This window comes from Halopseudomonas sp. SMJS2, from assembly GCF_029866945.1.
GTDB classification, from domain to species: domain Bacteria; phylum Pseudomonadota; class Gammaproteobacteria; order Pseudomonadales; family Pseudomonadaceae; genus Halopseudomonas; species Halopseudomonas bauzanensis.
In genome coordinates, this window is the sequence record NZ_CP123445.1 from 2,973,999 (window position 1) to 3,204,684 (window position 230,686).

At 61.4% G+C, this 230,686-nt stretch carries 190 protein-coding genes, 1 tRNA gene, 1 other RNA gene and 5 pseudogenes (1 of these 197 running past the window's edge); 89 read left to right on the top strand and 108 right to left on the bottom strand.

The features are described 5' to 3' along the window. Positions 1–970, bottom strand: partial view of a CYTH domain-containing protein gene (locus QAO71_RS14005; protein WP_036989257.1) — the 5' portion only. 434 nt of this gene lie to the left of the window's left edge; 970 of the gene's 1,404 nt are visible here — the first part of the coding sequence; the start codon lies at positions 968–970; its stop codon lies beyond the left edge, outside the window. A 127-nt stretch (positions 971–1,097) separates the two neighbouring features. On the opposite strand from QAO71_RS14005, the gene QAO71_RS14010 reads away from it, so the two are divergent. From QAO71_RS14010 to argE, 3 genes are read left to right on the top strand one after another with little or no spacing between them, the layout of a single operon-like run. Beyond that, the gene (locus tag QAO71_RS14010) at positions 1,098–1,775 is read left to right on the top strand and encodes a TIGR00153 family protein (RefSeq protein WP_036989256.1); all 678 of its coding nucleotides are present in this window, start codon (positions 1,098–1,100) and stop codon (positions 1,773–1,775) included. A gap of 38 nt (positions 1,776–1,813) precedes the next feature. Then, positions 1,814–3,064 carry an inorganic phosphate transporter gene (locus QAO71_RS14015; RefSeq protein WP_074777670.1) on the top strand — a complete coding sequence of 417 codons (1,251 nt, stop codon included), beginning with the start codon at positions 1,814–1,816 and terminating at the stop codon, positions 3,062–3,064. 58 nt (positions 3,065–3,122) lie between these two features. Beyond that, complete coding sequence (argE, locus tag QAO71_RS14020) at positions 3,123–4,268, top strand: acetylornithine deacetylase (protein ID WP_280164713.1); 1,146 nt, start codon at positions 3,123–3,125, stop codon at positions 4,266–4,268. Positions 4,269–4,331: 63 nt separating this feature from the next. Here the strand turns inward: argE and amn are convergent, their stop codons facing one another. After that, a complete protein-coding gene (gene amn, locus QAO71_RS14025) occupies positions 4,332–5,804 on the bottom strand; it encodes an AMP nucleosidase (protein ID WP_036989253.1) in 1,473 nt (490 codons plus the stop codon). Positions 5,805–5,949: 145 nt separating this feature from the next. Here amn and argA point away from each other — a divergent pair, with 145 nt between their 5' ends. Both argA and ilvD read left to right on the top strand, forming a co-directional pair. Further along, on the top strand, positions 5,950–7,233 hold the full coding sequence (argA, locus tag QAO71_RS14030) for an amino-acid N-acetyltransferase (protein ID WP_036989252.1): 1,284 nt from the start codon (positions 5,950–5,952) through the stop codon (positions 7,231–7,233). 187 nt (positions 7,234–7,420) lie between these two features. Continuing rightward, positions 7,421–9,259 (top strand): dihydroxy-acid dehydratase, encoded by a 1,839-nt coding sequence (gene ilvD, locus QAO71_RS14035; protein ID WP_280164714.1) that lies wholly within the window; start codon positions 7,421–7,423, stop codon positions 9,257–9,259. Positions 9,260–9,298: 39 nt separating this feature from the next. Here ilvD and QAO71_RS14040 read toward each other — a convergent pair whose 3' ends face one another. The 6 genes from QAO71_RS14040 to QAO71_RS14065 form a co-directional block, all read right to left on the bottom strand. After that, positions 9,299–9,670, bottom strand: a complete 372-nt coding sequence (locus QAO71_RS14040; RefSeq protein ID WP_036990190.1) for a DUF1090 domain-containing protein — start codon at positions 9,668–9,670, stop codon at positions 9,299–9,301. Positions 9,671–9,747: 77 nt separating this feature from the next. Beyond that, positions 9,748–10,263, bottom strand: a complete 516-nt coding sequence (locus QAO71_RS14045) for a dihydrofolate reductase (RefSeq protein ID WP_083392359.1) — start codon at positions 10,261–10,263, stop codon at positions 9,748–9,750. Between the two features lie 37 nt (positions 10,264–10,300). Next, positions 10,301–11,074 carry a ParA family protein gene (locus QAO71_RS14050; protein WP_036989249.1) on the bottom strand — a complete coding sequence of 258 codons (774 nt, stop codon included), beginning with the start codon at positions 11,072–11,074 and terminating at the stop codon, positions 10,301–10,303. Positions 11,075–11,159: 85 nt separating this feature from the next. After that, a complete protein-coding gene (locus QAO71_RS14055; RefSeq protein ID WP_280164715.1) occupies positions 11,160–11,954 on the bottom strand; it encodes a thymidylate synthase in 795 nt (264 codons plus the stop codon). Next, on the bottom strand, positions 11,938–12,744 hold the full coding sequence (lgt, locus tag QAO71_RS14060; protein WP_280164716.1) for a prolipoprotein diacylglyceryl transferase: 807 nt from the start codon (positions 12,742–12,744) through the stop codon (positions 11,938–11,940). Before lgt ends, QAO71_RS14055 begins: the two co-directional genes overlap by 17 nt. Positions 12,745–12,757: 13 nt before the next feature. Next, positions 12,758–13,540: a sulfite exporter TauE/SafE family protein gene (locus QAO71_RS14065; protein ID WP_280164717.1), complete on the bottom strand. Its 783-nt coding sequence runs from the start codon at positions 13,538–13,540 to the stop codon at positions 12,758–12,760. A gap of 157 nt (positions 13,541–13,697) precedes the next feature. Here QAO71_RS14065 and QAO71_RS14070 point away from each other — a divergent pair, with 157 nt between their 5' ends. Further along, positions 13,698–14,444 carry an NRDE family protein gene (locus QAO71_RS14070; RefSeq protein WP_280164718.1) on the top strand — a complete coding sequence of 249 codons (747 nt, stop codon included), beginning with the start codon at positions 13,698–13,700 and terminating at the stop codon, positions 14,442–14,444. Positions 14,445–14,456: 12 nt separating this feature from the next. Here the strand turns inward: QAO71_RS14070 and ptsP are convergent, their stop codons facing one another. Both ptsP and rppH read right to left on the bottom strand, forming a co-directional pair. Then, entirely contained in the window at positions 14,457–16,724 is a 2,268-nt protein-coding gene (gene ptsP, locus QAO71_RS14075) for a phosphoenolpyruvate--protein phosphotransferase (protein ID WP_036989245.1), read from the bottom strand. Between the two features lie 2 nt (positions 16,725–16,726). Continuing rightward, on the bottom strand, positions 16,727–17,218 hold the full coding sequence (rppH, locus tag QAO71_RS14080; protein ID WP_036989244.1) for an RNA pyrophosphohydrolase: 492 nt from the start codon (positions 17,216–17,218) through the stop codon (positions 16,727–16,729). A 145-nt stretch (positions 17,219–17,363) separates the two neighbouring features. Between rppH and QAO71_RS14085 the strand changes: the two genes are divergently transcribed. Then, a complete protein-coding gene (locus QAO71_RS14085; protein ID WP_280164719.1) occupies positions 17,364–18,020 on the top strand; it encodes an HAD family hydrolase in 657 nt (218 codons plus the stop codon). Positions 18,021–18,114: 94 nt separating this feature from the next. Here QAO71_RS14085 and QAO71_RS14090 read toward each other — a convergent pair whose 3' ends face one another. Next, positions 18,115–19,308 (bottom strand): class I SAM-dependent rRNA methyltransferase, encoded by a 1,194-nt coding sequence (locus QAO71_RS14090; RefSeq protein WP_036989242.1) that lies wholly within the window; start codon positions 19,306–19,308, stop codon positions 18,115–18,117. A gap of 189 nt (positions 19,309–19,497) precedes the next feature. On the opposite strand from QAO71_RS14090, the gene QAO71_RS14095 reads away from it, so the two are divergent. Beyond that, complete coding sequence (locus tag QAO71_RS14095) at positions 19,498–20,052, top strand: ACT domain-containing protein (RefSeq protein WP_051610777.1); 555 nt, start codon at positions 19,498–19,500, stop codon at positions 20,050–20,052. A gap of 18 nt (positions 20,053–20,070) precedes the next feature. Here QAO71_RS14095 and mgtE read toward each other — a convergent pair whose 3' ends face one another. The 10 genes and pseudogenes from mgtE to QAO71_RS14145 all read right to left on the bottom strand — a co-directional run bounded on the left by mgtE (position 20,071) and on the right by QAO71_RS14145 (position 33,527). Further along, positions 20,071–21,693, bottom strand: a complete 1,623-nt coding sequence (mgtE, locus tag QAO71_RS14100) for a magnesium transporter (RefSeq protein ID WP_083392358.1) — start codon at positions 21,691–21,693, stop codon at positions 20,071–20,073. A gap of 110 nt (positions 21,694–21,803) precedes the next feature. After that, entirely contained in the window at positions 21,804–24,698 is a 2,895-nt protein-coding gene (gcvP, locus tag QAO71_RS14105) for an aminomethyl-transferring glycine dehydrogenase (RefSeq protein WP_280164720.1), read from the bottom strand. 40 nt (positions 24,699–24,738) lie between these two features. Continuing rightward, positions 24,739–25,119, bottom strand: a complete 381-nt coding sequence (gene gcvH / locus QAO71_RS14110) for a glycine cleavage system protein GcvH (protein ID WP_036989240.1) — start codon at positions 25,117–25,119, stop codon at positions 24,739–24,741. A 27-nt stretch (positions 25,120–25,146) separates the two neighbouring features. Next, positions 25,147–26,231: pseudogene (gene gcvT, locus QAO71_RS14115) on the bottom strand (glycine cleavage system aminomethyltransferase GcvT). A 68-nt stretch (positions 26,232–26,299) separates the two neighbouring features. After that, the gene (locus tag QAO71_RS14120; RefSeq protein ID WP_036989238.1) at positions 26,300–27,928 is read right to left on the bottom strand and encodes an iron ABC transporter permease; all 1,629 of its coding nucleotides are present in this window, start codon (positions 27,926–27,928) and stop codon (positions 26,300–26,302) included. A 110-nt stretch (positions 27,929–28,038) separates the two neighbouring features. Beyond that, positions 28,039–29,040: an extracellular solute-binding protein gene (locus QAO71_RS14125; RefSeq protein WP_036989237.1), complete on the bottom strand. Its 1,002-nt coding sequence runs from the start codon at positions 29,038–29,040 to the stop codon at positions 28,039–28,041. Positions 29,041–29,127: 87 nt separating this feature from the next. After that, on the bottom strand, positions 29,128–30,390 hold the full coding sequence (locus tag QAO71_RS14130; protein ID WP_280165692.1) for an FAD-dependent monooxygenase: 1,263 nt from the start codon (positions 30,388–30,390) through the stop codon (positions 29,128–29,130). Between the two features lie 23 nt (positions 30,391–30,413). Beyond that, positions 30,414–31,607, bottom strand: coding sequence for a 2-octaprenyl-6-methoxyphenyl hydroxylase (gene ubiH / locus QAO71_RS14135; protein ID WP_036989235.1), 1,194 nt, complete (start codon positions 31,605–31,607; stop codon positions 30,414–30,416). After that, entirely contained in the window at positions 31,604–32,944 is a 1,341-nt protein-coding gene (pepP, locus tag QAO71_RS14140) for a Xaa-Pro aminopeptidase (RefSeq protein WP_036989234.1), read from the bottom strand. Before pepP ends, ubiH begins: the two co-directional genes overlap by 4 nt. A 10-nt stretch (positions 32,945–32,954) precedes the next feature. Next, positions 32,955–33,527, bottom strand: coding sequence for a UPF0149 family protein (locus tag QAO71_RS14145; RefSeq protein ID WP_051610776.1), 573 nt, complete (start codon positions 33,525–33,527; stop codon positions 32,955–32,957). Positions 33,528–33,717: 190 nt separating this feature from the next. Here QAO71_RS14145 and QAO71_RS14150 point away from each other — a divergent pair, with 190 nt between their 5' ends. The 4 genes from QAO71_RS14150 (at position 33,718) to QAO71_RS14165 (ending at position 35,058) form a co-directional block, all read left to right on the top strand. Continuing rightward, positions 33,718–33,927, top strand: coding sequence for a TIGR02449 family protein (locus QAO71_RS14150; RefSeq protein ID WP_036989233.1), 210 nt, complete (start codon positions 33,718–33,720; stop codon positions 33,925–33,927). Then, a complete protein-coding gene (locus QAO71_RS14155) occupies positions 33,924–34,226 on the top strand; it encodes a cell division protein ZapA (RefSeq protein WP_036989232.1) in 303 nt (100 codons plus the stop codon). The genes QAO71_RS14150 and QAO71_RS14155 overlap by 4 nt, the downstream gene beginning before the upstream one ends. Positions 34,227–34,278: 52 nt before the next feature. After that, positions 34,279–34,457, top strand: a non-coding RNA gene (gene ssrS, locus QAO71_RS14160) — 6S RNA. Positions 34,458–34,461: 4 nt separating this feature from the next. Then, entirely contained in the window at positions 34,462–35,058 is a 597-nt protein-coding gene (locus QAO71_RS14165; RefSeq protein WP_036989231.1) for a 5-formyltetrahydrofolate cyclo-ligase, read from the top strand. A 343-nt stretch (positions 35,059–35,401) separates the two neighbouring features. Here QAO71_RS14165 and ilvA read toward each other — a convergent pair whose 3' ends face one another. Beyond that, positions 35,402–36,922 (bottom strand): threonine ammonia-lyase, biosynthetic, encoded by a 1,521-nt coding sequence (ilvA, locus tag QAO71_RS14170; protein ID WP_036989230.1) that lies wholly within the window; start codon positions 36,920–36,922, stop codon positions 35,402–35,404. Positions 36,923–37,049: 127 nt separating this feature from the next. Here ilvA and rpiA point away from each other — a divergent pair, with 127 nt between their 5' ends. Beyond that, positions 37,050–37,730, top strand: a complete 681-nt coding sequence (gene rpiA, locus QAO71_RS14175; protein ID WP_036990183.1) for a ribose-5-phosphate isomerase RpiA — start codon at positions 37,050–37,052, stop codon at positions 37,728–37,730. A gap of 145 nt (positions 37,731–37,875) precedes the next feature. Here rpiA and QAO71_RS14180 read toward each other — a convergent pair whose 3' ends face one another. The 4 genes from QAO71_RS14180 to serA form a co-directional block, all read right to left on the bottom strand. Further along, the gene (locus QAO71_RS14180; protein ID WP_280164721.1) at positions 37,876–39,231 is read right to left on the bottom strand and encodes an ATP-binding protein; all 1,356 of its coding nucleotides are present in this window, start codon (positions 39,229–39,231) and stop codon (positions 37,876–37,878) included. Next, positions 39,228–39,905: a response regulator gene (locus QAO71_RS14185; protein ID WP_036989228.1), complete on the bottom strand. Its 678-nt coding sequence runs from the start codon at positions 39,903–39,905 to the stop codon at positions 39,228–39,230. The genes QAO71_RS14180 and QAO71_RS14185 overlap by 4 nt, the downstream gene beginning before the upstream one ends. Before the next feature lie 80 nt (positions 39,906–39,985). After that, positions 39,986–40,591 carry an outer membrane beta-barrel protein gene (locus tag QAO71_RS14190; protein WP_280164722.1) on the bottom strand — a complete coding sequence of 202 codons (606 nt, stop codon included), beginning with the start codon at positions 40,589–40,591 and terminating at the stop codon, positions 39,986–39,988. Positions 40,592–40,815: 224 nt separating this feature from the next. Beyond that, positions 40,816–42,045 (bottom strand): phosphoglycerate dehydrogenase, encoded by a 1,230-nt coding sequence (gene serA / locus QAO71_RS14195; protein WP_074777634.1) that lies wholly within the window; start codon positions 42,043–42,045, stop codon positions 40,816–40,818. Positions 42,046–42,216: 171 nt separating this feature from the next. Here serA and QAO71_RS14200 point away from each other — a divergent pair, with 171 nt between their 5' ends. From QAO71_RS14200 to QAO71_RS14210, 3 genes are all read left to right on the top strand, one after another. Further along, positions 42,217–43,611 (top strand): FAD-binding oxidoreductase, encoded by a 1,395-nt coding sequence (locus tag QAO71_RS14200; RefSeq protein WP_280164723.1) that lies wholly within the window; start codon positions 42,217–42,219, stop codon positions 43,609–43,611. A 9-nt stretch (positions 43,612–43,620) separates the two neighbouring features. Further along, a complete protein-coding gene (locus QAO71_RS14205; RefSeq protein ID WP_036989224.1) occupies positions 43,621–44,289 on the top strand; it encodes a fumarylacetoacetate hydrolase family protein in 669 nt (222 codons plus the stop codon). Between the two features lie 79 nt (positions 44,290–44,368). After that, positions 44,369–45,301: an SdiA-regulated domain-containing protein gene (locus QAO71_RS14210; RefSeq protein WP_051610775.1), complete on the top strand. Its 933-nt coding sequence runs from the start codon at positions 44,369–44,371 to the stop codon at positions 45,299–45,301. Here the strand turns inward: QAO71_RS14210 and QAO71_RS14215 are convergent. Beyond that, positions 45,255–45,734, bottom strand: coding sequence for a DUF523 domain-containing protein (locus tag QAO71_RS14215; RefSeq protein ID WP_036989223.1), 480 nt, complete (start codon positions 45,732–45,734; stop codon positions 45,255–45,257). The two genes, QAO71_RS14210 and QAO71_RS14215, sit on opposite strands and share 47 nt — an antisense overlap. 6 nt (positions 45,735–45,740) lie before the next feature. After that, positions 45,741–46,376, bottom strand: a complete 636-nt coding sequence (locus tag QAO71_RS14220; protein ID WP_074777629.1) for a 2OG-Fe(II) oxygenase — start codon at positions 46,374–46,376, stop codon at positions 45,741–45,743. Between the two features lie 153 nt (positions 46,377–46,529). On the opposite strand from QAO71_RS14220, the gene QAO71_RS14225 reads away from it, so the two are divergent. Then, entirely contained in the window at positions 46,530–47,282 is a 753-nt protein-coding gene (locus tag QAO71_RS14225) for a DUF2059 domain-containing protein (RefSeq protein ID WP_280164724.1), read from the top strand. Between the two features lie 32 nt (positions 47,283–47,314). Here QAO71_RS14225 and QAO71_RS14230 read toward each other — a convergent pair whose 3' ends face one another. Continuing rightward, complete coding sequence (locus QAO71_RS14230) at positions 47,315–48,247, bottom strand: alpha/beta hydrolase (RefSeq protein WP_280164725.1); 933 nt, start codon at positions 48,245–48,247, stop codon at positions 47,315–47,317. 180 nt (positions 48,248–48,427) lie between these two features. On the opposite strand from QAO71_RS14230, the gene QAO71_RS14235 reads away from it, so the two are divergent. Both QAO71_RS14235 and QAO71_RS14240 read left to right on the top strand, forming a co-directional pair. Next, positions 48,428–50,605: a malate synthase G gene (locus QAO71_RS14235; protein ID WP_280164726.1), complete on the top strand. Its 2,178-nt coding sequence runs from the start codon at positions 48,428–48,430 to the stop codon at positions 50,603–50,605. 104 nt (positions 50,606–50,709) lie between these two features. Further along, the gene (locus QAO71_RS14240) at positions 50,710–50,994 is read left to right on the top strand and encodes a hypothetical protein (RefSeq protein WP_036989218.1); all 285 of its coding nucleotides are present in this window, start codon (positions 50,710–50,712) and stop codon (positions 50,992–50,994) included. A 28-nt stretch (positions 50,995–51,022) separates the two neighbouring features. Here QAO71_RS14240 and QAO71_RS14245 read toward each other — a convergent pair whose 3' ends face one another. The 4 genes from QAO71_RS14245 to QAO71_RS14260 form a co-directional block, all read right to left on the bottom strand. After that, on the bottom strand, positions 51,023–52,897 hold the full coding sequence (locus tag QAO71_RS14245) for an alpha/beta fold hydrolase (protein ID WP_280164727.1): 1,875 nt from the start codon (positions 52,895–52,897) through the stop codon (positions 51,023–51,025). A gap of 288 nt (positions 52,898–53,185) precedes the next feature. Then, the gene (locus QAO71_RS14250; protein ID WP_036989217.1) at positions 53,186–53,455 is read right to left on the bottom strand and encodes a cell division protein ZapA; all 270 of its coding nucleotides are present in this window, start codon (positions 53,453–53,455) and stop codon (positions 53,186–53,188) included. Then, positions 53,452–53,679, bottom strand: a complete 228-nt coding sequence (locus tag QAO71_RS14255) for a hypothetical protein (RefSeq protein WP_280164728.1) — start codon at positions 53,677–53,679, stop codon at positions 53,452–53,454. The genes QAO71_RS14250 and QAO71_RS14255 overlap by 4 nt, the downstream gene beginning before the upstream one ends. A 71-nt stretch (positions 53,680–53,750) precedes the next feature. Further along, positions 53,751–54,395 carry a TetR/AcrR family transcriptional regulator gene (locus tag QAO71_RS14260; RefSeq protein ID WP_280164729.1) on the bottom strand — a complete coding sequence of 215 codons (645 nt, stop codon included), beginning with the start codon at positions 54,393–54,395 and terminating at the stop codon, positions 53,751–53,753. An 85-nt stretch (positions 54,396–54,480) separates the two neighbouring features. Between QAO71_RS14260 and QAO71_RS14265 the strand changes: the two genes are divergently transcribed. The 3 genes from QAO71_RS14265 (at position 54,481) to QAO71_RS14275 (ending at position 59,755) form a co-directional block, all read left to right on the top strand. Beyond that, a complete protein-coding gene (locus tag QAO71_RS14265; RefSeq protein WP_036989214.1) occupies positions 54,481–55,581 on the top strand; it encodes an efflux RND transporter periplasmic adaptor subunit in 1,101 nt (366 codons plus the stop codon). A 2-nt stretch (positions 55,582–55,583) separates the two neighbouring features. After that, the gene (locus QAO71_RS14270) at positions 55,584–58,661 is read left to right on the top strand and encodes an efflux RND transporter permease subunit (RefSeq protein ID WP_036989212.1); all 3,078 of its coding nucleotides are present in this window, start codon (positions 55,584–55,586) and stop codon (positions 58,659–58,661) included. Between the two features lie 323 nt (positions 58,662–58,984). After that, positions 58,985–59,755 (top strand): hypothetical protein, encoded by a 771-nt coding sequence (locus QAO71_RS14275; protein WP_280164730.1) that lies wholly within the window; start codon positions 58,985–58,987, stop codon positions 59,753–59,755. Here the strand turns inward: QAO71_RS14275 and QAO71_RS14280 are convergent. Beyond that, on the bottom strand, positions 59,752–59,991 hold the full coding sequence (locus QAO71_RS14280; RefSeq protein ID WP_348273398.1) for a hypothetical protein: 240 nt from the start codon (positions 59,989–59,991) through the stop codon (positions 59,752–59,754). The genes QAO71_RS14275 and QAO71_RS14280 overlap by 4 nt on opposite strands. Positions 59,992–60,260: 269 nt before the next feature. Between QAO71_RS14280 and norR the strand changes: the two genes are divergently transcribed. From norR to QAO71_RS14355, 15 genes are all read left to right on the top strand, one after another. Then, complete coding sequence (gene norR, locus QAO71_RS14285; protein ID WP_063607982.1) at positions 60,261–61,895, top strand: nitric oxide reductase transcriptional regulator NorR; 1,635 nt, start codon at positions 60,261–60,263, stop codon at positions 61,893–61,895. Between the two features lie 68 nt (positions 61,896–61,963). Continuing rightward, positions 61,964–64,132: a NosR/NirI family protein gene (locus QAO71_RS14290; protein WP_136868832.1), complete on the top strand. Its 2,169-nt coding sequence runs from the start codon at positions 61,964–61,966 to the stop codon at positions 64,130–64,132. 40 nt (positions 64,133–64,172) lie between these two features. Further along, positions 64,173–66,098, top strand: coding sequence for a TAT-dependent nitrous-oxide reductase (nosZ, locus tag QAO71_RS14295; RefSeq protein WP_280164732.1), 1,926 nt, complete (start codon positions 64,173–64,175; stop codon positions 66,096–66,098). Between the two features lie 225 nt (positions 66,099–66,323). Further along, complete coding sequence (locus tag QAO71_RS14300; RefSeq protein ID WP_280165693.1) at positions 66,324–67,583, top strand: nitrous oxide reductase family maturation protein NosD; 1,260 nt, start codon at positions 66,324–66,326, stop codon at positions 67,581–67,583. Next, complete coding sequence (locus QAO71_RS14305; protein ID WP_036989207.1) at positions 67,583–68,509, top strand: ABC transporter ATP-binding protein; 927 nt, start codon at positions 67,583–67,585, stop codon at positions 68,507–68,509. The genes QAO71_RS14300 and QAO71_RS14305 overlap by 1 nt, the downstream gene beginning before the upstream one ends. Then, entirely contained in the window at positions 68,506–69,333 is an 828-nt protein-coding gene (locus QAO71_RS14310) for an ABC transporter permease subunit (protein WP_280164733.1), read from the top strand. The genes QAO71_RS14305 and QAO71_RS14310 overlap by 4 nt, the downstream gene beginning before the upstream one ends. A gap of 27 nt (positions 69,334–69,360) precedes the next feature. Then, entirely contained in the window at positions 69,361–69,951 is a 591-nt protein-coding gene (locus QAO71_RS14315) for a nitrous oxide reductase accessory protein NosL (RefSeq protein ID WP_280164734.1), read from the top strand. Positions 69,952–70,013: 62 nt separating this feature from the next. Further along, positions 70,014–70,202: a twin-arginine translocase TatA/TatE family subunit gene (gene tatA / locus QAO71_RS14320; protein ID WP_211242597.1), complete on the top strand. Its 189-nt coding sequence runs from the start codon at positions 70,014–70,016 to the stop codon at positions 70,200–70,202. 96 nt (positions 70,203–70,298) lie between these two features. Then, positions 70,299–71,399: a methyl-accepting chemotaxis protein gene (locus QAO71_RS14325; RefSeq protein WP_036989204.1), complete on the top strand. Its 1,101-nt coding sequence runs from the start codon at positions 70,299–70,301 to the stop codon at positions 71,397–71,399. 84 nt (positions 71,400–71,483) lie between these two features. After that, positions 71,484–71,729: a glutaredoxin domain-containing protein gene (locus tag QAO71_RS14330; RefSeq protein WP_036989203.1), complete on the top strand. Its 246-nt coding sequence runs from the start codon at positions 71,484–71,486 to the stop codon at positions 71,727–71,729. A 143-nt stretch (positions 71,730–71,872) separates the two neighbouring features. Beyond that, a complete protein-coding gene (locus QAO71_RS14335) occupies positions 71,873–72,322 on the top strand; it encodes a hypothetical protein (RefSeq protein ID WP_036990171.1) in 450 nt (149 codons plus the stop codon). A 69-nt stretch (positions 72,323–72,391) separates the two neighbouring features. Continuing rightward, a complete protein-coding gene (glgP, locus tag QAO71_RS14340; protein ID WP_136868830.1) occupies positions 72,392–74,038 on the top strand; it encodes an alpha-glucan family phosphorylase in 1,647 nt (548 codons plus the stop codon). A 15-nt stretch (positions 74,039–74,053) separates the two neighbouring features. After that, positions 74,054–74,320: a DksA/TraR family C4-type zinc finger protein gene (locus QAO71_RS14345; protein ID WP_136868829.1), complete on the top strand. Its 267-nt coding sequence runs from the start codon at positions 74,054–74,056 to the stop codon at positions 74,318–74,320. A 26-nt stretch (positions 74,321–74,346) separates the two neighbouring features. After that, positions 74,347–75,318, top strand: coding sequence for a diacylglycerol kinase family protein (locus tag QAO71_RS14350; protein WP_280164735.1), 972 nt, complete (start codon positions 74,347–74,349; stop codon positions 75,316–75,318). Then, positions 75,315–76,118: a metallophosphoesterase gene (locus tag QAO71_RS14355; RefSeq protein ID WP_036989199.1), complete on the top strand. Its 804-nt coding sequence runs from the start codon at positions 75,315–75,317 to the stop codon at positions 76,116–76,118. Before QAO71_RS14350 ends, QAO71_RS14355 begins: the two co-directional genes overlap by 4 nt. A gap of 3 nt (positions 76,119–76,121) precedes the next feature. On the opposite strand, the gene QAO71_RS14360 is transcribed toward QAO71_RS14355, so the two are convergent. Beyond that, positions 76,122–76,838 (bottom strand): YebC/PmpR family DNA-binding transcriptional regulator, encoded by a 717-nt coding sequence (locus QAO71_RS14360; protein ID WP_036989198.1) that lies wholly within the window; start codon positions 76,836–76,838, stop codon positions 76,122–76,124. A 153-nt stretch (positions 76,839–76,991) separates the two neighbouring features. Here QAO71_RS14360 and QAO71_RS14365 point away from each other — a divergent pair, with 153 nt between their 5' ends. The 3 genes from QAO71_RS14365 to QAO71_RS14375 all read left to right on the top strand — a co-directional run bounded on the left by QAO71_RS14365 (position 76,992) and on the right by QAO71_RS14375 (position 80,151). Then, positions 76,992–77,717 (top strand): transporter substrate-binding domain-containing protein, encoded by a 726-nt coding sequence (locus QAO71_RS14365; RefSeq protein WP_136868827.1) that lies wholly within the window; start codon positions 76,992–76,994, stop codon positions 77,715–77,717. After that, entirely contained in the window at positions 77,714–78,670 is a 957-nt protein-coding gene (locus tag QAO71_RS14370) for a cation diffusion facilitator family transporter (RefSeq protein ID WP_280164736.1), read from the top strand. The genes QAO71_RS14365 and QAO71_RS14370 overlap by 4 nt, the downstream gene beginning before the upstream one ends. Before the next feature lie 263 nt (positions 78,671–78,933). Further along, the gene (locus QAO71_RS14375) at positions 78,934–80,151 is read left to right on the top strand and encodes an NAD(P)/FAD-dependent oxidoreductase (RefSeq protein ID WP_280164737.1); all 1,218 of its coding nucleotides are present in this window, start codon (positions 78,934–78,936) and stop codon (positions 80,149–80,151) included. Here QAO71_RS14375 and lnt read toward each other — a convergent pair. After that, a complete protein-coding gene (lnt, locus tag QAO71_RS14380) occupies positions 80,099–81,766 on the bottom strand; it encodes an apolipoprotein N-acyltransferase (protein WP_280164738.1) in 1,668 nt (555 codons plus the stop codon). The two genes, QAO71_RS14375 and lnt, sit on opposite strands and share 53 nt — an antisense overlap. A gap of 740 nt (positions 81,767–82,506) precedes the next feature. Here lnt and dbpA point away from each other — a divergent pair. Then, positions 82,507–83,886 (top strand): ATP-dependent RNA helicase DbpA, encoded by a 1,380-nt coding sequence (dbpA, locus tag QAO71_RS14385; RefSeq protein ID WP_036989193.1) that lies wholly within the window; start codon positions 82,507–82,509, stop codon positions 83,884–83,886. A gap of 555 nt (positions 83,887–84,441) precedes the next feature. Here dbpA and QAO71_RS14390 read toward each other — a convergent pair. The 6 genes and pseudogenes from QAO71_RS14390 to tkt all read right to left on the bottom strand — a co-directional run bounded on the left by QAO71_RS14390 (position 84,442) and on the right by tkt (position 90,786). Next, positions 84,442–84,909: a hypothetical protein gene (locus QAO71_RS14390; protein ID WP_136868823.1), complete on the bottom strand. Its 468-nt coding sequence runs from the start codon at positions 84,907–84,909 to the stop codon at positions 84,442–84,444. Between the two features lie 15 nt (positions 84,910–84,924). Beyond that, a complete protein-coding gene (locus QAO71_RS14395; RefSeq protein WP_280164739.1) occupies positions 84,925–85,191 on the bottom strand; it encodes a hypothetical protein in 267 nt (88 codons plus the stop codon). A 51-nt stretch (positions 85,192–85,242) separates the two neighbouring features. Then, complete coding sequence (fba, locus tag QAO71_RS14400) at positions 85,243–86,307, bottom strand: class II fructose-bisphosphate aldolase (RefSeq protein ID WP_036989190.1); 1,065 nt, start codon at positions 86,305–86,307, stop codon at positions 85,243–85,245. A gap of 152 nt (positions 86,308–86,459) precedes the next feature. Further along, a pseudogene (locus QAO71_RS14405) lies at positions 86,460–87,619 on the bottom strand (phosphoglycerate kinase). Positions 87,620–87,645: 26 nt separating this feature from the next. Continuing rightward, a complete protein-coding gene (gene epd / locus QAO71_RS14410) occupies positions 87,646–88,692 on the bottom strand; it encodes an erythrose-4-phosphate dehydrogenase (protein WP_074777586.1) in 1,047 nt (348 codons plus the stop codon). 96 nt (positions 88,693–88,788) lie between these two features. Continuing rightward, the gene (gene tkt / locus QAO71_RS14415) at positions 88,789–90,786 is read right to left on the bottom strand and encodes a transketolase (protein WP_280164740.1); all 1,998 of its coding nucleotides are present in this window, start codon (positions 90,784–90,786) and stop codon (positions 88,789–88,791) included. On the opposite strand from tkt, the gene QAO71_RS14420 reads away from it, so the two are divergent. The 3 genes from QAO71_RS14420 to metK are packed head-to-tail and all read left to right on the top strand — an operon-like array spanning position 90,785 to position 93,242. Continuing rightward, entirely contained in the window at positions 90,785–90,970 is a 186-nt protein-coding gene (locus QAO71_RS14420; protein WP_280164741.1) for a hypothetical protein, read from the top strand. The two genes, tkt and QAO71_RS14420, sit on opposite strands and share 2 nt — an antisense overlap. A 45-nt stretch (positions 90,971–91,015) precedes the next feature. Next, positions 91,016–92,005 carry a metalloregulator ArsR/SmtB family transcription factor gene (locus tag QAO71_RS14425; RefSeq protein WP_074777582.1) on the top strand — a complete coding sequence of 330 codons (990 nt, stop codon included), beginning with the start codon at positions 91,016–91,018 and terminating at the stop codon, positions 92,003–92,005. 46 nt (positions 92,006–92,051) lie between these two features. After that, entirely contained in the window at positions 92,052–93,242 is a 1,191-nt protein-coding gene (gene metK / locus QAO71_RS14430) for a methionine adenosyltransferase (protein ID WP_280164742.1), read from the top strand. 23 nt (positions 93,243–93,265) lie between these two features. Here the strand turns inward: metK and QAO71_RS14435 are convergent, their stop codons facing one another. Then, on the bottom strand, positions 93,266–93,727 hold the full coding sequence (locus tag QAO71_RS14435) for a cytochrome c (protein WP_280164743.1): 462 nt from the start codon (positions 93,725–93,727) through the stop codon (positions 93,266–93,268). A gap of 72 nt (positions 93,728–93,799) precedes the next feature. Between QAO71_RS14435 and ahcY the strand changes: the two genes are divergently transcribed. The 7 genes and pseudogenes from ahcY (at position 93,800) to QAO71_RS14470 (ending at position 100,795) form a co-directional block, all read left to right on the top strand. Then, positions 93,800–95,206, top strand: coding sequence for an adenosylhomocysteinase (gene ahcY, locus QAO71_RS14440; RefSeq protein ID WP_136868818.1), 1,407 nt, complete (start codon positions 93,800–93,802; stop codon positions 95,204–95,206). A 99-nt stretch (positions 95,207–95,305) separates the two neighbouring features. Then, positions 95,306–96,145, top strand: a complete 840-nt coding sequence (gene metF, locus QAO71_RS14445; RefSeq protein ID WP_136868817.1) for a methylenetetrahydrofolate reductase [NAD(P)H] — start codon at positions 95,306–95,308, stop codon at positions 96,143–96,145. Between the two features lie 328 nt (positions 96,146–96,473). Then, a pseudogene (locus tag QAO71_RS14450) lies at positions 96,474–97,655 on the top strand (DEAD/DEAH box helicase); the annotation flags it as partial. A gap of 469 nt (positions 97,656–98,124) precedes the next feature. Next, a complete protein-coding gene (locus QAO71_RS14455) occupies positions 98,125–98,517 on the top strand; it encodes a hypothetical protein (RefSeq protein ID WP_051610768.1) in 393 nt (130 codons plus the stop codon). Continuing rightward, positions 98,514–99,170 (top strand): CDP-alcohol phosphatidyltransferase family protein, encoded by a 657-nt coding sequence (locus QAO71_RS14460; RefSeq protein WP_036989182.1) that lies wholly within the window; start codon positions 98,514–98,516, stop codon positions 99,168–99,170. Before QAO71_RS14455 ends, QAO71_RS14460 begins: the two co-directional genes overlap by 4 nt. Before the next feature lie 2 nt (positions 99,171–99,172). Beyond that, complete coding sequence (locus QAO71_RS14465; protein WP_280164744.1) at positions 99,173–100,129, top strand: phosphatidate cytidylyltransferase; 957 nt, start codon at positions 99,173–99,175, stop codon at positions 100,127–100,129. A gap of 357 nt (positions 100,130–100,486) precedes the next feature. Then, the gene (locus QAO71_RS14470) at positions 100,487–100,795 is read left to right on the top strand and encodes a hypothetical protein (RefSeq protein ID WP_280164745.1); all 309 of its coding nucleotides are present in this window, start codon (positions 100,487–100,489) and stop codon (positions 100,793–100,795) included. Positions 100,796–100,807: 12 nt separating this feature from the next. On the opposite strand, the gene QAO71_RS14475 is transcribed toward QAO71_RS14470, so the two are convergent. The 3 genes from QAO71_RS14475 to QAO71_RS14485 are packed head-to-tail and all read right to left on the bottom strand — an operon-like array spanning position 100,808 to position 106,529. Then, positions 100,808–103,624 (bottom strand): FAD-binding and (Fe-S)-binding domain-containing protein, encoded by a 2,817-nt coding sequence (locus tag QAO71_RS14475; protein ID WP_280164746.1) that lies wholly within the window; start codon positions 103,622–103,624, stop codon positions 100,808–100,810. Positions 103,625–103,637: 13 nt separating this feature from the next. After that, positions 103,638–104,792 (bottom strand): FMN-dependent L-lactate dehydrogenase LldD, encoded by a 1,155-nt coding sequence (gene lldD, locus QAO71_RS14480; protein WP_074777568.1) that lies wholly within the window; start codon positions 104,790–104,792, stop codon positions 103,638–103,640. Between the two features lie 42 nt (positions 104,793–104,834). Continuing rightward, positions 104,835–106,529 carry an L-lactate permease gene (locus QAO71_RS14485; RefSeq protein WP_036989177.1) on the bottom strand — a complete coding sequence of 565 codons (1,695 nt, stop codon included), beginning with the start codon at positions 106,527–106,529 and terminating at the stop codon, positions 104,835–104,837. Positions 106,530–106,735: 206 nt separating this feature from the next. Between QAO71_RS14485 and QAO71_RS14490 the strand changes: the two genes are divergently transcribed. The 3 genes from QAO71_RS14490 to QAO71_RS14500 all read left to right on the top strand — a co-directional run bounded on the left by QAO71_RS14490 (position 106,736) and on the right by QAO71_RS14500 (position 109,061). Next, positions 106,736–107,500, top strand: coding sequence for an FCD domain-containing protein (locus QAO71_RS14490; RefSeq protein ID WP_280164747.1), 765 nt, complete (start codon positions 106,736–106,738; stop codon positions 107,498–107,500). An 85-nt stretch (positions 107,501–107,585) separates the two neighbouring features. Next, entirely contained in the window at positions 107,586–108,194 is a 609-nt protein-coding gene (locus tag QAO71_RS14495; protein ID WP_036989174.1) for a DUF3617 family protein, read from the top strand. Between the two features lie 66 nt (positions 108,195–108,260). Further along, positions 108,261–109,061, top strand: a complete 801-nt coding sequence (locus tag QAO71_RS14500; protein WP_036989173.1) for a universal stress protein — start codon at positions 108,261–108,263, stop codon at positions 109,059–109,061. A 47-nt stretch (positions 109,062–109,108) separates the two neighbouring features. Here QAO71_RS14500 and QAO71_RS14505 read toward each other — a convergent pair whose 3' ends face one another. Further along, positions 109,109–110,293, bottom strand: a complete 1,185-nt coding sequence (locus QAO71_RS14505; RefSeq protein WP_036989171.1) for an acyl-CoA dehydrogenase — start codon at positions 110,291–110,293, stop codon at positions 109,109–109,111. A 235-nt stretch (positions 110,294–110,528) separates the two neighbouring features. Between QAO71_RS14505 and QAO71_RS14510 the strand changes: the two genes are divergently transcribed. Beyond that, the gene (locus QAO71_RS14510) at positions 110,529–111,440 is read left to right on the top strand and encodes a LysR family transcriptional regulator (RefSeq protein WP_036989169.1); all 912 of its coding nucleotides are present in this window, start codon (positions 110,529–110,531) and stop codon (positions 111,438–111,440) included. 36 nt (positions 111,441–111,476) lie between these two features. Here QAO71_RS14510 and QAO71_RS14515 read toward each other — a convergent pair whose 3' ends face one another. From QAO71_RS14515 to QAO71_RS14585, 15 genes are all read right to left on the bottom strand, one after another. After that, positions 111,477–112,235, bottom strand: a complete 759-nt coding sequence (locus QAO71_RS14515) for an ABC transporter ATP-binding protein (protein WP_036989167.1) — start codon at positions 112,233–112,235, stop codon at positions 111,477–111,479. Then, complete coding sequence (locus QAO71_RS14520; protein ID WP_280164748.1) at positions 112,232–113,197, bottom strand: iron chelate uptake ABC transporter family permease subunit; 966 nt, start codon at positions 113,195–113,197, stop codon at positions 112,232–112,234. Before QAO71_RS14520 ends, QAO71_RS14515 begins: the two co-directional genes overlap by 4 nt. After that, positions 113,188–114,198, bottom strand: coding sequence for an iron chelate uptake ABC transporter family permease subunit (locus tag QAO71_RS14525; protein WP_083392351.1), 1,011 nt, complete (start codon positions 114,196–114,198; stop codon positions 113,188–113,190). Before QAO71_RS14525 ends, QAO71_RS14520 begins: the two co-directional genes overlap by 10 nt. Positions 114,199–114,230: 32 nt before the next feature. Further along, positions 114,231–115,166 (bottom strand): siderophore ABC transporter substrate-binding protein, encoded by a 936-nt coding sequence (locus QAO71_RS14530; protein WP_280164749.1) that lies wholly within the window; start codon positions 115,164–115,166, stop codon positions 114,231–114,233. Positions 115,167–115,355: 189 nt separating this feature from the next. Next, the gene (locus tag QAO71_RS14535) at positions 115,356–115,931 is read right to left on the bottom strand and encodes a YceI family protein (RefSeq protein ID WP_036989160.1); all 576 of its coding nucleotides are present in this window, start codon (positions 115,929–115,931) and stop codon (positions 115,356–115,358) included. A gap of 26 nt (positions 115,932–115,957) precedes the next feature. After that, positions 115,958–116,512 (bottom strand): cytochrome b, encoded by a 555-nt coding sequence (locus QAO71_RS14540; protein WP_280164750.1) that lies wholly within the window; start codon positions 116,510–116,512, stop codon positions 115,958–115,960. 298 nt (positions 116,513–116,810) lie between these two features. Next, the gene (gene trpC / locus QAO71_RS14545) at positions 116,811–117,605 is read right to left on the bottom strand and encodes an indole-3-glycerol phosphate synthase TrpC (protein ID WP_280164751.1); all 795 of its coding nucleotides are present in this window, start codon (positions 117,603–117,605) and stop codon (positions 116,811–116,813) included. Then, complete coding sequence (trpD, locus tag QAO71_RS14550) at positions 117,602–118,651, bottom strand: anthranilate phosphoribosyltransferase (protein ID WP_036989156.1); 1,050 nt, start codon at positions 118,649–118,651, stop codon at positions 117,602–117,604. Before trpD ends, trpC begins: the two co-directional genes overlap by 4 nt. A gap of 20 nt (positions 118,652–118,671) precedes the next feature. Beyond that, positions 118,672–119,268, bottom strand: coding sequence for an aminodeoxychorismate/anthranilate synthase component II (locus QAO71_RS14555; RefSeq protein WP_036989154.1), 597 nt, complete (start codon positions 119,266–119,268; stop codon positions 118,672–118,674). Positions 119,269–119,278: 10 nt separating this feature from the next. Continuing rightward, the gene (gene trpE / locus QAO71_RS14560) at positions 119,279–120,757 is read right to left on the bottom strand and encodes an anthranilate synthase component I (protein ID WP_036990160.1); all 1,479 of its coding nucleotides are present in this window, start codon (positions 120,755–120,757) and stop codon (positions 119,279–119,281) included. A gap of 181 nt (positions 120,758–120,938) precedes the next feature. Then, a complete protein-coding gene (locus tag QAO71_RS14565) occupies positions 120,939–121,616 on the bottom strand; it encodes a phosphoglycolate phosphatase (protein WP_074777549.1) in 678 nt (225 codons plus the stop codon). A gap of 1 nt (position 121,617) precedes the next feature. After that, the gene (gene rpe / locus QAO71_RS14570; RefSeq protein ID WP_036989152.1) at positions 121,618–122,292 is read right to left on the bottom strand and encodes a ribulose-phosphate 3-epimerase; all 675 of its coding nucleotides are present in this window, start codon (positions 122,290–122,292) and stop codon (positions 121,618–121,620) included. Between the two features lie 81 nt (positions 122,293–122,373). Then, a complete protein-coding gene (locus QAO71_RS14575) occupies positions 122,374–123,159 on the bottom strand; it encodes a DnaJ domain-containing protein (RefSeq protein ID WP_280164752.1) in 786 nt (261 codons plus the stop codon). Position 123,160: 1 nt separating this feature from the next. Further along, on the bottom strand, positions 123,161–123,838 hold the full coding sequence (murU, locus tag QAO71_RS14580) for an N-acetylmuramate alpha-1-phosphate uridylyltransferase MurU (protein ID WP_280164753.1): 678 nt from the start codon (positions 123,836–123,838) through the stop codon (positions 123,161–123,163). A gap of 3 nt (positions 123,839–123,841) precedes the next feature. Beyond that, on the bottom strand, positions 123,842–124,852 hold the full coding sequence (locus tag QAO71_RS14585) for a phosphotransferase (RefSeq protein WP_280164754.1): 1,011 nt from the start codon (positions 124,850–124,852) through the stop codon (positions 123,842–123,844). A 165-nt stretch (positions 124,853–125,017) separates the two neighbouring features. Here QAO71_RS14585 and QAO71_RS14590 point away from each other — a divergent pair, with 165 nt between their 5' ends. From QAO71_RS14590 to QAO71_RS14640, 11 genes are all read left to right on the top strand, one after another. After that, a complete protein-coding gene (locus tag QAO71_RS14590) occupies positions 125,018–127,771 on the top strand; it encodes an LPS-assembly protein LptD (RefSeq protein ID WP_280164755.1) in 2,754 nt (917 codons plus the stop codon). After that, entirely contained in the window at positions 127,761–129,050 is a 1,290-nt protein-coding gene (locus QAO71_RS14595) for a peptidylprolyl isomerase (protein ID WP_074777540.1), read from the top strand. Before QAO71_RS14590 ends, QAO71_RS14595 begins: the two co-directional genes overlap by 11 nt. Continuing rightward, positions 129,051–130,043 (top strand): 4-hydroxythreonine-4-phosphate dehydrogenase PdxA, encoded by a 993-nt coding sequence (pdxA, locus tag QAO71_RS14600; protein ID WP_280164756.1) that lies wholly within the window; start codon positions 129,051–129,053, stop codon positions 130,041–130,043. Further along, positions 130,040–130,849, top strand: coding sequence for a 16S rRNA (adenine(1518)-N(6)/adenine(1519)-N(6))-dimethyltransferase RsmA (gene rsmA, locus QAO71_RS14605; RefSeq protein WP_280164757.1), 810 nt, complete (start codon positions 130,040–130,042; stop codon positions 130,847–130,849). The genes pdxA and rsmA overlap by 4 nt, the downstream gene beginning before the upstream one ends. Then, positions 130,842–131,225 carry a Co2+/Mg2+ efflux protein ApaG gene (gene apaG / locus QAO71_RS14610; protein WP_036989142.1) on the top strand — a complete coding sequence of 128 codons (384 nt, stop codon included), beginning with the start codon at positions 130,842–130,844 and terminating at the stop codon, positions 131,223–131,225. Before rsmA ends, apaG begins: the two co-directional genes overlap by 8 nt. An 8-nt stretch (positions 131,226–131,233) precedes the next feature. After that, the gene (locus tag QAO71_RS14615) at positions 131,234–132,046 is read left to right on the top strand and encodes a symmetrical bis(5'-nucleosyl)-tetraphosphatase (RefSeq protein ID WP_036989141.1); all 813 of its coding nucleotides are present in this window, start codon (positions 131,234–131,236) and stop codon (positions 132,044–132,046) included. Between the two features lie 54 nt (positions 132,047–132,100). Next, positions 132,101–132,421: a thiosulfate sulfurtransferase GlpE gene (glpE, locus tag QAO71_RS14620; RefSeq protein ID WP_036989140.1), complete on the top strand. Its 321-nt coding sequence runs from the start codon at positions 132,101–132,103 to the stop codon at positions 132,419–132,421. 409 nt (positions 132,422–132,830) lie between these two features. Continuing rightward, a complete protein-coding gene (locus QAO71_RS14625; RefSeq protein WP_036989139.1) occupies positions 132,831–134,753 on the top strand; it encodes a PrkA family serine protein kinase in 1,923 nt (640 codons plus the stop codon). 30 nt (positions 134,754–134,783) lie between these two features. Then, positions 134,784–136,058, top strand: coding sequence for a YeaH/YhbH family protein (locus QAO71_RS14630; protein ID WP_036989138.1), 1,275 nt, complete (start codon positions 134,784–134,786; stop codon positions 136,056–136,058). Further along, positions 136,055–137,608: a SpoVR family protein gene (locus tag QAO71_RS14635; protein WP_136868806.1), complete on the top strand. Its 1,554-nt coding sequence runs from the start codon at positions 136,055–136,057 to the stop codon at positions 137,606–137,608. The genes QAO71_RS14630 and QAO71_RS14635 overlap by 4 nt, the downstream gene beginning before the upstream one ends. A 94-nt stretch (positions 137,609–137,702) precedes the next feature. Continuing rightward, complete coding sequence (locus QAO71_RS14640) at positions 137,703–138,941, top strand: multifunctional CCA addition/repair protein (RefSeq protein WP_280164758.1); 1,239 nt, start codon at positions 137,703–137,705, stop codon at positions 138,939–138,941. Positions 138,942–139,145: 204 nt separating this feature from the next. Here QAO71_RS14640 and folK read toward each other — a convergent pair. Both folK and folB read right to left on the bottom strand, forming a co-directional pair. Next, a pseudogene (gene folK / locus QAO71_RS14645) lies at positions 139,146–139,707 on the bottom strand (2-amino-4-hydroxy-6-hydroxymethyldihydropteridine diphosphokinase). Then, on the bottom strand, positions 139,704–140,066 hold the full coding sequence (gene folB / locus QAO71_RS14650) for a dihydroneopterin aldolase (RefSeq protein WP_280164759.1): 363 nt from the start codon (positions 140,064–140,066) through the stop codon (positions 139,704–139,706). The pseudogene folK and the gene folB overlap by 4 nt, the downstream one beginning before the upstream one ends. A 55-nt stretch (positions 140,067–140,121) precedes the next feature. Between folB and plsY the strand changes: the two genes are divergently transcribed. Continuing rightward, positions 140,122–140,706 (top strand): glycerol-3-phosphate 1-O-acyltransferase PlsY, encoded by a 585-nt coding sequence (plsY, locus tag QAO71_RS14655; RefSeq protein WP_280164760.1) that lies wholly within the window; start codon positions 140,122–140,124, stop codon positions 140,704–140,706. Here plsY and tsaD read toward each other — a convergent pair whose 3' ends face one another. Continuing rightward, complete coding sequence (gene tsaD, locus QAO71_RS14660) at positions 140,707–141,738, bottom strand: tRNA (adenosine(37)-N6)-threonylcarbamoyltransferase complex transferase subunit TsaD (protein WP_280165694.1); 1,032 nt, start codon at positions 141,736–141,738, stop codon at positions 140,707–140,709. It abuts the gene before it with no gap. A 228-nt stretch (positions 141,739–141,966) separates the two neighbouring features. Here tsaD and rpsU point away from each other — a divergent pair, with 228 nt between their 5' ends. The 5 genes from rpsU (at position 141,967) to QAO71_RS14685 (ending at position 149,021) form a co-directional block, all read left to right on the top strand. Next, positions 141,967–142,182: a 30S ribosomal protein S21 gene (gene rpsU / locus QAO71_RS14665; RefSeq protein WP_036989131.1), complete on the top strand. Its 216-nt coding sequence runs from the start codon at positions 141,967–141,969 to the stop codon at positions 142,180–142,182. 250 nt (positions 142,183–142,432) lie between these two features. Then, on the top strand, positions 142,433–144,322 hold the full coding sequence (dnaG, locus tag QAO71_RS14670; protein WP_074777525.1) for a DNA primase: 1,890 nt from the start codon (positions 142,433–142,435) through the stop codon (positions 144,320–144,322). 89 nt (positions 144,323–144,411) lie between these two features. Beyond that, the gene (gene rpoD / locus QAO71_RS14675) at positions 144,412–146,274 is read left to right on the top strand and encodes an RNA polymerase sigma factor RpoD (protein ID WP_074777523.1); all 1,863 of its coding nucleotides are present in this window, start codon (positions 144,412–144,414) and stop codon (positions 146,272–146,274) included. A gap of 174 nt (positions 146,275–146,448) precedes the next feature. Then, on the top strand, positions 146,449–148,830 hold the full coding sequence (locus tag QAO71_RS14680; protein WP_280164761.1) for a penicillin acylase family protein: 2,382 nt from the start codon (positions 146,449–146,451) through the stop codon (positions 148,828–148,830). 114 nt (positions 148,831–148,944) lie between these two features. After that, a tRNA-Ile gene (locus tag QAO71_RS14685) sits at positions 148,945–149,021 on the top strand. 18 nt (positions 149,022–149,039) lie between these two features. Here QAO71_RS14685 and QAO71_RS14690 read toward each other — a convergent pair. Both QAO71_RS14690 and QAO71_RS14695 read right to left on the bottom strand, forming a co-directional pair. After that, entirely contained in the window at positions 149,040–150,215 is a 1,176-nt protein-coding gene (locus QAO71_RS14690) for an MFS transporter (RefSeq protein ID WP_074777518.1), read from the bottom strand. A 138-nt stretch (positions 150,216–150,353) separates the two neighbouring features. Then, the gene (locus QAO71_RS14695) at positions 150,354–150,992 is read right to left on the bottom strand and encodes a TetR/AcrR family transcriptional regulator (RefSeq protein ID WP_280164762.1); all 639 of its coding nucleotides are present in this window, start codon (positions 150,990–150,992) and stop codon (positions 150,354–150,356) included. Between the two features lie 90 nt (positions 150,993–151,082). Between QAO71_RS14695 and QAO71_RS14700 the strand changes: the two genes are divergently transcribed. Further along, entirely contained in the window at positions 151,083–151,700 is a 618-nt protein-coding gene (locus tag QAO71_RS14700; RefSeq protein ID WP_036989126.1) for an NAD(P)H-dependent oxidoreductase, read from the top strand. A 141-nt stretch (positions 151,701–151,841) separates the two neighbouring features. Here the strand turns inward: QAO71_RS14700 and QAO71_RS14705 are convergent, their stop codons facing one another. The 4 genes from QAO71_RS14705 to QAO71_RS14720 all read right to left on the bottom strand — a co-directional run bounded on the left by QAO71_RS14705 (position 151,842) and on the right by QAO71_RS14720 (position 159,336). Further along, positions 151,842–155,084 (bottom strand): efflux RND transporter permease subunit, encoded by a 3,243-nt coding sequence (locus QAO71_RS14705; RefSeq protein ID WP_280164763.1) that lies wholly within the window; start codon positions 155,082–155,084, stop codon positions 151,842–151,844. Further along, positions 155,081–156,289 carry an efflux RND transporter periplasmic adaptor subunit gene (locus QAO71_RS14710; protein ID WP_280164764.1) on the bottom strand — a complete coding sequence of 403 codons (1,209 nt, stop codon included), beginning with the start codon at positions 156,287–156,289 and terminating at the stop codon, positions 155,081–155,083. Before QAO71_RS14710 ends, QAO71_RS14705 begins: the two co-directional genes overlap by 4 nt. After that, positions 156,289–157,773, bottom strand: coding sequence for a TolC family protein (locus tag QAO71_RS14715; RefSeq protein ID WP_083392347.1), 1,485 nt, complete (start codon positions 157,771–157,773; stop codon positions 156,289–156,291). Before QAO71_RS14715 ends, QAO71_RS14710 begins: the two co-directional genes overlap by 1 nt. 150 nt (positions 157,774–157,923) lie before the next feature. After that, entirely contained in the window at positions 157,924–159,336 is a 1,413-nt protein-coding gene (locus QAO71_RS14720) for a hypothetical protein (protein WP_036989123.1), read from the bottom strand. A gap of 154 nt (positions 159,337–159,490) precedes the next feature. Here QAO71_RS14720 and QAO71_RS14725 point away from each other — a divergent pair, with 154 nt between their 5' ends. Further along, positions 159,491–160,714, top strand: coding sequence for a benzoate/H(+) symporter BenE family transporter (locus tag QAO71_RS14725; RefSeq protein WP_280164765.1), 1,224 nt, complete (start codon positions 159,491–159,493; stop codon positions 160,712–160,714). Positions 160,715–160,966: 252 nt separating this feature from the next. Here QAO71_RS14725 and QAO71_RS14730 read toward each other — a convergent pair whose 3' ends face one another. Together QAO71_RS14730 and QAO71_RS14735 are read right to left on the bottom strand one after the other, a co-directional pair. Continuing rightward, the gene (locus QAO71_RS14730) at positions 160,967–162,751 is read right to left on the bottom strand and encodes an acyl-CoA dehydrogenase C-terminal domain-containing protein (RefSeq protein ID WP_036989122.1); all 1,785 of its coding nucleotides are present in this window, start codon (positions 162,749–162,751) and stop codon (positions 160,967–160,969) included. A 317-nt stretch (positions 162,752–163,068) separates the two neighbouring features. Next, complete coding sequence (locus tag QAO71_RS14735) at positions 163,069–164,859, bottom strand: acyl-CoA dehydrogenase C-terminal domain-containing protein (protein WP_036989121.1); 1,791 nt, start codon at positions 164,857–164,859, stop codon at positions 163,069–163,071. Positions 164,860–165,028: 169 nt separating this feature from the next. Here QAO71_RS14735 and selO point away from each other — a divergent pair, with 169 nt between their 5' ends. Further along, positions 165,029–166,462 carry a protein adenylyltransferase SelO gene (gene selO / locus QAO71_RS14740; RefSeq protein ID WP_036989120.1) on the top strand — a complete coding sequence of 478 codons (1,434 nt, stop codon included), beginning with the start codon at positions 165,029–165,031 and terminating at the stop codon, positions 166,460–166,462. 265 nt (positions 166,463–166,727) lie between these two features. After that, positions 166,728–168,530 (top strand): SLC13 family permease, encoded by a 1,803-nt coding sequence (locus tag QAO71_RS14745; protein WP_328586261.1) that lies wholly within the window; start codon positions 166,728–166,730, stop codon positions 168,528–168,530. Positions 168,531–168,580: 50 nt separating this feature from the next. Here the strand turns inward: QAO71_RS14745 and QAO71_RS14750 are convergent, their stop codons facing one another. The 12 genes and pseudogenes from QAO71_RS14750 to QAO71_RS14805 form a co-directional block, all read right to left on the bottom strand. After that, complete coding sequence (locus tag QAO71_RS14750; RefSeq protein ID WP_036989118.1) at positions 168,581–169,855, bottom strand: bifunctional O-acetylhomoserine aminocarboxypropyltransferase/cysteine synthase; 1,275 nt, start codon at positions 169,853–169,855, stop codon at positions 168,581–168,583. Between the two features lie 30 nt (positions 169,856–169,885). Further along, entirely contained in the window at positions 169,886–170,962 is a 1,077-nt protein-coding gene (gene hemE, locus QAO71_RS14755) for a uroporphyrinogen decarboxylase (protein ID WP_280164766.1), read from the bottom strand. A 531-nt stretch (positions 170,963–171,493) separates the two neighbouring features. Further along, positions 171,494–172,912, bottom strand: coding sequence for an FAD-dependent oxidoreductase (locus tag QAO71_RS14760; RefSeq protein WP_280164767.1), 1,419 nt, complete (start codon positions 172,910–172,912; stop codon positions 171,494–171,496). 93 nt (positions 172,913–173,005) lie between these two features. Beyond that, the gene (gene gltB / locus QAO71_RS14765; RefSeq protein ID WP_280164768.1) at positions 173,006–177,454 is read right to left on the bottom strand and encodes a glutamate synthase large subunit; all 4,449 of its coding nucleotides are present in this window, start codon (positions 177,452–177,454) and stop codon (positions 173,006–173,008) included. A 501-nt stretch (positions 177,455–177,955) separates the two neighbouring features. Next, the gene (locus tag QAO71_RS14770; protein WP_169304560.1) at positions 177,956–179,491 is read right to left on the bottom strand and encodes an AAA family ATPase; all 1,536 of its coding nucleotides are present in this window, start codon (positions 179,489–179,491) and stop codon (positions 177,956–177,958) included. 20 nt (positions 179,492–179,511) lie between these two features. Then, a complete protein-coding gene (gene aroB / locus QAO71_RS14775; protein ID WP_280164769.1) occupies positions 179,512–180,591 on the bottom strand; it encodes a 3-dehydroquinate synthase in 1,080 nt (359 codons plus the stop codon). Between the two features lie 123 nt (positions 180,592–180,714). Next, positions 180,715–181,230 (bottom strand): shikimate kinase AroK, encoded by a 516-nt coding sequence (gene aroK / locus QAO71_RS14780; protein WP_280164770.1) that lies wholly within the window; start codon positions 181,228–181,230, stop codon positions 180,715–180,717. Positions 181,231–181,235: 5 nt separating this feature from the next. Next, positions 181,236–183,412 (bottom strand): annotated as a pseudogene (gene pilQ, locus QAO71_RS14785) (type IV pilus secretin PilQ). A gap of 57 nt (positions 183,413–183,469) precedes the next feature. Further along, a complete protein-coding gene (pilP, locus tag QAO71_RS14790) occupies positions 183,470–184,000 on the bottom strand; it encodes a type 4a pilus biogenesis lipoprotein PilP (RefSeq protein ID WP_036989112.1) in 531 nt (176 codons plus the stop codon). Next, the gene (locus tag QAO71_RS14795) at positions 183,997–184,626 is read right to left on the bottom strand and encodes a type 4a pilus biogenesis protein PilO (protein WP_074777498.1); all 630 of its coding nucleotides are present in this window, start codon (positions 184,624–184,626) and stop codon (positions 183,997–183,999) included. The genes pilP and QAO71_RS14795 overlap by 4 nt, the downstream gene beginning before the upstream one ends. Continuing rightward, a complete protein-coding gene (locus QAO71_RS14800; protein WP_074777496.1) occupies positions 184,623–185,201 on the bottom strand; it encodes a PilN domain-containing protein in 579 nt (192 codons plus the stop codon). The genes QAO71_RS14795 and QAO71_RS14800 overlap by 4 nt, the downstream gene beginning before the upstream one ends. Continuing rightward, a complete protein-coding gene (locus tag QAO71_RS14805; protein WP_036989108.1) occupies positions 185,201–186,265 on the bottom strand; it encodes a pilus assembly protein PilM in 1,065 nt (354 codons plus the stop codon). Before QAO71_RS14805 ends, QAO71_RS14800 begins: the two co-directional genes overlap by 1 nt. Positions 186,266–186,450: 185 nt before the next feature. Here QAO71_RS14805 and QAO71_RS14810 point away from each other — a divergent pair, with 185 nt between their 5' ends. The 3 genes from QAO71_RS14810 to QAO71_RS14820 all read left to right on the top strand — a co-directional run bounded on the left by QAO71_RS14810 (position 186,451) and on the right by QAO71_RS14820 (position 194,022). After that, entirely contained in the window at positions 186,451–188,850 is a 2,400-nt protein-coding gene (locus QAO71_RS14810; protein ID WP_280164771.1) for a penicillin-binding protein 1A, read from the top strand. Positions 188,851–189,046: 196 nt separating this feature from the next. Beyond that, the gene (locus QAO71_RS14815) at positions 189,047–190,738 is read left to right on the top strand and encodes an AMP-binding protein (RefSeq protein WP_280164772.1); all 1,692 of its coding nucleotides are present in this window, start codon (positions 189,047–189,049) and stop codon (positions 190,736–190,738) included. After that, positions 190,738–194,022: a carboxyl transferase domain-containing protein gene (locus QAO71_RS14820; RefSeq protein WP_280164773.1), complete on the top strand. Its 3,285-nt coding sequence runs from the start codon at positions 190,738–190,740 to the stop codon at positions 194,020–194,022. The genes QAO71_RS14815 and QAO71_RS14820 overlap by 1 nt, the downstream gene beginning before the upstream one ends. Positions 194,023–194,033: 11 nt before the next feature. On the opposite strand, the gene cydC is transcribed toward QAO71_RS14820, so the two are convergent. The 4 genes from cydC to QAO71_RS14840 are packed head-to-tail and all read right to left on the bottom strand — an operon-like array spanning position 194,034 to position 199,794. Next, positions 194,034–195,680 (bottom strand): thiol reductant ABC exporter subunit CydC, encoded by a 1,647-nt coding sequence (gene cydC / locus QAO71_RS14825; RefSeq protein ID WP_280164774.1) that lies wholly within the window; start codon positions 195,678–195,680, stop codon positions 194,034–194,036. Further along, positions 195,673–197,373, bottom strand: a complete 1,701-nt coding sequence (gene cydD / locus QAO71_RS14830; protein WP_280164775.1) for a thiol reductant ABC exporter subunit CydD — start codon at positions 197,371–197,373, stop codon at positions 195,673–195,675. Before cydD ends, cydC begins: the two co-directional genes overlap by 8 nt. Positions 197,374–197,387: 14 nt before the next feature. Continuing rightward, a complete protein-coding gene (gene cydB, locus QAO71_RS14835; RefSeq protein WP_036989103.1) occupies positions 197,388–198,389 on the bottom strand; it encodes a cytochrome d ubiquinol oxidase subunit II in 1,002 nt (333 codons plus the stop codon). Position 198,390: 1 nt separating this feature from the next. Next, the gene (locus QAO71_RS14840; protein ID WP_036989102.1) at positions 198,391–199,794 is read right to left on the bottom strand and encodes a cytochrome ubiquinol oxidase subunit I; all 1,404 of its coding nucleotides are present in this window, start codon (positions 199,792–199,794) and stop codon (positions 198,391–198,393) included. A 228-nt stretch (positions 199,795–200,022) separates the two neighbouring features. Between QAO71_RS14840 and QAO71_RS14845 the strand changes: the two genes are divergently transcribed. Next, positions 200,023–200,796 (top strand): outer membrane protein OmpK, encoded by a 774-nt coding sequence (locus QAO71_RS14845; RefSeq protein WP_280164776.1) that lies wholly within the window; start codon positions 200,023–200,025, stop codon positions 200,794–200,796. Positions 200,797–200,823: 27 nt separating this feature from the next. Here QAO71_RS14845 and QAO71_RS14850 read toward each other — a convergent pair whose 3' ends face one another. Beyond that, positions 200,824–201,003, bottom strand: coding sequence for a hypothetical protein (locus QAO71_RS14850; RefSeq protein WP_036989100.1), 180 nt, complete (start codon positions 201,001–201,003; stop codon positions 200,824–200,826). 101 nt (positions 201,004–201,104) lie between these two features. Next, positions 201,105–202,541, bottom strand: a complete 1,437-nt coding sequence (locus QAO71_RS14855; protein ID WP_280164777.1) for a YdgA family protein — start codon at positions 202,539–202,541, stop codon at positions 201,105–201,107. Between the two features lie 149 nt (positions 202,542–202,690). Here QAO71_RS14855 and QAO71_RS14860 point away from each other — a divergent pair, with 149 nt between their 5' ends. Then, a complete protein-coding gene (locus tag QAO71_RS14860) occupies positions 202,691–203,581 on the top strand; it encodes a DMT family transporter (RefSeq protein ID WP_136868787.1) in 891 nt (296 codons plus the stop codon). A gap of 182 nt (positions 203,582–203,763) precedes the next feature. Here the strand turns inward: QAO71_RS14860 and QAO71_RS14865 are convergent, their stop codons facing one another. Next, entirely contained in the window at positions 203,764–205,557 is a 1,794-nt protein-coding gene (locus tag QAO71_RS14865; protein WP_280164778.1) for a thiamine pyrophosphate-requiring protein, read from the bottom strand. A gap of 205 nt (positions 205,558–205,762) precedes the next feature. Here QAO71_RS14865 and QAO71_RS14870 point away from each other — a divergent pair, with 205 nt between their 5' ends. Further along, complete coding sequence (locus QAO71_RS14870) at positions 205,763–206,617, top strand: hypothetical protein (protein ID WP_280164779.1); 855 nt, start codon at positions 205,763–205,765, stop codon at positions 206,615–206,617. A gap of 175 nt (positions 206,618–206,792) precedes the next feature. Here QAO71_RS14870 and benD read toward each other — a convergent pair whose 3' ends face one another. The 7 genes from benD to QAO71_RS14905 form a co-directional block, all read right to left on the bottom strand. Beyond that, the gene (gene benD / locus QAO71_RS14875) at positions 206,793–207,572 is read right to left on the bottom strand and encodes a benzoate diol dehydrogenase BenD (RefSeq protein ID WP_036989093.1); all 780 of its coding nucleotides are present in this window, start codon (positions 207,570–207,572) and stop codon (positions 206,793–206,795) included. Beyond that, entirely contained in the window at positions 207,569–208,591 is a 1,023-nt protein-coding gene (benC, locus tag QAO71_RS14880; protein ID WP_280164780.1) for a benzoate 1,2-dioxygenase electron transfer component BenC, read from the bottom strand. The genes benD and benC overlap by 4 nt, the downstream gene beginning before the upstream one ends. A gap of 32 nt (positions 208,592–208,623) precedes the next feature. Then, complete coding sequence (gene benB / locus QAO71_RS14885; protein ID WP_074777468.1) at positions 208,624–209,115, bottom strand: benzoate 1,2-dioxygenase small subunit; 492 nt, start codon at positions 209,113–209,115, stop codon at positions 208,624–208,626. Then, on the bottom strand, positions 209,112–210,488 hold the full coding sequence (locus tag QAO71_RS14890) for a Rieske 2Fe-2S domain-containing protein (RefSeq protein WP_136868784.1): 1,377 nt from the start codon (positions 210,486–210,488) through the stop codon (positions 209,112–209,114). The genes benB and QAO71_RS14890 overlap by 4 nt, the downstream gene beginning before the upstream one ends. A gap of 107 nt (positions 210,489–210,595) precedes the next feature. Beyond that, a complete protein-coding gene (catA, locus tag QAO71_RS14895) occupies positions 210,596–211,540 on the bottom strand; it encodes a catechol 1,2-dioxygenase (RefSeq protein WP_280164781.1) in 945 nt (314 codons plus the stop codon). Positions 211,541–211,646: 106 nt separating this feature from the next. Then, positions 211,647–211,937, bottom strand: coding sequence for a muconolactone Delta-isomerase (catC, locus tag QAO71_RS14900; RefSeq protein WP_136868782.1), 291 nt, complete (start codon positions 211,935–211,937; stop codon positions 211,647–211,649). A 14-nt stretch (positions 211,938–211,951) separates the two neighbouring features. Next, complete coding sequence (locus tag QAO71_RS14905; RefSeq protein WP_280164782.1) at positions 211,952–213,070, bottom strand: muconate/chloromuconate family cycloisomerase; 1,119 nt, start codon at positions 213,068–213,070, stop codon at positions 211,952–211,954. Positions 213,071–213,175: 105 nt separating this feature from the next. Here QAO71_RS14905 and QAO71_RS14910 point away from each other — a divergent pair, with 105 nt between their 5' ends. Further along, on the top strand, positions 213,176–214,078 hold the full coding sequence (locus tag QAO71_RS14910) for a LysR family transcriptional regulator (RefSeq protein WP_280164783.1): 903 nt from the start codon (positions 213,176–213,178) through the stop codon (positions 214,076–214,078). A 153-nt stretch (positions 214,079–214,231) separates the two neighbouring features. Continuing rightward, entirely contained in the window at positions 214,232–215,017 is a 786-nt protein-coding gene (locus QAO71_RS14915; protein WP_280164784.1) for an alpha/beta fold hydrolase, read from the top strand. 141 nt (positions 215,018–215,158) lie between these two features. On the opposite strand, the gene QAO71_RS14920 is transcribed toward QAO71_RS14915, so the two are convergent. The 5 genes from QAO71_RS14920 to QAO71_RS14940 all read right to left on the bottom strand — a co-directional run bounded on the left by QAO71_RS14920 (position 215,159) and on the right by QAO71_RS14940 (position 219,711). After that, complete coding sequence (locus QAO71_RS14920; protein ID WP_235818219.1) at positions 215,159–215,425, bottom strand: helix-turn-helix domain-containing protein; 267 nt, start codon at positions 215,423–215,425, stop codon at positions 215,159–215,161. Next, positions 215,422–216,744 (bottom strand): HipA domain-containing protein, encoded by a 1,323-nt coding sequence (locus tag QAO71_RS14925; RefSeq protein WP_280164785.1) that lies wholly within the window; start codon positions 216,742–216,744, stop codon positions 215,422–215,424. The genes QAO71_RS14920 and QAO71_RS14925 overlap by 4 nt, the downstream gene beginning before the upstream one ends. 160 nt (positions 216,745–216,904) lie before the next feature. Next, positions 216,905–218,107: a 3-oxoadipyl-CoA thiolase gene (pcaF, locus tag QAO71_RS14930; protein WP_280164786.1), complete on the bottom strand. Its 1,203-nt coding sequence runs from the start codon at positions 218,105–218,107 to the stop codon at positions 216,905–216,907. A 13-nt stretch (positions 218,108–218,120) separates the two neighbouring features. Further along, positions 218,121–218,894 (bottom strand): CoA-transferase subunit beta, encoded by a 774-nt coding sequence (locus tag QAO71_RS14935; protein WP_036990144.1) that lies wholly within the window; start codon positions 218,892–218,894, stop codon positions 218,121–218,123. 1 nt (position 218,895) lies between these two features. Beyond that, positions 218,896–219,711: a CoA-transferase gene (locus QAO71_RS14940; RefSeq protein ID WP_280164787.1), complete on the bottom strand. Its 816-nt coding sequence runs from the start codon at positions 219,709–219,711 to the stop codon at positions 218,896–218,898. Positions 219,712–219,856: 145 nt separating this feature from the next. Here QAO71_RS14940 and QAO71_RS14945 point away from each other — a divergent pair, with 145 nt between their 5' ends. Beyond that, entirely contained in the window at positions 219,857–220,687 is an 831-nt protein-coding gene (locus QAO71_RS14945) for an IclR family transcriptional regulator C-terminal domain-containing protein (RefSeq protein WP_074777445.1), read from the top strand. A gap of 135 nt (positions 220,688–220,822) precedes the next feature. On the opposite strand, the gene QAO71_RS14950 is transcribed toward QAO71_RS14945, so the two are convergent. The 4 genes from QAO71_RS14950 to QAO71_RS14965 form a co-directional block, all read right to left on the bottom strand. Then, a complete protein-coding gene (locus QAO71_RS14950; RefSeq protein WP_074777443.1) occupies positions 220,823–221,215 on the bottom strand; it encodes a septal ring lytic transglycosylase RlpA family protein in 393 nt (130 codons plus the stop codon). 127 nt (positions 221,216–221,342) lie between these two features. Beyond that, positions 221,343–221,792 carry a cyanase gene (cynS, locus tag QAO71_RS14955; RefSeq protein ID WP_074777441.1) on the bottom strand — a complete coding sequence of 150 codons (450 nt, stop codon included), beginning with the start codon at positions 221,790–221,792 and terminating at the stop codon, positions 221,343–221,345. A gap of 67 nt (positions 221,793–221,859) precedes the next feature. Further along, positions 221,860–223,089: an acetamidase/formamidase family protein gene (locus QAO71_RS14960; protein ID WP_280164788.1), complete on the bottom strand. Its 1,230-nt coding sequence runs from the start codon at positions 223,087–223,089 to the stop codon at positions 221,860–221,862. A gap of 157 nt (positions 223,090–223,246) precedes the next feature. Then, a complete protein-coding gene (locus QAO71_RS14965) occupies positions 223,247–224,734 on the bottom strand; it encodes a SulP family inorganic anion transporter (RefSeq protein ID WP_280164789.1) in 1,488 nt (495 codons plus the stop codon). A 712-nt stretch (positions 224,735–225,446) separates the two neighbouring features. On the opposite strand from QAO71_RS14965, the gene QAO71_RS14970 reads away from it, so the two are divergent. The 4 genes from QAO71_RS14970 (at position 225,447) to QAO71_RS14985 (ending at position 230,568) form a co-directional block, all read left to right on the top strand. Further along, a complete protein-coding gene (locus QAO71_RS14970; protein ID WP_280164790.1) occupies positions 225,447–225,734 on the top strand; it encodes a hypothetical protein in 288 nt (95 codons plus the stop codon). Further along, a complete protein-coding gene (locus tag QAO71_RS14975; RefSeq protein ID WP_348273399.1) occupies positions 225,731–226,018 on the top strand; it encodes a type II toxin-antitoxin system RelE/ParE family toxin in 288 nt (95 codons plus the stop codon). The genes QAO71_RS14970 and QAO71_RS14975 overlap by 4 nt, the downstream gene beginning before the upstream one ends. Positions 226,019–226,081: 63 nt before the next feature. Then, entirely contained in the window at positions 226,082–227,920 is a 1,839-nt protein-coding gene (locus QAO71_RS14980; protein WP_280164791.1) for a site-specific DNA-methyltransferase, read from the top strand. A 2-nt stretch (positions 227,921–227,922) separates the two neighbouring features. After that, positions 227,923–230,568 carry a DEAD/DEAH box helicase family protein gene (locus QAO71_RS14985; RefSeq protein WP_280164792.1) on the top strand — a complete coding sequence of 882 codons (2,646 nt, stop codon included), beginning with the start codon at positions 227,923–227,925 and terminating at the stop codon, positions 230,566–230,568. Positions 230,569–230,686 lie beyond the last annotated feature (118 nt).

A 230,686-nucleotide genomic window follows, 5' to 3' on the forward strand; every position in this document is an offset into this window, starting at 1 on the left:
CCGCCTGCTCGAATGCCTGGGGCGCCTGCTCCCGTGCATTGCGGCCATCCTCGTCATCTGCCCAGCCCGACAGAACCAGGGGCCGCCAATGGCTGATGAGCTGATCCAATGCCGGCGTGAAGGGCTGAGCCGTGCTGCGTGGCAGCGCCAGATCGAATACACCAAAGAAGGCGCGCAGACTGGTCAGGTTGGTCAGCAATTCACGGAACAGCTTCCATTGACCACTGAACCGGTACTGCTCAGCCAGCCGCTGAGTGTGTCCAAGCAACTGCCAGCCGGCAACGGCGATTACCTGGTCTACCGGGGTATCGGCCGACCAGTCATGGGCATCGAGTCGCAGGTCGTAGCTGGCCGGGTCAAACAGTCGGTAACCGCGCTCGGCCTTGCTGATATCGCAAGGCATCAGGGCGATATCCTCCGCCAGGGCAGCGGCCAGCTCCAGCAGTGCCGCCGCCGGGCCGCTGCGCAGCTCCAGTTCCAGCTCGCAGATCGGCTCTTCACGACCGTCCGCGATGACCATACCCTGATCCAGCGCGGCTTCCACCTCCACGCTTTCACCGTCACGCTCCCAGTGCAGCATGGCCTTGGTGCGCTTGAAGTCGGTAGTGAATACCGGTAGCAGATTCAGCTTGTCCAGCGGGGCGAGACTGGCCGGCCAGCAGCTGTCATCGAGCAGAGTCAGGTCAAGCGCCGCTGCCCCCACGGTCCAGTCCCATTCGCTGCGCTCGGACAACCCGGCAACACTCTGGCCGCTGCTTTTCAAGGTCTGGATAAACTGCTCGCCATCACGGCGCACCCGCAACGCCACACGCGCTGCCGCCAGCTCCCGGCTGGCGGTGTCATAGTACTGGTTGTACAGGGTACTGGTGGTCCATTCGCCCTGCAGACGTTCCTGCAACAGGGGATGATTGCGCAGCGCCGACAGCGCGTCGGGACTGATGCGCAGTTTGATTTCTGTTTCCTGAGCCATACTCTGTCTCTGAAGATGTTGCCTTGTGACCGCTGGGAGGCTAATTGCGGCAAATATGTGTCAATTGGGTGACCACTTGCTCTGCCATGATTATAATCCGCTCCCAGACATGCCTCGGAGTTTTCCCATGCCCAACAATCCTTTCATGAATCTGTTCGGTCGTTCACCCATCGGCCCGATGCAACGGCACATGGTGAAGGCACATGAGTGCGCGTCCTGTCTTATCCCCTTCGTCGATGCCCTGATGGCGGAAGACTGGGTCGAAGCAGAGCGCGTCCAGCAAAAGATCTGCGAGCTGGAGCGAGAAGCCGACCAGATGAAGAAGGATGTCCGGGTTCATCTGCCCAACAGCCTGTTTCTCTCGGTTCCGCGCTCGGATCTGCTGGAGTTGCTGAGTGTACAGGACAAAGTCGCCAACCGCGCCAAGGATGTGGCCGGTTTGATGCTGGGCCGCAAGATGAAGATTCATCCCGAGGTGCAGCCGCAGTTCCGTCGCTTCGTCGAACGTTCCGTCGAAGCCGCCACCCAGGCCCTGCGGGCCATGGAGGAGTTGAGCGACCTGATGGAAACCAGTTTCGCCGGCCGCGAGAGGAAGCTCATGGAGAAGCTGATCACCGAGCTGGAGCACATCGAGCATGACACGGATGAAATGCAGATCAAATTGCGGGCCGAGCTGTATAAACGCGAGTCCGTATTACCCCCTGTCGACGTCATGTTCACCTACCAGATCATCGAATGGATCGGTGATGTGGCTGACCGGGCCGAACGTGTAGGCAATCGCCTGGAAATCCTCATGGCCCGTTGACGGGCCATCATCTGTCAACATCCAACAGAGCTTCTCTTATGACTCTTATCGCAGAATATGGCACCATTTTGCTGGTGCTGGCCTGTCTATTCGGCTTTTTCATGGCTTGGGGCGTGGGCGCCAACGACGTGGCCAATGCCATGGGCACCTCGGTGGGCTCCCGCGCCCTGACGATCAAGCAGGCCATCATCATTGCCATGGTCTTCGAGTTCCTGGGAGCCTATCTGGCTGGCGGCTCGGTTACCCAGACGATTCGCAGCGGTATTGTCGATTCCTCAATGATTACGCCGGACCAGATGATCTTCGGCATGCTGGCCGCCCTGCTGGCCGCCGGCACCTGGCTGCTGATTGCCTCCCTCAAGGGCTGGCCGGTCTCCACCACCCACTCAATCATCGGCGCGGTGATTGGCTTTGCGGCGGTGGGTGTGTCCGTGGAAGCGGTACACTGGGCTGGGGTAGTGCCTATCGTATCCAGCTGGATTATTTCCCCGCTGCTGGCCGGTAGCATCTCCTTCATGATCTTCGTCACCGTGCATAAGCTGATCCTGGATACCGACGAACCATTCGCCAACGCCAAGCGCTATATCCCGCTTTACATGTTCGCGGTGGGCTTCATCATCGCGATGATGACCCTGACCAAGGGCCTCAAGCATGTCGGTCTGAACCTCTCGGTCCTGGAGAGCTTTGGCCTGGCAGTACTGTCGGGTGTCATGGTCACCGTTATCGGTGTGGCGCTGATGAGCCGTATCAAGGATGAGTCTTCCGGCAAGTCCCACCTCAACAGCGTTGAGCGGGTCTTCGCCATCCTGATGATCTTCACCGCCTGCGCCATGGCTTTCGCCCACGGCTCCAATGACGTGGCCAATGCCGTAGGTCCGCTGGCCGCCATTGCTGGCGTGCTGCAATCGGGTGAGATTCATGCGCAATCGACTGTGCCCGGCTGGGTGCTGTTGTTGGGTGCGCTCGGCATCGTGGTGGGTCTGGCGACCTACGGCTACCGGGTGATCGCCACCATCGGCAGGCACATCACCGAGCTGACACCCAGCCGCGGGTTTGCCGCCGAACTGGCCGCGGCCTCCACCGTCGTCGGCGCTTCCGGCCTCGGCCTGCCGGTATCAACTACCCACACCCTGGTCGGTGCGATTCTCGGGGTTGGCATGGCGCGCGGTATCGCCGCCCTCAACCTGCGTGTGATCGGCACCATCTTTACCTCTTGGGTCGTGACCCTGCCTGCCGGGGCTATTCTGTCGATCATTTACTTCCTGATCTTCTCGGCCATTTTCAGCTGACGCCCCTGCCTGGCTGACGTAAGCTGTCCATTCAGCTGACGTCAGCCAGGAGTCTGTCATGCCCCTCCCCTCGCTCAAGGCGCAATTTGCCGCCCTGCTGCAAACCCCCTCCATCAGTTGCACCCAGCCAGAACATGACCAGTCCAACCTGGCGGTGATCCATCTGCTCAGCGACTGGCTGAGCGAGCTTGGCTTCGAGTGCACCATTCAGCCAGTCGCCGGCGCGCCGGACAAGGCCAACCTGATCGCCAGTCTGGGTAGCGGGCCGGGCGGACTGGTGCTGGCCGGGCATACCGACACCGTGCCCTGCAATCCCGAGCGCTGGCAGTATGATCCCTTTGCCCTGACCGAAGCGGACGGACGCTGGTACGGGCTGGGCAGCTGTGACATGAAAGGTTTTTTCCCGCTGATTATCGAGGCGGTTCGTTCGCTGCTGGAGCAGCCGCTGCAACGCCCCTTGATCATCCTGGCCACCGCCGACGAGGAAAGCGCCATGGGTGGGGCCCAGGCGCTGGTGGCGGATGACCTGCTCGGCGCCCGCCACGCACTGATCGGCGAGCCAACCGGGCTGAAACCGATCCGCGTGCACAAGGGCATACTGATGGAGCGCGTGGATATCATCGGCCAGGCCGGGCATTCCTCCGATCCATCTTTGGGACGCAATGCCATCGAGGCCATGCATCAGGTGATCAACGAGTTGCTGGCACTGCGCAGCAGCTGGCAGCAACAGTGGACCAACCCGCTGTTCAGCGTACCCACGCCGACCCTGAATCTGGGTTGCATTCACGGTGGTGACAATCCCAACCGCATCTGTGGCCGCTGCGCCCTGGAGTTCGACCTGCGCCCGCTGCCCGGCATGGACCCGGATGCCTTGCGCGCCACCATCGATCAGCGCCTGAAGACCGTCGCCGAAGCCCACCAGGTGCAGATCGATTACCAGCCGCTGTTTCCCGGCGTCCCGCCGATGGACACGCCCGCCACTGCCGAGATCGTCCGCGCCTGTGAGCAACTCACCGGCTACAGCGCTGGCAGTGTCGCCTTTGCCACTGAAGGCCCCTACCTGAACCAGCTCGGCCTGCAGACCATCATCCTCGGCCCCGGTGACATCGCCCAGGCGCATCAGCCGGATGAGTTCCTGGCGATGGACCGGATCGCACCGACGGTGGAGTTGTTGAAGCAGTTGATTGGACGGTTTTGTCTGTAGGCAGCTTTCCCTCTCCCTCGCCGCGCCCCGACCCTCTCCCTCAAGAGAGAGGGGAACCCTTACCTACCGAAACAACGGCTCATCAAAACTGCGCAGCTTGCGCGAATGCAGGCTGTGCAGTTGGCCACGCAGCAGATCCAGCGCGGCGATGCCGATGTGCAGGTGCTGGGTGACGGCGCGCTCGTAGAAGGCGCCGGCGGCGCCGGGAAGCTTGAGTTCGCTGTGCAATGGCTTGTCCGAGACGCACAGCAGCGTGCCGTAGGGCACCCGCAGACGGTAGCCCTGGGCGGCGATGGTGCCGCTTTCCATGTCCACGGCAACAGCGCGGGACAGATTGATCAGTGGGCGCTCCTGGGCCCAGCGCAATTCCCAGTTACGGTCGTCATAGGTGAGGATGGTGCCAGTGCGCAGGCGCCGTTTCAGCGCATCGCCCTTGTCACCGGTGACCTGCGCGGCGGCATCCTGCAGGGCCTGCTGCACCTCGGCCAGCGCTGGCAGCGGTATGTTCGGCGGCAACACCCGGTCGAGAATACCGTCGCGGCGCATATAGGCGTGGGCCAGTACATAGTCGCCAATGGTCTGCGATTGGCGCAGCCCCCCGCAATGGCCGATCATCAGCCAGCAATGCGGACGCAGCACCGCCAAATGGTCGGTGATGTTCTTGGCGTTGGACGGGCCGACACCAATATTGACCAGCGTAATGCCGTCCCCATCGGCTGCTTGCAGGTGATAGGCGGGCATCTGGTATTTGTGCCAGACCACGCTGTCGAGTACCGACTGCATTTCCCCTTCGGCCATGCCGCGTTCGACCACTACGTTACCCGGCAGCACCATACGACAGAACCGCGAGTCGGCGAGCAGCATATCCAGCCCGTGGCGGATGAACTGATCCACATAGCGGTGGTAGTTGGTCAGCAGAATCCAGGGCTGCACGTCACGCCAGTCGCTGCCCGTGTAATGCACCAGCCGGCGCAGGGAGAAATCTGTCCGCGCCGCGTCGAACAGCGCCAGTGGCAGCGGATCGCTCCGCTCCCAGTCGACCAGACCATCAGCGATGCCATCGGTGGCGGCAGCCAGGTCGGTACTGGGAAATACCCGAGCCAGCTCGGCGGCCGTCACACCCGAGCCGGCCAACTCATCGCCCTGCTCTACCACATAGGGATAGGGAATCGCCTGCAGACTGACGCCTACTTCCAACTGCACGTTGAACTCGCTGGTCAGCGGGCGCAGTTGCTGCAACAAATAACTGCGAAAGGCCTTGGGGTGGGTGATGGTCGCGCTGTAGGTGCCCGGCACCTGCACCTTGGCCCAGGCACGGACGCTGGTCGGCGCCGGATCGCTGCCGGTCCAGGTCAGGCGCAGCTCGGGATAGCGGAACAACCGCAGCTGCTCCGCGGTCGGCCGGGTGCGGTCCCGCAGATACTCTTTCAATGAACGGCTCAATGCGCCTACCGCCTGCTCGTACAGAGCGGACAGCTGGTCGACAGCCTCTTCGGGGGTCTGCACAACGATGAATTTTTCGGTACCTGGATGCACGGCTTTCTCTCTTTTGTCTCACTGTCAGGTAGGGGCTGAGCCCCGACATCTTGCCCGCATTCCATTCGCAACGGCAATTCCGGCCCCGCGCTATTGAAGAGCAGGGCTGAATATCTCAAACTGGCGTTTTTCACGGAACAGTCGCATGTCCGATTACGTCAAATGGTTCCGCCACTCCACACCCTACATCAACACCCACCGCGATCGCACCTTCGTCGTGTTGTTGCCGGGTGAGGCCATCGCGCACCCGAACTTCAACAACATAGTCAACGACATCATGCTGCTCAACAGTCTTGGGGTGCGGCTGGTGCTGGTGCACGGTTCACGCCCCCAGATCGAGGACCGGCTTGGCGCGCGGGGACTCAGTTCACGCTATCACCAGGATCTGCGGATCACCGACAGCGACACCCTGGGCTGCGTGATGGACGCCGTGGGCAGCCTGCGCATCGCCATCGAGGCTCGACTGTGCACGCTTGCCGGTCAGGGTAGTCGCCTGCGCGTGGTCAGTGGCAACTTCGTCACCGCCAAGCCGATCGGCGTGATTGACGGTGTGGACCTGCACCATACCGGCGAAGTACGCCGGATCGATCGCAAGGCGATCAGCCGCCATCTGGACGACGAATCCATCGTGCTGCTGTCCTCCATTGGCTATTCACCGACCGGCGAAGTATTCAATCTGGCCTGCGAGGACGTGGCCACCAGCGCCGCCAGTGCCCTGGAGGCTGACAAGCTCATTCTGTTCGGCCCCGATACCGGCATTTTCGATGCCGAAGGGCGGCTGCTGCGTGAACTCAAGCCCAGCCGCGCCCAGTCATTACTGGCGGCGCTCGGCAACAGCCTACCGGGCTCGTTGCTGACGGCTGCCTGCAAGGCCTGCAACGCTGGCCTGCGGCGTAGCCATATCATCAGTTATGCCGAAGATGGCGCCATGCTCACCGAGCTGTTCACCCGTGACGGCGGTGGCACCCTGGTCACCCAGGAGCCGTTCGAGAAAATCCGTACCGCAACCATCGAGGATGTGGCCGGCCTGCTGGAATTGCTGCACCCGCTGGAAGAAGCCGGCGTTCTGGTGCGCCGCTCCCGCGAGGTGCTGGAGACCGAGATCAACCAGTTCACTCTGGTCGAGCGCGACGGCACCATCATTGGTTGCGCCGCCCTGTACCCGCTGGATGAACACAGCGCCGAACTGGCCTGCGTCGCCATTCACCCGGACTACCGCCATGGCGGGCGGGGTGATCAGTTGCTCGAACATATCGAGACCCAGGCCCGGGCGCGGTCGCTGACCACGCTGTTCGTGCTCACCACCCGTACCGCACACTGGTTCCGCGAACGCGGCTTTGAGCCCAGCTCGGTGGCACGCCTGCCCCAGCAGCGCGCGTCGCTGTACAACTATCAGCGCAATTCGAAGGTATTCGAGAAGAGCCTGTAACACCCGGGCGGTCCGAACATCGGCTCGTACCTTGTGTACCTGCAGATTACGCGCTCCCGACCGGCCCCGCTCATCGAGCTGGCGCTCGACGTCCCCAGGGCTCCGCCTGGCGGGCGGGGCTGCAGGGGCGACGGCAAATTGATATGCTAGGCGCATCCTGCATCACCGTATAACGAGACAACATCACATGCCTGATTATCGTTCCAAGACGTCCACCCACGGTCGCAACATGGCCGGTGCCCGCGCCCTGTGGCGCGCTACCGGTATGAAAGATGAAGACTTCAAGAAGCCGATCATCGCCATCGCCAACTCCTTCACCCAGTTCGTGCCCGGGCACGTGCATCTGAAGGACATGGGTCAGTTGGTCGCTCGCGAGATCGAGAAGACCGGTGGTGTAGCCAAGGAATTCAATACCATCGCGGTGGACGACGGTATCGCCATGGGCCATGACGGCATGCTGTACTCCCTGCCCAGCCGCGAGATCATCGCCGACTCGGTGGAATACATGGTCAATGCGCATTGCGCTGATGCCATCGTCTGCATCTCCAACTGCGACAAGATCACCCCCGGCATGCTGATGGCCGCCCTGCGCCTGAACATCCCCGTGGTGTTCGTCTCCGGTGGCCCGATGGAAGCCGGCAAGACCAAGTTGGCCAGTCATGGCCTGGATCTGGTCGATGCCATGGTGGTAGCCGCCGATGACAGTGCCTCCGACGAGAAGGTCGCCGAATACGAGCGCAGCGCCTGCCCGACCTGCGGCAGTTGCTCAGGCATGTTCACCGCCAACTCGATGAACTGTCTGACAGAAGCCCTCGGGCTGTCGCTGCCCGGCAACGGCTCGATGCTGGCTACCCATGCCGACCGCGAGCAGCTGTTCCTGCGCGCCGGCCGCCTGGCGGTGGAGCTGTGCAAACGCTACTACCAGGACAATGATGAATCTGTTCTGCCGCGCAATGTTGCCAATATCAAGGCGTTCGAGAATGCCATGACCCTGGATATCGCCATGGGCGGCTCGACCAATACCATCCTGCACCTGCTGGCCGCAGCCCAGGAGGGCGAGGTTGATTTCGACCTGCGTGATATCGATGCCCTGTCGCGCAAGGTGCCGCAGCTGTGCAAGGTAGCGCCGAACATCCAGAAATATCACATGGAAGATGTACACCGCGCCGGTGGCGTGTTCTCCATTCTCGGCGCGCTGGCCCGCGGCGGTCTGCTGCACACCGAAGTACCCACCGTTCACAGCCCGAGCATGGCCGAGGCTATCGCCCAGTGGGATATCACCCAGACCAGCGATGCAGAAGTGCATGAGTTCTTCAAAGCGGGTCCGGCCGGCATTCCGACCCAGACCGCCTTCAGCCAGAACACCCGCTGGCCGAGCCTGGATGATGACCGGGAAAACGGCTGCATCCGCTCGGTCGAGCATGCCTATTCCCAGGAAGGTGGTCTGGCCGTACTGTATGGCAACATCGCGCTGGATGGCTGCGTGGTGAAGACCGCTGGCGTCGACGAATCGATTCTGGTGTTCGAAGGGCGTGCGAAGATCTTCGAGAGTCAGGACAGCGCGGTACGCGGTATTCTCGCCGATGAGGTGAAAGCCGGCGATATCGTCATCATCCGTTACGAAGGCCCCAAGGGCGGCCCGGGCATGCAGGAAATGCTTTACCCGACCAGTTACCTGAAATCCAAGGGCCTGGGCAAGGAATGCGCCTTGCTGACCGACGGTCGCTTCTCCGGCGGTACCTCCGGCCTGTCCATCGGCCATGCCTCGCCGGAAGCCGCGGCGGGTGGCGCCATCGGGCTGGTACGCGACGGCGACAAGGTCCTTATCGATATTCCCAACCGCACCATCAATCTGCTGGTGAGCGATGAGGAACTGTCACATCGCCGTATCGAACAGGACAAGAAGGGCTGGAAGCCCGTGGAAACCCGTCCACGCAAGGTGACCACAGCGCTCAAGGCCTACGCCCTGCTCGCTACCAGTGCCGACAAAGGCGCGGTGCGTAACAAGGCGATGCTGGAAGACTGATCACTGGAAGACGCTGAGCGAATCCCGGCGGGAGTACGTTTACTCCGCCCGGGCTTCGTTCAGTTCCTGCAGCGCTTCGGTCAGTTTGCCCTCACGCTTTTCGATCTTGTCCTTATCCCCGTCGCGGATGGCTTCGGCCAGATCTTCCCGGCGCTCCGCCACCTCCGCCTCACTTTCGGCGATACGCTGTTTTCGCTCGGCAGCCAGCCCTTCCTCGGTGCAATGGTCGCGCACTTCCTTCAGCGCTTTATTCAGGCCCCGCACCTGCCCCTGATTATTCGCGGCTTCAGCCCGCTGCAGGCGCTCCATGATGCGCTGTTCCTTGTCGGCACAGGTTTCGTGACCCGCCGCCGGGGTACCTGCGTGAACCGGCAAGGACAGCAACAGGGCTACCAGTAAAGTCTTCTTCATCAGCATTACTCCGTATGTATGACACCTGCCATCAGCATAGACAATCCAGCGACAGCGCGAGCCTTGCAGGCAAGCGATCAGTCGCTGGTCGAGGGGACCCAGGTTTCGAAGCGGAAAGCGGGTGTGGTTTCCCCAGCGGCGTGGGCTTCACTCTCAACCAATTGCCAACCAGTGAATTCCGGAAAGAACGCATCCCCCGCCACCGTCAGGTCGATCCGGGTCAGGTAGATACGTGCGGCCAGTGGTAACGCCTCGGCATAGAGCTGGCCCCCACCAATCAACATGATTTCATCCACACCTTGCTCCCGCGCCCACTGATCGGCCCGGGCGATGGCAGCGGCCAGACTGGCGAACACCTCCGCGCCCTCGAGCTGCAGACCGGCCTGACGGCTGATTACCAGATTGAGCCGGCCCGGCAAGGGCCGCCCCAGAGAATCCCAGGTCTTGCGACCCATGATGATGGGTTTGCCCAGGGTGGTCTGCTTGAAGTGTTTGAGGTCCGCTGGCAGATGCCAGGGCATGCGGTTGTCCAGCCCGATTACACGATCATGTGCGCAGGCGGCAATCAGGGAAAGCGGAAGATGGTTTTTCATCGGCGCAGAATACCTTTCCGCGTCCCGGGCGGCAATGTCAGCTGGCTGCTTCCAGATGGTCATGCAAGGCGACGAACTGCTGGGTCAACTTGTGCCTGGGGTCCAGGTGCACCAGCGGCAAGCAGGCCTGGTGCGATTCGCGCATCTTCACCGAACTAGACAGGTATACCGGCAGAATCGGCAGACCTTCTTCCAGTAGCTCGGCAACCATCTGTTGTGGCAATGCCGCCCGCGGCTGGAATTGGTTGACGATAATACCCTCAACCTCCAGGCGCTCATTATGATCGTCGCGGATATCGTCAATTTCTTCCAGCAGGGCATATAGCGCCTGGCGGGAGAAACTGTCGCAGTCGAACGGGACCAGGCAACGGTCGGCGGCGATCAACGCCGAGATGGAGTAGAAGTTCAGCGCTGGCGGGGTATCGATATAGATACGCTCGTAGTCACCGTCGAGCTTGTCCAGCAGCCGGTTGAGCTTGTTGATCTTGTGTTTGGCCTCCAGCTTGGGCTGCAGGTCTGCCAGTTCCGGTGATGCGGTAATCAAATGCAGATTGGGATAGGCGGTTGCCAGGATCTGCGGTCTGGCTTTCTTCGCGGCAATGCCCGAGGAGAGGATCAGGTGAAAGAACTCGGCAATGCCGGTGGGAATGTCAGCGCCGGTCAGCCCCGTCAGGTACTGGCTGGAGTTGGCCTGGGCATCTAGGTCAATAAGCAGTGTTCGATAGCCCTGGGCGGCGCTGATCGCCGCCAGGTTGCAGGCAATGCTGGATTTGCCGACACCGCCCTTCTGGTTGAAGATGACCCTGCGCATTGCCGCTCCCCATTTCCATATATAAGCCGATTAAGCATATGACGAAATTGTTGCAATACGATGACAGGTGCCACCCGCCCCGGCATCACACCGCCACGGGCGCCTTGATGTGCGGATGGGATTGATAGCCTTCCAGGGTGAAGTCATCGAAGCTGAAGGCAAACAGGTCCTTGACCTCGGGGTTGAGTCGCATCGTCGGCAATGGATAGGGCTCGCGGCTCAACTGCAGATCCGTCTGCTCGATATGGTTGGCATACAGATGGCAGTCGCCGCCGGTCCAGATGAACTCACCGGGCTGCAGATCGCAGACCTGTGCCACCATCAGGGTCAACAAAGCGTAGCTGGCGATATTGAAGGGTACGCCGAGGAAGATGTCCGCCGAGCGCTGATATAACTGACAACTGAGCTTGCCGTCGGCCACGTAGAACTGGAACAGCGCATGGCACGGCGGCAGCGCCATCTCATCCACCAGCGCCGGATTCCAGGCCGAGACGATCAGCCGGCGGGAATCGGGGTTGGTCTTGATCATCTGGATCAGCTTGCTGATCTGGTCGATCGACTCGCCGTTGGGCGCCGGCCAGCTACGCCACTGGTAGCCGTAGACCGGTCCCAGATCACCGTTTTCATCGGCCCATTCGTCCCAGATGGAGACGCCATTTTCCTTCAGGTAGCGGATATTGGTATCGCCCTGCAGGAACCACAACAGTTCATGCACGATGGATTTCAGATGGCATTTCTTGGTGGTCACCATGGGAAAGCCGTCGGCCAGATCAAAGCGCATCTGATGGCCGAACACGCTCCAGGTGCCCGTGCCGGTACGATCGCTCTTGAAGGTGCCGGTTTCGCGCACCCGGCGCATCAGCTCAAGATACTGTTTCATGCCTTGCATCCTCTTTGCGGTAGGCCCACCACATCAGGGCGGCGCCGGCCAGAATCATGGGTATACACAGCAGCTGACCCATGGTCAGCCAGCCAAAGGCCAGATAGCCGAGGTGGGCATCCGGCTCACGAACAAATTCGACGATGAAGCGAAACACGCCGTAGCAGATGCCGAACAAGCCGCTGACCGCCATGGTCGGGCGCGGCTTGCGCGAGTAGATCCACAAGATGGTGAACAGCGCCACGCCTTCCAGGGCGAACTGGTACAGCTGAGACGGGTGCCGCGCCAGTTGCGCCGGGTCGGTGGGAAACACCATGGCCCAGGGCACATCCGTCGCCCTGCCCCACAGCTCGGCATTGATGAAGTTGCCGATGCGCCCCGCGCCCAGACCGATAGGCACCAGCGGCGCAATGAAGTCCATCAACTGGAAGAAGCTCTTGTGGTGACGATGGGAAAACCACAGCACCGCCAACAGCACCCCGACCAGACCGCCATGGAAAGACATGCCGCCCTTCCAGATCTGCAGCACCAGCGAGGGGTCATTCAGATACGCAGCCAGATCGTAGAACAGTACATACCCCAGGCGCCCCCCGGCGATCACCCCGAGCGCCACCCAGAACACCAGATCGGACAGGGTGTCCCCGGTCCAATTCGGGTCGAAGCGCTTGAGGCGGCGGCTGGCCAGATACCAGGCGCCACCGATACCAACCAGATACATCAGGCCGTACCAATGGATCTGCAGCGGCCCCAGGGACAGGGCAACCGGATCGATCTGCGGATAAGTCAGCATGGGATTCCCCAGGTCAGAGCAGAAAATTGATGCCTACGGCTACCAGCAACAGGGCAAAGAGTCGCTTGAGCAGGCGTTGTGACAGCCGGTGGGCCAGACGTGCACCGTATCCGGCAAAGAATATACTGGTCGCCGCGATGCCGACCAGTGCCGGCAGGTAGACATACCCCAGGCTCCATTCCGGCAAGGGCGTGGCCGACCAGCCGGTCCAGATGAAGCTCGCGGCGCCCGCCAGGGCAATCGGCATGCCGCAGGCCGCCGAGGTAGCCACCGCCTGCTGCATGGGTACGCTGCGCCAGACCAGGAACGGCACGGTCAGCGAACCGCCGCCGATACCGAAAATACTCGAGGCCCAGCCGATCACGCCGCCGGCGATGGTCAGCGCCGGTTTGCCCGGCTCGCCGAGGGCGGCCTTCGGCTTGAGTTCGAATGCCATCTGGATGGCCACGCAGATAGCGAATACACCAATGATCTTCTGCAGCAGCGGGCCGGTGATGGCCGAGGCGGTCAGCGCGCCCAGCACGGCGCCGAAGACGATGCCCAGCGCCAACCAGAGGAACAATGGCCAGCGCACCGCGCCCAGCTTGTGGTGCGCCCGCACTGAATTGACCGAGGTGAAGGCAATAGTCGCCAGGGACGTACCCACGGCCATATGGGTCAGCACCTCGGGAGCGAAGCCCTGCAGGGCGAAACTGTAGACCAGTACCGGGACGATGATCATGCCGCCGCCGACGCCGAACAAACCGGCCAATACCCCGGCACAGGCGCCCAGTACCAGATATATGACAAACTCCATCATTGCTCCCCAGGATACGCCGCGCTTTGGGGCGGCGGCACAATCCGCTAGTGTAACGAAAACCGCCCCCGCCCGCTGCCCCGGATCGCAGGAGACGCCCCCATGTGCGAGCCGGTACACTGGACCAAGGAAAACGCTGAACCATCAGGAGTCGACCATGTGTCTGATCGCTTTCGCCTGGCAGTTGTCGGGCCGACCGTTGGTGTTGCTCGGCAACCGCGACGAATTCCATCCCCGGCCCACGCGGGCCGCCACGTTCTGGAACGAGGAAGGCCACCCAGAGCTGCTGGCGGGCAAGGATCTGCAGGCCGGAGGCACCTGGCTCGGCGTGACCCGCGGCGGCCGCTTCGCCGCGCTGACCAATATCCGCTCGCCCCAGGCCGGGCCCGGCCCGCGCTCACGGGGCAGCCTGGTGCTCGATTATCTGACCGGGGACATGAGTCCGGGCGATTATCTGCAGAGCCTGGCCGGCGATCTGGATGATTACGCCGGCTTCAATCTGCTGGTCGGTACACCCGAGCAGCTCTGGCATCTCAACAGTCAGGAAGGGTCGGCGAGCGCGCTGGCGCCCGGTCTCTATGGGCTCTCCAATGCCTCGCTGAACAGCCCCTGGCCGAAGCTGCAGAGCCTGCGCCATGGACTGGAAGCCAATCTCGATGGCGACAGCAACAGCTTGCTGGCGCTGCTCAGCGACACGCAGGAATACCCGGATGGGCAGTTGCCCGACAGCGGCGTCAGTTTGGAATGGGAACGCCGATTGTCGGCGACCTTTATCCTTGGCGCCGACTACGGCACGCGTGCCAGCAGTCTGCTGACTATCGAGGCCGATGGCAGCATCACCTTCGTGGAGCGGAGCTTCGGTCCGGCAGGTGCGGACCTGGGTGAATCGGGCTGGAAGCTCTAAGGTAACCGGTGCTCAACGCACCGGCATCAACACCTTGCCCAGCCCCATGTTACGCAAAGCCAGGTGCAGGATGCTCTGCACCAGGTAGGCGTTGTCCTGCTGCAGCGCTACGTCCAGCAAGGCCTGGGCATCGCTCAGGCTGATCTGGCGCAGCAGCCATTTGACCCGCGGCAGGTTGGTGGCGTTCATCGACAGCATATCGCAGCCCATGGCCAGCAAAAGCACCGCCGCGGCGGGATCACCGGCCATTTCCCCACACACGCTCATCGGCTTGCCGGCCTCCCGGCAGGCGCGGGATACGATCTGCAGTGCCTGCAGCACCGCTGGGTGCAGCGAATGGTACAGGTCCGCCACCCGCGGATTGTTACGGTCCACTGCCAGCAGATACTGGGTCAGATCGTTGGTGCCGACCGACAGGAAGTCCACCAGTTGTACCAATTCCCGCGCCTGATAGACCGCCGCCGGCACTTCGATCATCACCCCTACCGGGGGCATGGGCACCTTGACGCCCTCATCCAGCACTTCGCTATAGGCGCGGTGGATCAGGTGCAGCGCGTCCTCTACCTCATAGACGCTGCTGATCATCGGTAGCATTATGCGCAGATTATCCAGACCCTCGCTGGCCTTGAGCATGGCGCGAATCTGCACCAGAAAGATTTCCGGATGATCCAGGGTGACGCGAATGCCACGCCAACCAAGGAAAGGGTTGTCTTCCTTGATCGGGAAGTAGCTCAGCGCCTTGTCGCCTCCTACATCCAGGGTGCGCATGGTCACCGGCAACGGATGAAAGGCCTGCAACTGCTCCCGATAGGTTGCCTGCTGCTCTTTCTCGCTGGGGAAGCGGTCCTGGATCATGAAGGGCACTTCGGTACGGTACAGCCCCACCCCCTCGGCGCCGCGATCCAGCGACCGGGCGATATCGGCGAACAGACCGGTGTTCACCCACAGCGGTACGCGATGGCCGTCCAGGGTAATGCAAGGCTCGGCACGCAGTTTCTCCAGCCCATGGGACAGTTCCATTTCCTCGCGGATCAGCTCGCGGTAGTGCCGCCGCAGCTCCTGGGAAGGGTTGGAGTAGACCTCACCGGCGTTGCCGTCGACGATCAGTTCCAGCTTGTCCATGCGCAGGTACGGCAGGTCCACCGCGCCCATGACGGTGGGGATGCCCATGGCCCGCGCCAGGATGGCCACATGGGAGCTGCCCGAGCCCAATACCGAGACCAGCCCGACCAGTCGATCCTTGGGTACCTCGCCGAGCATCGCCGGTGTCAGCTCCTCGGCGACCAGAATGGTCCGCTTCGGAAACACCAGTCGCTGGCGCCCGGCTTCCTGCAGGCAGGCCAGCAGCCGGCGACCAAGATCCTTGATATCCGACGCCCGCTCCTGCAGATAGGGATCATCCATCAACTCGAAACGCGCCACATGGGCGTTGATGACATCGCGCAGGGCACCCTGGGCCCACTGCCCTTCGCGAATGCCCTTGATGATTTCATTACCCAGGGATGAGTCGTCCAACATCATCAGGTAGACATCAAACAGCGCCAGCTCTTCGGGGCGCAGCTGTGCAGACAGCTTTGCCGACAGCCGCTTGATATCGACCCGCACCGCCTCCACCGCCTTGCGATACAAGGCGATTTCAGCATCGATATCCTTGATTTCCTTGTCCGGTACGGCCTTGAGATCAGCGGGCGGCAGCATCACCACCGCACGGCCCATGGCAATACCTGGCGCGCCGGGCACCGCATCAAAGCGGGTGTCCTGAATCACCTCGCCACTCCAGCCCAAACCGCGCATCGCTCCGGTCGCCTCGGCATGGGCGATGACGCCAGCGAGCTGGGCGCTCATGGTCACCAGGAAGGACTCTTCCACCTCGTCGAACTGACGGCGCTCTTTCTGCTGGATCACCAGTACACCCATGACCCGACGGTGGTGGATGATGGGCACGCCGAGGAAGGAGGCATAGCGCTCCTCGCCGGTCTCGGCGAAGTAGCGGAATCGCGGGTGGGCGGCGGCGTCCTCGAGGTTGACTGGCTCCTCGCGAATACCGACATAGCCGATCAGGCCTTCATTGCTGCCCAGGCTCACCACCCCGACCGCGTCCTGGTTCAGGCCCTCGGTGGCCATCAATTCATAGCGATCGGTATCGGGATTGAGCAGATAGACGGAACAGACATGGGTTTCCATCGCCTCGCGCACGCGGCGGACGATGATTTTCAATGCAGACGCCAGGTCCTTGGCCGAATTGACTTCCTGGACGATACGCCGAAGCGTATTGAGCATATTCAACATCCGGTCAGCTCACTCAGCGGCAGACGCGGTGCCAGCTCCTTCATGGCCCGGCGATACACGTCCCGCTTGAAGGCCACCACCTGACCCAGCGGATACCAGTAGCTGACCCAGCGCCAGCCATCAAACTCGGGCTTGGGGGTCCTGGTCATGCAGACCCGCTCATCCTCGCAGGCCAGCCGCAGCAGGAACCACTTCTGCTTCTGGCCGACACAGACCGGCTGGGAGTGGCTGCGAATCAGCCGTTGCGGCAGACGATAGCGCAGCCAGCCACGGGTGCAGGCGAGGATTTCCACATCCTCCGGCAGCAAGCCGACTTCTTCATGCAGCTCCCGATACAGTGCCTGCTCGGGACTTTCATTGCGCTGGATACCGCCCTGCGGAAACTGCCAGGCCTCCTGACCGATACGCCTGGCCCATAGCACCTGACCCAACCCATTGGTCAGGATGATGCCTACATTGGGACGAAAGCCGTCGGAGTCGATCACTGCCGGTATCCTTATCTGTTTTCCCATGCATTGTTCCATAAAGACGCGCACCCCAGCAATTGCATAAATGCCGCCTGGACCAAGCATTTCTCCCGCGCCTGAATTATCCTTGCAGCTTCGCTACATCCAACGACAGGAGCATTCCGTGGCACTGGCCATCTTCGACCTCGACAATACCCTGCTGGGCACCGACAGTGACAACGCCTGGGGGGAATTCGTCGTTGCGCACAATATCGTCGATGCGCAGACATACGGCGCACTCAATACCAAGTTCTTCAATGATTACCTGGATGGCAAACTCGACGTTACCGACTACCTCGACTTCTGCCTTGAACCTCTGGGCCGGCACAGCCGCGAGCAGCTGGAGCAGTGGCACACCCAGTTCATGCAGGAAAAGATCGAGCCCTTCGTCCTGCCCAAGGCGCTGGAGTTGATTGCCCGCCACGAGCAGGCCGGTGATACCACCATGATCATCACCGCGACCAACCGCTTCGTCGCCGGCCCCATCGGTCGCCGCTACGGCATCGATATCATGCTGGCCTCCGAATGCGAGGAAATCGATGGCCGCTATACTGGTCGCTCCTGCGATATTCCCTGCTTCCGCGAGGGCAAGATCACCCGCCTGGAGCGTTGGCTCGAAGAGACCGGCAACGATCTCGCGGACGCCTGGTTCTACAGCGACTCGCGCAACGATCTGCCGCTGCTATCGATGGTCGACAACCCGGTCGCCGTCGATCCAGACGATGTGCTGCGTGCCCATGCCGAGCAGCACGGCTGGTCGATCATCAGCCTGCGCGACTGATCCAGCTCCCGCAAAACAAAAAGGCCCCGGCAATCTATTCTGCCGGAGCCTTTATTCATAAGAATCTCAGTTCAACGGGGCGCGCTGCCTTCCATCAGACCGGCAATACCCGGCAGAAGTAGCTCTTGATGTAGCCGGTTTCCGGAATGGCCGGATGCAGCGGATGATCGGCGCCCTGGAAGCCGCGCTCGGCGATCACCAGATGACGATCCAGATGCCGGCTGGCGGCCAGCAGGATATCGCGCAGGCTGTTTTCGGCCAGGTGCATGGAGCAGGATGCCGACACCAGGATGCCGTCCCTATTCAACAGGCGCATGGCCTGTTCATTGAGGCGGCGATAGGCATTCTCGCCGTTGCGGATATCCTTGCGCTTCTTGATGAAGGCCGGCGGATCGGCAATCACCACATCGAACTTCTCGCCCGCGCCCTTGAGTTCGCGCAGCGCGTCCATCACGTCACCTTCGACCACCGCCATCTTATCCGCCACGCCGTTCAGCGCCGCGTTGTGTTCGACCAGATCCAGCGCCGCCGCCGAGCTGTCCACGCACATGACTTCGCTGGCGCCGAAAACCGCTGCCTGCACGCCCCAACCGCCAATGTAGCTGTACAGATCCAGCACTCGCTTGCCCTGGACGTAAGGCGCCAGGCGCGCACGGTTCATGCGGTGATCGTAGAACCAGCCGGTCTTCTGCCCGGTGTGTACCGGTGCCTCGAAGCGCACGCCATTCTCTTCCAGCGCTACCCGCTCGGGCACTTCGCCGAAGGCCACTTCCACATAGGAAGCCAGTTTCTCCGCCTTGCGCGCCGCCCCGTCGTTCTTGAACAGGATACCCGCCGGCTTCAATACCTGCACCAGAGCGTCGATGATCTCGCTGCGTACGCGCTCCATGCCTGGCGTGGTGATCTGCACCACCAGGTAGTCGCCGAAACGGTCCACAACCACTCCCGGCAACAAGTCGGACTCACCGTACACCAGTCGGTAGAAGGGCTTGTCGAACAGCTTCTCACGCAAGCTCAGGGCGACTTTCAACCGGTGCACCAGCAGCGACTTGTCCAGCCCGTGGGCGGCATCGCGGCTATGCAGGCGGGCACAGATCAGATTGTCCGGACTGACGGTAGCCAATCCCAGCAGCTTGCCCGAGGCCGTCTCCAGCTGAACCTCCTGGCCTGCTTCCAGGGCGGTGAGCGGAGTCTGGGCAATATCGACTTCATTGCTGAATACCCACAGATGGCCGCCCTTGATGCGGCGATCACTGTTGGACTTGAGGCGCAGGCTGGGCAGACTCATCACTAACTCCTGGATATGGCTGGCTGGAACATTCCGCCGGGACGGCAGTATACAGGAGCCAGGCCGGATGCCTGCGGGTTCTCTATTGCGGATGGCTGAAAGGTACTGATCAATCTCGACCTAAAGAATCACCAGAGCCGGCTACACTGAACAGTCCGGCCCCCTCACACTGATAGCCAGGAGCATGCCATGACCATTCCGCTGATTCTCACCGTGATTTCCGTCGACAAGCCCGGGCTGGTGGAAAGCCTGGCCCAGGCCATCAACCGACATGGCGGCAACTGGCTGGACAGCCGTATGGCGCGGATGGCCGGGCAATTTGCCGGCATCCTGCGGGTGGATGTGCCCGCCGGCGAGGTCGAAGCCTTGCGGGTGGAACTGGAGAACATGAGCAGCGCCGGCATCAATATCCAGCTGGCAGCCAGCGGTCAGGGGGAGGAGCTACCCCTGGGGACGCTGATGCTCAACCTGGTAGGCAATGACCGCCCCGGTATCGTCCACGAGGTTTCTGCGATCCTGGCGCGGCATGGCGTCAATGTGGAACAACTGGACACCTGCCGTGAGCCGGCGCCCATGACCGCCGATCTGCTGTTTCGCGCCACTATCCGCCTGGGCGTGCTGCCCCAGACCGATATCGACGCGCTGCGCGCCGATCTGGAAAACCTCGCCGATGACCTGATGGTCGAGCTGGAGGAAACGGCAGGGTCCGATACTAGCGCCCATGCAATGGCTCGCCATGAATGACCAGGGCATGGGGCTTGGTTACAGCAAAAATACCGTCGCCAGCCCGAGGAAGGAGGAGAAGCCGACTACGTCGGTGACCGCCATCAGTACCATGCTGCCAGCCAGCGCCGGATCAATGCCGAAACGTCGCAGGATCAATGGAATCAGCAGCCCGGCGAGTACCGCGCAGACCAGGTTGATCAGGATTGCCAGACCGATCACCCAACCGATACCCAGGCTGCCGAACCAGAGTATCGCCACCCCTGCCACCAGCACGGCCCAGAGCAGCCCATTGAGCGTGCCTATCCCCAGCTCCTTGCCCAACAGCACCTTGAGATTACCGGTATCAACCTGGCCGAGGGCCAGACCGCGAATTACCAACGTCAGGGTCTGACTACCGGCAATCCCGCCCATGCTGGCCACCACCGGCATCAATACCGCCAACGCGACTATCTGTTCCAGCGCTCCCTGGAACTGGCCGATTACCGAGGCCGCGAGAAAGGCGGTGATCAGGTTACAGCCCAGCCAGACCGAGCGGCGGCGAGTACTGGTCAGGACCGGGGCGAACATATCCGCCTCGTCATCCAGACCGGCCATGCCCATGATGGCCCGCTCGGAATCCTCGCGGATGCTATCCATCACATCATCCACCGTGATGCGCCCGAGCAGGACGCCATCCTCGCTGGTCACCGCCGCCGAGAGCATGTCCAGATCCTCGAACTGGCGCGCCACTTCCTGACTGCTGGTGAGCACGTCCAGCGCCTTGAACTCGCTGTCCATTACCTCACTGACCAGCTCATCGGCCATGCTGGTGACCAGCCGGCTGAGGCGTAGTACGCCGAGATAGTGGTTCTCACGGTCGACCACCATCAGCTTGTCGGTGTGGTCGGGCAGGTCTTCAAGCAGACGCAGATAACGCAATACCGACCCCACCCGTACATCCGCACGCACCGAGATGTGGTCGATGTTCATCAGGCCACCGGCGGATTCTTCCGGGTAGGACAGCATGTCCGCCAGTTGCTGGCGCTTCTTCACGTCCATCGACAGCAGCAGCTGCCGACCGGGGCCGAAAGGCAGCGCCTGGATCAGGTCCACCAGGTCATCGAGGTCGAGTTGCCGGGCGGCATCAAGCAATTCACCATCGGCCATTTCCATGGCCAGGCCCGCACCCACTTCCTCGCGCAGGTGCACCAGAATGCGTCCGGCCCGGGCGCTGTCCAGCCGCGACCAGATACTGCTGCGTTCGCTGGGCGGCAAGGCTTCCAGCAGACCGGCTGCCTGCGCAGGATGCAGTTTGCCGAGGATCTTCAGCGCCCGCTTGAACCGCCCCCCTTCCAGTGCTTCACGCACCTGGGCGATCGGACTGACCTCCTCGGCCTCATCCGCCTCCGGCTCCAGGGTGTCGGGATTGTCATTGCTGTGCAGCAGCAGGTGTTCGGCCAGCGCAGGATCGAGCAGCAGGAGAATCTCCTGCTCGGCCTCGTCGCCGATCTGGTTCCAGACCAGCTGTTGCTGCTGTTCATCCAGCTGCTGCAGCAGGTCGACGGCTTCCTGGGCGGTCAAATCACGCAGGATGCGCCGCACACGCTTGAGCTTGCCCTTGCCCAGCGCCTCGGTAACGGCTTCCTGGAGTTCGACAGCGGATAGGGCTTCTTCACTCATGGCTTACTTCCATCGGGCGGTGGTTCAATTGACGCACAGCCAGACGCCTGAGATACAAGCGGCAGCGGCCGGCCCGCTAAAATACCACAATGGCCGGCGCCCCGGCCGCCCTACTGCGCGTCGTCGGCCCAAGCCTCCAGCGGCGGACAGGCACAGAACAGGTTGCGGTCACCGTAGACGTTGTCGATGCGGTTCACCGCCGGCCAGAACTTGTTATGGGCCACCCAATCCAGGGGGAACACCGCTTCCTGCCGGGAATAGCTGCGCTGCCAGTCACCAGTGATATCCGCCAGGGTGTGCGGCGCGTTGTGCAGCGGGTTGTCCTCGGCACTCCACTGGCCCTGCTCGACCCGCGCGATTTCGCTGCGAATGGTCAGCATGGCATCGATGAAGCGGTCCAGTTCGGCCCTGGATTCACTTTCGGTCGGCTCGATCATCAGCGTGCCGGGCACCGGGAAGGACATGGTCGGCGCGTGGAAACCGAAGTCCATCAGGCGCTTGGCAATGTCTTCCTCGGTGACGCCCGAGGCCGCCTTGATCGGCCGGATATCGATGATGCACTCATGGGCGACCCGGCCGTTACGCCCGCTGTAGAGCACCGGGTAGGCTTCACCCAGGCGCCGGGCGATGTAGTTGGCGTTGAGAATCGCCACCTCGGTGGCCTGCCGCAGCCCGCTGGCACCCATCAGTGCGATGTAGGTCCAGCTGATCGGCAGAATGCTCGCGCTGCCCCAGGGCGCGGCACTGACCGCGTCGTTTTCCGGGTTCGGCCCGTCCAATGGCACCACCATATGATTGGCAAGATACGGCGCCAGATGCGCCTTGACGCCGATCGGCCCCATACCCGGCCCACCGCCGCCATGGGGAATGCAGAAGGTCTTGTGCAGATTCATGTGCGAGACATCGGCACCAAAATCCGCCGGCTGCGCCAAGCCGACCAGGGCATTGAGGTTGGCGCCGTCCATGTATACCTGACCGCCATGCTGATGGACGATGTCGCAGATCTCGCGGATGCCCTCTTCATACACGCCGTGGGTCGAGGGATAGGTGATCATCAGGCAGGACAGGTCCGCGGTGTGCTCCACAGCCTTGCTGCGCAGATCGTCGATATTGACGTTGCCCTGCTCGTCGCAGGCCACCAGCACCACGCGCATGCCCGCCATCATCGCCGAGGCCGGGTTGGTGCCGTGGGCCGAGGTCGGGATCAAGCAGACATCACGGTGTCCGTTACCCGTTTCCTCATGGTATTTGCGGATCGCCAGCAGCCCGGCATATTCGCCCTGGGCGCCGGAGTTGGGTTGCATGCTGATGGCATCGAAGCCGGTGATCGCTCGCAGCATGGCTTCCAGCTCGTCGATCATGGCCTTGTAGCCAGCCGCCTGGGCCAGCGGCGCAAAGGGATGCATGCGAGCGAATTCCGGCCAGGTGATGGGAATCATCTCGCTGGTGGCATTCAGCTTCATGGTGCAGGAGCCCAGCGGAATCATTGCGTGGTTCAGCGCCAGGTCCTTGTTCTCCAGGGACTTGATGTAGCGCAGCATGGCGGTTTCCGAGCGGTGCCGGTGGAATACCGGGTGCGTCAGAATCGCCGACCGACGCAGGAACTGATCGGGTATGCCCGATTCCTGGCCGGCTACCGACCGATCCAGCTCGGCAAGATCCTGGTTATGGCCGTCGCCGACAAAACAGCGCAGCAGCGCTTCAACCGTCTCTGCCGTGGTGGTTTCGTCCAGGCTGATGCCCAGATGGTCAGCGTCGATCAGCCGCAGGTTGATGCCCTGGCTGCGCGCGCGGCCGACAATGGTATTCGCCTGCCCCGGCACGTTCAGCGTCAGGGTATCGAAGAATCGATGATTGCTGCGGTTAATGCCGCCCCGCTCAAGCCCGGCGGCGAGCATGGCGGTCAGCCGATGCACCCGGCGGGCAATCATCTGCAGCCCTTCCGGGCCATGGTAGACCGCATAGAAACTGGCGATATTGGCCAGCAATACCTGAGCGGTACAGATGTTGGAGTTGGCCTTTTCCCGGCGGATATGCTGCTCGCGGGTCTGCAGCGCCATACGCAGCGCCCGGTTACCGCGGGTATCCACCGATACGCCGATGATGCGCCCCGGCATGGCCCGCTTGTAGGCATCCCGGGTGGCGAAGAAGGCAGCATGGGGGCCGCCATAGCCCATGGGTACGCCGAAGCGCTGGGAGGAGCCGAACACCACATCGGCGCCCAGTTCGCCGGGCGGCGTCAGCAGCACCAGACTCAGCGGGTCCGCCGCCACGCAGGCCAGCCCCTGCTGCGCCTGCACCTGCGCAATCAGTGGCGCCAGATCGCGGATTTCGCCCCAGGTAGTGGTGTACTGGAACACCGCCCCGAAGACCTGATGCTGCGCCAGCGCATCGACCGAGTCGACCAGCAGCTCGAATCCGAAGGCTTCGGCGCGGGTGCGTACCACCGAAATGGTCTGTGGGTGGCAATCCTCATCGATGAAGAACAGGTTGCTCTTGCTCTTGGCCACCCGCCGCGCCAGGGTCATGGCCTCGGCGGCGGCAGTGGCTTCGTCGAGCAAGGAGGCGTTGGCCAGCTCCATGCCGGTCAGGTCCAGGGTCATCTGCTGGAAGTTGAGCAGCGATTCCAGGCGGCCCTGGGAAATTTCCGGCTGGTAGGGCGTGTAGGCGGTATACCAGCCGGGGTTTTCCAGCACGTTGCGCAGAACCACCGGCGGGGTGATGGTGTCGTGATAACCCATGCCAATACAGGAGGTGAAGATCTGGTTGCGGCTGGCCAGTCCCTTCAGGTACGCCAATACCTGGGTCTCGGTGCGCAGCTCGTCCAGCGCCAGCGCTCCGCCCATGGCGATACTCTGCGGCAGGGTCTGTTCAATCAGCTCTGCCAGCGACGCCACCCCCAGGGTCTCGAGCATGCTCTGCTGCTCCGCCGCATCCGGGCCGATATGGCGGCGAATAAAGGCGTCAGGCTGTTCCAGTTCACGGAGACTCGGGGTATGGCTCATATACTGACCTCTTGTGTCATGGGCTATGCGTTAAAGCGCCTCAGAGACTGGCCTGGTAACCTTCGGCGTCCAGCAGCTTGTCCAGTTCGCTGCTATCGGTGGGCTGGATGCGGAAGAACCAGGCGGCGCCGTACGGGTCTTCGTTGACCAGCTCCGGCGTGTCGGCCAGTGCCTCGTTGATCGCGACCACCTCGCCGCTCACCGGGGCGTAGATATCGGATGCGGCCTTGACCGACTCGACCACCGCGCATTCCTCACCGGCGGTGAGCTGGCGGCCGACTTCCGGCAGTTCGACGAAAACCACGTCGCCCAAGGCATCCTGGGCGTGGTTGGTGATGCCCACGGTGATGCTGCCATCGGCTTCCTGGCGGCTCCATTCATGGCTGCTGGCGTAACGCAGTTCGCTGGGGGTATCGCTCATTTCAATTGTCCTCGATGGATCGTCAGGTTATTCGAATATCTGTTTGCCGTTGCGCACGAAGCCGGGGCGGATTACCCGCACTTCCAGCTGCTTGCCGCGAATCTCGACCTTGGCTGTGTTACCGGTAGCCGCGGGCACCCGCGCCAGGGCGATGGAGCAGCCAAGCGTGGGGGAAAAACTGCCGCTGGTGATCTCACCTGCCCCGACTCCGTCGACAATGACGGTCTGGTGGGCGCGCAATACGGCGCGCTCATTCAGGACCAACCCCACCTGCCTGGGCTGATCGCCGGCCTGGCGCTGCGCTTCCAGCGCCTGACGGCCGATGAAGTCACGGTCGGCGGGCTCCCAGGCAATGGTCCAGCCCATGTTGGCGGCCAAGGGTGAGGTCTGCTCGTCGATGTCGGCGCCGTACAGGTTCAGGCCCGCCTCCAGCCGCAGGGTGTCGCGGCGCCCAGACCGCAGGGCTTGCAGCCGGCGTCGTTCAATGCCTGCCAGAGATCGGGAGCCTCGTCGGCTGGCAGCATGATTTCCAGACCATCTTCACCGGTGTAGCCGGTGCGGGCCAGGAACCAGGTGCCTTCCGGCTGCCCCTCGAAGGGCTTGAGGATGGAGATAAGTGCGGCGCGACTGTCGCTGACCACACTGGCGCACAGCTCACGGGCGCGCGGCCCCTGCACGGCAAGCATGGCCAACTCAGTGCGTTCGGTGATGGTGACCGCAAATTCGCCAACCTGCTGGCGCATCCAGGCCAGATCCTTGTCGCGGGTGCCGGCGTTGAGTACCAGTCGGTAGCCATCGTCGGTGCGGTAGACGATAAGATCGTCGAGGATGCCACCATTGTCGTTGAGCATGGCGGTGTACAGCGCCTTGCCAGTCTCGCTCAGGCGCGCCACATCGTTGGCCAGCAAGTACTGCAGCCAGGCCTTGGCATCAGCACCGGCCACATCCACCACCGCCATGTGCGATACGTCGAACATGCCCACATCCCGACGCACCTGGTGATGCTCCTCGATCTGGGAGCCGTAGTGCAGCGGCATGTCCCAGCCGCCGAAGTCGACCATCCTGGCGCCAGCGGCCAGGTGGTGATCATAAAGTGGCGTGCGCGAACCCATGGCTGTTCCTTTGTTGTCATCAGACCAGTGTCTGATTGTAGTCACAATGATGCGGCTTTGGGAGCGGATCAGTGGCGACCGGAACGCCTGATCAGCACAATGACCGGCAGCAGGCCAACCAGCACCAGGGTCAATGCCGGCAGCGAGGCGCGGGTCCAGTCACCTTCGGTAGTCAGCGCGTGAATGCGCACCGCCAGGGTATCCCAGCCAAACGGCCGCATCAGCAGGGTGGCGGGCATTTCCTTGAGCACATCGACGAATACCAACAGCGCGGCGCTGAGAATGCCCGGCAACAACAGCGGCACGTAAATGCGCCAGAACACCACCCAGCCGGGCTGACCAAGACTCTGGGCCGCCTCTGGCAGCGATGGCCGAATCCGCGCCAGCGAGGTATCCAGCGGCCCGTAGGCCACGGCCATGAAGCGGATCAGGTAGGCCAGCAGCAGCGCGAACAGACCACCCAGCAGCAGCGGCGCAGGATTGGCCATACCGAGCCAGGCTTGCAGCGGCACCACCAGATGGTTATCCAGGTAACTGAAGAAGAACATGATGCCCACCGCCAACACCGAGCCGGGCAAGGCATAGCCGAGATTGGCCAGGGCGACGGCGCTGCGCACCCGGCGAATCGGCTGCAGACGCTGGGCCAGCACCAGCAGGATCGCCACGCTGACGGTCAGCGCCGCGGCGATACCGCCGAGCGTCAGGGTATTGCGAATCAAGCCCCAGTAGCGGCTGTCCAGATCGGCAATACCGCTGCTCAGCAACCAGAACAGCAATTGCCCCACCGGAATGACGAACGCGATTGCCAGCACCAGCAGGCAATAGCCGCTGGCCAGCCAGGCCAGCGGCCCCTTGAGCCGGTAAAGCGCACCTTTGCGCGGCTTGTCGTTGGCTGGAAAGCGCTTGTTGCGGCCCTGGGCACGGCGCTCGGCAAACAATGCCAGAAATACGAACAGCAACAACAGGCTGGCCAACTGAGTGGCGCTTTGCAGACTGAAGAATCCGTACCAGGTCTTGTAGATGGCGGTGGTGAAGGTGTCGTAGTTGAACACCGAGACCGCGCCGAAATCGGCCAGCGTCTCCATTATCGCCAGGGCAGTGCCAGCGCTGATGGCTGGCCGCGCCATGGGAATGGCCACCCGCCAGAAGCCCTGCCAGGGCGTTTGTCCGAGAATCCGTGAGGCCTCCATCAGGCCGCGGCCCTGGGCCAGGAAGGCGCTGCGCGCGAGCATGTAGACGTAGGGGTAAAACACCAGCACCAGCGTCAGGATCACCCCGCCGGTGGAACGGATCGGCGGCAACCGGAAATCATTGCCGAACCAGTCGCGCAGCAGACTCTGCAACGGCCCGGCGAAATCCAGCAGACCGACCATGACGAACGCCAGTACATAGGCAGGTACGGCAAAGGGCAGCATCAATGCCCAATCCAGCCAGCGCCGGCCGGGAAAATCGCACAGGCTGGTCAGCCAAGCCAGGCTCACCCCCAGCAGGATGACGCCTGCGGCAACACCGGCGATCAACCACAGGGTATTGCTGATCAACCGCAGCATCTGCGTCTGCAGCAGGTGACCCCAGATCTGCTGATCGATGTCCTGCCAGCTGATCAACAGGACCAGCAGCGGCATCAGCACCAACGCAGCGCACAGATAGGCAACAAGTTGCCAGCGGGTTTTCCTGGCAGTGGATTGAAGAGGCACTGACAACGTCCTGTAGTAATAAACGAACACGCCCGTCGGGGGACCGACGGGCGTGCAGTATATAAGCAAAAGCGGCCGCCGGGTTTACCTCGGCGGCACTGCGCTGCGTATCAGTTCCAGCCCAGACGATCCATCAACATGATGGCCTCGGGCTGGCGGCGACCAGCTACTTCGATATTGACGTTGTCCGCCTTGAAGTCACCCCAGGTTGCCACTTCTGCGGAGGGCTCCAGCGACGCGTTGGCCGGGAACTCCATGTTCACATCAGCGAAGACCCGCTGGGCTTCTTCGGTAGTCATCCACTCAAGCAGCTTGATGGCTTCTTCCGGCTGCTTGGCATGCTTGGTCACACCGGCGCCGGAGATGTTGACGTGTACACCACGGTCTTCCTGGTTCGGCCAGAACAGCTTGACCTTCACATCGGGCTCGGCCTTGTGCAGACGACCAAAGTAGTAGGAATTGACAATGCCCACGTCGCACTGGCCGGCATCGATGGCCTTCAGCAGCGCGGTGTCGTCAGAGAATACCGGGGTGGCCAGATTGGCCAACCAGCCCTGGATAACCTCGGTGGTTTTTTCTTCACCGATGGACTCAAGCATGGTGGCGACCAGCGACTGGTTGTACACCTTCTTGGAAGTACGCAGGCAGACTCGGCCCTTCCAGCTGTCGTCGGCCAGGGCTTCGTAGGTGCTCAGCTCTTCCGGCTTGACCCGCTCGGTGGAGTAGGCAATGGTCCGTGCGCGCAGGGACAGGCCGGTCCACATATCGTTACTGGAGCGCAGGTGCGCCGGGATATTTTCCTTGATGGTCGCCGAGTCAACGGCCCGGAACAGCCCCTGCTCTTCCGCTTGCCACAGGTTGCCCGCGTCCACGGTCATGAACATATCCGCCGGGGTGTTGGCACCCTCGGCACGCAGGCGCGCCATCAGCGGCGCTTCCCTATCGGTAATGAAGTTGATCTCGACGCCGGTCTTTTCGGTATACATATCGAAAACCGGTTTGATCAGGTGATCCTGGCGGGAGGAATACACCACCAGCTCCTTGGCTTGGGCAACGCTGGTGAAGGCGGTAGCAGCCAGGGTCAGGGCAACGAGGTTACGGGTAAAGGACATCGGACAAGCCTCTGGGTCGAAAAGCGAATCCAGATGATAATGAGTTTAATTCTTCCAATCCAGAGCGCAGCTGAAAAAACCGCTACATCAGCTGCGCATAACGCCCTCGTTGAGCAGTTCCGGCGGCTGCGCCAGCGGCGGCAGCTTGCTGCCCAGCCCCATGGCGCGTCGAATCACACCGGCCTTGAGCGCATCCTGCCCGTCCAGCCACTGCATGCCGGTGTTGCGCAACCAGCGCAGCGGCAGGGCGTCGGCATGGAACAGTCGCTCGAAGCCTTCCATGGCCGCCATCATCGACAGATTGGCAGCCATGCGTCGCCGCTCGTATCGCTGCAGCACCGGCAGGCTGGCAATATCTTCCCCGCGACGCAGTGCCGCACCCAGCACATCGGCCAGTTCGGCGACGTCCAGCAGGCCCAGGTTCACCCCCTGCCCTGCCAGTGGATGAATGCTGTGCGCTGCGTCGCCGATCAGCGCCAGCCCGGGCTTCACGTAGCGCCGGGCATGGCGCTGGCGCAGCGGGATGCAGTGGCGCTGGTCAGCCTGGAGAATGCGACCCAGGCGCCCCTCGAAGGCCCGTTCCAGCTCCCCGGCGAACGCGGCCTCGTCCAGCGCCATGATCCGCTGCGCCGCCTCCGGCAGCAGCGACCAGACGATGGAGCAGTAATGGCCGTCCTCGCGGTCATTGAGCGGCAGCAAGGCCAGCGGGCCGGTGGGCAGGAAGCATTGCCAGGCGGTATCGCAGTGATGCCGCTCGGTGCGGATGGTGGTGACCACCGCATGGTGCAGATAATCCCACTCACGCATGGCAAAACCGGCCAGATCCCGCAGCCGGGAACGGGCACCGTCGGCCGCGACGATCAGTGGCGCCATCAGCGCCTCGCCACCCTCCAGCTCCAGGCGCCAGCCGGCCTCGCCCTGGATCAGATCGGTTACCCGGCGACCACCCAACAGCGCCACGCCGGTGCCGGCCAGGCTGTCCAGGACGGCCTGCTGCACCCGCCGGTTTTCGATGATGTGACCGAGGCGGTTTTCACCCAGCGCACCGGCATCGAAGCGGATCTCACCGGTGCCCTCGCCATCCCATACGCACATATGCCGGTAGGGGCTGCGCAGCGTTGGCGCGATATGCTGCCAGGCACCGAGATTGGTCAGAATATTTTCCGAAGCAGCGCTCAATGCACTGACCCGCGGATCGTACCCCGATTCGGTCGCCCGGGCCGGCACCGGCCGGTCCAGCGGAGTGGCATCCAGCAGCGCCACACGCAGAGAGCTGTCGGCCATTGCCCGCGCCAGGGTTGCGCCGACCATACCGGCGCCGACAACAATCAGATCGAACTGCTGCGCCATGGCGCCTCCGGAAGTATCACTGCTCATCCGCGCAGCCCCATGCCCTGACGGGCGAACAGGCTCTTGAGCGGTGGCAGCAAGTCCAGCGCCAGCAACCCGGCATTGCGGCCGGTCACCAGTGCGGGGTTACGATTGCTGAACAATTGGGTCAGGTAATGGCTGAAGGCAACCGTGGCGGCCTGGTCGGCGAACTGGGCATCGACATAGCCCTGCAATACTGCCAATGAGCCGGGGTCGCGCTGGTCGCGCTGAGCCTTCAGCAGGTGATCGGCCAGCGCCATGGCGTCGCGCAGGGACAGGTTGAAGCCCTGGCCGGCGATGGGATGCAGGCTGTGCGCGGCGTTACCCAGCACTACCAGATGCGAGCGCACCTGCTCTTCCGCCTCGATGAGGTTCAGCGGATAGCTGGCCCGCTCACCCACCTTGGTCAGCGCCCCCATGCGAAAACCGAAGGCCGCCTGCAGACGCTGCAGAAACGCCTCGTCGGGCAGCGCCGCGACCGCGTCGGCGACATCCACCGGCAGGCTCCAGACCAATGCGCTGCGCTGGCCGGAAAGCGGTAATAGCGCCAGCGGCCCACTGTCGGTGAAACGCTCGTAGGCCACCCCACCGTGACCATCAGCGGAGGTGATATTGGCAATCACTGCGACCTGCTGATAGGGATTGACCTTGCGCCGGATGCCCAGTTGATCGAGCAGACCGGAGCGTCCACCATCGGCAATGATCAGCAGATCGGAGGACAATTGCTGCTGCCCGTCAGGCGTCTGCACATCCAGCGCATAACCACCCGGCTGCGGCCGGGCATGCGCCACCCGCGCCGGAGCCAGCCATTCGATGGCCTGATGATCCAGCGAGCCGAGCAGCACCTCGCCCAGCCAGGCATTCTCGACGATATAGCCCAGTGCCGGCACGCCTTCATCCGCGGCGTGCATGCGCGCCGAGCCGGGATTGCCCTGATCGGAGACATGAATCTGGCGGATCGGCTCGGCGCGCCGGGCCAGGTCGGACCAGATCCCTAGGCGCTCGAACAGTCGGCGGCTGCCATGGGACAACGCCGTGGAGCGGTTGTCGTAACTCGGCTGCCAGCCGCCCTTGACCGGCGGCTGGGCCTCGATCAGGCGAATCTTCCAGCCGGCCTGGCGGGCGCAATCCTGCAACCCCAACGCCAGACTGGCACCGACCATGCCGCCGCCGACGATGTTCAGGCTGGTGCTCACGCGGGCAGGTCCATCGCAGCGCGGGCCCGGGCCATCAGCGCCTCGATCTCATCCGCCTCGCGGGGGACATTGCCGGTCAGCACATCGTGGCCGTCCCGCGTTACCACCACATCATCTTCGATGCGGATACCAATGCCGCGCCATTTGGCCGGCACATCCATGTTATCCACCGCGATGTAGATACCCGGCTCGACGGTCATCACCATGCCTGGCTCCAGTACCCGCCATTCGCCGCCGACCCGGTATTCACCGACATCGTGCACGTCCATGCCCAGCCAGTGACCGGCACGGTGCATGTAGAACGGACGGTAGGCGCCACTGACAATCAACTCTTCCAGCTCGCCGCGCAACAGGCCCAGTTCCAGCAACCCGGCAGTGATTACCCGCACGGTGGCGTCATGGGCCTCGTTCCAGTCGCGACCTGGGCCGATGACGGCAAAGGCAGCGGCCTGGGACTTGAGTACGATGTCGTAGATGGCCCGCTGTTCCGGGCTGAAGCGCCCATTGGCCGGAAAAGTGCGCGTGATGTCGCTGGCATAGCAGTCCAGCTCGCAACCGGCATCGATCAGCACCAGATCACCATCACGGATCTGGCTGGTGTTTTCGGTGTAATGCAGGATGCAGGCGTTGCGCCCGGCAGCGACGATCGAGGCATAGGCCGGCGATCGGCTGCCATGGCGCATGAAGGTATGCTGCAGCTCGGCTTCCAGCTGGTATTCATACATACCGGGACGGCAGACTTCCATGGCCCGGGTGTGCGCTTCGGCAGAGATATCCCCGGCGGCCTGCATGACCCGCAGTTCCGCGGCGCTCTTGTACAGGCGCATGTCATGCAGCAGGTGATCCAGGGCGACGAACTCCTTCGGTGGCTCGGCACCCAGCCGCGCCTTGCTGCGGATGGTGTTGATCCAGCCGGTCAGGCGCATGTCGAATTCCTGATTGGCACCCATCGCGTAGTAGACCCGCTCGCGGCCTTCGATCAGACCGGGCAGGATGTCATCCACATCGCTGATCGGAAAGGCGTCATCGGCGCCGAAGTCCGCCACCGCCCCTTCCTGACCGGCACGATAGCCATCCCACAACTCGCGCTCGGGGTCTTTTTCCCGGCAGAACAGCACATATTCGCCATGCTCGCGGCCAGGGATCAACACTGCCACCGCTTCGGGTTCGGGAAAGCCGGTCAGATACTGAAAGTCGCTGTCCTGGCGGTATTGATGCTCCACATCGCGGTTGCGGATATAGACCGGTGCGGCCGGCAGGATGGCGATGCTGTCGGGTTCCATCTGCGCCATCAGCGCCTTGCGGCGACGGGCATATTCCTGCTTGCTGATGTACATGAATTTTCTCTCAGTGCAGTGAAGCGGGCGGTTGGTCCGGAGCCTGGTCGGCCGGCTGGCATTCGCTGAACAATAACAGCACCGCCATGCGAACGTATTCCATGACTTCCATGAAATCGGCTTCGTTGGCGTCGGACTCTTCCAGATCGGTCTGAACCTGGGCGATGGCGGCGAAGTCAGCGAGCACGCTGCTGGCTTCCTCGCTCAGCTCACCCTTGCGCCCCACCAGGCCGAAGCCGCCGAGAAACCCTTCGCACCACTGCCCCAGGGACAGCGTGCGGCGATCGATGGCGGCTTCGTCATCGGGCAACAGCAGGGTCAGGTCAAAGCCACTGCCGGCCAGTTGCGCCAGGCTGGCATCGTACAGCTGGATCAGAAACACCTTGTCGGCCTCGGACAGGCTGCCACGACCATCGATGACCTCGCGGGCCACCTCCAGCCAGGTTCCATGGTCGAGCCGCGCACCAGCGGCGAGCCGGCCAACCAGGTGGCCGTGCAGTTCAGCGGGGAAGCCGGCGGCAGACTGTTCGTTGAACAGTTGCTCGACTCGGTCGTAATCAAAAGCGGCGGGCATCAGAGCCATGGTTTTCTGGCCTCTCGGACAAGGGGGGACATCGGGCTGGGAAGCGTTCCAGTCAACTGGCATATCCTACAGACCCGAGCGCCCCGGGAACAACCAGCGACCGGTCGACAGATTACCGCATCCGGGGTTTGACCGTCCTCCCTGCCCCCTCTATAGTTCGGCAACAGCGGGATGACTACTGACGGCGACAATGGACGATTCCAACATCAACGACCTGATTGAAAAAATTGACCGGTTGATTGCCACCTGTGATCGACTGCAGCAGCAGAACCAACAGCTCCTGGCTCAGGAACGTTCCTGGCGTGACGAACGATTGCAATTGATCGAGAAGAACGATTTGGCCCGACAGAAGGTCGAAGCCATGATATTGCGTCTGAAATCCCTGGAGCACGATTCATGAACCAACCCCTGACAGTCACCCTGCGCATTCTCGACAAGGAATACCAGGTCGCCTGCCCCCCCGAAGAACGTTACAACCTGGAAGAAGCCGCCCGGCATCTGGACAACACCATGCGCGACATCCGCAATCGCGGCAAGGTCGTCGGACTGGAACGGATCGCAGTCATGGCCGCCCTCAACATCAGCCATGAAATGCTCAGCGGCAATCTGCAGAAGGGCCGCCTGATGAGCGATCAACAGCAACAGATAACCGAGCTGACCAACCGTCTCGATCAAGCTCTGGCGCGCCACCAGGAATAGCCCCCGACAGCCCGAGGTCTGGAATAGCAGTGAGTTTTCTGTATACTCGGTCACATCCCTGGGATGTTTGCCAGTCGGTGATGTCCCTGAGCCGATACTCCTGTAGAAGGGGGGCACGCGTTGCCGTCGGTGTGCATGTCCGCTTGCCGGAAAGCCTAAAACGGTACCATGTCCTCCGCCTTGAACTTTCGGGTTCAAGGGCTAACCCGACAGCGGCATTCCGGGGTCCCTTTTCATGAATGGCGAAAGCCGCTCCACCCTGCGCCGGCAACTGCGCGCCGCGCGACGCTCCCTCAGCCCCCAGCAGCAACATCAAGCCAGCCAGCAGTTGTGGCGGCAACTGGCGCAACATCCACTATTTCGCCGCAGCCGACATATCGCGTTTTATCTGGCCAATGATGGTGAAATCGATCCCTCGGTGCTGATGGCCCATGCGCGCCGCCTGGGTAAGCATTGCTATCTGCCGGTGATCACCGGCTGGCCAGCCGATCGCATGCATTTCCAGCGCCTGGTGCCCGGACAGCGCTGGGTCAGCAACCGCTTTGGTATCCGCGAACCGCTGATTGATCCCGGCCTGCAGGCGCGCCCCTGGCGTCTGGACCTGATCCTGATGCCCCTGGTCGGTTTCGATGAGAACGGCAACCGCCTCGGCATGGGCGGCGGTTTCTATGACCGCACCTTCGCCTTCCGGCGGCGGCGCCAGCACTGGACCGGCCCTCGCCTGCTGGGCCTGGCCCATCATTGTCAGAAAGTCGCGCAGCTGCCTACCGCCAGCTGGGATATCCCACTGGACGGCATCGTCAGCGATCAGCAGATCATTCTGTTGCGTTAGATTCCATCCCGGTCGGGACAGCGGGGCGATCGAAGTAGCTCTGGGTGTATCCCGTGGTCACCACCCCCAGGGTAAACACCAACACGAGAATCCATATCAAATCCGGCTTACGGCGCATTACTTGCCCTCCAATACTGGCCAACTACCTTGTCTGGTCCATCAGAGCGTCCGGCATACGGGCGCACAAACACATTTCGAGACAATACATTCCGACGTATCGAGCGACACCGATATACCCTATCCAGAACAGCCTGTCAACCAGCACCTCCCCGGCACCTCATCCCCTGTTCCGCACCGTCATGCTTCTCCATGCATTGGCCAAACCAGCACCGCGGACCAGGTCCTAGCCCAGATAGAGCTGGTACGCAGGGTTGTCAGTCTCGTCCCAATAACGATAACCGATGGCATCCAGCGCTGCCGGCACCTTCGACCGCTCAGCCTCGGGTACCTGCAGGCCGACCACCACCCGCCCGTAGTCGGCACCGTGGTTGCGGTAGTGGAACATGGAGATGTTCCAGCGGCCGCCCAACTTGTTGAGGAAGTTGAATAGCGCGCCGGGGCGCTCGGGGAATTCGAAGCGGTACACCACCTCGTCTTCCACCTGTACCGAGTGCCCGCCAACCATGTGCCGGATATGCAGCTTGGCCAGCTCGTTGTCGGTCAGGTCCAGCACCGGGAAGTCGCGCTCGATCAGCCCGGCCACCAACGCCTCACGCGGATCCAGCTCAGGGTGGGTCTGCACGCCGACAAAGATGTGTGCTTGCTGCTGGTCGTGATAGCGATAGTTGAATTCGGTAATGGCGCGCTTGCCGATGGCCTGACAGAACGCCTTGAAGCTGCCCGGACGCTCGGGGATGGTCACTGCCAGCAATGCTTCGCGCTGCTCGCCGATCTCGGCACGCTCAGCAACATGACGCAGGCGGTCGAAGTTGATGTTGGCACCCGAGTCGATGGCGACCATCACCTGGCCGGCGCAGCCTTCGCGCTCGACGTACTTCTTGATACCCGCCACACCGAGACAGCCCGCCGGCTCGCAGATGGAGCGGGTGTCATCGTAGATGTCCTTGATGGCCGCGCACATCTCGTCGGAGGACACGGTGATCACCTCATCCACATACTTCTTGCAGATATCGAAGGTGTACTTGCCGATCTGGGCCACTGCCACACCATCGGCAAACTGCCCGACCTGGCTCAGCGTCACCCGCTTGCCCCGCTGCAGCGCAGCCTGCAAACAGTTGGAATCCTGCGGTTCGACACCGATCACCTTGATCTCCGGGCGCAGGTACTTCACATAGGCGGCGATACCGGCAATCAAGCCGCCGCCGCCAACCGGCACGAAGATGGCGTCCAGCTGCCCGGGATGCTGACGCAGAATCTCCATGGCCACGGTGCCCTGTCCGGCAATGGTGTCAGGATCATCGTAGGGATGAATGAACACCCACCCCTTTTCTTCTACCTGCTTCTGCGCATAGGCCAGCGCCTCGTCGAAGGCATCGCCATGCAATACCACCTTGCCGCCCCGCGCCCGCACCGCCTTGACCTTGATCTCGGGTGTGGTCTTGGGCATCACGATGGTTGCCTTCACCCCCATGTGCCGCGCCGCAAAAGCCAGGCCCTGGGCATGGTTGCCCGCCGACGCCGCAACCACTCCACGGGCGCGCTGCTCATCGGTCAACTGCTTGAGCTTGTTGTAGGCGCCGCGAATCTTGAAGGAGAACACCGGCTGCAGGTCTTCACGCTTGAGCAGAACGGTATTGCCGAGCCGCTCGGAAAGGAAGGGCGCGCGGTGAATGGGGGTTTCGACGGCGACATCGTAGACGGGGGAGCAGAGGATCTTCTTGACGTAGCTTTCCAGGGTAGGCATCGGGTTTCGGCTTGGTGATAGGTGAGGTAAAAGCGCCAGTCTAAACGAATCGGGCCCGATCCGACTACACGCTGTCCGGACAGGGCCGTATAATTGCTGCTTTATTCAAAGCACAGAGGTGACCGGCATGACCCAGGACGAACTCAAGCAGGCCGTGGGGCAAGCCGCGGTGGATATTCTGCTGCCCCAGCTGGAAGATCAGAGTGTCATCGGCGTCGGCACCGGCTCGACCGCCAATTGCTTCATCGATGCGCTGGCCAGACACAAGGGCCGCTTCGATGGCGCCGTGGCCAGCTCCCAGGCCACCGCCGAGCGCCTGAAGCAACATGGCATTCCGGTATATGACCTCAATAGCGTGGCCAATCTGGATTTTTATGTTGATGGAGCCGATGAGGCCAATAAGCATCTGGAACTGATCAAGGGCGGCGGCGCCGCCCTGACCCGCGAAAAGATCGTCGCCGCCGTGGCGCGCACCTTCATCTGCATTGCCGATGAGAGCAAGCTGGTCGCGACTCTCGGAGAGTTTCCACTACCGGTGGAAGTGATCCCCATGGCACGCAGCTACGTGGCCCGGGAAATCGTCAAGCTCGGCGGCGATCCGGCCTATCGCGAAGGCGTGGTAACCGACAACGGCAACGTGATTCTCGATGTGCATAACCTGCAGATCCATGATCCACGCGGACTGGAAGAGCAGCTCAACGCCATTGTTGGTGTGGTCTGCAACGGGCTGTTTGCTGCGCGGCCGGCGGATATTCTGCTGCTGGGTACTGCCAAGGGCGTGCAACGACTGGAACGCAGCGCTGGCTGATCCGTTCGCGGGCCAGTCCACTCCCACGGAAAAAATAAGCGCATGACGCTTACCGGCATGACGGATAAATGCGGCTATTCCGTGGGAGTAGTTGTTCTGGGGTAGCGGCCTTGGCCGCGATGGCTCCGCTGGATGCCTACCCTGCTCATTCCCGTCCCTCACCCTTCAGACGAATGCGAAATGCCGCGCCTCCCAGTGGCGAATCTGTCAGGCTCAACTCGCCGTTGTAGCTTTCGACGATATCCCTGACCACCGACAAACCGATTCCCTGTCCGGGGTGGGTGGTATCCAGCCGCTCACCGCGGCCGATGATGCGCTGGCGCTGGCTTTCCGGTACGCCCGGCCCGTCATCCTCGACCAGCAGGTCGCATACCCCGTTCGTTACCGAGGCGCTTACGCGGATGTGCGAGATACACAGCCGGTAGGCATTTTCCAGCAGATTGCCGAGCAATTCGAGCAAGGCACCCTCCTCCATCGGCACGCGCAGCTCGTAATCTATAACGCATTCCAGCGTAACGAACTTGTCCCGGTAAACCTTGCTCAAGGCCGCACTCAGCCGCTGCACCAGTGGCGCCAGGTGCGCCCGATGCCGAACCAGCCCACTGCGCCGCAAGCTGGCGCGCTGCAATTGGTAGTCGATCTGCTGGCTCATCCGCTCGATCTGATCCTGCAACACCCGCGACTGTTCCTGTTGCTGCGCCTGCACGCGCAGGTTCTCCGCCACGGTCTGCAACACTGCCAGAGGAGTCTTCAGGCTATGCGCGAGATCGCCCAAAGAATCGCGGTAACGTGCCCGCTGCAGTCGCTCGCTATCGAGCAGACGGTTCAATGATCGCGTCAACCGGGCCAGCTCGCTGGGGTGCTGGTCACTCAAGGCATCCCTGGTGCCCGACTCGATTTCATTGAGTTCGCGGCGCACCCCCTTGAATGAACGCAGGCTCCAGGTCAAACCCAGCCATAGCAACAGCAACAGCAACAGCAAGCCCCCACCCAGCCACAGGCGCAGCTGGTTACGAAAATCCCGCTGCATGGGGGCAAACTCGCTGCTCGGCAACATGGTGACGAAGCTCAGCGGCAACTCATCATCTCCCGCCAGGTGCACCTCCACGTCATAGACGTAGTATTCCTGCTGGTTCCGGTCACGAATACGCAGAAAGTCGATGCGCCCACCACTGAAGTGAGGGGAATAGTTGAGTTGCTCATCCTCGGTGGAGCGCGAATGCCAGATCAGGTTGCCGTTCATGTCATGCACATAGCCCAGCAGCTTGGCTTCCGGCAGGTTGAATTCTTCGTCCGGCATGCGCTCGGGCATCACCAGCTGGCCATTGACCACACTGGCCGCGCTCACCAGGGTCGATGCATCGGCGGCCAAGCGCTGCTGAATGATCTGCTCCATGGTTTGATCAAAGACGTTCTGCAACACCGGCAGCAATGCGAGCATGAACAACATGGCAAAGCCGGCCGCGCTGAATACCAGCCGCGAGCGCAGCGAGCGGATCATTGGCACTGTCCGGTGAACAGATATCCCTGGCCCCGTACGGTCTCGATCGGTCGCACCTCGCCGGCGGCTTCCAGCTTGCGGCGCAAGCGTCCAACCAGCACTTCGATGACGTTGGGGTCACGTTCTTCATCATCGGGATACAGCTGCTCGATAAGGCGATCCTTGGCCACCACCTGCTGGTGATGACGCATCAGGTACTCGAGAATCCGGTACTCGAAGGCGGTCAGCTGCAGCGGTTCATCCCCGACCAGGGCGTGCTTGCGGTGCAGGTCCAGCACCAGCTCGCCGCTGCGGATCTGCGCCTGGACAAAGCCCGACGAGCGCCGCACCAGTGCATTCAAGCGCGCCTCCAACTCCTCGAACTGAAATGGCTTGACCACATAATCGTCCGCCCCTGAGGTCAGGCCTTCGACCTTGTCCTGCCAGTTGCCACGCGCAGTGAGAATCAGGATTGGAAAGGTGCAGCCCATGCTGCGCAGTTGGCGAATCAGATCCAGACCGCTCATACCGGGCAAGCCGAGGTCGACGATGGCGATGTCGTGATTGAAATGCTGGGCCTGGAACAGTCCTTCCTCGGCGCTGTCCACGGCATCGATGATATGTCCGACCTCGGCAAAGCGAGTGGACAGATGATGGCGCAGCAACGCCTCGTCTTCGACCAACAGGAGTTTCATACCATCCTCCGAAAAACCAGCCGGCAGCTACCATGAAAGCCCGCCTGGCGAGACCGGGCGGGCTGGGAGTCATGCCGGGATCAGAAGTGGTAGTTTAAACCGAGATAGGCCATATCCGAGCTTTTCAGGTCAAATGAGCCGCCAACGCTGCGGTCACGGGCATTCAGGCTGGCATCAGCGGTGGTGCGCAGGTAGCGATAGCCGCCCTCGATCGAGAATTCCGGAGCCAGGCTATGCAGGACGCCTACCTGCAGACCGCCGGCCAGGCCGAGGTCGCTGTCACGGTGATAGCCAGGGGAATCCTGTTCCAGCTTGACCAGACCGGCAGTGACACCGCCGAACAGCCGGGTGTTATCCGCCACCGGCAGGAACAGATCATAGCTGCCAAGCAGATTCTGCTGACGCATCTTGTAGCTGCCGGAATAGGTATCCGATACATACTCGTAGCTCAGGTACATACGACCGGTATCGTCCTGGATACCAGCGCGCACACCCCAGGTACCGGAGTTGTTGATGGTATCGTCCAGACGACGGGCTTCCGGTTCGCCTTTCAGCGAGCTGGAGCGGTCCATGTTGTTGCTGGTCTCACCCCAGGTGAGGCCGACGAAGCGATCCTGGGCCAGAGCGGGAAGACTGGCAAAGGCCAGCGTGGTACCAACGGCAAGCAGTTTCAGAGTGGTTTTCATTGGGTGCGTCTCCTTGATGACAACGGGAAACAGCATGCCAAATGCCAGCTGAACGCAACCTGAACCTTTGCTGAACCTCAGCTGAACAGAAGCGGGGGAAATCTAGACGCGCCAGAATTGGTTGGCGTGACCGCAGGAAATCGCGCCGCGGGGGCGCTCCTGCTCGCAGCGTGCGAAATGCCTGAAGGCAACGTGGCGGAGTGCAACCCCGCCACGTCGTGACATCAGAACAGCACGCGGCAACGGATGGTGCCGTTGACTTCGTTGAGCTTTTCCAGCGCCAGATCGGAGTAGGCAGCGTCAACGTCGATTACCACGTAGCCGACCTTCTCGTTGGTCTGCAGATACTGACCGGAGATGTTGATGCCATTGCTGGCGAACACCTGGTTGATCTCGCTCATCACCCCGGGGATGTTCTGGTGGATGTGCAGCAGACGATGCTTGCCCGGATGCGACGGCAACGCCACTTCGGGGAAGTTGACCGAGGTGATGGATGTGCCGTTGTCACTGTAGCGCACCAGTTTCTCGGCAACTTCCAGACCGATGTTGGCCTGGGCTTCCATGGTCGAACCACCGACATGCGGGGTCAGCAGGCAGTTGTCGAATTCACGCAGCGGCGAGATGAACTCATCATTGTTGGAGCGCGGCTCGACCGGGAACACGTCGATGGCGGCGCCGTGCAGATGCTTGTCGCGCAGGGCGGCGGCCAGTGCTTCGATATCGACCACAGTGCCGCGGGCAGCGTTGATCAGGTAGCTGCCCTGCTTCATGGCACGGATTTCCTTCTCGCCGATCATCCACTTGGTGGCAGCGGTTTCCGGCACATGCAGGGTGACGATGTCAGCCATGCCCAGCAGCTCGGTCAGCGAGCCGACCTGTTGTGCATTGCCCAGCGGCAACTTGGTCACCACGTCATAGAAGTACACCTGCATACCGAGGTTTTCCGCCAGCACCGACAGCTGGGTGCCGATGGAGCCGTAACCAATGATGCCCAGCTTCTTGCCGCGGATCTCGAAGGAGTTGGTGGCGCTTTTCAGCCAGCCGCCGCGGTGTGCCACCGCGTTCTTCTCGGGAACACCGCGCAGCAGTAGGATGGCCTCGGCCAGCACCAGTTCGGCGACAGAGCGGGTGTTGGAATAGGGCGCATTGAACACCGCGACACCCATCTCCCGGGCGGCTTCCAGGTCAACCTGGTTGGTACCGATACAGAAGCAACCGATGGCGACCAGCTTGTGCGCATGCGCCAGCACGTCCGCGGTCAGCTGGGTGCGCGAACGGAGACCGATGAAATGCGCATCGGCGATCGCTTCCTTGAGTTGTTCTTCCGGGAGGGAGCCGGTGTGATAATCGATATTGGTGTAACCGGCTGCCTGCAGAGTGTCGACGGCAGTCTGGTGCACACCCTCGAGGAGCAGAAATTTGATCTTGCTTTTGTCCAGCGAGGTTTTAGCCATGTGTCAGTTACCCGTAATGCTGATGTATGATGGTCCGGCAGGTTTTTCGGCGTTTTCTCCGTCGCTGACCTGTTTCGGAAGCCGCTTATGCTAGCATAATCTCCCTTTTCCAGATGCCTGCGACCCATGAATTGTGTTCAGGCAGCGCATGAATTTTGTTTGAGAGCCGCCATGATCCCAGAAGCCATTATCGAAACCCTGAAAACGTTGGTCGATGCCGACAAGGTTCGCACCGACAGCGCGTCGCTGGACACCTGGGGCCGGGACTGGACCAAGCAGTTCGAGCCGGCGCCGCTGGCCATCGTGTTTCCCAAGAGCACCGAGCAGGTCCAGGCCGTGGTGCGCTTCGCCAATGAACACAAATTGGCGCTGACACCTTCCGGCGGCCGCACCGGATTATCCGCCGCCGCCGTGGCTGCCAATGGCGAGATCGTGGTGTCCTTCGATTACATGAACCAGATCCTCGACTTCAATCCCTATGACCGCACCGTGACCTGCCAGCCGGGCGTGGTTACCGCCCAACTGCAGCAGTACGCCGAAGACCAGGGGCTGTACTATCCCGTGGACTTCGCCTCGGCCGGCTCCAGCCAGATCGGTGGCAACATCGGCACCAACGCTGGCGGCATCAAGGTGATTCGCTACGGCATGACCCGCAATTGGGTGGCCGGCCTGAAGGTGGTGACCGGGAGCGGCGAACTATTGGAATTGAACAAGGGCCTGGTGAAGAACGCCACCGGCTACGACCTGCGCCAGCTGTTCATCGGCGCCGAGGGCACCCTGGGTTTCGTCGTCGAAGCGACCATGCGCCTGGAGCGGGCACCGAAAAACCTCACCGCCATGGTGCTTGGCACCCCGGATTTCGATTCGATCATGCCGGTGCTGCATGCTTTCCAGGGCAAGCTGGATCTGACGGCCTTCGAGTTCTTTTCCGACAAGGCCATGGGCAAGATCATGGCCCGCGGCGACGTGCCCGCGCCCTTCGCGACCGACTGCCCCTTCTATGCCCTGCTGGAATTCGAGGCCGTGAGCGAAGATATCGCCAACCAGGCGCTGGAAACCTTCGAGCATTGCGTAGAGCAGGGCTGGGTGTTGGACGGCGTGATGAGTCAGAGCGAGCAGCAACTGCAGAACCTGTGGAAGCTGCGCGAGTTCATCTCCGAGACCATCTCCCACTGGACCCCGTACAAGAACGACATCTCGGTCACCATCAGCCAGGTACCGGCGTTTCTGCGGGATATCGACGCCATTGTCGGCGAACACTACCCGGATTTCGAGATCGTCTGGTTTGGCCATATCGGCGACGGCAACCTGCACCTGAACATCCTCAAGCCCGACGCCATGCCCAAGGAAGAATTCTTCGCCAAGTGTGCCAGCGTCAACCAATGGGTATTCGATATCGTCAAACGCTACAACGGTTCGATATCCGCCGAACACGGCATGGGCATGACCAAACGCGATTACCTGGGCTACAGCCGCAGCCCCGAGGAAATCGCCGTGATGAAGGCAGTCAAGGCGGTATTCGATCCGAACGGCATCATGAATCCGGGCAAGATCTTTCCAGACTGAGAGGCAACCATGACCTACCAGCATCAGTTCAGTGACGGCACGCCAATCGATTTACCCCTGGGCAAGGTGGTTTGCGTAGGCCGCAACTATGCGGAGCATGCGCGGGAGTTGAACAACCCGGTTCCCAGCGAACCGCTGCTGTTCATCAAACCGGCCACCTCGGTAGTGCCGCTGGCCAACGGTTTCCGCCTGCCGACCGGCCGTGGCGCCGTACATTACGAGACCGAAATCGCCCTGCTGATCGGCACCCCGCTATCCGGCACCATCAGCCCGGCGGATGCCGCGGGCGCCATTGCCGGTGTCGGCCTGGCGCTGGACCTGACCTTGCGCGAGCTGCAGGACCAGCTCAAGGCCAAGGGGCATCCCTGGGAACGGGCCAAGGCGTTTGATGCGGCCTGCCCGCTATCGCCCTTTGTCCGTCTCGAGCAGGCCCCGGCGCTGAATGCCATTCCACTGCAACTGACGATCAACGGCGAGCTGCGCCAGCAAGGCAACAGCGCGGACATGATCACGCCGATCATTGCCCTGCTGCAGCATATCGCCGGTGTATTCACTCTGCTGCCGGGTGATGTGGTGATTACCGGAACCCCCGCCGGGGTCGGCGTGCTGAATGCCGGCGATGAACTGGAGCTGGCGATTCCCGGAGCCCTGCAACAGGCCACCCGGGTAATCGGCTGACCGCCACTGACCGCACCGGGAACTTTCCCGGTCAGCGGGCAGTCTTGACAGCTTTACACCTCCCTCAAGGAACAGCCGTTTGAAACGTTATCTGCTGGCCGCCATTACGCTGTTGATGGTCGCAGGCTACACCTTCCTGCATTCCAATAATCTCGATGTCCTGCTGTGGCAAAGCTGGAAACTCAATCGTCAGCCGATGCCGGAACAAGCCTTTGACCTGGGCCGTTACAAGGTCGATATCGAAGCGCTGCCCATTCCCGAGCTGGAGGACGACCTCTCCGCACTGACCTACAACAGCGACAGCGATACCCTGTTCGGCTTGCTCAATGGTACGCCACTGATCGTCGAGCTGAGCCTGGACGGCAAGCTTCTGCGTAGCATCCTGATCAAGGGCGTGGAGGACATGGAAGGGCTCACCCATGTGTCCGGCGACCGCTATGTGGTTGCCGAGGAACGTCGGCGGCGACTGCTGGAAATCGAGATCCCCGACGATGCCGTGGAACTCGACGTGACCGACGCTCCCAGCCTGACGGTGGCCCTGGACGAAGAGCCGGACAATAAGGGCCTGGAAGGCCTGTCCTGGGATGCCCAGCGCGAGCGTCTGATGGTGGTCAAGGAACGCGACCCGATGCGGGTATTCGTCGTCACCGGCTTTGTCGGGCAACCGGAGGATGCCTCGATCAGCATCCACCTGGAGCCATCGCTGCAGCCTGACAACCTGTTCATGAGCGACCTGTCTTCGCTGTCGGCAGACAGCCTCACCGGCCAGTTGCTGCTGCTCAGTGACGAGTCGCACATGGTGGTGGAATACAGCGCCGACGGCCAGCCGCTCAGCCTGCTGGGATTATGGCGCGGTATGAGCGGCCTGAGCCGGACGGTCCCCCAGGCGGAAGGGTTGACCGTCGACAGCCAGCGGCGCATCTACATCGTCAGCGAGCCAAACCTGTTCTACCGTTTTGCACCCGTCAATCCGTCAGCAGCGCAGCCAGCGACTCCAGCTCGCTCTCGTTGAACACCTGCACCCCGTGGCGGCGTAAAGCCGCCGTGGTGACGCCCTCGCCGGCGACGCGGGAGCCGCTGAAGCTGCCGTCATAGGTTTCATGGTTGCCGCAGGAGGGGCTGCGGGCCTTGAGCACAGCGAATGCGATATTGTGACGACTGACCAGTTCCACTGCGGCAGCAGCGCCGGCGAGGAAGGCGGCGCTGACATCACGCCCATCGACATCCACTACCGGCACCAACCGATCCAGTACCGCCGCGCCCTGCCCGCCTGGAATTTCGGCTGGCGGCCTGGGTGTGGGTAGTCCACCGCTCACTTCCGGACACAGCGCAACCACCCGCCCCTGCGCCTGCCATTGCTGCAGCAGGGAATAGGGGCCGTGGGCACCGCCGTCATAGCGGACCGGCTGGCCCAGCAGGCAGCTGCTGACGAGAATCTTCTGCATATCTGCTCACACCATCAACGGATTGTCCGGGCGCCGCCGGAACCAACCCACCAGACTGGCCCGGTCACGCTGCGCCTGGAGTACTTCATGGGGCAGGCTGTCACTCATGAACACTGCCAGGGTTCCCGCCCGTGGCGGTACATCCATCGCGCCGTCGGGCAAATATAGCCGCAGCTCGCCGCCATCGCCCGGTTGCCACTGGCTGTTGAGATAGAGAACTACCGAGACGGTGCGCAGCGGGTTGTCCTTGAACCGGTCCACATGGCGCTGGTAGCCGGCCCCGGGCGGATAGAGCGCATAATGCGTCTCGAAATTGTCCAGACCGAGGAACAGTGTCCGGTTCAACGCCCAGCGCAGGTCCTCCATGGCCTGCAGATAGGCCGCGGCGGCAGGATTGGGCGGGCAGTCGTCCAACCAGCGGATATGATCGCCGCGGATTTCCGGCACCACCACCTGCTCCCCAGCCCGCCCCACTGCCGCCGGCTGCAGCGCCTCGCTGGCCCACAGGGAACGGCAATTGCGCTCCAGCTCGCCGAGCAGCTCAGCGGGCAATGCGCTCTCGGTTATCGACCAACCGTGCACAGCAAGGCTATCAGCCACACAGACCAGACGGTCGGGCGCAGTGGCAGGGAACTCGGGCATCCTGTTCATACTCAAATCGGGTAGCGGCATCGCCCTGCCACGGACGGGGCACGGCGGACAAGACCCGGGGATCCGGGCGCCGTATAGTGTAAACGGACCGCCTCTTGCGTAACAGCACCCGATACTTCCCTGACTCCATGATTGCGAGGATCCATGCGCCCCTTCCCCCTGTCTTCTCTGTGGTTCATTTTTGCTGCCATGCTGCTGGGCAGCCTGTATGCCGGTTATGCCAGCGCCAGCCCAGCCGAGCTGTATCAACGCTCCGGCATGGCGCAACATCAACAACATTTCCAGGCGGCGCTGCAGAGTGCGCAACAGCGCTATGCCCGGCAACTTCCGCCGGCAGTACAGGAAACCCTGGTACGCAACAGCAGCCAGCGCTTCGAACCCCAGGGCATGCATGATCGCGCCCAGGCGCGGCTGGCCCTGGCCATGGAGCCGGCCGCCATCCAGCAGGCACTGACCTTCTTCAACAGTCCACTGGGAAGCAAAATAGTTTCAGCGGAAACCCGGGCCAGTGCACCGGCCTCGGTCGCAGCCATGCAGCAAGGCCTGCCAGTCCAGCAGCTGAGTCCTGAGCGTCGAGCGCTGATCGAGCGATTGGCCACCCGGTTACCCGCGTTGGAGTTGGGCGTGGAAGTTTCCATGGCGTTGACCGGCCTCGCGGCCCAGAGCGCCAATGATCTGCTCGGCGGGCTGATGAAGATTCCACAGCAAGGCGGCAGCGACAGCCGTGATCGCCTGCGCTCACAGATGCGCCCGAACCTGCCGGATACCCTGGCTTATGTCTATCGCGATCTGAGTGACGATGAGCTGACGCGCTTTGTGCAATGGACGGAGTCTGCCGGTGGGCAAGCCTTCTACCGCGCCACGGAGCAAGCCGTGCGCGATGCCCTGAATCCCTGATGTTGGATTGGGAGCTGCCATGCAGCTCCCGCTCAGTGGCCCAGGCGCTCGCCCAGCCAGTCGAGATACTGCCGGCGATACCTGGGCTTTTCATTGGCCAGGTGATGACGCGCCTCGGGCAGATAGAACAGCTCCGGGGCGTCGAACTTGTCCTGCAGGACCTTGATGTTGTGTTGCCAATCCACCGTCCCATCAGCCTGACCCTGCACGATCAAGGGTCGATGGGAGGCCGGAGTGGCCGTCTCGATGCGCGGGATCCACTTGTCCAGTGCCTGCACCCAGGCGACGGGTAGCACCTGCGCCTGCAGCGGATCATGCTGGCGAATGAACTCGAGGAAATCCACATCCGTGGAGTTGTCGCTGAAGCGCCGCCCCAACTGCTGGATGAAACCGCCCAGCAGCTTGAGACTGAATTGCGAAACGCCCCACTGGCGTGGCCGCACCAGTGGGGCCATCAGAATGGTCTGGCCCGACTGCTCCGGCATCGGCCCATGCAGCAGCCGGTCGATCAGAATCGCCCCGCCGGTGCTCTGTCCGAGGAAATGCCAGGGCGCTGGCAGCTTCCACAACCGCCCCTGCTCGAAAACCCCGTCCAGCACTTGCTGATAACGCAGAAAACAATCGATGCTGGCCCGCTCGCCGCTCGACAGGCCGTGCCCCGGCAGATCGAAGGCCAACACCGCCAGCCGCTGCCCGAGCGCCCAGCGGATCAGGTGTCGGTACAGCCCCATATGGTCGTAATAGCCATGCAGCAGCACCAGCGTGCCGCACGGCGCCGATGGCCGCCAAACCTGCACCGCGACATCGAAGCCGTCCACGGTGATGCGCCCCAGATGTTGCTGCACCTCGGCACTGAAGTCGATACCGTAATAGGCAGCATACTGCCTGGCGGCCGGGTTGAAGGGCTGACCCGGTTCCAGCTCGGGCAACTGCTCGACGAGCGCATCCAGAAAGGATTGATCCATTAACATCCCGGCTTGTCCTGAGGCAGCAGACGGGTAAATCTCTGCCGCTTTAGTCTGATATCGACACAATTCCATGTTTTGAGCATGATTTGCAAACGATCATCATGTAACATGCTGCGTTTCCAAATGCCACGTCCTTATGCGCTATCGCGCAGTATCTCAGCAGAGTGAGAGGTTTTCATGACTGAACGCGTCCAGGTTGGTGATCTCCAGGTTGCCAAGGTTCTTTTCGATTTCATCAACGAACAAGCCATTCCCGGCACCGGTGTACAGGCCGATGCGTTCTGGGCCGGCGTAGATGCACTGCTCCATGACCTGGCGCCCAAGAACCGCGCCCTGCTGGCCAAGCGTGACGAGCTGCAGGCCACTCTCGATGCCTGGCACCAGGAGCGTACCGGCCAGCCCCACGATGCCGCTGCCTACAAGGCGTTTCTCCAGGACATCGGCTATCTGTTGCCTGAACCCGCCGATTTCAAGATCACTACCGAAAACGTCGACAATGAAATCGCCACCATGGCCGGCCCGCAGCTGGTGGTGCCGATCATGAATGCCCGTTTCGCGATCAATGCCGCCAACGCCCGCTGGGGTTCGCTGTACGATGCCCTGTATGGCACCGATGCCATCAGCGAAGCCGACGGTGCCGAAAAAGGCCCCGGCTACAATCAAGTACGTGGCGACAAGGTCATTGCCTTTGCCCGCACGTTCCTTGATGAGGCAGCACCGCTGGCCAAAGGTTCCCATGTAGACGCCACCGCTTATACCATTGATCAGGGTCAATTGCGCGTTGCCTTGAAAGACGGCAGCCAGACCGGTCTCAAGGAAGCCGATAAGTTCGTTGCCTTCCAGGGCAATGCCGCCACTCCCCACGCCGTGCTGCTGAAGAACAACGGCCTGCATTTCGAAATCCAGATTGATCGCGAAAGCCCCATCGGCCAGACCGACGCGGCTGGCGTGAAGGATGTGCTGATGGAAGCCGCCATCACCACGATCATGGACTGCGAAGACTCCACCGCCGCCGTTGATGCCGAAGACAAGACCGTGGTCTACGGTAGCTGGCTGGGTCTGATGAAGGGCGATCTGGCCGAGCAGGTCAGCAAAGCGGGCTCCACCTTTACCCGCACCATGAACGCCGACCGGGTCTACACCCAGGCAGATGGTTCCGAGCTGACCCTGCATGGCCGCTCGATGCTGTTCATCCGCAACGTCGGCCACCTGATGACCAACGATGCGATCATCGACAAGGACGGCTTCGAAGCGCCGGAAGGCATCCTTGATTGCGTGTTCACCGCACTGATCGCCCAGCACAACCTCAAGGGCAACACCAGCCGCGCCAACAGCCGCACCGGCTCGATGTATATCGTCAAGCCAAAGATGCACGGCCCGGAAGAAGTCGCCTTCGCCAACGAGCTGTTCAACCGCGTGGAAGACCTGCTCGGCATGGCGCGCAATACCCTGAAAATGGGCATCATGGATGAGGAACGCCGCACCACCGTCAACCTGAAAGCCTGCATCAAGGCTGCCAGCGAGCGCGTGGTGTTCATCAACACCGGCTTCCTCGACCGTACCGGTGACGAGATCCACACCTCCATGGAAGCCGGCCCGGTGGTGCGCAAGGCTGCCATGAAGGCCGAGAAGTGGATCGGCGCCTATGAAGACTGGAACGTCGATCATGGTCTGAACTGCGGCCTGTCTGGTCGCGCTCAGATCGGCAAGGGCATGTGGGCCATGCCCGATCTGATGGCAGGCATGCTGGAGCAGAAGATCGGCCACCCCATGGCCGGCGCCAACACCGCCTGGGTGCCCTCGCCCACCGCCGCCACCCTACACGCCCTGCACTACCACAAGGTCAACGTGTTCGAGCGCCAACAGGAACTGGCCAAGCGCACCTTCGCCTCGGTGGACGACATTCTCACCATTCCGCTGGCCAAGGACACCAACTGGACCGCGGAAGAGAAGCAGAACGAGATCGACAACAACGTTCAAGGCATTCTCGGTTATGTCGTGCGCTGGATCGACCAGGGCGTTGGTTGCTCCAAGGTGCCGGATATCAATGATGTCGGCCTGATGGAAGACCGCGCGACCCTGCGTATCTCCAGCCAGCTGCTGGCCAACTGGCTGCGCCACGGCATCATCACCGAGCAGCAGGTGATCGATAGCATGCAGCGCATGGCCGAAGTGGTTGATCGGCAGAATGCCGGCGATCCAGCCTACCGCCCGATGGCGCCCAACTTCGATGACAGCGTCGCCTTCCAGGCCTCGCTGGAGCTCATCCTCCAAGGCACCAAGCAGCCCAACGGTTACACCGAGCCGGTCCTGCATCGCCGCCGCCGCGAGCTGAAGGCCAAGCTGGCACGATAAACAACCGCAGCACCCCGAGCCCGGCAGGTTTCCTGCCGGGCTTTTTTGTTTCCGCGGCCTGATCGTGTACGGAACGCGAAAGTGCCGGCCGGGTCTGAGTCTGCATGGATACCGATACCCTGATCAATCTGCTGCAATGGCCAGCCATGGTCGTCACCCTGGTGGCGGCCTGGCTGGTGGGATCACGCCAACGACTGAAACGCCTGGCCGGCTTCGTCTGTTTCATCGCCAGTAATGTGCTGTGGATCATCTGGGGCTGGCACACCCATGCCTGGGCGCTGATCGTGCTGCAGATCGGCCTGTTTCTGATGAACCTGCGCGGCACCCGCAAGAATGCCGAGTCGGCAGAGACCGATACAACATTGACGCAAAAAGGGGCGTCATCATGACGCCCCCATTGTCGCTCACAGACGGCGCTTAATCCTGCGCGGTTCCGGTCGCATAATCCCTGAACTGGACCGATACCGAACGCACCTTGTCAGACGGCCAGTTCGGCACGTTGATTACCTGCTCCTCGCCCCCACCGCGCGGCTGCAAGCGGATCGCAATGATCTCGCCAGCATGCGATGACGCCGGCAGGAACAGGTCCAGCCCGGACATGAAGGGCAAAAGGTGGAACAGCTGATCAGGCTCCGCCAGGTTGCTGCGCTGATCGCTGTTGCGATCATGCAGGAACAAGCTGCTCAATCGCTTCAGCAAGGGTGCCGTCAGCTCGGTTACCACATCGGTCCCATTGACGGTCAGGCGATCATTATCATCACCCTGATCACCCCACAGCTCCTTGTCCCGGCCGATGATGATATTGGTATGTGCCGCGCTGCGATGCAGATACTGGCCAACGCCGGTTCCCGGCAGGGAGGTATTCAGCCGCACCAGGAAACTGTCCTGCGGGTATCCCTCACGGTAGAAATATTGATCATTGCCTGGTTCAGGATGCAGCAGGGCATATTCGAGAACGGCGTCCCGGTCGACCTGCAGCGGTCCCCAATCACCGCTGACTCCGATTCGCTGTGTGTGCAACGGCACGTCACTGAGCCGTACCCCGGTATGCGGGTCGGTCTGGTAGATTTCCAGGGTGGTGCCTTCTGCACCGATATTCTCGGGGAAGATATGCGTCTTGCCGGCGATCCAGACCTGTTGGCCTGCAGCCTGCGGAATGGCAGTTTCGGCCGGCGCCTCACCGTTGAAGAAATGGTACATGCGCTCGAACGACTCCGCCGACGTGGCGACCTCGATGTGACCTACCGGGGCGTCTGCCGCAGGATAGACATTCTGCGCGCCCACTACGGTACGGTCGACATATTGCCCCCACAACGCCAGCGTCGGTACGTCGCCGGGCTGATGATCAACCGCCGCACCGTCGACACTGACATAGCGGGCTACCTTGGCAGCATTGGCCGGTTCGGAGAGATACACCAGGCTGACCCGGGTGCCCATGGAATGGCCAATCAGATTGACCTGCTGCGCTCCTGTGGCGAGCAATAGCTGGTCGATGATGCGGTTGATACTGGCGTTGCGGGCCGCCGCCTGCTCCGGATCGAACGGGTCCTGACCCGTAGCGGTGTTGTATTCATAGACCCCGATATGCGCCAACGGGTAACCGTTGGCGCGCAGGCGCTGGGCCTGGGACTCGAACTGCGACGCCGAGCCTGCGCCGCCATGGATGAACAGCACTGGCAGCCGGTCGTGTTGCAGCTCGGCGCCGTCCAGCTGCGCCAACGAGTCCTGCAGATGTTGCCAGGCCGGCAGCCGCGCGCGCAATGAACGCTCACCGGCACGGCTGTTCTCATCGAAGACGCCCGCTTGGTTGAGCTCGTCCAGCAGACCGGCCACGGCTTGCTCGAAGGCTTCGTCATCGCTGAAGTCAAGGTTCTCCAGGCGATGCTGCTGCGCATACTCGGTCACCTGCTGGTCGATCTCATCGGAGATCTGGATGCCATTGACCAGGTTGCCATCGGCATCCAGGCTCTGCAGCAGCCGGGCCATGTTCACCACAGCGGCATCCGCTGGGTCCGCGTCGGGCAGCAGGTTAATCGGGGTAATGACGCTCTGGCCGGCAGCCGAACCCAGCTGGATACCGCCCACGGCAAAATCGATATTTTCTCCTGGGCGGTAGACGAAGGCGCCCTCGGCACTGGTCCTGCCCTGCTGAGTCTCTGTACTGAACCTCAGTCCGCTCACCGCGCTGTCAATGAAAACCCCTTCGCTCAGCTCATCGGAGCGGGAGTCGGAACTACCCGAGCCGGAAAAACACCCCGCCAGCATGACTGATGCGATACCTATAGCCGACATGCGCAAGCCGCTTGCAGACGGCAGAGACCTCTTGTTCCTGTTCATCACATACCTTCAGTTTTTGTAGTTATTGTCAGGGGTCGCCTCTGGAGCGAGGCAACCATTGTCAATCCGAGACAGCAGACGAGACACTCCATCCTACCGTTTCGACATGGAGCATATATGAGAAGCGGATCACACAAGCCCACATAAACAGAATGAATATTCACTCATCAAGCAGGACAGAAATTACCGACTCGACTAGTTGATAAGGAAGGAAACCAGGGAAGGCGGGAAAGGTGAAGCTGATCAGTCCACCGATTGAAACTGGGCGACCAGCGCAGTCAGGCGGTGCTCCGCCTGCTGCAGCTGTTCGTTCTGCTGGATCTGGGAAACACACAGCGCCAGCGCCGTGGTCACCAGCAATTGGTGCGCATCGCTACCGGCACGCTGCTCGCGGGATTCGTTCAATTTCTGCTGCAGCAGCTCAGTGGCCTGCTGGAACAGCAGTTCCTCGCTCTCGCTGATGCGGAACGAATAATCCTGCCCCAGAAAACTGACTACCCGCACGTTGCTCATGCCTCAGCGCTGACGCCACTGCGCTGCAGAATGGCCTGCAGCCGACCCACCGTGGAGCTCAATTGCTCTTCCTGCTCCATGGCTGCCAATTGCAGACTGTCGTTCTCATCCTTGACCTGCTGCAACTCCTGTTCGAGGCGAGCGATGTTCTCGTTCTGCGCGCGGTTCTGCTCCAGCAGATCGGTAACCAGTCGTTCGAGCTGGGTGAGAGTGGTTTCCAGCATGTCATACCCCCTGGGAAAAAGGCGCAGAGGATATCCCAAAGCGCCCCGCACCACCAGCCGCCCTTCACCGGTCAGCGGGAATGAGTGCCATAGATACGCAGAAAGATATCCACCACTTCGGCGACATGCTGCTGACGATCCACCGCGTTCATCGATTGCTCATGGCCGATCAGCAGGCGAAAGTTGTGATCGCCCTTGAGCAGACAGAAGAAATGGCGCGCCGCATTGATCGGGGTTTCGATCTCCAACTCGCCACGGCCCACCGCCCGTTGCAGCACCTGCACCATGCCTTCGCATACCCGCTGCGGCCCGGCTTCGTAGAACAGTTGCGCCAGCTTTGCATCCTGCCCGGCCATCCGCACCAGCAGACGATGCAGCGCCAGCGACTCAGGACCGTTGATCAGCAGGCAGAACGCATCGCCAATACGCTGTAACAGGATGCGGATATCCGTCTCGGCGGGATGTTCGAAGAACAGCTGCGGCATCTGGCTTTCACAGACATTGCGGATGGCTGCGGCGTACAGGGTGTCCTTGTCGCTGAAATGGCTGTAGACGGTGAGTTTGGAGACCTCCGCTTCCCCGGCGATGGCCTCCATGCTGGTGCCCTCGTAACCGTTGCGCAGAAACAGCGCCTGGGCCGCGTGCAGGATGGCTTGGCGCTTGGCCGGGTCTTTCGGGCGGCCGGGACCGCTGGGGCGTAATTTTTTTTCAGACATGTCTTTAAATACTGGACTGGCGGGTTTGGTATTAATACTATACCTGTCAGTTCAATTATTCCAACTCTGTGACAGGTCGCCGCCCATGTCCCGCCATGCCCTACTCGGCTTTATCGTTCTCGTCCTCACCAGCGCCCTGAGCGGCTGCCGTGAGCCTGAAATCGTCGAAACGCCACCCCGCCCGGCGGTCGTGGTACACCCCCAACCGGCCGAGGCGCAGGTGCAGAGTTATCCCGGTGAAGTACGGGCGCGCTTCGAGCCGGAGCTGGCATTCCGTATCGGGGGCAAGGTCACCAAGCGCATGGTGGATGCGGGTGATCGGGTCCGTAAGGATCAACCGCTGGCCGAACTCGATCCCGAGGACGTGCGCCTGCAGCTGGAAGCCGCGCGGGCGCAGGTGGCAGCCGCCGAGGCCAATGTGCACTTGGCCAGGACCGAGCGCGACCGCTATCGCACGCTGCTGGATCGCCAGATGATCAGCTCTTCGCAATATGATAATGCCGACAATACCTATCGCTCGGCCGCAGCGCGGCTAAAGCAGGCCCGGGCCGAGTTCGATGTGGCGGATAACCAAGCCACCTACAGTGTGCTGCGGGCGCCACAGGATGGCGTTATCGCCCAGCGCGCGGTCGAGGTCGGGCAGGTGGTTGCCGCCGGTCAGCAGGTTTTCGTGCTGGCGGCCGATGGTGAGCGCGAGGCGCTGATCAGCCTGCCGGAAAGCAGCATTGGCCATATCGCCATTGGCCAGGCGGTGGACGTACAACTGTGGTCCCGCCCCGAGGACCGTTTTGCCGGCACCATCCGCGAGCTGTCGCCGGCCGCCGATCCGCTGACCCGCACCTTTGCGGCCCGGGTCAGCTTCAACGCCGATGCGCAGCGAGTCGAGGTCGGTCAGAGCGCCCGCGTCTTTATCCGCCAGTCCGATCAGGTGCCGCTGGCAGTCCCCCTGTCTGCGGTGAGCGCGGAGCAAGGTGAGAGCTTTGTCTGGGTGGTCGATCCGCAAACCCATGCGGTGGTTCGTACGCCGGTGCGTATGGGCAACTATGGTCAGGAGCACGCGACCATTCTCGATGGGCTGCAGGCTGATGATTGGGTCATCGCTGCCGGGGTGCATATGCTGGTCGAGGGCCAGCAGGTGCAGCCGGTGGATCGGCAGAATCGCAGCGTGACACTCGCCGGAGAATAGACATGTCATTCAATCTTTCCGCCTGGGCACTGCGCAACCGCCAGATTGTTCTGTATTTCATGCTGGTGCTGTCGGTGGCCGGGTTCCTGTCCTACGGTGAGCTGGGCCAGAGCGAGGACCCGCCCTTCACCTTCAAGGCCATGGTGGTACGCACCAATTGGCCAGGGGCGACGGCCGAGGAAGTGGCGCGCCAGGTCTCCGACCGGATCGAACAGAAGGCCATGGAAACCGGTGCCTACCAGCAGGTGGTGTCCTATTCCCGGCCCGGCGAATCGACCCTTACCTTCGTCGCGCTGGATACGCTCGACTCCAAGGAAATCCCCGAACTCTGGTATCAACTGCGGAAGAAAATCGGCGACATTCGCCACACCCTGCCACCGGATGTCGTCGGCCCCTTCTTCAATGATGAGTTCGGCACGACATTCGGCAATATCTATGCACTGACCGGTGACGGTTTCGATTACGCCCTGCTCAAGGATTATGCCGAACGCCTGCAATTGCAGCTGCAGCGGGTCAGGGATGTGGGCAAGGTGGAGCTGATCGGCGTTCAGAACGAGAAGATCTGGATCGAGCTGTCCAACCTCAAGCTGGCGACTCTGGGCCTGCCGCTGGCCGCTGTGCAGCAGGCGCTGGAAGAACAGAACACCTTGCACGAGGCGGGCTTCTTCGAGACTGCCGATGAGCGGGTGCGCCTGCGGGTATCCGGACAGTTCGAGACGGTCGAGCAGATCCGCCAGTTTCCCATTCGCATCGGTGACCGCACCTTCCGGATCGATGACATTGCCGACGTGCACCGGGGGTTCAATGACCCCATGGCACCACGCATGCGCTACATGGAGCAGGACGCGCTGGGCCTGGCGGTCTCGATGAAGCCCGGTGGCGACATCCTGGCGCTGGGCAAGACCCTGGAAACCGAATTCGAACGCATGCGCCAGACGCTGCCCGTCGGCCTGCAATTGCACAAGGTATCCGACCAGCCAGAGGCCGTGCGCGAGAGCGTCGGCGAGTTCGTCAAGGTGTTAGCCGAAGCGGTCATCATCGTGTTGCTGGTGAGCTTCTTCTCCCTCGGTCTGCGCACCGGCCTGGTGGTCGCGCTATCGATTCCGCTGGTGCTGGCGATGACCTTCACGGTGATGAACTACTTCAACATCGGCCTGCACAAGATTTCCCTGGGCGCCCTGGTTCTGGCGCTGGGCCTGATGGTGGACGATGCCATCATCGCGGCGGAGATGATGGTGATCAAGATGGAGCAGGGTTTCGATCGCCTCAAGGCGGCCAGCTTCGCCTGGACCAGCACGGCGTTCCCGATGCTCACCGGCACGCTGATCACCGCTGCGGGCTTTCTGCCCATTGCCACCGCTGCTTCGGGGACCGGTGAATATACTCGGGCGATCTTCCAGGTGGTGACTATCGCGTTGCTGGTTTCCTGGATCGCTGCGGTCATCTTCGTGCCCTACCTGGGGTACAACCTGCTGCCCGACATGGCAAAACTGCATGCCAAGAAACACGGCGGCAGCCCAGACGGCCATGACCCCTACGCCACCCGCTTCTACCAACGGGTCCGCAGCACGGTGCAGTGGTGCGTGGTCCACCGCTGGCTGGTGATCGGTGTGACCCTGGGGCTGTTCATCGGCTCGATACTGCTGTTCCGCCTGGTACCGCAGCAGTTCTTCCCGCCCTCGGCGCGCACCGAACTGATGGTTGATCTCACCCTGGCCGAGGGGGCATCGCTCAAGGCCACCCAGGCCCAGGCCGAGCGCCTGGAAGAGCACCTGCGCGAACATCCCGGCATCGACAACTTCGTGGCCTATGTCGGTACCGGCTCGCCGCGCTTCTATCTGCCGCTGGATCAGCAATTGCCGGCGACCAACTTTACCCAGTTCGTCATCAAGACCCACTCGATCGCAGACCGCGAGCAGTTGCGCAGCTGGCTGATGACGTTGCTGGATCAGGAGTTTCCCGAAGTGCGAGCGCGCGTCTCTCGCCTGGAGAACGGCCCGCCGGTGGGTTATCCGATCCAGTTCCGCATATCCGGTGAACACATCGACGAAGTGCGGCGCATCGCCCGAGAGGTCGCTGCCAAGGTGCGGGCGAATCCGGGGGTGGCCAACGTCCATCTCAACTGGGAGGCACCCAGCAAAGTGGTGCTGCTGCAGATCGATCAGGAACGCGCCCGGGCGCTGGGCCTGAGCACCAGCGACGTCTCGGGCTTTCTCTCCAGCCAGTTGACAGGTACCACCGTGAGCCTGTTCCGCGAGGGGGACGAGCTGATCGAGATTGCCCTGCGCGGCACCGTTCAGGAACGCGAGGCGCTACAGCACCTGCCCAGCCTGGCGATTCCCACCGGCGATGGACGCAGCGTAGCGCTGGAGCAGGTGGCGACCCTGGAATACGGCTTCGAGGAAGGTGTCATCTGGCGACGCGATCGCCTGCCGACGGTGACCGTAAGGGGCGACATCCATGGCAGCGAACAGCCGGCCACCCTGGTACAGCAGATCATGCCCAGCCTCGACCCGATCCGAGCCGAATTGCCGGCCGGATACCGCTTCGCAGTGGGCGGTACCGTAGAAGACTCGCAGCGGGGGCAGAAGTCGATCATCGCGGGCATACCGCTGTTTCTGCTGGTGGTGATGACCCTGCTGATGTTGCAACTGCGCAGTATCTCGCGCTCGGTCATGGTGTTCCTCACCGCACCACTGGGGCTGATCGGTGTGACGCTGTTCCTGCTGGCCTTCCGCGAACCTTTCGGCTTCGTCGCCATGCTCGGCACCATTGCCCTGTCCGGCATGATCATGCGCAACTCGGTCATCCTGGTCGATCAGATCGAGCAGGATATCGCCGCCGGGCATGACCGCTGGCATGCCGTCATCGATGCCACAGTACGCCGCTTCAGGCCCATCGTATTGACCGCGCTGGCGGCCATCCTGGCGATGATTCCGCTGTCGCGCAGCGAGTTTTTCGGGCCGATGGCAGTGGCCATCATGGGTGGTCTGACCGTGGCCACGGCGCTGACGCTGCTGTTTCTGCCCGCGCTGTATGCCGCCTGGTTCCGGGTGCGCGAAACCGAAGGGCAGAACTGATGTCCCCGGCCCGCCTTTGTTGTCACTTTCGGCGAATTTGACTACACGGGGCGGGATTAGAGCGACGCAGGAAGCCGAGGCCGAGACCCGAATTTGCGGTCCGGCCCCGGTGTCGCCGATGGATCCTTCGCCTTGGCGAAGGACGACGGGTTCCGGCTATACGCTCGAATACCGCGTGGTAAAGCGCTCCGTGAGTGAAAGGTTAGGAGTTTTTGTTTAGATAAGAACCATACTTGTTTGCATTGCGCCATTCTCGAGTATTGCTGGCATCCCCTTAACGCTTCCCCGTTGTACTGCCAGGAAGCCTCGCAGGAGTGCCACGGTTGACTGCCACCTTCAAATCCATCGATACAGCTACCCATGCCCGGCTGGTTGCCGATATTCGCAGGCAGGGCTTCGCCTGCATCCCCGACTACCTCAATGCCGAGCACCTGGCCCGCCTGCGCAGCGAGCTGTCGACCCAGGCAGTGCAGCACCATGGCAACTATTTCGCCTACCATGGCGGCTCGGCGGTCGAACGCAGCCTGCTGGGTCTGCTGGCCGAATCCACCGAGTTCTGCGCGCTGCTCGACTCCATCCATCGCCTGAGCTGCGCCCGGCCCGCCCATGATCCGGTAATCCGTCAGGTGCTGCGCTGCGTGCAAGGCCAGACCGGCCGACGCGAGTCCAATGCCTTCCATTACGATGCGACTCTGGTCACCGCCCTGGTGCCCATCGAGATTCCTCAGGACGCGGAACAATGTGGCGATCTGCTGATGTTTCCCAATATCCGGCCGGTGCGCTCCAATGCCGCGTTCAACCTGCTGGAGAAGGCGCTGCTGCAGAATCGCCTGAGCCGTGCGCTGCTGGTCGCCGCCATCGCCCGCGGCTGGGCGCGGCCATTGCGGTTGATCCTGCAGCCAGGCAACCTCTATCTGTTCTGGGGCTACCGCACCCTGCATGCCAACGAGCCCTGCAGCCCCACGCACCGCCGGGCCACGGCACTGTTCCATTACGGCGACCCCCACGCCGGCTGCCTGCTGACCCGCATGACCCTGAAACTGACCGAGCGGCGCGCCCGCCGGCGCAGCCGCCCGCCCCTGGGTAACCTCTAGCGACTGGCTGCCTGCAGTCGGGCGCCGCGCCGCTCGACCTGCTGGCCGATAGCGAATTCTGCGCCTGGCGAGCGGACCACCCGCTCCGCGCCATTGGCATCGCGCACTGCATAGGCCCTTTCTTCCAGGCCGCTGGCGGTCTGCAGGCCCTGACCGACGAACAGCCCGACGCCAGCCCCCACTAGCGCACCCAGCGGGCCACCGGCGGCGCCGCCGAGCATGAGGCCGGTGCTCACTCCCAGGGCGCGCCGGCGGTGGTATCGGTGGTCTCGGCGACGATCTCGTCGGCCAGGGCAAGATGGCCGGCGGTGGTCAGCGCCAGGGTCAGTGCGAGGGTGATGATGGATTTCATAGGATTCTCCTGTGGGATGTAAAAGCTCCCGGTTCACCTATCACAAAGCGTGCCACCGCCGGAATTGACCGAAATCAAGGACTTGTCCGCCGCGGGTGGTCATATTCACAACCGTGTTTCAGGTAATGAAAACCCAAGCGTTGTGGATAGGACATGACTCCCAGCCCCGTGCTCACCACCCTTCTCCCGCTGCTGGATGATCTCAGTCGGGATCTGCCCCAGGCCGAACACTACCGGCGCCTGCTGCTGGCGCTGCGCGCCTGTCTGCCGTGCGATGCGCTGGCGCTGTTGCGTCTGGACGGTGATCTGCTAGTGCCGGTGGCAGTGCTGGGACTGAGTCCGGACACCCTGGGCCGCCGCTTCCGGGTGAGCGAGCATCCGCGGCTGGCGCAGGTTCTGGGCAGCCGGGGTGCCATCCGCTTTGCCGCTGACTGCGACCTGCCAGATCCCTATGACGGTCTGGTCGAAGGGACACCGGGGCGCCTGCAGGTCCATGACTGCCTGGGTTGCCCGCTGACCATTGATGACCGCCCCTGGGGTCTGCTCAGCCTGGATTCGCTGGACCCAGCCCGCTTTGGCCATATCGATCTTCCCAGCCTGGAAGCATTCACCCGCCTGGCGGCAGCCACGGTCAAGGCGTGCGAGCGTATGAACAGGCTGACGCGTCAGGCCGAGGATGGGCGAAAGCTCGCGGAAACCTGGCGCCAGGTCGCCAGCTGCGCTACTTCCCGAGAGCTGATCGGTGCCAGCCAGGCCCACCGGCATCTGCTGAAAGAAATCGATCTTGTAGCCAGAAGTGATCTTTCGGTATTGATCAGCGGCGAAACGGGCGTGGGCAAGGAGCTGGTCGCCCAGGCGGTCCATCAGCGATCCGAGCGCCGCAACAAGCCGTTAATCAGCCTCAACTGCGCCGCGCTGCCCGAGTCGCTGGTCGAGAGTGAGCTATTCGGTCATGTGCGCGGCGCATTCTCCGGCGCCACCGGCACCCGCGGTGGCAAGTTCGAGCTGGCCGATGGCGGCACACTGTTTCTCGATGAGGTCGGCGAACTGCCGCTGAGCGTGCAGGCCAAGCTGCTGCGGGTACTGCAGAACGGCCAGTTGCAGCGCCTGGGGTCGGATCAGCAACTGCACGTGGACGTGCGCATCATCGCCGCCACCAACCGGGATCTGGCAGAGGAAGTGCGCGCCGGGCGTTTTCGCGCCGACCTGTACCACCGTCTCGGCGCCTATCCATTGCGTGTGCCCGCGCTGCGTGAGCGCGACGGCGATGTGCTGTTGCTGGCCGGCTACTTTCTGGAACAGGGCCGCACCCGGCTCCAGGCTCCCGGGCTGGGGTTGAGCCAGGCGGCTCGCGACGCCCTGCTGGCCTATGACTGGCCGGGCAATGTGCGCGAGCTGGAGCACCTGGTCAGTCGGGCCATTCTCCGAGCCCGGGCCAGGGGCGCGGGCGCGCCGTTACCGCTGCAGCTGTCTGCGGCGGATCTGGATCTGGCCGCAGTTGTCGCTCCCGCCAGCGTCGCCGCGCAGATCGCCAATGCACAGTTGCCGCATTACGGGCTGCGCCAGGCGGTAGACGCCTATCAGCGCCAGCTCATCGAAACCGTACTGACCCACAATCACGGCAACCTGTCGGCGACTGCCCGTGCCCTGCAGATCGATCGCGGCAATCTGCACCGGCTGGTCCGGCGGCTCGGGCTGGTAGTCACAGGCAGACCCGATCGCCGCGCTGGCTCCGGAAGTGATAGCGATACTCATCAGAAAATTGCCCCGTATTTGACAGGATGTTGATACTGATCAAGTCTTCTTTAACTGGGGGTTATTAGAATGAAAATACTCTTGATATGGAAAGAACTGCTATGAAGTTGTCGATAGTTGCCGCGGTTCTCAGCAGATGGATGCTGGCCATCGGCCTGTTGTTCGCGACCCTGTCACTGGCACCCGTGTTGGCCGCCGATCAATCCCTCATCGATCAACGGATCGAACAGTTCTTCCCCCAGGCGACCGTCATTTCCGAACCGGAAGGCGACTACGGGGTGCGCACGCTCAGCGATGCCGTCGGCACGGTGTACGGTTACGCCTTCGAAAGCATCAACGTGCTCAACATTCCTGCCTATTCCGGCAAGCCGATCAATATGCTGGTGCTGATGGACACCGACGGGGTAATTCAGGACGCCTACGTGCTGGAACACCACGAACCTATCCTGCTGATCGGTATTCCCGAGCAGAAACTGCATGATTTCACTGCCCTGTATGCCGGCGTCAAGGCGGACCAGCGGGTGGTGGTTGGCCGCTCCAGGGATGAGAACGCCATTACCGTCGATGCCGTGTCCGGCGCGACGGTGACGGTGATGGTGGTCAACGAGATCGTCATGCGCGCGGCGCATGACGTGGCCGCATCGCTGGGCCTGGTCAAGGGCAATCTCACCGCCCGCGGCAAGCCGGCGACCGTCCGTGAGGATGTCTACCAGGAGGCCAGCTGGCCTGAGCTGACCGGCGACGGCTCGATCCGCCGACTGCTGTTGAGCAACGCGGATATCAACCGCGCCTTCCAGGGCACTGAAGCCGAGGGTGTCGACGAGGCTCCGGCGGAACGCAGCGAGGAAACCTTCATTGATCTGTATACCACCTGGCTGAACGCGCCGACCATCGGCCGCGCCGTGCTGGGCGACAACCAGTATCGCTTCCTGATGGACGATCTCAAGCCCGGCGAACATGCCTTCGCGGTGCTGGGCAGCGGCCAGTATTCGTTCAAGGGCTCGGGCTATGTGCGCGGCGGCATCTTCGACCGGGTACAGATTCGTCAGTTCGGCAACATCCACAGCTTCCGCGACCTGGACCATATCCGCCTGTATGACGTGATGGCCGAGGGCGCCCCGCCATTCCAGGAAATGGCCATCTTCATCCTCCGTGAAGATGCCGGCTTCGATCCCGGCACGCCCTGGACCCTGGAGCTGCTGGTACGTCGCCAGACCGGCCCGGTGGACAGCATCTTCGTCAGCTTCGAGCTGCCCTATGAAACGCCCGAGCAATACATCGAGCGCCCAGTGCCCACGCCCGAGGAACTGCGCGCCATCGAGGAAGCCAATCGCCCGGTGTGGGTCAACATCTGGTATCAGAAGAGTTTCCAGGTCGGAGTGATCCTGGCCGCCCTGCTGCTGTTGACCGTCATCCTGTTCTTCCAGGACAACTTCGCCCGGCACCCGAATTTCCTGCGCTGGTTGCGCCACGGTTACCTCACCTTCACCGTGGTGTTCATCGGCTGGTATGCATTGGGGCAATTGTCGATCGTCAACGTGCTGACCTTCGCCCATGCGCTGTTCACTGATTTCCGCTGGGAGCTGTTCCTCAGCGACCCGGTGATCTTCATCATCTGGACCTTCACCGCCGCCAGCATCCTGCTGTGGGGCCGCGGCGTGTTCTGCGGCTGGTTGTGCCCCTTCGGGGCATTGCAGGAGCTGATCAACGAGATCGCCCGCAAACTGAAGATTCCCCAGTACGAGCTGCCTTTTGCCGTACATGAACGACTGTGGGCCATCAAGTACATCATCCTGCTGGTGCTGTTCGGCATCTCGCTGGAATCGATGATGATGGCCGAGAAGGCCGCCGAGGTGGAGCCCTTCAAGACCGCCATCACCCTGAAGTTCGATCGCCAATGGTGGTTCGTGCTGTACGCGGTGATTCTGCTGGTGATCAACATCTTCACCCGCAAGGTGTTCTGCCGCTATATCTGCCCGCTGGGCGCGGCCCTGTCGGTCACCAGCCGGGTGCGCCTGTTCGACTGGCTCAAGCGTCGCAAGGAGTGCGGCAACCCCTGCCAGCTGTGCGCCAAGGAGTGTGAGATCCAGGCGATTCACCCCGATGGACACATCAACCACAACGAGTGCCATTACTGCCTCGATTGTCAGATGACCTATCACAACGAGAACAAGTGTCCTCCGCTGATCCTCAAGAACAAGCGCAAGACACGTGGAAAGAAAGCGCCGGACGAGCAGTTGATTCCGGTGGTGCAAGTAGTCGAACCCTGACCCGCAAGGTCAACGAAGATGGCCCAATAAGGAGCTGAACATGAGCGACAACCCCAAAAACCTTCCGGCCAACCCGGAATCCAAAGGACTGAGCCGGCGCGGCTTCCTCGGCGCCAGCGCGATGACCGGGGCGGCGGTAGCGGCTACGGCCTTCGGCGGTGCGGTGATGAGCCGCGAAACCTGGGCCCAGGCGGTCAGTGACGCCCAGAAGAAGGCGCAGGCCAAGATTCATGTCGGCCCCGGCGAGCTGGATACCTACTACGGTTTCTGGTCCGGCGGTCACCAGGGCGAAGTGCGGGTCTTCGGTGTGCCCTCCATGCGCGAGCTGATGCGTATCCCGGTATTCAACGTCGATTCCGCCACCGGCTGGGGTCTGACCAACGAGAGCCGTGCCATATTGGGCGACAGCGCGAAGTTCCTCAATGGCGACTGCCACCACCCGCACCTGTCCATGACCGATGGCAAGTACGACGGCAAATACCTGTTCATCAACGACAAGGCCAACAGCCGTGTGGCGCGTATCCGTCTGGACATCATGAAAACGGACAAGATCACCACCGTGCCCAACGTGCAGGCCATCCACGGTCTGCGCCTGCAGAAGGTGCCGCACACCAAGTACGTGTTCTGCAACGCCGAGTTCATCATCCCGCATCCGAACGATGGCAAGAATTTCGCCATGGATGACGAGAACAGCTACACCATGTACAACGCGATCGACGCGGAAACCATGGAAGTGGCCTGGCAGGTCATCGTCGATGGCAACCTCGACAATACCGACGCCGATTACACCGGTCGTTTCGCCGCCTCCACCTGCTACAACTCGGAAAAGGCGCTGGATCTGGGCGGCACCATGCGCAATGAGCGCGACTGGGTGGTGGTATTCGACGTGGAGGCCATCGAAGCTGAACTGAAGGCCGGCAACTTCATCACCTTGGGCGACTCCGAGGTGCCGGTGCTCGACGGCCGCAAGAAGGATGGCCAGGACAGCAAGGTCACTCGCTACATTCCAGTACCGAAGAACCCCCACGGCCTGAATACCTCTCCTGACGGCAAGTACTTCATCGCCGCCGGCAAGCTGTCGCCCACCGCCTCGATCATTGCCATCGACAAGCTGCCTGACCTGTTTGCCAACAAGTTCGAAGATCCGCGCGAGGTCATTGTCGGTGAGCCCGAACTGGGTCTGGGGCCGCTGCACACGACCTTCGACGGCCGCGGCAACGGCTACACTACCCTGTTCATCGACAGCCAGGTGGTCAAGTGGAATATCGAAGAAGCGATCCAGGCCTACAATGGTGAGAGCGTCAATTACATCAAGCAGAAGCTGGATGTGCATTATCAGCCGGGCCATACCCACGCATCACTGACCGAAACCTCCGAAGCCGATGGCCAGTGGCTGGTGGTCCTGAGCAAGTTCTCCAAGGACCGCTTCCTGCCAACGGGCCCGCTGCATCCCGAGAATGACCAGCTGATCGACATCTCCGGTGAGGAAATGATCCTGGTGCATGACGGCCCCACCTTCGCCGAACCGCACGACTGCATCATGGCGCGCCGCGATCAGATCCGCACTAAGAAGATCTGGGACCGCAACGACCCCTTCTTCGCCGATACCGTGAAGATGGCCGAGGCCGATGGCATCAACCTGACCAGCGACAGCAAGATCATCCGCGACGGCAACAAGGTCCGGGTGTACATGGTGTCGATGGCACCGTCCTTCGGTATCAACGAGTTCACCGTCAAGCAGGGCGACGAAGTCACCGTGATCATCACCAACATTGACCAGATCGAGGACGTATCCCACGGCTTCGTCATGGTCAACCATGGTGTGAGCATGGAGATCAGCCCGCAACAGACCTCGTCGATTACCTTCACCGCCGACCAGGCCGGGGTGTATTGGTACTACTGCAGCTGGTTCTGCCATGCTCTGCACATGGAAATGTGTGGTCGCATGCTGGTCGAGCCGACGTGATGCGTTGCCCGGCGCCTCCATCGACGCTCCGGGCATCAGCATAAAGCGGTTGTAGGAGCGGTCTTGACCGCGAAGCCTTTCGTCAGGCCCGTTCGCGGCCAAGGCCGCTCCCACATAAGCCCGGCCCGGAAAAAGCAAGATCCGCCTAAGGGCGCGCATTCCAAGCGGCATAAGGAAACAGCATTGTTCGAGCATCAGGCCATACGCTGGCGCCTCCCGGCATTCATATTGTTGTGCGGCCTCGGCACGACGGTACGTGCCGCCCCTCAACCCTTATCTGCCCTGCCACTTCAACCCGCCGCCGATGGCTGGGTGCTCCCCGCAGGAGACCATGTCGGCCCGTTCATCATCGACCAGCCCATTACCCTGCGCTGCGCCGAGGGCGCGGTGCTCCAGTCGGCAGGCCAGGGCAACGTCCTGACCATCAGCGCGAGCGATGTCACCATCAAGAATTGCGATTTGCGCAACTGGGGACACAACCTGACCGACATGAACGCGGCCATCTTCGTCGAACAGACGGCCCATGACGTGGTATTGCGCAACAACCATCTGCGCGGACCGGGGTTCGGTATCTGGTCGGATAGCACGCGCAATCTGCGGGTCGAGCGCAATCTGGTCGAGGGCGATCCCGAGCTCCGCTCCCAGGATCGTGGCAACGGTATCCACCTGATCAATACCAACGAGGCCACTGTTATCGACAATCGCGTGTTGAACACCCGCGACGGCATCTACCTGGGCAACTCGAACAACAACCTTATTCAGGGCAACCTGATGGAGGACCTGCGCTTCGGCATCCATTACATGTTCTCCCAAAGCAACCGGGTGATCGACAACACCACCCGCCGCACCCGCACTGGCTACGCGCTGATGCAGAGCCGCATGCTGACGGTCGAGAACAACCGCTCCGAGGATGACCGCAACTACGGCATCCTGATGAACTTCATCACCTATTCCACGATCAGCAACAACGTCGTGTCCAACGTCCAGCGTGGCCAGACCGGCGACGACAGCATGATCAAGGGCGGCGAAGGCAAGGCGCTGTTCATCTACAACTCGCTGTTCAACACCATCCACAACAACCACTTCGAACGCAGCAACCTGGGCATCCACCTCACCGCCGGATCGGAGAACAACAAGATCAGCAGCAATGCCTTTGTCGGTAACGAACAGCAGGTCAAATACGTCGCCACCCGCACCCAGGAATGGTCGGTCGAGGGCCGCGGCAATTACTGGAGCGATTACCTGGGTTGGGACCGGAACGACGACGGCCTGGGCGACGTACCCTATGAGCCCAACGACAACGTCGACCGCCTGCTGTGGATGTACCCGCAGGTGCGGCTGCTGATGAACAGCCCGGCCATTCAGTTGCTGCGCTGGGTACAGCGGGCCTTCCCGGTCATCAAGATGCAGGGCGTGCAGGACAGTCATCCGCTGATGCAGTTGCCCACCACCCATCTGACTCAACGAACACAGGAATCCCCTTGATGAATGCGGTTGAAATTCGCGGCGTCAGCAAACGTTACGGCAAGGTGACCGCGCTGCGCCAATTGGATCTGCAACTGGCGCCGGGCGAAGTGCTGGGCCTGTTCGGGCACAATGGCGCCGGCAAAACCACCACCATGAAACTCATCCTCGGCCTGCTTACGCCCACCGAGGGGCAGGTGCAGGTACTGGGCGGCACGCCGAACACCCCGGACATCCGCCGCCAGCTTGGTTATCTGCCGGAGAACGTGATGTTCTACCCGCAGCTGACCGGCCGCGAGACCCTGCATCACTTCGCCCGCATCAAGGGCGCCGCCGGCCAGCAGGCCGATGATCTGCTGGAACAGGTCGGGCTGGCCCATGCCGTCGACCGACGGGTCAAGACCTATTCCAAGGGGATGCGCCAGCGTCTGGGACTGGCCCAGGCACTGCTCGGCAACCCGCAGCTGCTGCTGCTCGATGAACCCACCGTGGGGCTGGACCCGATCGCCACCCAGGATCTGTACATCCTCATCGATACCCTGCGCCAGCAAGGCACCAGCGTGGTGCTCTGCTCCCACGTGCTGCCAGGGGTGGAAGCCCACATCAACCGCGCTGCCATCCTTGCCGGTGGTCAGCTGGAAGCCAGCGGCACCCTGACCAGCCTGCGCAGCGAAGCCGGTCTGCCGTCACGTATTCGCGCCAGCGGCCTGCAGCATCGGGAGCAATTACTGCAGAGCCTGGGCGCAGAGGGCCAGACCCCACGGCCGCTGGGCAGCGACAGTATCGAGCTGGTCGGCAGCAGCAGCGGCAAGATCGCCCTGCTGCGCCAATTGCTGGAGCAGGACCAGCCCAGCGATATCGAGATCATCCAACCCTCGCTGGAGGATCTGTACCGTTACTACACCGACCGTGCAAAGCAGGCGCAGGCCGCGGAGGGCAAGGCATGAATCAGATCTGGAATATTGCCCGCAAGGAACTGAGCGACGGTCTGCGCAACCGCTGGTTGCTGGCGATCAGCCTGCTGTTTGCGGCGCTGGCGGTGGGCATCGCCTGGCTCGGCGCGGCGGCCTCGGGGCAGTTGGGCTTTACCTCGATCCCGGCGACCATCGCCAGCCTGGCCAGCCTGGCGACCTTTCTGATGCCGCTAATCGCCCTGCTGTTGGCCTATGACGCCATCGTCGGCGAGGACGAGGGCGGCACCCTGATGTTGCTGATGACCTACCCCATCGGCCGCGGCCAGATCCTGCTCGGCAAGTTCGTCGGCCACGGCCTGATCCTGGCGCTGGCGGTGCTGATCGGTTTCGGTTGCGCGGCGGTGGCCATCGCCCTGCTGGTCGAGGATATCGAGGTCGGCCTGCTGGTCTGGGCATTCGGCCGCTTCATGCTGTCCTCGACTCTGCTGGGTTGGGTCTTCCTGGCGCTGGCCTATCTGCTGAGCAGCATGGTCAGTGAGAAATCCAGCGCCGCCGGCATGGCCCTGGGCGTGTGGTTTCTGTTTGTGCTGGTGTTCGATCTGGCGCTGCTGGCACTGCTGGTATTCAGCGAAGGCGAGTTCAATCCCGACCTGCTGCCCTGGCTGTTGCTGCTCAACCCGACTGACATCTACCGGCTGATCAACCTGTCCGGCTTCGACGGCGCCAATGCCATCGGCGTACTGTCGCTGGGCGAGGATCTGCCCATCGGTGGCGCCCTGCTCTGGCTGTGCCTGCTGGCATGGGCCGGCCTGGCGCTGCTATTGGCCTATATTGCATTTCGGCGCCGTGCCGCCTGATCAGAAAACCAGAATAGGAAAACTGTCATGAACATGAGTTACAAATCTGGCCTACGCACCGCTCTGCTGATGCTGTTCGCGCTCACCCTCACCGCCTGCGGTGAACAGGAGGAGGCGCCGGTGAAGCTGGACCCGGTCGCCTTTCACGAGGCCGATGAGTGCCACGTGTGCGGGATGATCATCGCGGACTTCCCCGGCCCCAAAGGCCAGGCAGTGGAGCGCAATGAGGTGAAGAAATTCTGCTCCACTGCGGAAATGCTGAGCTGGTGGCTGCAACCGGAGAACCGCATTCTGGATGCCCGACTCTATGTGCATGACATGGGCCAGAGTCAGTGGGATCAGCCCGACGACGGCCATCTGATCGACGCCCGGAAAGCCTGGTACGTATCCGGCACGCCACTGAAGGGCGCCATGGGTGCGTCCCTCGCGTCCTTCGCCGACCAGGCTGCCGCCGAGGCATTGGCCGCGGAGCACAACGGCACGGTGCTGCACTTCGACGAGATCGATCAGGACGTTCTGCAGCAGGCCGCAGCGGCGCAACATGGTGATATCCACGACATGATGCAGCAGGGCGATATGCACGATATGGGTGACATGATGCAAGGCGACATGCATTGACCAAGCAAGACAACCACGCCGGCCACCGTGGCCGGCCAACAGGGCAAGGGGAGTAACTCGAGATGATGGGCATCAGTATCTGGCAACTTCTGATCATTCTGCTGATCGTGGTCATGCTGTTCGGCACCAAGCGCCTGCGCGGGCTGGGTAACGACGTCGGCAGCGCCATCAGCGGTTTCCGCAAGGCGGTCAACGACGGCGAAAACAGTCCCCAGGCACTGGAGGCGGAAAAGCTCAAGAGCCAGCAATAATGGCTACCAGCGAGCCGCGACAAATTGCCACTATGGCTCATGTCATGGTTACCTCGGCCGATATAGCAGGAAAGGAATCGATCGGCAGAGGTGACCATGTGGTGGCGCAGCAAGAACGACGAAGTACAGGCTCTGCAACAGGACAAGCAACGGCTGGAAGCCGAAGTGGCCAGACAGGCCTGCCATATCGCCCAACTGGAACGGCAACTGGCCGAGCGCGAGCAGGGTGATCAGCGCCAGCTGCGCTACTACCGCCACGTCTCCGGCAACCTTATCCGCTTCAGCACCTCGGTCACCCACCTCGGCGACTCCTTCGAATATCTGGCCGGTCAGCTCAATCGCGACCGCGAGCATGCCGCCCAGGTAGCCAGCGCCGCGCTGAGCAACCAGCAGCGCTTCGATGAGCTGCGCCACAAGGCGACCGCCATGGAAAGCGGGCTGATCGGCGCCTCGAACCAGGTCGAGACGCTGTCCGAACACTCCGCGGAGATCAACGGCATCGTCGATCTCATCGGCGGCATCGCCAGCCAGACCAATCTGCTCGCCCTCAACGCCGCCATCGAAGCCGCCCGCGCCGGTGACGCCGGGCGCGGTTTTGCTGTGGTGGCCAGCGAGATCCGCCACTTGGCTGAGCGCACTGCCCAGGCTACCAGCGACATCGTCGCCCGGATCGATGAGCTGCAGCACATCACCGGCGCGGTGCAGCAGTACATCCAGTCCCAGGGCGCGCTGGCCGAGGACTTCAGCCGCACCACCCAAGATGCCGTGGCCGGCATGGACGTGTTGCACGGTCTGGCTGGGGAAATGCAACGCGGCATCGAGACCTCGGCCTTCCGCGCCGGGGTTGAACTGGCCAACCTGGATGAGCTGTCACTCAAGTTCGTGGTCTACAACCACCTGCTGGGCCAGCGCGGCGCGCCCTTGCCGGCTCTGCCCAGCGAGCGCGAATGCCGCTTCGGCAGGTGGTACTACGGCGACGGCAGCCAGAGCATCCAGCAATTCCAGCACTTCCGGGAGATCGAACGGCCGCATACCGCGGTACACAGCGAGGGGCTCGCGGCCATGCGCTGTTTCAACGAGGGCTCGCTGGAGACTGCCGTGCAGCATCTCGGCGAGATGGAAGAAGCCAACCTGGCCGTGATGCGCATCGTCGCGGAGGTGATGACGGCCTTCGAACAGCGCCAGGCTGCCGTCTGAGCGGGCCACCGCGACAATAAAAGTCCGAATCTTTGCCCTCCCTGCCCGTCCAACAGGTACAGGATCACCAGTGGAGAAACAGAGATGAACGACACGCAGAATTACGTCTATCAGAAAGAAGGCTGCCCCTTTGCTGACAAGGCCACCGCACTGCTGGACAAGCATCGAGTACCCTACCGGGTACATGTGTTCGCCGATGCCACCGAGGAGCAACTGTTCAAGGAGGAACAAGGGGTCGATACCACCCCGCAGATCTTCCTCGACAGCCAGCGTATCGGCGGTTACGACGAGCTGGTGGCGCATTTCGGTGAACAGCCGGAGGCGGAGTGATAGAGGCGACCGCGCCAACTATCTCGCCAGTGAACAAACCCGACGAGTGGCCTATTGCCTTTGGGTTTCAGATGATTGATGCTCTCGGGGGTCAGCTTCGCTGAATGCGCCGCATCAGCGACACCTACAGGGAGAACAAGAATATGCTCAGAGCATATCTGGATATGGAGTTCACCAGTCTCGCCAGTCATGCGCGATTGATCAGCCTGGCGCTCGTGACCAATGACGGTCGCGAGCTGTACCTGGAGCTGATCGATAACTGGGAGGTGGATGACTGTTCGGGATTCGTCCGGGATACCGTGCTGCCCAAGCTCGATCTGCTATCCCACGGCCTGACTACCAGCAAGGCGCGCCAGCGCCTGCGCACCTTCCTCGCCGCCATCGCTCCGGTGGAAATTCTCACCGCTTCGCCCCATTGGGATCGGCCTTTGCTGGACTGGCTGCTGGGCGCCGATGGGCTACCCTTGAATGTGCGCATGCGCGCCATTGCCACCGCCCCGATCAGCGGGGATGACATGCTGGAAGTGCCGCATCATGCGTTGGCGGATGCGCGCCTGTTTGCCGGCCAGGTCGAGCGCGCCTGCATGGCATGATCATCGCAACCGGGGGTTGCGCGGGTCTGGTGAAGAAACCCGGCCGGCGATCACGATGGGGCCCTCTCGATGACACAGCCATGGCCGCTCCCCTGGGAGCCCGACCCGCAATATCGCAAACGCGTGGCGTATTTCTCCATGGAATACGCCATCGACCAGCCATTGAAAATCTATTCGGGCGGGCTGGGGTTTCTGGCCGGCTCCCATATGCGCAGCGCCTTCGACCTGCGGCAGAACCTGATCGGCATCGGCATGCTGTGGAAGAACGGCTACTACGACCAGGTCCGCCATGATGATCAGAGCATGCGGGTGCAGTTCCAGAAGAAGTATTACCCGTTCCTGGTCGAGACCGGTATATGCGTCCCGGTCACCGTCAATGGTCATCAGGTCTGGGTCAAGGCATTGCGGCTGCCGCCGGAGGTCTTCAACACCGCCCCGCTCTACCTGCTGACCACCGATATCCCCGAGAACGACTATCTCGCGCAGACCATCACCCACCGCCTGTATGACACCGAACCATCGACCCGCATCGCCCAGAGCATAGTGCTGGGGCTGGGCGGCGCCCGGGTGGTTGAGCAGCTGGGTGGCGCCGATATCCACCATTTGAATGAATCCCATGGTCTGCCACTGGCCTTTCACCTGCTGGCGCGGCTGCAGGACAGCCAGGCAGTGCGCCGCCGCATCGTCTTCACCACCCACACTCCGGAGAAGGCCGGCAATCCCGAACATGACATGGACTTTTTGCGGCAGATGGGGTTCTTCGGCGAGCTGTCCGAAGCGCAGGTTGCCGAGCTGACCGGCATGCGCGGCGCGCGTTTCAGTCACACGCTGGCAGCACTGCGCCTGGCCGGCCGGGCCAATGGCGTGTCGCGGCTGCATGGGGAGGTCGCCAATCGCATGTGGGGTAACGAGCCGGGGATCCGCCCGATCAGCTCGGTGACCAACGCCCAGAATGCGCGATTCTGGCAGGATCAGGCATTGCGCCAGGCAGTGGAACAGGATGATGACGCCGCCCTGGTCCATCGCAAACGGGAGCTCAAGCGCCAGCTGTTTCAGGTGGTGGCGGACCAGACCGGCAAGCTGTTCGACCCGGAGGTGCTGACCATTGTCTGGGCCAGGCGCTTCGCCGCCTACAAGCGGGCCGATCTGCTGCTGCATGACGTTTACCGCTTTTGCCGATTGATCGAGCAGCAGGACCGTCCAGTGCAGCTGATCTGGGCCGGCAAGCCCTTCCCCTTCGATCAAGCCGCCATCGACCTGTTCAATCGGCTGATACGGCTGTCCTACAAGACCGCGCGCTGCGCGGTGCTGACCGGTTATGAAATCCAGCTGTCACGGCTGCTGAAACAGGGCGCGGACGTATGGCTGAACACACCCCAGCGGTTGCGCGAAGCATCCGGCACCAGCGGCATGACCGCGGCAATGAATGGCGCGGTGAACTTGTCGATCAGCGATGGCTGGGTGCCTGAATTCGCCCGCGACGGACTCAACTGCCTGCTGATCCCCGATGCCGATCCCACATTGGATGTCGCCGCGCAGGACGCAGCGGACTATTCTCAGTTGATGAACATCATTGAGCATCGGGTCCGGCCGTTGTATTACGACCAGCACGAACACTGGCTGTCACTGGTCAAACAAGGCATGCACGACGTGCTGCCCCGATTCGATTCCGACCGGATGGCAGACGAGTATTATCGGACTATGTATGGGCAATGAGCTCCGGAGGCGAACATGGCAACGGGCTGGGCGCAGGACGGTGCAGTACAGGAGCAGATCGATGACACCATCAAGGACGCGGTCGAGCGGGCACGCAGCAGGTTGCCGGCGGGCGAAAGCCGCAGCCACTGCGAAGAATGCGAGGCGGTCATTCCCGAGGCACGCCGTAAGGCGGTGCCCGGAGTACAGCTGTGTGTGGAATGTCAGGCTGCCCGGGACCGCGAGCTGCAAGAAGCCGGTGGCTACAACCGTCGCGGCAGTAAAGATAGCCAGCTCCGTTGATTGGTGCCCGCCAGAAGGTGTCGCCCGTGAGCCTTGAACAGGGCCGGCCGCTGTTATCACTGACCGGTGGCGAGCCGCTGTTCATGGTGATGAACGCCGGGTCGGGCAAGCATGACAGCACCGAGATCCAGGCGACCATTCAGGCGGCCTGCGAACGGGCCGGTCGCCGCTGCCAGTTGCTGCTGGTGGAGCGAGGCAGCGAGTTGCAGCGGGCTGCCGAACGGGCCGTACATTTGGCTCGGGAGCAGGCCGGAGCGGTCGTCGCCGTGGGTGGCGACGGCACCCTGCACGCCGTCTGCCAGGCGGTGGTCGGGCAGCAAGTGCCTTTTGGCATATTGCCGCAGGGCACATTCAACTACTTCGGCCGCGCCCATGGTATTTCCCAGGATCTCAAACAGGCACTGCAGCAGTTGTTCGATGCGCGGTTGGCACAGGTCAGTCTCGGCCGACTCAATGGCCGCTACTTTCTGGTCAATGCCAGCTTGGGATTATATCCCCGCCTGCTGGAGGACCGCGAAGCCTACAAGCAGCGTTATGGCCGCAGCCGCCTGGTAGCACTGTGGTCGGCATTGGTGACCCTTACCCGGGCGCACCGACAGCTGCATATCCAACTGGATTATGCCGGCCGGCATCGGCAGCTGCGCACGCCTACTCTGGTGGTATGCAACAACCCCCTGCAGCTGGAGCATATCGGCGTCGATCCGCAGTTGCCGGAAGATGCCGATCACCTGGTGGCCCTGACTTCGCGACCAGTTGGGACCCTGGCGCTGTATGGCCTGTTGCTACGGGGATTGCTGAGCCGTATGGGTGAAGCGGAGCAGGTCTCCAGCATCGGTTTCGAGCGGATGACCGTGCATCTCGGCTGGCGCCCCCGCCTGGTCAAGGTAGCCATGGATGGCGAAATCTTCCGTATGCGTACGCCGCTTGAGTTCAGTCTCGCTGCCCGATCATTGCCGCTGATGATTCCCCGTACCGCTCCGCCACCGGACCATCCATGAGTAGAATTCTGCATCTGTCGGATCTGCATTTCGGCACCGAAGACCCGAGGGTGGTCCAGGCGCTGCTGCAACTGGCCGAAGAGCAGCGTCCGAGTCTGTGCCTGCTCAGTGGCGATATCACCCAGCGCGCGCGGCGCAGCCAGTTCGCTGCCGCTGGCGCCTTCGTCCATCAACTGCCGGCGCCAGTGCTGGCGATACCCGGCAATCATGACTTGCCGCTGTTCAACCTGCCGCTGCGGCTGCTGAACCCCTATGGCAACTATCGGAGGGTGTTCGGCGAATCACTTGCGCCAGAGCTGGTGCGGGACGATGTGTTGGTGATTGGCGTCAACAGCACCCGCGCGGCGCGGCACAAGAATGGCGAGGTGTCCGCAGAACAGATCCAGCAGGTAGCGCGGCGGCTGCAGCAGGCCAAGCCGGATCAATTGCGCGTGGTCATGCTGCATCATCCGGTGTGTGCGATTCAGCCATCGGATCTGACCAACCTGCTGATCGGTCGCGAACAGGCGGTACCGGCCTGGGTCGATGCGGGGATGGATCTGCTGCTGGCCGGTCACATTCACCTGCCCTATCGGTTGCCACTGGCCGGCAGCGGTCAGCGCCAGGCCTGGTCGCTCCAGGCCGGCACCGGGGTGTCGCAACGGGTGCGCGGCAGCATTCCCAATTCGGTCAACTTCATCGACTATGGATCAACCAATGGCCAGCGCTGGTGCCAGGTCACGCGCTGGGACTACGCCGTGGAGCAGGCACGCTTTCTGGCGCACGAACGGCAGTCGCTGCCGCTGCACGGCAGCGATTGAGCCTCACACCTCGGCGTTGTGGTAGATGTTCTGCACGTCCTCGACATCATTGAGCATGTCGATGAAACGTTCGAACATCGGCATATCCTCTTCGCTGATCGCTGTCGAGGTCTGCGGCAGGAACTGGATCTCATCCACCTCGAAATCGATCTCGCCCAGAGCCTCAGTCAACGCCTGACGCGCCTTGGCATATTCGGTGTTCGGGGTGAACACGGTGATGACACCGCTCTCGTTTTCGATATCGGTCACATCCACGTCCGCCATCATCAGGGCTTCGAGCACGGCTTCCTCATCATCGCCCTTGAATGCCAGAATCGCGCAATGATCGAACATGTGGCTGACGCTGCCGGGGGTGCCCATCTTGCACTTGGTCTTGGTGAAGCAATGGCGCACGTCAGCGATGGTCCGGTTGGGGTTGTCGGTCAGGCAATCGACAATGACGATGCAGTTGCCTGGCCCGAAACCTTCATAACGTGCCACGGCGAAATCTTCACCGCCGCCGCCCTTGGCCTTGTCGATGGCCTTGTCGATAACGTGGCCCGGTACCTGGTCCTTCTTGGCGCGGTCAATCAGCCCGCGCAGGCTCAAATTGCCGTTGGGATCGACACCGCCGGACTTGGCGCAGACATAGATCTCACGGGCATATTTGCTGTAGACCTTGGTTTTGGCATCGGCCGTTTTGGCCATGGATTCTTTGCGGTTTTGGTAAGCGCGTCCCATCGTGCAACCCCGAATTCAGAAAAAGCCGATTTTACGCCAGTTTATCCTGAAGTTTGACCGTTTTTTCCCTGCAGCCCCGATAGATAAAACTGGAACCCAAGCCGTCGGGCCAAGTCTGACTCTGTAACATCCTGTCAAACACCGAGATTCATCATGCCTTTAGCTGGATTGATCAGATCCGCGTTGCCGCTGGGCCTGATGTTGCTGATCCTGACGCTGCAAGGTTGCGACCACTGGCCGGCCGACCCGCGTGATTCCCTGACTACCGCCATTGAGCGCGGCACCCTGAAAGTCGGTGTCGTGGCCAACCCACCCTGGGTCAAGATCACCGATCCGGAAGCTCCCACAGGCTTGGAAAGCCAGCTGATAACGGAGTTCGCCCGGGAACTGGGCATGACGGTCGACTGGCGTACCGGGGGCGTGGAAGAACAGATCGAGGCCCTGAAGTCATTCGAGCTGGACCTGCTGATTGGCGGCTTCACCGCGGCCAACCCCTGGAAGGCCGAGGTCGGCAATACCTTTCCCTATTACACCGAACGGGTGCTGATCGGCAGCCGGGGGACGCCCCCCTCGGCGATTGATGGACAGACCATTGCGATACTGCCAGACACCAACCTGGCCCCCCAGTTGCGCAAGCACAACGCCATCAGCGAGATACGCGAGACATTGGCAGATAGCCCCAACCCGGTCGCCACCGCGCAGTGGCGGCTCAGCGGGATGGGTTTTGCAAGTTCCAGCCTGGAATTGCTCAAGCACAAGCATGTGCTGCTGACACCTCCCGGCGAGAACGCCCTGCTGATGGAACTGGAGCGCTTTCTATTCCGCAATCGTGACCAGCAACAACTTGCCACACGTCTGTGGCAGGAGGCGCAGCCATGAAGGTTCGCCAGGGTTATGACCTTCCCCCGGACAAGGAACGGCTGCTGCGCCGGACCATTCGGCTGGAATGGATCTCCATGTTCTTCTCACTGACCATCGTCATCACCGTATACCTGACCATGGGCTCGTCCCAGGCCATGAAGATGGCGCTATTCGAGGACTTGCTGGCCTTTGTGCCGCCAGCCGTGTTCCTCTTGGCGATGCGGGTGCGCAAGCGCTCACCGGATGAAAAGCACCCCTATGGTTACAGCCGCGCCATTTTGCTGGCTTTCCTTGCAGCAGCGGTGGCCATCGTCATGTTCGGCCTGTTCATGCTGGTGGATTCAGCTTCTTCTCTGCTCAAGCGCGAGCACCCGAGCATCGGCCACTTCCAACTGTTCGATTGGCCGTACGAGATCTGGGCCGGCTGGATCATGATCGCCGCCCTAGTGTACGCGATGATTCCGCCGGTGGTTCTGGGCCACATGAAGATGCCGCTGGCCAAGGCGCTGCATGAAAGTACCCTGTATGCCGATGCCGACATGAATAAGGCCGACTGGATGACCTCAGCGGCTGCCATCGTCGGCATCCTCGGTATCGGCTTGGGCTTCTGGTGGGCCGACGCGGTCGCTGCCGCTGTCATCTCACTGGATGTGTTGAAGGATGGCGTCACCCATGTGCGCAAAGCGATGTTCAATCTGATGGATCAACGCCCCACCGAAACCGTGGGCGACAAGCCCTTGGGGCTGGAGGAAAAGATCGCCGAAAGCCTGTTGCGCGAGCCGGATATCAAGGACGTCGTCTCCCGCCTGCGCGAGGAAGGCCATGTCATCGGCGGTGAGATCTTCGTGGTGCTGGCCCCCGGTCAGACCAACGTGGCGCGACGTGTGCAGGAGATTGCAGAGCAGGCCTGCACGCTGGATTGGCGGCTCTACGATCTGATCGTGATGCCGGTGGAAACCATAGAACGCTGAAGAGAACGCAACCATGTGGAAACCTACCCCCTCCCGCTTGCAGTCCCCCTCCGCCAGTTCAACCTTCTGGTGGTGCCGACCTTTCGCGGCGCCTGGTACGCCGATATCACCGGCTAGCCGAACCCGACCGTTACCGGCCTGGAGAAAGAAGGCGCTGCTGTAGTCGGCCGCTCTGCTGCATTCAAGCGGCGTGCTATCATGCGCGCCGGCAGCGCCACCGTGTGCCGGTGCCGCATTCCCCCAGCAGAGCAGGCCAGATCTTCGTGCAATCCCCAAGCTCCCATGACGTGATCATTCTCGGCGCCGGCGCCTCAGGTCTGATGTGCGCCGCCATAGCCGCCCAGCGCGGACGCCGAGTGCTGGTACTGGAGAAGGCCAACAAGCCCGGCAAGAAGATCTTGATGTCCGGTGGTGGCCGGTGCAACTTCACCAATTATCAGGTCGAGGCGGATAACTTCCTCTCGGCCAACCCGCACTTCTGCAAGGCCGCACTGAAGCGTTACACCCAATGGGATTTCATCGGCATGGTGGAGCGTCACGGCATCGACTACGAGGAGCGCCGGCATAGCCAACTGTTCTGCCGCCAGTCGGCGCGGGAGGTTCTCGACATGCTGCTCGACGAGTGCCAGCAAGCGGGTGTCGAGATCCACACCCACTGTGACATCACCGAAGTGCAGCCGCTGGAATCGCATAACCTGCGCTACCGACTCATCGGCCGACAGGGCCAACAGCCGCTCCGGCTGGAGTGCCAGTCACTGGTGGTAGCCACTGGCGCCCTGTCCATCCCCACCCTGGGTGGCAGCGGCATGGGCTACGATATCGCTACCCAGTTCGGGCTGCCGCTCGTCCCGCGCCGCGCCGGCCTGGTGCCGTTCATGTTCAGCGATAACATGAAGGCCGTCTGCGAACGACTGTCCGGCCTGGCGCTTGAAGTCACCGCCAGCTGCAATGACCAGAGCTTTACCGAAAACATGCTGTTCACTCACCGGGGTATCAGCGGGCCGGCGATCTTGCAAATATCCAGCTACTGGCATCCCGGCGACACGCTGGTCATCGATCTGCTGCCCGGCCTTGATGCCTTTCACTGGTTGCGTGAGGCCAAACAACAACAGGGCAAGCAGTTGTTGAAGACGTTGCTGGCCCAGCGGTTGGGGCGGGCGCTGGTGACCGAACTGCAACAGCTATGGTGGCCCGATGCACCAGCCAGACCGCTGGCCGATTACAGCGACCGGCAGCTGCGCACCGTGGCCGACCAATTGCACCAGTGGCTGTTGAAGCCCTCGGCGACCGAAGGCTATCGCACCGCCGAGGTGACCCTCGGCGGAGTGGCCACCGAGGCGGTCAGTTCGAAAACCATGGAGGCCCGGGATTGCCCGGGGCTGTACTTCGTAGGTGAGGTGCTGGATGTCAGTGGCCACCTGGGCGGCTTCAATTTCCAGTGGGCCTGGTCTTCTGGCTACAGCGCCGGCCTCGCCGTCTGACCCACGAGCGACCACGCCACAGCGCCGATATGACCAACATTATCACCACGCCATAGATCAGGTTCAGGAACAGCTGCGGGTGGCGGCTGTAGAAGCTGCCGCCGGCCTGCTCGGAAAAGGGCACATCGGCCAGCAGCTCAGCCCGGTTGAAAGCCACGCTGCTGGCCAGCCGGCGGCCATTGGGCGCGGACACCAGCGACGGCCCGTTATTGATCAGATGCGCCATCGGCACACGGTTCTCAACCCCGCGCAGAATCGACATGTTGCCGTGATGGAATGGCTGGGATGTCTCGCCGAACCAGTTATCCTGGGACAGGAACAGCAGCATTTTGCCGGCCCCGTCAGAACTGATCGCGTCGGCAACAAACCCGGGGAAGGCCGCCTCGTAGCAAACCTTCGGCACCACGCGCATACCATTCAGATCAAAGGCGATGTGCTCGCTGCCGGCACCGAGCGGCCGCAGGAACTCACCGAATACCAGATCGGCCAGCCCCTTGAGCACCGGCCACGACCAGGGCTCGGGCAGATATTCACCGAACGGCATCCGCAACATCTTGCGGTATTGCGCCGTCATCTCGCCCTGCCCGTCCAGTAACGCTACCGTGTTGAAGCTGACGCGCTGGGCATCTACCCAGCGCCGCTCGACATCATGGAAGATCAGCGGCACACCGTGCCGGGCAATCGCCCGGGCGTAGCTGTCACGTACGCTGTAATCATCGAAGTACCCCTTGTAGCGCGCCTCGGGCCAGGCCACCCATTGGGCGCCGGCCGCCACCAGCCGTTCGGTGGCAAGCATTTCCGGCGGGGATTCCCGGGTGAAGCCGACCGCCGGCGCGGGAATATCCAGGGTGATGGCATCGTTGGGTTGTACCAGCCCGATCCGCCGCGTATCCCATTGCTGCATACGCCTATCCCACTCGTAGAGGCTGATGTAGCCATATCCCAGCCACACTGCCAACAGCCCCCAAGCCAACCCCTGGGCCAGCCGGGAGTATGGCGTCTGGGGCAAGCGTCGCGGCGTCAGCATGCGATAGACCAGCACGCTGAACAGCATCATCATCGCATCCAGCCCCGGCGCACCGGTGATATCGATGGCCTGCAGAGCCGGCAGGAAACTGACCTGGCCATCGGCGAAATGGGTCTTGAACAGCATCGGGTAGAGCGCCATTACCGAGACCATGACGGCAGGAAAAACGAGCAGATCCCAGCCATCCAGGCGCCGAACCAGCCAGCGGTAGAGAGCACAACCCAGACCGATGACCAGCCCGATATAGCACCAGAACAGCAAGGCCAGCAGCGTGCTCGACAGGGGGCTGATCTGTTTGAGGTTGACCATGAAGCCGGCCAGCCAGTAGCTGCCGCCGGCAAAACAGAGAGTACCGGCCAGCCAGCCGAGCAACAGCGCCATCATGGGGCGGGTATCGCGCAGGGCAAACAGTAAAGGCACCCAGGCAAACCAGCCGACCCAATACAGGTTGATACTCAACCAGGGCACACAGAGCAGAAAGCCGCTGAGCGCGGCGAACAGCAGGCGATACATCATCCGCGCCAGCGGTGCATTTCGCCGTTGGGTATGGGCATCCGCAGCCAGAAAATCTGAAGTGGAATCGGACATCAGCGCAGCTTTTGGATTGAGGACCTGCTCGCACCCTAGAGCGTGAGCTTCATCACGGACAATACCCTATTCGGGTTACCGTCTTACGACGCTCGATACTACGTCGTGCCATGACGAGAGAACATCCTTTGGCCACCCCGGATGACGAAAGCTTGATGTGGTCGACATTTGACGAAGATAAGTAGCGGGAACCATGGCACCCTGCCGCCCATATCAGCATCATTCCGTCAGGCGCCGTAACGGCTGGGCCTGCTTGGTTATCAGACGGGGCGGAGCGCCTCGCCGAGCAAAATGCCACCATATCGAATTGCGCCAACCCGGAATAAAACCGGGAACCAATGCCGCCGAATTCTCTCAAACGCCATTGTCAGGGCTGTGGCAGGCCGACGAGCACGGAAGAAGGGCTTATATATGGATGTTACCGAGCAAGAGAATGATCCGTTTTTCATCACCGCCTGCCAAGGCCATTTTGTCACCGGTATCGGCTCAGCCGATCATGAAAACGGCAACAGTAGAATATGAGTAAGTCGAAACGCAGCTGGAGCTGGGCCTATCACAAAGTGCGGAGTTATCATGTCTCGCGCCTGCAGGCCTGTTATCGCGCAACCCGCTTCTGGTTACTCGGCGACACCGGATCCTTCGTCACCCATGGCGGATTCCGCAAGTCGCGAATCAGGAACTGACCGGGCGTACCCCTGCTTCTGTTACACTGTGGCGCCCATCCTCAGCAGGCCGCTACCGTGACTACAAGCGCTTTCTCCTCTCTCCCGCTGCCCCCTTCCCTGCTTGCCACTATCGACCGCCTGGGCTATCAGAGCATGACGCCAGTGCAATCTGCCGCACTGCCGATCATTCTCGCGGGGCAGGATCTGATTGCCCGCTCGCGCACCGGCAGTGGCAAGACCGCCGCCTTCGGCATCGGCCTGCTGGCACCGCTCAATCCGGCTTTTTTCGGCTGCCAGGCATTGGTGCTGAGTCCGACCCGGGAGCTCGCCGGACAGACCGCTACGGCGCTGCGCACGCTGGCGGGGGGCATTCCCAACATCAAGATCATCACCCTGTGCGGCGGCACGCCATTCGGCCCCCAGGCGGCCTCGCTGGAACAAGGTGTCCATGTGATCGTTGGCACGCCGGGACGGGTCAAGGACCATCTGGAACGTGGCACCCTGAGTCTGGACAAGCTCAACTGCCTGGTGCTGGACGAAGCCGACCGCATGCTCGACATGGGCTTCATCGACAGTATCAGCGAGATCATCCAGGCTACCCCCGAGCGGCGCCAGACCCTGCTGTTCTCCGCCACCTATCCACCAGGCATCGAACAGCTGGCTGGACGCTTTCTGCGCGAGCCACAACAGGTGGTAATCGAAGACGTTGAAGTCCGCAACCCGATCCGCCAGCGCTTCTATGAAGTCAGCGCCGAGGAGCGGCTACCGGCGGTATTGCGTCTGCTGGCCGATGAACGGCCGCAGCCCTGCATCGTCTTCTGCCATACCCGTCAGCAATGTCAGCAGTTGCAGCAATTGCTGTCGAGCAATGGCGTGAGCGCCCAGGCCCTGCATGGCGACATGGAACAGCGCGAACGCGATCAGGTGCTGGCGCTGTTTGCCAACCAGAGCTGTAGCGTGCTGGTGGCTACCGATGTGGCAGCCCGTGGGATCGACGTGGAAGGGGTTGCCGCGGTGATCAATGCCGAGCTGTCACCCGACCCGGCCGTGCATACTCATCGCATTGGCCGCAGCGGCCGTGCCGGCCAGCCCGGTCTGGCCCTGAGCCTGGTCGCGCCCGCGGAACAGGGACGAGCGCGCAGTATCGAGCAGAAGCTCGGTGAGCCCCTGCCCTGGTGTGAGCTGGATCAGTTGCCCGAGCGTCTCGACAAGCCGCTGCTGGCGCCGATGCGTACCCTGGCGATAGCGGGCGGACGCAAGGACAAGGTACGCCCCGGCGATCTGCTTGGCGCACTCACTGGCGATGCCGGCCTGCCTGGCGACGCCATCGGCAAGATCAGCATCAGTGACTTTCAGGCACTGGTAGCAGTGCGTTGGGAGCTGGCGAATACCGCGCTGGAGCGGCTGGAGGAAGGCAAGATCAAGGGGCGGCGGTTCAAGGTAAGATTGCTGTAGGGCCGTGTCCGGCGGCAGTCGGGCGATGGCCGGATGGAGCGCTCATCGAGCTGGTGCTCGACGTTTCCCAGGAGGACCACACCTGGAGTCACAGCTACAGCTATAGTTGCAACCAACACTCTCAGTTCTGATGGTTTTCCTCTCAGCCATACCCAAGTTACAGGACGGTGCTGGGCAGTTTCCTTTGGCGAACCGTGTGCGGCCATGGACGGCCGCACACGAGCGCCACGGACGGCACGGGTGCGTGTTCGCCAAGGGCAACTGCCCAGTGCCGTCGGACATCGAACGTGCCCCAGACTTACCTGCCCACTGCCGTCAGACACCGAACGTGTCCCCATGTATCTGAGCACTGCCACCGGCAACCAACGGTGCCACGGACACGCACAGCCCCCAAACCCGGTACAGACCAATCCGCTACAAATCAGTTACCGGCAGAGCCGCTGATCGAAATGGAACTCGACCGGGTCGCGATCGACGGGGTCGCCATCGACCTTCCAGGAGACTGTGCACGAAGTGAGGCGGATGGTCCCAGGCAGACTCGGGGCGCCCGGCGGTTCAGCCCAGGACGCGCAATCCGCGTCTGGCTTTGGGACGGGTCAACTGACCAAACAGCCAGCTGCCAATGGCCGCAGCGACCAGCAGCGCGGCCAATCCCCAGCTCTGCTCAGGCACGGCAATGAAGCCCGGCAGAGACAGCTGGCTGAGCTTGAAACCTGCCCAGACGCCACCAGCACCAGCCAGAGCAAACAGCAGCCAGCGCCAGGGCCGGAAGATGCGCGCCAGGCCAGCGGCCACCGGCAGCAGGCAGACAAATGCCACCGCCACCAGCAGGGCAAATGCCTTGACGAAATCCAGCAGGTCCGGCCAGACGCTGGCCAGTCGGTCAGTCAGGCTGACCGGCACCTCAGTCGGCGGCATACCCGCCAATTGAATCTGCGCCTGGACCAGACAGCCGAGAATGGTCGCCACCAGGACGGCCAGCAGATAGAAAGCGATGATTCGCAGTACAGCAACCGGTGACATTGTGTCTATTCCTTGTCAGGGCAGATCCGGCAGGTTGCGCAGGGACTGTTCGTAGGCCTGCAGGTCGAAGGGCGCATCCTGCTCCAGCATGAGGTTGATGTGATGCGCCAGCACCTGGGCCATCAGGCTCAGGATCTCCTCGCGCTCATAGCCAACCAGGGTCAATTTGTTCAATGTGGCCTGGGCCGCCGGTGGTTCGCCTCCAGCCAGCTGATTCTCGATCGCCTCGACCAGTTTTTCATGGGCGAAAGCATCGTCGGCCGCATCATCGGATGAATACATGTGTCGGACTCGCGAAGAGGGCGCCGGACGGGTGTCCGGCGCCGGTACGGATCAGTTGACCTTGGGATCCAGCTCGCCGCTGGCGTAGCGCTGGAACATGGTTTCCAGGTTGATCGGCTTGATGCTGGAGGCATGTCCGGCAGTGCCGAAGGCTTCGTAACGGGCGATGCAGACATCACGCATGGCCTTGACTGTTTCAGCGAAGAACTTGCGCGGATCGAACTCGCTGGGATGCAGCGCCATATGACGACGCATGGCACCGGTGGAGGCCAGACGCAGGTCGGTATCGATGTTCACCTTGCGCACGCCGTGCTTGATGCCCTCGACGATTTCCTCGACCGGCACACCGTAGGTTTCCTTGATGTCGCCACCGTACTCGTTGATGATCGCCAGCCACTCCTGCGGCACCGAGGAGGAGCCATGCATCACCAGGTGGGTATTGGGGATGCGCTTGTGGATTTCCTTGATGCGATCGATCGCCAGGATGTCGCCCGTCGGCGGCTTGGTGAACTTGTAGGCGCCGTGGCTGGTGCCGATGGCAATGGCCAGGGCATCCACCTTGGTCTGCTTGACGAAATCGGCAGCTTCCTCGGGATCGGTCAGCATCTGGCTGTGATCCAGGGTACCTTCGGCGCCGATACCGTCCTCTTCTCCGGCCTGCCCGGTTTCCAGGCTGCCCAGGCAACCCAGCTCGCCTTCCACCGACACACCGCAGGCGTGAGCCATTTCCACGGTACGGCGGGTCACGTCGACGTTGTAGTCATAGTCGGTCGGGGTCTTGCCGTCTTCACCCAGGGAGCCATCCATCATCACCGAGGAGAAGCCCAGTTGAATGGAGCGCTGGCATACCGCCGGGCTGGTGCCGTGATCCTGGTGCATGCACACCGGAATGTGCGGAAACTCTTCGATAGCGGCGAGGATAAGGTGGCGCAGGAAAGGCGCGCCGGCGTATTTGCGGGCACCGGCGGAGGCCTGCACGATCACCGGGGAGTCGGTCTTGTCGGCCGCTTCCATGATGGCGCGCATCTGCTCCAGGTTGTTGACGTTGAAGGCCGGGACGCCGTAACCGTGCTCGGCGGCGTGGTCCAGCAACTGGCGCATGCTGATCAAAGCCATGGTCTTTCTCTCCGTAAATGATGTCTGGGTAAAGCGGTAAGCGGCAAACAGTCGGACAAGGCTGACAGTTTACTCACCTGGCTTCAACTCATGGCACCCGGCCTGTCGCCGAGCGCCTGTTATCGTGCAAAAACTGACGCTTGCTACGGCGCTCAGCGCGCTCTCTGCTGCAGGATCTCGACCGCGGGCAGCACCTTGCCTTCGACAAATTCGAGGAAAGCTCCACCACCGGTGGAAATATAGGAAATGCGCTCGGCGACGCCATACTTGTCGATCGCTGCCAGGGTATCGCCACCACCGGCGATCGAGAAGGCCTGGCTTTCGGCAATGGCCAACGCCAGCGCCTTGGTACCTTCACCGAACTGATCGAACTCGAACACGCCGACCGGGCCGTTCCACAGGATGGTGCCGGAAGACTTGAGCAGCTCGGCGAACTGGGCGGCGGTCTGCGGGCCGATATCCAGGATCATGTCGTCCTCGGTAACTTCGGCTACCAGCTTGACGGTGGCTTCGGCGTCTTCGGCAAAGGCCTTGGCGACCACTACATCCACCGGCAACGGCACGCTGACCTTGGCGGCGATGGCCTTGGCCGTGTCCACCAGGTCGGCTTCATACAGCGACTTGCCCACCGGCAACCCGGCAGCAGCGAGGAAGGTGTTGGCGATGCCGCCGCCAACGATCAGCTGGTCGCACTTGTCCGCCAGGGCGTTGAGCACATCCAGTTTGGTGGATACCTTGGAGCCGGCGACGATGGCCGCCATGGGCTGGGCCGGCTTGTCCAGCGCCTTGGCCAGCGCGTCCAGCTCGGCGGCCAGCAGCGGGCCGGCACAGGCAACCTGGGCGAACTTGGCCACGCCATGGGTGGAACCCTGGGCCCGGTGAGCGGTACCGAAGGCATCCATGACGAACACATCGCACAGCGCGGCATACTGCTGCGCCAGTTCATCGGTATTCTTTTTCTCGCCGTTATTGAAACGGACGTTCTCCAGCAGCACCACCTCGCCCGGCTGCACCGCGACGCCGCCCAGATAGTCACGTACCAGCGGCACTTCACGGCCCAACGCCTTGCTCAGGTAATCGGCTACCGGTGCCAGGCTGTCCGTCTCGCTGAACACGCCCTCCTCCGGGCGCCCAGGTGCGAGCAGACCATTACCGCCGCGCCTTTCTCCAGCGCCAGCCGGATGGTCGGCAGGGCCGCAATAATGCGCGCATCACTCTTGACCTGGCCGTCCTTGACCGGCACGTTCAGGTCTTCACGGATCAATACCCGCTGGCCCTTGAGATCCAGCTCTTTCATGGTCAATACGGTCATGCAGAGTTCCTTGTCGATAATGTTGATCAGTTATTCCGGTTGGCCAGCTGCAACCAGTAATCCGCCACGTCCAGCATCCGGTTGGCAAATCCCCATTCGTTGTCGAACCACACCAGCAGATTGACCAGCCGTGGCCCGGCCACCCGGGTCTGGCTGCCATCGACGATCGCCGAATGCGGGTCGTGGTTGAAATCGCAACTGGCATGCTGCAGTTCGGTGTAATCAAGCAGCCCGCGATACTCAGACTCTGACGCGGATTTGAGCAGACGGTTCACTTCCGCCGCACTGGTATCGCGTGAGGTCTGCAAAGTGATATCCAGCGCCGAGACGTTGACCGTCGGCACGCGGATCGCCTTGGCTTCAACACGTCCGGCCAACTCCGGCAACAGCCGCTCTATTCCGCGGGCCAACCCGGTGGAAACCGGAATCACCGACTGGAATGCCGAACGCGTACGGCGCAGGTCGGTGTGATGATAGGCGTCGATCACCGGCTGATCGTTCATTGCCGAGTGGATAGTGGTGATGGAAATATATTCCAGCCCGATCAACTCGTTGAGCAGCCGCAGCACCGGTACGCTGGCGTTGGTGGTGCAGGAGGCGTTGGAGACCAACCGCGCGGCTGGATCCAGCGTCTGGTGGTTGATGCCATAAACCAGCGTGGTATCCACTGCCCCGGCACCGGCCATCGGCTGGGAGAACAGGACACGCGGCGCGCCGGCCTGGAGGAATCGTTCGGCGTCGGCACGGGAGGTGTATTGCCCCGAGCATTCCAGCAGCAGATCGAGCTCCAATGCCTGCCAGTCGATATCCTCGGGGCGGGGTGCACAGAGCACCTGCACGCACTGGCCATTGATATGCAGACAATCCCCATCGACCCGAACCTCGCCGGGAAAGCGCCCGTGGGTGGAATCGAAACGGGTCAGGTACTCGATGCTGGCCTGGTCGGCCAGATCGTTCAGGGCGACAATCTGCATATCGCTGCCACCGCGTTCATGCAGTGCACGCAGCACACAGCGTCCGATACGGCCGTAACCGTTGAGGGCAATGCGCAGGGGACGGTGACTCGAGGACATGGTCAGCAGCTCGGTTGCAGCTGCAAGCCACCAGCGGCAGGCGACAAGCTGGGTACCTTCAACTTGTCACCTGCCACTGGTCACTTGCCGCTGTGATCAATCTTCCAGCAGCTCTTCAGCCACCGCCAGCACGTTGTCGACAGTAAAGCCGAACTCTTCGAACAGCGCACCCGCCGGTGCCGACTCGCCATAGCTGTGCATGCCGACGATGCGACCATCCAGGCCAACGTACTTGTACCAGTAATCGGCGTGGGCCGCCTCGATGGCGATGCGTGCGCCTACTTCCAGCGGCAGTACGGCCTGACGATACTCGGCGTCCTGCTGATCAAACACGCTGGTGCAAGGCATGGACACCACGCGAACCTGACGGCCCTGCTCGGTGAGCTTTTCCCAGACCTGAACAGCCAGGCCAACTTCCGAGCCGGTGGCAATCAGGATCAGTTCCGGCTCGCCGGCACAGTCCTTGAGCACGTAACCGCCGCGTGCAATGGCCGCCTCGGTTTCGTTGTCGCGGATATGGCACGGCAGGTTCTGGCGCGAGAAGATCAACGCGCTGGGGCCGTCGTTGCGCTGCAGCGCATGCTTCCAGGCCACCGCCGACTCGACGGTATCGGCCGGACGCCAGGTATCCAGGTTCGGCGTGGTGCGCAGGCTGGTCAGTTGCTCGACCGGCTGGTGGGTTGGGCCATCTTCGCCCAGACCGATGGAGTCGTGGGTGAATACATAGATGACGCGCTGGCGCATCAATGCCGACATGCGCACCGCGTTGCGCGCGTATTCCATGAACATCAGGAAGGTCGCACCATAGGGCACCAGGCCACCGTGCAGCGCCACGCCGTTCATGATCGCTGCCATGCCGAATTCACGTACGCCGTAGTACATGTAGTTGCCCGAGGCGTCCTCTTCGACCACCGGCTTGCAGCCATCCCACAGAGTCAGGTTGGAGCCGGCCAGGTCAGCCGAGCCGCCGAGCAGTTCCGGCAGCATGGGGCCAAAAGCGTTCAGGCAGTTCTGACTGGCCTTGCGACTGGCGATGTTCTCGCCCTTCTCGGCCACGGCGCGGATGTAGGCCGAAGCTTTTTCGTCGAAGTCCGCCGGCAGCTCGCCGGCCATGCGCCGGGTGAACTCGGCAGCCAGTTCGGGGAACTCGGCCTGGTAGGCGGCAAATTTCTCATTCCACTGCTGCTCGGCCTGGTTACCGGCGTCCTTGGCATCCCACTCGGCATAGATGTCGGCGGGGATCTCGAACGGGCCGTGGTTCCAGCCCAGCGCTTCGCGGGTCAGGGCAATTTCCGCATCACCCAGGGCCGCGCCGTGGGAGGATTCCTTGCCCTGCTTGTTCGGCGAGCCGAAGCCGATAACGGTCTTGCAGCAGATCAGGGTCGGCTTGTCGCTCTTGCGGGCGGTCTCGATAGCGGTCTTGATTTCGTCGGCATCATGGCCGTTGACGTTGCGGATCACCTGCCAGCCGTAGGACTCGAAGCGGCGCGGTGTGTCGTCGGTGAACCAGCCGTGTACTTCGCCATCGATGGAAATGCCGTTGTCATCATAGAAGGCGGTCAGCTTGCTCAGGCCCAGGGTACCGGCCAGCGAGCAGACTTCGTGGGAGATGCCTTCCATCATGCAGCCATCACCGAGGAACACGTAGGTGTCGTGATCGACGATATTGTGACCGGGCCGGTTGAACTGGGCAGCCATGATCTTTTCCGCCAGAGCGAAACCCACCGCGTTGGCGATGCCCTGGCCCAGCGGGCCGGTAGTGGTTTCCACACCCGGCGTATAGCCCAGCTCCGGATGACCGGGCGTCTTGCTGTGCAATTGGCGGAAATTCTTCAGGTCATCGATCGACAGGTCATAGCCAGTCAGGTGCAGCAGCGAGTAGATCAGCATCGAGCCGTGACCGTTGGACAGCACGAAGCGGTCGCGGTCGGCCCAGTTCGGGTTGGCCGGGTTGTGCTTCATGAAGTCACGCCACAGCACCTCGGCGATATCCGCCATCCCCATGGGCGCACCCGGGTGGCCGCTGTTGGCTTTCTGCACCGCATCCATGCTGAGGGCACGAATGGCATTGGCTCGGTCACGACGACTGGGCATGAACTACTCCTGTGATTTCAAGGCAGAGGGCGAACCGGGATCAAGGTCGGCTGGCCGGGAAATAAAGGCCGGCATTTTCGCCCAAACTGCCGCAACGGGCAATGAAAACCCCGACTCCGTGGTGCAAACACCGCTGTTGCGAGACGAATGGGCCCTGCTGGAGCATCTATATCAAAATATTTGATATAGATATTGCGATCAGCCGGGGGCTTCACTACACTGCTCCACCATGAACGAACCAGTACGGCTTGCGCCCCTCGACGATACAGCTACCGAACAACTGGCCGCCTTCTGCAAGGCTGCCGGTGACCAGCTGCGGCTGGATATCCTGCGGGCGCTGCGCAGCGATTCCTTCGGCGTACTGGAGCTGGCCCAGATCTTCGGCATGCGCCAGTCGGGTATCAGCCATCACTTGAAGGTACTGGCCAATGCCGGCCTGGTGCGTACCCGCCGGGAAGGCAACTCGATTTTCTATCGGCGCAGCCTGCCGGATGCTGCCAGCCATTGGCGACATTTACACGAGCAGTTGCTGAACGGGCTGGACGCACTGCCCCTGGAGCCGGCGCTGACCCAGGCGATTGCCGCAGTGCATAGCCAACGTGGCGAGGTCTCCCGACAGTTCTTCGCCCGCTTTGCCGATGGTACGCCGGCCCAGCAGGACCTGATCGCGCATTTCGGTCTGTATCGCGAATCGCTGTTGGGGCTGATCGATAGTCTGGTGCTGCCAGCCACTGAACTGGCCATCGAAGTGGGGCCCGGTGAAGGCGGTTTCCTGCCGGACCTGGCCAGCCGCTTCGGCCGGGTGCTGGCACTGGACAATGCACCGGCTATGCTGGAACGAGCCCGCCAACAATGTGCCGAGGCGGGCCTGGACAATGTCGATTGCCTGCTGGCCGATGCGTTACTGCCGCAGGAACTGCCGGCCGCCGATTGCCTGGTATGCAATATGGTGCTGCACCATATGCCGGCACCGGCCGAGGCGCTGCGGCGCTTTGCCGACCTGCTCAAACCCGGCGGCACTCTGGTGCTGACCGAGCTGTGCAGTCACGACCAGAGCTGGGTCCGGGAGACCTGCGGCGACCTCTGGCTGGGCTTCGATCAGGACGACCTGGCCCGCTGGGCTGGCAGTGCCGGACTGGAGCTCGGCAGCAGCCTGTACCTGGGGCTGCGCAACGGCTTCCAGATTCAGCTGCAACAATTTACCAAGGGTGCCCGATGATCCGTCATCGTGCTACCCGCCCCCTGTCAACGAAAGGGCTGTGACCATGAGCGAATACTCGATTTTCACCTCCGAATCGGTCTCCGAAGGCCATCCGGACAAGCTGGCCGACCAGATTTCCGACGCTGTGCTGGATGCCATTCTCGCCGAGGACAAATTTGCCCGCGTGGCCTGCGAAACCATGGTGAAAACCGGGGTTGCCATCGTCGGTGGTGAAATCACCACCAGCGCCTGGGTCGACCTGGAAGATCTGGTGCGCGGCGTGATCAAGGATATCGGCTACACCTCCTCCGAGGTCGGTTACGACGCCGATACCTGTGGCGTGATCAACATCATCGGCAAGCAGTCACCCGACATCGCCCAGGGCGTCGACCGGCAGAAGCCGGAAGACCAGGGTGCTGGCGACCAGGGCCTGATGTTCGGCTATGCCAGCAACGAGACCGATGTGCTGATGCCCGCACCGATCACCTTCGCCCACCGACTGGTCGAGCGCCAGGCCGAAGTGCGCAAGAACGGTACGCTGAACTGGCTGCGCCCGGATGCCAAATCCCAGGTCACCTGCCGCTATGACAACGGCAAGGTAGTCGGCATCGACGCCATCGTGCTGTCGACCCAGCACAATCCGGAAATCGAGCAGACCGACCTGCGCGAAGCGGTGATGGAGACCATCATCAAGCACGTGATTCCGGCCGAGCTGCTGCATGCCGACACCCAGTACCACATCAACCCGACCGGCAAGTTCGTCATCGGCGGGCCGGTGGGCGACTGTGGCCTGACCGGCCGCAAGATCATCGTCGACACCTACGGCGGCATGGCCCGCCATGGTGGTGGCGCCTTCTCCGGCAAGGACCCGTCCAAGGTTGACCGCAGCGCCGCCTATGCCGGTCGTTATGTGGCCAAGAACATCGTGGCTGCCGGCCTGGCCGAGCGCTGCGAGATCCAGGTGTCCTACGCCATCGGTGTAGCGCAGCCGACGTCGGTCTCGGTCAATACCTTCGGTACCGGCAAGATCAGCGATGAGCAGATCATCAAGCTGGTGCGCGAGCACTTCGACCTGCGGCCCTATGCGATCACTCGCATGCTCGACCTGCTGCACCCGATGTACCGCGCCACTGCGGCCTACGGCCACTTCGGCCGCAACCCGTTCGAGATGACGGTGGGCAATGACACCTTCACCGCCTTCCCCTGGGAGAAGACGGACAAGGCCGAGGCGCTGCGGGCTGACGCGAAGGTCTGACCGCAGCAGGTCAACGTCAGGAGTTAACGCCGGAAGTTATCGTGACAGCCCTTGCAGCTCTGCTGCACGGCGCTGAAGGCCTCGGTCACCTGCTCAGGCGTTTCGACGCCCTGCGCAGTGACCTCCGCCAGCTCGGCTACTGCGTCGCGATAGCGGTCAATGGCCTGGGCAAAGCCTGCGGAGTCAGTCCAGACCTCAGGCAGAGCAGCATGCTTCTGCTCGGTTTCCCCCGGTTCGGGGAAATGCGCCCAGGGCGCTTCGACGGAGGCAGCCAGGGCCTGGGCATGGGCGGCGAAGGCGTCGCCATCGAAGGGCAGACGGTCACGCAGCATGCCACCCATCGGCTCGCTGTGACTGAGAAATTCCTTGAAGGCCGCCTGGCGCTTGCCTTCCGGCGAGTTGGGATCGGTCTCGTTACCACAGCCGGCCAGCGCCAGGCCGAGGGCAGCGAGCAACAGAATTTTGGGGGTTGGAACAGCAAACATCGTGACATCCCTTTGGAACATTGAGGGCGCTATCTTAACGCGTCTTCCACCTGAAACTGATTGGAGAAAAGTATGAGCGCAGTTATCCAGAGCAATTTCACCGACTACAAGGTGGCTGATATCAGCCTGGCCGATTATGGCCGCCGCGAGATCATCATTGCTGAATCCGAGATGCCGGCGCTGATGGCCATGCGTCGCAAGTATGCCGGTGAGCAGCCGCTCAAGGGCGCGCGCATCCTGGGCTGCATCCACATGACCATCCAGACCGCGGTGCTGATCGAGACCCTGGTCGAGCTGGGCGCCGAAGTGCGCTGGTCCTCGTGCAATATTTTCTCCACCCAGGACCACGCAGCCGCTGCCATTGCCGCAGCCGGCGTACCGGTATTCGCCTGGAAGGGTGAAACCGAGGAAGAATACGAATGGTGTATCGAGCAGACCATCCTCAAGGACGGCCAGCCGTGGAATGCCAACATGGTGCTGGATGACGGCGGCGACCTGACCCTGATCCTGCACGAGAAATTCCCCCAGGTGCTGGAAAGCGTGCACGGCGTTACCGAAGAAACCACCACCGGCGTGCACCGCCTGCTCGACATGCTGAAAAAGGGCACGCTCAAGGTACCGGCGATCAACGTCAACGACTCGGTCACCAAGAGCAAGAACGACAACAAGTACGGCTGCCGTCACAGCCTGAACGACGCCATCAAGCGCGCCACCGACCACCTGCTGTCCGGCAAGAAGGCACTGGTCATCGGTTATGGCGACGTGGGCAAGGGCTCGTCCCAGTCCCTGCGCCAGGAAGGCATGATCGTGCGCGTCGCCGAGGCCGATCCGATCTGCGCCATGCAGGCGTGCATGGATGGTTACGAAGTGGTGTCGCCCTATATCAACGGCATCAACGATGGTACCGAAGCCTGCATCAACCGCGAGTTGCTGGGTAACACCGACCTGATCGTCACCACCACCGGTAACATCAATGTCTGTGACGCCAATATGCTCAAGGCGCTGAAGAAGCGTGCCGTGGTGTGCAACATCGGCCACTTCGACAACGAGATCGACACCGCCTACACCCGCCAGAACTGGCACTGGGAAGAGGTCAAGCCGCAGGTGCACAAGATCCACCGCACCGGCAAGGACAACTTCGACCCGGCCAATGATGACTACCTGATCCTGCTGGCCGAAGGCCGTCTGGTCAACCTGGGCAACGCCACCGGCCACCCCAGCCGCATCATGGATGGCTCCTTCGCCAACCAGGTGCTGGCGCAGATCCACCTGTTCAAGCAGGGCTACGCGAACCTGGATGCCAGCGCCAAGGCCGAACTGCTGCGCGTGGAAGTGCTGCCCAAGGAGCTGGACGAGGAAGTGGCACTGGAGATGGTCAAGGGCTTCGGCGGTGTGGTCACCCAGATGACCCAGGTCCAGGCCGATTACATCGGCGTACCGGTCAACGGCCCGTTCAAGCCGGACACCTACCGCTACTAAGCACAGCGGCAAGTCAGGCGTTGCGCCTCGCTGCGATCGGCAATCCGCTATCGCAGCGAGGCGAGGCTCCTACCAGATGAGTTTGATAAGAGACGAGTCATGACGACCAGCAAAGAGATTCCCGTCAGCTTCGAGTTCTTCCCGACCAAGACCGAAGCCGGTCACGAGAAGCTGATCGCGGCGGCCCATGTACTGGCCGACCAGCAACCCGAGTTCTTCTCGGTGACCTACGGCGCCGGTGGCTCCACCCGCGACCGCACCATCAATACCGTGCTGCAGCTGGATCAGCAGGTAAAGGTCCCGACCGCGCCACACCTGTCCTGCGTGGGCGACAGCAAGGCAGACCTGCGTCAGTTGCTTACCGAATACCGCGAAGCCGGCATCCGCCGTATCGTTGCGCTGCGTGGCGACCTGCCCTCCGGCATGGGCCGCGCCTCCGGTGAGCTGCGCTACGCCAACGAGCTGGTCGAGTTCATCCGCGAGGAAACCGGTGACCATTTCATCATCGAGGTCGCCGCCTACCCCGAGGCGCACCCACAGGCACGCAATTTCGAAGCGGATCTGGAGAACTTCGTACGCAAGGCCAAGGCCGGCGCCGACAGCGCGATTACCCAGTATTTCTTCAACGCCGACTGCTACTTCCATTTCGTCGACCAGGTGCGCAAGGCCGGTGTGGATCTGCCGATCGTGCCCGGCATCATGCCGATCACCAACTACACCAGCCTGTCGCGTTTCTCCGATGCCTGCGGTGCGGAAATCCCGCGCTGGATCCGCAAGCAGCTGGAATCCTACGGCGATGACAGCGCCAGTATTGCGGCCTTCGGTACTGAAGTGATCAGCGACATGTGCCAACGCCTGCTCGACGGCGGCGCACCGAGCCTGCACTTCTATACGCTGAATCAGGCGCAACCAAGCCTGGCGATTCTGGATAATCTGTAACCCAACAGCCGATATAGAAACACACTCTCCATATCTGCTATTGGAGCGTCGAGTTCCATCCCGGCCGCCTGGAACACCCCTGGCCGGGATGGCACCCGCCCCTCCGTCGGACGGTGTTGTTTCCCAAGCGGGCTGCGTTCGGCCTCGGCCAGCGCCGCTCCAGGCCGCCTCGCTGGGCGATATATCTCCGGCTTGTTCCAGCGCCTCCGGCGACCGCCGGGAAGCTTTTTTCTGCGAGACTGGTTCATTTCTGTTACACTCCAGCCTCTTCATTTTCGGCCGCACGGACAGTCCTTGTTCGCAAACGGCCATCACAGGGTTTATCTGAATGTCCTTTGCCTCTCTCGGCCTGTCCGACGCGCTGGTGCGCGCCGTGGCTGCCACTGGTTATACCACCCCCACTCCCGTCCAGACCCAGGCCATCCCGGCCGTTCTGGAAGGCCGCGACCTGATGGTCGCCGCCCAGACCGGTACCGGCAAGACCGCCGGTTTTTCACTGCCGATTCTGGAACTGCTGTTCCCCAACGGCCAGCGCCCCGCTGACTACAAGCGCGTCCCGCGCAAGGTCCGCGCGTTGGTATTGACGCCGACCCGTGAACTGGCAGCCCAGGTGCACGACAACATCCGCTCCTACGCCACCGAGCTGCAGCTGCACAGCGCCTGCATCTTCGGCGGTGTCGGCGCCAACCCGCAGATGAAGGCCATCGCCCCAGGTCTGGATATCCTGGTGGCCTGCCCCGGTCGCCTGCTGGATCTGGTCGGCCAGCGCGCGGTCGATCTGTCCGCCGTCGAGTTCTTTGTCCTGGACGAAGCCGACCGCATGCTCGACATGGGCTTCATTCACGACGTGAAGAAGGTCATCGCCAAGCTGCCGGCCAAGCGCCAGAACCTGCTGTTCTCCGCCACCTTCTCGGCCGAAATCACCGAGCTGACCAACCGCCTGCTGCACAACCCGGCGCGCATTCAGGTCACCCCGCTGAACACCACCGTCGAGCGTATCGAGCAGCGCGTCTACCGCGTGCAAGCCGGTCACAAGCGCGCGCTGGTAGCTCATTTGATCACCATGGGCGCCTGGGAACAGGTGCTGGTCTTCACCCGCACCAAGCACGGCGCCAACCGCCTGGCCGAATACCTGGACAAGAATGGCCTGCCCGCTGCAGCCATTCACGGCAACAAGAGCCAGAGCGCACGCACCAAGGCACTGGCCGACTTCAAGGCCAACAAGATCCGGGTGTTGGTTGCCACCGATATTGCCGCCCGCGGCCTGGATATCGACCAGTTGCCCCATGTGGTCAACTTCGAGTTGCCCAACGTCTCGGAAGACTACGTGCACCGTATCGGCCGTACCGGCCGTGCCGGTCGCAGCGGCGAGGCAGTCTCGCTGGTCAGCCCCGACGAGGAGAAGCTGCTCAAGGCCATCGAACGCCTGACGCGGCAGAAATTCGAGGAAGGCAGCCTGGAGGGTTTTGTCCCGCCGGCCCAGGCCGAGCTCAACAGCGACCGTCCGGAGCGCCCACGTGGCGCCGCCCCGGCCAATGGCCGCAACCAGCGTCGTAGCAACAATGCTGGCGGACAGCCCCGCGGCCAGGGCGGTCGTAATGACAAGCCGCGCAGCAGCAACGGCGGTAGCAATAACAAGCCGCGCCGTCCGCAGCAGGCCCGTCCGGGTATTGCCGAGCCGGAAGATGCCGTCGCCCGCGAACGTCGCCTGCAGGCTATGGGCAATCGCGCCGTACCGGATGCACCCAAAGAAAACCGCCAGCGCAGCCAGCGGGAAAAGCCGGCGCTGCTGGGTAGCTGAGACCCAAGCTATCAGGACGAGGTCCGGAGCCGATTCACGGTTCCGGATTCCTGATCACCCCTCTCCGCTGCGTTGCCGGAATGTGAGCTAGTCCACAATAAGCAGATCCTTCGCTCGCCTCACCGCCGGGCGCAGCCTATCCTTGCGGCCTGACTCACGGACTGATGTCACGCCCACCATGCACAACATGATTACCGCCGGATTGGCGTTCCTGCTCTGGGGCAGTTGGGCCTGGCTGGCCAACCAGACCAGTGACCCTGCTCATGCATTATTGGCCGGCCTGCTGCAGGGCGCTGCCAGCGCCATCATCACCCTGCTGATGGCTGCCATCGTCACACGACTCTTTCACCGAATCTCGTCTCGCCCACTGGCAATCTCGTTGCCCCCACTGCTGGTGGTATCGGTAAGCACCAGTGCGCTGTATCTGCTTCACTGGCTCAGCCAGACACCGAACCTGTGGCTCACCATTGCCCCACCCAGTTGCACCGCCCTCATTTTCTGTATCTATCTGACCCTGCGACTGGCATACCAATCTCCGTCTCCCACCCCCTCCAGCGAGCCCAGCCCATGAGCGAAGCCAGTAATCGGCGTCCACTGAAGATCCGCGACCAGAGGACGGTCAATCGCATCGCCGCCTGGCTCAGCCAGCGCAACGTGACACCGAATCAGATCTCTGTATGCAGTGTGATATTTGCCGCCGCTGGGGCCGTCGCGCTAGTCGCCGCAGGGCATACCGGCGATGCCTACCAGGTAGTCAGTTTGATATGCGCCGCGCTGATGATCCAATGTCGCCTGCTCTGCAATCTGTTCGATGGCATGGTGGCGATGGAGGGCGGCAAGCAGACTCCGGCCGGGGAACTATTCAATGATGTACCCGACCGCATCGCTGACCCGCTGCTGATCGTCGCCTGCGGCTTCGCCGTACCCGAATACCCCTCCGCCATCTGGCTGGCATGGCTCGGTGCATTGCTCGCAGTGCTGACAGCCTATATCCGCGTGCTAGGCGCTTCACTGGGGCTGCCGGCAGACTTCCGCGGGCCGATGGCCAAGCAGCAACGCATGGCCTTGCTCACCCTGGCCTGCCTGGCTTCGGCACTGCAGTTCCTCTGGGATGGCCATGGTGAGCTGCTGTGGCTGGCCCTCATTGTCCTGGTCGTCGGCAGCGCCTTGACTTGCCTGCGCCGGCTATTCGGCGCCTACCGTCAACTGAATACCGGAGCTTGAAGATGGATCTCGGCCTGCCATTCATGCTGGAACTGACGCCCAACACGCTTACCGCGATGGTGCTGGTGCTGGCGCTGCTGGTGCTCGCTTCAATCATCCAGCGGCTGCTGGTCAGCCGCTTGCCCGCTGGAACCCATATCGAGTTGCAGCAGCGGATCAGGTCCTGGTGGATCATGGTGCTGGTGGTATTCACTGCACTGGTCATCGGTCATACCGCCTCGCTGATCTTTTTCACCATCCTCAGCTTCATCGCCCTGCGCGAGTTCTTCTCGATTCTGCCGGTGCGCCTGACGGATCGGCGATTGATCCTGGCGCTCTATCTGCTGGTGCCGGTGCATTACTACTGGATCGCCACCGACTGGTACGGCATGTTCACCATCTTCATTCCGGTTTATCTTTTCCTGCTGATACCCTTCGGATTGTTGCTGCTGGGTGAGACCAAGGGCTTCATTCGCGCAGTGGCATCCTATCAATGGGCGGTAATGACAACGGTATTCGCGATCAGCCATGTCGCCTATCTGTTGATGCTGCCGGCAGAGACCAACCCGGCCGGCGGCGGTGTCGGCCTGGTGCTGTACCTGGTATTCCTCACCCAGTTCAACGATGTTGCCCAGTACATCTGGGGCAAGACCCTCGGGCGCCGCAAGATCGTCCCCGGCATCAGCCCGAACAAGACATGGGAAGGTTTCCTTGGCGGTATTGCCACCACCACCCTGCTCGGCGGCCTGTTGGCTCCGTGGCTGACTCCGTTGCATTGGCCCCTGGGATTGCTTGCAGGGTTACTGATAGGTATAGCGGGTTTCGTCGGTGATCTCACCATTTCAGCGGTCAAGCGTGATCTGCTGATCAAGGACACCGGTCAGTTGATTCCAGGGCATGGCGGTATTCTCGATCGCATCGACAGCCTGATGTATACCGCCCCGCTGTTTTTCCACTTCCTGCGATATACAGCGTATTGAGCGAGCTAGAAGCCATGATCAAAGCGCTGCCAAAAGTATTGTTCTTTCTGTTGATCGTCCGCCCGGTGGTGTATCTGATGCTGGGGCTCAACTTGCTGCAGCGGGAAAAACTGCCCGTTCACGGACCGGCCATCCTGGCCGCCAATCACAACAGCCATCTCGATACGCTGGTGTTGATGTCACTCTACCCACTGGCCACCTTGCATCGTGTGCGCCCGGTGGCCGCGGCGGACTACTTCCTGCGCAATCGCTTCACCGCCTGGCTATCGCTCAACCTGATCGGCATCATTCCGCTGGATCGCCAGGGCGAGGTAGGCAAGGACAAGGTCTTCGAACTGTGTCAGCGGGCATTGGCCGATGATCAGATCCTGCTGCTGTTCCCGAGGCAGCCGGGGCGATCCGGAGCAACTGCAACCCCTGCGCAAGGGCATCTACCATCTGGCTCGCAGCCAGCCCGGCACCCGTGTCACACCGGTTGCCCTGCACGGTCTGGGCAAGGCATTACCCAGAGGCGGGTCGATGATAGTGCCCTTCAACTGCGATGCCGTGGTCGGCGATCCACTGGAGCCGGGAGAAGACTGCGACGCGTTCATGAACGAGCTGCAAACGGCGCTGGAAGACCTGCTGACGCAATGCATTACCCGGAGCAAGGAGCAAGAAGGCTAGCCAAGGCGGTCATCACACCGCCGGAGTCCGCGCCCGCGTCACCCGATCCACCAGATACACCAACCCCTGATAATCAATGCCACTGTGGCTGCTCAGACCGATCTCGCAGGTCCGGCTGGTGGATACTCCCTGTTCGCAACTCCCTACCGCGCTCTTGAGCGTGCGCAGCGCATGGCTGTTCAACTGCGGCAGGGTGAAGCCCTTGTCGCCGGCGAAGCCGCAGCAGTGGATGCCTTCGGGCACCACCACCTGGGTACTGCAGCGGCGGGCGATGGCAAGTAATGCGTCGGCCTCGCCAAGATGCTGGGTGCTGCAGGTCACGTGCACCGCCACCGGGGTATCGACGGGCTGGAATTCCAGCCGGTCAAGCAGATGCTCACGGATGAAGCGCACCGGGTCATGCAACTGCAGGCGCGTATCCGGCTCGCCCTGCAGCAGCCGCAGGGTGCAGGGACTGGTATCGCAGTAGACCGGATAGCGGCCCTGCTCGCTGGCCTGCATCAAGGCAGCCAGCAGCTCTCCACGCTTGCGCTCGGCCTGCTCCGGGTAACCCTTGGAGGCGAACGGCTGGCCGCAGCAGAGATCGTCCAGTCCGGCGGGCAGGATCACCTCGAAGCCGGCCTTTGCCAACAGCGCGCGGGTCTTGTCGAACAGGGACATCTGCTCGCCGCTGCCCGCTGCCGGCCCCATCACCCGCGATACGCAGGCCGGCAGGTAAACCACCCGGGGCTTGTCGCTGGCCATGGACGCTGGGATATCGACCCACTTCACTGCCTGTGGCATGGCGGGCGTCCACTGCGGCAGGCGGCCGCCGGACAACCGCTGCGCGCTCCGGCTGAGGCGCTGCAATCGCGGTGTGCCGAGCAGCCGCCGCGCGGTACCCGCCGCAGTCAAGGTCAGCCGCGCGCCCTTGAGCGCAGTAGCGAAATGCCCGGCCAGCCAGTCGGCTCGCCCGACCTGCCGCGCCTGCCCGGTGCGCAGTTGGCGCACCAGGTCGCCGGTATTGATGCCGACCGGGCAGCGCTGGGCGCATAGGCCGGTGGCAGCGCAGCTGTCGATGCCTTGCTGTTGGTAGGCTTGCTCCAGCTCACGGGTATCGATGCCCGCGCGCTTTTTCGCCTGAATGTCGCGCCAGATAACGATGCGCTGGCGCGGCGTCAGGGTCAGGCCGTTGGACGGACACACCGGCTCGCAGAAACCACATTCGATGCACTTGTCGACGATGGCGTCGGCGGCCGGCAGCGGCTTGAGATTCTGCAGATGGATGCGCGGGTTCTCGGACAGGACCACGTCAGGGTTGAGAATGCCGGTCGGATCGAGCAACCGCTTGATTTGCCACATCAACGCATAGGCATCGGCGCCCCACTCCAGCTCGACAAAGGGCGCCATGTTGCGTCCGGTGCCGTGCTCGGCCTTCAGCGCGCCGCCGAATTCTACCGCCACCAGTTGCGCCACATCCCCCATGAAAGCTTCATATCGCGCCACCTGAGCCGGATCGTCGAACCCCTGGGTGAAGACAAAATGCAGGTTGCCCTCCAGCGCATGACCGAAGATGATCGCCTCGGTATAGCCGTGACGGTCGAACAGCTCGAGCAGGCGATTGACGCCCTCGGCCAGCGCCTCGACCGGGAAGGTCACATCCTCGATGATCACCGTGGTCCCGACCGGGCGCACTGCGCCGACCGCCGGGAAGGTGTCTTTGCGGATGCGCCATAGCTGGTTGCACACCTGCGGATCGGTACTGAAATCGACCTGCTTCTCCCGGGGAAAATCGGCAAGGGCGTGCAAGATCTGGCCGATCTGTTCGTCCAGTAGAGAGGGACTGGCGGCTCGGGTTTCCACCAGCAGCGCACAGGCATTGACGGACAGCTCGCGTACCCAGGCCGGCATGCCCTGCATATTCTGCACCGAGCGCAGGCTGCGGCGATCGAGCAGTTCCACCGCAGCCACTGGCTGGCGCTTGAGCACCGGCACCGCCCGGCAGCAGGTCTCCACATCGGGGAATACCAACAACGCGGTGGCCTTGTGCGGATGCTCGGGCACGGTGTGATAGGTCACCGAACTGATGAACCCCAGGGTGCCCTCGGAGCCCACCATGAGATGGCTGAGAATTTCCAGCGGCTCGTCGAAATCCACCAGCGCATTGAGCGACAACCCAGTGGTATTTTTCAGTCGATATTTATGACGAATGCGCTCGGCCAGCGCGGTATCGGCACGGGTCTGCCGGCCCAGTTCGGCCAGTTGCTCCAGCAGCGCGGCATGGCTGTGGCGAAACGCGGCCACGCTGGCTGTATCCTCGGTATCCAGCACGCTGCCATCGGCCAGCACCAGGCGCAGCCCGGCCAGCGTATGGTAGCTGTTCTGGGCGGTGCCGCAGCACATGCCGCTGGAGTTGTTGGCGAGGATACCGCCAATCTTCGCCGCATTGATCGATGCCGGATCAGGACCGATCTTGCGCTGCAGCGGTGCCAGCGCAGCATTGGCGTTGGCTCCGATCACGCCCGGCTGCAGGCGGATGCGCTCGCCGCCATCGAGAATCTCACGGCCATTCCACTGATCGCCGAGCACAATCAATACCGAGTCGCTGAGCGCCTGCCCGGACAGGCTGGTACCCGCAGCGCGGAAGGTCACCGGCACGTCAAACCGCGTGGCCAGCTGCAACAGGGCAACCACCTCGCCCTCCGCCTCGACCCTTACCACCAACTGGGGAATCAATCGGTAGAAACTGGCATCGGTCCCGAATGCCAGGGTCGACAGCGGATCGTCGAACAACCGCTGAGCAGGAATCAACTGGCGAACGGCAGTCAGAAAGTCAGCGGGCAGGCTCATCGGCGCTCCGTCGTTATTGCGTCAGGTGCGCCAGCTCGCGCGCCAGCAGCTCGGGACTGATCTCGCTGATCGACTTGGCGCCAGTCAGCACCATGGCCACCCGCATTTCCTTTTCGATCAACTCCAGCAGATTGGTCACTCCCGCCCCGCCATGCACCGCCAGAGCGTAGATGAAGGCCCGACCGATCAGGGTGCAATCGGCACCCAGAGCCAGCATACGCACCACATCCAGCCCACTGCGGATACCGGAGTCGGCGAGAATCTTGATCTGTCCCTTGACCGCATCGGCGATGGCCGGCAGCGCGCGAGCGCTGGACAACACACCATCCAGTTGGCGGCCGCCGTGGTTGGACACCACGATGCCGTCGGCGCCGAAACTCACCGCATCCCTGGCATCCTGGGGGTCGAGAATGCCCTTGATCACCATGGGGCCGTCCCAGAACTCGCGGATCCACTCCAGGTCCTTCCAACTGATCGAAGGATCGAAGTTGGCACCCAGCCAGCCGATATAGTCGGCCAGCCCGGTCGGGTTGCCGCGATAGGTAGAAATATTGCCCAGGTCATGCGGGCGGCCCAGCAGGCCCACATCCAGCGCCCAGCGCGGATGCGTCATTGCCTGCAGCACCCGGCGCATAGGACCATTGGCACCGCTCATGCCGGAATGGGCATCGCGGTAGCGGGCGCCGGGTACCGGCATGTCCACGGTGAATACCAGGGTGGTTACCCCTGCAGCCTTGGCTCGCTCCAGGGCGTTCTTCATGAAGCCGCGGTCGCGCAGCACGTACAACTGGAACCACATGGGACGGTCAATCGCCGGGGCCACTTCCTCGATCGCACATACCGACACGGTGGACAAGGTAAAGGGAATGCCCTTGGCTGCCGCTGCCTGCGCCGCCTGCACTTCACCCCGGCGAGCGTACATACCGGCCAGGCCCACCGGCGCCAATGCCACCGGCATGGCCAGGGTCTCATCGAACAGCCGGGTTTCCAGGCTCAGCTCGGACATGTTCTTCAGCACCCGTTGGCGCAACGCGATGTCGGCAAGGTCCGCGACGTTGCGCTTGAGCGTGTGCTCGGCATAGGCGCCGCCATCGAGATAGTGGAACAGGAAGGGCGGCAGCCGGCGCTGAGCAGCGGCGCGGTAATCGGTAGAGGCAGAAATGATCATCGTGTTAATCCCATGTTGTATCGTAAGTGGTGAGCGCCGCCATCAACCCAGGGGCACAGGGTCGGTCAGGCCCAGTACATAACAGCCGATCAGGGTAAGGACGCCGGCCAGGGTCACGTAATAGAGTGTCGGCCAGATGGTCTTGCGCAGGGTCAGGCCCTCACGCCCCAGCATACCCACTGTAGCCGAAGCGGCTACCACATTATGAATTGCCACCATGTTGCCGGCGGCGGCGCCCACTGCCTGGGCAGCGATCACCAGCACCGTGGACAGCCCCAGATTGGTGGCCACGCCGTATTGGAACTGGCTGAACATCATGTTGGACACGGTATTGGAACCCGCCAGGAACGCCCCCAGCGCACCGATGGCCGGAGCGAACAGCGGATAGATTCCACCCACGTTATCGGCAACAAAGTGCGCCAGGGCAACCGGCATGCTCGGCAGGTCAGCGCCGTTGACCCCCGAGTTGATCAGAATGCGCACCATCGGCACCGTGAACAGCAACACGAAGCCGGCGCTGAGCAACACACCTCCGGATTCGCGCGCCGCCCGGCCGAGCTCACTCAGACGCATGCGGTGAATGAAGAAGGTTGCCAGCACCACCGCGACCAGCACACCACCCGGCAGGTACAACGGATCGAGGCCGGCATTGATGCCCGCCTCACCGAGAATGCCGGTGAAGGTGAGCGCAACACTCTTCAGCGCCGCGGTCACCTCCGGGAACACGCGGCTGACCACCAGCAAAATACCCACCAGCACATAAGGAATCCAGGCCCGCAGGCTGCTCATCGGCCGGTTGCCGAGGTCCTCGGCACGCATCTCGATGGTGCCCATCCAGCTCAACGGCCAGTCCTTGCGGTCGGCGAACTGCCAGCGGTTCTTCGGCACCAGAAAGCCGGCCCGAGCAGCCAGGGTCACTATCGACAGACCTACCAGCCCGCCCAGCAGCGAAGGGAATTCCGGCCCGAGAAAGATACTGGTCAAAACATAGGGCAGCACGAAGGCCAGTCCGGCGAAAAGCGCAAAGGGCACTGCCTCCCAGCCGGCCTTCCAGCTCTTGTCCCGACCGAAATAGCGGGTCAGCATCAGCACCATCAGTGCCGGCATAACAACGCCCACCATGGCATGGATAATGGCCACCTTCACCGCTACCCACTGCATGTAATCGGTCCAGGCGTAGCCATGAACCGCCAGCGCCTCGCCGAGCGCCACGTTATCTACCCCGGCGGTAACCCCGACAATAATCGGCGTGCCCACCGCACCGAAGGACACCGGCGTGCTCTGCAACAACATGCCCATCAACACCGCCGCCATTGCCGGAAAGCCCATCGCCACCAGAAGAGGTGCGACTATCGCCGCCGGTGTACCGAAGCCGGAAGCTCCCTCGATAAAGCAGCCAAATAGCCAGCAGATGATCACCACCTGAATGCGCGGGTCGGGGCTGATAACCGCGAATCCGGAACGAATGGCGGCGATGCCACCGGAATATTTAAGGGTATTGAGCAGCAGAATGGCGCCGAAAATAATCCACAACAGGCTGAGGGTAATGATTAGCCCCTGCAAGCTCGAAGACAGCACGCGGTTGAAGCTCATATCCCAGCCGAACAGCGCGATCAACACAGTGGCACCATAGACCACCGGCATCGCGGTCCTGGCTGACCAGCGCAGCCCGATAAGCAAGACACCGGCCAGGAGAATTGGGGCAAAGGCCAGCACAGCGAGAAGTGCAGAAGACATACAGTATTCCGTCATTGTTATTGGAAAGGCTTCGGGTAAATTGGTCATACCAATTACCCGGCGGTGTCGATCAGCGTAAAAAAGCACCGCCAGCATGTCAAACAGAATTTCCTATACCTTCGTCTTATTACCGGAGAAAAACTTTTCGAGACGGCGTTTAGCCGGCATACTTCTGGAATCATTGGTCAGACCAATAGGAGCGAACGATGGAGGTTGGCCAGATCCAACAACGCCGGCTGTCAGACAATATCGTTGAACAGCTGGAGTCCATGATGCTCGACGGCATATTGAAGCCGGGGGAACGATTGCCAGCGGAACGCCAACTGGCTGAACAGTTCGGCGTTTCCCGACCTTCCTTGCGCGAGGCGATTCAGAAACTGGCGGCCCGCGGTCTGCTGGTCAGCCGTCAGGGGGGAGGCAATTATGTCACCGAGTCCCTGGGCTCCAGCTTCAGCGACCCGCTGCTCGACCTGCTCGAAGGTCGCCCCGAGGCCCACCGGGACCTGCTGGAGTTTCGCCATACGCTGGAAGCCGATTGCGCCTATTTCGCCGCGCTGCGCGCTACCGAAGTAGATCATCAGCATCTGCGTGAGGCTTACGAAGTACTGCAGGCCTGCTACGCTCGGGAAGGTGGCAGCCGGACCGAGGAAGGTGCCGCGGATGCGCGCTTTCACCTGGCCATTGCCGAGGCCAGTCACAACATCATCTTGTTGCATACCATTCGTGGTCTGTTCGATCTACTCAAGCGCAACGTGGTGACCAACATTGGTGGCATGTATGCCCTGCGCCCGAGCACCCGCACCATGCTGATGCGCCAACACCAGGAGTTGCTGGAAGCAATCATCGAGGGCCGCGCCGAGGATGCCCGGCGTCATGCCAGCGAGCATATCGATTTCGTACGTGAAGTACTGGCCGAACGCCAACAGGAGGAGCAACGCCGCAGCCGAGCTAAACGACGCGAGAAACACTGAACCCCTCAATCCCGGGCGATTTCCACCGGAGCGGCTATAGTGATTAATCCCAAATGAAGGACCGTTCATCTGACAGGAGATTTCGATGAAGAAAGGCGCCCCATCCGCGCTCATGCTGCTGGTTCCGCTCGCCCTGTCCGCTCACGCCTATGAATTGAGTCCCACGCCGGAGGCAGGTCTGTGGCGCATCGAAAAGCGCGTCCTGATCGACAAGGAGGAGCGCCTGCAGACGCTGCAGGAGGCTCAGCAGAAGTTACCCCAAGACACCGCCGCCCAACGTCGGGCACTGCTGGATGAAGCTGCCATCAGTCGCAGCAATCCGGCCGTCGAAATGGAGTGCCTCACTCCCCAGCAGGCAGTGGAACTGGTCCGACTGGAAACCCTGCAGCAGGAGGTTCAGCGCGACGTGCCCGAGTGCGAGCTGACAGTGCACCCGGTGGACCGCTCCACCTTGAATATCCATGGTCGTTGTCAGGCCGAACACGGCTTCGATGGTGACATGCGGGGCCATCTCGAAATCATCAGTAGTTACGAGATCCGCTCCTCCTTTCTCGGACGTGGCAATGTGCAGCTCGATGCAGACATCAGCGAGGCCGCAGCGGGCAACCCCGTCAGCATCCAGCTGCAGGAGATCTCCCGCTGGACCCAACCGGATTGCGGCGCGGTTCCCCCCCGGGAGCGGCTATCCTTTTGATTGCCCACCGTCACGGCTGTCGGCAGTGGGCTAGACTGGAACCCATATCACGACGGGAGAATGTCCATGCTCAATCATTGTATTCTCGCTTTCGATTATTCGGAAAGCTGGCAGAAGACCTGCGAGCGGCTACCGCCAATGCTGCAGCTGACTGCGGTACAGCGGCTCACCCTGGTGCATGTGGTGGACACCACCCGGCGAATGCACGTGGAGGACAGTGCAGCCTCAGCCGCCAGCCATCTCGGTGACCTGGCGCGCCAGCTTTCCGGCGAGTTTGGCATCACGGTAGATTACGAAGTGCGCAGCGGCTTCGCCGCCAGCGAACTGCACGAAGCCGCGCGCCGACACAAGGCCGACGGCATCATCGTTCTCAACCAGAGTCATTCCGCTGGACGAGCCTTGTTCTATGGCAATGTCACCCTGAACCTGGCCCGCATTACCCACCTGCCGCTGCTGATCCTACCGGCCAGTGGCCCTGTCACGGAACCCAGCGCCCCGGTCCTGCTGGCAACCGACGGCTCGCGCCCAGCTCAGGTCGCTCAGCGTGTGTTCGAACGCTTCCTCACCGGCGGTCGGCACGGGCTGGTACTCTGGGTGGAAACCGACGAGGTAGACAATACCGCTGTCATCAACGAGCAGATCGAGGACCTCACCCGCCGCCATGAGCTGGTGGTCGCCCGTCAGGTGAAGGGCTCGGCCGTACGCGAAATAGTCAAGGCCGCCGCCGCCGAGCGAGTATCTCTGGTCATCCTCGGTAAACGCGGTACCACACCGATTCAGGACCTGATGATCGGCAGCACCGCCGAGGGCGTCGCTCGGGAAAGTGAGCAACCGGTCCTGTTGGTCCCCGTCAATACCGCGCTCTGAAACGACAACGGCCCCTCGCGGGGCCGTTGCCAAGGTACCGATCAACCTCAGAAGAATGCCTGCAATCCGGTCTGCGCCCGGCCGAGAATCAGCGCGTGCACATCGTGAGTGCCTTCGTAGGTATTCACTACCTCCAGGTTCACCACATGGCGGATCACGCCGTACTCGTCGGAGATACCGTTGCCACCGAGCATGTCCCGCGCCACCCGGGCGATATCCAGCGACTTGCCGCAGGAGTTGCGCTTCATGATCGAGGTAATCTCCACCGCAGCGGTGCCCTCATCCTTCATCCGGCCCAGCCGCAGGCAACCTTGCAAACCCAGGGTGATCTCGGTCTGCATGTCTGCCAGCTTCTTCTGTACCAGCTGGGTCTGGGCCAGCGGACGGCCGAACTGTGTGCGATCCAGGGTGTACTGGCGCGCGGTGTGCCAGCAGAACTCCGCCGCACCCAAAGCGCCCCAGGCGATGCCATAGCGAGCTGAATTGAGGCAGGTGAAGGGCCCACGCAGGCCGGTCACGCCGGGCAGCAGGTTCTCTTCCGGCACGAAGACATCGTCCATCACGATTTCACCGGTGATAGAAGTACGCAGGCCGACCTTGCCCTTGATCGCCGGCGCACTCAGACCTTCCCACCCTTTCTCGAGGATGAAGCCGCGGATGACATCGTCTTCGGTCTTGGCCCAGACCACGAACACATCGGCGATCGGGCTGTTGGTGATCCACATCTTGGCGCCCTTGAGACGGTAGCCGCCGTCGACCTTGCGCGCCCGGGTGACCATGGAACCCGGATCGGAACCGTGGTTAGGCTCGGTAAGGCCGAAGCAGCCGATATATTCGCCGCTGGCCAGTTTCGGCAGGTACTTCTGCTTCTGCTCCTCGGAGCCGAACTCATTGATCGGTACCATCACCAGCGAGGACTGCACACTCATCATCGAGCGATAACCGGAGTCGACACGCTCCACTTCACGGGCAATCAGGCCGTAGCACACGTAGTTCAGACCGCTACCACCGTATTCGGCAGGGATGGTCGCACCCAGCAAGCCCAACTCGCCCATTTCGCGGAAGATGGTGGCATCGGTATCCTCGTTGCGAAACGAGTTGAGTACCCGCGGCATCAGCTTGTCCTGACAATACTGCGCTGCCGAGTCCCGCACCATGCGCTCTTCTTCGGTGAGCTGCTGATCCAGCAACAGCGGATCTGTCCAGTTGAAACTTGCTTTGCTATTGGCCATGGATACTCCATCGGTGATTGTTGTGTGAACTGTAAGCAAGGCTAGTCCGCAGAGGGCGGCGGGGCAAGCGCGTTTTTTTCAACCCATTGTGCTAGATTGGAACTCCGAACAACCAACCACAAGCACCAAGCTACCGAGTGCAAGCGATCTCGCGCAGCGCGACAGGCCCCATGTCGCCGGCCCGGCCAGCTTGCCCTCGGCACGAATGGTTTGCCGCCGTTTCACAGGAGCCCCCATGCGTCGCAAGATACCGCCGACCCAGGCGCTGGTCTGTTTCGAGTCTGCCGCCCGGCACGAAAGCTTCACCAAAGCCGCCGAAGAGCTGGCATTGACCCAGAGCGCCGTCTGCCGTCAGATTGCCAACCTGGAGAGCTTTCTCGATATCCAGTTGTTCCGCCGCACCCGCCGGGGCGTACGCCTGACCGAGGCCGGCGAAACCTATAGTCGGCGCATCGCCAATCGCCTGGACGCGGTGGAGCGGGACACCCTGTCGGTGATGGGCAACCATGGTACCGCGACCCTGGAACTGGCGTTGGTACCCACCTTCGGCACCCAGTGGCTGCTGCCACGCCTGAACCGGTACCTTGTGCGACATCCGCACGTGACCATCAATATGACCAACCGTACCCGTCCCTTCCTGTTCGCCGATACCGAGTTCGACGCAGCGATCTATTTTGGTGATGGGGAGTGGTCCGGTACCGAGGTGCATTTTCTGATGAACGAATCGCCAGTACCGGTGTGCAGCCCCGCATTACTGGGCGAGCAGGTCGAGCTGACCGCAGAGCAGATCAGCCGGCTGCCATTGCTGCAGCAATCCACTCGCCCCTATGCCTGGCGCCAGTGGTTCGCCGCCGCTGGCTTGCGCGTGGAGCACGACCTGAATGGTACTCGCCTGGAATTGTTTTCCATGCTGGCCCAGGCCGCCATGCACGGGCTGGGCGTGGCACTGATTCCCCCCTTTCTGATTCGCGACGAGCTGGCCAGCGGCCGACTGGCGGTGGCCAGTCCGCACAGTTTCGACAGCAGCAACGCCTATTATCTGGTGATCCCCGAGCGCAAGGCCGAATCAGCGACGCTGCAGGGGTTCAGGGACTGGGTGATCGGTGAAGCACAGGCGTATGGGCAAGCGGTCGGCACCGTCTCGTAACGCCCGGACCGGCTTGGTAGACCCCCTTCCACAAGCTCAGCGGTAATAGGTGCAGATCCGCTGGCCGTTGACCTCGTGGACCTGGATATCCATCTCATAGAGGTCCCGCAGCACCTCGTCGCGGATAATCTCCTGCGGCGACCCTTGATAGGCTGGCCGGCCCTGGCGCATGGCAATGATGTGATCCGAATAGCACGAGGCAAAATTGATGTCGTGCAGCACCACCACCACCGTCTTGCCCTTCTCGTCGGCTGCGCGGCGCAGCAGCTGCATCATGTCCACGGCAAAGCGCATATCGATGTTGTTCAGCGGTTCGTCGAGCAACACGTACTCGGTATCCTGGCACATGACCATGGCCACATAGGCACGCTGGCGCTGACCGCCGGACAACTCGTCGATCGGCCGGTCCCGGTAGTCGCCCAGCCGTAGATAGTCCATAGCCTCGTCCACATGGCGCAGATCCTCGGCGGTCAGCCGGCCGCCGGAGTGGGGAAAGCGCCCGAAGGCGACCAGATCCCGCACTGTCAGGCGCAGGGACGTCTGATTGTCCTGGCGCAGGATCGACAGCCGGCGTGCCAGCACATTGCCCGGTGTGCGGGTGACATCCATGCCATCGACCTGCACAGAGCCAGCGCTCATCGGCGTCAGCCGGCTGATCATCGACAACAGTGTCGACTTGCCAGCACCGTTGGGGCCGATGATCGAGGTGAAGCCACCTCGGGGAATGCTCAGGCTGACGTCATCGACGACCAACACATCGCCATAGCGTTTGGATACACCCCGGGTTTCAATCATTGTCTGACTCCGCGCATCAGCAGCGCTATGAACAGCAGGCCGCCGGCCAGCTCGATGACCAGTGCCAGCGGCAGGGTTGAGGCCAGCAGGTGCTCCAGCAATAGCTGGCCCCCGACCAGGCAGATGATGCCCGCCAGCACGCTGGCCGGCAGGGTCCAGCAATGGCGCTGGGAACCGGTGAACCAGTAGGCCAGATTGGCGATCAGCAAGCCGAAGAACAGCGTCGGCCCGACCAGCACCGTAGCTACCGATACCAATACCGCGATCACCGCCATGATGCCGAGCACCACCCGACCGTGGGCCACGCCCAGGTTGATGGCGATATCCCGGCCCAGACTCAGCACATCCAGACAACGCCACCAGCGCCACAGCAGTATTCCACCCAGCACCAGAGCCATCGCCGCCGCGCCGAGCAGTTCAGTGTTCACCCGGCTGAAACTGGCCTGCGCCACGCCGGTGCTGATGCCGAACTCGCTCGGATCGAGCACCCGCGCACCCAGTGCGGACAACTCACGAAACAGGATGCCGGCCAGCATACCCAGCAGGATCATCAAATGCAGGCTGCGCACCGAGCCGGAGAACAGCAGGCGAAACAGCAGCAGCGCCAACGCCACCATCAGCACGACCTGCAACGCAAAGCGCAGAGCAGGCGCCCACTCGGCCAGGGCACCGCCGCCCAGCACCAGCAGCGTCAGGGTATTGACCAGCACATAGAGCACATCGAAGCCCATCAGCGATGGCGTCAACAGGCGGCTGTGGGTGATGGTCTGGAACAGCACGGTGGACACGCCGATGGCAACGGCTGTGAGCAGCAGCGCCAGCAGCCGATTACCGCGGTATTCGAGGATGAAGTCCCAATCGGTCTGCACATTCACCGTCATGAAGCCAATCACGCACAGCGCCGCCAGCACGCCCAACAGCAGCACCCGGGTGCCCGGACGACGCCACAGATTCAGGACCATTTCGCCCTCCCCTGCAGCAGCACGGCAAGGAAAATCACGCAGCCGATGATCGACAGCAGGTTGGACGAGGGTACTTCGTAGGGATGGATCAGCAGCCGCCCCAGCAAATCCGCCGCCAGCAGCAACGCCGCACCCAGCAGCGCCATCAGCGGCACCGCACGGCGCAGATTGTCCCCGGCAATCAACCGCACCAGGTTCGGCGCCACCAGCCCGATGAAGGGAATCACCCCGGCGGTTACCACCACGCTACCGACGATCATCGCTACTAGTGCCACGCCAGCGGCCATCAACAGTCCGTAGTTCACGCCGATATTGGTGGCAAAATCCCGGCCCATGCCGATCACGGTAAAACGATCCGCCAGCACCATCGCCGCCACCGTCAGCCCGGCGGCGACCCACAGCAACTCGTAGCGTCCACGCAAGATCGCCGAGAAGTCGCCACTGTTCCAGGCGCGCAGCGATTGCGATAGATCGAAGTGATGGGCAATCAACCCGCTGGCTGCATGCACCACCCCAGCCATGACCAGTCCAACCAGGGGAACGATCAACGCCGAGCGCAACGGCATGCGCTGCAATACACCAAGAAACAGCAGAATGCCGCCGGCCGCAAAAGCGCTCACCACCAGGAACCGCCCCCACAATGGCAAGCCTTGGGGCAGCACGATGGCCAGCACCAGCATACCCAGCGCCGCTGCAGCCATGGGGCCGGTAGTCGAGGTATCCACCAACCGGTTGCGCGCCATCATCTGCAGAATCGCCCCAGCCACAGCCAGCGCCGCACCAGCAAGAATCAGCGCAATGGTACGAGGCAGTCGACTGACGAAGAGGATCTTCGAGATCCGGTCATCCGGGTCGGCGGTAAGGACATTCAACAGGTTCATGCGGCTGGCGCCGACGTTCAGGCTGCATAGCCCGAGCACCACCACCAGCGCGAGCAGCAGAAACAACCAGAGGACGCCCCTATCGGGCGCCCCTGGAGATGAAGAAAGGGAATGTGACATGCATCCTGCCTGGACAGCGAAAGGGCGTCTACTCAGCGTGCCGCAGAGAATACCTGAATCAGTTCATCGACACTGTTCTGCATCACACCGATACCGCTGTTATCCAGCAGATACCAGCTGGCCGGGTCCAGGTAGACGATCTGGTCCTTGCTGCCGGCGGTGGTAGCCTCGACCAGTTCGTTGTCCATCAACTCAGCCGCAGCAGTACCCTCGCGGCCGATCGCGGCATCACGGTCCATCACGAACAGCCAGTCGGGGTCAGCCTCCAGCAGAAACTCGAAGGACACCGCCTGGCCATGGCGGCCGGTCTTGAGATCAGCTACCGCCTGCTCGACACCAAACACATCGTGGATCAGACCGAAGCGGGTACCCTTGCCGAAGGCGGCCATCTTGCCACCGGTGGTGAGCAACAGCAGACCGTCGCCCTGCTCCGCCGTCAGGCTACGCAGCTGCGCCACGGAAGACTTCAACTCGGCAACCAGCTCGGCAGCCTTCTCCTGCTTGCCGAACACCTCACCCAGCAACAGCGTGTTGCGCTCGACACTCCCCAGCAGATCGTTCGGATCAGGGGTCAGGTCAATGGTAGTACCGAACCGGGACACTTCCGCGTACTTACCCTGCGCCCGGCGCCCAAGAATGATCAGATCCGGTTCGGCATTCTTCAGCACCTCGAAGTCCGGCTCGAACAAACTGCCAGCACGAATGAATTCACCCTCACGATACTGCTTGAGCACTTCCGGCGGGTTGGAAGAAGGAATGCCGCTGACGGTAACGCCCAGCTGCGCCAGGGTATCGAGCGTTGACCAGTCGAGTACCACCACCTTCTGCGGCTGCACTGGCACCTGGGTCTCGCCACTGGAATGGGTCACGGCGACGCTCTCGGCATGAGCAACAGACGCACCAGCGCCCATGGCCAAAGCCAGACACACGCTCGAAACAGCAGCAAAACGGGACAGACCTGACAGCATGACAACTCCTTTTTGCAGACCCACAAGCCGCGCCCGCAACAGTCACAAAGCACTGTCGGCACTGATCAGGGATCCCCGATTATTAAGAATAGTTATTGTTTACGATGCTAGCGGAAGCGTCTGGCCAGCGCAATCGAACAGACAAAAAAAAGCGAGCCCGCAGGCTCGCTTTCCAGTATCGCGCCGATCTTACTGGCGGATGCCTTCAATCGTCAGATCCAGCTCGACCACCGCAGAGGCCGGCCCCAAATCCATGGACACGTCATAGTCCGCCAGCTTGATGCTGGTGGTGCCCTCGAAACCGGCACGGTAGCCGCCCCAGGGATCATCACCTTCGCCAACGAAGCGGGCGTCGATCACCACCGGCTTGGTCACGCCGTTGAAGGTGAAGTCACCGGTGACCTTGGCGGTGTTCTCACCTGTCACTTCCACGCCAGTGGAAACAAAGGTGGCCTGGGGATGCTTGGCCACATTCAGGAAGTCATCGCTGCGCAAATGCTTGTCACGCTCGGCATGGTTGGAGTCCACACTGGCGGTATTGATGGTGACGTTCACCTTGCTGTTTTCCGGATTTTCCGCATCCCAGCTGAAGGTGCCATCAAAATCGTTGAAGCGGCCATGCAACATGCTGAAACCCATGTGCCCGGTCTTGAAGTTGATGAAGGCATGCTGGCCTTCCTTGTCGATCTGGTAGTCAGCTGCGTACAGCGAGCCGGACAGAGCCATCAAACCACCCAGAGCGACCCCAGCAAAAATCTTTTTCATACCTGTTTCTCCTATGAATCCGTCAATTACCGCGCTCGCATGCCCAGCATGCGGCGCAATGTATCGTCACGATCAAGAAAATGATGTTTCAGGGCGCCCAACGCATGCAACGCCGCCAATCCCAGTACCGCTATCGCTACCCAGTAATGCACTGCTCCGGCGCGGTCAGCCTGACTGGGCAGACCGGTTATCGAAGCCGGTATCTCAAACCAGCCAAAGACACTGATACCTTGCCCCGTGGCCGTAGAAATCAGATAACCACTGACCACGATAACCAACAGCATCAGGTATAGCAGCCCATGCACCACACCCGCCACGCTGATTTCCCAGCGCTTATGATTGGGCAGATGCGCCGGACGCGGATTGCCCCAGCGCCATAGCAGCCGCAACACCAGCACGGCGGCCAGGGTGATGCCGATACTCTTGTGCCAGAACGGAGCGCTGCGGTAATAGGGACTGTAGTAACTCAGGTCAGTCATCCACAAGCCGAGTATGGCCAGCCCGATCACTGCCAGAGCCACCAGCCAATGCAACACGATGGCCACCAGGCCGTAGCGTTGCTGTGAGTTTTTCAGTTGCATTTGAATACGTCCGGTACCGATGATGCGAAGATCATACATCGATACAGGAAAACAAAAAGGGGAAATATTGGGTAGGAAATATCTGATTTATAGATACGTCTTGAATACAACGTCTCTGAATACCTGCATTTCTCTAACAACCACCCCGGGGGAGGCTAGCCTCCGACCAGCCCCTGTGGCGGCCAGGGAAGGCCACCACACGAGCGCCCATGGATGGCTAGAGCGGGTCCGCGCAGGAGCTAACCACCCGCGCAGCGTTGCACGCGCCAACAGCGCAACCACCAGCCACTACAAACAATCAGAAAAACAACCGCTTCAACTCAGCCCCCGGATCAGACGCCCGCATAAACGCCTCGCCCACCAGGAAACCATAAACATCATTGGCCAGCATCAACTCCACATCGGCACGAGTGAGAATGCCACTCTCGGTAACCGCCAGACGATCCGCCGGCACACGGCTCAGCAATTGCAGGGTGGTATCCAGGGACACCTCGAAGGTATGCAGATTACGGTTATTGATACCTACCAACGGCGTATCCAGTTGCAGCGCCCGGTCCAGCTCGGCACCGTCATGCACCTCAACCAGCACATCCATCCCCAGCTCGACCGCAGCGGCATTCAACTCAGCCATCTGCCCATCTTCCAGCGAAGCCACAATCAGCAGAATGCAATCAGCGCCCATCGCCCGGGCTTCGACCACCTGATAGGGGTCGACCATGAAATCCTTGCGGATAACCGGCAGATCGCAGGCCGCACGAGCCTGCTGCAGATACTCCGTACTACCCTGGAAGAAATCGATATCGGTCAGCACCGACAGGCAAGCCGCACCACCCTGCTGGTAACTGACCGCAATCTCCGCCGGGTTGAAGTTCTCGCGAATTACCCCCTTGCTCGGCGACGCCTTCTTCACCTCGGCAATGACCGCCGGCTGCTGCGCTGCCGCCCGCTGGCGCAGCGCCTGGGCAAAACCGCGCGGTGCATCAGCATGGGTGGCCAGCCGTTGCAGCTCGTCCACTGAAATGCGCGCACGGTTTTCCTTCACTTCTTCATACTTGCGCGCAACGATATTTTCCAGAATGGTCGGCAGGCTCATTTCTGCAGCGCCTCCTCGCGAAAGATTTCAGTGAAGGACGCCAGCTCGGCCAGCTTTTCCCGGGCCATGCCCGAATAGAGTGCATCGGAGGCCAACTCAACACCCTCTTTCAAGGTACTCGCCACGTCGGCTGCATAGAGCGCAGCACCGGCATTCAGGATGATCATATCCGCCGCCTTCTCACCGACTTCGGTCTCGCGCTTGCCCAGCGCATCACGGATCAGCTTCAGTGATGCCTCCGGGCCTTCCACGGTCAGCCCGATCAGGCTGCGACTCTTGATACCCAGATCCTCCGGGCTCACCTCATACTCAGTGACCTTGCCATCTTTCAGCTCGGCAATATGCGTCGGCGAGGCCAGGCTGATCTCATCCAGACCATCGCGCGAATGCACGATCAGTACATGCTGGCTGCCCAGACGACCCATCACCTCCGCCATCGGCCGGCACAGCGCCTTGCTGAACACCCCGATCACCTGATGCTTGACCCCAGCCGGGTTGGTCATCGGCCCAAGCATATTGAACAAGGTGCGCATGCCCAGCTCGCGCCGCGGCCCGACCGCATGCTTCATCGCCCCATGGTGCGCCGGGGCAAACATGAAGCCGACGCCCACATGCTCCACACAGCGCGCCACCTGCTCCGGCGTCAGGTTCAGGTTGATGCCCGCCGCCTCCAGCAGATCGGCGCTCCCGCTCTTGCCGGATACCGCACGGTTGCCGTGCTTGGCCACCTGACCGCCAGCGGCCGCCACCACAAAGGCCGCCGCCGAGGACACATTGAAAATGTTTGCCCCATCACCACCGGTACCGCAGGTATCGACCAGGTTATCACCCGGAATCGCCACCTTGGATGCCAGCTCACGCATGGCCAGGGCCGCGCCGGTGATTTCATCCAGGCTTTCACTCTTCATGCGCAAGGCCACCAGCATGCCGCCGATCTGCGCATCAGTGCACTGGCCGGTCATGATCTGCCGCATGACATCCTGCATTTCCTCGGTGGACAGGTCGATCTGTTCGACAACCCTGGCCAGCGCTGTGGTGATATCCATTGTTAGAATCTCCTGAATCGTCAGCTGCGCATTCCGCCCTGCTGTTTGAGAAAGTTGGCCAGCAGTTCATGGCCCTGTTCGCTGAGAATGGACTCGGGATGAAATTGCACCCCCTCGATCATGTACTGGCAATGGCGCAGCCCCATGATCTCGTCCACCGTACCGTCCGCATGTTGCGTCCAGGCAGTCATCTCCAGGCAATCGGGCAGGGTATCACGCTGCACCACCAGGGAATGGTAGCGGGTCACGGTCAACGGATTGGCCAGCCCGGCGAATACGCCCACGCCCCGATGGTAGACCGGGCTGGTCTTGCCATGCATGGCTTCACGGGCGCGTACCACCTCGCCGCCGAAGGCCTGGCCGATGCTCTGATGGCCCAGGCAGATGCCCAGAATCGGCAGCTTGCCGGCAAAGTGCTGGAGAACAGGTACCGAGACACCGGCTTCGTTCGGCGTGCAGGGGCCGGGCGAGATCACGATGCGCTCAGGCTGCAACGCCTCGATCTGCGCCACGCTCAGCTCATCGTTGCGCACGACCTTGACCTCGGCACCCAATTCACCAAGGTACTGCACCACATTCCAGGTGAAGGAGTCGTAGTTGTCGATCATCAATAACATGCTCAGCTCCTCACTCGGCCGATTGTTCGGCCAGCGCCACGGCGCGGAACATCGCGCGACGCTTGTTGATGGTTTCTTCCCATTCCAGCTCGGGCACCGAGTCGGCGACGATGCCACCGCCAGCCTGCACATGCAGCTCACCATGCTTGATCACCGCGGTGCGGATGGCGATCGCGGTGTCCATATTGCCATTCCATGCCCAGTAACCCACCGCGCCACCGTAGACGCCGCGCTTGACCGGCTCCAGCTCGTCAATGATTTCCATGGCGCGGATCTTCGGCGCACCGGACAAAGTGCCCGCCGGCAGGATCGCACGCAGGGCATCCATGGCGGTCAACTCGGGGCGCAACCGGCCACGGACGTTGGAAACGATGTGCATGACATTGGAGTAGCGCTCGATGACCATCTTCTCGGTCACCTGCACCTGGCCGATGGCAGCCACCCGGCCCACGTCATTGCGCCCCAGGTCGATCAGCATCAGATGCTCGGCCAGCTCCTTGGCGTCGGACAGCAGATCCTGCTCCAGCGCCAGGTCAGCCTCTTCGGTGGCTCCGCGCGGGCGGGTACCGGCGATCGGCCGCACCGTCACCTCACCCTCCTCCACCCGCACCAGCACCTCGGGCGAACTGCCGACCACATGGAAGTCGTCCAGGTTGAAGAAGTACAGATAGGGCGTTGGATTCTGGCTGCGCAGGGCGCGGTAGAGGTCAATCGGCGCCGCCTTGAAGTCGATGCTCATGCGCTGGGATGGCACCACCTGCATGCAATCCCCAGCCAGGATGTAATCCTTGATGGTGTCGACCGCGTTCTGGTAATCCTCACGGGTGAAGCTCGCGCGGTATTCCAGATCACGCTCTGCGACGGCAGCCAGATCAAGCCCGGGACGCGGGGTGAAGGGTGCGGCCAGCTGCGCCAGCAGCCCATCCAGACGGCGGTTGGCCTGCTCCCAGGCATCGTCGTTTGCCGTGTCGGCCAATACGATGACGTGCAGTTTTCCAGCCAGGTTGTCGAATACCACTACCTCATCGGACACCATCAATAGTATGTCCGGATTACCCAGCGGATCGGGATTGGGCGAATCGCCAAGCCGGCGCTCCACATAGCGCACGCAGTCGTAGCCAAAATAACCGACCAGCCCGCCATTGAAGCGCGGCAGCCCGGGAATACTTGGCACCTGATAGCGCGCCTTGAACTCTTCGACGAAGGCCAGCGGATCCTCACACTGGTGGGATTCGGTTTCGACACCGTCCACCAGCACGCTGGCGGTGTAGCCATGCACCTTCAGCAAGGTGCGCGCCGGCAAGCCAATAATCGAATAGCGGCCCCACTTCTCACCGCCCTGTACGGATTCGAGCAGATAGGAATAGGGCGCGTCGGCCAGTTTCAGATAGGTGGACAGCGGCGTGTCCATATCAGCCAGCACCTCGCGCACAACGGGTACGCGGTTGCAATCCTGGGCAGCCAGGCGGAGGAATTCGTCTTGGGTCATGATCAGCCTCATGGGCGGGTAGATGTCACACACACAAACCGGGCGCCTGCGCAGAAGGCAGGCGAAAGAAGTTCAGGGACGCCAACGCCAGCGGGCGAGCGCCTTCATCATTCCCATCAGTATGCGGTTGCTGACAAACACGGCTGATCCATCGATTCGGTGAACAGGTAACGCTGCAAGACTATATGAGCGCATCGAGCGAATCAACCAGCAGGTCCGGCTCCTCCAGTGCAACCGACCGGCCATGGTTGTAACCGTAGCTGACCGCGACCACCCTGACGCCGGCGGCGCGAGCGGCCAGTACATCGTTGCGCGAATCACCGATGAACAGGCTCTGCTGCGCGGTCACGCCAGCGGCGGACATGACCTGTAGCAGCCCCGCCGGATCGGGCTTCTTCACTGGCAGGGTATCGCCACCGATAATCCAGTCGAAGCGGCCCAGCCCTTTCTCTTCCAGCAACGGCGCAACGAAGCGTTCGGGTTTATTGGTGATCACCGCCAACGCCACTTGCCGCGCCCGCAGCCAGTCCAGCAGCGCCGACACGCCCGGGTAGACGGTGGTAGCGTCATGGCCGCCGGAATAGGCCTGCATGAAATCGGCCAGCGCCGCCTGGGCCTCGGCCTCGTCCACGTTCGCATGATCAATACTGTCGGCCAGGGCACGGCGCACCAAGACCAGGGCACCATTGCCAACCCAGTCCTTTACCCGCGCGACGCCGGCGGCCGGACGATTGCGCAGGGCCAGTACCTGGTCCACCGCTGCCGCCAGATCCGGCACCGAGTCGACCAGAGTGCCGTCCAGATCGAACATCACCAGGCGTGGCAAGGCACCGTCGAACAGCCGCTCCAGCTCGCTCATGCTAGCGCTTCACCTGGGCCAGTTCGGCGCGCATCTGATCGATCACAGTCTTGTAATCCGGCGCATTGAAAATGGCCGAGCCGGCAACAAAGGTGTCAGCGCCCGCTTCGGCTACCTGCCGGATGTTCTGCACGTTCACGCCGCCATCGACTTCCAGGCGGATATCCCGCCCGCTGGCGTCGATCAGCGCCCGCGCCTCGCGCAGCTTGTCGAGGGTGCCGGGGATGAATTTCTGCCCACCGAAACCGGGGTTGACGCTCATCAGCAGGATCATGTCGACCTTGTCCATCACGTACTTCAAGGCGTCCAGCGAGGTTGCCGGGTTGAACACCAGCCCGGCCTTGGCGCCACCTGATTTGATCAGTTGCAGGGAGCGATCAACGTGGTCGCTGGCTTCCGGATGAAAGGTGATGAAGGACGCGCCGGCTTCGAGGAAATCACCGATGATGCGGTCGACGGGGCGGACCATCAGATGCACGTCAATGGGCGCGGTAACGCCGTATTTGCGCAACGCAGTGCAGACCATCGGGCCAATGGTCAGGTTGGGTACGTAGTGGTTGTCCATCACATCGAAATGAACAATGTCGGCACCCGCCGCCAGCACCCGGTCCACATCTTCCCCGAGACGGGCGAAGTCGGCAGAGAGAATGGACGGGGCTATCGCGTAATCAGGCATGGCAGACCTCTGGGATAATCGGAACCCGGGTATTCTACCCTCTCGAGCAGCACTCGTGGGGATGCGCTGGCTGCGCGCCCGTCAGCGGAAACCGCGATACCGCCGGATCTTCTCGTAGGCCTGCTGAATCCGGTGGACTTGCTCACCCGCTGCGGCCAACTCAGCTTCATTCGCACCAGCGGCCAGTTGCTTATCCGGGTGATGACGGCTGAGCAGCCGGCGATAGGCGCGCTTGATCTGCGCCGGTTCCGCGTCGAGCTCAATACACAGCACGGCCGCAGCCTGCTGCAGCCCACCACCGGCGGCGACCGGGGCGGCACTGCCCGGGCGGCGGCGCTGGTGGCGCTGTTGCATCCGCTGCTGCTCGGCCTTGCCCAGGCCGGCAATGACGGCCCAGCGGTCGAGCAACTGGCGCGCGGCCGTACTCGGCTGCCCCTGTACCAGCGCCATGCGCCAGCAACCATCGAGCAATTCGGCATTGCGCCCCGGCTGCTGACGGCACAAGCGGCGCAGCTGCCTCTCCATAGCGGTGGCCGGCAACTTGCCCCGGTTGAAATCGGCCATGGCGGCCAACCGTTGTGACTCATCCAGGCGGTACTGCTGCATCAGTTCCCGAGCCAACTGCAGATGCTCGGGCGTTACCCTGCCATGGGCCTTGGCCATGCGCCCCAGACAGAGAAAAAGCACCTGCTGGAATTCCGGCCTCAGCCCCAGCCGCCGCCCCAGCTGCGCCGGCAACTCGGACCAGCGCCGCAAACCCCAATGCCGGTCCAGCGCATGGCCGAGTACCCCACCGAGAATACCGCCGGGCACGCCGGCAACGGCACTTCCCAACAGCACACCCACTACGGTCATCGGCCACAACATATCAGCGCTCCCGCGCCCGCAGATCGGCCTGCTGCAACCGCTCCGGCGTGCCGACATCGATCCAGCTGCCAGCATGGGCTTCGCCACTGACCAGCCCCTGCTCGGCAGCGGCCCGCAGCAGCGGCGCCAGCGGTTGCGGGCCCTCGGCCAAGCCAGCGAACAGCCGTGGCGACAATACCGCTATGCCGCTGTAGGTCAGGGCTGCGCTGCGCTCGGCCTCGTTCGCGGGATTGACGATTGCCCCTTCGCGCAGCAGGAAGTCGCCATGAGCTTTGAAGGGCGGGTTATCCACCAAGACCAGATGCGCCAGCTTGCCAGTTGGCAACTGCAGCCGGGAAAAGTCGAAATCGGTCCAGATATCACCATTGACCAGCACGAAAGGCTCTTCACCCAGCAACGGCAGGGCGCGCAGGATGCCGCCGGCGGTTTCCAGCGGTTGCTCCTCGGCCGACCAACTGATCCGCACGCCGTGGGCGGCACCATCATCGAAGGCCGTTTCAAGCTGCTCCCCCAACCAGGCATGGTTGATCACCAGCTGGCCCAGTCCGGCCCGTTGCAAGGCTTCGATATGCCACTGGATCAGCGGTTTTCCGGCCACCGGCAGCAACGGCTTGGGAGTATGCAGGGTCAGTGGGCGCATACGCTCGCCCTTGCCCGCCGCCAGGATCATTGCTTTCATCTATTACAACTCCAGACTGTCCAGCAAGCGGCGCAGCGGAGCCAGCCGCGCATCGCTGTCGCAGGCGTCACGCAGGTATTGCACGAAGCGCGGTACATCTTCCAGATAATGCGGCTTGCCATCGCGATAGCGGATGCGGGCGAAGATGCCCAGCACCTTGAGGTGACGCTGCACGCCCATCAGCCGGGACTGACCAAGAAAGGTGTCAAAGTGCGCCGGCAAGTCGATACCTGCTGCGCGCGCCTGTTCCCAGTAGCGGCCGATCCAGCGCTCACGCTCGGCCAGCGGCAGATTGAAGAAGGCATCGGCAAACAGCGAGGTCACGTCATAACTGGCCGGCCCGTACAACGCATCCTGAAAATCCAGCACGCCAGGCTCGCCCGGGGCCGTCATCAGGTTGCGCGGCATGTAGTCCCGATGCACGAAGACCTTGTTCTCGGCCAGATGGCTGTCCAGCAATGTAGTGCACAAGGTTTCCCAGTCCGCCCGCTGCTCGGCATTCAGCTCATGCTGCAGATGTCGGGCGACAAACCAATCAGGAAACAGCGCCAGTTCACGGCGCAATACCCCTTCATCGTACTCGGGCAGTTCACCCGGCCGACTGCTGGCCTGCCAGCGCACCAGGGTGCTGATGGCCCCGGCGTACAGCCGCTCCAGTTCGGCATCACTCACCCCGGCCTGAATACTCTGCAGATAGGTGCGCGCGCCCAGATCCTCCAGCAGCAGAAAGCCCTGTTGCGGGTCGGCGGCGAGAATGGCGGGTGTCTTCACACCGGCGGCGGCCAGCAAACCGGCGATCCGGATAAATGGCCGCACGTCTTCCTGCTCCGGCGGCGCGTCCATGATGATCAGGCTGTGCGCCCCATCGCTCCAGCGAAAATAACGGCGAAAACTGGCATCGGCACTGGCCGGTTGCAGCTCGCCGGCACCGACCTGAGCCCAGCCCTGCTGCTGGTGCGCCTCGGCCAACGCCGCGGGCAACCAAGCCTCCAACAAACTTCGTCTTGCATCCACCTTGGGGTCTCCTGCTTCCGCACTGGCTCTGGCGCCTAACAATGCTTTATTATCCACGATCTCGATAAGCAGACGCAGCATGCATGTTGCAATTGCCTCGCACAAGGGAGACGCTTCCGAGTCATCGCGAGCCTGCACGCCCGACTGAATCCCGGATAACGACAAATGGCCTACCCAAAACCACCGTTTCGCCCCTCCTTCTCCCTGCTGCTGGCCAGCGGACTCCTGCTGGCCCAACCCGCTACCAGCCTGGCGGTCAGCCAGGTCGAATGCCGCGCCGACAGCGCCGGCGGTGGCTGGGTATGTGTGCCACTCGAAGCCACCGCGGACCTGCCGCCGCGGCCCGGCACGCCGGTGGTACGTACCACCGAAGCAGAGCCGGAGCCCGAACGCGCCGTCAGTGAAATCCGCCAGCCCGCCGCCAGCCCGCAGACGGCGGACTTCAGCGAACTGGATTGGGTACCCCGCGACCAGTTGACCGAAGCCCAGCAGGCTGCCATCGCCCCCTATTGCAGTGGCGACTACATCGAGCCGCCGCGGGCCGGTCGGGATGACAACACCCCCTTCGACCAGCTCCCGGTCTATGCCAGCGCCGACTCCAGCAGCTTCGAACAACGCAACCAGACCGGCACCCTGCAGGGCGACGTCTTGCTGCAGCAGGGCCGACTCCAGGCCCAGGCCAATGAAGCCAGCTTCGATCAGGGCAACAATCTGGTCCGCCTGAACGGCGACGTGCGTCTGCGCGACCAGGGTGTCCTGGTATTGGGTGACCGGGCACAGATGCAGATCGACAGCGGCGAAACCCGTATCGAGCAGGTACGCTATGTCGTCCACGACGCCAATGCCCGCGGCAGCGCCGAAAAGCTGATGCGCCGCGACGACGCCGTCATCGTCATGACCGATGGCAGCTATACCACCTGCTCCCCAGGCAACAACGCCTGGAGCCTGCACAGTGATGATATCGAGCTGGACCGGGAAAAAGGCTGGGGCGAAGCCAAGCATGTGACCCTGAAGGTGAAGGATGTACCGGTGTTCTATACCCCGTACATCTATTTCCCATTGGATGACCGCAGGATGTCCGGTCTGCTGGTGCCGAGCATGTCTTATAGCAGCGGCTCCGGCTCACACCTGACCACGCCGTATTATTTCAACCTTGCGCCGAATTATGACGCCACCCTGTATCCCACGCTGATGAGCGATCGAGGGCTTCAGATGGAGGGCGAGTTCCGCTACCTGACCCCAACCAGCGAAGGGCAGTTCGGCGCATCGGTACTGAATGACAGTGAGGATGAGCGTGAGCAGCAATCCAAATATCGGGATCAACGCTGGATGTATAGCTGGCAACATGTCAGCAACATCACGCCCCGGCTGCAGGCCAGCGTAGACTATACCGATATCAGCGATCCCTATTATTTTCAGGATCTTGATACCTACCTCGGCATCGACACAGGCAACTTCCTCGACCAACGTGCCGGGGTGAGCTGGCAGGGCGATAGTTTCCGGGCCGCTATCAATGTGCACGGCTATGAAAGAGCAACGGTAACCGACATCACCCCTTATGAACGTCTTCCACAAATCACGTTGAATGGCACGCTACCGTTTCAGCCTGGCGGACTGCGCTTCAGCTACGGCAGTGAATTCGTCAGCTTTCAGCGCAACCTGATGGATGGATATTTTACTGATGAAGATGGTATTACCGGGCTGCCCGAACATCGCTGGTACGATGACCGTCTGACCGGCCTCACTCGGGCGGAAGGCGAACGCCTGCATCTTGAACCAAGCATCAGCCTACCCTTGGATTGGGATTGGGGCTTCGTGCACCCCTCATTGAAATATGCCTATACCCGCTACGACCTTTCTCTGGACAGTGCGGGGCAAGCCAGCCTGGGCCAAAGAGATGGCGTCTATTATGAGCGCTTCGACAGCAATCAGGACCGCAGCGTGCCCATCTTCAGCGTGGATAGCGGCCTGTATTTCGATCGCCCCACCGAGCTGTTCGGTCAAAGTTATACCCAGACCCTTGAGCCCCGCCTGTTCTATCTGCACGTGCCGGAAGAAGATCAGGACAACATTCCGATTTTCGACTCAAGCGAGCCAGCCTTCGGCTATGCCTCGCTGTGGCGGGAGAATCGCTTCTCGGGCAAAGACCGGATTGGTGATGCCAACCAGGTGTCTCTGGGCCTGACCAATCGCTGGCTCGAGGCGAATGGCTTCGAGCGCCAGCGGTTCAGCATCGGCCAGAGTTTCTATTTCCGTGACCGCAAGGTGCAGCTGCGCGGAATCGACTACCGCGACCGCGAAAGTGCGCAATCATCGGAATCCCCGATAGCAATGGTGTACCAGTACCGCTTCAACCGGGACTGGCGCTTTACTTCATCATTCAACTGGGATGCCGACCAGAGCGAAACTCGTAGCGGCAGCGCCATGTGGCACTACCAGCCGGAGGACAACCCGCGCAAGATCCTGAATGTCGGCTATCGCTACCGCAACGACACCATGCGTTTCGATCGAGAAACAGGCCAATGGACAACCAACCCGGACTACGGAGTCCCGGGCACGCCAAACTATGTCCGCAACTACTACAAGACCGACCATCATGACATGTCCTTCATGTGGCCAGTTTCCCCACAATGGAGCCTGATCGGCCGCTGGCAACGCGACTATGGCCGCAACCGGACCGTGGAAGCATTCGGCGGCTTCGAGTACGACAGCTGCTGCTGGAAACTCCGGGTGATCAATCGTTACTGGATCGACTACGATGAAAGGAGTCTCAACCCCAACCGCAATGATGAACCGGATCGTGGCATTTTCCTCCAGATTGTCTTCAAAGGCCTCGGCAACGTTGCCGGCAGTGGAGTGGATGCGCTTCTGGAAGAAAGCATCAATGGCTACAGAGAGCGTGAAAACAATGCATTTTAAGCTACACCGCAAGCTCATCGGCCTGTGTGCCGGTCTGCTGATCAGCACTGGCCTGCAAGCCCAGATGGTTGAATTGGACCGGGTCGCGGCCATCGTCGATAACGACGTGGTCATGCAGAGCCAGGTGGAAGAGCGGATGGACACCATCCGTCAGCAACTCAGCGAAAGGGGTACCGAACTACCTCCCGAAGAGGTGCTGCGCACCCAGGTGATCGACCGTCTGGTGCTGGAAAGCATCCAGTTGCAGATGGGCGAGCGAGCCGGCATTCGTATCGATGATGCCAGCCTCAACCAGACCATGCAGCAGTTGGCCGAGCGCAACGGGGTAACCCTGGAGCAGTTTCGCGCCGCCCTCGATCGCGACGGCATCAACTACAACCAGGCACGCGAACAGGTGCGCCGGGAAATGATCATCAACCGGGTGCGCCAGCGCCGGGTGGCCGAGCGGATTCAGGTCAGTGATCAGGAAGTGCGCAACTTCCTCAACTCCGAAGTCGGTCGCTATCAGACCGCCGCCGATTACCGCCTGGCCATGATCGTGCTGCCGGTGTCGGAAAACGCCAGCAGCGATGAGGCCCGCCAGCAAGCTGAGGTTGTCAGCGATATCCACCGCGAACTGAGCGAGGGCGCTGATTTCACTCGCCTGGCGGTCAGCCGTTCCGGTGGTGAGCACGCCCTGGAAGGCGGTGAGCTGGGCTGGCGCAAGGCCGCCCAATTGCCTCCGACCTTCGCCAATGCGGTAGCCGATCTGGAGATTGGCGAGATTACCGCACCGCTGCGCTCCCCCGCTGGTTACCACATTCTCAAGCTGCTGGAAAAGCGCGGCGGCGACAACCTGCTGGTGGACGAATTCAATGTGCGCCACATCCTGATCAAGCCCAGCGAAATCCGCAGCGAAGAAGAAGCCGCCCAGCTGATTGGGCGGCTGTATGAGCGCATCCGTGCCGGCGAATCCTTCGCCACCCTGGCGCGCTCCTTCTCGGAAGACCCGGGCTCGGCACTCAACGGTGGCTCGCTCAGCTGGGTGACTGCCGACGCCATGGTCCCCGAGTTCCGCGAGGTCATGACTTCAACACCGGAAAATCAGATCTCAGCGCCGTTCCAGAGCCAGTTCGGCTGGCACATCCTGCAGGTGGAAGGTCAGCGGCAGGTCGATATGACCGATGAAATGCGTGAGCAGCAAGCCCGCAACCTGCTGCAGAACCGCAAGTTCGATGAGGAGCTGCAGACCTGGCTGCTGGAGATTCGTGACGAAGCCTATGTCGAGATCAAGAGCTAAGTGACTGTTTCCGCCATTGCCCTGACCGCCGGCGAACCCGCCGGCATCGGTCCCGATCTGTGTCTGCTGCTGGCCCGTGAGCCCTGTGCCCATGAGCGCGTGGTCATCGCCGATCCGGACCTGCTTGCCGAGCGTGCCCATCAGCTCGGCCTTGCCATAGAACTGCAAGCCTACGACCCGACACGCCCACCAGCTGCGCAGCAGGCCGGCCAGCTCCGTGTGTTGCCAGTACCCCTGGCGGCTGGCTGCCAGCCCGGCAAACTGAACCCGGCCAACGCCCGCTACGTGCTGGAAACCCTGCGTCTGGGTGGCCAGGGCTGTATCGACGGGCAGTTCGCCGCGGTAGTGACAGCGCCGGTGCACAAAGGCGTGATCAACGATGCCGGTGTGCCCTTCTCCGGGCACACCGAGTTCTTCGCTGACCAGACCGGCACTGAGCAGGTAGTGATGATGCTGGCCTGCCCCGGCCTGCGCGTGGCCCTGGCGACCACCCATCTGCCGCTGCGCGAGGTAGCCGATGCCATTACCCCGCAGGCGCTGGAACGGGTAATCCGCATCCTGCACAACGATCTGCGCAGCAAATTCGGCATCGCCGCGCCACGCATCCTGGCGTGCGGTCTGAACCCCCACGCCGGCGAAGGCGGGCACCTGGGCCGCGAGGAGATCGACATCATCATCCCGCTGCTGGAGCGCCTGCGCGATGAAGGCATGCAGCTGGATGGTCCACTGCCCGCCGATACCCTGTTCACCCCCAAACATCTCGATCAGGCCGATGCGGTGCTGGCGATGTATCACGACCAGGGCCTGCCGGTGCTCAAGCACAAGGGCTTTGGTCAGGCGGTCAACGTCACCCTGGGCCTGCCGATCATTCGCACCTCGGTCGATCACGGCACAGCGCTGGATCTGGCCGCCACCGGACAGGTCGACGTTGGCAGCCTGAAGGTCGCCCTGCACACCGCCATCAGCATGATCGAAGCCCGAGGCCGGCAATGAATGAATTTGCTCCACACCGGGCGCGCAAGCGTTTCGGTCAGAACTTCCTGCATGATCACGGCGTGATCAATCGTATCCTGCGTGGTATCGCCCCGCGTGAAGGCCAGCACCTGGTCGAGATTGGTCCGGGCCAGGGTGCGCTGACCGAAGGTCTGCTCGCCAGTGGTGGCCGACTCGACGTGGTCGAGCTGGACCATGACCTGCACCCGCTGCTGCAGGCCCGCTTCGGCGGCAGCCCGCAGTTCACCCTGCACAAGGGCGACGCGCTGAAGTTCGACTTCCGCTCCCTGGCCCAGCCGGGTGAGAAACTGCGGGTGGTCGGCAACCTGCCGTACAACATCTCCACGCCGCTGATGTTCCATCTGCTCAATCAGGCCGACTGCATCGCCGACATGCATTTCATGCTGCAGAAGGAAGTGGTGCAGCGCCTGGCTGCCGGCGCCGGCATGAATCATTACGGCCGCCTGGGCATCATGGTGCAGTACCATTGCCAGGTAGAGCATCTGTTCGATGTGGGTCCCGGCGCCTTCAATCCGCCGCCCAAGGTCGACTCGGCGATCGTGCGCCTGACGCCCCATGCCGTGCTGCCGCATCCCGCTGATGATCCCAAGGTCCTGGAGCTGATCGTCCGTGAAGCCTTCAATCAGCGGCGCAAGACGATGCGCAACACGCTCAAGGGCCTGCTCGATGCCGATGCCATCGCCGCCGAAGGTATCGATCCGACCCTGCGGCCGGAACAGATCGACCTGGCCGGCTTTGTGCGGCTGGCCAACCGCCTGGCTCGCGAGCAGCGTGACCATGACTGATTCCCGGCTACAGAACATTCTGGTCGAGGCGCAGACACGCTATCTGAACGAGCAGTCCGACCCGGCGCAAAACCGCTTCGCCTTTGCCTATACCATCACCATCCGCAATGCCGGCCAGGTCGCCGCCCAACTGCTCGATCGCCACTGGGTCATCACCGACGGCAACGGCAAGGTCCAGGAAGTCCGCGGCCCGGGTGTGGTGGGCGAGCAGCCACTGATCGAGCCCGGTGCCAGCTACACCTATACCAGTGGTTGTCTGCTGGAAACCCCGGTGGGCAGCATGCAAGGCAGCTATGGCATGCGCAGTGCAAATGGGGAGGAATTTCGCGCGCCGGTCGCGGTCTTCCGTTTGGCCAGACCCAACGCGCTCAACTGAGGTACCGCATGACCGTCTATGCTGTGGGAGATATCCAGGGCTGTCTCAAGCCGCTGCAATGCCTGTTACAGGAAGTCGACTTCACACCGTCGCGCGATACGCTCTGGTGTGTTGGCGATCTGGTCAACCGCGGCCCGGCCTCCCTCGATACCCTGCGGTACCTGGATAGTCTGGGCAACGCCTGCATCAGCGTACTGGGCAATCATGACCTGCACCTGCTGGCCGCGGCCTATGATGCCAAACGCCTGCGCAAATCCGATACCCTGCTGCCGATCCTGCAGGCGCCGGATCGGGAAAAGCTGCTAGACAACCTGCGCCAACGTCCCCTGGCCCACATGGATACCCAGCGGGGCCTGATCATGACCCACGCCGGCATACCACCGATCTGGAGCCCGCAGGAGACGCTTGTCCTGGCAGCCGAGGTCGAGGCGGTACTGCGCTGCGACCAGCAACTGCCCTGGTTTCTCGATCAGATGTACGGCAACGAGCCGGCGTGCTGGAGCCCAGAACTGGATGGCGTCAAGCGCCTGCGGGCGATCACCAATTACCTGACCCGCATGCGCTTCTGCCGCGCTGATGGCACCCTGGACTTCAAGTCCAAGGATACCCCCGATCAGCCCCCGAAGGGGTATGCCCCCTGGTTCACCCTGCCCCGCCGCGATCCCACCATAGGCATCATCTTTGGCCACTGGGCTGCGTTGGAAGGCAAGGTGACGGTGCCCGGCATCCATGCGCTGGATACCGGCTGCGTATGGGGCAACAGCCTGACGCTGATGAATGTGGATACCGGCGAGAAACGCCAATGCGACTGCGACCATTGACCTGCACACCGCGCCTGCCATAGCCTTGATCCATCACTTCAACGGAGCACCGCCATGAGCGACTTTCAGCGTATTTCTCCCGATACCGCAGCCCAACTGCTGGACGCCGACGCCTGCGTGGTGGATATTCGCGACCCGCAAAGCTACCTCGCCGGGCATATCAGTGGGGCCCAGCGCCTGGATAACGACAACGTCCAGCAATTTGTCGCCACCGCCGATCGTCAGCAGCCGCTAGTGGTGTGCTGCTACCATGGCAATTCCAGTCAACAGGCCGCCGCCTGGCTGGCCGGCATCGGCTTCAGCCAGGTGTACAGCCTGGATGGCGGTTTCGAGCTGTGGCAGCAACAGTTTCCCGCCCTCGTCAGCCGCGGCTGATCCCATTCCAGCCCTGCGCCTGCAAAATTTTTCTCACATCTTCTGTCACCCACGTACAAACCAACTATCCTGAAAGCAAGGCAACAATTCCAGGAGTCTCTGAGAAGCGCAGCGAGTGTAGTCATTGAGCATTCGACACGGCGAGTCCCGGTTCGATATCCACGCAAGATGACCGAGCGCAATCGTTTCCCGGAGGTTCCCTAAAGTAAAGCCGGTCTGCCGGCTTCTGATAACAAGGGGAGCATGTCGTACCGCAGCACAAGCTGCCGTCGACCCACTTCCCGGGCCTTGTCTGACAGGCGGTAACGGGGGATTTGCGCATGCCATCATCTTCGCCCTTCGCTGCGTGGCAGATGGGCTCCGATTCGGAAGCCCCGAACCTCTTTTTCAGTAACAGCGAGGTCATGTCATGAGTATATTCAGCCATTTTCAGAATCGATTCGAGACCACCCAGCAGGAGGAAATGTCCCTGCAGGACTATCTGGATCTGTGCAAGTCGGACCCCATGACCTACGCCTCCAGCGCCGAGCGCCTGCTAACAGCCATTGGCGAGCCGGAGCTGATCGATACCTCCATGGACCCGCGGCTGTCCCGGATTTTCTCCAACAAGGTGATCAAACGCTATCCAGCCTTCGCCGATTTCCATGGCATGGAAGACGCCATCGAGCACATCGTGTCGTTCTTCAAGCATGCCGCCCAGGGGCTGGAGGAAAAGAAACAGATTCTTTATCTGCTCGGGCCGGTTGGCGGCGGTAAGTCGTCCATCGCAGAAAAGCTCAAGGCGTTGATGCAACAGGTGCCCTTCTACGCGATCAAGGGCTCACCGGTGTTCGAGTCGCCCCTGGGACTGTTCAATGCCGCCGAGGATGCCCATATCCTCGAAGAGGACTTCGGTATTCCGTCGCGTTACCTGAATGGCATCATGTCGCCCTGGGCGGTCAAGCGCCTGCATGAATTCAACGGCGATATCAGCCAGTTCCGGGTGGTCAAGCTGTACCCCTCGATTCTGCAGCAGATTGCCATTGCCAAGACCGAGCCGGGTGACGAGAACAACCAGGACATCTCCGCGCTGGTGGGCAAGGTGGATATCCGCAAGCTGGAAGAGTTTCCGCAGAATGACCCGGATGCCTACAGCTATTCCGGCGCCCTGTGCCGGGCCAACCAGGGCCTGATGGAATTCGTCGAGATGTTCAAGGCTCCGATCAAGGTGCTGCACCCGTTACTGACGGCCACCCAGGAAGGCAACTACAACAGCACCGAAGGTCTCGGCGCCATTCCCTTCAACGGCGTGATCCTGGCCCACTCCAACGAATCGGAATGGCATACCTTCCGCAATAACAAGAACAACGAAGCTTTCATCGACCGAATCTATATCGTCAAGGTGCCCTACTGCCTGCGCGTCAGCGATGAGATCCAGATCTACCAGAAACTGTTGACCAACAGCTCGCTGGCCAGCGCCCACTGCGCACCCGATACCCTGAAGATGCTGGCCCAGTTCAGCGCCCTGTCGCGGCTCAAGGAGCCGGAAAACTCCAACGTCTACTCGAAGATGCGCATCTATGACGGCGAAAACCTGAAGGACACCGATCCCAAGGCCAAATCGATCCAGGAGTATCGTGACACCGCCGGGGTCGACGAGGGCATGACCGGGTTGTCCACCCGCTTCGCCTTCAAGATCCTGTCCAAGGTCTTCAACTACGACAATACCGAGGTGGCGGCCAACCCGGTGCACCTGTTGTATGTACTGGAGCAGCAGATCGAACAGGAGCAGTTCCCGGCCGAGGTCAGCGAGCGCTACCTGCGCTTCCTCAAGGAATACCTGGCACCGCGCTACGTCGAATTCATCGGCAAGGAAATCCAGACCGCCTACCTTGAGTCCTACAGCGAATACGGTCAGAACATCTTCGACCGCTATGTACTCTATGCCGATTTCTGGATTCAGGATCAGGAATACCGCGATCCGGATACCGGCGAGATTCTCGACCGCGCCGCTCTCAGCGAAGAGCTGGAGAAGATCGAGAAGCCCGCAGGCATCAGTAATCCCAAGGACTTCCGCAACGAGATCGTCAACTTCGTGCTGCGCGCCCGCGCCCACAACAACGGCAAGAATCCCAGTTGGCTGTCCTACGAGAAGTTGCGCGTCGTGATCGAGAAGAAGATGTTCTCCAATACCGAGGACCTGCTGCCGGTCATCAGTTTCAATGCCAAGGCATCCACCGAGGATCAGAAAAAACACAACGACTTCGTCACCCGGATGGTCGAACGAGGGTATACCGAGAAGCAGGTGCGCCTGTTGTCGGAATGGTATCTGCGGGTACGCAAAGCGCAGTAATGGCAGCCGCGAGCTACCCCGGAGGGGCCTATGAGTTATGTGATCGACCGTCGTCTGAACGGCAAGAACAAGAGCACGGTCAACCGCCAACGCTTTCTGCGCCGCTATAAGGCGCATATCAAGAAGGCAGTGGAAGAGGCGGTAGGCCGCCGCTCTATTACTGATATCGAGCATGGGGAGCAGATCAGCATCCCCGGCCGGGATATCGACGAACCAATTTTCCACCACGGTCCAGGAGGCCGGCAGACCCGGGTCTTTCCCGGCAACCGCGAATTCTCTACCGGCGACCGTATCGCCCGCCCCGAAAGCGGGGGTGGCGGCGGTGGAGGTGGCAGTCAGGCCGGCAATTCCGGTGAAGGAGAAGATGACTTCGTCTTTCAGATCACCCAGGAAGAGTTCCTCGACTTCATGTTCGAGGATCTGGCCCTGCCCAACCTGATCAAGCGTCACTTGACCGGTACCGACACTTTCCGCACGGTGCGGGCCGGCATCAGCCAGCAGGGTAATCCGTCGCGCATCAATATTGTCCGCTCCATGCGCTCGGCACATGCCCGGCGGATCGCCCTGTCCGGCGGCAGCCGCGCCCGGCTGCGCGAGGCGGTCAAAGAGCTGGAGCTGTTGCACCAGCAGCAGCCGGACAACCTGCTGGACATCAAAGCGCTGGAGGAGGAAATAGAACAGCTGCGCGCCCGAATCGACCGAGTTCCTTTTCTCGATACCTTCGACCTGCGCTACAACCTGCTGGTCAAGCAACCCGACCCCAGCTCACGGGCAGTGATGTTCTGCCTGATGGATGTCTCCGGCTCGATGACCCAGGCCACCAAGGACATCGCCAAGCGTTTCTACATCCTGCTCTATCTCTTTCTGCAGCGTAACTACGAGCGCATCGAGGTGGTCTTCATCCGCCACCACACCAGCGCCAAGGAAGTGGATGAGGAGGAATTCTTCTACTCCCGGGAAACCGGCGGCACCATTGTTTCCAGCGCCCTGCGGATGATGCAGCAGATCATCGCCGATCGCTATTCACCCGCCGAGTGGAACATCTACTGCGCCCAGGCCTCCGATGGCGACAACTGGAACGATGACTCGCCGATCTGCCGCGAACTGCTGGTCCGCCAGCTCATGCCGGCCATGCAGTACTACTGCTATGTGGAGATCACCCCGCGCGAGCATCAGGCGCTGTGGTATGAATATGAACAGGTTGCCGAGCATTTCCCGGACAGCTTCGCCCAACAGCAGATCGTGGATGCGGGGGATATCTATCCGGTGTTCCGCAAGCTGTTCCAGAAGAGGATGGCCACATGACCCGTCAGCCCATTTCCACCGAATCGGAATGGACCTTCGAGCTGATCCGCGAATATGACCGCGAGATTGGCCGCATTGCCCATGACATCTACGGCCTGGACACCTATCCCAACCAGATCGAAGTGATCACCGCCGAGCAGATGATGGATGCCTATGCTTCGGTAGGCATGCCACTGGGCTATCACCACTGGTCCTACGGCAAGCATTTCCTGCATACCGAAAAGCACTACCAGCGCGGGCAGATGGGCCTGGCCTACGAGATCGTGATCAACTCCGACCCGTGCATCGCCTACCTGATGGAAGAGAACACCATGACCATGCAGGCCTTGGTGATCGCCCACGCCTGTTATGGCCATAACTCCTTCTTCAAGGGCAACTACCTGTTTCGCAGCTGGACCGATGCCGGCTCGATCATCGATTACCTGGTCTTCGCCAAGCAGTACATCAGCCAGTGCGAGGAGCGCCATGGCATCGACGCCGTGGAAAACCTGCTCGACTCATGCCATGCGCTGATGAACTACGGCGTGGACCGCTACAAGCGCCCCTACCCGGTATCCGCCGCAGAGGAACGCCGCCGCCAGCAGGAGCGCGAAGAATATCTGCAGCGCCAGGTCAACGACCTGTGGCGCACCATTCCGACCAGCCCCGATGCCAATAACAAGCAGCATGAGGAGCCACGCTATCCGGCCGAGCCGCAGGAGAACCTGCTGTACTTCATCGAGAAGAACGCGCCCCTGCTGGAACCCTGGCAGCGCGAGGTGGTACGCATCGTGCGCAAGGTAGCGCAGTACTTCTACCCGCAGCGCCAGACCCAGGTAATGAACGAGGGCTGGGCCACGTTTTGGCATTACACCCTGCTCAATCATCTGTATGACGAGGGCAAGGTCACCGATGGCTTCATGATGGAGTTCCTGCAGTCGCACACCAGCGTCATCTACCAGCCGCCCTTCGACAGCCAGTGGTTCAGCGGCATCAACCCCTATACCCTCGGTTTTGCCATGATGCAGGATATCCGCCGCATCTGCGAAACCCCTACTGCCGAGGATCGTGACTGGTTCCCGGATATTGCCGGCAGTGACTGGCTGGAAACCCTGAAGTTCGCCATGCGCACCTTCAAGGATGAAAGCTTCATCCTGCAATACCTGTCGCCCAAGGTGATCCGCGACCTCAAGCTGTTCGCCATCATCGATGACGAGAAGGACGACCATCTGGAGGTGGCCGCGATTCATGATGATGCCGGTTACCGCCGGGTTCGTGAATTGCTGGCCGCGCAGTACAACCTGGGCAACAACGAACCGAATATCCAGGTATGGGAGGTTGACCGCCGTGGCGACCGCTCCTTGTCCCTGCGCCACCAGCGACACGAAGGCAAGCCTCTGGGTGAAACCACCGAACGCATGCTGAAACATCTGCATCGCCTGTGGGGTTTCGACATCCACCTGCTGAGCATGGAAGGCGATGTCGTCAAGAGCGAATCCCATATGCCGCCCCGCCCGGCCAGTGGCGAGCAGGCCATTCCCCGCTTCGACATGAATATTCCGCCTATCTGAGCCAGCCAGTTGGTGGCGGGCCCCTGAGTCCTCGAAGCGCAGCTGCTGGCAGCGGTGTCTTGGCCTGCCGGGCACAATGACTTAGAGTCGCGCCATGAAAACAGATCTCACTACTTACCTGGTCGGCGGCGCGGTCCGCGATCAGCTGCTGGGCGTGCCCTGGCATGAACATGACTGGGTCGTGGTCGGCGCCACGCCCGAACAGATGGTCGCGGCCGGGTTTCGCCCGGTTGGCCAGGACTTTCCGGTGTTCCTGCATCCACAGACCAGCGAAGAGTACGCGCTGGCGCGTACCGAGCGCAAAAGCGGCCGCGGCTATGGCGGCTTCACCTTCCATGCCACGCCTGACATTACCCTGGAGCAGGACCTGCAGCGGCGGGATTTGACCATCAATGCCATGGCCATGGACAGCACTGGCCGGCTCGTCGACCCCTACGGTGGCCAGCAGGACCTGCAGGCTCGACTGCTGCGCCATGTCTCCCCCGCCTTTGCCGAAGACCCTTTGCGGGTGCTACGAGTGGCCCGTTTCGCCGCACGCTATACGCCGCTGGGTTTTCGCGTTGCCGACGAGACCCTGCAACTGATGCGCGAACTCGCGGAATCCGGCGAGTTGCAGGCACTGACCGCCGAGCGCACCTGGAAAGAGATCAGCCGTGCGCTGATGGAAACCCGGCCCGATGTCTTTATCCGCGTACTGCGCGAATGTGGCGCACTGGCCGTGCTGCTGCCGGAGGTGGATTGCCTGTTCGGGGTGCCACAGCCCGAGGCGCATCACCCCGAAGTGGATACTGGCGAGCATGTGCTGCTGGTACTGCGCCAGGCCGCCGAGATGGCGTTGCCGTTGCCCGCGCGCTGGGCCTGTCTGCTGCATGATCTGGGCAAGGGCCGCACACCGGAACGGTTCTGGCCCAAGCACCACGGGCATGAAAGCTCGGGGCTGGCGGCAGTCAAGGCCGTCAACCAGCGCTGCAAGGCGCCGCGCGATTGTCAGGAGCTGGCGCTGCTGACCTGCGAATTCCATACCCACTGCCACCGCGCCCTGGAACTCAAGCCCGGTACCCTGCTCAAGCTGTTCAAGGCCTTCGACATCTATCGCCGGCCGGAGCGGTTCGAGCAGTTCCTCGGTGCATGCGAGGCCGATGCCCGTGGTCGTACGGGATTGGCGCAGCGCGAATACCCGCAGCCGGATTACCTGCGGGGTGCTGCCGAAGCGGCGCGCTCAGCTAATGTCCGGACATTACTGGAACAGGGACTCAAGGGCGCGGAGCTGGGTGCAGCGCTGGAACAGGAGCGGCTGCGGTTGTTGGCGGAGTATTGCCGAGCGGCCCGCTGACGCTGGGACGGCGGCGTCGGAGTTGCTGGCAAGACGCTCATCGAGCTGATGCTCGACGATCCCAGGGACAGCCCATCACCTTCTGGGAGGTTCGAGCACCAGCTCGTACCACTCCCCGCAGCCACTCCGTGCATTCCTGACACAAGGCAAGTCGCGTCGGCGCAGCGGTCTATGGAGTGTCGAGTGCCATCTCGACACAAGGGTTCAGGCCGCGCCGCTACCGGGAGCAGGATCGGCAGAGGGCAGCTGCTGACGCAGCAGCCAAGCAGGCGTCAGCGTCTGACCGTGCCACTCGAAAGCCACCGGCCAGACCTTCTGTTCGCCGCGCCACTCGCTCCACAACGTGGCGATGGTTGTATCACTGCCTGGCAACACCACCGCCGGAGCCAGCAATGCCAGGGGCCAGAGCACAAAGGCATTGCGGCGGGTCTCCGGGCGCGGCAGCAGCACACCGTCGTGTCGCCCGACCAGCTCACCGTACAGCAGAATATCGATATCCAGGGTAATTCGCCGGCGAGGTCTGCTCGCGGCGGCCGCAAGCGGCCTCGATGGCCTTGAGTGCAGCGTTCAGGTCAACCAGATCCAGCTGGCACTGCGCCCCGACCACCAGATTGTAGAAACGCGTGCCAAGAATACCCACCGCATCGCTTTCAAACACCGGGGACAGTTCCAGCGGCCCCAACAACTGCTCCAGGGCATCCAGCCCGCGGCGCAGATGGTGCTCGCGGTCGGTATTGCTGCCCAGGCCCAGGTAGATGACTGTCATGCGCTGCGGGTTCCACGTTCGATGACCACCCCGACGCCGCCGGCAGCTTCCTTCACTGCGCCGGGCTTGGTGACGGTCAACCGCAGCCAGGGCACACTGAACTCGCTCATCACCAGGGCGGCAACCCGCTCGGCCAGCGACTCGATCAGTTCGAAGTCGGTCGCTGACACGTACGCCAGCAAGCGCTGGCTGACCGCGGCGTAATCCAGCGTCAGACTCAGATCATCCTGCGCGGCAGCCGCGCAGATATCCCAGGCCATGTCCAGGTCGAATAGCAGGCGCTGGCGGATGCCGCGCTCCCAATCGTAGACGCCGATCACCGTCTCGACTTCCAACCCCCTGATGAACACCTGATCCACCGTTTTCTCCCATGTCGACTACAATGGCCTTTCGATCAACCCGGCCAGGGGCACCATGACCATCGAATTCAATCTGTTGCTGTGTGTGGCCTACCTGCTCGGCTCGATTTCCTTCGCTGTGCTGCTTGCCCGCCTGCGCCATCAACCTGATCCACGCAGTTTCGGCTCACGCAACCCGGGGGCCAGCAACATGCTGCGCCTGGGCAATCGCCCGCTGGCCCTGGCCACCCTGCTGGGCGACATGGGCAAGGGCGCCCTGGTTGTCTGGCTGGCCCGGCACGAAGGGCTGGAACCGGTCCAGCAGGCCTGGGTGGGGCTCGCGGCAGTGATCGGCCATATCCTGCCGTTGTATCACCGATTCCAGGGCGGCAAGGGCGTAGCCACTGCCGCCGGTGTATTGCTACTTCTGTCATGGCCGGCAGCCGCTGTGGCGGCGCTGGCCTGGCTTGGTGCCTTTGCCATCCGCAGCATCGCCTCCCTCGCCTCGCTCGTCGCCTGCGTCGTGCTGCTGCCCTGGCTGGCCTGGCACAGCCCCGAGCTGCAGATACCGGTCAGCCTCATGGTGTTGATCATTCTGCTGCGCCACCGGCTGAACATCGATCGGCTGCTGGCCGGCACCGAAAACCGTTTCAGGTCCTGATCAACTGACGATAGACGGCAACTGCTCCAGCGGCCAGCGGGCACGTGCCTCCAGCCCCACCCCATCCTGTTGCCCGGCCATCAGGCGCTGGCAACCGGCGTAGGCGATCATCGCGCCGTTATCGGTGCAGAATTCCGTGCGAGCATAAAAGAGTTCACCCTTCAGTCCCCCGGCCATCTGTTCAAGGGAGGCGCGCAGGCGTCGATTGGCACTGACGCCCCCCGCGATCACGAGCCGCTTCAGGCCGGTGGCCTTGAGCGCGCGCCGGCACTTGATGGTCAGGGTCTCGACTACCGCCTGCTCAAAGGCCAGAGCAACATCACTGCGGGTTTGCTCCCCGTCATCCCCCTCCGCGACACAGCGCTGCCAGGTATTCAGGGTGAAGGTCTTGAGGCCACTGAAACTGAAATCCAGACCGGGGCGATCGGTCATCGGTCGCGGAAAGACGAACCGACCCGACTGCCCCTGCTCGGCCAAGCGGGCGATTTCCGGGCCGCCCGGGTAACGCAGCCCCATGAGCTTGGCCGTTTTGTCGAATGCTTCGCCCGCCGCGTCATCCAGAGATTCGCCCAGCAATTGATACTGACCGATGCCATCGACCCGAACCAGTTGGGTATGCCCGCCGGACACCAGCAGCGCAACGAAGGGAAATTCCGGTGGTCGGTCTTCCAGCATGGGCGCCAGCAGATGGCCTTCCATATGGTGTACACCCAGCGCCGGTACCTGCCAGGCGAACGCCAAGGCTCGGGCGAAGGCACCCCCGACCAGCAGCGCACCGACCAGTCCGGGTCCGGCCGTATAGGCGATACCATCCACTTCGCCCTCCGCCACACCGGCACGCTCCAGCACTTCACGCACCAGTGGCACCAGCCGCTTCACATGATCCCGCGACGCCAGCTCCGGCACCACGCCACCATAGATGCGGTGCAGGTCGATCTGGCTGAACAGCGCATCCGCCAGCAGGCCGCGCTCGCTGTCGTACAGCGCAACGCCGGTTTCATCACAGGAGGTTTCAATACCCAGAACACGCATGGAATCAGGTTTGCCGGTCAGCTTGGAAAAGAGGCGTGCATGATAATGCCCATGCTTCACTCAGACCAGCCTTTCCTGACCATCGCCCCGCCACGCCGCGGAGGATTCCTCAAACGCATCCTCCCTTTGCATTTCTTCTCCGAAGGCGGTAACATCCGCTCCCCTTGAAATGCAATCGCTCTGATCACGGTCAGGGCTATTACCCACAGTTTTTGAGAAAGGTACGAAATGCCTGCCGTCAAAGTAAAAGAGAACGAACCCTTCGACGTGGCCCTGCGTCGTTTCAAGCGCTCCTGCGAAAAAGCTGGCGTCCTGGCTGAAGTCCGCCGTCGCGAGTTCTACGAGAAGCCCACTACCGAGCGCAAGCGTAAGGCAGCTGCTGCTGTCAAGCGTCACGCCAAGAAGCTGCAGCGCGAAAACCGTCGCCGCGAGCGTCTGTACTGAGTTCAGTTGTAATGTCCTGCAGGGCCTGATCCCAGGCCCGCCGAGCGTGCACCACGCAACGGCATAAGGACAGAAGTAATAAGCGCACACTGGTCCGGCCTTCTGGTATTACTGGAAATGGCTGGATTTTTGTGCTGCCTGCGTGTGCTATCATCACGCCCCGATAGCCGCCTGCTCCAACGCCTGTTCCCGTTGTGGCAGACTCAGGGCCAACCCCGAATATCCACTCCATTTTTGCAAGGCAGCATGCATGGCCGGGCTGATCCCGCAGGGTTTCATTGACGATCTTCTTGGACGCACCGACGTGGTCGAAGTGGTCGGCTCGCGCCTGAAACTCAAGAAGACCGGCAAGAACTACTCTGCGCTGTGCCCCTTCCACAACGAAAAGTCGCCTTCGTTCAGCGTCAGCCCCGACAAGCAGTTCTACTATTGCTTCGGCTGCGGCGCCGGGGGCAATGCCATCGGCTTTCTGATGGACTTCGAACGCCTGGACTTTCCCCAGGCAGTGGAAGAGCTCGCCCGCCAGGCTGGCGTGGAGGTACCCCGCGAAGAGCGCAGCGACCGTCGCGGCGGCAACCGCCCGTCACGCCAGGACAGCCCGCTGTACCCGGTACTGGAGAACGCCGCTGCCTTTTATCGCCAGCAGCTGCGCCACCATGCCCAGCGCAAGCGCGCCGTGGATTACCTGCAGCAACGCGGGCTCACCGGCCAGATAGCCAAGCTGTACGATATCGGCTTTGCACCGCCCGGCTGGAACAACCTGATGGGCCACCTGGCCACCGATAATACCGAGGAAAAGGTACTGATCGAAGCCGGCCTGGTGGTGGAGAATCCCGACAGTGGCAAGCGCTACGATCGCTTCCGCGACCGCATCACCTTCCCCATTCGCGACAGCCGCGGGCGGGTAATCGGTTTCGGCGGCCGAGTTCTGGGCGACGACAAGCCGAAGTACCTCAACTCGCCCGAGACCCCGGTGTTCCACAAGGGTCGCGAACTCTATGGGCTGTACGAGGCGCGCAAGCAGAACAGGCAACTGGACGACATTCTGGTCGTGGAAGGCTACATGGATGTGATCGCTCTGGCGCAGCATGGCGTGACCAATGCCGTCGCCACCCTGGGCACAGCGACCAGCGAAGAGCATCTGAAGCGCTTGTTTCGCATCGTCAACAGCGTGGTGTTCTGCTTCGATGGCGATAACGCCGGCCGTCAGGCTGCCTGGCGTGCTCTGCAATCCTGTCTGCCGGCACTGGAAGATGGTCGCCATGTGCGCTTCATGTTCCTGCCCGAGGGTCAGGACCCGGACAGCCTTATCCGCAGCGAAGGACACGATGCCTTCCGCGCCCGCATGGTGCAGCAGGCCCAGCCGCTGACCGACTACCTGTTCCGCCATCTGGCCGAGGAGGCACCGCCGGACAGCCTGGAGGGCAAGGCCCATCTGGCAACCCTGGCGCTCCCCCTGATCGAGCAAGTACCCGGCAGCCTGCTCCGCCGCCTGCTGCGCCAGTCCCTGGAAGCGCGCACCGGCATGGATCTGGACAGCCTGCCCGCAGCGCCACCGGTCGAGCCGACCAGCGCACCGCCCATGGAACCGGGTTACGATGCCTGGGAAGGCTATGAGCGCCAGTACGACGAGACTCCCGACTGGGACAGCTCGCCAGTTACGCGCCCCAGCCGCAACCGCCGCCAACCCCAACGCCAGCGCGACACCAGCGGCGTGGAAAGCCCCGTCATGAGCGCGACCCGCACCCTGCTGCATCACCCGCACCTGGCAGGGCTGGCCAAGCAGGCGAGCCAATTGGCCAATGAGGATGACGAAGAAGCCCAGCTGCTGATCGCACTGATCGACACCCTGCAGAAGAATCCGCAGCTATCGACCATCGAACTGCTGGCAAGATGGCATGGCACCGCGCTCGGCGAGCAGCTCAATCGTCTGGCCGAGAAGGAATGGATACTGAATATTGCCAGTGCCAACCTTGAACAACAGTTTTTCGACACTATAACTACACTGATGGCAAGACAAACCGACCGTCAGATCCAACACCTCCTCGACAAGTCGGCCCACACGCCACTCATCGCCGAGGAAAAACAGCAGCTGCGCGAGCTTCTGGGCAGAAGACATACACCAACTGCCGAGAACTGACAATCAGGCAAACTGGTAAGGCACCCTGATTTCAGGGTATAATCCGCAGCTTCCTTTTTTGCACACCAAGGCATCCACATAGGGTTGTTATGTCCGGAAAAGCGCAACAGCAATCCCGTCTCAAAGAGCTCATTGCCCGCGGTCGCGAGCAAGGCTACTTGACCTACGCGGAAGTCAACGACCATCTGCCTGAGGATATCTCAGATCCAGAACAGGTTGAAGACATCATTCGCATGATCAACGACATGGGAATCACGGTCTTCGAGACTGCACCCGATGCCGATGCTCTTCTACTGGCCGATAATGACGCCGACGAAGCCGCCGCGGAAGAAGCCGCAGCCGCTCTGGCCGCCGTTGAAAGCGACATCGGCCGCACCACCGACCCGGTGCGCATGTACATGCGCGAAATGGGTACCGTCGAGCTGCTGACCCGCGAAGGCGAGATCGAAATCGCCAAACGCATAGAGGAAGGCATCCGCGAGGTGATGGCGGCCATCTCCATGTTCCCCGGCACCGTCGAGGGCATCATCAGCGAATACCAGCGCATCGCCGAAGAAGGCGGGCGCCTGTCGGATATCTTCAGTGGTTATATCGACCCTGACGATGACGGCATGTCCGGTACCGACAATGCCATCGTTCCCGGTGAGACAGCCAAGCCGAAGAATGACAAGAAGGCCGACGACGAAGACGAAGAAGACGAAGAGCAGGACGACGATGACGAGGCCGAAGAAGGTGATGGCGGCCCGGATCCGGAGCTTGCCCGTCAGCGTTTCGGCGCGGTCAACGAGCAACTGCAGAAAGTCCGCAAGGCACTGAAGAAGCACGACCGCCACAGCCCGGAAGTCGTTGCCGAGCTGGAAGCGCTGGCGCAGCTGTTCATGCCGATCAAGCTGGTACCCAAGCAGTATGACGCGCTGGTTGTTCGCGTGCGCAGCACCCAGGACAACATCCGCGCCCAGGAACGCGCCATCATGCAGCTGTGCGTGCGGGATGCGCGTATGCCGCGTGCCGATTTCCTGCGCAGCTTCCCCGGCAACGAGACCAACGAAGCCTGGATCGACAGCCTGCTGGCCGACAAGCCGCGCTATGCTGCCGAGCTGGAAGCGGTCAAGGCCGACGTCATCCGTGCGCAGAAGAAACTCGTCGCACTGGAAGAAGACGCCCAGCTGAGCATCGCCGACGTCAAGGACATCAACCGTCGCATGTCGATCGGTGAAGCCCGCGCCCGCCGTGCCAAGAAAGAAATGGTCGAGGCCAACCTGCGTCTGGTGATCTCCATTGCCAAGAAGTACACCAACCGCGGCCTGCAGTTCCTCGACCTGATTCAGGAAGGCAACATCGGCCTGATGAAGGCGGTGGACAAGTTCGAATACCGCCGCGGCTACAAGTTCTCGACCTATGCCACCTGGTGGATTCGCCAGGCGATCACCCGCTCGATCGCCGACCAGGCGCGCACCATCCGGATTCCGGTGCACATGATCGAGACGATCAACAAGCTCAACCGCATCTCCCGTCAGATGCTGCAGGAAATGGGCCGCGAGCCCACCCCTGAAGAGCTGGGCGAGCGCATGGAAATGCCCGAGGACAAGATCCGCAAGGTATTGAAGATCGCCAAGGAGCCGATCTCCATGGAAACCCCCATCGGTGACGACGAAGACTCGCACCTGGGTGATTTCATCGAGGACGGCGCCATGGAATCGCCGATCGATTCAGCGACCGTGGAAAGCCTCAAGGAAGCGACCCGCGAAGTACTTTCCGGCCTCACCGCCCGTGAAGCCAAGGTACTGCGCATGCGCTTCGGCATCGATATGAACACCGACCACACGCTGGAAGAGGTCGGCAAGCAGTTCGACGTCACCCGCGAGCGAATCCGTCAGATCGAGGCCAAGGCCCTGCGCAAGCTGCGTCATCCAACCCGCAGCGATCACCTGCGCAGCTTCCTCGACGAGTAAGCACACCGCAGTACCAATAGAAACGCCCGGCTTGCCGGGCGTTTCTGCTTCCAACATTCACTTCCCCGCCAAAGAAATTACGGCTGCGCTCTATGCTGCGCTTCCATCCTCGCTTATTCTGCTTCGGCAGCATCACCCAAACGGGTGTTTGAATAATAATAAGAGGAAAGGAACATGCAGCAATATAGGCAGCGTAGAAGTCTCGCTCAACTAGGATTGATCAGCACCTTTCTGATGCTGGGTGCGTGCAAGTTCGGTAGCAGTGGCGGCGGTAGCGATGCTCCCCCTCCAGCCAGTTACAAGGCCACTATCGAACGCACCACCTACGGCATCCCCCATATCACCGCCGACAATTTCGCCGGCGCAGGATACGGACACGGTTACGCCATCGCGGAGGATAACCTCTGTGTGCTGGCCGATGCCTTCCTTACCTTCCGTGGCGAACGCTCACGTTATTTCGGGCCAGATGAACCCGCCTCGCTGATGAGCACCTTCGGCTCACCCCCCAACCTGGAGGCGGATTTCTTTTTCCGCTTTGTAGTCGATGATCAACAGGTTGAGAAATTCAAGGACGCGCAATCCGAGGATGTCCGTGACCTTTTGCACGGCTTTACCGCAGGCTACAACCGTTATGTAACCGAAATACAAGACGGCGGGCATGCCGGTCGCCATGCCGATTGCCGCAACCAGGAATGGCTGATGACGGTAACCGAAGACGACCTCATGCGTCGCCTCGTTGGGCTGAACCTGGCCGCCAGCAGTGCCAACTGGGTACAGGAAATCGCCAGCGCGCAGCCGCCAGCCATCGGCGCGGCCACAATGCGCAGCCGCAGCGCACCGCAGGAATTGAATATCGATCCGGAGCGCTTCAAGCTGGGCCGCAAGGAGGGGATCGGCAGCAATACCTTCGCCTTTGGCAGCGACACTACCGAATCCGGTGAGAGCCTGCTGTTTGCCAACCCCCATTGGTTTCACCTGGGCATTGACCGCTTCTATCAGATCCACATGACCATCCCTGGAAAACTGGATATTTCCGGGGCCTCCATCATGGGCTCACCCATGATCCAGATGGGCTTCAACGACAATATCGCCTGGGCGCATACCGTCTCCACCGCCTACCGCTTCACGCTCTATCAGTTACAGCTGGCGAACGGCGATCCCACGCGCTACATCCAGGATGGCCAGGAGAAAGCGCTGGAGGCCACCGAGATCACCGTTCAGGTCAAGCAAGCCGATGGCTCTCTGGCCCCCGCCTCACGGACGCTATATCGCTCGGCCTACGGTCCGATGATCAACCTGGCAGGCATGGGCCTGCCGGGCTGGAGCGATCAGGCCGCCTTCACCCTGCGCGATATCAACCTCGAAAACACCCGAGCCTTCGAGAACTTCTTCGCCTGGAACCAGGCAGAGTCGCTGACCGATTTCTATGACATAACCAGACAGTACGTCGGCATTCCGTGGGTCAACACCACGGCCATCGGTCGTGGCGATGATCGTGCGCTCTATTCCGACATCACCGCTGTGCCCAACGTACCCGACAGCATGCTGCCCGGCTGCCTGGCTCAGCCTTATGGACCCATCGTGTTGCAGTTGGTACCAGGCCTGCCGCTACTGGATGGCAGTCGTACCGAGTGTGATTGGCGTACGGATGGGGATTCGCGGCAGCCTGGCGCCTTCGGCCCCAGCAAGCTGCCCAGCCTGCTCACCAACGACTATGTGGCGAACATGAACGACAGCTACTGGCTGAGCAATCCCGAGCAACCGCTGACCGGTTTCGACGGCATCATCGGCCGCGAGAACTACCAGCAAACCCTGCGCACGCGCATGGGTCACACCCTGGTCAGGGAACGGCTGGCCGGTACCGATGGTTTGAACGGTCATTTGGCCAACAGCGAGAACATCCGCGATATCGTGCTCAACAGCCGGGTCTATAGCGCTGAACTGCTGAAGGACGAAGTGCTTGCCAGCGTCTGCGACGCCGGTGCGCCCGACACCGAGCAGCAGGCCTGCCAGATCCTGGCCAGCTGGAACAATACCGGCGAGATCGATGCCGTCGGCGCCCATATCTGGACCGCCTTCTGGATGAACATAGATCTGGCCCCAGGCCAGAGCCTGTATGCCACGCCCTTCGATGCAGCCGATCCGGTCAATACACCAGCGGGTCTGAGTAGCAATACCAGCGTGCAGGAAGCCGTTCGTAGCGCATTTTCCAGCGCCGTTGCGGAACTGGTGGATGCCAATATCCCGCTCAACGCCAAGTTGGGTGAGGTGCAGTTCTTCCTCAAACCGGGCAAGCAGATCCCCCAATATGGTGGCGAGGGCGAGGAAGGCTACTTTACCGTGCTGCGTAACACCTATATGCACGTGGTGGATTTCCCCGAAGGTGAACCGGTACGAGCCTATACCTTCCTGAGCAATTCCCAGTCCACCGACCCGGCCAGCCCGCACTACGCTGACTACACCGAAGCCTATGCAGACAAGAACTGGCATCGGGTGCCCTTTACCAGAGAGCAGATCGAAGCTGAACGCATTTCCAGCATCGATATCAGCGAGTAAACTCACCTGCCTGCAAGGTGCCCCGGTGCCTTGCAGGCTCCCCCACCCGCTGCCGCACAGCAGCCTAGCCAGAGCCAACCGCAGTCCGTATAATCCGCGACTGTTGTAATAAGTGGGCCTATAGCTCAGTTGGTCAGAGCAGTCGACTCATAATCGATTGGTCGTAGGTTCAAGTCCTACTGGGCCCACCATTTTGACGTTGCAGTGAATTACAACGAAGCGACAGCATCAGCCTCCGCCTCGTCCTCCGCTTTTCCCAGTCGCCAACTCATCGCCAGCACCACCAGCGCACCCACCGCCATGCAGATCCAGGCCCATTCCAGCGAGGCCATGGTGTCTCTGATGACGCCCGCCAAGAGTGGCATCAACGCTGCGATGGCATAACCACCACCCTGCACAAAAGCCAGCAACGCGCCGGCCTGGGCTGGGGAATCCGCGTGGTCCAGGGTGACGATCAGAGACAGCGGGAAGAGTGCGCCGATGCCCAGGCCCAGCAGCACAATGGCCGGCAGCATGAGCGATATGGGCGCCAGAATCAGACAACCCAGGCCCGCCAGTACAAACAGGATGACGACGGTCAGCAACGGCCGGCGGTCCGGGAAGCGGTGCACCAGGGTTGATACGGCCAGCCCGGCGACGACTTCCATGGCTGACAATGTACCGAGCAGGTAACCCGCGTGAACCGAGGTGAATCCCAGGTCGATGTAGTAGGCTGGCAACCACGCAAGGGCCAGGGTGTATGCGCTGGTGCCGATGCCGAAGAAGGCCAGCAGGTACCAGGCCCGGGTGCTACGGTAGGGCAGCACCACACGGTCCGCTGTACGCTCGCGACCGCCGGCGTAGCGTATCCAGGCGATCAGGGCCAGCAAGGCAGGAATCAGCGCGATGCCCAGCACCAGCTGCCAGCCACCGACAGCCGCCGCCGGGGCCGCTCCGGCGGCGGCTATCACCGCCCCACCCATGATGCCGGTGGTGAACAACCCCATGAGCGAGCCTGCCCGCTCGGGATGGTTTCTTTTCAGCCAGGCCGGCATCAGCGCCTGGACCATGGCGATGCCAGTGCCGGCAACGGCTGCCGAGACGATCAACCAGTTGCCTGAATCAATCACGAATCTCGCGGCGCTGGCCAGGGTGATCAACAGCATGCCGAGTGCTATTCCCCTCACCTCCCCTACCCAGCGCTGCAACCACGGACCAGCAAGAGCGCATACGCCCATCAGCACGACCGGCAATGTCGTCAACAGCCCCGCCTGGGTACTGCTGAGGCCCAGATCCCGTTGGAGTATTTCCAGCAACGGGCCGATGGCAGCCATGATCGGCCGGAGATTGAAACCAATAAGCAAGGCAAGTCCCGCAATCAGCGAGTACCGAGGAGAAGTAGACATGAATTATTTCCAGGAGGGGGAGCGCGGGCGGTACTTTAACACAGCCGCGCGCCGGTTCTGGAGCCGCGGTGCTGATAAGGTGTAAAGCGGAGTAGGTTCCAGCGAGCCGCGTCATCATGGATGACACCGCATCGAGTTTCAAACCTGGTCAGGCACTCTCCCCCGCGCATTTCTGGCAACCATCCCTGTTATCACCTCCACCAGCTCACCCTTGGCCTGCTCGGCTGTAATCTCACCGCAGACAGCGGCCGCCGAAAGCGCTTCGGCCGCCCCCAACATCCCGTGCAGACTGGCCAGCTTCAGCTCGCCACCTGCGAATGGCGAAAATAGCTCCTGGCATTTGTTCAGAAAAACCGCTTCATATTCGCGTTTGATTTTTTCCAGCTCTGGCGTGCTCGCCAACGCCGCAATCACACCGGGGATTTCCCGCCCTTGAAGCAGCACACAGTCGATATAGGACGAAGCCACAACCGTGGCCCGGCCCAAGAGCGTCGGATCGCTAGCCTGGATAGCAGCATCCATGATGGACGTCTGGCGCAGATCGAAATCCTTGTACAGAGCCGCGAGCAGCCCCGAACGGGTTGCGAAATGGTCGTAGACCACCGGTTTAGTCACCCCGGCCTGCTCGGCGAGCCGGCCTAGCGTCAGGGCGTCAGTGCCTTCGTCGCTAACCAGTTGCCATGCCACATCCAGCAACTGGCGTAGCCGCTCCTCCCGGGTCAGCCGACGGCGCGGCCTGGACGATCCATCTTTTTGATCTTTGCTGGTTATTGACATCGCTATATACCATTAGTAACTTATAGGCGTAACTTACCAAAAGTATATAGCCGCCACGCTGGCGGTTCAAACTTTCACAGAGGTTTCGCCATGCATACACTCATCGTAGTCGCTCACCCAGAGCTCGAGTCGCTGACTCAGGCCGTCGCATCGCATATAGCCAAGGGCATTACGTCTGCACAACCACAGCATACGTTCGAGATAGCCGACCTGGCGCAGGAAGGCTTCGATCCTCGCTTCACCGCAGCCGACCTGACTGTACACCGCACACAAGCATCGCCTGCCGCCGATGTGCAGTCAGAGCAGACCAGAATCGATCGCGCCGATGCCTTGGTATTGGTGTATCCCGTTTACTGGTGGAGCATGCCCGCGCTTTTGAAAGGATGGATAGACCGGGTGTTCTCGAACGGCTGGGCCTTCGATTTCAGTCCGGGAGGCGCCCTGATTAAAAAGCTGGCGCACCTGAACGTCCACCTGGTAGGTATCGGCGGCGCCGATCCGGGGACCTTCGAGCGGCATGGCTATGCAGCGGCCATGAAGACACAAATCGACCATGGCATCTTCAATTATTGCGGCGCAAAGGTGTTGAGCTCGCACCTGCTATTGGACAGTGAAACCGCTGACTCGACGAAGATATTGCAAGCAGCCCAGCAGATCGGCCACGAGATGGTTGCCGTGGATACCCATCGCCAGGTCGAGCACGCGTAACTGGAGTCTGAGAGCAGCCGCCCGTAGGCGGCAGCTCTCAGACAGCCGTGGACCGCGCTGTTGATGCAGTCGCACAGAGATCCATGACGACTAAAACAATGGCACGGCTTAGGTAAACCACCGAGCAGCCCCCCGCCCAACTCAATCCAGCACTTTCTCCTCACCCGCATCCGCCGGGGTCAATAGCACATACAGCGCCGGTACCACGAACAGCGCCAGCACCGACACCGATAGCAGTCCAAAAATAATCACCAACGTCAGTGGTCGATAGAAGGCACTACTGACCGCCAGCGGCACCAGGCCGACAATGGTGGTGATGGCCGTGGTGAGCAGCGGTCGCAGACGCCGGGCGGAGCCGGCCGCGGCGGCTTCGGGGACGGTCATGCCGTCCTTCAGGTAGTTATTCATGGTATCGACCATGATGATGCCGTTGTTGATGGCGATCCCGATCAGCGAGACCAAGCCGATCATGGCGAAGAACGAGAAGGTGATGTCGAAGGCCCAGAAGCCGAGGGCTGAGCCAATGACGGCCAGCGGCATGGTCGCGAAGATGATGAAAGCCTGACGGAAGCTGCTGAACAGGATGACCAGCACACCGACAATCAGCACCACGGCAATGACCAGCGCCACCAGGGCCGAGGCGAAGGTTTCGGTGGTATCCGCTGCTTCCCCGCCGATCACGGCACGGTAGCCGGAGGGCCATTGTTGCTGCAGCTCGTCCAGCCGGGGCTGCACTTCGGCAAAGACTTCACCCACGGTGCGCCCTTCGTTCTTGGCCATGACGGTCAGCGCCCGCTCACCACCGACGTGAGAGATAGCGATAGCCGCTTCGGACTGGGTGGGGTTGAGTAGCTGTTGCATGGCGACGGAACGGCCATCCTGGGTGAAGGCACGTACTCGCGTGAGCTCTTCAGTACTGCGCGGTCCGCCCGCCTCGCCCGGGCGGCTGGGCCATTCAGTGCCCAGGCGGATATCGATGTTGTCGTCACCATCGGCGGTGACGAAGGTACCGACTTCGTCGGAACTGAAGGCAATGCGCAGCTGTGAAGCCAGATCACCGTGGTCGATGCCGAAGAAGTTGGCCGCTTCGCGGTCGGGCTGCAGGGCCAGTTGCGGTTTGAGCATGCCGATGTTATCGCGCACATCCACCACGCCCTGGGTATCGGCCAGCAGCGCCTGGACCTCGCGGGACAGGCGCAGCAGTTCATCCATATCGGCACCGATCAGCTGGATCTCGATGGGATCACCCGCACTGGGGCTACTTGATTCCGGAACAACCAGCAACTGCGCGGCGGCAACATGCGCATTCAGATAGGCCGACAGCTCGCGGCGCAACTCATCGGCCAGCTCGTAAGACGGAGCGTCGCGTTCCTCCAGTGGGCGGAAGGTGGCGGAGAAGCCGATAAAATTCTCCGCTTCGCTGGGTTGCAGGTTGGAGGCCATCGAGCCGCCGGCGAAGGGACTCTTGAGACCCACCAGCTTCACCACATTCTCGAAATACGGTTTGTCGCGCAGGATAGCGCCAATGTCATCGGCGACCGCCTGGGAAGCTTCCAGCTGCACCGTGGGCGGCAGCTCGATGTTGATACCCAGGCGCTCGCCGTCCGTCGCGGGGAAGAGTTCGACCCGCGCCTGGGTAAAGGCCCACATGGAGAAAATGAACAGCACAATGGCGCCGAGCAACCACAGCCAGGCTTGCCGACGCTGCCGTACGACCCAGCGGGCGTTCCACTGCTCCAGCCCATCGACGGCACGCCGGGTAATCCGGTCGGACAATCCCTGACGCTGCGGGTCTTCAGCTTTGCGCTGCCTACCCAGCAAGGCGCGGGCCAGCGGCAAGGTGCACAACATGGCAACGATGAAAGAGAGGATCAGGCAGACCACCGTGGTGGTCGGCAACACCCGGATGAATTCGCCCACGGTGCCGCTGATCGACATCAGCGGCGCCAGCGCGAGGATGGTCGTCAACTGTGCGGCAAAGGCGGGCAAGGCGTAGCGCTTGACGGTCGCCAGCACGGCCTGGCCGAAGGTCTTGCCGCCGTTGTAGATCTCGTCGTGCAGCCCTTCCAGCAGAACGATGAAGACGTCGACGATCATCACCAGCGCGATCACCATGCCGATGACCACCAGCTCGTTGAGCGAATAGCCCATCAACATGATGATCAGCAGCACCCCGGCAAAGGTCACCGGCACTGACAGGCCGGCCAGGATTGCCTCGCGCCAGGCAATCGTCAGCAACAGGATGATGAACACCACGGCCATGGTCTGCAGGGCGCTGAAGAACACCTCGGCCAGCGACTCCATGATCTGGTTTGCCTCATCCTGGATGATGCTGTATTCCAGACCGGAAGGCCAGGCGCCTGCGTCCTGCATCCGCTCCAACGCGGCATGCAGATTCGCTACCAGATTCACGGTGTCAGCACCGGGGGTCTTGCGGACCGAGAGCTCCAGGGACGCGGCGTACTCTTCGCCGTTTGCGCTGAAAAAAGCCCGGGAAGTTTCGGTTTCCTGCATGCGGCGCACTGAGGCCACTTCATCCAGACGTACGGGGCGGTCGGCGCCCGGGCCACTGAGCCGCGCCACCGGCAACGCACGCAGGTCGTCCACATCATGGAAGCGCCCTTCCAGACGCACCACGGCCCCGATATCATCGCTGCGGATCTCACCGAATGGCTGCTCCACGTTGGCCTGCTGCACCGCATTGCGCACGGCTGACGGCGACAACCCCAGCGCCAGTAGCCGCTCAGGGCGCAGCAGTATCTGAACGATTTCCTCACGCTCCCCGCCAATGTTCACTTCATTGACGCCGGGCACGCGCTCCAGCTCATCGCGAATGCGCCTGGCCTGCTGGTTCATGGTTGCAGAGCCCGCCTCACCATGCAGGGTGAAGGTAAGAATCGGACGATCATCGACCGAGGCCTGTTTGATCGTCGGCCGCTCCACGTCTGCCGGCAGTTCCGCCTCGGCGTCAGCCACCGCGGCCCGCAACCGAGTCATGGCATCGATGGGGTCGGCCGAGGCGTCGAATTCGACGGATATGACCGAGAAGGAATCGTAGGAAGCGCTGTCAACTTTACGCACCCCCTCCAGAGTAGTGACCTCGTCCTCGATGAAGTCAGTGACCTGTTCCTCGATGGTACGGGGATCGGCGCCGGGCCAGGTGGTGGTGATGGTGGCCTGAGGGATATTCAGATCCGGCAGCGACTCCTTGACCAGTTGCATATAGGCCATCAGCCCACCGAGCAACAATGTGATCAGTAACAGAATGCCGAAGATCGGTTGCAGGAAGAAGAAGCGCGCCAACGGGTGGGCTGTGCGTACCTCTTCGCTTTCCTGCCGCGGGGTCGCCGGGAGCGCACCGTCCGGACTGTTGGCGGTGCTCATTCGCGCTCCCCGTCTGCTTGCAGGACCCGGACCTGCTGTCCATCGTAGAGAGCCGCCCGCCCATCGGTAACCACCAGTTCGCCCTCTGCTATCCCCTCGACGACTGCCCGGTAGGCGCCGGCCTGCTGGCCCAGTTCGACCCGGCGTTCATTGACCCGGCCACTATCCCGTTCCACCACAAAGACGAAGGATTGATCGTTGCGAAAGCGCAGCGCCTCCAGCGGCACGGCCAAACTCTCCTGCAGCACCGGCAGCGCGATCCAAACCGCGACGAACTCGCCGTCCAGCAGGCCAGGGTTGTCGCCTTCGGTATGCACGACCACTTCGAAGGTACGGGTTTCCGGGTCCAGGGAAGGGCTGATCGCATGCACCGTGCCGGCCACCCGATCATTCCCGACCAATGGATCGACATCGCGACCGTCTCTCGGCGGCTCACCACCAATCACTGCCCGGGCGCTATTCTCGACCTGCCGGAAGTCATAGGACGGCAGGTCCACCCGCACTTCAAAACGGTTCGGGCCGATCACCAGGGCAGGCACCGTGCGCAGGGCATTCTGTTCGGTGTTGGTTTGCACCACGCTGGGCATGAAATAACGGCCCTTCTCGATATTGAGGCGCGCGAGCACCCCGTCGATGGGCGACACCAGTCGCGACTCGTCCACCGTCAATTGCGCCTGCGCCAGCTGCGCACGACTGTTGTCCCGTGCTGCCGTGGCCTGCTCCACCTGCACCACGGCTTGGTCCAGTTCCTGTCGCGACGCGGAGCGCTGTTCGATCAGGGCTTCGTAGCGCCGGCGAGTTACCTTGGCCAGTTCCAGATTGGCCTCGGCTTCAGCCAGCGCCGCCCTGGCCGCCTGCAGGTCAGCCTGCACCCGCTCGGGTGCCTGGTGGGCGATCAATTGACCGGCCTTCACCGGACTGCCGACCCGCAGTTCTTCATCAACATGGGAGACCATGCCTTGCTGGGTAAAGGTCAGAAATTCACGCTGACGCGAGCGGGCAGTGCCCTGACTGTAGACCCACGTCTGCAGATTGCGATGTGCCACCGGCACCGCCTTGACGCTAACCAATTGCGCTTCACCGCCCTGTTGCCCCGCAGTAGCGGACTGGCCGTTCTGCTGCGCCTCCGGTTCCTCGGTGCCACCACACCCCAGCAAACCGAACAGCAAAACCACGCCAACAGCGCTCATACGACTCTTGCACATTATCTGGGCTCTTCTCTGGGATTAGTGGACAGGCTGCCGGCACTGACGGGTGTTACCGCAAGCACCGTGGACGAGCCGGACTCGAAGCCGCCGCCCAGCGCCAGATGCAATGCGATGCGGTTTTCTATCCGCGCATGGCGGGCGGTGATATGGGCGCTGCGGCCATCGAGGGCGCGTTGCTGACTCTCCAGCACGTTGAGAAACGGATCTATCCCTTGCAGATAGCGGTTATAGGACACCCGTACCGCCTCCTCTGCCGCACTGGCCGACCCATCCAGCACCTGCTCGCGGCGTGCCAGCAGCCCTTCTACCGCCAGGCGGCTTTCGACTTCCGCCAGGGCATTGAGCGCCGTTTCGATGTAGGCGTTCAGCGTCTCGTCGCGCTGGCCTTCGGCAATATCCACTTGAGCAACCAGGCGCCCGCCTTGGAATATCGGCTGCACAATGCGCCCGCCAATCGACCAGATCAGATTGCCGCTGCTGAACAGGTCGGAGAACTCGCTGCTGGAGTAGCCGCCCGAGCCCGTCAGTGAGACGGACGGCAGAAAGGAGCGCTTGGCCGCGCCCAGCTGGTATCCCGCTCCGATCAGCGCCAGCTCCGCGGCGCGCACATCCGGGCGCCGCACCAGCAGCTGCGCGGGCACACCTGCGGTGGGTGGCGGCGAAACAGCAGGCAGCGTGGCGCTGGTCTGCAGATTGCCGGCCGGGTAGTTTCCCATCAGTATTTCCAGCTGCCGGACGCTGACGGCCAGCGCCTCACGGCGCTGTTCAAGCCCGGCCTGGGCCGAGCCGAGGTTGGCGTCGGCGAGCATGCCGTCTGCTGGCGAGGCGATCCCAATCTGGACCCGGTTGTTGATCTGCCGGGCCATTTCTTCCAAGGCAGTGACGGTATCTTCCGATAGTTCGACCTGTGCCCGGGCATGGGTGATGTCGAAATACAGCTGCGTGATCTGCGCTGCTACCGACTGACGCATGGCACGCAGCTGCTCGCCGCTGGCCAGAAATTCGGCTCGGGCCGAGGCGCTCAGAGCGGACAGGCGGCCCCACAGATCCAGCTCCCAGCTAATATCCAGTGCCGCATTGTGGTTATTGCTGAGCATGGCCATATCGTCACCCAGATCCGATAATCCCAGGCCCGACAGGTTCTGGCGTTGGCGCGTGCTGTTCAGGCCAATCCCGACCTGGGGCAGCGCATCGGCGCCGGTGGACCTGACCCGCGCTTCGGCGATGCGTGCCCGGGCGATGGCCTGGGCGAGGCCGGGATTGCGTACCAGGGCCGTATCGACAAAATGGTTCAGGCGTTCGTCATCAAACTCCGTCCACCAACGCTCGGCGGGCTCGAAGGCGCCGGAAGACTCAGCGGCGAAGGTAACCGGCAGGGTAAACGGCAACACCGGTTCCGCTGGCGGCGACACACGGCAAGCCGTGGTGGAAACAGCCAGGCAGATGATGGCAGCACGCAATAGCGGCGTTGCCATCCTCATGCAATTTTCTTCTGTAGCGGTAACCCGAGCACAAACATTCTCCGTGACGCTCCCTTTGTTTCAACCGGCTCGGTTGTCTCCCTGCGACACCAAACCGGATTATTATTCATTGGTCACTTGCCGCTTCGTAAAGTTACATTCACCCGGCATTCAATGTCGACGTAGATGGTCACGCAAGCGCAGCAGCCCGCTTCTGCGCTGCTGCTCTTCGGCGCTGGGCCAGTGCGTCTTCTTGCTTTCGCAGTGGACTATACCATCGCTCCCCAGGCGCAAACGCCAGCGCTGGGCCGTGGAATGCCCCGTTCCCGGCTCGGTGTACACCAGCAACAGATTGTAGTCGTGCTGTTTCTCGATGGGGTGGGCCTGGATCGCAGCAAAGGGCTCATCGTCAGCGTAGCTGAACAGCCGGTTTCGTGTGGCCTGGATCATTTCGCACAATTTTTCGCAATCCAGGCTGAGGCGCTCCTGGATCTTGTCCCGTTCCAGCGCCCCCTTTTCCAGCGAAAGTACCGAACGGTAACAGATGATCTGCCGCTCTTCATTGGTAGCCCATTTGCCGGAGTGCTCCAGCACCTCATGGGGCAAATTGGGGAGCTTGCGATAGTCCAGCCATACTCGCTGCTGAGCCATGAGTCTTTTTGTGTAAGGCATCAGCAGGCGGATCTTCCAGCGCGGCTTGCCCTTACGCAACCAGCGGGTGATGACCGTAATCATGTCGTCACGCAACAGGTCGCGTATGGCGTACACCGAGGCGATACCCAGCAGCAGCGCAATCGATAGGTGCTGATTGCCCGCCCGCGCATTGAACAGAAAGTACGTGAACAGCGTCATGATCAGCATGGTTGATGCCGCCTTGACCAGCTTGCGGGTACCTTCCCCCAGCTCGGTCACCTTGGAACGCAGCAGCACCGGATATTCCAATAGACGATGATACAAACTCATGCGATTCCAGACCCGGGTCGGGGAGCCGTGGAAGTCGCTCAGATATTCCCGCTCCCGGCGATGGCGGTATTCCTGCTGCAAAAACTCCTGGATGGCTGCGATGAGCTCTTCATCCAGCTCGCTGTAGCCTTCCAGGGTCATGCATTCGAGAAAGAACTGTTCTGCATGCCAGGAGAAGTAGATATCCAGCTGCCGGAAGTAGCGCCGCTGATTGCTCTGCTCCGGCGTCGATCTGCGCAGACGCTGGGCAAAGTTCTGACTCAGTCGCAGCGCCCGCTTGAGCGGCTCTTCCGTCACACCGGCATTTTGGATCTGCTGTCGCAGCCGGTCCATGGAGGCCCGATATTGAAAGAGCCAGGAGCCGAACATGATTTCATAGTGAGGGGATAACAGCGCGAAAGATCCGTCTGTCTTGCTGACCCGGTCTTCTTCAGGCAAACCGAGCAAACCGAAGCGGTGTGACAGCGTGCTGAAGAAGAACTGCCGCTCATCCAGCGTCCAGGCGGACAGGTCATTTTCATGGGGCGTGAATAGATATAGCTCGACGTCGTAGCGGCCCGGCTTTTTCAATGTGCGAGTCAGCTGTAGCCGATAATCACCCTTACGCTTCAGCGAGAACACGATCCCTCCACTCAAAACTGTTATCCGCCCGCGTGCGGCGTGCTCATCCTAGCACGAGCACGTCAAGGCAACCGGCGCTAACATGAGCGGGCCCAATTATGTGAAGATCGTAGCCCTGACTGCTATCCCTTGTGCATGACCTGATGAGTTGCCCATGAGTTTTTTCAAAGACCTTTCCGTTTCTTCCTTCAGCGCCGGCTTCGTCGCTGTGCTGGTGGGCTTCACCAGCTCCGCCGCGCTGGTATTCCAGGCTGCCAGCGAGCTAGGCGCCACGCCTGCGCAAATCGGCTCCTGGATGCTTGCACTGTGTCTGGGCATCGGGGTTTCGGGCATCTATCTTTCCTGGCGTTTTAAAGCGCCTGTCGTCACCGCCTGGTCGACGCCGGGCGCTGCAGTCCTGGTGACCGCCGCCTCCAGCGCCACTTTGCAGGAAGCCACCGGCGCGTTCGTCCTGTGCGGACTTCTGATGGCGCTGTGCGGCTTCTTCGGCTGGTTCGAGCGGATCATGCAGCGGATTCCACCGGCGATTGCGGCGGGCATGCTGGCCGGGGTACTGCTGCGCTTCGGCATGGAAGCTTTCGCCGCGCTGGCCACGGCTTTCAGTCTGGTCTTCCCGATGTTGCTGACCTACCTGCTGGCCCGCCGCCTGATCCCTCGTTATGCCGTGATGGCGCCGCTGGTGGTGGGCATTGCTGTGGCAGCGGCCAGTGATTCGCTCGACTTCAGCGCCTTGAGCTTCACCGTCACTACGCCGCAATGGGTCACACCCGCATTCAGCGTGCAGGCCTTGATGGGGGTGGCGTTGCCGCTGTTCGCCGTCTGCGTGGCATCTCAGAATCTGCCGGGGCTAGCTGTGATGCGGGCCGCAGGCTATCAGACACCCGCCTCGCCCCTGATCGGCTGGACCGGACTGGCGACCTTTGTATTGGCGCCGTTCGGCGCCTTTGGCGTGAATCTGGCCGCCATCACCGCGGCCATCTGCACCGGCCCCGAGGCCCATGACGATCCCGCCAAGCGCTATACCGCAGCGATAGTGTCCGGTCTGTTCTATCTGGTGGCAGGTATCTTCGGGGCCAGCATCGGCGCGCTGTTTCTGGCATTTCCGAAGGAGTTGGTACTGGCCATCGCCGGCTTCGCGCTGATCAACACCATTGGCAGCGGACTGGTCAGTGCGCTGCAGGAGGAACGCCACCGGGAAGCGGCGTTAGTGACTTTCCTGGTCACAGCTTCGGGGGTGTCGCTGCTGGGGATAGCATCGGCATTCTGGGGCATGGTCGCCGGGGCCGGCGCCTTGCTGATATTGCAGGCGCCGGACTTGCAGCAATTACGCAAGCGCAAGGTGGAATCGGCGGAGCACGAGTCGACAGAGAACGGCTGATATCCGGCAAGGCCGGATGGCTGGAAGACGCCCATTAAAAAACCCCGCCGAAGCGGGGTTTCGCAGAATAACGTCCTGATCATCATCCTTAACGCTGGTACTTCCTGTAACTCGATCCCTGCTCCCTTTTGTACTGCTTCGCTTCCTGCGGTGCATCCTTGCGAAACCAATAGTACGCAGGTGTCAGGTGGCGGCCCATAGGCTATTACCGCCACGTTTTGTAAGTGTTTTCCTACGTACGGAAGAAGCGTCTCAGAATTGCGCCGATTCCAGTTCGAACAACACGTCACTACCGGCGCGCACCGACGCGCTCAGCGAATGGATACGCGGCAGCAGACGCTTGAAATAGAAGCGCGCAGTAGCCAGCTTGCCCTGATAGAAACCGTCAGCACCCTGCTCCGCTGTCAATGCCGCCTTGGCCATCCGCGCCCACATGTAGGCGTAGGCCGTGTAGCCGAAGGTGTGCAGATACTCCACCGAAGCCGCGCCGATCTCGTTGGGATTGGCTTTGCTGTTATCGATGACCTGGGCAGTCAACTCCTTGAGGTTCTCCAGTGCCGCCTGCAGGGGCTCGATAAACTCACCCATTTCGGCAGCATCGTTTTCGCTGATGAACGCTTCGATCTCATCGGCAAATACCTTGAAGAAGGCACCACCGTTGGCGACTGTCTTGCGCCCCATCAGGTCCAGCGCCTGGATGCCGTTGGTCCCTTCGTAGATCTGCGCGATACGCACATCCCGCACCAGTTGTTCCTGGCCCCACTCGCGGATATAGCCATGGCCACCGAGTACCTGCTGACCATGAACGCAGCTTTCGAAGCCGACGTCGGTAAAGAAGGCCTTGGCTACCGGCGTGAGCAGCGCCACCAGGTCTTCGCCTTTCTTCTTGATCTGCTCGTCGTCAGCGAACTTGCTGATGTCCAGCTGCATGCCAACATAGGTGGAGAAGGCACGGCTACCTTCGGTCATCGCCTTCATGGTCAACAGCATGCGACGCACGTCTGGATGCACCATGATCGGGTCGGCGGCCTTGTCCGGTTGTACCGCGCCGGTCGGAGCGCGGCTCTGGATGCGTTCGCGAGCGTATGCGACTGCCGTCTGGTAAGACGCTTCGGCGCAACCGATGCCCTGGATACCGATGGACAGGCGCTCGTAGTTCATCATGGTGAACATGGCATTCAGGCCCTTGTTCAATTCACCGATCAGATAGCCCTTGGCACCATCGAAGTTCATCACGCAGGTAGCCGAGCCCTTGATACCCATCTTGTGTTCAATCGAGCCGCAGCTCAGGGTATTGCGCTCACCCAGGCTGCCGTCCTCGTTGACCAGAAACTTGGGCACCAGGAACAGGGAAATGCCCTTGGGGCCGGCCGGTGCGTCGGGCAGCTTGGCCAGTACCAGGTGAATGATATTCTCGGTGAGGTCGTGTTCACCGCCGGTGATGAAGATCTTGGTGCCGGTCACCGCGTAGCTGCCATCGGCCTCGGGTACGGCCTTGGTGCGGATGATACCCAGGTCAGTACCGGCATGGGGCTCGGTCAGGCACATGGTGCCAGCCCAAGTGCCGGCATACATGTTCGGCAGGTACTTCTGCTTGAGTTCTTCGCTGCCATGGGCGTCCAGCGCCAGGGTGCTGCCGGCAGTCAGGGCGATGTACAGCGCGAAGCTGCTATTGGCGCCGTAGATCATCTCTTCAACCTGGACGCCGAGGGTCTTGGGCATGCCCAGTCCACCGAACTCGGGATTACCAGCCAACCCTACCCAACCGCCTTCGGCATAGGTGGCGTAAGCCTGCTTGAAGCCGGCTGGGGTGGTGACTTCACCGTTGTTCCACACGGCACCTTCTTCATCACCGTTGCGGTTCAGCGGGGCGATGGTCTGGGAGGTGATCTTGGCCGCTTCTTCGAGCATGGCTTCGGCAGTATCGGCATCAATGGCGCCATTCAGGCCGGGCAGGCTCTGCCACAGCTGGTCGGCTGCAAAGGTTTCATTGAGAACGAAACGGATGTCACGCAGGGGGGCTTGGTACTCGGCCATGGGAACTCCTCAGTCAGTGTGCCGGCTCAACCGGGTCGATTGGCTGATTGTAGACCGAGACCATTTCAAACGATAGCGTCTTGTTGTGACTTTCACCTTTGATATGGTCACATATTTATTAAATTGGCTGGCTTTGTGCTTGGGCGGATGTTCTTGGGCGGAGAGTTTGTGCAAGGCCGCAGGGTACTTCCCCCTTTTCAGAACCGTGTGCGTCCAGGGACGGACGCACACGAGCGCCAGGGATGGCGGGGTGCGAGTTCTGAAGTGGGGTAATACCCACCAGAACCCTACACCGCGCTCCCCAAAAAAGGCCGAACTCAGAACTGATCAGCAGTCATCCGCATCAAAGCATCAGCACCCGCTTCCAGGGCCTCCACATGCGCCTGGGCCCGAGGCAACAGTCGCTTGAAGTAGAACTCCTGAGTAGCCAGCTTGCCCTGATAGAAGGCAGCATCGGAGCTACCGGCTTCCAGTTTCTGCTGAGCGACCACGGCCATTTTCAGCCAGAAGAAGGCATGAATGACGTAGCCGGAGAACATCAGGAAGTCCATCGCAGCGGCGCCGACTTCTTCCTTGTTCTGCATGGATTTGACCGCGACCTTCTGGGTCAGCTCGCCCCACTGGGCATTCAGGGCGGTGAGCTTGTTGAAGTACTCGCCGAACTGCGCATGGCCTTCGTTGGCCTGGCAGAACAGGTGCACTTCCTTGGAGAAGGCGCGCAGCAGTTTGCCCTGGCTCATCAGCACCTTGCGGCCCAGCAGGTCCAGGGCCTGGATGCCATTGGTGCCTTCGTAGATCGGTGCGATGCGGCAGTCGCGAACCTGCTGCTCCTGCCCCCACTCACGGATATAACCGTGGCCACCGAATACCTGCATGCCCAGCAGGGTCACTTCCAAGCCGGTATCGGTCATGAAGGCCTTGCAGATGGGCGTCAGGAACGCGAGCTGGTCTTCGGCGTTGGCGCGTACGGCCTCGTCCTGTGAGTAATGTGCGTTGTCCAGCAGCTGGGCAGTGTAATAAGCCAGCGCGCGATTGCCCTCGTTGAAGGCTTTCATGGTCAGTAGCATGCGGCGAACGTCGGGGTGCACGATGATCGGGTCTGCCGGCTTTTCCGGTTCGGCCGGACCGGACAGCGAGCGCATCTGCAGACGGTCCTTGGCGTAGGCAACGGCGTTCTGATAGGACACTTCGCCATGACACAGCCCTTGCATGCCGGTACCCAGGCGGGCGCCGTTCATCATTGTGAACATGCAGTTCAGGCCCTTGTTGACCTCACCGATCAGAAAGCCGGTGGCGCCGTCGAAGTTCATCACGCAGGTGGCCGAGGCCTTGATACCCATCTTGTGTTCGATGGAGCCGCAGACTACGCCGTTGCGCTCGCCCTTCTCGCCATTGGCGTCAGGCAGGAACTTGGGCACGATGAACAGCGAGATACCCTTGGTGCCGGCGGGTGCATCGGGCAGCTTGGCCAACACCAGGTGGACGATGTTCTCGGCCATGTCGTGCTCGCCGGAGGAGATGAAGATCTTGGTGCCGGTGACCGAGTAGCTACCATCGGCCTGGGGCACCGCGCGGGTCTTGATCAGGCCCAGGTCGGTGCCGCAGTGGGGCTCGGTCAGGCACATGGTGCCGGTCCAGTGGCCGGGCACCAGTTTGTTCAGGTACAGCTCTTTCTGCTCCTGGCTGCCATGGGCGCGGATGGCCGAGGCACAGCCGTGGGTCAGGCCAGGATACATGTTCCAGGCATAGTTGGCGGCGGCGGTCATCTCGTTGACCACCAGGCCCAGCGAGGCGGGCAGGCCCTGGCCGCCAAATTCTACCGGGCCGCTCATGGCTGCCCAGCCGTTGTCCACGTACTGCTGATAGGCTTCCTTGAAGCCCTTGGGCGTGGTGACTACGCCGTTGTCGAAATGGCAACCTTCCTCATCACCGGTGCGGTTCAGCGGGGCCAGTACTTCGCTGGCGAATTTGGCGCTTTCCTCGAGCACGGCGTCTACCAGGTCGGGCGTGGCGTCGGTCAAGCCATGGGTCTGATAACCGGCAGCGAAATCGAATACTTCATCCATGACAAAGCGCATGTCGCGCAAGGGAGCGTTGTAACTGGGCATTGGTTTCTCCGAAAATGACGCAGCGGGTGGGCTGTTTATTATTCATACAGTCGTTTGACATTATGCCCCGCTGACCGGACGGTCAACGGAAACGGCTCACCATTACACCGCTTGATACAGGGCCATAAGGCAGGCAGCATGGAGGTCTTTCCATCCCGATGGTGTGCTTATGACCACGCTGGCCGACCTGCAATTCGACAACCGCTTCGCCGACCTCGGCGACACTTTCTCCAGCAAGGTGGTGCCCGACCCGTTGAGCAATCCACGATTGGTGGTCAGCAGCGCCGATGCCATGGCACTGATCGACCTGGACACCAGCGAAGCGGACTCTGAGCTATTCACCGAACTGTTTTCCGGGGCCAAACTGTGGAGTGCGTCGGAGCCACGGGCCATGGTCTATTCCGGCCACCAGTTCGGCGTGTACAACCCGCAGTTGGGGGATGGTCGTGGCTTGTTGCTCGGCGAGGTGGTCAATGGCCGCGGTGAGCATTGGGATCTGCATTTAAAGGGTGCCGGCAGCACGCCCTATTCGCGGATGGGTGACGGGCGCGCAGTGTTGCGTTCGTCGATCCGCGAATTCCTAGCCTCCGAGGCGCTGCCGGCGCTGGGTATTCCCAGCAGCCGAGCGCTGTGCGTCACCGTGGGTGACGATCCGGTCTATCGTGAGCGGCAGGAGCGCGGTGCCATGCTGCTGCGCCTGGCCCCGTCACACATCCGCTTCGGGCATTTCGAGTTCTTCTACTACACCCGGCAGCATGACGCACTGCGCCAGCTCATCGACTTCACCCTGCAGACCTGCTATCCAGCGTCCCAGCAAGCCACCGACCCGGTACTGGACATGTTCAATCAGGTTCTGCAGCGCACCATGGACATGGTCGCCCGCTGGCAGGCTTATGGTTTCTGTCATGGCGTGATGAACACCGACAATATGTCGATTCTCGGCATCACATTCGATTTTGGCCCCTACGCCTTCCTTGACGAGTATGACGCTGGCCATATCTGCAACCATTCCGATCACGAGGGTCGTTATGCCTTCAATCGGCAGCCGGCCATTGCCCACTGGAACCTGGCCTGTCTGGCCCAGGCGTTAACGCCCTATGTCGAAGTCGAAGCGCTGAAATCGGCACTGGCGACAGCGATGCCGCGTTATCAGGCGGAATATCTGCGCCTGATGCGCGCGCGCCTGGGCTGGGCCGGCGAGCAGCCCGAGGATGAGGAGTTGTTGCAGCAACTGCTACAGCAGATGCAGACCAGCGCCAGTGATTACCACATCACTCTGCGGCTGTTGGCCGAGGATGATGTCAGCGCACGGGATCAGTTCATCGACCGCGACGCTTTTGACCGCTGGCTGACGCAGCATCAGGCTCGACAGGCCGCGGACTCCAGCGCCTTGGCCGGCCGGCTGGACTGCAATCCTGTGTACGTACTGCGTAATTATCTGGCGCAGCAGGCCATTACGGCAGCCGAGCAGGATGACTTCAGCGAAGTCCGCCGCCTGCATCAGGTCCTGCGCCAGCCATTTACTCGGCAACCGGGGCAGGAAGCCTACACTGCGCCACCGCCGGATTGGGGGCGGCGGCTGGAGATCAGCTGTTCGTCCTGATGTCCGCCATCCGGTATTGCCTTTCGGGTGTAGCGCACATGCGCTACGCCTGCGGCATCGCAGCCTTCCTGCCTTATCGTCGAGCACTACTCGACAATCCGAAAAGCGGTCTTCCACGCTCGTAGCGGCTTGCACAGCAAAACCGCACCACTTATACCTTTAAGGAATAACAAAATCATTATCAGGTCTTGGACAGACTAAGCGGCGGCAACTAGGGTAGCGGCTCTAGTCTGGTTCCCGTTGCGGGACCGATACCTCACACGAGATTTTGGTACCGATGAATTGGGATACCCTGGCCACGCTTGGTGTGGCCGCCCTGTTGTGCTGGGTGATGTACGCCTTTGTCCGCGAGAAGCTGAGTCCCGACGTGGTGGTCGGTATTGCCGTCGCCATTCTGCTGGCCACCACCCTGTTGACGCCGACAGAGGTACTCAGCGTGCTGTCCAACAGCGCCCCGATCACCATCGCCTGCATGTTCGTATTGTCTGCCGCCCTCGAACGCACCGGCTGCGTGGACAAGCTGGGCAGTGTGCTTGCCCGTATCGGCGGTACCAGCCCTACGCGCATGCTGTTCGCCCTGCTGGTCACCGCCATGCTGTTGTCGACCTTCATCAACAATACGCCGGTGGTGGCGATTCTCACGCCGGTGGCGGTCACCCTCGCCGCCCGGGTTGGCAGCAAGGCATCGAAGGTTCTGATTCCACTGTCCTATGCCACTATTCTCGGCGGCACCATGACCATGATCGGTACCTCCACCAACATACTGGTCGACGGGGTAGCCCGACAGGAGGGGCTGGCGCCGTTCGGTATGTTCGAGATCACCCTGGCGGGTGCGATCATGTCAGCCATCGGCCTGGCCTTCATCATGTTGTTCGGCAACCGTCTGCTGCCAGACCGCGACAGCCTGTCGGACCGCCTGCGGCCAACTCGCAGCCGCACCTTCATGACCGAACTGCTGGTGCCCCAGGACTCACCCGTGATCAACCAGACCATCGCCGAAGCCCAGCTCAATGGCGATAGCGGCATTCAGGTCTTGAAGCTGTTTCGCGGTGACGACGAGCTGACCACCCCGCTCAACACCACCATGCTCAATGCTGGCGACCGCTTGATACTGCATGCCAATGTGCGCGACTTCGTCGAGCTGCGGCACAATGGCGTACTGGAATTCAACCGCGACCAGAGTTTCGAAACCATCTCCACTCGCGATGTGGTACTGGCCGAGGCCGTGGTGGCGCGCAGCTCACGCTACATCAACCGGCCCATGCGCGACCTCAACCTGACTGCCCGTTACGGGATCCACGTACTGGCCGTGCATCGGCAGGACGAACACATCCAGGACAACCTCGACGACTTCGAGTTGCAGTTCGGTGATGTGATGCTGGTCGAAGGCTCGCCGGCGCAGATCCGCAAATTCGCCGATAACGGCGATCTGATCAGCCTGAATACCGTGCAAGAACGCGCCTATCGTCGCAACAAGGCCCCAATTGCCATTGTCGCCATGCTGTCGGTAATGGTGCTGGCAGCGCTGGGGGTGATGTCGATCGAAGGACTGGCGATCATCGCTGCCGCCGTGGTGGTCGCCACCGGCTGCCTGGAAGTCGAGGATGCCTACAAGTCCATCGACTGGAAGATCTTGGCACTGATCTTCGGCATGCTGGCGATCAGTATCGCCATGGACAAGGTCGGGCTGGTGGACGGCATCGTCGGTCAGGTGATGACCCTGTCTCCGCTGCTCGGCCCGCTGTTCATGCTGTCTTTCATCTATCTGCTGACCTCGATTCTCACCGAGATTGTCAGCAACAATGCGGTGGGCGTGCTGCTGACACCCATCGCCATTGGCGTGGCTTACCAGTTGGGCGCTGATCCGCGCCCGTTCGTGGTGGCGGTGATGCTCGCCGCCAGTGCCAGCTTCGCCACGCCGATCGGCTACCAGACCAACACCTTCGTCTACAGCGCCGGCGGTTACCGGTTCATGGACTTCGTGCGGATCGGCCTGCCACTGAACCTGATCATGTGGGCCGCGGCGACGCTGGTAATCCCGCTGATCTGGCCATTGTTTCCGGCCTGACAGAAACATTAAAGGCGGCCAAGGCCGCCTTTAATGTTTTCAGCATTGACTCATTTCGCCGCTTCGAGCGCTTGCGCCAGGTCCGCAAGAATATCGTCGATATGCTCGATACCGATCGACAGCCGAATCAGGTCTCGCGGCACTCCCGCTTTCTCCAGTTCCTCGTCGTCCAGCTGGCGGTGCGTGGTCGAGGCCGGATGACAGGCCAACGACTTGGCGTCACCGATATTCACCAGCCGCAGTACCAACTCCAGCGCATCGATGAAACGCGCACCGGCTTCCTGGCCACCCTTGATCCCGAAGGACAGGATCGCCGCCGGCTGACCGCCCATGTAGCGCTGGGCCAGATCATGTTCAGGATTATCCTTGAGCCCCGCATATTTCACCCAGGCTACCTGCGGATGCTGCTGCAGGTATTCGGCCACCTTCTGCGCGTTCTCGCAGTGACGCTCCATGCGCAGGCTCAAGGTTTCCAGACCCTGCAGGATCAGAAAGGTATTGAACGGCGACAACGCCGCGCCCATGTTGCGCAGCGGCACCACCCGGCAACGACCGATAAAGGCCGCCGGACCGAAGGCTTCGGTGTAAACCACGCCGTGGTAGGAAGGATCAGGCGTATTCAGAAGCGGGAAACGCTCCTTGTTATCCGCCCAGGGAAACTTGCCCGAATCCACCACCATGCCGCCCAGGCTATTGCCATGGCCGCCGATATACTTGGTCAGCGCATGCACGATGATATCGGCGCCATGCTCGAAGGGCCGGCACAACACCGGCGTGGCTACCGTGTTATCCACGATCAGCGGTACGCCATGCCGGTGCGCCGCGTCGGCCAGCGCCTGCAGGTCGACGATATTGCCCGCGGGATTGCCGATCGACTCGCAGAACACCGCCTTGGTGTTCTCGTCGATCAACGCTTCCATCGCGGCGATATCGTTATGCGCGGCAAAACGCACCTCGATGCCCTGACGCGGCAAGGTGTGGGCAAACAGGTTATAGGTACCGCCGTATAGCTTGGCGGTGGAAACAATATTATCGCCCACCCCGGCAATGGTCTGGATCGCATAGGTAATCGCGGCCATACCCGATGCCACCGCCAGGGCTCCTACGCCCCCTTCCAGCGCCGCGATCCGCTGCTCAAGTACATCGTTGGTCGGATTGGTGATCCGCGTGTAGATGTTACCGGGCACCTTCAGATCGAACAGGTCAGCGCCATGCTGGGTACTGTCGAAGGCGTAGGACGTGGTCTGGTAGATCGGCACCGCGACCGACTTGGTAGTCGGGTCGGGGCTGTAGCCGGCGTGTATTGCCAGAGTTTCGAGCTTCATTATTGTTTTCTCCCTATAACTGTTCAGTCCTCAGACTGCCTTCGGGTCGTGATACTTGGCCGACAGCTCATGCACCGCCTCGATGAACACACCAGCGTGAGCCGGGTCCACTTCCGGGGTAATGCCGTGGCCGAGGTTGAACACATGACCGGTGCCCTTGCCGTAGCTGGCGAGAATCCGTTCCACTTCATTGCGGATCGCCTGCGGGTTGGCATACAGCACGGTGGGGTCCATATTGCCCTGCAGCGCGACTTTGGCGCCGACCCGGGAACGGGCCACGCCGATATCCATGGTCCAGTCCAGACCGACACCATCAGCGCCACACTCGGCAATGCTTTCCAGCCACAGACCGCCGTTCTTGGTGAATACAATCACCGGGACGCGGCGCCCGTCATGCTCACGAATCAGACCGCTGACGATCTTGCGCATATAGGCCAGGGAAAACGTTTGATAGGCATCGGCCGACAGGTTGCCACCCCAGGTGTCAAAGATCTGCACCGCTTGGGCGCCTGACTTGATCTGCTCGTTCAGGTAGCTGGTGACCGATTGCGCCAGCTTGTCCAGCAGCAGGTGCACCGCCTCGGGCTGGTCGTACATCAGCGCCTTGATCTTGCGGAAATCCTTGGAAGAGCCGCCTTCTACCATGTAGGTGGCGAGGGTCCAGGGACTGCCAGAGAAACCGATCAGCGGCACCCGGCCATTGAGCTCGCGGCGGATGGTGCTGACCGCATCCATGACATAGCCCAGGTCCTGGCGTGGATCGGGAATCGGCAGGGCTTCGATATCGGCGAGGGTGTCGATGCGCTTGCGAAAACGCGGGCCTTCGCCGGTCTCGAAGTGCAGGCCCAGACCCATGGCGTCGGGGATGGTCAGGATGTCGGAAAACAGGATGGCGGCGTCCAGCGGATAGCGTTCCAGCGGCTGCAGGGTCACTTCACAGGCCATCTCGGGATTCATGCACAAGCCCATGAAGTCACCGGCGCGGGCGCGGGAGGCGCGGTACTCGGGCAGGTAGCGGCCTGCCTGGCGCATCATCCATACCGGGGTTACATCAACAGGCTGGCGCAGCAGCGCACGCAGAAAACGGTCATTCTTCAATTCAGACATGAAATCGGTATCCAGTGGCGTAAATGCAGCCATTGTAACCGTTCTCGCGGGGAAGATAAGGGGCGGTGCGGCAAAGGGGCGCGGGGGCTTCGTTTCGATGAGGTTATAAATATTGGATATTGTGCAGGGACTGCGGTTACCGGTCGGACCTGCTCGACACGCCGTGAATACGTCCCTGTAGGCTCGTGGTTGCCATCCCTGGCAACCGACGGTCGAGCTGGCCCGACCGGTAACCGCTGCCGTCATCTCCGTGCGAGACGGAGGCCAAACACCAATAAAAATCAGAGGCTGTGAGACAACTCTCACCAATTTGGCTGAGCAGAACGTTAGGGTTTAATCCATCAGCGGCTCAATGTCTCGCAGGGTTGATGGTCTGGCCTGCCTTCGCAGACCGTTTGATGCCAGGGATGGCATCAACGAGCCCCCAGGGATGGGTTCACGGCGTGTCTGCGAAGGCAGGCCAGACCGTCAACCCAGACACCAATACCATCAAGTAACGCTAACGCAAACCGCAAGCGCCCCCAACCGGCATCAAACCTCGAGATAATCCAGAATCCCTTCAGCCGCCTGGCGCCCTTCCCAGATGGCGGTGACCACCAGATCCGAGCCGCGCACCATATCACCGCCGGCAAACACCTTCGGGTTGCTGGTCTGGAATTTGTATTGGGCCTGCTCGGGGGCGATGACTCGGCCCTGATCGTCGGTCTGCACCTGCACCTCGGCAAACCAGGGTGCCGGGCTGGGGCGGAAGCCGAAGGCGATGATGACCGCATCGGCCGGCAGGATCTGCTCGGAACCGGGAATGGGTTCAGGACTACGACGGCCGCGCTCATCCGGTGCGCCAAGGCGGGTTTCCACCACCTTCACGCCTTCGACCTTGCCATCGCCGACGATCGCGATCGGCTGGCGGTTGAACAGGAATTTCACCCCTTCATCCTTGGCGTTCTTCACTTCCTTGCGCGAGCCCGGCATGTTCTGCGCATCCCGGCGATAGGCACAGGTCACCGAACTGGCGCCCTGGCGAATCGAGGTGCGGTTGCAGTCCATGGCAGTATCGCCGCCGCCCAGCACCACCACCCGCTTGCCGTGCATATCGACAAAATCGTCAGCCGACTTCTCGAAGCCCAGGTTGCGATTGACGTTGGCCACCAGGAAATCCAGTGCGTCATGCACACCCGGCAGGTCCTCACCGGGGAAGCCGCCTTTCATGTAGGTGTAGGTGCCCATACCCATGAATACCGCATCGTATTCACTCAGCAACTGGTCGATGGTCACGTCCTTGCCGACTTCGGTATTCAGACGGAACTCGATGCCCATGCCGGCGAACACCTCGCGGCGGCGCGACATCACGGTCTTTTCCAGCTTGAATTCGGGGATGCCAAAGGTCAGCAAGCCGCCGATTTCCGGGTTGCGGTCGAATACCACCGGGCTGACCCCGGCCCGCGCCAGCACGTCCGCGCAGCCGAGACCCGCCGGGCCCGCACCGATGATCGCCACCCGCTTGCCGGTCGGCACCACCTGGGACATATCCGGGCGCCAGCCCATGGCGAAGGCAGTGTCGGTGATGTATTTCTCCACCGAGCCGATGGTCACCGCGCCGAACTCATCATTCAGGGTGCAGGCACCTTCGCAGAGCCGATCCTGCGGACAGACACGGCCACACACCTCTGGCAGGGTATTGGTCTGGTGCGAGAGCTCCGCCGCCTCGATGATATTGCCCTCGGCTACCAGCTTCAACCAGTTCGGGATGAAGTTGTGGACCGGGCACTTCCATTCGCAGTAGGGGTTGCCGCACTCCAGGCAGCGATGTGATTGCTCCGCCGCCTCCTGCGGTTTGTACGCCTCGTTGATCTCGACAAAGCGCGTCTTGCGGTGGCGCAGCGGCCGTTTCTTCGGGTCCTTGCGGCCCACTTCGATGAACTGGAAGTCGTTATTCAGACGGTCTGCCATTGTTGCACCTCATTACTGCAGCGCCGTGGGTTTGCCCGTCGCTGCCTGATGTTCCTTGTCATGGTCGAGCCCAACCGGGCCCGCCGCCGGGAGTTACTGCGGGTTGGCCAAGGTGGTCCGCAGCAGCGCGCGCAGGCTCGCTGCCTTCGGCTTGACCAGCCAGAACCGCCGGATGTGGTTGTCCAGATCCTCCAGCACCTCGGCACCCCAGGCACTGCCGGTTTCCGCGACGTACTCGGTCAGCACCTGGGTCAGGTGGCTGCGATAGGCCTCCATGGCTTCACCGCTGATGCGCTGCAGCTCCACCAGCTCGTGGTTGAGCTTGTCGAAGAAGCTGTTATCCATATCCAGCACGTAGGCGAAGCCACCGGTCATCCCGGCACCGAAGTTGTAGCCGGTCTTGCCGAGCACGCAGACCATGCCGCCGGTCATGTATTCGCAGCAATGATCCCCGGTGCCCTCGACCACCGCATGGCAACCCGAGTTGCGCACCGCGAAGCGCTCGCCGGCCACGCCGGCAGCGAACAGCTTGCCGCCGGTAGCGCCGTACAGGCAGGTGTTACCGATGATCGAACTCTGCTCGGATCGGAAGGTACTGGCCGCCGGCGGTACGATCACCAGCTTGCCGCCGGTCATGCCCTTGCCGACGTAGTCGTTCGCATCGCCCTGCAGATACATATGCAGGCCACCGGCGTTCCACACCCCGAAGCTCTGGCCCGCGGTGCCGCTGAAACGGAAGGTGATGGGCGCGCTGCTCATGCCCTGGTTGCCATGCACCCGGGCAATCTCGCCGGAGACCCGGGCACCGATCGAGCGGTCGCAGTTGGTCAACGTCAGTTCGTACTCGCCGCCGGTAGCACCTTCAATGGCCGCACGCGCCATATCCACCATGCGCTCGGCAGTCAGGCCCTTGTCGAAGGGGGCGTTGCCCTGGATCTGGCAATACTGCGGCTTGTCCGCCGGTACCGCGTCGCTATGCAGCAGCGGGCGCAGATCCAGGCCCTGCTGCTTGCCGGTCGCACCGGGCAAAATTTCCAGCAAGTCGGTACGGCCGATCAGGTCCTGCAGCTGGCGCACGCCCAGCTTGGCCATCCATTCGCGAGTTTCGGTGGCGACGTAGGTGAAGAAGTTCATCACCATCTGCACCGTGCCGATGTAGTGGTTATCACGCAGGGTCTTGTTTTGCGTAGCCACGCCGGTGGCGCAGTTGTTCAAGTGGCAGATACGCAGGTATTTGCAACCCAGGGCGATCATCGGCGCGGTACCGAAGCCGAAACTCTCGGCGCCGAGAATCGCTGCCTTGATCACGTCCAGACCGGTCTTCAGACCGCCATCGGTCTGCACCCGCACCTTGCCACGCAAGTCGTTGCCACGCAGGGTCTGGTGGGCTTCGGACAGGCCCAGCTCCCAGGGCGATCCGGCATATTTGATGGAGGTCAGCGGCGAGGCGCCGGTACCGCCGTCGTAACCGGAAATGGTAATCAGATCAGCATAGGCCTTGGCCACGCCCGCGGCGATGGTGCCCACACCCGGCTCGGCGACCAGCTTCACTGACACCAGCGCCTGGGGATTGACCTGTTTGAGATCGAAGATCAGCTGCGCCAGATCCTCGATCGAGTAGATGTCATGGTGCGGCGGCGGTGAAATCAGGGTCACGCCGGGCACCGCATACCGCAGCCGCGCGATCAGTTCGTTGACCTTGCCACCGGGCAATTGCCCGCCCTCACCCGGCTTGGCGCCCTGGGCCAGCTTGATCTGCAGCACTTCGGCGTTGACCAGATATTCCGGCGTCACCCCGAAACGACCCGAGGCGATCTGCTTGATCTTCGAGGTGCGGATGCTGCCGTAGCGTGCCGGGTCCTCCCCGCCCTCGCCGGAGTTGGACCGGGCGCCCAGCCGGTTCATCGCCTCGGCGATGGCCTCATGGGCTTCCGGCGACAATGCGCCGAGGGAAATACCCGCGGAGTCGAAGCGTTTGAACAAGGAGTCCAGCGGCTCGACTTCGGATAGCGGAATGGGCGTCTGATCCTCACGCAGCTGCAGCAGATCCCGCAGCGTCGACACCGGGCGCTGATTGACCAGCGCGGCGTACTCCAGATACTTGTCGTAGCTGTCACCCTGCACCGCGTCCTGCAAGGCCCGCACGATGTCCGGGTTGTAGGCATGGTACTCGCCGCCAAAAACGAACTTGAGCAACCCGCCCTGCTGGATGGTCTTGCGCGGGTTCCAGGCTTCGCGGGCCAGCAATGCCTGCTCGGCCTGCAGATCGCTGAAACGCGCGCCCTGGATCCGGCTGGGCACGCCCTTGAAGCAAAGATCAACAATCTCATCGGCCAGACCGACCGCTTCGAACAGTTGCGCACCACGGTAGGAGGCGACGGTGGAAATACCCATCTTCGACAGGATTTTCAGCAGCCCCTTGGAAATGCCTTTGCGGTAGCTTTTGAAGACTTCATAGAGATCACCGATGACCTCACCGGTACGAATCAGGTCGGCCAGCACCTCATACGCCAGGTACGGATAGACCGCCGAGGCCCCGAAACCGATCAGCACCGCGAAATGGTGCGGATCGCGGGCGGTAGCAGTGTCCACCAGAATGTTGCAGTCGCAACGCAAACCGGCAGCGATCAGGTGATGATGCACCGCACCGACCGCCAGGGCCGCATGCACCGGCAGCTTGCCCTGCTCGATTGCCCGGTCGCTCAGCACCAGCAACGTCTTGCCGGCACGTACCGCAGCTTCAGCTTGCTCAGCGATGGCGGCTACGGCGGCACCCAAGGGCACATCGGCAGCCACGTTGAGGTCGATGACCTGATGGGCGAACCCCGGACGTTCAAGGTTCATCAGGGTGCGCCATTTAGCCGGCGACACGATCGGGCTGCTGAGGATGGCGCGGTTGGCGTGATCGGGGGTCTCTTCGAAGACGTTACGCTCAGCGCCCAGGCAGGTTTCCAGCGACATGACCACGGCTTCGCGCAGCGGATCGATGGCCGGGTTGGTGACTTGGGCGAACTGTTGCCGGAAGTAATCGTAGACCGTACGGACCCGGCTCGACAGCACCGCCATGGGCGTGTCGTCACCCATGGAGCCAACTGCTTCCTGGCCATTCTCACTCAGCGGCCGCAATACCTGATCACGTTCCTCAAAGGTGACCTGGAACATCTTCATATACTGCTGCAGGGCTTCGGATGCGAGGAATTCGTCACGGTTATCCCGGTCATCCAGCGTACCCTGGATACGCAGGGCATGCTGCTTGAGCCACTTGCGATACGGGTGCCGCGATTTCAACCGGCTATCCACCTCATCGGTGTGCAGCACTTCACCAGTGCGGGTATCCACGGCCAGAATCTGCCCCGGGCCGACCCGCCCCTTGCTGATGACATCTTCCGGGCGGTAGTCCCAGACGCCGACTTCCGAGGCCAGGGTGATGTAGCCGTTGGCAGTGATGACATAGCGCGCCGGGCGCAAGCCGTTGCGGTCGAGCAGACAGACCGCGTAGCGCCCTTCGGTCAAGACGATACCGGCCGGACCGTCCCAAGCCTCCATATGCATGGAGTTGTATTCATAGAAGGAGCGCAGGTCGGCATCCATGGTTTCCATGTTCTGCCAGGCCGGCGGTACCACCATGCGCACGGCACGGAACAGGTCCATGCCGCCGGCCAGCAGCAGCTCGAGCATGTTGTCCATGCTGGACGAGTCCGAGCCGGTCACATTCACCAGCGGTGCCAGGCTGTCCAGATCGGGCAGCAGATCATTGGTGAACTTGTTGCGCCGGGCATGGGCCCAGTTGCGGTTGGCAGTGATGGTGTTGATTTCACCGTTATGCGCCAGCAGGCGGAACGGCTGCGCCAAGGGCCAACGCGGCAGCGTATTGGTCGAGAAGCGCTGGTGGAACACGCTGATCGCAGTTTCCATGCGCGGATCACCAAGCTCGGGAAAGAACTTGTCCAGATCGGCGGGCATCATCAGGCCCTTATAGGAAATCACCTTGGGCGAGAGACTGCAGATATAGAAGTCCGGATCATCCTGCAGAGCGATTTCCACCCGGCGGCGGACATAGAACAGCTTGATCGCGAACTGCTGCTCGTCCAGCCCTTCGCCGGAAATGAATAGTTGCTCGATATGGGGTTGGCTGCTCAGCGCCAGTGGACCCAATACGTCCGGCTGTACCGGCACCTGGCGCCAGCCCAGGGATAATAGTTCCTGGTCAGCCAAGGCGGTGGCGAAGGCCTGGTGCGCGCGCTGTTGCGCTTGCTCACTGGCGCCACTGAATACCATGCCCACGGCATACTGCTGCGGCAGGCTCACCGCCAGCTCATCCTGGGCAATGGCGCGCATGAAACGATCGGGTATCTGCAGCAACAAGCCGCAACCGTCGCCGGTCTTGCCATCAGCGTTGATGCCGCCGCGATGGGTCATGCAGGTCAGCGCTTCGATGGCGGTTTTCAGCAAATGATGACTGGCCTCGCCTTGCATATGAGCAATTAGACCGAAGCCACAGTTATCCCTGAATTGTTCAGGCTGATATAGACCTGCTTTCATAGACACGCTCTCGTATTTCCTTGAATTTCAGGCACTTGCAAGCTTAATCAGCCACAGAAAGAGCCGATGGACGCTGCAAGGGAGACCTCGATTGTACACAGGCGACCTGGGGCCTACAATTATTTTTGCCGCAAAACATATATAACTGTCGTAAAAATGAATGCATTATTTATGACCATGAGAATTTTGAACCAAAGCAGTGCAAGGAATAACTTTCCTGCACCATGAGAGGGCAATATCAGTACAGGGAAAGCCGGGAGAGGATCGAATTGAAGTGTCAACTGGGAGCCCAACGCCGCTCACTTGGCCCCGTCATGCTTGGCGCGAACGAGAATGACGGGGCCGACACGACAAAGCGCCACTCGAACGGAGCCTGGAATGCCTAGGGAACGGATTACAGCTGGAAACGGGCTGGCTAGTGATGGAGGCCGGTAAACCGATGCGGTCGGGGCCGCTTCCACATGGTGTGGCGTAGTTGCACCACACCATGCAGGGTTGCTGTCAGCGTAGCGACTGCTGGATGCTACCCATGCTGCGTGGCCAGGGATTGAGCTTGCGCAGAGACTCGGGCAACCTCGCCGCGCCCTGTTGCGCCTGGGTACGGCCGGCATAGGCACCTTGAGTCACGACGAACCAGGGTTTGCCTTCATGCACCGTCTCGAAATAACCCAGATCCGCTACGCCTGATTGGGCTCTAATGAAGTCCAGTGCTGCCTGACGCGAACGGCTGCCCAGCACCTGCAAGCTGTACTCGCTGGCCGCACGTTGACGATACCAGCCAGCCTCGTGGTATCCACCGGTGGCTGGTGCAGAGGTAGTGGTCGGTGGCGCAGTCGGCGCGGCCGATTCAGGCTGGGGTCGAGGCTGAGATTGCGGCTGGGGCGCAGGCGCTGCCACTGGCTCTGGCGCCGCAACGACCGCAGGCGCCTCGATGGGCGTCGGCTCTGGCATGGCCATCGGCTCGGGCAGATCATTGGGATCGGCGACGCTGGGCGGCGGTAGTGTTGGCTCGTTACCGCTAGCAATGGCGGGGGTTGCCGGCTCAGCATCCGGATCCTGCAGGATCCGCTCGAGCGGATCTGCAGCATTGTCGCTGGGCATCTGCAATACCGGACCTTCTGCACCGCTCACATCCACAGTGGCAACCTGATCGGGCAGGTTGATGACGGTACGGGTGGCTTCCGGCTCATCACCGCCCATCATCCAGGCGATGGCGACTCCGATACCCACCAGTACCAGCGCGACCAGCGAGCGTAACGGCAGCACCGCGCCCTTGGCCCGGCGCGGCGGCATCGGCCGAGCCGGCTCGATCGCGTCAATCATCACCTGTCTGGCGACCTCGTTGATGTTTCCTGGCCAACCGCCGCTTTGCTGATGGATCTGGGCAATCTGCTCGTCATCCAGCAGCTCGATGCCCTGGCCCGCTGTCTCCAGACGCTGTCCCAGATAATCGCGGGTCTCCTCCAACTCGAAGGGAGCCAGCTCGACAAGTTGCAGCCAGACCCGATCCGCCGGCATATCCACAGTCGCCAGGAGGTCGGCGATGCTTTCATCTGCAAATAGAAAGACTCGTGGCGCGGCTCGCCCGCCGGATTGACTGAGATCGGCCAGCAACTGAATTGCTTCGCTGTCCAGACTATCGGCATCATCCACCACCAGATACAGCTGCAAACCAGTGGCATGCAGCTGTTCCGCGCGCTCGCATAGCGCCCGGGTATCCGCTACGTTCAGCGCCTGGCAGAGGAAACGCGTCAGCGCTGGCGCATCGGCAAAGTCACGCCCCGAGGTGACGATGCATTGCACATTGTCCTTGTTGCAACTGGCAACCAAGGCCTGGCGCAGCAGCGTCTTGCCGGCGCCAGCCGGACCGACCACCACTTGCACCTGCTCGGAGAAATGCGCCATGTGGTGCAACTGTGCCAATACCGGCTTGCGCTTGGGTGTGAAGAAGCGAAATCCCGGCGTGCGCCCAGCGAAAGGATCATGCTGCAACTGGTAATGACTGAGAAAATCCTCTGTTGCGCTCAAGTCGCTCATATCTTCTTCCGGTTGATCAATCATCGGCCAGCCACCGCCAGAACGGCGTGCAGGGCCTGCTTATCGAAATCCGCGGTAACCACCGCCTCGCCCAGACGCTTGAGCAGCACCAGGCGCAATTGCCCATCCAGCACTTTCTTGTCCACGGCCATGAGACGCGTGAAGTCCTCTGCACGCATATCGGCCGGCGGCGCGACCGGTAGCCCGGCGGCAGCAATCAGCTCAATGCAGCGCAGCTCTTCCTCTGCAGCCAGCCAGCCGAGCCTGCGCGACAGCTGCAACGCCATGACCATGCCCGCGCCAACCGCTTCGCCGTGCAGCCAGGCCCCGTAACCCTGGTGAGCTTCGATCGCATGACCAAAAGTATGTCCCAGGTTGAGAATGGCCCGGATACCGCCTTCGCGCTCATCCGCCGCCACCACCTCTGCCTTGATCGCGCAGGAGCGGGCAATCGCTTCGGTCACCAATTGCGGATCCAGGGTGCGCAGGGCCGGTATGTTCTGCTCCAGCCAGTCGAGGAAGGCGCTGTCGCGAATCAGGCCGTACTTGATAATCTCCGCCAGCCCGGCACTGATCTCACGTTCCGGCAAGGTGCGCAGACTGTCGGTATCGATAAGCACCGCCTTCGGCTGATAGAAGGCGCCGATCATGTTCTTGCCGGCCGGGTGATTGATACCGGTCTTGCCACCCACCGAGGAGTCCACCTGGGACAGCAGGGTGGTGGGGATCTGGATAAAGTCCACGCCGCGCTGATAGCAGGCGGCAGCAAAGCCTGTCATATCGCCGATTACCCCACCCCCCAGCGCAATGAGCGTGGTACGGCGGTCGTGCCGGGCAGCGAGCAGAGCGTCGAAGATCTGTTGCAGGGTCGCCCAGTTCTTGAAGGCTTCGCCGGTTGGCAGCACCACCGGTAATACCGCGTAATCGGCCAGAGTGCGGGTCAGGCGTTCGAGATACAGCGGGGCGACGGTGTCATCGGTGACGATACAGACCTGGCGGCCAGCAATATGCGGAGCCAGCAGCTCTACGCGATCAAGCAGGCCACTACCGATATGAATGGGGTAACTACGATCATCGAGATTAACGGTCAATTGCTGCATGAAACTCCCCATAGGATCGGTTGCCCTGAAACCCGCAAGGATACATCAGTCCCGATATCTGCGCATGCAGCCTTCAATGAGAAGCAGTTATCATCAACGCGGGGATGACTGGAGCTGTTGGTACTACTCCGGCTCCTGCTCCAACTGCGTCATGATCGTGTTGACCACCACCTTGGGACCGCGCTGATCGGTATCGATGGTGAGATGGGCGATTCCCCGGTACAACGGATCACGACGGGCCATCAGTTCGCGCAAGACCTTTTCCGGGTCAGCGGTTTGCAGCAGTGGTCGCTGGCGATCCTTGCTGGTGCGTTGCAGTTGCTGATCAACGCTGGTGCGCAGGTAAACCACCAAACCATTGGCCGCCAATGCCAGGCGATTGGCCTCGCGCATGACAACACCACCACCAGTGGCAAGAACGATACCTCGCTCCTGCACCAACTCGGCGATCATGGCTTCTTCACGCTGGCGAAATCCCTCTTCCCCTTCCACATCGAAGATCCAGGGAATATCGGCGCCGGTTCTGGCCTCGATTTCCCGATCCGAATCCTTGAAGGGATACCTGAGCTCTTTGGCGAGCAGGCGCCCGATGGTACTTTTTCCTGCCCCCATCGGGCCTACGAGGAAGACGTTACGCAACACTGTTACCTGGCAAGACTGATAGCTCCATTGTTGATAATGCGCGGAGTCAGGAATACCAGCAGTTCGGTTTTGCTTTCGTAACTCACGTCACGCCGGAAGGCTCTGCCGATAACTGGAAGGTCTCCGAGGAAGGGCACCTTCTCCTGACTCTTCTGCGATTCACTGGAGAATACACCACCGATGACGATGGTTTCACCATCAGCCACCAGAATCTTGGCATTGACTTCGTTCTTGCGGATGGTCGGCACACCATTTACATCCCTGGTGAAGTCGGGCTCATCCTTGGTCACGATGACTTCCATGATCACCTGGTTGTCCGGCGTGATCTGCGGCGTTACCTCCAGGGACAGCACCGCTTCGGCAAAGGCCGTAGTGGTGGCGCCGCTGGAACTGGCCTCCTGATAGGGGATCTCCGAGCCCTTGAGGATCTTGGCGGTTTCCTTGTCAGAGGTAACTACCTTGGGCTGGGAAATAATCTCGCCATTACCAGTGCTTTCCATGGCCGACAATTGCAAATCGAGAATGGTGTTGTCGGTGATGAAGCCGATACCGATACCCGAGGTAGCACCCAACACGCCCATATCGACGAAGGGAGTATTCAGCGGGATTTCCGGAATACCGATGAAACCGGCAGTGTTCGCGAAACTTCCTGGGTGCTGCCATCGGGATTGGTTACCGTGACAGGATAGGGATCGTCAGTAACATCGATATTGCCATCCTTACCATAGGCATTGAACCGGCTACCCAGATTCACGTTACCACCCCAACGCACACCCAGCGCCTTGTCGAAGCCGACGTTGGCCTCGACGATGCGCGCCTCAATCATCACCTGACGTACCGGAATATCCAGTTGGGTCACGATGCGGCGCAGCTCATCCAGCTTGGCCTGGGTTTCCAGGGCGATGATGCTGTTGGTACGATCATCTACCGTGATCGAACCACGCTGTTCACCCTCTCCAGCGGTGACGGAAGCGAACAAGGTGGCAATATCCGATGCCTTGGCGTAGTTGACCTGAATCAGCTCACGGCGCAGCGGCGCCAGTTCGGCGATCTGCTTCTGCGACTCCAGTTCCTGACGCTCGCGGGCAGCAATTTCTTCGGCCGGCGCGACCAGTAGCACGTTGCCGATCTGCCGCTTGTCCAGGCCCTTGGTCTTCAATACCAGGTCCAGCGCCTGATCCCAGGGCACATTCTGCAGTCGCAGGGTGATGCTGCCCTGAACGGTATCACTGGCCACCAGATTGAGATCGGTGAAATCGGCGATCAGCTGCAATACCGAGCGCACTTCGATGTCCTGGAAGTTGAGCGACAGTTTTTCGCCAGTATAGGAGAAAGCATCGGCGCGGCGCTGCTCGACCTCGGTCTGGCTCAGGGGCTTGAAGCTGACAATCAGCCGACTGTCAGCCTGATAGACCAGGTGCTCATAGAAACCAGTGGGCTCGATGGAAATGGTGGTGTCCTTGCCGGAGGCGCTGGCATTGACGAAATTGACCGGGGTGGCGAAGTCCTTCACATCCAAGCGTACCCGCAGCTCATCGGGCAGGCTGGTATTGGGGAAGTTCAACCGTACGCGACCGCCCTGCTCCTGCACATCGACGCGGATCGACGGATCGGACAGATCAACGATGACGTTACCCTCACCCTGCTCGCCACGCTGGAAGTCCAGGCTGCGAATAGCCGGCCCACTGGTCGCCGCCGCAGGACTGCTCACCGCTGCCTGCTCATTGCTCCGCCAATTGCTGTTACCGGCCTGGGCCGGAGCGGCGGCCGGCGTGGCCCCCGCAGCATAGCCGGGCGCCTTGTCAGCGCCGACCAGAATATACAGATCGTTGCCATCGACCCGGGTGGTATAGGGTGCCAGATCTGCCAGGTTGATGATCAGGCGGGTGCGGTCGTTGGCTTCCACTACGGTCAGGCTGCGGGCATTGCCCAGCCCGAGTTCCCGCGAACGCTCGCCCAGCTTGTTCTTGACACCCGGCAAGTCGATGGCAATCCGGGCAGGCTGGTCGATGGTATAGCCTTTGGGTGCGGCCGCCACCGGCTCGTCGAAGGACAGTTTGAGTTCCACCCGTTCCCCAGGCAGCGAGGCCACATCGAGACGTTCAAGGTCGGCCGCAAGCGCCAGCGGACTGAGCAGCGCAAGCACGGCTGCGAATGAAAACTTCCTGGTTAGAGGCATTTGATTGCGTTCCACGCGTGACTGTTTACAGTTCATGTTATCTCTCCCTGGTTGACCTTATCCGCGCTCAGGCAAGCTGAGTGTGCGCGGCCGCTCCAACCAACCACCTTCCCCATCCGGTACTATCTCGACCACATCGACACGACCTTCCTCGATGCTGGTAACCCGGCCGTGGTTACGGCCCAGATAATCACCGACCTTGACCCTGTGAACGCTTCCCGCGCCACGAATGAGTGCCTGCATGCCCTGGTTGTTGCTGAGCACGCCGACCATCTCGAACCCCTCGATATTGAAACCTTCGAGGAACTGCCGGACCCGGTTCTCGTCCGGCTTGATGTCCTGCGAGCCCTTCTGCCGTTGCGTCAGGTCAATACGCACCGGAGGCTGGAAGGGACTGCGCAGGGAGGAGGCACTGTAGGTGAAGGCTTCATAGGGCTTGAACCGGGGCAATGGCTCGATCTTGCCCGCCGGACGCGCCCGGGTCTCTTCCATGAAGACCTGCAAATCACTGAAGTCATTGCCGCCACAGCCGCCGAGCAGCAACGCGCCGAGGATGGCCAGACCGGAAACCGGCTTGAACAGGCTCATGGCTGACCTCCCGCATCCGTATCATGATAGCGGTAGGTCTTGGCCAGGATATTCATCTTCAACAGATCGGGGTTGCCCTCGCTGACCGGTGCGATATCGAAGTCATGCAGGGTCACGATACGCGGCAAGCCGGCGACGCTACTGACGAAGGTGGCGATATCATGGTAATTGCCCTGCACCACGATACTGATCGGCAGTTCGATATAGAACTGCTGGGCCACTTCCGGCTGCAGGGTGATGGATTCGAACTCAAGGCCACTGTTCAGGCCCATCTGCGTGATGTCTTCCAGCAGACCGGGCACCTCGGTGTCGCTAGGCAACTGTTTGAGCAGAGTGCCGAAACGCTCCTCTATTTCGACCAGTTGTTCCTTGTAGGCTTCCAGGTTGGCGGCCTTGAACGACTTTCCGGCGAATTCGTTACGCAACTTCACTTCTTCGCTCTCGGTACGCTCCAGATTGGTCTGCAGGTCCTTGAGATGGAAGTGGTAGCCGAGAAACAGCAGCACCGCGAATACCAGTGCGCCGACGATCACCTTCAACGCACCGGGCCAGGAGCCCATATTGTTGAAGTCGAGGTCATTGATGTCGACCTTCTTCAGACTTTCCATGGATTGAGCAAAACTCATTGCTGCTGTTCTCCCTCAGCGGCTGGCGCACCCGGCTCGGTCTGGCGGACCGACATCTCGAATACGTTGGCCTGATCCAATGCTCCCTGGGTGACCGCCTTCACGGCGGTCAGGTTCGGCGTAGTCAGCCAGTCGGAGGCATCCATCTGTCGCATAAGATTGGACACCCGGCTGTTCGACTCCGCTCCACCCTTGATGCCGATCACCGCTCCCTTCATGTTGACCGAGGTGAAGTACACGCCATCCGGCAGCGTGCGAGCCATTTCGTCGAACACACGCACGATGATCGGACGATTGCCCTGCAGGTCCTGGATGATCTTCATCCGGTCCAGCAGTTGCGTGCGTCGAGCCTGCAGTTGTTCGATTTCCTTGATACGCCCGTCCAGCAGGCTGATTTCCTTGCGCAGGAAGTCATTGCGAGCATTCTGCTGATCGATCTTGCCGTTCAGGTTGCGGTCGCCGAGAAAGACCAGCAGACCGGCAAACAGTACGATAAGCACCAGAATGCTGATGAATTGTTTCTTGCGCTCTTCCCTGAGCTGCTCGCGCCAGGGCAACAGGTTAATGCGAGCCATCAGTCGAAACTCCTCATTGCCAGGCCACAGGCGATCATCAGTGCCGGCGCGTCATTGCTGAGCGCGACCGCATTCACCTTGTTCGACAGGGTCATGTTTGCAAAGGGGTTGGCCACCAGAGTGGTGGTGCCGAGTTTCTGCTGGATCAGTTGATCCAGTCCCGGAATCGAGGCAGTCCCGCCGGCCAGCAGAATGTAGTCGACATCCTGGTACTGACCACCGGCGAAGAAGAACTGCAATGAGCGGGACACCTGCTGCGCCACCGCATCCTTGAACGGCTCAAGCACCTCGCTCTCGTAGTCGTCCGGCAAGCCGCCCTGCTTCTTGGCCCGGCCGGCCTCTTCCTGGGACAGCCCATAACGGCGCTGGATCTCGTCGGTCAGTTGCTTGCCGCCGAACAGCTGCTCCCGGGTATAGATGGTGCGTCCCTGGCTCAGCACGCTGAGGGTCATCATGGTGGCGCCGATGTCGATCACCGCAATGGTCAGATCGTCGGGATTGCCGTCGAGCTGATCGACTACCAGTTCGCAGGCCCGCTCCATGGCGTAGGCCTCGACCTCGACGACCTTGACGTCCAGCCCGGCCAGCGCCAGTGCGGCTTCGCGGATATCGACGTTCTCCCGACGACAGGCCGCCAGCAATACCTCGACCCGTTCGGGGCTGCGCGGCGAGACGCCCTGCACTTCGAAATCGATGGAGACCTCGTCAAGCGGGTACGGAATATACTGATCCGCCTCAAGCTTGATCTGCTCTTCCATCTCGTCGTCATCGAGGCCGGCATCCATTTCGATGAGTTTGGTAATCACCGCCGAGCCAGCCACGGCGACAGCCGACTGTTTCAGCGAGGAACGCGAACGGGCCAGCACCTTTTCCAGGGTCTGGCCCACGCCTTCGAGTTCGATGATGTTTTTTTCCGCTACAGCGCCGGGTGGGAGCGGTTCAACCGCATAGGCCTCCACCTTGTAGCGGTTCCCTGATCGGCTGAGTTCAAGCAGTTTCACGGTTGTGGAACTGATATCAATACCCAGCAGCGTATTCGCCTTTTTTTTGAATAGCCCTAGCACAGCCAATTTCCTATCAGCATCCGCCACTTACGGGCGGTTTATGTTTTACCGCATTAAATAACAGTCCTTGTCCCAGCGCAAATGGCTAAACGGAAAATAATTCGCTTATAATGCGGACTGTTAACCCGTTCTCAACACCATCTCATATCAACCGTTTCATTTGACAGGGAAATGCTCAATCCCTCATGCGTTTTATAATTTTTCTCTTCTGGTTGCTGGTCGCCGTGGCGAGCGCACCGCTACTGGTCATCAGCGGGGTCGCCCTGTATCTCAGCCCGACATTACCAGACGTAGATACACTGCGTGATGTCAAATTGCAAACCCCTTTGCGCATTTACAGCGCAGATCACAAACTGATCGCCGAATTTGGCGAGATGCGCCGCTTGCCGATCAGTTTCGAGCAGATTCCCCAAGAATTTATCGACGCCATTCTGGCCGCCGAGGATGACAACTTCCTCAACCACCATGGAGTGGATCCCATGAGTCTGCTGCGGGCCACTTCCGAACTGCTGAGCACCGGGCAGATTCAGACGGGCGGTAGCACTATTACCATGCAGGTGGCGAAGAACTATTTCCTCAGCAGCGACCGGGTGTTCTCACGCAAGTTGAACGAGATTCTGCTGGCGTTGCAGATCGAACGCAACCTCAGCAAGCAAGAGATCTTCGAGCTGTACGTGAACAAGATCTACCTGGGCAACCGCGCCTATGGTATCGAGGCGGCCGCCCACGTCTACTATGGCAAGCCCATCGCCGAGCTGCCGCTGGCGCAACTGGCGATGATCGCCGGGCTGCCCAAGGCGCCCTCCGCATACAATCCGGTCGCCAATCCTGAGCGGGCCCGGATTCGTCGCGACTGGATCCTGCAGCGCATGCTGCTTCTGGGCAGCATCGACCAGGCCGCCTATGACGAGGCCGTCGCCTCGCCCATCATCGCCCGCAACCATGGCGCCAACCCAGAGATGGAAGCGCCATATGTCGCCGAGATGGCGCGACTGGAGATGCTCGAGCGGTTCGGCACTGCGGCCTACATCGACGGCTACCATGTCTATACCTCGGTCGACAGTCACTTGCAGACGCTGGCCAACCAATCCCTGCGCGCCGGCCTGATGACCTATGATCAGCGCCATGGCTACCGCGGCCCGGAAGCCCGCCACCCCGATGCCACTCCCGAACAACTGATCGACCTGCTCAAGCCCCACCGCAGCATGGGCGGGCTGCGTCCGGCCATCGTTAGCGACGTGGGCGCGGACACCGTCAGCATCCTGCTACGTAACGGTGACAGCGGCACCATCGCCTGGGAAGCCATGCGCTGGGCCCGTCCTTACCTGAGCGCCAACAGCATGGGACCGAACCCGAGCAAACCGGCCGATGTGTTGCAGCGCGGCGACCTTATTCGGGTACAGCCGGCCGAGCAGGACGGTCAGTACAAACTGGCGCAGATACCCCAGGCACAGAGCGCCCTGGTGGTGCTCTCGCCGGAAACCGGTGCCATTCAGGCGCTGACCGGCGGCTTTTCCTTCGTGCAGAGCAATTACAACCGCGTAACCCAGGCGCGCCGCCAGCCGGGCTCTTCGTTCAAGCCGTTCCTCTACAGCGCGGCGCTGGACCATGGCTATACTCCCGCCAGCCTGGTCAATGACGCCCCGCTGGTCTTCAATGACGGCAATCAGCGCGACGATTGGCGGCCCCGCAATTCCAGCGGCGACTTCCTCGGCCCGATCCGCCTGCGCGAGGCCTTCTACCGCTCGCGCAATCTGGTCTCAATTCGCCTGATGCAAGACATCGGCGTGGACCAGTCGCTGACTTATATGGAGCGCTTCGGTTTCAGCCGCGAAGAACTGCCGCGCAACCTGTCCGCCTCGCTGGGCACCCCGGAACTCACGCCGCTGCAGATTGCCACCGGCTATGCCGTCTTCGCCAATGGCGGTCATGCAGTCCAACCCTGGCTGATCGAGCGTATTGAAAGTGCCGAACATCAGGTAATCGACTTTGCCCGTCCGGCAGTCATTCCCCGGGCGGTGGATTCCGAACAGCAGCGCATTGATGCCTATATCGGTTTGACGCCAGGTGAAGTACCGCCCGAGGCTCGCGTGGCCGAACAGGTAATCGATCCGCGCACCACCTATCAGCTCACCAGCATGCTCAAGGATGTGATCAACCGCGGCACAGGTTCCCGCGCCCGTTCGCTGCAGCGCAGCGACCTGGGTGGCAAGACCGGCACCACCAATGAGCAGAAGGATGGCTGGTTCGCCGGCTTCAATGGCGATCATGTAGCCACTGTCTGGGTCGGTTTTGATCAGCCCTCGACCCTGGGTCGGCGCGAATACGGTGGCACCACTGCACTGCCCATCTGGATGGAATTCATGGCCGGCGCCCTGGAACGCCAGCCCGAGCATGATCTGGAGCAACCCGAAGGCCTGGTCGTCACCCGAGTCGACCCGCTGACCGGGCGTAGCGCCCGGCCCGGTACCCCGGGCGCCTACCTGGAAATATTCAAGGAAGAAGATGTCCCGCCGCCAGCCAGTGAGCTGGACTCCGGTGGCTTCAGCAGCGACGGTGGCATCACCCCGTTGGAACTGTTCTAACCGCTGGTGCAGGGCAGCACCACATCTTATTGATGAGAGCGGCCAAGGCCGCTCTCACCAAAACCCGCAGCGTCATGCCAGCGCTCACCATAAACACCGGTACTGCCCCGCCATTCGCCGTGGCAAGCATGCTGCTTTTCCTGCCGAACCGCTCTACTCTGACCTGCCACCAACAATAACAAGGCAGGTGTCGATCATGCATGAGCGAGACTATCTGGAGCAGCTTCGCGACCTACAGCGCCAGGCCTGGCCCGCCGGCCATGCCAGCGAACCGCAGTACCCGCTGGGTCAGCGCCCGCTTACGCATTATCTGCAGCACTGGGCGCAGGCGACCCCGAACAAGCCCGCCGTACGCTTCTATGGTCATGACCTCAGCTATGCCGAGCTGCATGAGCTAAGCGACCGCTTCGCTGCACTGCTGCTGGATCAGGGCGTGCAAGCCGGGGATCGCGTCGCCGTATATATGCCCAACTGTCCGCAACTGCATGTCGTCTTCTACGGGATTCTCAAAGCCGGCGCCATTCACGCTCCGGTCAGTCCCATGGCCACGGCGACAGAGTTGGCCTACCAACTGAAGGACTGCGGTGCCAGCGTCATGGTGTGCTTTGATCAATTGCTGCCAGTGGTGCGCACCGCGTCTGGTGAAACTGCGCTGCGCGTGCTGATCAGCACCAGTCTGGCGGAAGTCTGTCCCGCCGAGCCGCCTTTCGCCATACCTGAATTGCTGCAAACGCCGAAACTGGCCGTTACCGACAGTATCGACCTGCTGCCAGCCCTGGCGGCCACCGAGCGCAGAGCAGATCTGCCTGAACCGGCACTCGACGATATCGCCGCGCTCAATTACACCGGCGGCACCACCGGCCTGCCCAAGGGCTGCATCCACACCCATGGCGACATGCTCTATACCTGCGCCAGCTTTCTGCCCGCCGCGCTGGGCCTGGATAGCGAGCGCGTGACCCTTAACTTCATGCCCGAATTCTGGATTGCCGGAGAAAACTCCGGGCTGCTGTTCCCGGTATTCGGCGGGACTACCCTGGTGTTGCTGGCGCGCTGGGATGCGCTGGCGTTCATGGGCGCGGTGCAGCACTACCAGGTCAGTCATGGCAGCCTGCTGGTCGACAGCGCGGCGGAAGTCCTCGATCACCCGCAGCGGCATGAGTTCGATCTCAGTTCGCTGGAAGTCACCAGCTGCGTGTCCTTCATCAAGAAGCTGACCCCCGAGTACCGGCGCCGCTGGCGCGAGCTGACCGGCTGTACCCTGTTCGAGACCAGCTTCGGCATGACCGAAACCCATACCTGCGACACCTTTACCGCCGGGTTGCAGGAAGATGATTTCGATCTGCGCTCGGCACCGACCTTCGTCGGCCTGCCGGTGCCTGGCACCGAGTTCAAGGTGTGCGATTTCGACAGCGGCACGCTGCTGCCGCTGGGCAGCGAGGGCGAGCTGTGCGTGCGCTCTCCGTCCTTGTTCAAGGGCTACTGGAATAAACCCGAGGCCAGCGCCGAGGCCCTGCGCAATGGCTGGCTGCATACCGGTGACAGCGGCGTGATCACCGAGCAGGGCTTTATCCGTTACCTGGGTCGGCGCAAGGAGATGCTCAAGGTCAATGGCATGAGTGTGTTCCCCAGCGAGCTGGAAGCCATGCTCGGCCAGCATCCGGGCATTCTCGCTTCGGCGGTGATCGGGCGACCAGACGAACAGCGCGGCGAGACGCCGCTGGCCTTTGTCATCGCTCGGCCCGGCAGTGGCCTGACCGCTGACCAACTGCGCGACTGGTGCCGCCAGACCATGGCCGTGTACAAGGTGCCAGAGGTGCGGCTGGTGGATACCCTGCCCATGACCGCCACCGGCAAGGTGAAGAAGAACGAACTACAGGAATGGATCTGATGCCTTTCAAACGTCTGCTGATTGCCAACCGCGGCGAAATCGCCATTCGCCTGGCCCGGGCCGCAGCCGAGCTGGATATCCCCAGCCTGGCGGTCTATGCCGAAGACGATGCCCAGTCGCTGCATGTACGCAAGGCCGATACCGCGGTGGCGCTGCGCGGCCGGGGCGCCGCAGCCTATCTGGATCATCGGCAACTGATCGATATCGCCCGGGACCATGACTGCGATGCCATCCATCCGGGCTACGGCTTTCTCAGCGAGAATGCCGATTTCGCCCGCGCTTGCACCGAGGCAGGCATTACCTTTATTGGCCCGGATGCCGAGGTGCTGGACCTGTTCGGTGACAAGGCCAGCGCCCGGCGCCTGGCAGTCCAGCATGATGTACCGCTGGTCCTGGGAACCAACCAGGCAACCAGTCTGGAGCAGGCGCAGGCCTTCATGGCCGTGCAGCCGGCAGGCTCGGCGGTCATGCTCAAGGCCCTCGCCGGCGGTGGCGGGCGTGGCATGCGCGCGGTGCACTCCATCGGAGAACTGGAGCAGGCCTTCGCTCGCTGCAGCTCCGAGGCTCGCGCGGCCTTCGGCAATGGCGACCTCTATATCGAACGGCTGATCCGCCACGCCCGGCATATCGAGGTGCAGATTATCGGCGATGGTCGTGCGGTCAGTCATTTGTGGGAGCGCGACTGCACCCTGCAACGGCGCAATCAGAAACTGTTGGAAGTAGCTCCCGCGCCGGGGCTCGACCCGCTGCTGCGCGAGCGGCTGCTGGCCGCCGCCGTGACGCTGACCGCCGCCGTGGGTTATCGCGGCCTGTGTACCGTCGAGTTCCTGGTGGACGAGGACAGCGGCGATTTCGTGTTCATGGAAGCCAACCCGCGCATCCAGGTCGAGCACACCGTCACCGAAGCGGTGACCGGGCTGGATCTGGCGCAACTGCAGATTCGTCTGGCCGCGGGCGCCAGCCTCGCCGAGTTGAATCTGGAGCAATCGCGCATAGCGCCACCGCGGGGCTACGCGGTGCAATTGCGTATCAATCTGGAGACCATGCAACCCGACGGCAGCGCCACCCCCAGCGGCGGCACCCTGACGGCCTATGAGCCACCCGGTGGTCATGGCGTGCGCGTCGATGGCTACGGTTACAGCGGCTACACCACCAACCCGGCCTTCGACTCACTGCTGGCCAAGCTGATCGTGCAGGGCGAGGGAGATTATCCCAGCGTCCTGCGCCGCGCCTACCGCGCGCTATGCGAGTTCCGGCTGGAGGGCGTGGACAGCAACCGGGCTTTTCTGCAGAACCTGCTGCTGCACCCCGAGGTGCAGGGCAACCAGGTCACCACCGGCTTCATCGAAGCCAATGCCGCCGCGTTGGTTGGCACCACCGATCAACCGCATCCCCAATTGCATGCCAACGGCAACGCCGAGGCGCGGCAGTCTGGCCCAGCCAAAGCCGCCGCACCGGCCGGCAGCGAGCCGCTGAAGGCGCCGGTCCAGGGTGTGCTGGTGAGTCTGGCGGTCCAGCCGGGTGAACAGGTCAGCGCTGGCCAACAGCTGGCGGTGATGGAATCGATGAAGATGGAATTCGAGGTCAAGGCCGAGTGCAGCGGCATCATCCGCGCCCTGGCCGCCAGCCCCGGCGACAACCTGTTTGCGGGCAACCCGCTGCTGTTTATCGAGCCGACCGGCACAGCAGGCGCGGAACAGCTCAATGAAGAACAGATCGATCTGCAGCATATCCGCGCCGACCTGCAGGAGGTTCTTGAGCGCCGCGCCGGACTGACCGATGCCGAGCGCCCCGAGGCGGTTGCCAAGCGCCGCAAGACCGGTCAGCGCACAGCCCGTGAGAACCTGGCCGAGCTGCTCGATGATGGCAGCTTCATGGAATATGGCGGTTTCGCCCTGGCCGCCCAGCGCACCCGCCGCAGCCACGAAGACCTGCTGAAGATGAGCCCCGCCGACGGTCTTATCGCCGGCATCGGCACGGTGAACGCTGAACTGTTCGGCGCTGAAACTGCCCGCTGCATGGCCATGAGTTACGACTATACGGTCTTCGCTGGCACCCAGGGCGTAATGAACCACAAGAAGACCGACCGCATGCTGGAGCTCGCCGAGCAATGGCGGTTGCCGCTGGTGTTCTTCACCGAGGGCGGTGGCGGCCGACCGGGGGATGTGGACAAGGTCGGCGTGGCCGGCTTGGATTGCACCACCTTCATGCGCATGGCCCGGCTCAGCGGCCAGGTACCGCTGGTTGGCGTGGTGTCGGGGCGCTGCTTCGCCGGTAACGCCGCATTGCTCGGTTGCTGCGATGTGATCATCGCCACCGAGAACGCGACTATCGGCATGGCTGGCCCGGCGATGATCGAGGGCGGGGGCCTTGGCAGCTATACCCCGGAACAGGTGGGACCAACCAGCGTGCAGGCGCCCAACGGGGTGATCGATGTACTGGTGAAAGACGAAGCCGAAGCGACCCGGGTCGCCAAGCAGTACCTGTCCTATTTCCAGGGCGATCTGGCGGCGGACGATTGCGCCGACCAGCGGCGGCTGCGCCACCTGATTCCCGAGAATCGCCTGCGTGTCTATGACATCCGCCAGGTCATCGAGGCGCTGGCCGATACCGGCTCGGTGCTGGAACTGCGTCGGCAGTTCGCGCCGGGCATGATCACCGCGCTGATCCGCGTCGGCGGCAAGCCCTTCGGGCTGATCGCCAATAACCCCATGTACCTGGGCGGCGCCATCGATGCGGAAGCCGGGGACAAGGCCGCACGCTTCATGCAGTTGTGCCAGGCGCACGGACTGCCGATGGTATCGCTGTGCGACACGCCCGGCTTCATGGTCGGCCCGGAGGCGGAGCAGCAGGCCACGGTGCGCCACGTGTCGCGGATGTTCGTCACCGCCGCCAGCCTGACTATTCCGTTCTTCACCGTAGTGCTGCGCAAGGGCTACGGCCTCGGCGCCCAGGCCATGGCCGCCGGCAGCTTTCACGCGCCCATGTTCACCATCGGCTGGCCGAGCAGCGAGTTCGGTGCCATGGGCCTGGAGGGCGCGGTGCGGTTGGGCTTTGCCAAGGAACTGGCAGCGCTGGACGATCCCGCAGCGCAGCAGGCGTTGTTCGACAAGCTGGTCGGCGAGCTGTATGCCCGCGGCAAGGGCCTGAGCATGGCCAGCTTCCTGGAAATCGACGCGGTCATCGACCCGGCGGAAACCCGGGACTGGTTGCTGCGCGGGTTGAGTTCAGCGCCGCCGGAGTCGCTGCAGCGCGGCATGCGGCCGTTTGTGGATACTTGGTAGAGTTCCTGCGGTCAGCCATCACCAACAGGCAGAACCCGTAGCCGATCAGCCATGATCGGCTGGTGGCTGGCAATGACCAGCAAGCCCTGCGCCTGGCGCCGCACCAGCGCTGCCATCACCTGTTCACGGGTGGTGGCATCCAGCCCGGCGAAGGGTTCGTCGAGCAGCAGTACCGGCCGCTCGGCCAGCAGCAACCGCGCCAGGGCAATGCGCCGCGCCTGCCCGCCGGACACCGCCGAACCCAGTTCCCCGGGCTGCAGCTGCAATTGCTGCGGGTGTGCCCTGGCCCAATCCGCCAGCGCCACGTCCGTCAGCGCCTGCCACAACTGCTCATCGCTGGCCTGTGGGTTACCCAGGCGCAGGTTGGCGGCCAGTGACAGGTTGAAGATATCGATATCCTGCGGCAGGTAGCCGATCACTTGACGCACATCCCAATGCAGCAGTGGCTGGTCATTGAGCCGGCACTCACCGCTGGATGGCAGTTGCTCGCCGGCCAGTAGCTGCAGCAGGGTGGACTTGCCGCCACCGGACGGGCCCTGCAACAGCAACGTCTCGCCCTGTTCCAGTTGCAAATGAATATTGTCCGGGCCATTCAGCGCACCGGGCCAGCGGGCGGTAACGGCATGCAGTTGCAACCTCCACGGCCCTTCAGGGCGCGGACGTGACGGCTCCTGCTGCGGTGCCTCCCCGGCCAGACTATTGAGTCGATCCCGCGCCGCCTGGCTCAGGCCCAGGGCAACGAAGCTGCCGGCCAGCGGCAGCAGCGCCTCACTCAGCCCCAGCAATGTCAGCATCACCGCCAGCAACAACGGCACCGACACTGCCGCCTCGCCGCTCAACGGCCAGCCTTGCCACAGCAGCGCCAACAGGCTGGCGGCCAACGCCCATTGCTGCAGCAGCGCGATGCGGCTGCTCAGCCGCTGCTGGCGGTCCTGGCGGTCCAGATGCGCGCGGTCCTGCCCGGCAAAGGCGGCGCTGCGCTCACCCCAGCGTTGCCAGATCAACAGCGGGGTCAGCAGCTCCAGGCTATCGAGCAGAAATTCCCGCCGCTGCTCGGCATGGGCGACCTCTTCACGCGCCAGCCGTCCGCCCTGCCAGTATCCCAGCCAGGGTGACAGCCAAGCCAGCAGCAGCCCGGGCAACGTCACTAGCAACAACCCCGGGCTCAGCAACGCCAGCCAGAGCAACAGCAACCCCAGCAGCAGACTGGCCCAGGCCCAGGGCAACACCACGCGCAGGGGGAATTGATCCAGCAAATCGATATCCGCCACCAGCCGGTGCATGGCACCCGGGGTGCGCAGCGGCAGGCGTCGAGCCTGGGTGATTCGCCGGAACAGACGGCTGCGCAGGTCCCGCAGCAGACCCAGGGCAGCATGGTGCGACGCCAGCCGCTCAGTATAGCGGCCTACGGTGCGGGTCAGCGCCAGCAGACGAATAACCGCAGCTGGGCGGAAGATATCGAAGCCGTGCCCGACACTGGCGCTGGCAAGCGCCAGGCCTGCCAGCGCCGCAGCGCTGATAAACCAGCCGGATACCGCCAGCAACGCGATGGCGGAAAACAGCGTGATGAAACCCAGCACGCCAGCCACCCACCAACCACCCAGGCGACTGTTGAGCAGGCTGCGCAGGCGCACCGCCGGTTGATGCTGTTCAGCCATGTTCACCTTCCTGCAATTCCACCTGCCGATCCAGCCAGTCCAGCCCCACCGTCTCATGACTGACCAGCAAAACCGTACGGCCGCGGCTGAGCCGCTCCAGCAACCTGCCGATCAGCTCGGCGGTTTGCGGGTCCAGATGTGCCAGGGGTTCATCCAGCAGCCAGACCCAGGTATCACGCAATAACAGCCGGGCCAGGGCCAGACGGCTGAGCTGGCCACCGGATAGCCCCAGCCCGCGCTCGCCCAGCGGCGTTGCCAGTTGCAGGGGCAATTGCCGCAGCAGGGGCCACAGGTCGACCTCCTGCAACGCCGCAATCAGCTGTTGGTCACTGGCGCCGGGCGCCGCGAGGCGCAGATTGTCTGCCAGCGTGCCCGGAATCAGCTCCGGTTGCTGGGCCAGAAAGCCCACATGACGATGCCAGTCGCTGCGCCGCACGACATCCAGCGGCAGGTCATCGATCAGTACCTCACCGGTATGGGGCAGAAACCCCAGCAGTACATGCAGCAGGGTCGATTTGCCACTGCCACTGGGCCCACGCAACCAGACCCGTTCACCCGCGGCCAGACGCAGATCCAGCGGGCGCAGGCGCGCTGCGGCGCCAGGCAGATCGACACCGACGCCGCGACAATCAATGACCGGGGCCTGCTGGAGCTGCAACGGCTCCGTGCCCGGATGCTGCCACAGCTCAAGCTTCAGCAACGGCAGCAATTCGGCGAGCGCGCCCTCGGCTTCGGCTCGCGCATGGTAATCGCTGCCCAGCTGCCGCAGCGGTGCATAGAACTCCGGCGCCAGCAGCAGGATAAACAGGGCGCCCTGATAAGGCACCGGAATCTCGCCCTGGGCCCATGGCAACATGCCCAGCAGGCCCATGCCCAGATAGAGCGCCACCATGGCGATGGCGATCGAGGCGAACAGCTCCAGCACTGCGCCGGACAAGAACGCCATGCGCAGCACGCGCATGGTGCGGCTGCGGTAATCCTCGGCGGCCTGCTCTACCGCCAGCTGCGCCCTATCCAGCGCCTGCAGATGGCGCAGGGTCGCCATGCCACGGAGCAGATCGAGAAAACGCCCGCTCATCTGTCCCAGCGCCACGAACTGGCGCTGGCTGGCGTTCGCCGCCGCCTGGCCCAGCAGCACCATGAACAGCGGCACCAACGGCGCTGTCGCCAGCAGCAAGGCGGCAGCCAGCAGACTGTGCCAGGCGGTGGCCAATAACAACAGCAGCGGGACGATGACCACCAATTGGCGCTGCACCTGATAACGGCTGACATAGCCATCCAGCGCATCCACCTGCTCCAGCAGACGGCTGCCCAGCTCGGCATCGGCGCCGAGCCCACGCCGCGCCGGCCCGAGCATCGCCAACCGCTGCAGCAATTGTTCGCGCAGCGCCTGGCGCACCCGCAAACTGGCCCGCTGCGACAGGCGCTCGCGGCCGTATTGCAGCCATGGGCGGAGGAGAAAGCAGAGCGGCAGCCCGACCAGCCACGGCCACCAGAGGGAAAAATCGAAGCTGGCCAAGGTGCCCGCCTGCCAGGCGAGCAGCCAGTGGCTGAACAGGCTGGCCAGCAACCAGCTCTGCAGGATGAACAACCCGGCCGCCGCAACGGCCAGCGCCAGCGCCGCATTCAGCAAGCGCTGTTGCGGCGCCAGCAGCCAACGGAGCCAGCTTTTAGTCTCTGCAGGGTCAGACACCGGCGCAGCGCTGCTCAGTGGTAACCCTCACCCACCTTGACCTTGCCGCGAAATACCCAGTAGGTCCAGGCGGTATAGGCCAGGATCACCGGAATCACGAACAGCATGCCAATCAGCAGGAACAGCTGCGAACCCGGCGCAGCGGCGGCGTCCCACAGTGTGTAGTTGGGCGGCACCACATAGGGCCATTTGGTCACCAGCAGGCCGAGATAGGTAAAGGCGAACATGCCCATGGTCGCGACAAAGGGCATGGACTGCTGGCGCCGACGCAGGCCGCGTACCACCAGCAAGGCAAACAGCAACGCCGACAAGGGGAAGATCCAGATCAGCCGGATCACGCTGAACCAGCGCTCGAAAGCCGATGGGTCCACCGCTGGGGTCCACACGCTGACCACCGCAAAGACTGCCAGCACGGCGGCCAGCAACCAGGGCGCCAGCCGGTAGACCCACTGCTGGATATGCCCCTCGGTCTTCATGATCAGCCAGGTGCTGCCCAGCAGCGCGTAACCGGCCACCAGCCCCAGCCCGGTCAATACGGTAAAGGGCGTCAGCCAGTCCAACGCGCCGCCCACGTAACGGCCATCCAGCGTGTTGAAGCCTTCGATATAGGCGCCCACCACCGCGCCCTGGGCAAAGGCCGCAACCATGGAACCGCCGGCAAATGCCCAGTTCCACAAGTAGCGGTGGGAGCCGGCCTTGAAGCGGAATTCGAAGGCCACGCCGCGGAAGATCAGCCCGGCCAGCATCAAAAATACACCGATGTACAGCGCCGGCATCAATACCGAGTAAACCAGCGGGAAGGCTGCCAGCAACCCCGCCCCACCGAGAATCAGCCAAGTCTCGTTGCCGTCCCAGACCGGAGCCACCGAGTTCATCATTACGTCCCGCGCGTCCTCATCCGGGGCGAAGGGAAACAGGATACCCACCCCCAGATCGAAACCGTCCATGAGCACGTACATCATGATGCCGAAGGCGATGATCACCGCCCAGATAATAGTCAGATCAATGCCATGCATATCAGCGCCCTCCTTCTTCGATACCGACGTGAGACGCCGACAGCGGCCGCTTCGGACGCTCGATGTCGTGTACCTCCTCGTCATCCTGGTCGATACTTTCCAGACCGGCGCGCAATACCAGCATCAGGTAGTACAGACCGGCGCTGAAGATCGCCGCATAGACCGCGATGTAGCCCAACAGGGTGAAGAGCACCATTCCACCGGTCAGCGATGGTGTCAGCCCTTCCGCATGACTCATCTGCCCATATACCACCCAGGGGAAGCGACCTACCTCCGTGACGATCCAGCCACACAGCACCGCAGCGAAGGGCGCGAAGGTCATCAGCCGCATGGCGTTGAGAAACTGCGGTTGCCGCCAGTAGCGCCCTCCGGCGCGTAGAAACAGTCCGGCGAGCGCGCAGCCGATCATCAGCAAGCCGATACCCACCATGATGCGGAACGCCCAGAACACGATCCACACCGGCGGCCGCTCCTCCGGCGCCACTTCCTTGAGCCCCGGCACCTCACCGTCCAGATCATGAGTGAGGATCAAACTACCCAGTTTCGGCAAGCCGATCTCGAAGTGATTGGTCTCGTTCTCCTGATCGGGAATGGCAAACAACAGCAGCGGCATGCCGCGCGTGGTCTCCCAGTTGCCCTCGATCGCCGCCACCTTGGTGGGTTGGTGTTCAAGGGTATTCAAACCGTGATAGTCACCGACCACTGCCTGGGTCGGCGCCAGGAACAGGATCAGCCACAGGCACATGGACAATGCCCGGCGGTTGGCCTCCACCTCACGCCCCACCAGCAAGTACCAGGCGCTGACGCCCGCCACCACGAATGAGCCGGTCAGGAACGACGCCAGCACCATATGCGTGAAGCGGTACGGGAAGGACGGATTGAAGATGGCTTCGCGCCAGCTGCCGACCACGAACATGCCATCGGTCAGCTCGGTGCCGACCGGTGTATGCATCCAGCTATTGGCCGCCAGAATCCAGAAGGTGGAAATAATCGTACCCAATGCCACCATACAGGCGGCGAACAGGTGCACCCCCGGCGGCACCTTGTTGCGCCCGAACAGCAGTACCCCAAGAAAAGCCGCTTCCAGGAAGAATGCGGTCACCACCTCGTAGCTGAGCATGGGTCCGATGAAGTTGGCCGCCGCATAGGAAAAATTGCTCCAGTTGGTGCCGAACTGGAAGGACATGACGATACCCGACACCACCCCCATGGCGAAGGCCACCGCGAATACCTGAATCCAGAACCGCGACAGCCGCGTGTATAACGGATTGCCGGTCTTGAATGCCAAGGCTTCAAGAAAGGCGATAAAGGTCGCCAGACCGATGGTGAACACGGGAAAAATCGCATGAAAACAGACAACGAAAGCAAATTGCAGGCGAGATAGCAGCAGCGGATCGAGTTCCATCTGTGCAACTCCTTGGACTGGAGAAAGAAAACCGGCGGCACCGATATCCACAGGGGTAACAGGCAACACGATACCATCAGGCGGATCACGCGGCGTGCGACATAATGTCTGTGACAGGCAATGGCCCAAGGTGTTCCAGAGATCCGCGCTCGGCATTGCGATGCCGTTTGGCTTTTTCGGCAAAGGCTTTAATATGCGCGCTTCTCAACCCAGTAGTCGGAATCCACAATGCACAAACCGATCATCGGCATCGCGGCCACCACCCTGGCGCTCGCCAGCAGCCTTGCCGCCGCTTCCCCCTTGCAATGGCAAGACAACAGCCTGACCTACCTGTACGGCAATGATCTCGAGGTCGACCCCAAGACCCAGCAAGCAGTCACCTTCGAGCATGCCAGCGGCTGGAGTTTTGGCGACCTGTTCCTGTTCGTCGACAGCATTCATTACAACGGGGCCAAGGATGCCAATGGCAACAACAGCACCTGGTATGGGGAAGTCGCACCGCGCCTGTCATTCGGCAAGCTGAGTGGACAACAGCTCGCATTCGGCCCGATCACCGATGTACTGCTGGCTGGTACTTACGAGCGTGGCCGTGGCGACATCAAGAACTACCTGCTCGGACCCGGCTTTGACCTGGACCTGCCCGGCTTCGACTACTTCCAGCTCAATACCTACTACCGTCACTCCGATACGCCGGACGGCGTGCGGGGCGCCTGGCAGGTGACCCCGGTCTGGGCGGTGACCCTGCCGGTCGGCAAGTCGGATATCCTGATCGATGGCTACATCGACTGGATCGTCGATAACGATGGGGATGGCAAGCACGCCAACCTGCATTTCAATCCACAGGTCAAATATGATCTGGGCAAGGCGCTGGGCTGGAAGGCCAAACAGCTGTATACCGGCATCGAGTACAGCTACTGGAAAGACAAGTACGGTATCAAGAATACCGCAGCTTTCGATACCAACCAGAACGTCACCAACCTGCTGGTCAAGGTGCACTTCTGATCAGTTGATAGCGCCGGTGTCGCCTGTTCAGCTCAGCGACACCGCCTCCAGAATGCGTGTCCCTATTGTCACCAGCAACACGGCAGAGCCAAACAGCATCAGCCCCACCCCCCAACCCTTGTCGCGAAAGCTGAACCCGGTGCCCAGCAACAGAAAGCCGATCACCAACAGGCCCAGCATGAGGTGAAGTTCATCAGTAGGGGTCATTGCAACTCTCTTCGATGGTCGCCTGCGGACTGCCTGTCGCAGGCTGGACCGAACATGTTACTTGCCCGCCATGACACTGCCAAGGCGGGCAATACCGGGCGTTATTTCAATGCTTCCAGACTGGTGTCCGGTGACAGCATCGCCAGCATCCCGATGAAGTCTTCAAGGGGAATACTCTGGCCGTTGAGGTCGATGAGACCGTCGGCATAACGCAGGTTGGACAGAATGTTGTCACCCTCGAGCGTACCCAGCTGCATCATCTCCGCCATGCCTGCGGCCATCTCCGCCAACATCAACGCCTCCTGCTCCACCGCAGCCGCGTCCGCGTCCGGCTGGAACAGCGCCTTGTAACGCACCATATCACTCAGCATCGGTTTGGACAGCGTCAGATTGGCGTCCAGGCCACCAATCAACTGCTGCGCCAGCATGGCCGGCGGCAGATCGAAGGACGCCGGCTGGCTCAGATCCACCCCCAGGGTGAAGCGGCTTTCGCCATTGGCCGTCCGGATCGACAGGTTATCCAGCGCCACCCTCGGTTTGCGCTCCAGCAACTGCTGCATCGCCGTGGTGAACTGCTCCTCCAGCGCCTGCGGATCATTCGGCTCAAGGCCCATGCTCAGGGTGTTGTACATGCCGGCGAGCACGGCGGTCGCCGCCGGGTCGAGCCGGCTGAGACTCCAGTCCATGCGCACTGAACCCAACGACTGACCACCGTAGCTGACCGCACCCACCTGGTAGTTGAGCGCGCCCTTTACTCCCTCGGTGCCCAGCGTGGTGCTGTCGGTCTGTACGATATCCTGCAGTACCATCACGGGTCCGTCGGCGACCTCCATGGCCAGGCTGTCCAGGGTCAGGCGACCATCACCCAGATACAGGCCGTATTCGCCCTCGCGGCGGCGATCCAATTCGAACTCACCACCCACCATGTCGATCTGGGCCAGCCCCTGGATCTTCAGCGAGTCGACCCGACCGGTCATCACCACCTTGCTGCCCTGGGTATCGGTAGCAAAATCCGCATCCAGACCGGAGAACGTCAGCTCGGTGCCATCCTCATTAACCACCATCGGTGCTATACGGATATCGCCGGTAATGTCGTTGCGGTAACCGATGCTGCTATTGACCATCACCGGGGCCTGGGCGCGGCTGGCGGCGAACAACCCGGCGAGTGCATCGCTGGGCTCCAGTTCGGCATGACTGACCGCCATCACCGGCATCCAACGCAGCGAAGCCAGTCGCGACAGCGGCAGGGGGCCGTGCTCGATCCGATCCTTGATGAACAGCTCGACCGGCAGCTCGGCGCTGTCAGTCGCCGGCAGAGCCAGGCGATAACGCGCTTCGCTGGAGAGGATGCCACGCTTGAATTCAACCAGCTCAAGGGCCATATCGCTACCCGGAAACTGCGCCGCCAGTTGCTCGTTGCCCTTGCGGACAGAGTCCTGCAGAACCGCCTCCAACCGCGTGCCCGTATACCAGGCCCCGGCGCTCCCTGCGCCCACCAACAACGCCAGCGTGCCCGCTGCTATCCCTGCCTTGTTCATCGTGTTGTCCTTGCATGTGAATGGTATTGATTCGCCGCTGCGGCGAACCGCACAAATCTGCCACAGCCCTCGGCAGATTGCACTCCTTTCCCGAAGCTGGCTATCATCCTTCGCCGCCCTGGCCCAAGGGCTGTTGCCCAAGGAAATCCATGTTCTATCTCATCGCCGTCACCCTGTTGTGGGCCATCTCGTTCAGCCTGATCGGCGCGTACCTGGCCGGGCAGGTCGACAGTTACTTCTCGGTACTGACTCGCATCGTCTTGGCCGGGGCGCTGTTCCTGCCGCTGCTGCGTCCGTGGCGGTTGCCCCGCGGCGCGGCTCCCGGCCTGCTCGCCGTGGGCGCACTGCAGTTCGGCCTGACCTATATCTGCCTGTATCTGTCCTTCGAGTTGCTCACGGTACCCGAGGTGCTGCTGTTCACTATCTTCACGCCGCTGTATGTGGCGCTGGTGGACAATGCCTTGCGGCGGCGTTTCAGCGTCGGCCCGGTGGTCGCCACACTGATCGCCGTCGTGGGTGCGGGCATCATTCGTTATGACGGGATCAGCGATGATTATGTGAAAGGCTTTCTATTATTGCAGCTGGCTAACCTTGCCTTCGCCCTGGGCCAGGTGGGATACGCCCATCTGGTGCATCACTTCCAGATGGACCGCCGCCAGCAGTGGCACGGTTTCGGCTTCTTCTTCATCGGCGCCCTGCTGCTGGCGCTACCGGCCTGGCTGTTGCTCGGCGATCACCAGCAGCTGCCGCAGACGTGGCTGCACTGGAGCGTACTTGGCTGGCTGGGGCTGATCGCGTCCGGGCTGGGGTTCTTCTTCTGGAATCGCGGCGCCACCCAGGTGGATGCCGGCACCCTGGGCATCATGAATAACGCTTTGATTCCCGCCGGGCTGGTAGTCAATCTGGTGATCTGGAATCAGCAAGCCGACCTGCCGCGCCTGCTGCTGGGCGGCGCGGTGATCGGCCTGTCGTTGTGGGTGAACCTGCGCTGGGACAGGTGGTTGGGACGGGTCAGAAAATCAGCATCAGCAGACCGATGATGACCAGCAGACCAACCAGAAAGATGATACTTGCAGTGCTGGCGAGAAACTTGAGCATAGAGAACTCCGTATTCGAGGTATGTCATTTTTCGACCCGGACGGTGGCCTGACAGTTCAGGCAAAAGCTCGCTTTCGGCATCTCCCGCGAGGGCGAAGAGTTCACTGGTAACCCTGGAGCCGGTTCAGTCCTTTGCTTTACCGGGCAACATACGGCTCAATACCTGCTTGGCCGACTGCTTGATGATGCCCTGTTGATCAGGGTCGCCCTGCAGCAATGTCTGGGCATAGGCCTTGGCCTGCTCCAGCTTGATGTGCGGCGGCAGCGGCGGCACATCCGGGTCGGTCTTGAATTCGATGACGACCGGCCGGTCAGCCATCAACGCCTCTTCCCAGGCTGCGGCCACGGCGTCTTCGCGGTCAACATAAATACCTTTCAGGCCGATGGATTCGGCGAAGCGGTGATAGGGCACGTTGGGGATATTCTGCGACGCCTCGAACTTCGGATCGCCTTGCATGGCCCGCTGCTCCCAGGTCACCTGGTTGAGGTCCTCGTTGTTGAACACCGCGCAGATCCACTGGCCGTTGCCCCATTCCCGCCAGTATTTGGCAACCGTGATCAGCTCGGCCATGTTGTTCATCTGCATCGCCCCGTCGCCGACCAGCGCCACCACCGGCCGGTCCGGATGGGCGAACTTGGCAGCAATGGCGTAGGGCACCGCCGCGCCCATGGACGCCAACCCGCCGGACAGCGAGCACAGCATATCGCGGCGAATCTTCAGGTCCCGCGCATACCAGTTGGCGCAGGAGCCGGAATCGCAAGTGATTACTGCCCGGTCCGGCAGCCGTGGCGACAACTCAAACACTACCCGTTGCGGATTGATCGGGTCTGCGGCGACCATGGCGCGGGCTTCCAGGGTCTTTTCCCAATCCTCGCGCCAGGCCTCGACCTTGCGGCGCCAGCTACGGTCGGCCTTGTCGGTGAGCAGCGGCAACAACAGCCTTAACGTCTCGGCGGCATCGCCCTGCAGGCTGACCTCCATCGGATAGCGCAGGCTGAGCATGTCGGCCTTGATATCGATCTGTACGCCCCGCGCCTGGCCTTCTTTGGGCAGAAATTCGGAATAGGGAAAGCCCGAGCCAATCATCAGCAAGGTGTCGCACTCGGTCATCAGCTTATAACTGGGCTCGGTTCCCAGCAGGCCGATGGAGCCGGTCACCCACGGCAGCTCATCGGGCAGCACCGCCTTGCCAAGCAGGGCCTTGGCCGCCCCGGCGCCCAGCTTCTCCGCTACCTGGATCACCTCATCCGTGGCCCCGAGCGCGCCGGCACCAACCAGAATGGCGACCTTGCGCCCGGCATTCAGCGCTTCGGCCGCCAGCTCCAGATCCTCCTGGTAGGGCACCACCTTGGGCCGGCTGTAACCGATGCCCGAGTGCACCATGCCGTGGGCATGGGCCGGTTCGCTGTATGCCTCGTCCTGCAGATCATTGGGCAGGATGATGGTCGCCACCCGGCGCTCACCGTAGGCCGTGCGAATGGCCCGGTCCACCAGATGCCGCACCTGTGCCGGCGCGCTGGCCTGCTGCACGAAGGCGCCGGACACATCCTTGAACATGGCCGTCAGATCCAGCTCCTGCTGATAGTGACTGCCCAGACTGGTCCGCGCCTGCTGCCCGACGATTGCCAGCACCGGCATGTGATCGAGGCGCGCATCGTACAGACCGGTGATCAGGTGCGAGGCGCCCGGCCCCGAGGTGGCCAGGCAGACACCCAGGCCGCCGCTGAACTTGGCATCGGCCGAGGCCATGAAGGCAGCCATTTCCTCATGCCGGGCCTGGATGAAACGGATCTTGCCATTGGCCCGGTTCAGCGCCCCCATGACGCCATTGATACCATCGCCCGGATAACCGTAGATGCGCCGCACGCCCCAGTCGTACAGGCGCTCAACGAAATAGTCACTGACTGTAGTACCCATGGAATCACCTCCTCGGCTCGACCGTATCCGCCCCGGATCGCAGCCCGGGGCCAGGCGCTGCTGAGACTGTGACCGGACGCTGCGGGCCAGGGTTCAGGTGAATTTTTCCTGATCGACCTGCATTTATCGCAGTGATGAGATTGCTTCCGCCGCCTTAAAACCGGATGCTCGGGTTATACAGCCATACGACGGATTCACCTGCGCCATGACCGAACAAGACAAGACAACATCACCCCTGAGCTTCAGCTTCTCGCCCCGCTATACCGATCTGGATACCTGGCGGCACGTGAACAACTCCCGTATCTATCAATTGCACCTCGAAGCCCGCGTGCTCGCCCACGTCAGCCGTTTCGGCCAGGACGCCTGGTTTTCCGATGACGTACGCCTGCGGCCGCTGCGCACCATCACCGATTACCGCCAGGTCAGCTGGTACGGCCGCGATATCAATGCCTGGATCAGCGTGACCGATTGCGACGATGACAGTTTCCGCCTGCGCTGCGAGCTGTATCAGGATGGAGCACTGGTGGGAACTCAGGAATCGGTAATGGCCGCTTTCGAGAATGGCCATCGGATCGCCCTGCCCGAGGACATTCGTACCGTCATGGCGGCTGCCAGCAATGGTAGCGCCGGCCCGCTGGCACCAGCGGACTACCGCGACCACCTGCAACATGCGCACAACTTCGCCATTCGCCAGCAACTTACGCCGCGCTATGCCGATGTGGACGCGGACAGCCAGCGCAGCGAGTCGGCGCTGGCGCTGTATATGGAGCAGGCCCGCTCGACCGGCGTGCGGCAGCTGGACTTTGACGGGCTGGGGGTATTGGTGGCGTCGGTGGATGTCAGCTTCGAGCATTACCAGGCCGGCTGGACGCCGCTGGAACTGGCCGCCGGCATCAGCCGTATCGGCAACAGCTCTTTCCTGTTTACCAGCTGCGCCCTGCACAAGGATGCGGTGCAGGTCAGTGCGCGCAGCGTGATGGTGGTGATCGATCCCGCCACCAACCGGCCAGTGCCGATTTCACCGGCGCTGCGGGAGCAGTTGGAGGCGTGGTCGATTTGAGATAACAGGGAGCAGGCTTGTGGGTGCGGCCTGCTCGCCCCCTGGGATTGTCGAGCACCAGCTCGACAGCTTTCCCATCAGACAACACCGATGCCATCGCCAGCAAGGTACGAGCTGATGCTCGAATCTCGCAGGCGCCTGGCGCCAGTACCCAGCTTGATCGGCCGACCGCTGGTCAGCCCTGATCCCCACCTGCCACCGGCAGAATGGTGCCTGTGATATAGCTGGCCGCATCCGATGCCAGAAACAGGATCGGCTCGGCCTGCTCGTCCAGCGTACCGTAGCGGTGCATGAAGCTGCTGTCGTTGGTCTGCGCGATCAGCGTCTGGTACCAGCCTTGCTCCCGCTCGCCCTGCGCCTCGGTATTGCGCGGCGTCAGTCGCGGTGGCGCCTCGGTGCCGCCCGGGGCGGTGGCATTGACGCGGATGCCCTGCTCGGCATATTCGAACGCCAGGTTCACCGTCAGCCCGTTCACGCCGGCTTTCGCCGCACCATAGGGCACGCGCATCAGCCCGCGGGTGGCCACCGATGATACGTTGACGATGGCACCTTGCTGCTGCGCCACCATATACGGCAGCACCGCACGACAGCACCACAAGGTTGGAAACAGCGAGCGCTGGATTTCCTTCTGGATCTGTTCGGGCTGGTAATGCTCGAAGGGCTGGGCCCAGATGGTGCCGCCGACGTTGTTGATCAATACATCGATCCGCCCATATTCCTGATGGGCCCGCGCCATGACACTCTCGGCTCCTTCCCAGGTTTCCAGGTCGGCCTGCAATGCCAGCGCCTCAATCCCCCGGTCACGCAGCTCGCCGGCCACGCCCTGCACGTAATCGGCAATGTCCACCAGTACCAGCCGGGCGCCCTCCGCGCCGGCCAGTTCGGCAACCCGCTTGCCGATGCCCTGGGCGGCGCCGGTGATTACCAGCACCTTGCCGGTGAAGCGGGCGCTCATGCGACCTCCTGCGCCGCTACGCTGGGCGTGAAGCGTTCGTAATGGAAGGAGTTCGGCTCGATGTTCTGCTCGCGGAAGTAACCCAGCACCGCATCGACCATCGCCGGTGGCCCGCACAGGTAAACGTCGACATCGCCGCCATTGAGCGGCGCACCGTCCATATGGTTGGTCACGTAACCCTTGTTTGGATGGCTGCTGTCCGGGCTGGAGACCACAGTAGTAAAGGTGAAGCCGTCAATGGCCTCGGCAAACGCCTGCAATGCCGGCACACACACCAGGTCTTCATCACTGGTCACACCATAGATAAGATGGACCGGCTGGCTGCTGCCATTGGCCTTGAGCTGTTCGAGCATGGACAGGAACGGCGCCAGACCGGTACCACCAGCCAGCATCACCACCGGACGCTCCACCGCGCGCAGATAGAAGATCCCCATGGGGCCGGCCAGCTTGACCTGATCGCCGGTTTTCGCGCTGCCCACCAGCCAGGTGCTCATCAGGCCACCCGGTACGTTGCGGATCAGAAAGCTCAGTTCCCGGCTGCCGGGGGCGGAGCTGAAGGAATAGGCGCGGGTTTCGCTGCCGCCGGGCACCTGGATATTCACGTACTGGCCGGGCAAGAAGACGATATCGGTATCAGCGGTGACCTTCAGCTCGATGCTGGTGGGTGAAATCAGATTCACCTCGGACACCGTGCCAGTGGTTTCCATGATGCTGGTCTTGCACAGGGTGGAAGCCGCCGGGATATTCACCACGCAATCGCTGGAGGGCACCATCTGGCAGGTCAGGATCAGCCCCTGCTCGGCTTCGTCCTCGGTCAGCGCTTCCTCGATATACTCCTCGCCCAGGTCATATACGCCCTGCTGGCAGCTGCCCTTGCAGGTGCCGCAGACACCATCGGAACAGTCCATCGGCAGGTTGATCTGGTTGCGGTAAGCCGCATCCAGCACGGTTTCACCCTCGTTGCAGCTGATGAAACGGGTGACGCCATCTTCGAAATTGAGTGCGATGTTGTAGCTCATGTCGGTTACTCCTGATCGGCGCGTCCGATCAATCACAGGTGATAGATATCAATCACCTGATTGATGTAATCGTTGTTCAGAATGACCTTCTTCTCGGTGATCACCGGTTGCTCGCCGGTGACATCCAGGGTGCAGAAGGCGGTACCGAAGAACATCTGGGTGGTGTGGTAGCGATGGCTGTTGGTCTGCCAGTTGAAGCGCAGCTTCACCTGGCCGTCAGTCTGCTCCAGAATTTCCAGATTGGTCCGCAAGTGCGTGACGCGGGGCTCCGGCATGGAAGTGGCACCCGAGCGCTCGGTCTTGATCCGATAGACACGATCTTCCAAGCCCTTGCGGCTGGGGTAATAGATCAGCGACAGCTCGGTCTGCGGGTTCTCGGTGAGGGTGTCCTCATCATCCCAGCAGGGCATCCAGTACACCGCTTCCTCGTGGTAGCAAGTCAGCCACTCATCCCACTGGCGATCATCCAGCAGGCGCGCTTCGCGGTTGATGAAGGCCTGGATCTGTTCGAAGGTCATGCTCATGCCGAAGTCTCCTGTGCGGTAAGGGCAACGAAACGGGCGCGCTCGGTCTCGACGGCACGCAACATTTCCTCGACCCAATGCTGGTGATGCGTCACGTACAAGCCTTCATCCTCGGGCTTGGCGCCGCTGAGCGTGGGCTGGAGATCGATGCGCTGGGCACCTTCGTCCGCGCCTTCGATCCAGTGCGCCGCGCCGCGGCTCATGTCGTTCCACTTCAGGCCTTCGGCGTTGTAACCCTGCTGGCAGGCACGGAACTCTTCCAGATCATCCGGTGTACCCATACCGCTGACGTTGAAGAAGTCCTCGTACTGGCGGATACGCTTGGCACGCTCGTCCGCCGGCTCGTTCTTCGGTGCCCAGCAATAGATGGTGATCTCGGTCTTGTTCAGCGAAATCGGGCGCAGCACGCGAATCTGGGTGGAGAACTGGTCCATCAGGTACAGGTTCGGGTAGATGCACAGGTTCTTGGTGGTGTTGACGATGACATCGGCACGCGCCTCGCCCACCTTCCCCTGCAGACGCTCCAGATGCTTGTACACCGGGCGCACCTGGGGATTGGTCAGGCGGGTCCAGAGCATCATGTGACCGTTCTCGAAGGAATAGAAACCGCCTTCACTGGACCAGCTCTTGGCGTCCACCGCCTCGGTGCCGCCCTTCTCATAGTCACGCTGGCCCATGGTCGACAGGTAGTTCCAGTGCACGGTGCCAACGTGATAACCATCGGCGCCGTTCTCGGCAGTCAGCTTCCAGTTGCCTTCGTAGGTGTAGGTCGAGGTGCCACGCAGCACTTCCAGACCGTCTTCGGCCTGATCGACGATGTTGTCGATAACCTTGGTGGTCTCGCCCAGATACTCGGCCAGCGGCAGCACGTCCGAACTCAGACTGCCGAACAGAAAGCCCCGGTAGTTCTCGAAGCGCGGCAGGCGCTTGAGGTCATGGGAGCCATCGGTATTGAAGCTCTCCGGGTAGCCGCCTTTTTTCTGGTCGCGGGCCTTGAGCAACTTGCCGTCATTCTTGAAAGTCCAGCCATGGAAGGGGCAGGTGAACGAGGCCTTGTTACCGCGCTTCTTGCGGCACAGGGTGGCGCCGCGATGCGAGCAGGTATTGAGCAGCGCCTGCAGCTCGCCTTCCTTGGTGCGGGTGATGACCACCGGCTGACGACCCAGGGTCAGGGTAAAATAGTCACCGGGGTTTTCCACCTGGCTCTCGTGGCCGAGGAATACCCAGTTGCCTTCGAAGATGTATTTCATCTCCAGGTCGAACAGCTGCTGGTCGGTAAAGATGCTGCGATCGCAACGGTAATTGCCGTTGGCTGGATCGACTTCCACCGCGCCGCGAATTTTTTTCTCGAGTTGGTCGAGTTGACGAGTCATGTGCGTAACTCCCTCATGCTTTTATTGGTCGCCAGCATCGGGGTACAGGCCCCCGGACCAGCCCGTTACCGGGCTGGTCGATATCTGCTTGCTGGCGCTGGGGTGGTTCAGGCTACCGCGGCATCTTCCAGAGCGCGCTTGCGCTCATGGCGGGCTTGCAGCTCGGCCTTGTCGGTGGAGACCAGTTGGAAATTGAATTCCACTTCGGTGATCGGCCCGCTGACACCATGCTTTTCGCCGTCGGCGGAATGCTCGACTGCGCGTGCCTCGACCACCAGCTCGTCGCGGGTCGCGAAGGCGAAGTCGTCATAGGTGAACTCATCGCCGGCCAGGTTGATCTGGGTGGTCAGGTGCTTGTGACCGGGCGCCGAGATGAAGAAATGGATATGCGCCGGCCGCTGGCCATGGCGACCCAGCTGGTTCAGCAGCGCCTGGGTCGAGCCCTCGGGCGGGCAGCCATAGCCAGACGGAATGATCGAGCGGGCAACATAGCGGCCATGCTCGTCGGTGCTGATCCGGCGACGCAGGTTGTAATCGCTCTGCGACTTGTCGAAGTAGGAGTAGTTACCCTTGGAGTCGGCATGCCAGATGTCGACGATGGCATTGGCCAGGGGCTTGCCATCCTCATCGGTCACCTGACCTTTGATTAGCATGGGCTCAGCTGTCTCGTCTGTGCCATCGTCCATGCGGGCAAAGCCGTCCGCCAGCGGTGCACCGGCGACATACAGCGGGCCTTCGATGGTGCGCGGCGTACCGCCGGCCAGGCCAGCTGCTTCGTCCTCGGCATCCATACGGATATCCAGGTACTTGTCCATACCCAGGCCAGGCGCCAGCAGCGAAGCTTCGCCATTCTTGCCCAGCTCGCCGACGTAGTAGACGGCACTCCAGAACTCTTCCGGGGTGACATCGAAATCTTCAATCAGTTGGAATACGTCGCTCATGAAGCGATGCACGATCTTCTTCACTCGCTCATTACCGGCCTCGACGTGGAAGCCGGCAACCTTGTTCAGCAGTTCTTGTACTTCGGCAGTGTGGGTGGTTTTGATTGTCATGGTTATGTCCTCATATTTATTCTTATTGCCTGATCACAGCTTGGGCGTTGGCAATGTTGTTCAATGGCGCCTGCTTGCCTGACGGCGCCTGTTTCACAGCTTCCTGTCAGCGATCATCCTCGTGGATCGACGACGGGTGGCGGCACAGGGGCGCCACGCTGATGTCCATATAGGGGAACAACGGCAGGCCACTGATCAGATCCTGAAGTTCAGCGTTGTCCTGCACATCGAAAATACTGACGTTGGCGTAGCTACCGGCCACGCGCCACAAATGGCGCCACTTGCCCTGGCGCTGCAGATCCTGGGCGTAGGCCTTTTCCCGCGCCTTGATTTCATTGGCCACTTCCGCCGGCATGTCGTGGGGAATGTTGACCTTCATCTCGACCTTGAACAGCATGTTCTTCTCCTCGGTTATTTGCGGCGGTATTCGGCCAGCTTGTCTTCGTCGATCTCGACGCCCAGTCCCGGACCGCGGGGCAGATCCACGCCGTTGTCATGGAAATTCAACGGCTGAACCACAATGTCATCCTTCATCAACAGCGGGCCGAACATCTCGCTGCCCCAGTGCAGGGTGTCCAGCGTCGACCAGGCATGCAGCGACGCTGCCGTACCGATGGTGCCTTCGAGCAGGGTGCCGCCGTACAGGCCGATACCGGCTGCCTTGGCCACTGCGGCCTGCTCCAGCACCCGCAGCGGGCCACCGGCCTTGGCGATCTTCATCGCCACCGCACCGCTGAAACCTTCCGCGGCCAGCTTGTACATGTCAGTGGCGTCGGCCACGGCTTCGTCGGCCAGAATCGGGATGTGGAATTTGGCGGACAGGCGGGCCAGGGCAGCGAAATCCTTCATCGGCGTCGGCTGCTCGACCAGATCTATACCGGCTGCCTGCAGCTCGGCCATGCCCCTAGCGGCGGTAGCTTCGTCCCAGGCCTGGTTCACATCCACCCGGACACTGGCTTCATCGCCGACGGCAGCCTTGATCGCTGCCACATGGCGTACGTCATCCATTACCGGGCGCGAACCAATCTTCAACTTGAAGTCGCAGTGGCGCTTGGCGGCCATCAGGGTTCTGGCTTCATCGATGTCCCGGGCGGTATCGCCACTGGCCAGAGTCCAGAGCACCGGAATGTGCTGATGAATCGCGCCACCCAACAGCTCGGATACGGGCCGGTTCAGACGCTTGCCGAGCAGGTCCAGCAGGGCGGTCTCGATCGCCGACTTGGCCAGATTGTTGCCGCGGCTGGAGCGATCCAGCATTACCCGTAGGGTATTGATGTTATCCGCTGGCTGATTGATCAGCTGTGGCTTGAAATAGGTGTCGATGGTAAGTTTGACGCTCTCGGGGCTTTCCGGGCCGTAGGCCAGACCGCCGATAGTGGTTGCCTCGCCCAACCCTTCGAGGCCGTCCGAGTCCTTGATGCGCACGATTACCATGGTCTGTACACCCATGGTGGTCATTGAAAGCTTGTGCGGCCGGATGGTCGGAATGTCGACCAGAACGGCTTCAAGGGACTGAATGGTGGCGGGCATGTGTACTCCGAATGCGAGACAAAAGGACTGTGAGTCGAACAGTACGAAGTTTCAGCTATGCCAACCAATATTGAATAAGTAGGCAGCAATACCCTGGAGGTATGGATGGAACTCAGACACCTGCGTTATTTCGTCGCAGTGGCAGAACAGCGCAATTTCACCCGCGCCGCGGAAAAGTTGTTCATCGCCCAGCCCCCCCTGACTAGAGCCATCAAGCAGCTCGAAGAAGAGATCGGCGTGGAGTTATTCATCCGCAAGGCCAGGGGGCTGGAGCTGACATCGGGCGGCGCCTACTTCCTCGCCCATGCCCAACAGATTCTGGACAAGGTCGAGACGACCATCGCTGATACCCGTCGGATTGCCTCCCATCGCAAGACTATATTCTCCATCGGCTTCGTACCGTCGGTGTTCTATGGTCAGCTGCCGCTGATGGTCCGCCGCCTGCGGCAGAACAAGAATCTGGAAATTGTCCTGCACGAGCTGAAGACTCGGGAACAGGTCGATGCCTTGAAGGCGGGCAAGATCGATATCGGCTTTGGCCGCATCAGCATCGAAGATGCTGAAGTGGATCAGGAAAAATTGTTCGACGAGCCGCTGATCGCCGCCTTACCCGTATCCCACCCGCTGACGGCCCGCCCCCCGACTATGAAGGAACTGGCGGAGATGAACATGATCGTCTTCCCTTCCAGTACCGGCCCCAACTTCGCCGATCTGGTGCACGGCCTGTTCCGGCGGCGTGGCCTCAAGGTCAATGTCATCCAACAGGTCAACGATCTGCAGACCGCCCTATCGCTGGTGGCCTCGGATATGGGGTTCACCTTGGTACCAGAACAGGTACGTCGCCTGCAGCGAGAAGATGTGGAATACATGCCGCTGGCTGATGACAACATCACCGTCCCGGTCATCGCCTCCCGTCGTCACGGAGAAAACCCCAACGCCATCATGCGATTGACCAATACCATTCTGGCGGAACTGGTGGAAAACCGGCTCACGGGCCGCTATCCCTGAGGAGACGTCGCCGCGCTAACGAGAGTTCGACTTTCGGCGGACAATGGTCGGCTGCACTTGACGGAGCAAATCATCTGACCGCAAGATGTTCGCATTAAAAACTTTAGTTCGTAATTCGAACATCATATCCATCAACCGGACAGGATATTCACCATGACATTCTGCGCTCACCAAGGCCGCACCATCAGCTACCGCCTGCTCGGCCAGCCCGAGAGCCCTCTGCTGGTCCTCGCCCATCCGCTGGGCATGACCCAGGGCATCTGGGACGACATGCTCCCCGAACTGCTCGGCCGCTTTCGTGTTCTCACCTGGGATTTGCCCGGCCACGGTGCCAGCAGCGCCTGGCCGGATGATCGCGATGCCATCGAAGCCGAAGACCTGGCCCAGGAAGCACTGATGCTGGCGGGCCTGGCCGGTGCCGAGCAGTTCCACTTTGCCGGCACCTCCATTGGCGGCGTGATCGGCCAACAACTGCTGAGCCAGCACGCTGACAAGCTACTGTCCGCCACCCTGACCAATACCGGCCCGGTCATCGGCACGCCCGACGCCTGGCGCCAGCGCGCTGACATGATCATGGAAAAAGGCCTGCAAACCATGGCGCCGGATCTGGTCCCACGCTGGTTCGGCCCGAAGATCTGCAATGAGCAGCCAGCGCTGGTCCCGGGTTGGTGCATACAGCTGGGCCGCACCGACAACCGCAGCTACGCCCTGCTATGCCTGATGCTCGGCCGCTGCAACTACAGCGAAGCCTTCAGCAATGTGCAGGTACCGCTGCAGATCATTGCCGGCAGCGACGACATCGCCACCCCGCCGGCATCATTGCAGGCACTGGCCAAGGCATTGGGTGCGGCGGAGCCGGTGGTGTTGGAGGGGGTTGGGCATGTGCCGGCGGTGGAGAGTCCGCGGCAGATAGTGGAGCTGTTCAAGAAGGTGATTTAAAAGTCTGGAGTTTGTCTTTCTGGTACCACATAAATACAGGGCACATGGCCCTGTATTTATGTGGCTTATCAATTATCCAGCAGCTCAAAATCGACACTCATTGGTTCGCTGCCAAAGTGCTTCAGGTAACGCACCCGCCCATTATTTTCGCCGCAACGGCACCACACCCATCTGCATACCAAAGGCCCGTAACACACTGTTGACGGTCTCCAGCGTCGGATTGCCGCTATCCTGCTCCAACTGCCGCAGGGTGCGCAGGGAAATATTGCACATGCGGGCGAAATCCGCCTGGGTGAGCCCTGTAATGCGAGTGCGTAGCTGACGGACGGTTTCGCCGAGACTGATGCTGCCTTCGTCGAGCTGGCGCCAGATATCATCGAACACCTCTGCACGACTCTGCTCTTTCATATCAACCCCCATTTCTGCAAGGTTGCCGGCAAGCGCCTGAGTGGTATCAACGGAGCGTTCCAGGTTTCTTCGGGTAGATGTAGAGAACTGAGTAGGTCGGGCAAGGCCAGCAACGCTGCGGCATCCTCTCGCAAACCCTCAAATAGCTCATCGCCATCAACCCATCGCCCCAGCTGTTGGCAGGCTCTGCGCCAATCCACCTGATTAAGCTGCTCGATACCATCCGGCCACCGCGTTGTTCTCACCACACCAGCGGGGTCCATTACCATGGGTGCGATGTCATACATGGGGGCCAGGCTGATGCTGTCCGCCTCTCGTTGCACAGCAAGGTTGCGCCCATGATTGTCAGTATTGCCGAGTACCTGATTAATCAGATCGCGCCGCAGATACTCACGCAGCATGCCGGGTATACCCTCCTGCTGCCCCGCTGCCACCCACACCTCGACCAGACGCTCGGCCACAGCAACATGGTCCATTCGGCTACCCGGCCGAGTTACACCGCACAGTGAGTAGATGGATTCAACGGCAAGACGCTTGACGGTTTCACCCTCAACTTGCCGATCAAAACGGGGCATCCACAGGCTGGGACGGTTCGCTTCTTCGTAGGCCAGTCCATCGCTTGCGATGGTGTTGAACCCCAGTGCCCCCAGTGCTCGGTAATAGCAATATTCGCTGAACAGGATATTGCGATCCGTCGCGGCCGCCGGATGCCGTGGAAACTTGACGAACCAGTGGTGCCGGGCCTGTTCGTCGGGTAACGACGCATCCGGATACAGGGCACCGCTTACATCTTCTGCCAGCAGCAGTTTGGGCGCTTCACCGCCGGCACCCGAAGCTCCACCCACGGCAGCGCCATGGTCATAGGCATGATCAAGAAACAGGGTGTCGCGGCGAATGACTTCAGCCCGGGAGAACCCGATCAGCGGACTGGATGACAGGCGCTCAACACCTTCCAGGATGCGCAGATGACCGATAGGTGCGGTTGTGCATTGCTGTAGCAGGAAGAAATCTTCTCCCGCACCGAGAGGTACGGACATGCGAGCGAGGATATGCCGTCGGGCTGCGCCAGCGGGGATGATGTCATGCAGAAATGCGGGAGCGATACCGCGGTGGATATCCCATGACAGGGGGTACCCTGCACTTACCGATGGTTGGAGGACAGAATCCAGCGCGTGCAGATGCTCAACGAGATAATGGCTGAAATATTCTGTTGAACAGACGCTGGCCAGTCCCTGCTCCGGCTGGTCGAAACGGATGACCATCGCGTCCTGCCAGCGACCGTCGAGATGGGTTTGTAGTGTTACCCTGTTCGAATCCATGACCTGCCTCCGGAAATCCTGATAGGTATTATAATACCTAAAATCAGGTCTTGGACAAGCAGAAACGGCATTTTAATGCCTTTAATCATACATGGCAGCCAATCATAGGCATTAAAATGCCGACAGCGGAGCCCCTTGTGGGGGCCCGCTATCGACTGGATTACGCCCGTTCGATCAGCATCGCAATCCCCTGCCCCACACCCACGCACATGGTGCAGATAGCATAACGCCCACCGGTGCGTTGCAGCTGGAATGCAGCCGTCATCAGCAACCGCGCGCCGGACATGCCCAGCGGATGGCCCAGGGCGATGGCGCCGCCGTTGGGGTTGACCCGTGGGTCGTCGTCGGCGATGCCCAGCTCGCGCATGACCGCCAGGCCTTGAGCGGCGAAGGCTTCGTTAAGTTCGATAACGTCGATGTCGTCGATCTTCAGGCCGTGCTTGTCCAGCAACTTACGGGTCGCCGGGACCGGACCAATGCCCATGATGCGCGGCTCGACACCGGCGGTGGCCATGCCGAGGATCTTCGCCACCGGCTTGAGGCCATAGGACTGCACCGCAGCTTCGCTGGCCACCAGCATAGCGGCAGCGCCATCGTTGACGCCGGAGGCGTTGCCGGCAGTGACCGTGCCGTTATCCCGGAAGGGCGCGGGCAGTGCGGCCAGCTTGTCCAGCGTAGAGGCGCGCGGATGCTCGTCGGTGTCAAAGCTCAGCGGCTCCTGCTTGCGGCGCGGGATGCTGACCGGCACGATTTCCTCGGCGAAGATGCCATCGGCCTGGGCGCGGGCGGTCTTTTCCTGGGAGCGCAGGGCGAACAGGTCCTGGTCGGCGCGGGAAACCCCGAACTGCTCAGCGACGTTTTCTGCGGTTTCCGGCATGGAGTCGATGCCGTGCTGCTTTTTCATCAGCGGATTGACGAAGCGCCAGCCAATGGTGGTGTCTTCGATCTTCTGGCCGCGGCCAAAGGCGCTGTCCGCCTTGCCCATGACATAGGGCGCGCGGGACATCGACTCGACGCCGCCGGCCAGCACCAGATCCATTTCCCCGGCGCGGATGGCGCGGAACGCGGTGCCTACCGCATCCATGCCCGAGCCGCACAGGCGGTTCAGTGTGGTGCCCGGTACGCTGGTCGGCAATCCGGCCAGCAACGCGGACATGCGGGCGACGTTGCGGTTGTCTTCACCGGCCTGGTTGGCACAGCCCATGATGACTTCATCGATGGCCTGCGGGTCCAGCTCGGGCGCCTGCTCCAGCACGGCACGGAAGATCTGTGCTGCCAGATCGTCGGGGCGCACGCTAGCCAGGGTGCCGCCGAAGCGACCGATGGCCGAACGGCGGGGGTGACAAATATAGATGTTGCTCATGACAGTCCTCGATTTATTGACCGGCGTGGTGCGCCGCGGTACGCGCTTTCAGGTCCCGCAGCACGGTCAGCTCCTGCTCGCTGGGCGGCGGGGTGCTTTCCAGACTATCGGCGAAACGAATCTCCCAGCCGGTGGCCTCGATCACCTGCTCGCGGGTCACGCCCGGATGCAGGGAAGTGACGACCAGCTCCTTGTCCTGCGGATCGGGCCGAAGGATGCACAGATCGGTGATCACCACGGTCGGGCCACGGCCAATGTTTGGCACGTTATCCCGCGCCTTGCCATCGCGGCCAAAGCCGACAGTGGTGATGAAGTCTATGTCCTTCACGAAGGTACGCTTGGAATGCTTGACGGTGATGAACACCTCTTTGGCATTGGTGGCGATTTCCGGGGCGCCGCCACCGCCGGGCAGGCGTACCTTGGGATCACGGTAATCGCCGATCAAGGTGGTGTTCAGGTTGGCATAACGATCGATCTGCGCGGTGCCGAGAAAGCCGACGCTGACGTGCCCGCCCTGCAGCCAGTAGCGGAACATCTCGGGTACCGAGACGGTGGTCAGTGCCGATGAGCACAGCTCGCCATCACCAATGGACAACGGCAGCACGTCGGGCTTGGTCTGCAAGGTGCCGGACTCGTAGATCAGAGTGATATCCGGCGCATGGGTCAGACGCGCCAGGTTCGCTGCCTCACTGGGCAGGCCGATACCGACGAAGCAGGTCATGTCGTTGTTCAGTGCGCGCGCCGCAGTGACGCTCATCATTTCCGAGGAGGTAAATTCGCTAGTCATCTCAAGCCGCTCCATTCTCGAATACGTTGTCTTTCAGCCAGGCCTGGAACAGCTCGCGATCACGGCCGATGGCATCCCAATCTTTGTAGAAAGCGTTATCGCGATCGTAGTAGCCCAGCGCATAGGAAGGCGCAGCGCCCTTTTCCGCTACGGCGATGGCGCTGATAGCCCAGGACGGAATGACACAGGCGTTTACCGAAGCGCCCAGGTCGTCCACAACTTCCTCAACGGTGACGATGCTGTGCTTGGCTGCCAGCACCGCTTCTTTCTGCACGCCGACAATACCTTCCACCAGCACGTTGCCCTTGCGGTCAGCACGTTGGGCGTGAATGACCGTCACATCCGGCCGGATCGACGGGATCGCCGCCAGACGCTCACCGGTAAAGGGGCACTCGATGAACTTGATCTGATCGTTGACCTTGGGCAGATCACTGCCGATGTACCCGCGCAATACCGCCAGCGGGAGCCCGGCGGCGCCAGCCTCGTAAGCATTGGCCATGGCCGCGTGGCTATGCTCGACCAACTCGAGAGCGCACGGCCAGCTCTGTTGGACGGCATCGCGCAAGCGATGTAGCGAGCCTACACCCGGATTGCCGCCCCAGGAGAAGATCAGTTTGCTGGCACAGCCGGCACCGATCATCTGGTCGTACACCAGATCCGGAGTCATGCGGATCAGGGTCAGCTCGCGTCTTTGCTGACGGATGATTTCATGGCCCGCGGCGAAGGGAATCAGGTGGGTGAAGCCTTCCATCGCGACGGTATCCCCGTCGTGGATATGCTTTTTCACCGCGTCCTGGAGAGAGAGGAATTCAGCCATTACATATCTCCACTAAGATTAATTGGGCAAGTTCGTATGGCGAACTTTTGTTTTGTATGCGAACATCATGGCGCAACTACTTTCCTTCCGTCAATACCAGCTTTGGGCTTAATCGAAATACGCGCTGATGTTCGCCATGCGAACAATGCTAAGATCGCCTCTGTCATGCATCTCAGGGAGAACGGCTCTGGACAATAAACTTCAACCCGGTGATCGGGATTACGTCGCTGCGTTGGCGTCGGGATTACAGATACTCAGCGCCTTCGATGCCGAGCATCCACGCATGACCCTCACCGAGATGGCCACCCGCACCGATATGGACCGGGCCAAGGCCCGGCGCTTTCTGCTGACCCTGGAAGCCCTGGGTTACGTCAGGCGCAGCGCTCGAGATTTCGAGTTGACCCCCCGGGTTCTGGAGCTGGGGCATGCCTTCCAGGCGTCCAACCAGTACCGCGCCGTCATCCAGCACTACCTACAGGACATCACCGCCGAAATCGGCGAGTCGTCCTCGCTCAGCGTGCTGGATGGGGTCGATGTGGTGTATGTGGTGCGTTCGGCAGCACCGCACCGGTTGATGGCAATCAGCCTGTCGGTCGGTACACGACTACCCGCTGCCTATACGTCCATGGGCCGGGTATTGCTCGCGCAACTGCCGGAGGCGAAGCTTGATAGCCTGTTGCAGCAGGTGAAATTGCGCGCCCACACGCCCCATTCGCTGGTCGACATGGATGCGCTGCGCGCGGAGATAGCGCAGGTCAGGGAGCGAGGTTATTCCCTGGTCGACCAGGAACTGGACCTGGGCTTGCGCTCGGTGGCGACGCCGGTGTTCGCCAGCAATGGTGATTTGCTCGGCGCCATCAATATCAGTACCAATGCCGCACGGGTACCCCTTGAGGTGTTGCTGGATGATTATCTGCCGCGCCTGCGCCGCCTGGCCGATACCGTGCAGAAAACTGTGCGTTCTGCGACAGGCTAGTGTCGGTTTCACGCGCGGCCAAGCTGGGTGTACTGCTGGGCTCGGTGGCCGCTGCTGCATAGGGGATGATCTGGGGCGTGCTCTATGCCCGTCGCTTGGACGGAGCAGAGAGCAATGTTCAGGCGGCCACCCGAACTACTTGATGACCTCCATCCTGACTTTCAGCAGGCCTGCGGAGGTATCACCGATACTGGCAAAGGCCGAACGAGAAAGATCGATAACCCGACCACGGACAAATGGCCCTCGGTCGTTAATGCGCACCACCACGCTTCTACCATTTCGCACATTGGTCACCCTGACCTGTGAGCCGAACGGCAGTGTCCGGTGTGCTGCCGTGTTCTGGCGGGCTTTGTAGCGCTCGCCGCTGGCGGTCTTCCGGTTCTCGTAGCGGTCGGCATAGAACGACGCCTGACCTGATTCTGTATGCCCCACCCAGTTGCCGCCAGCACCCGACCCGGGCATGCTGCTGCACCCGGATATCACAGCCAGCACCACCAGCAGGACGAGTGCCTTGATAGTTAATTGCATTAAATACCTTTCAAACTCATTGCGTTGGAAACAACCTCATCAGGGACAGCTTGCGCTGTCGTGGTTAACTGACACCGGACGCTGCGTTAAGTTTTCTTCCGCAGCATCCGATTGCTGAAAGCTATACTCAGTAGCTCTTGTAAGGCAGGAATTTGCCCGACAGTACCACGTTGACCCGGTCCCCCTTCGGATCAGCCTGGCGCTGGATATCCATGGAGAAATCGATGGCGCTCATGATGCCATCACCGAATTCCTCATGGATAAGCTCCTTGATGGTAGTGCCGTAGACGCTGACGATCTCGTACCAGCGGTAGATAAGCGGATCAGAGGGCACCGCGCTGGGCAATGACCCTTTGTACGGCACGATCTGCAGCCAGGCTATGGCTTCGTCAGGCAACTCGAATAACTGGCCCAGCGCCTCGGCCTGCGCCTTGTCAAAGGTCATCTGACCCAGACAACCCGCGGTCACGAACTCCTTGGATAGCCCTACCACCTCCGCTGCCTCCCGCCATTGCAGGCCTTTGCGGACCTTGCTGGCGAGGATCATACGGGTCACTTCTTCTCGGCTTGAAATCATGCTTTGCTCCTCGACTCGGGATCAGGTGTAAGTTGCTCTTGATTCGCTGTGAAAAAAGCGACGGCTGTCACGGCTGGAATTCACTGAAGTCCGCCTTGCGGATCATGGAATTGATGCCTTTGGTCTTGTCGACTACCTGGGACACCTGGAAGTCAGTCGCTGCGCTGAGATAGGCGTAGGCGACGGTCTCGTCCACGCCGTACTGCTCGACAAGGAACCGGATAGCTTCACGCGTGGACTTTTTCATTGCCTCGTCCAGGTCCTCGTCCAGGCCCAGGGTAATCCAGAAATCGTCTGTTTCACCCATGGGCTGGGAGAGCTGTTTGCCAGGGATGTCACTGGCCCCACCCTTCAGCAGCGTCAAACGAAAGGTGGCACGCGCCGAGCCTTCCAGCGCGGTCAAGGCGACCTCGCCGTCACCTTGCACGAAGTGGCTGTCACCGGTGTAGAACAGGGCACCCGGAACCGCAACGGGGTAATAGGCTGTCGCACCCGCACCGAAGTCGTTTACATCCACGTTACCGCCGTAGTGGGCCGGGGGCACGGAGTGGACGGGTTCATCGGTATCGGCGGCCACCCCCATGATCCCCATGAAAGGTTGCAGCGGAAACTTGATCTTCCTGCCATCGCCGCCGTCCAGCACTCCGACGTATCCGTTCTCACTCCATTCAATGGGTGTGAATATCGACAGATTACCGTACCGCTCTGGATGCTCGGCACTGGCATCAGCCTGAGCCGGGGTCTTCGGATACTCACCCGGCAGCGCGCCCTTGCCGTGCCGGTTTGAAATGACACCATAGGGAACGCGCGGCTCGACCGCCAGGATCTCCACCTTGAGCACGTCGCCCGGCTCGGCGCCTTCGATGGCAACCGGGCCGGTCACCACATGCGGGCCATCCTTGCTGAAATCATGGGCACGGTCCGAGGCGGTCAAGGCGATAGCCTCGGCCAGAACATGCTCGTGCTTGACGCCATGCGACCCGAAATACGCGGCAGGGTCGCGACCCTGATCTTCCAACAGACCTTCGTGGGACACCGTGTCAAAGGTGACCACGCTGCCGGATGGAACAGTCAATACCGGCTTGGCGGTGCGGTTCGGGAGATACCCCCAGATCACGTTATCCAAGGAAGACGGTACGTAGAAATTCCCGGCATATTCCCCCTGCTCCAGTTGAGTAGCGGTGTCGGAAAGCTGCTCGAGAATGGCGAATGGCTCTGGAGAATCGGCATGCACGGCGACAGCCAAAGGAAGCAGAGCGAAAGGGAGCAAGCGGGTAAAACGATTGCGAATAGGCATGGATCGTCCTCATTGAATGGATCAACAGGGACGGAGCAATATCTGTGCCGCCTCGCCAAGACTTGATTTAGAGGCTTGGCGGCTGAGAGCTTGCGTTGAAATGGAGCATGATGAAAATCAGTGCATCAAGGTTGGGCTTGCATTCCGAGTACCCTCCTCAGTGGCCCATAAGCTTGTCGACAGCATCCGGTTTGTCATGGACGCCAAAGCGGTCAATGATGGTCGCGCTTGCCTGGTTGAGTCCCAGCACCTCTACTTCCGTCCCTTCACGCCGGAATTTGAGAATGACCTTATCGAGTGACGAAACAGCAGTGATATCCCAGAAATGGGCGTTGTTCAGATCGATAGTGACCTTCTCCAACACCTCCTTGAAGTCGAAGGCGGAGACGAACTTATCCGAGGAACTGAAGAAAACCTGGCCCACAACTCGGTAGATTCGCTGCTTCCCCTCTTTGTCCTGCGTCGAGGTGATTTCCATATAGTGCCCCACCTTGTTGGCGAAGAACAAAGCAGCCAGCAGCACGCCCGCCAGCACACCGAATGCAAGGTTATGGGTGACTACGACCACGGCGACCGTCACCAGCATGACGATATTGGTCGACAGCGGGTACTTCTTCAGGTCCGTGATGGAAGACCAGTTGAAGGTGCCGATCGAGACCATGATCATCACAGCGACCAGGGCAGCCATGGGAATCTGACTGACCCAGTCGCTGAGAAACACCACCAGAATCAACAGCACAGCGCCGGCCACCAGGCAGGACAATCGTGTGCGCCCGCCCGACTTCACGTTGATCACCGACTGACCAATCATGGCGCAACCGGCCATACCGCCAATGAGCCCGGAAGCGATATTGGCTACGCCCTGGCCCTTGCACTCACGGTTCTTGTCACTGGTGGTGTCGGTCAGGTCATCGACAATGGCTGCGGTCATCATGGACTCCAGCAGACCAACCACCGCCAGCGCAGCGGAATAGGGAAAAATGATGGCCAGCGTCTCGAAAGTCAGCGGGACATCCGGCCAGAGAAATACCGGCAGAGTATCCGGCAGCTCACCCATGTCACCCACCGTACGGATATCCAGCCCAAGGTAAAGAGACACAGCGGTAAGTGTCAGGATGCATACCAAGGGAGACGGAATCAGCTTGCCCACTCGGGGTAAATAAGGAAAAAGGTAGATGATTCCCAGACCGGCCGCGGTCATCGCATAGACATGCCAGGTAACGCCGGTCAGCTCAGGCAATTGCGCCATGAAAATGAGGATCGCCAGGGCGTTAACAAAGCCGGTAACGACCGAGCGCGAAACAAACCGCATCAACGAACCCAGTTTCAGGTAACCAGCCAGTATCTGCAGCACGCCACACAGCAAGGTTGCGGCAAGCAGATACTCAAGGCCGTGATTCTTTACCAGGGTCACCATCAACAAGGCCATAGCACCGGTCGCCGCCGAAATCATGCCGGGACGCCCACCCACAAAGGCAATTACCACGGCGATACAGAATGAGGCGTAAAGCCCGACCTTGGGGTCGACACCAGCGATGATGGAAAACGCGATTGCTTCAGGAATGAGTGCAAGGGCAACAACGAGACCCGCCAGAATGTCCCCGCGGATATTGGAGAACCAGTCTTGTTTCAGTGATAGAAGCATTGTATTTCTCAACTGCATGAGTCGGCGACGCAGCACGGCTTGAACCGGACGCAATGGATCGACATGACATTTTCAAAAAGATTAGAGATGCTGCGTAGGAGCGGAGCTCTCATGCACAGCGAGACAAAACCACTGGACTGTCCAGGGTCGCTTACAGCGGAGGGGGCTGGGCGCTATGGCGGCGTTAGCTGCCGTTCAATGTGAAGCTGGGTAGTCATCTTCAAACTGTCTTCCGAAATTCTAGAGGGGCTGACTATACAGAAGCCGCAAGAGATTATCGACCCGATCCCAGGCGGCTCGGGTATCGCCAAACTGGCGCTTGCTTGATGGCGTGTCAGGTCCTCACCGCCACCCTCATGTCCAATCTGCCCAAAACAAAAAAGGCCCGCATTTCTGCGAGCCTTTTCAATGATGGTGCCGGCACCAAGAGTCGAACTCGGGACCTACTGATTACAAGTTTGCGGCTGAAACGCTAAACCTAGGAAAATAAAGCGTATACAACCGTAATCAAAATAAGTAGAAAGTACTTATACTTCAGTAGTTTAGCGTACTTATGCGCAGATGGCCAAAACTAATGTATGTACCGCTACTGTACCGCTGGCCATGGCAAATTGCGGTGCAGATCACCCGCTGGTATGGGCATCAACCTGGTAGAGGCATTCAGGGTGTCGTGCTACACTGCACATTGCGTGTAACACATGAGGATGGTGCCATGAGTGATGCCACTTTTACTTTTCGAGTCGATGACGGCCTGAAGGCTGAATTTGCCAACGCCGCCAAAGCCCATGACCGTACCGGAGCCCAGCTTCTTCGCGACTTCATGCGCAGTTACGTGGCTCAGCAGGAAGAGACCCAGCAATACGACACTTGGCTGGCGAAGAAGGTCGAGCAGTCACGGGCGTCTGCGGAGGCGGGTAACCTGATTCCAGCGTCTGATGTCGAAGCCCGCTTTGCCGCTCGCCGCGCAGCAACCCGCGCTCGCATGGCTGCTCCTGAATGATGGAGCTGCTATGGACGCTAGAAGCCGTCAGGGATCGTGAAGACATTTACGACTACATCGAGGAAGACAACCCCCTTGCTGCCCTGTCACTTGACGACCTGATATCAGAAAGAACCGCAGCGCTCCAGGACTACCCGAGAATGGGACGGTCCGGGAGAGTCGCGGGTACTTTTGAATTGATCGTTCATAGCAGCTACATGGTCGTGTATGACATTGTGGAAACGCAGGTGCGAATATTGAATGTCGTGCATACGGCGCGGCAGTGGCCGCCGCTTGAAGGTTGAACACCAAAAAGAACAGAACATGCCCGCTCTCACAGCGTGCTTTTATTGGATCAGGAGTTTTTAATGCCCACGCTTGAGTTCAAGGGTAAGCAGTTTGTCTATTCCCATCATCTTGGGGTGCCGTTCCGTGAATTGCAGGTGGTGCCTGAAAAGTCGTTGCCCGCTGAAGGCAAGCAGCCGTCGCTCGATGACAACCTGATCATTCATGGTGACAACCTGGAAGCGCTTAAAGCGTTATTGCCTACACACGCTGGCAAGGTGGATTGCATCTTTATTGACCCCCCCTACAACACGGGCAACGAGGGCTGGTGCTACAACGACAATGTGCGTTCACCTTTGATGAAGGAGTGGCTGAAGAAATCGGCTAATCCGGTGGATAAGGAAGATCTAGAAAGGCATGACAAGTGGTTGTGCATGATGTGGCCGCGTATCAACCTTCTTCGAGAACTCCTCTCGGAGGAGGGTAGTATTTGGATGACGCTGGATGACAACGAGATCCATAGGGCTCGCTCACTATTCGATGAGATTTTCGGAGAGGATAACTTTATATGTTGTTCCGTATGGGAGAAGACATACACTCCGAAAAGTAATGGTCGCGTAATAAGCACTGACCACGATTATGTGCTTGCCTATAGTAAGACGCAAAAATTCATAGATTATGGTTGGAATTATTTGAGTCGAAACGAGGAGCAGAAAGGGCGATTCAAGAATACTGATAATGATCCTAAAGGGCCATGGCGTACTTATCCTCTGGATGTCAGAACAGAAAACAACGAAAGACGTGAAAAATATCGCTATCCAGTAACCCTTCCTTCTGGTCGAGTGGTTTACCCTGCTAAGGGTAGACATTGGGCTCTTCCTGAAAAAGCTTTTGAAGAACAGCGAAAACAAGGTGAAATATATTTTGGGAAGAATGGTGATGCCATGCCGACCAAGAAAGTATATTTGGATAACGGTGAAGATAAGGGAGTGCTAGCCCGAACTTGGTGGTCGTATCAGGATGTTAGGGGAAATCAAGATGCGAAAAAACAGCTTCTCGCAATACTGGGCGATGAGAGCGATTTTATAACTCCAAAGCCATATCAGCTTATTGAAAGAGTTCTGGAAATAGCAGCTGACCGAGACTCGCTTATTTTGGACTCATTCGCGGGTTCGGGGACTACCGCACATGCCGTTCTTGAAGCAAACAAGAAAGATAACGGTAATCGACGCTTTATTGTTGTTGAGTGCGAAGAGTATGCAGATTCCGTCACTGCCGAACGGGTTCGCCGAGTCATCAATGGCTACCCTTATACCGGCACCCAGCGTGAAGAGCTGCACCGGGAAAATATCACCTGGACTACGTTCAACAACGAGAAGCGGCGCAAAAAGGTGATGGATCACATCGCGTCCATTGAGAATCTTCACGGGCACGAGTACGACACTATCAAAAAACAGATTAAAGATGGTGTGCTGACTGTTACGGGCGAGCGCGCGGTGAAAGATACCGCGCCGGGTTTGGGTGGCAGCTTCACCTACTGCACTCTGGGCGAACCCATTGATATTGAAAGCCTGCTGACCGGTGAAGGGATGCCAGGTTTCGAAGCCCTGGCCCGTTATGTGTTCTACACCGCTACCGGCCAGTCCTTGGACAAGGTGGGCAAGCCTGCGGCGGATGGTCTGATCGGCGAAACCGACCTGTTCCGCATCCACCTGTTCTACCAGCCCGACAAGGCGTGGCTGCGCTCCAATGACGCGGCGCTCAATGCCGAGCGGGTGGCCGCGATTGAGGCTGGTAACAAGCAGGGCAAGCGAGCAATTGTGTTCGCGGTGGCCAAGTTCATGAGCCAGAAGGAGCTGACGGCGCGGCGCATTGAGTTCTGCCAGTTGCCCTATGCCGTACATCGGATTCTGGGGGATTGAGCATGGAGCTGAAGGAATACCAGCAGGGCGTACTTGAGCGGCTGGATCGCTATCTGACGGTGCTGGCTGAGAAGCGGGAAGAAGCCGAAGATTTTGTCGAGTTTCAGCAGAGCAAGGGTAAGGTGGCCAGCTTGGGCGACTACTGCCGGGAAGCCTGGGAGCAGCTCAATACGGAACGCTTGTTGCCCTACCTCTATCACGATGGCAAGCCTGTGGTGGCTCAGTACCTGTCACGCCACGATGGCCTGGGCGGGTCGATCCCGAATATCTGCTTGAAGGTGCCGACCGGTGGTGGCAAGACGTTACTGGCCACGGCCTCTCTGGAACGGGTGCAGACGGATTATTTCAAACGTCAAATTGGCTTGGTGTTGTGGGTGGTGCCTTCAGAAGCGATTTACCGGCAAACCTGGAAGCAACTGGCTAACAGAGAACACCCCTACCGGCAGATGTTGGAGCGGGCTTCTGGTGGCCGCGTTAAGCTGCTTGAGAAGGGAGATGCCTTCACCCGTAAGGATGTGGAAGGCCAGTTGTGCGTGATGCTGCTGATGCTGCCTTCGGCGGCGCGCCAGTCCAAGGAAACGCTGCGGATGTTCCGCGACAGTGGCCGTTTCACCTCTTTCTTCCCCCTGGAAGACGATAACGAGGCTAATGTTCAGCTGCTGGAGCAAGTGCCCAACCTTGACCAGAATGACTTGGCCGACCTCGGCTATGCCGACGGCGTGGTGCCGGGTACGGTGTCGGTCAAGCAGAGTCTGGGCAATGTGTTGCGGCTGGTACGCCCGGTGGTGGTGATTGACGAGGGCCATAGGGCCTATTCCGATACGGCCCGCGATACCCTAGCCGGTTTTAATCCGCGCTTCATTCTGGAACTGTCGGCAACGCCCAATACCAACGGCAAGCACCAGTCGAACGTGCTGGTCAACGTGCCTGGGACAGACCTCAAAGATGAGGAAATGATTAAGCTGCCGATTAATGTCATCAACGAAGGCAAGGGCGGTTGGCGGCACACGTTGTCGCTGGCTCATGCCAAACAGCAGGAACTGGAAGCGGCGGCGCAGGCCTTCCAGAACGAGTCTGGTCGTTATATCCGTCCTATTGTACTGGTGCGGGTGGAGCGTACCGGTAAAGAGCAGCGCGACGCCGGATTCGTGCACGCTGAGGACGCCCGTGAATATCTGCGTGACCAGTTAGGAGTGAAGGAAGAGTATATCCGGCTCAAGACCTCCAGTGATGACGAGCTGGCCGACGAAGACCTGTTGTCACCCACCTCGGCAGTGCGCTTTATCATTACTAAGGATGCCCTGCGCGAAGGCTGGGACTGTCCCTTTGCCTATGTGCTGGCCATTTTGTCACGCACTACGGCCACCACTGCGTTGACCCAGATGATCGGGCGAGTGCTGCGCCAGCCCCACGCTCGGACAACCGGTGTGGAAGCGCTGGACGAGTGTTACGTCTTCACGTTCGATCAGGATGTGACGGCGGCGGTCGATGGGGTGCGCAAGGGACTTGAAGATGAAGGTATGGCCGACTTGGCTTCCAGCGTCAAAGCTGTAGATCCTGCCAGCGGCCAGGCCCGTAATATGCGCCGGGAAACGATACAGCGAAATGAGAAGTTCGCTGGATTGCCGCCTATCTTTCTACCCCGTGTCTTGCACCGGGATAGCAGTGCCCCGGATGGCTATCGTGCGCTGGACTACGAACGCGATGTGTTGGGCACCCTGGATTGGGAAGCGTTGCAGTTTCTCGCTGATAAGGCCGTCATGGATGACGACAAGCTGCAAAGGACAGTGGCCCGCGTGACGGTTTTGGATAAAAAGTCCAAAGAGTCCGGGCAACAGGATTTCCAGCTTGATCATCAGGAAATTGAGGCCCTGCCGGAAGAGGGGCTGGATGCGCCCTATCTGGTGCGTCAGTTATTGGACGTTGTGCCCAACCCATGGCAGGGCATGCGTTTGCTGGAAGAGACCCTGGATGCGCTGCGAGCCAGCGGAGTCAGTGAGGAACAGATTTATATCAACCGGCTCGACCTGGTACACGTCATGAAGACGGATCTTCGCCGTCAGGTGAATACCATGGCCGAGGCGCTGTTTCGCGCCAAGCTGGAGAGCGGTGATATTACATTGAGGTTGGTGTCGTCCAATGATCCGGCATTGAACTGGAAAATTGCCGAAACGCTGGAAATCGACGTGGCCGATATTGATCCGCTGTTGTACCGCAAGAACGGCGAGGCGCTGGAAAAAAGCCTGTTCGAGAAGGTCTATCAGAAGGAATTCAACGAGCTGGAAAAGAACACGGCCTGGTATCTGGATGAGCATCAATGCGTGTACTGGTGGCACCGTATCGCGGTAAACCAACGCTCATACGGCCTGCAAGGCTGGCAGCGACATCGCGTGTATCCCGATCTTCTCGCCTGCGTGCATGGCACGGAGGATGGCAAGTTCCGTTTCTCGGTGTTGGAAACCAAGGGCGACCACCTCAAAGGCAACGATGACACTGAGTACAAGCGTAAGCTGTTCGAGTTGTTGACCCAGTATGCGGCTGACGCCGCCACCGTTGGCCAGCTTGATCTTGCGGGTCAGAATGAACAAATCCAGTTCCAGTTGGTGATGGAGAATGATTGGAAGCAAGCTGTTGCTGCTGCGCTGTAATACGCTATAACCGAACCCAACCCTCTGACGGCGCCGTGTACGTACCAGTATGCGGCGCTTATTTTTTCTTCGGCATCAATGCCTAAAAATTGGGTGGGCCACTCATAAACGTTGTGTG

Bases quoted from the DNA above. Each gene is read 5' to 3' on its own strand.
- QAO71_RS14010 (WP_036989256.1), top strand. From the start codon at position 1,098: ATGCCCAACAATCCTTTCATGAATCTGTTCGGTCGTTCACCCATCGGC.
- QAO71_RS14015 (WP_074777670.1), top strand. From the start codon at position 1,814: ATGACTCTTATCGCAGAATATGGCACCATTTTGCTGGTGCTGGCCTGT.
- argE (WP_280164713.1), top strand. From the start codon at position 3,123: ATGCCCCTCCCCTCGCTCAAGGCGCAATTTGCCGCCCTGCTGCAAACC.
- argA (WP_036989252.1), top strand. From the start codon at position 5,950: ATGTCCGATTACGTCAAATGGTTCCGCCACTCCACACCCTACATCAAC.
- ilvD (WP_280164714.1), top strand. From the start codon at position 7,421: ATGCCTGATTATCGTTCCAAGACGTCCACCCACGGTCGCAACATGGCC.
- QAO71_RS14040 (WP_036990190.1), bottom strand. From the start codon at position 9,670: ATGAAGAAGACTTTACTGGTAGCCCTGTTGCTGTCCTTGCCGGTTCAC.
- QAO71_RS14045 (WP_083392359.1), bottom strand. From the start codon at position 10,263: ATGAAAAACCATCTTCCGCTTTCCCTGATTGCCGCCTGCGCACATGAT.
- QAO71_RS14050 (WP_036989249.1), bottom strand. From the start codon at position 11,074: ATGCGCAGGGTCATCTTCAACCAGAAGGGCGGTGTCGGCAAATCCAGC.
- QAO71_RS14055 (WP_280164715.1), bottom strand. From the start codon at position 11,954: ATGAAACAGTATCTTGAGCTGATGCGCCGGGTGCGCGAAACCGGCACC.
- lgt (WP_280164716.1), bottom strand. From the start codon at position 12,744: ATGCTGACTTATCCGCAGATCGATCCGGTTGCCCTGTCCCTGGGGCCG.
- QAO71_RS14065 (WP_280164717.1), bottom strand. From the start codon at position 13,540: ATGGAGTTTGTCATATATCTGGTACTGGGCGCCTGTGCCGGGGTATTG.
- QAO71_RS14070 (WP_280164718.1), top strand. From the start codon at position 13,698: ATGTGTCTGATCGCTTTCGCCTGGCAGTTGTCGGGCCGACCGTTGGTG.
- ptsP (WP_036989245.1), bottom strand. From the start codon at position 16,724: ATGCTCAATACGCTTCGGCGTATCGTCCAGGAAGTCAATTCGGCCAAG.
- QAO71_RS14090 (WP_036989242.1), bottom strand. From the start codon at position 19,308: ATGAGTCTGCCCAGCCTGCGCCTCAAGTCCAACAGTGATCGCCGCATC.
- QAO71_RS14095 (WP_051610777.1), top strand. From the start codon at position 19,498: ATGACCATTCCGCTGATTCTCACCGTGATTTCCGTCGACAAGCCCGGG.
- mgtE (WP_083392358.1), bottom strand. From the start codon at position 21,693: ATGAGTGAAGAAGCCCTATCCGCTGTCGAACTCCAGGAAGCCGTTACC.
- gcvP (WP_280164720.1), bottom strand. From the start codon at position 24,698: ATGAGCCATACCCCGAGTCTCCGTGAACTGGAACAGCCTGACGCCTTT.
- gcvH (WP_036989240.1), bottom strand. From the start codon at position 25,119: ATGAGCGATACCCCCAGCGAACTGCGTTACGCCAGCAGCCATGAATGG.
- QAO71_RS14125 (WP_036989237.1), bottom strand. From the start codon at position 29,040: ATGTCCTTTACCCGTAACCTCGTTGCCCTGACCCTGGCTGCTACCGCC.
- QAO71_RS14130 (WP_280165692.1), bottom strand. From the start codon at position 30,390: ATGGCGCAGCAGTTCGATCTGATTGTTGTCGGCGCCGGTATGGTCGGC.
- pepP (WP_036989234.1), bottom strand. From the start codon at position 32,944: ATGTACATCAGCAAGCAGGAATATGCCCGTCGCCGCAAGGCGCTGATG.
- QAO71_RS14145 (WP_051610776.1), bottom strand. From the start codon at position 33,527: ATGGCTCTGATGCCCGCCGCTTTTGATTACGACCGAGTCGAGCAACTG.
- QAO71_RS14150 (WP_036989233.1), top strand. From the start codon at position 33,718: ATGGACGATTCCAACATCAACGACCTGATTGAAAAAATTGACCGGTTG.
- QAO71_RS14155 (WP_036989232.1), top strand. From the start codon at position 33,924: ATGAACCAACCCCTGACAGTCACCCTGCGCATTCTCGACAAGGAATAC.
- QAO71_RS14165 (WP_036989231.1), top strand. From the start codon at position 34,462: ATGAATGGCGAAAGCCGCTCCACCCTGCGCCGGCAACTGCGCGCCGCG.
- ilvA (WP_036989230.1), bottom strand. From the start codon at position 36,922: ATGCCTACCCTGGAAAGCTACGTCAAGAAGATCCTCTGCTCCCCCGTC.
- rpiA (WP_036990183.1), top strand. From the start codon at position 37,050: ATGACCCAGGACGAACTCAAGCAGGCCGTGGGGCAAGCCGCGGTGGAT.
- QAO71_RS14180 (WP_280164721.1), bottom strand. From the start codon at position 39,231: ATGATCCGCTCGCTGCGCTCGCGGCTGGTATTCAGCGCGGCCGGCTTT.
- QAO71_RS14185 (WP_036989228.1), bottom strand. From the start codon at position 39,905: ATGAAACTCCTGTTGGTCGAAGACGAGGCGTTGCTGCGCCATCATCTG.
- QAO71_RS14190 (WP_280164722.1), bottom strand. From the start codon at position 40,591: ATGAAAACCACTCTGAAACTGCTTGCCGTTGGTACCACGCTGGCCTTT.
- serA (WP_074777634.1), bottom strand. From the start codon at position 42,045: ATGGCTAAAACCTCGCTGGACAAAAGCAAGATCAAATTTCTGCTCCTC.
- QAO71_RS14200 (WP_280164723.1), top strand. From the start codon at position 42,217: ATGATCCCAGAAGCCATTATCGAAACCCTGAAAACGTTGGTCGATGCC.
- QAO71_RS14205 (WP_036989224.1), top strand. From the start codon at position 43,621: ATGACCTACCAGCATCAGTTCAGTGACGGCACGCCAATCGATTTACCC.
- QAO71_RS14215 (WP_036989223.1), bottom strand. From the start codon at position 45,734: ATGCAGAAGATTCTCGTCAGCAGCTGCCTGCTGGGCCAGCCGGTCCGC.
- QAO71_RS14220 (WP_074777629.1), bottom strand. From the start codon at position 46,376: ATGCCCGAGTTCCCTGCCACTGCGCCCGACCGTCTGGTCTGTGTGGCT.
- QAO71_RS14225 (WP_280164724.1), top strand. From the start codon at position 46,530: ATGCGCCCCTTCCCCCTGTCTTCTCTGTGGTTCATTTTTGCTGCCATG.
- QAO71_RS14230 (WP_280164725.1), bottom strand. From the start codon at position 48,247: ATGGATCAATCCTTTCTGGATGCGCTCGTCGAGCAGTTGCCCGAGCTG.
- QAO71_RS14235 (WP_280164726.1), top strand. From the start codon at position 48,428: ATGACTGAACGCGTCCAGGTTGGTGATCTCCAGGTTGCCAAGGTTCTT.
- QAO71_RS14240 (WP_036989218.1), top strand. From the start codon at position 50,710: ATGGATACCGATACCCTGATCAATCTGCTGCAATGGCCAGCCATGGTC.
- QAO71_RS14245 (WP_280164727.1), bottom strand. From the start codon at position 52,897: ATGTCGGCTATAGGTATCGCATCAGTCATGCTGGCGGGGTGTTTTTCC.
- QAO71_RS14250 (WP_036989217.1), bottom strand. From the start codon at position 53,455: ATGAGCAACGTGCGGGTAGTCAGTTTTCTGGGGCAGGATTATTCGTTC.
- QAO71_RS14255 (WP_280164728.1), bottom strand. From the start codon at position 53,679: ATGCTGGAAACCACTCTCACCCAGCTCGAACGACTGGTTACCGATCTG.
- QAO71_RS14260 (WP_280164729.1), bottom strand. From the start codon at position 54,395: ATGTCTGAAAAAAAATTACGCCCCAGCGGTCCCGGCCGCCCGAAAGAC.
- QAO71_RS14265 (WP_036989214.1), top strand. From the start codon at position 54,481: ATGTCCCGCCATGCCCTACTCGGCTTTATCGTTCTCGTCCTCACCAGC.
- QAO71_RS14270 (WP_036989212.1), top strand. From the start codon at position 55,584: ATGTCATTCAATCTTTCCGCCTGGGCACTGCGCAACCGCCAGATTGTT.
- norR (WP_063607982.1), top strand. From the start codon at position 60,261: ATGACTCCCAGCCCCGTGCTCACCACCCTTCTCCCGCTGCTGGATGAT.
- QAO71_RS14290 (WP_136868832.1), top strand. From the start codon at position 61,964: ATGAAGTTGTCGATAGTTGCCGCGGTTCTCAGCAGATGGATGCTGGCC.
- nosZ (WP_280164732.1), top strand. From the start codon at position 64,173: ATGAGCGACAACCCCAAAAACCTTCCGGCCAACCCGGAATCCAAAGGA.
- QAO71_RS14305 (WP_036989207.1), top strand. From the start codon at position 67,583: ATGAATGCGGTTGAAATTCGCGGCGTCAGCAAACGTTACGGCAAGGTG.
- QAO71_RS14310 (WP_280164733.1), top strand. From the start codon at position 68,506: ATGAATCAGATCTGGAATATTGCCCGCAAGGAACTGAGCGACGGTCTG.
- QAO71_RS14315 (WP_280164734.1), top strand. From the start codon at position 69,361: ATGAACATGAGTTACAAATCTGGCCTACGCACCGCTCTGCTGATGCTG.
- tatA (WP_211242597.1), top strand. From the start codon at position 70,014: ATGATGGGCATCAGTATCTGGCAACTTCTGATCATTCTGCTGATCGTG.
- QAO71_RS14325 (WP_036989204.1), top strand. From the start codon at position 70,299: ATGTGGTGGCGCAGCAAGAACGACGAAGTACAGGCTCTGCAACAGGAC.
- QAO71_RS14330 (WP_036989203.1), top strand. From the start codon at position 71,484: ATGAACGACACGCAGAATTACGTCTATCAGAAAGAAGGCTGCCCCTTT.
- QAO71_RS14335 (WP_036990171.1), top strand. From the start codon at position 71,873: ATGCTCAGAGCATATCTGGATATGGAGTTCACCAGTCTCGCCAGTCAT.
- glgP (WP_136868830.1), top strand. From the start codon at position 72,392: ATGACACAGCCATGGCCGCTCCCCTGGGAGCCCGACCCGCAATATCGC.
- QAO71_RS14345 (WP_136868829.1), top strand. From the start codon at position 74,054: ATGGCAACGGGCTGGGCGCAGGACGGTGCAGTACAGGAGCAGATCGAT.
- QAO71_RS14355 (WP_036989199.1), top strand. From the start codon at position 75,315: ATGAGTAGAATTCTGCATCTGTCGGATCTGCATTTCGGCACCGAAGAC.
- QAO71_RS14360 (WP_036989198.1), bottom strand. From the start codon at position 76,838: ATGGGACGCGCTTACCAAAACCGCAAAGAATCCATGGCCAAAACGGCC.
- QAO71_RS14365 (WP_136868827.1), top strand. From the start codon at position 76,992: ATGCCTTTAGCTGGATTGATCAGATCCGCGTTGCCGCTGGGCCTGATG.
- QAO71_RS14370 (WP_280164736.1), top strand. From the start codon at position 77,714: ATGAAGGTTCGCCAGGGTTATGACCTTCCCCCGGACAAGGAACGGCTG.
- lnt (WP_280164738.1), bottom strand. From the start codon at position 81,766: ATGTCCGATTCCACTTCAGATTTTCTGGCTGCGGATGCCCATACCCAA.
- QAO71_RS14390 (WP_136868823.1), bottom strand. From the start codon at position 84,909: ATGTCACCGGTTGCTGTACTGCGAATCATCGCTTTCTATCTGCTGGCC.
- QAO71_RS14395 (WP_280164739.1), bottom strand. From the start codon at position 85,191: ATGTATTCATCCGATGATGCGGCCGACGATGCTTTCGCCCATGAAAAA.
- fba (WP_036989190.1), bottom strand. From the start codon at position 86,307: ATGGCTTTGATCAGCATGCGCCAGTTGCTGGACCACGCCGCCGAGCAC.
- epd (WP_074777586.1), bottom strand. From the start codon at position 88,692: ATGTCCTCGAGTCACCGTCCCCTGCGCATTGCCCTCAACGGTTACGGC.
- QAO71_RS14420 (WP_280164741.1), top strand. From the start codon at position 90,785: ATGAACTACTCCTGTGATTTCAAGGCAGAGGGCGAACCGGGATCAAGG.
- tkt (WP_280164740.1), bottom strand. From the start codon at position 90,786: ATGCCCAGTCGTCGTGACCGAGCCAATGCCATTCGTGCCCTCAGCATG.
- QAO71_RS14425 (WP_074777582.1), top strand. From the start codon at position 91,016: ATGAACGAACCAGTACGGCTTGCGCCCCTCGACGATACAGCTACCGAA.
- metK (WP_280164742.1), top strand. From the start codon at position 92,052: ATGAGCGAATACTCGATTTTCACCTCCGAATCGGTCTCCGAAGGCCAT.
- QAO71_RS14435 (WP_280164743.1), bottom strand. From the start codon at position 93,727: ATGTTTGCTGTTCCAACCCCCAAAATTCTGTTGCTCGCTGCCCTCGGC.
- ahcY (WP_136868818.1), top strand. From the start codon at position 93,800: ATGAGCGCAGTTATCCAGAGCAATTTCACCGACTACAAGGTGGCTGAT.
- metF (WP_136868817.1), top strand. From the start codon at position 95,306: ATGACGACCAGCAAAGAGATTCCCGTCAGCTTCGAGTTCTTCCCGACC.
- QAO71_RS14455 (WP_051610768.1), top strand. From the start codon at position 98,125: ATGCACAACATGATTACCGCCGGATTGGCGTTCCTGCTCTGGGGCAGT.
- QAO71_RS14460 (WP_036989182.1), top strand. From the start codon at position 98,514: ATGAGCGAAGCCAGTAATCGGCGTCCACTGAAGATCCGCGACCAGAGG.
- QAO71_RS14465 (WP_280164744.1), top strand. From the start codon at position 99,173: ATGGATCTCGGCCTGCCATTCATGCTGGAACTGACGCCCAACACGCTT.
- QAO71_RS14470 (WP_280164745.1), top strand. From the start codon at position 100,487: ATGATCAGATCCTGCTGCTGTTCCCGAGGCAGCCGGGGCGATCCGGAG.
- QAO71_RS14475 (WP_280164746.1), bottom strand. From the start codon at position 103,624: ATGAGCCTGCCCGCTGACTTTCTGACTGCCGTTCGCCAGTTGATTCCT.
- lldD (WP_074777568.1), bottom strand. From the start codon at position 104,792: ATGATCATTTCTGCCTCTACCGATTACCGCGCCGCTGCTCAGCGCCGG.
- QAO71_RS14485 (WP_036989177.1), bottom strand. From the start codon at position 106,529: ATGTCTTCTGCACTTCTCGCTGTGCTGGCCTTTGCCCCAATTCTCCTG.
- QAO71_RS14490 (WP_280164747.1), top strand. From the start codon at position 106,736: ATGGAGGTTGGCCAGATCCAACAACGCCGGCTGTCAGACAATATCGTT.
- QAO71_RS14495 (WP_036989174.1), top strand. From the start codon at position 107,586: ATGAAGAAAGGCGCCCCATCCGCGCTCATGCTGCTGGTTCCGCTCGCC.
- QAO71_RS14500 (WP_036989173.1), top strand. From the start codon at position 108,261: ATGCTCAATCATTGTATTCTCGCTTTCGATTATTCGGAAAGCTGGCAG.
- QAO71_RS14505 (WP_036989171.1), bottom strand. From the start codon at position 110,293: ATGGCCAATAGCAAAGCAAGTTTCAACTGGACAGATCCGCTGTTGCTG.
- QAO71_RS14510 (WP_036989169.1), top strand. From the start codon at position 110,529: ATGCGTCGCAAGATACCGCCGACCCAGGCGCTGGTCTGTTTCGAGTCT.
- QAO71_RS14515 (WP_036989167.1), bottom strand. From the start codon at position 112,235: ATGATTGAAACCCGGGGTGTATCCAAACGCTATGGCGATGTGTTGGTC.
- QAO71_RS14520 (WP_280164748.1), bottom strand. From the start codon at position 113,197: ATGGTCCTGAATCTGTGGCGTCGTCCGGGCACCCGGGTGCTGCTGTTG.
- QAO71_RS14525 (WP_083392351.1), bottom strand. From the start codon at position 114,198: ATGTCACATTCCCTTTCTTCATCTCCAGGGGCGCCCGATAGGGGCGTC.
- QAO71_RS14530 (WP_280164749.1), bottom strand. From the start codon at position 115,166: ATGCTGTCAGGTCTGTCCCGTTTTGCTGCTGTTTCGAGCGTGTGTCTG.
- QAO71_RS14535 (WP_036989160.1), bottom strand. From the start codon at position 115,931: ATGAAAAAGATTTTTGCTGGGGTCGCTCTGGGTGGTTTGATGGCTCTG.
- QAO71_RS14540 (WP_280164750.1), bottom strand. From the start codon at position 116,512: ATGCAACTGAAAAACTCACAGCAACGCTACGGCCTGGTGGCCATCGTG.
- trpC (WP_280164751.1), bottom strand. From the start codon at position 117,605: ATGAGCCTGCCGACCATTCTGGAAAATATCGTTGCGCGCAAGTATGAA.
- trpD (WP_036989156.1), bottom strand. From the start codon at position 118,651: ATGGATATCACCACAGCGCTGGCCAGGGTTGTCGAACAGATCGACCTG.
- QAO71_RS14555 (WP_036989154.1), bottom strand. From the start codon at position 119,268: ATGTTATTGATGATCGACAACTACGACTCCTTCACCTGGAATGTGGTG.
- trpE (WP_036990160.1), bottom strand. From the start codon at position 120,757: ATGACCCAAGACGAATTCCTCCGCCTGGCTGCCCAGGATTGCAACCGC.
- QAO71_RS14565 (WP_074777549.1), bottom strand. From the start codon at position 121,616: ATGAGCGAGCTGGAGCGGCTGTTCGACGGTGCCTTGCCACGCCTGGTG.
- rpe (WP_036989152.1), bottom strand. From the start codon at position 122,292: ATGCCTGATTACGCGATAGCCCCGTCCATTCTCTCTGCCGACTTCGCC.
- QAO71_RS14575 (WP_280164752.1), bottom strand. From the start codon at position 123,159: ATGTTGTGGCCGATGACCGTAGTGGGTGTGCTGTTGGGAAGTGCCGTT.
- murU (WP_280164753.1), bottom strand. From the start codon at position 123,838: ATGAAAGCAATGATCCTGGCGGCGGGCAAGGGCGAGCGTATGCGCCCA.
- QAO71_RS14590 (WP_280164755.1), top strand. From the start codon at position 125,018: ATGGCCTACCCAAAACCACCGTTTCGCCCCTCCTTCTCCCTGCTGCTG.
- QAO71_RS14595 (WP_074777540.1), top strand. From the start codon at position 127,761: ATGCATTTTAAGCTACACCGCAAGCTCATCGGCCTGTGTGCCGGTCTG.
- rsmA (WP_280164757.1), top strand. From the start codon at position 130,040: ATGAATGAATTTGCTCCACACCGGGCGCGCAAGCGTTTCGGTCAGAAC.
- apaG (WP_036989142.1), top strand. From the start codon at position 130,842: ATGACTGATTCCCGGCTACAGAACATTCTGGTCGAGGCGCAGACACGC.
- QAO71_RS14615 (WP_036989141.1), top strand. From the start codon at position 131,234: ATGACCGTCTATGCTGTGGGAGATATCCAGGGCTGTCTCAAGCCGCTG.
- glpE (WP_036989140.1), top strand. From the start codon at position 132,101: ATGAGCGACTTTCAGCGTATTTCTCCCGATACCGCAGCCCAACTGCTG.
- QAO71_RS14625 (WP_036989139.1), top strand. From the start codon at position 132,831: ATGAGTATATTCAGCCATTTTCAGAATCGATTCGAGACCACCCAGCAG.
- QAO71_RS14630 (WP_036989138.1), top strand. From the start codon at position 134,784: ATGAGTTATGTGATCGACCGTCGTCTGAACGGCAAGAACAAGAGCACG.
- QAO71_RS14635 (WP_136868806.1), top strand. From the start codon at position 136,055: ATGACCCGTCAGCCCATTTCCACCGAATCGGAATGGACCTTCGAGCTG.
- QAO71_RS14640 (WP_280164758.1), top strand. From the start codon at position 137,703: ATGAAAACAGATCTCACTACTTACCTGGTCGGCGGCGCGGTCCGCGAT.
- plsY (WP_280164760.1), top strand. From the start codon at position 140,122: ATGACCATCGAATTCAATCTGTTGCTGTGTGTGGCCTACCTGCTCGGC.
- tsaD (WP_280165694.1), bottom strand. From the start codon at position 141,738: ATGCGTGTTCTGGGTATTGAAACCTCCTGTGATGAAACCGGCGTTGCG.
- rpsU (WP_036989131.1), top strand. From the start codon at position 141,967: ATGCCTGCCGTCAAAGTAAAAGAGAACGAACCCTTCGACGTGGCCCTG.
- dnaG (WP_074777525.1), top strand. From the start codon at position 142,433: ATGGCCGGGCTGATCCCGCAGGGTTTCATTGACGATCTTCTTGGACGC.
- rpoD (WP_074777523.1), top strand. From the start codon at position 144,412: ATGTCCGGAAAAGCGCAACAGCAATCCCGTCTCAAAGAGCTCATTGCC.
- QAO71_RS14680 (WP_280164761.1), top strand. From the start codon at position 146,449: ATGCAGCAATATAGGCAGCGTAGAAGTCTCGCTCAACTAGGATTGATC.
- QAO71_RS14690 (WP_074777518.1), bottom strand. From the start codon at position 150,215: ATGTCTACTTCTCCTCGGTACTCGCTGATTGCGGGACTTGCCTTGCTT.
- QAO71_RS14695 (WP_280164762.1), bottom strand. From the start codon at position 150,992: ATGTCAATAACCAGCAAAGATCAAAAAGATGGATCGTCCAGGCCGCGC.
- QAO71_RS14700 (WP_036989126.1), top strand. From the start codon at position 151,083: ATGCATACACTCATCGTAGTCGCTCACCCAGAGCTCGAGTCGCTGACT.
- QAO71_RS14705 (WP_280164763.1), bottom strand. From the start codon at position 155,084: ATGAGCACCGCCAACAGTCCGGACGGTGCGCTCCCGGCGACCCCGCGG.
- QAO71_RS14710 (WP_280164764.1), bottom strand. From the start codon at position 156,289: ATGTGCAAGAGTCGTATGAGCGCTGTTGGCGTGGTTTTGCTGTTCGGT.
- QAO71_RS14715 (WP_083392347.1), bottom strand. From the start codon at position 157,773: ATGAGGATGGCAACGCCGCTATTGCGTGCTGCCATCATCTGCCTGGCT.
- QAO71_RS14725 (WP_280164765.1), top strand. From the start codon at position 159,491: ATGAGTTTTTTCAAAGACCTTTCCGTTTCTTCCTTCAGCGCCGGCTTC.
- QAO71_RS14730 (WP_036989122.1), bottom strand. From the start codon at position 162,751: ATGGCCGAGTACCAAGCCCCCCTGCGTGACATCCGTTTCGTTCTCAAT.
- QAO71_RS14735 (WP_036989121.1), bottom strand. From the start codon at position 164,859: ATGCCCAGTTACAACGCTCCCTTGCGCGACATGCGCTTTGTCATGGAT.
- selO (WP_036989120.1), top strand. From the start codon at position 165,029: ATGACCACGCTGGCCGACCTGCAATTCGACAACCGCTTCGCCGACCTC.
- QAO71_RS14750 (WP_036989118.1), bottom strand. From the start codon at position 169,855: ATGAAGCTCGAAACTCTGGCAATACACGCCGGCTACAGCCCCGACCCG.
- hemE (WP_280164766.1), bottom strand. From the start codon at position 170,962: ATGTCTGAATTGAAGAATGACCGTTTTCTGCGTGCGCTGCTGCGCCAG.
- QAO71_RS14760 (WP_280164767.1), bottom strand. From the start codon at position 172,912: ATGGCAGACCGTCTGAATAACGACTTCCAGTTCATCGAAGTGGGCCGC.
- gltB (WP_280164768.1), bottom strand. From the start codon at position 177,454: ATGAAAGCAGGTCTATATCAGCCTGAACAATTCAGGGATAACTGTGGC.
- QAO71_RS14770 (WP_169304560.1), bottom strand. From the start codon at position 179,491: ATGAGCGACTTGAGCGCAACAGAGGATTTTCTCAGTCATTACCAGTTG.
- aroB (WP_280164769.1), bottom strand. From the start codon at position 180,591: ATGCAGCAATTGACCGTTAATCTCGATGATCGTAGTTACCCCATTCAT.
- pilP (WP_036989112.1), bottom strand. From the start codon at position 184,000: ATGAGCCTGTTCAAGCCGGTTTCCGGTCTGGCCATCCTCGGCGCGTTG.
- QAO71_RS14795 (WP_074777498.1), bottom strand. From the start codon at position 184,626: ATGAGTTTTGCTCAATCCATGGAAAGTCTGAAGAAGGTCGACATCAAT.
- QAO71_RS14800 (WP_074777496.1), bottom strand. From the start codon at position 185,201: ATGGCTCGCATTAACCTGTTGCCCTGGCGCGAGCAGCTCAGGGAAGAG.
- QAO71_RS14810 (WP_280164771.1), top strand. From the start codon at position 186,451: ATGCGTTTTATAATTTTTCTCTTCTGGTTGCTGGTCGCCGTGGCGAGC.
- QAO71_RS14815 (WP_280164772.1), top strand. From the start codon at position 189,047: ATGCATGAGCGAGACTATCTGGAGCAGCTTCGCGACCTACAGCGCCAG.
- QAO71_RS14820 (WP_280164773.1), top strand. From the start codon at position 190,738: ATGCCTTTCAAACGTCTGCTGATTGCCAACCGCGGCGAAATCGCCATT.
- cydC (WP_280164774.1), bottom strand. From the start codon at position 195,680: ATGGCTGAACAGCATCAACCGGCGGTGCGCCTGCGCAGCCTGCTCAAC.
- cydB (WP_036989103.1), bottom strand. From the start codon at position 198,389: ATGCATGGCATTGATCTGACTATTATCTGGGCGGTGATCATCGCCTTC.
- QAO71_RS14840 (WP_036989102.1), bottom strand. From the start codon at position 199,794: ATGGAACTCGATCCGCTGCTGCTATCTCGCCTGCAATTTGCTTTCGTT.
- QAO71_RS14845 (WP_280164776.1), top strand. From the start codon at position 200,023: ATGCACAAACCGATCATCGGCATCGCGGCCACCACCCTGGCGCTCGCC.
- QAO71_RS14850 (WP_036989100.1), bottom strand. From the start codon at position 201,003: ATGACCCCTACTGATGAACTTCACCTCATGCTGGGCCTGTTGGTGATC.
- QAO71_RS14855 (WP_280164777.1), bottom strand. From the start codon at position 202,541: ATGAACAAGGCAGGGATAGCAGCGGGCACGCTGGCGTTGTTGGTGGGC.
- QAO71_RS14860 (WP_136868787.1), top strand. From the start codon at position 202,691: ATGTTCTATCTCATCGCCGTCACCCTGTTGTGGGCCATCTCGTTCAGC.
- QAO71_RS14865 (WP_280164778.1), bottom strand. From the start codon at position 205,557: ATGGGTACTACAGTCAGTGACTATTTCGTTGAGCGCCTGTACGACTGG.
- QAO71_RS14870 (WP_280164779.1), top strand. From the start codon at position 205,763: ATGACCGAACAAGACAAGACAACATCACCCCTGAGCTTCAGCTTCTCG.
- benD (WP_036989093.1), bottom strand. From the start codon at position 207,572: ATGAGCGCCCGCTTCACCGGCAAGGTGCTGGTAATCACCGGCGCCGCC.
- benC (WP_280164780.1), bottom strand. From the start codon at position 208,591: ATGAGCTACAACATCGCACTCAATTTCGAAGATGGCGTCACCCGTTTC.
- benB (WP_074777468.1), bottom strand. From the start codon at position 209,115: ATGAGCATGACCTTCGAACAGATCCAGGCCTTCATCAACCGCGAAGCG.
- QAO71_RS14890 (WP_136868784.1), bottom strand. From the start codon at position 210,488: ATGACTCGTCAACTCGACCAACTCGAGAAAAAAATTCGCGGCGCGGTG.
- catA (WP_280164781.1), bottom strand. From the start codon at position 211,540: ATGACAATCAAAACCACCCACACTGCCGAAGTACAAGAACTGCTGAAC.
- catC (WP_136868782.1), bottom strand. From the start codon at position 211,937: ATGCTGTTCAAGGTCGAGATGAAGGTCAACATTCCCCACGACATGCCG.
- QAO71_RS14905 (WP_280164782.1), bottom strand. From the start codon at position 213,070: ATGCCCGCCACCATTCAGTCCCTTGAAGCCGTTCTGGTCGACATTCCG.
- QAO71_RS14910 (WP_280164783.1), top strand. From the start codon at position 213,176: ATGGAACTCAGACACCTGCGTTATTTCGTCGCAGTGGCAGAACAGCGC.
- QAO71_RS14915 (WP_280164784.1), top strand. From the start codon at position 214,232: ATGACATTCTGCGCTCACCAAGGCCGCACCATCAGCTACCGCCTGCTC.
- QAO71_RS14920 (WP_235818219.1), bottom strand. From the start codon at position 215,425: ATGAAAGAGCAGAGTCGTGCAGAGGTGTTCGATGATATCTGGCGCCAG.
- QAO71_RS14925 (WP_280164785.1), bottom strand. From the start codon at position 216,744: ATGGATTCGAACAGGGTAACACTACAAACCCATCTCGACGGTCGCTGG.
- pcaF (WP_280164786.1), bottom strand. From the start codon at position 218,107: ATGAGCAACATCTATATTTGTCACCCCCGCCGTTCGGCCATCGGTCGC.
- QAO71_RS14935 (WP_036990144.1), bottom strand. From the start codon at position 218,894: ATGACTAGCGAATTTACCTCCTCGGAAATGATGAGCGTCACTGCGGCG.
- QAO71_RS14940 (WP_280164787.1), bottom strand. From the start codon at position 219,711: ATGGCTGAATTCCTCTCTCTCCAGGACGCGGTGAAAAAGCATATCCAC.
- QAO71_RS14945 (WP_074777445.1), top strand. From the start codon at position 219,857: ATGCTAAGATCGCCTCTGTCATGCATCTCAGGGAGAACGGCTCTGGAC.
- QAO71_RS14950 (WP_074777443.1), bottom strand. From the start codon at position 221,215: ATGCAATTAACTATCAAGGCACTCGTCCTGCTGGTGGTGCTGGCTGTG.
- cynS (WP_074777441.1), bottom strand. From the start codon at position 221,792: ATGATTTCAAGCCGAGAAGAAGTGACCCGTATGATCCTCGCCAGCAAG.
- QAO71_RS14960 (WP_280164788.1), bottom strand. From the start codon at position 223,089: ATGCCTATTCGCAATCGTTTTACCCGCTTGCTCCCTTTCGCTCTGCTT.
- QAO71_RS14965 (WP_280164789.1), bottom strand. From the start codon at position 224,734: ATGCTTCTATCACTGAAACAAGACTGGTTCTCCAATATCCGCGGGGAC.
- QAO71_RS14970 (WP_280164790.1), top strand. From the start codon at position 225,447: ATGAGTGATGCCACTTTTACTTTTCGAGTCGATGACGGCCTGAAGGCT.
- QAO71_RS14975 (WP_348273399.1), top strand. From the start codon at position 225,731: ATGATGGAGCTGCTATGGACGCTAGAAGCCGTCAGGGATCGTGAAGAC.
- QAO71_RS14980 (WP_280164791.1), top strand. From the start codon at position 226,082: ATGCCCACGCTTGAGTTCAAGGGTAAGCAGTTTGTCTATTCCCATCAT.
- QAO71_RS14985 (WP_280164792.1), top strand. From the start codon at position 227,923: ATGGAGCTGAAGGAATACCAGCAGGGCGTACTTGAGCGGCTGGATCGC.